Here is a 180,138-nt window from a genome sequence, read left to right on the forward strand (position 1 = left end):
CGAAATCGTCGGCTTCCAGCAGCGTATGAGCCTCGCGGATCGGCAGCCCCGCTTCCCGCATCGCCCGCCAGTAGCCGAACCAGCGCTCCTCGTGGCTCGTCGTCAGGTTGGCCGGTCCGATAAAGCCGATCTCGCGGTGTCCGCGTTCGATCAGCCAGCGCACGGCCGATTCCGCGCCTTCCGTATTGGCCGATACGGCGGCCGCGCTCGGCAGGTCGCGGTAATAAGAGTCCAACAGGACAAGCGGCGCGCCCGTCTCCCAGACCATTTGCGCATACGGCTTCGCCGCGATGCCGAACAGAATGACGCCCGCATGCTCCACGTCTTCGAATAAGCCCGGCAGAACCCGATCGCGCTCCATTTCTCCGTCGATCCGGGCGATCACCGCGTTGCAGCCCCGCGCGCGTATACTCTCTTCCAGAATCCACAGCATGTCGTGAAAAAAGCGAAAATGTTCATTGTCCGCGTAGCTGACGATCCGCTCGGGCACCAGCACCAGCACGTTCCGCGCGTTTCCCTTCTCTTCCCCCGCGAGGCCCGAACCCGAAAGCCGGTAATCCAGCTCTTTCGCCGTTTTCAGCACGGTCTGCCGAACCTCTTCGCTCACGCCTTTTTTCCCCGACAAAGCCAGCGATACCGCGTTTTTGGACAGTCCCAGCCGGTCCGCGATATTCTGCATGGATACTTTTTTCGGTCTTGCCATGGATTCGCCTCCGTCCGATAAGGCCGGCGCCGTTTGGACGAATTCCGACATCCGTCCGGCGGCGCTGTTCCTCCATCCTGAAATATGCTATGCTGAGCTCATGTTACTTTACATATTTAATTTTCGTCAAGTTTTGTCAAGTCAATTCACAATCGGGAGGCATTAAGATGATCGCGATCGGAATCGATATCGGAGGCACCAAGATTGCCGTGGGCCTGGTGGACGAACAGGGGAACGTGCTGGCGCAGCAGTCGCTTAAGACGGATCCGGCCAAGACGCCCGCGGAACTCATTGCGGAAACGGCGGCGGCGGTAAACGGACTGCTGGATCGGCAGAACGTCTCTCCGGCGGACGTCAAAGGCATCGGCGTCGGCGCGCCGGGACCGCTCGATGCCAGAAACGGCCGGCTGGACAGCCCGCCGAATCTGCCGTCCTGGCACGGCTTCGGCGTAGTCGAGGAGCTTCGCAAGCACTTCGGCGCGTGGCCGGTGCATTTTCAGAACGACGCGACGGCGGCGGCGCTGGCGGAGAAATGGCTCGGCGCGGCGCAGGAGGCCGACAGCTTCGTGTTCATCACGGTAAGCACCGGAATAGGCGCCGGCATTTACATGCACGGACGGCTGATCACGGGGGCATCCGGCAACGCGGGCGACGTCGGCTTCATCATGGTCGAGCCGGGCGCCGCCGGCACCGAAGGGTACTGGGAGCAGATCGCGTCGGGCACGGCCATCGCGCGCCAGGCGTCGGAGCTGCTCGGCCGGTCGGTCGGCACCAAGGAGGCGTTCGATCTCGCGGCAGGCGGCGACGCGCGGATGAAGACTCTTATCGACGTCACGTATCGGCGCCTCGGCATGGGCTGCGTATCGCTCATCAACACGCTCGATCCGGAAATGCTCGTCATCGGCGGCGGGGTGTCGCAGATCGGCGATCCGCTGTTCGAGGCGATCCGTTCTTACGTATCGGAGCACGCGCTGAGCCCGGCGGGCCGCCGAACGGCTATCGTACCGGCCGCTTTGAGTCAGAACGCCGGACTGATCGGAGCGGCTTCGCTCGTGCATCAAGCTTACTGAACGCTCACGAAACGCGGCAGCCTGAGCGGCGGGCCGTCGGAGGCGTCTAAACGCCCTCCCGCCGGGTAATAACTCAGCGGAAACCTATCAGACCAACGAAGGAGCGCGAGAAACCATGAACGAACCGATTTTTCTCACCCCCGTTTTCCAGAAACGCATCTGGGGCGGCACCAAGCTGAACACCCTGTTCGGCTACGACATTCCCAACGACAAGACCGGCGAATGCTGGGCCGTGTCGGGACATAAGAACGGACAAAGCATCGTACATAACGGCCCGTACGCGGGCACCAAGCTGGGCGATCTGTGGAACGACCGTCCCGAGCTGTTCGGCGAATCCGATTCCGACGTGTTCCCTCTGCTGACCAAAATCCTCGACGCTTCCGACGATCTGTCGGTGCAGGTCCACCCGGACGACGCGTACGCGCGAGAATTCGAGAACGGCGAACTGGGCAAAACGGAATGCTGGTACATCGTCGACGCCGAGCCGGGAGCTTCCATTATCTACGGCCACAACGCGCAGTCGCGCGAAGAGCTGCGCTCGATGATCGAAGCCGGTCAGTGGGACGAACTGCTGACGAAGATCGAGGTCAAGCCGGGCGACTTTTTCTACGTGCCGAGCGGAACGATCCATGCGCTGGGCAAAGGCATCGTCGTGCTGGAAACGCAGCAGAGTTCGGACACGACTTACCGCGTGTACGACTATGATCGTAAGGACGCCAACGGCCGGGGCCGGGAGCTGCATCTGGAAAAAGCGATCGAAGTGACTACCATCCCGCAGTTCTACAAAGGCGGCGCGTACGAGACGGACCGCTTCGAAGGCGTCACGATCACCAAATTCGTTGCGAACGGCTTCTTCACCGTGCAGAAATGGGAAGTCGACGGCCGTGCCGAATTCGGTACGCGCGATCGCTACACGATCGTCAGCATCCTGGACGGAGAAGGTTCGCTGAAAGGCGGCAATGGCGAGTACGCGCTCAAAAAAGGCGATCACTTCATTCTCCCGGCGAACTTCGGTCCTTATTCGATCGACGGCACACTGACGACGATCTCGTCGTGGGAATAACGTCTCGGGCAGCATAAGACAAACGCACACTCCCGAAAAGAAGGCGCTCGTCATATGAGCATGCCTTCTTTTTTCGCTTTTTCCCGCAATTGCTTGCCAAGGTCGAAACTTATGGTTTGTTTTCCCGTATACTTGGCAGGAAAGCAAGCGACCCGGCCGCTGCGTATGAACGTGCATGAACGCGGTCCCCTTGCTCTTCCCTTTCGATCCGCCGCACGCCTCCGTACGAGCGCGTAAAGCGCGCCGGGTCTATTTGCGAATTTTATGAGGAGGATTTTTTGTGAAAAAAACCGCATCGCTGCTTCTCGCTTCATCCCTGCTGCTGTCCGCTCTGCCCGCTTCGGCATTCGCGCAGGCACAGGAGCCTACGCTTACCCGGGCGCAGGTCGTCGACTATCTGCTGAGCATTACGGACGATTACGCGCCGAACGTCGGCAAATCCGACATTCTCAAAGGCGATGCCAAAGGCAACACCGCCGAGAGCCGCCCCGTGTCCCGCATCGAAGCGCTGGTCATGCTCGGCCGCGCGTTCCCGAACCTCCCGACGCCCGTCGGCAACGATCTGCGCCAGATCGGTACTCCGGCTTCCTTCAAGGACGTTCCGACGTGGGCCCAGAGCGAATTGTCCAGACTGGCCAAAGCGGGCATCGTGAACGGCACGGCAGAAGGCGAGCTCGGCTCTTCCGATCCCGTCACGCGGGAACAGCTCGAGACGTTCACCCACCGCGCAATGGCTCTCGAAGGCAGCAACCCGCGCGACGATTACTATGAATACATAAATAAAAAATGGCTGAACGCGTCCACGATCGGCGCGGGCGAATTGAGCAACGGCGTGTTTAACGAAATGACGGCGGAGAACGACGCGCGCATCAGCGACATGATCGGACAGATCGCCGCCAAGCCGCAGACGCCGGGCTCCGTCGAGCAAAAAATCGCGGACTTCTACGGAAACGCGCTCGACATCGAACACCGCAACAAACAGGGCATTCAGCCGATCGCGGGTTATTTGAAATCGATCGACCAGGCGGCCAGCGTGCAGCAGCTGCTCGACGCGACGATGAAGATCGAGCACGATCTGGCGACAGGTTCGCTGCTGACGTTCGGCGTCATGAGCGATGCCAAAGACAGCAGCAAAAACGCGCTGTACTTCGGAGCGCTCGCGACCACGCTGGACAAAAACAGCTATACGTCGGACAATGCCGCGGTGCAGGAGCTTTACGTCGGCTATTTGACCGGTCTGTTCCGACTGGGCGGCAGCGACGAGAAAACCGCGCAGACTCAAGCCCAATCGGTCTTCGCTTTCGAAAAGCAGCTTGCTTCGGCCTCGATGGATCCCCAGGATAAGAACGATGTAAGCAAGTACTACAATCCGCATACGAAAAAGCAGTTCGAAGCGCTCTTCCCGGGTATCGACACGGGCAAAATCCTGAAAGAACTGGGATTGGACTCGGCCGACAAGATCATCGTCATGGACCCGGGATTGACGAAACAGTCGGCCGAGCTGCTGACGGACAAAAATCTGGATGCGCTTAAGGCTTACGCCAAAGCGATGCTGCTGAGCGGCACGGGCAGCGTGCTGTCCGAAGACTTCGAGAAGCTGTCGGAAGACTTCCAGGCGAAAATGTACGGCGTCGAAGGCCAGAAGACCCGGCAGCAGAAAGCGGTCGCGTTGACCCAAAGCGTTATGAGCGACTATTTGGGCCAAACGTTCGCGGAGCGCTATTTCAGTCCGCAGGCGAAGCAGGACGTGGAAAAAATGGTCGGAGAGTTCATCGGCGTCTACAAGCAGCGGATTCAGAACCTCGACTGGATGTCCGAAACCACCAAAGCCAAAGCCGTCAAAAAACTCGAGACGATGAAGATCAAAGTCGGTTATCCGGACGAGTGGAACGACAGCCTGAAAAACGTCTCGATCGTTTCGGTCAAAAACGGCGGGTCGCTGTTCGACAACTTCGTCGCCATCAGCAAAGCCGCCAAGCAGGAGATGATCGCGTCCCTGGGCAAACCGGCCGATAAAGACGCCTGGGCGGTAAGCGTGTATACCGTCAATGCCTTCTATAACCCGCTGAACAACGAGATCGTGTTCCCGGCGGGCATTCTGCAGGCTCCGTTCTATGACATCAAAGCCAAGCCGGAAACGAACATGGGCGCGATCGGCATGGTGATCGCGCACGAGATCAGCCACGCCTTCGATAATCTGGGCGCTTCCTACGACGAGAACGGCAACGCGGTCGATTGGTGGACCAAGGAAGACTATGCGCGGTTCCAGGAGAAGCTGCAGCGCGTGATTCAATATTACGACGGCGTGGAAATCATCCCCGGCGTGACCAACAACGGCGCCCTGACCGTCAGCGAAAATGTGGCCGATCTCGGCGGCATGGCCGCCTCGCTGCAGGTCTTGTCCCAGATGCAGAACCCGGACTACAAAGCCTATTTCGAAGGCTACGCCACCATCTGGCGCACTACGATGAGCCGCGAAGCGGCGGCTTACATGTCTACCATCGATACGCACTCGGCGAATAAAGTCCGCGTCAACCGCACCATCGGCAACTTCCCGCAGTTCTACGAAGCATTCGGCGTAACCGACAAGGATGCCATGTACGTCGCGCCGGAGGATCGGGTCAGCATCTGGTAATCCGAACCGAGACGCTTCCAAATTTCTCGAAACAAACAGCAAACGGCCCTGTTCCCTCTTATCGAGGGAAACAGGGCCGTTTTTTTGTGCGGGCAATCCGTCTGCCCCGCCTGTTTCTCCGCCGTATGGACGATGGAGCAAGGCGAGACCGCCTTCGCTACCAGGGCCATTCCCGGCCCTGCCAGTCGCGCATCACCGGCCGGTCTTCGTCGACGGAGTGGGGCTTGTCGTCCCACGGCAGCGTGCTGCCGAGGAAATACTCCAGAGCGGGCGCCGCCGATTCGGACGGCTCCAGCTCGGCTTCGTTATTTTTCTCGCCGGACATGTAGGTTCGCATCCAGCCGGGATGATACAGCCGGAACGTATAGCCGTCCGGCCGCAGCCGGTCGAACAGCGTGCGGACGCCGCGGTTGAGCGCCGCTTTGGACATGCAGTAGGCGAACCAGGCGGTTCGTTCCGCTTTGCCGATGCTGCCGGCTTCCGAAGAAACGAAGCAGATCCGCTTCAATTCGCCGCGCTCCAGCAGCGGGTGAAAAGCTTCGCTCGTCCGCACGGGACCGAGCGAATTGACCTGGTACAGCCGGATCATTTCGTCGTAATCCTGCGGAACCCGAATCGAGTCTTCGTTCTTGTCCGTGATGACGCCCGCATTGTTGATCAGCAGATCGATGCTGCGCGTGCGCTCCTCGACGGCGGCCGCGGCGGCCAGCACGGAAGAATCGGAAGAGACGTCCAGCGGCAGGATAATCAGCGTGCCCGGGTAACGTTGTTCCAGCTCGCGAAGCTGCGGCCAGTCCGGCAGGTAGCTGCCGGCGAAGACCCGCCAACCGCGCGCCAGAAGCCCTTCCGCCAGCGCGAGACCGAGTCCCCGGTCGGCGCCGGTCACGACGGCGTTATGCTTGTTCATATCGCCTCTCCTCCTTTCAAAATGGCCATTCTTCGCCGCGGCTGCCGGTCAATACGAGACGCTCTTCGTCGGCATGCGGATTGGTGAAAAATCCGGCGGCGAAGCGTGCGGATTCCCCGACCATGGCCGGCAGCGACATCATCGGCTCGGCCGCAGCGGCGGGCCGGTCGCCTTTGCTCCCGCTGCTGTCGGCCGCTCCCGGCAGGCCGCCCGGCATCGCCCCGCGGAGCGGCGACAGGCCGGGATCGTACAGCCGGAACGTATAGCCTTCCCGGCCGAGGTCGTTGAACAGCAGCTTGGCCTGCATATGCAGCGCCGTACGCGCCATCGCGCGTCCGATCGGGACGTCCGCATGTCCCGCCGAGATGCTGCCTTCGTGCGACGACACGAAGCAAATGCGCTTCAGCCCGCCTTCCGCGTCCATCAGCGGAAGCAGATGCTCCACGGCCCGCAGCGGCGTCAGCGCATAAGCTTCGTAATCCCGCAGACGTTCTTCCGTCGTGCCTTCCGCAGGGAAATCCGCCCCGATATCGGCCGCTTGGATCGCCTCCTCCTTAACGGAATCCGCGCCTGCTTCCCCGTCCCGCTCAGGAACGATCTCGCCCGCGTTCAATACCAGGAGATCGATCCGGTCCGCAAGTCCGGCCGTCAGCCGTGCCGCTTCCTCCCAGGCTTCCCCGGGCTGATCCAAATCCAGCGGAACGACATGCATCCGGCCGTGTTCCGGCAGCGAAGCGGCGCTGTCGGCGTCGGAGAAAGCGCCAGCGGAAGAAGAGGCGGCAGCCGCATTCGATTGTGCCGACTTTACCTGCGTATCCGTTCCCTCCCGCTCTTCCTGTTCGTATCCGCCGTGACGCCCGTTGCTTTCGGGTCCGAAAGCGACCGAGCCTTCAAAGTCGTTCAATCCCGACGTCCCCGTCCCCGTAGGGATCTCGGGATTCTCCCCGATATGGGTTCCGTGCGTCCAGCCGCTGCTTCCGCCCGGTTCTTCGATCCCCTCGGCGTTCGGCCGGCCGGCTGCGGGAATCTCTCCCTCTTCGCCTATCTTGCGCTGTCCGGGCACGGATAAGATTTCCCGCTCTTCCCCGGGATCTCCGCCGACGACCTTCCAGCCGCGGGCTGTCAGCTCGCGTCCCAGTGCCGCTCCGAACGGTTCGCGCAAATTCAAAATCCAGGCTGTTCTGTCCACGGTATGCTCCTCCTTCGCTTGTCTCGATCTTGTCTCTAACCCTGTGCCTGATCGCCCGGCGATGCACCGTGACGGCTCCGGCGAATTCGGACGGAAAGCTGCCGTGCCGCTTAACTTTCTGCTCCGCTCACACGTCCCGTCCCGCGGAGTCCTGTCTCGCGCACCAATGCAGCGCGCTGCGCAGCAGCTTCTGATACATCGGATGCAGCCAGACTTCCGGCTCGTGTCCCGGCGTCAGCACGCAGACGCGGCCGCGGCCGTACGAACGCGTCCACCCTCCGGGCTGCGCGCCGTGCTCGGATACGGTAGTCATAATCAGATCCGCCACCGGATCGTCCCATTCCATAAAATAGTGCTCGTCGTGCACCGAGAACGCCTCGACGCCCGCCGCGATCGGATGCTGTTTTTCCGGATGAACGGTCACTTCGCACGCTTCGGGATGATGGACGAAAGCTCCGCCGGCCAAGCGCCGGAATAGGTCGCTTTCTTCATAACCGGCCGTTCCGGCATGCACGGCGAGCAGCGAACCTCCGCGCTCCACATAACGCTCGAACGCATTCTGCACTTTTTCGTTCATCCAGAACCGTTTTTCCTCTTCCGACTGGCTGTTCGCGCGCGCGACCAGCACGACCGGATACTCTTCCAAGCGGGCGGCGTCAAAGTCCTCCGCCCGGTCCGTCACCGTAAATTCGAATTCGCCGCCGGCCAGCTTGTCCAACCCATGCCGGACGACCTCCGCCGGATGCCAGCGATCTCCGCATACAGCCCATACCTTCATCTCGCGTTCCCCCTTCGACGAATTGACGCGGCCGCGCTGTCGCAAACGCTTTCCCTTTCGCGGGAGCGCGGCCGCTATGTAGTTGCGGATATACTTCATCTATATACCCGAATCGGAGGCGCTCCTCCGCCCGGGAACTATTTCTTTTCGTCTGCCGGGGATTTGCCGCCGCTTCCACGCGTCGGCTCTCGATCCGCACGCAAAAAATCGCGTCCCGCAGCGTTCGCACGAAAGGCCGAAAATTCGGCCGTTCATTCGAACGTTTTGCGAAACGCGACGGGAAGCAGCCGGCGAATCAGCGCTGCGCGCTTTTTTCGACCGGTCCCGGATCCGCCTCGGTCTCCCACGGGCGGTCCAACCTATACAAGCTGCGATAGCGTACCGACGAAGCCATCAGCTCGGCATGCGTGCCTCGGAGTACGATACGTCCTTCTTCCATAAAAATAATTTCGTCCATCCGCTCGGCCGCCACCAGATGGTGGGTCGCCCAGATCAGCGTTTTCCCCTCCGTCTCGGCGAGCAGCGTATGCAGCAGCGCCGCTTCGGTGCGCGGATCGAGACCGACCGTCGGTTCGTCCAGCAGCAGCACCGGCGTATTTTGAAGCAGTACACGGGCCAAGGCCGTCCGCTGGCGTTCGCCTCCCGAGAAGCGCGCTCCGGCCTCGTGCATCGGCGTCGCATAGCCTTTCGGCAGCGATTCGATCAGTTCGCCGAGCTTGGCGCGCCGGGCGGCTTCGCGCACATCCTCATCCGAAGCGTCTTCGCGTCCGAGCCGGATATTGTTCATGACGGTCGTATCGAACAAGTACGGGCTCTGATTGAGCACCGACAAAACATTCGGCATCTCCTCCGCCAGCAGGCTCGCGCTTATTCCGTTAAACGTCAATTCGCCGCGCTGTACGGGATAAGCGCCCTGAATCAGCTTGAGCAGCGTCGACTTGCCCGAACCGCTGCGTCCGATGACGGCAATCCGCTTGCCCTGCGGAATGTCGAGATCGAGGTCGGACACCGCCCACTCCTCGCCGCCGCCGTAACGAAAGCCCGCGCCGCGGATACGGATATGGGCGTTCTGCCGGATACCGGCAGCCTCTTCCGGCGCAATCGCACAAGCCGGAACAATCCCGGCGTCCGCTTCGCGGTCCAGCACGCTCAAGCGCTGCAGCGATTCCCGGTAAGACGGAATCCGGTTCGCCGCGTCGGCCATCGGCGTAAACGCGTCCGACAGCGGGATCACGACCAGCACGAACGCGGCCAGCAGCGTCGCCGGCATGCTGCGGCCTTCCAGTTGGCCGGCCGCCCAGACGGCGGCCAAGAGCACCAGCAGGCCGATCAGCATCTGAGTCAGCAGTGCGCGGCGTCTCGTCCAGGCGCTCATACGGCGCTCGTAGAGAGAGGCTTCCCGCTCGCCGTTTTCGTAGCTGCGGGCGAATTCCGCGCCTCGGCCGCTGATCGTCCAGTCGCCGAGCCCCAGCACGGCATCGGTCAGACGGCCATAAAGCGCAGACTGCGCCCGCTTCAGTCCGATCTGGTTGCGGCGTGTGACGCGAAGCGACACGAACGGCAGAACGGCGACCAGAAGCAGCAGATAGAGCGCCATCAGCAGCGCGAAGCTCCAGTCCAACCAACCGAGCGCCAGCACGACGACCGCATACGTCAGCAGCGCCGTCACGCCCGGAAAGATGCTGCGCACGTAGACGTCCTGCAGCTTCTCCACATCGTCGGACATCAGCCCGAGCAGGTCGCCCGTACGGTAGCGCGAACGCATATGCAGCGCCTGAGGCTCCAGACGTCCGTACAGGCGCACCCGCATTTTCGAGAGCACCCGCAGCACCGCGTCATGCGCGCTCAGCCGCTCGACGTAGCGCAGCACCGAGCGGGCGATGCCGAACGTGCGCACGCCGACGATCGGCACATAAACCATGAGAATGTTTTCCGGACGCAGTGCCGACTTGGAAATCAGGTAGCCGGAGGTAAAAGTCAGCATGCCGGCCGCCAATACCGTCAGCGCGCCGAGCGCGACGATCAGCGCGAATCGAAGCGCGTTGGCCCGCAGATAAGGCGCGATCCAGCCCTGCGGCGCGGAAGACCCGGGATCGCCGGCCGCTTGGCTACGATTGCCGGCAGGCTTGTCGATCTCCGCTTCTGCCGCCCGGCGTCCCGGCACGGCCAAACCTCCGGGCAGCCGTACGGCTCCTTCCCCGCCGGACATGCTTTTCAGTTCGCTCGCGCGCTTGGCGCGGTGTCCTCCGTTCATGCCGTTCCCTCCCACTCCGCGGCCAGCATCGCGGCATATGCGCCGCCGCGGGCAAGCAGCTCTTCATGCGTGCCCTCTTCTACAGCGCGCCCGCCGTCCATTACGATAATATGATCCATGTCGGCCATCCAATGCAGCCGATGCGTCGCCAGAATCACGAGCCGGTTCTCGAACAGCTTGAGCATCGTCGCTTTCAGCTCGTATTCCGTTTCGATGTCCAGATGCGCCGTCGGCTCGTCCAGCAGCATGATCCGCCGACCGCCCAGCAGCGCGCGCGCCAAGGCCGCCCGCTGCTCCTGGCCGCCGCTGAGCGGCCGCCCTCCCGCGCCGACCGGCTCGTCCAGCCCGAGCGGCAGCTTGTTCAGCACGCCTGCCAAGCCGGCATCTTCCGCGGCCCGCCGAACTTCGGCGGGGCTGGCGTCCGGGCGGTAAAAAGCGATATTTTCCGCCAGCGTGCCGCTGAACAGATACGGCTGCTGAGGGATGTAAGTCATCTGTTCCTTCCAGGCGCGCCCGGTCAGAGGCCGTTCTTCGCCGCCGTCCGTCCAGCACGCGCTTCCCGCGCCCGGAGGAAGAAATCCGCCGAGCACGTCGATCAGCGTCGATTTGCCCGCGCCGCTCAGTCCGACGACGCCGATTTTGCGCGGTCCCGTCAGTTCAAGATTTACGTCCTGCAGCGACGCTGGCGCGTCTTCGTCGTGCCGCACGGTGACTCCGCGCAAGCGCAAGGCAGGGAAAACGGAAGATGCTTCGACTCCGGCAAGTCGCTCTCCGTATTCTTGCCCGATCGAGCTTTCCCGCTCATTCCCCTGTTGATCCGATTCGTTAAAAGGAGACGGCGCATCGATGATGGCTTGGATCTGTTCGCCCGCTTCCTTCCCGTCCATCGTCGCGTGATAGTCCGCGCCGAGCGAACGGATCGGCACGAAAAATTCCGGCGCCAGAATCAAAATGGTCAGCGCGCCTTCGAGCATGAATGTTCCGTTCACGAGCCGCAGCCCCAGGCTGACCGCCACGCAGGCGACCGACAGCATCGTAAAGAAATCGAGCGCGAACGAAGACAAAAACGCCACCCGCATGCTGCGGATCGTCGCCTTGCGGTACCGCTCGCTCGTGCGTTCGATCGACTCCGCGTGAGCTCGGCTGCGGCCGAGGAACTTCAGCGTCTCCAGGCCGCGCAGCGAATCGACGAAGTGGTTGGACAGCACGCGGTAAGTCGCCCACTGCTTATCCATCTGCTTCTGCGCGGCCATGCCCAGCAAAATCATGAACGCGATCAGGATCGGGAAAACGAAGCCGAGCAGCAGCGCCGAAATCCAGTCCAGTCGGAGCACGTAAAGACCGATAAACAGCGGCGTGAACACATTGGTCATCAGCCGCGGCAGAAACAATTCGAGAAACGTGCGGTATTTGCCGACGCCTTCCCTCACCAGCGTGACCAGATTGCCCGTGCCGAGCTTTCCGGCGGCGCGCGGTCCCAATTCGAACAGCTTGTCCATCATTTGCCGACGCAGTTCTTCGCCCGTTTTTTCCGCGAACCGGTAAGACACTTTCGATTGAACGAACGTCATGCCTTGACGCAGAAGCAGGGCCGCCAGAAAGCCGGTCAGGCGGCCCGCCTGCTCGGAAAGGCTGTCGCCCGCGAACAATCCGGAGATCGCCTGAGCCAGCCACACCGCCTGCAGGATCACGGCCGCGCTCTGCACCATGGCACACAGCGCCAGTACCGCCATGACGGGCTTGATGCCTTTCAGCTTTCCGAGGCCCCGTCCCATATCAGTACTCCAGGTGGGTCTTCTCGTGGATGCGCTTATGGAAGACGAAATAACTCCAGATTTGGTACGCCAGAACGAACGGCAGCAGCGCCAGCGACACGATCGTCATCACTTTCAGCGAATAATTGCCCGAGGCCGAGTTATAGACCGTCAGGTCGAACGCCGATCCGAGCGAGCTGACCATAACCCGCGGGAACAAAGCGACGAATACCGCGGCGACCGCCAGCACGATCACCGAACCGGTCATGCCGAACGCCCAACCTTCGCGGCCACGCTTCATGAAGTAGCCCGCCAGCACGAAGGCTGCGGCGCCGACAACGGCCATGATCGCCAGAATCACGCCTCTACTCTGGAAAGCGTCGGTGGACACGAATGTGAGACCAGCCAGAATGACCAGCAGAGCGGCCAGCGGAATCAGCCATTTGCGTGCCATCTCGCGCGCCCGCAGCCGCAGCGAACCTTCGGTGCGCAGAGCCGCGAACATCAGGCCGTGCACGACGCACAGGCAGACGACCGTAAGGCCCGCCACGACGGAATACACGTTGACGACGTCGAAAAATCCGGCGTGCATCTGCATATCGGCGTCGATCGGCATGCCTTTCATCAGCGTCGCGAACACGACGCCCAGCAGGAAAGGCGGCAGGAAGCTGCCGAGGAAAATCGAGATGTCCCAGGCTTTGCGCCAGCCGTCGCTGCCGACTTTGCCACGGAATTCAAAAGCCACGCCGCGCGCGATCAGCGCGAGCAGCAGCACGACGAGCGGGATGTAGAAGCCGCTGAACAGCGTCGCGTACCAGTTCGGAAATGCCGCGAACATCGCGCCTCCGGCCGTCAGCAGCCAGACTTCGTTGCCGTCCCAGAACGGGCCGATCGAGTTGATCAGCATGCGTTTTTCGCTGTCGTTTTTCGCCAGCAGACGGGTCGCCATGCCGACGCCGAAGTCGAACCCTTCCAGGAAAAAGAAACCGATGAACAGTACCGCGACCAAGATAAACCACAGTTCACTAAGAGACATGAGCAACCTCCTTCTCGAACGGATCGTGCGGCTGCTCGAGCCCTTCCTGTTCTCCGCCCGGTCCATGCTTGATTTCTTTGACGAACAGATACGCCATCACGCCGCCGAGCAGCGTATACACGGCCGTGAACGTAATGATCGAGAACAGCACCGAACCGGCCGAGACGTTCGGCGACACGCTGTCCGCGGTCGTCATCAGCCCGAACACGGTCCACGGCTGTCGGCCCACTTCGGTCATGATCCAACCGGACGTATTGGCGATGAACGGCAGCGCGATCGCCCATTTCATCGCATGCCAGTACCATTTCGGCGCCTGCTCCACTTTTCGGCGCAGCGCCAGGTACGTGCCGTACAGCGAAAGCAGGATCAGCAGCCCGCCGCTCGCCACCATGATGCGGAAGCTCCAGAACGTCGTTTTGACCGGAGGAATGTAGTCCCCTTCGCCGTACTGCTGCTCGTACTGCGCCTGCAGTTCCTTCATGCCCGTCACGGAGCCGGTAAACTGGCCGTAGGACAGGTAGCTCAGCAGGCCCGGAATCGGCATGTTGATCTCGAACGAATTGCTCTGACCGTTCGTGTCGATGCCGGAAATGATCGCCCACGGCGCTTTTTCCGGCGTCGTTTCCCAGATGCCTTCGGCCGCGGCCATCTTCATCGGCTGGCTCTGCACGAGGTGTTTCGCCTGGGAGTGTCCGCTGAACGCCACGCCGAGCGAGGAGATCAGACCGATCACGATCGCGATGTTAAACGAAACTTTGAACAGATGCACGTCCTTTTTGCCCAGCATTTTGACCGCGCAGATGCCGGCCACGAGGAATGCCCCCGTCAGATAAGCGCCGAACACGGTATGCGGGAACTCGGACATCAGCTGCGGATTCGAGATCAGCGCGAAGAAGTCGTTCATCTCCGCCCGCCCGTTCTGTACGCTGAAGCCGACCGGCTCCTGCATGAACGAGTTGGCCGTCAAAATCCAGAACGCCGACAGCGTCGTGCCCACTACGACCAGCCAGATGCAGGCCAGGTGCAGCTTTTTGGACAGGCGGTCCCAGCCGAAAATCCACAGCCCGATAAACGTCGACTCCAGGAAAAAGGCGAACAGCGCTTCGATCGCCAACGGCGCGCCGAACACGTCGCCGACGAAGCGCGAGTAATCCGACCAGTTCATGCCGAACTGGAATTCCTGCAGAATCCCCGTCACGACGCCGACCGCGAAGTTGATCAGGAACAGCTTGCCCCAGAACTTCGCCATCTTTTTGTACTTTTCGTCTTTCTTGACCACGTACATCGTTTCCATCAGGGCGACGAACAGCACCAGGCCGATCGACACCGGGACGAAAAAGAAGTGGTAAATCGTCGTCAGCGCGTACTGAAGCCGCGCTAGTTCGACCACATCCATGTGATCCCTTCCTCTCTTCTGCTATGTAGGATGATGCTGCTCACGTGCGTGAACGAAATCTGCAATTAGTTTGTCAGAAATCTCACAGCGATTTAGTGAGGTTTATCACAAAAACGGGGGCAAAATGCGAAAAAAAGTGATCTTGGTCACAAAAAGGTTAAAATTTTGCGTGGAAGAGGGGGCTGTGTGGGGGGCGCTCCGTGGGCGGAATCGGGTTACGATCGCTTGTTGTTTTCGGATTCCTTCCATTGGCAGACTTTCAGGGTGGGAATCCGAAAACAAAGGCGAACGCTCCGCTTCTTCACTCCGATTCCGCCCGCTCCACTCGGCACACAGCCGCTCCCGCCGGAGGCGAGGAGAAAAGTCCAATACGCAGGGGCGGGTCCCGCCGAAGGCGAGGACAGGGATACCCAAGTTCGTGGGGGTCCCGCCGAAGGCGGGGACGAGGGCAATCCAGTGCGCGGGTCCCGCCGAGGGCGGGGACAAGGGCAATCCAGTGCACGGGTCCCGCCGAGGGCGAGGACGGGGACACCCTGTTCATGGGGGTCCCGCCGAAGGCGAGGACGAGGGCAATCCAGTGCGCGGGTCCCGCCGAGGGCGGGGACGGGGACACCCTGTTCATGGGGGTCCCGCCGAAGGCGGGGACAAGGGCGATCCAGTGCACGGGTCCCGCCGAAGGCGGGGACAAGGGCAATCCAGTGCGCCGGTCCCGCCGAGGGCGGGGACGGGGACACCCTGTTCATGGGGGTCCCGCCGAAGGCGGGGACAAGGGCGATCCAGTGCACGGGTCCCGCCGAGGGCGAGGACAAGGGCAATCCAGTGCACGGGTCCCGCCGAGGGCGAGGACGGGGACACCCTGTTCATGGGGGTCCCGCCGAAGGCGGGGACGAGGGCAATCCAGTGCGCGGGTCCCGCCGAGGGCGGGGACGGGGACAACCAATTCGTAGGGGTCCCGCCGGGGCGGGACGATGAAGGCGATGCGAAGGAGAGGGAAGGCTGCATCGAAAGACTAACGGAACAATGAGACGCTTAGAGCAGGATTCAAGGCAGTTTGAATTTTTAAAGGAACCAGGCGACGCTTAAACGAGAAAAAAGGGGAATAAACGGCGGTTGAAGACCCTTTTGGGGAGTTAACGGTTATGAGATCCGTTAAAACGGAAACGCGATCATAAAGGAGGCTCTAACGGATATGCGATCCGTTACGCGTTACGTGCTGCTCGTGACGCTTCATGCGTTCCGCGCTCCGGGCGGTGCTCCCGTTTTCGTCTACGGTACGGCAGTTCCCTTTTTATGCGTACCCGCAAGGAGAAGTGCCGGACGAACGGACGCGCGAAGGCATCTCAGAAGCAGGCGGAGTTTCGGACGGAAAAGCCAGTCCGCGTCCGCTATGACGAGCAAAGCGAAAAGCCCGCTTCCCTGCCGGAGATTCCGGCGCGGAAAGCGGGCTTGGATCGGATAGCGGAAACCGCCGTTTGCGAAAAGGGCTCATATAACGGCCGGCAAGGGGACGCGGAACCGGCGTCTTTGCAGCCGCGTTCTTGTGTTTATACCGAAGGAGCGGCCGGCGGTACGAGGTTCTCGCCCTGCTCCGGTTCGTCGTGCTGCACGAGCGAGTGTTTTTTCCATACCCGGCTCTTCCAGCGCATGTACATGATGGCGACGCGAATCCATTCGTCGGCGGCGATCGCCAGCCAGATGCCCGGCAGGCCCATGTTGAACTGGAACACCAGCACGTAGCCGAGCGGCAGGCTGATGCCGACCATCGAGACGAGGCCGACGTAGACCGGGAACTTGGCGTCGCCGGCGGCGCGCAGCGAACCGATCACGATCATGTTGAACGTACGGGCCGTCTCCAGCACGATGCTGAGGACGAGCACCTGCGTCGCCATCCGGATAACGTCCGCGTCTTCCGTGAAGATGCCGACCAGCGGATGGCGCAGCAGAATGACGACGAGGTCGACGACCACCGTAATGACGATCGCGCGCTTGACGCTGCTCCATACCTGATGATAGGCGTCTTCCTTGCGGTTGGCGCCGACCAGGCGGCCGACGATGATGCCGGTTCCGATCGCGACCGCGACGGCGAACAAATAAATGAACATCGAGATATTCGTCGCATACTGCCGTGCCGCAAGCGCCTGAGCGCCGAGGAACGTGGCATAGAAAAAGAAGATCATCTGGCACGACTGGTACGTAATCTGCTCAAGCGCGGACGGAATGCCGATCTTGAGAATCTTCATGATATACTCCCGCGACAAATTCAGGTAGAACTTGAACTGAATGCGGACTTCCATGACCTGGTACAGCATCCACACCAGGAAGAAGACCGCGACCGCGCGGCTGATGACCGTGGCAAGAGCCGAGCCCTGCACGCCGAGCTGCGGGAAGCCCAGATGGCCGAACACGAGCAGGTAGTTGCCGGCCAGGTTCAAAGCGTTCATGCCCAGAGCGACGAACATCGTGGCCTTCGTCTGTCCGTAAGTTCGAATCGTGGCGGACAGCATGTTGATCAGCGCCTGCAGGAAAATCGCGCCGCCGACGATGGCCAGATAGGAATTCGCGTACACGAGGATGTCTCCGTGCAGATTCAGCATCGTCATCAGGTGCTGGCCGAAAATCAGGAAGATTCCGCTCATCAGCACGCCGAGCATCAGATTAAGCGTAATGGACAGTCCCGAGATCCGGGCGGCTTCGTAGTGATTCCGGGCTCCGATATATTGGGCGATAACGATAGCGGCACCGTTACCGACGACTTCGAGAATCAGGATGGCGATCGAGATCACCTGGTTGGCCGCCCCTACGGCAGCCACGGCATCGTCCGATACGGCGCTCAGGACGAGCGTATCGACGATCCCCATCAGCATAAACAGAAAAACTTCGAGGAAAATCGGCCAGGTCAAACGGAACAAGTTGAACTCTTTCTCCAGCGGCAGCCGGGTCGGAGCGGTACCGTTTTTGACTTGCATCTCTTCACCCTCCTTCGATCGTTCGTTTGGAAAACAAACGTATCTTAGCACGGCGAAGTTGAAAAATCAGCCCCCTTTTACGAAATTTCCTGAAAATTATATTTCAAGCTGTCAAAGTTCCTTTTTTGTATGGCATTATCCGCTCAGACCCGGACCTGTTCGAGCATGCTTTCGGAAGCCGCCGGAGTTTCGAAATGGGCCTCGGCGCGTTCCATTCGATTTCGCCCGCCCTTTTTGGCTTCATATAGGGCAAGGTCGCAGCATTTGTAAATCCGGTCCAGATCGGAACGATGTTCGGGGACGAAAGTCAGCGCGCCGATGCTGAGCGTATAAGAACCTTCCACCGCGGTACGCATGCGCTCCGCCAACAGAGTCGATTCCGCTTTCGTGGCGCCGGGCAGCAGAATCGCGAATTCGTCTCCGCCGTAGCGCCCGAACAGATCTTCCGGCCCCAGCTGGCGCGCCACCACTTCGCTCATTTCTCTCAGAACCCGGTCGCCGATATCGTGCCCGTATGTATCGTTGATTCCTTTGAAGCCGTCGATATCGAACAGCAAAAAAGAAACCGGGCGGCGGCGCTTGGCATATCGTTCCAACACGATCTGGGACTTGTTCAAAAAGGTCCGTCGGTTCCAGATTTGCGTCAGGTCGTCCAGACTCGCCAAACGCTGCAGCTCTTCGTCCGATTTCTGTTTGGCCAGCAGCACGAAGCCCGTGTTGCCCAGCATCATCGTCATGTAGGCCGAGATCGTAAACAAGCTTTGACTGACGTTCGCCGCCAAGACGCTTTCCGCGCCGTTTTGCGCGAACCAAGCCGCCGAAGCGCGCACGAACAGACAGGCGGCGACAAACGTATACAGGACGCCCATCAGCCTGCGCAGCGCCGTCGCTTTCCGCTGCGTCAGCAGGAGGAGGGCCGGCGGCGCGACCAACAAACCTGAAAATACGGAAGCCAGGGCAATGCGAAGCATTTCTTCATTGCGAAAAAAAACAATGCCGTTAAAGGACAAAATGGCCGTCGACACCAGAAGAAGGCCGAGTCTTCGGGCGCGAGGCGTAAGCGCCCCCTGCAGCCGCAGCAGCGCCCCCGCCTCGAAAGCCGTGCTGAGGAAGAGCAGCGTATTCGAAAGCGAGATTACGGCCAGCTCGCCGAGGCTTGCCTTCAGCAGCATAAACGTCCAAGCGCCCGCCTGGATCAGCTTGGCGGTAAAAAAGAGAGAGATCGAAGCGTCCCGGTTCTCGCTGAGACGATAGGCGCTCAGCAGCACGATGGTAAGCACATGTCCGCAAATCAGAAAAATATAGACGGTTTGCGGATCCAAATGAAAACTCATGGCGGTTGCTCACTCTTCCCTTCAGATCGTCAGCCGGGCGATGTCGCGCCAATGCAATGCGATTTCCGTAAAGGTTTCTTCCCCGATCCGAATCTGTTTGCGGTCGAGTTCTTCGCCTCCGAGTTTCCGGTAAAAATGAACGGCCGGGTTCTGCTCCAGCACCCATACCATCAACGAAAGGTACCCGCTCTCCCGCAGCCGCTCCACCATTTGGCGCATCATTCTGCGGCCGATGCCCTTGCGCTGTTCGCTCTGCAGCAAGTAGACGGCGTACAGCTCCGCTTCGCCGATCCGGCCCGTCTCGCGGTCGATACCGTAATCGAGAAATCCGCAAATTTGTCCCCGTTCGTTCTCGGCAACCATCACGCCTTCCCCGGGTTCCGGATCGGTCAAACGCTTCTCCCAACGGTTCCAGCGTTCCTCCACGGACAGCTGATCCAAGTAATCGTCCGAAATGACCCCTTTGTACGTCGTTTTCCAACTGTCGACATGAACCTGCGCAATGCCTGCGGCATCTTCGGGTCTGGCTAATCTTATCTTCATCAGGGTCGCTCCTCTGTAAAAAGTTCAGCCAACGGGGACACGCCCGCACCGCGTCTCGTCGGCCGGGATGATACATGTCGTCATTGAACGGTTCGGACGAAAAATTCGAAACGATGAACCTAAAGATAGTTAAGGATATAAGATTCGGCGCGTTCTTGCAAATTCCTGCCGAGGAAAGCAAGTTATTCCCAATGTTGTGCGAAGAGCACACAAGTCCCTTTCCACGCAAAAAAATCCGCTTCCGTGAGAGGAAGCGGATCAACGTGTCGAGAAAATCTAACGTAGCTAGAAGCGAGACGACGGAGAGAGAAATTCAGTGAAGGAACGATAGTGTTCGCCTTTGAAATCGAGAAAATCCCGCTAACATTTGATCCCTTTTCTCGATTTCAACACGCGACCGGAACGAATTTCTCTCGGAGTCGGCTCGCTTCTTCCTCCTACGTGACTTTCTCTACACTCTGATCCGCTTCCGTGGGAGGAAGCGGATTTTAAGCGAGTAGGATTAACGGATATTTGGGATGCCGGAACGGCTGCTCAAAGGCTTGATGCCCCAGATCTCCGTCGCGTATTCATTGATCGTGCGGTCGCCGGCAAAACGGCCGGATTTCGCGATGTTCAAAATGGCCTTTTTCGTCCAGCTTTTCGTGTTGAGATAATCCAGGCCGATCTGCTCCTGAGTCTGCGCATAGCTGGCAAAGTCGCGCAGAACGAAGTATTCGTCGTTGTGGCTCAGCAGCGAATGGTAGATCGGATCGAACGTTTGGCCGTTATGGCAGAACGGACCCGGATGAACGAGCTGATCCAGCACTTTTTTCACGCGCTCGTCGCTGTTGTAGATCGCCCCGGCGGAATAACCGCCTTCGCGGTAGTATTTCTCGACTTCTTCCACGCGCAGTCCGAACAGGTACATCCCTTCGTCGCCGAGCGATTCGTACATTTCGACGTTCGCTCCGTCAAGCGTACCGATCGTCAGAGCGCCGTTCATCATCAGCTTCATGTTGCCCGTCCCCGACGCTTCTTTACCCGCCGTCGAAATTTGCTCGCTGACGTCGGCCGCCGGAATGATTTTTTCCGCCAACGATACCGAGTAGTTTTCCAGGAAGAACACCTTCAGCAGGTCTTTGGTCTGCGGATCGTTATTGACCGTATCGGCGATATTGTTGATCAGCTTGATGATCTGCTTCGCCATATAATAGCCCGGAGCCGCCTTCGCGCCGAAGATGAACGTGCGCGGCGTGAATTCGAGCGACGGATTTTCCTTGATGCGGTTGTACATGTCCATGATGTGCAGCGCGCTCAACAGCTGGCGCTTATACGCGTGCAGACGTTTGACCTGAACGTCGAAGATCGAGTTCGTGTCGACCGCCATGCCGTGCTTTTTGTAAATGTAGGAAGCGAGACGCTCCTTGTTTTTATGCTTGACCGTGCGGATCTTATCTTGGAACACGGAATCGCCGGCATGCTTCAGCAGCTGCGTCAGTTCGTCCGGCCGGGTCTTCCAACCCGTTCCGATGACCCCTTCGATCACGCCGGCCAGGTCCGGATTGGCATGCATCAGCCAGCGGCGGTGCGTGATGCCGTTCGTTTTGTTGTTGAAGCGCTCCGGATAGAGTTCGTAAAAGTCCTTCATCTCGCGCTTTTTCAGGATGTCCGTATGCAGCGCGGCTACCCCGTTGACGCTGTGGCTGCCGTGGATTGCCAGATGCGCCATCTTGATCTGTCCGTTCGCGATGATCGCCATGCGGGAAACGCGATCCTGATCTCCCGGATACTCTTCGAGCAGCGAAGCGCAGAAGCGTCTGTTCACCTCTTCGATGATCATATAAAGACGCGGCAGCAGCTCGCGGACCATCTGCTCCGGCCACGTTTCGAGCGCTTCGCTCAGAATCGTGTGATTGGTGTACGATACGACGCGGGAAACGATGTCCCAGGCTTCCTGCCATCCGAAGCTTTTTTCGTCCAGCAGAATGCGCATCAGTTCCGGAATGACCAGCGTCGGATGCGTGTCGTTGATATGAATCGCGACTTTCTCCGGCAGACGGTCGTACGGCAGGCCGAGTTTGTCGAAGGTGCGGAGCACGCTCTGCACGCCGGCCGAACACAGGAAGTACTCCTGCTTCAGGCGCAGCAGCTTGCCTTCGTATTGGGAATCGTCCGGATACAGGAATTCGGATACCGTTTCGACCGAGCGTTTATAATCGAGGAAATTGTAGTAACTGCCGCCCGGACCGCCGAAGCCTTTGGTCGGATCGGCCGCCGATTCCGCGCTCCACAGACGCAGCGTGTTAACGGCCGCATTCTCGTAACCCACGACCGGAACGTCGTAAGGCACGGCCCAGACGTCTTCGCCGTTTTTCGTTTCGTACGTGTAGTTTCCGTCTTCTTTTTCCACGACTTCGACGTTGCCCCAGAAGCGAACGTTCAATCTTTTGTCGTCGCGGCGGACTTCCCAGACGTTGCCTTTTTGCAGCCAGTAGTCCGGCAGTTCGACTTGGTGGCCGTCGATGATCTTCTGCTCGAACAGGCCGTATTTGTAGCGGATGCCGTTGCCGTGCCCGGCGTAGCCGAGCGAGGCGAGCGAATCGAGGAAACAAGCCGCCAGACGGCCGAGACCGCCGTTGCCGAGGCCCGCATCCGCTTCGTATTCTTCGATATCTTCCAGGTCCCAGCCCAGTTCGCCGAGTCCTTCGCGCACCATTTCCAGCACGCCCAGGTTCAGCAGGTTGTTGCCGAGCAGGCGGCCTATCAAGAATTCCATGGAGAAGTAGTAAACCTGGCGTTCGCCCTGCTCGGTGTACGCGCGGTTGGTCGCCGCCCAGTCCTGGCCGATCCGCTCGCGGATCATGCTGCCGAGCGCGGCGTATACGTCGTCCTCCGTCACTTCGTTCATTTGGCGTCCGGTCTTGCCGACAAGCCTTTGTTTGAACTCCTGTTTAAAACTTTCTTTATTGGTAAACATGGTTGAGCCCCTTTCCCATTTCGCCGAACCGGGTTCGGCGGCGGACGAATAAAGTATGGTTTTCTCTACAACGACTCAGCCGTCAGGGTATCGTTAAGAGTATAGCAAGATATAAAAAAGCCTTCCACACCCGGGTCCCCCTTGAGGGAACCGGAACAGAAGGCTTGTGGTTTCGATTATATATCGGTCAGCAAGCGGACTTTTTAAACCCTTTTTCTGCCGAAGCATGTCGAATTTTACAGTTAGCAAGCTTGGTAATACCGGATCAGATCGTGCTGCGCTTGGCGATCACGAACGGTCTTCGGGAATCGCCGACCAGCGTCCGATTCTCCGTCAGCTGCACGTCTTTGTCGAGAATGACGTTCTCCACGATCGCTCCCGCTTCGATCACGCATTTCTGCATGATGATCGAGTTGATGACCTTGGCGCCTTTCTCCACCTTCACGCCGCGGAACAGGATGCTGCCTTCGACTTCGCCCGCGATCCGGCAGCCGTTGGCCACGAGAGAGTTGCGAACGTCCGCGCCCTCGAGGTACTTGGTCGGCGCTTCGTATTTGATCTTCGTGTGCACCGGCATATCTTTCGAGAACAGCTGATTGTATTTTTCCTGATCGAGCAGCTCGAGACTGTTCTTATAGTAGCTTTCGACCGAGTTGATGACCGCATGATAGCCTTTGTACTCGTAAGCGGCGATCTTCAATCCGTTCGGATTTTTAAGGATGGCGTCGCGGAAGAAGTAGCTGTCCCCGTGCGCGATGCAGTATTCCATCTGCTGCATGAACAGGCTCTTTTCCATGATGAACAAGTCGATGTAGACGTTGTGATGGCCCTTCTCGTTATGGATGCCGGTCACGAAGCCGTCTTCGCCGACCTCGACCCGGAAGCACGGATCGTGTTCCGCTTCGGGCAGATCGATGTGCTTGTACACGACCGTCACGTCCGCGCCCGATTTTTTATGATAGGTCGCGAGATCGCAGAAGTCGACTTTGGACAGATGCTGGCTGCCCGAGTGCACCACGTATTCGCCGGTGCTGCGGTCGAAGAAGTCGCGGTTGTTGTGCATATGCTGCAGATCGCCCGCCGAGATATCGGTCGGGTCGTTCCAATCCGGCGGCAGAACGAACAATCCGCCCCGCTTGCGGTCAAGATCCCAAGGGCGTCCTTCGCCCAGATGGTCGAGCAGCGAGCGGTATTTGCGGCGGACGAACAGCGCGATGTCCTGTACGCCGGCGCTCATCATATTGGACAGCGCGAAGTCGATCAGCCGGTAACGTCCCGCGAAGGGAACGGCTGCGCCCGCACGAAAATACGTCAGTTCGTTTAATTGGTCCAGCTCGTGATCCAAATTGATTACACCCATGAGTTTCATGGTTTCACCGTCCCTTTTCTGCTGTCTTTAATTGGTTTTTAAAATCCTATTCGTTGGAGAGGCTTGAAAGCTGCGGGAGAAGTTCGTTCAAGCCGCTGTCTCGCCCGAAAAGCGGAATCGAATTTAAAAAAGGAATCTTTCCGGGTTCAAAGGCGTCTTGCACTGAATTTCCCCCTTCGCTTACGACCTCGCAAGAGAATCGGAAATTTTTAAAACCTTTTTTTGGTTTGGTCAGTAAGGCGTATCGCCGTTTGGACGGCGAATTTTCGTCGCCTTTGATCACTTGGTGATCAATAAGGCGTATCGCCGTTTATCAATAAAATTTCGCTGTCGTCTTCGCGGCCTTCGCCGATGACGGTACCGTCCGGAATCACTTTGCCCTGGTCGACGATCGCGCGGTGGATGCGCACGTTGCGCCCGATCTTCACTTCCGGCATGATGACCGATTCCGTGATCACGCTGCCTTCGCCGACTTCGACGCCGTAGAACAGCACGGAGCGCTCGACTTCGCCGCAGACGGTGCAGCCTTCGTTGACCATGCAGTTCTTCAGCTTGGCTTCCGGCGCGATGTACTGGGCGGGCTCGTTCGGGTTCCGCGTGTAAATGCGCCATTCCGGATCGTTCAGGTTAAGTTCCGGTTCGTCGTTCAGCAGGTCCATATTGGCTTCCCACAGGCTCGGAATCGTGCCCACGTCGCGCCAGTAACCTTCGAACGGATACGCGTACAGCGACAGGCCGTCTTCCAGCATCTTCGGTACGACGTCCTTGCCGAAATCGTGCGAAGATTCGCTGTCCGGCTTGTCGATGTCTTCCACCAGATACTTGCGCAGCACGTCCCATTTGAAGATATAGACGCCCATCGACGCCAGCGTGCTTTTCGGCTGCTTCGGCTTTTCGTCGAATTCGTAGATGCGCAGATCGTCGTGCGTGTTGATCATGCCGAAGCTCGGCGCTTCTTCCAGCGTGACGTTGATGACGGAAATGGTGCAGTCCGCCCCTTTTTCCTTGTGATAATCGAGCAGTTTGTTGTAATCCATTTTATAAACGTGATCGCCCGACAGCACCAGCAGATGCTCGGGATCGTATTGGTCGATAAATTTGAGATTCCGCGAGATGGCGTCGGCCGTCCCCCGGTACCAACTGCTTCCGTTTTCCCGCTCGTGCGGAGGCAAAACAAATACGCCGCCGTTTTTGCGGTCCATGTCCCAATCGCTTCCGACGCCTATGTAAGAATGCAGCACGAGCGGCTCGTACTGGGTCAGCACCCCTACGGTGTCGATGCCGGAATTGGTGCAGTTGCTAAGCGGGAAGTCGATAATGCGATACGTTCCGCCGAAATAAACGGCAGGCTTGGCCAAAGATTTGGTCAATCCTTTCAGTCTCTTTCCCTGTCCGCCGGCCAGCAGCATGGCAATCATTTCTTTTTTCTTCATTCAGACGAACCTCCTCGGCAGTATATACGGTTGTAAGCAGGGCGGAGCGGTCTCCGCAGATGTCTTGACGCTCCAAACGGGAAAACGAAAAATACGACTTGCCAAGATTCTTCCGATGGTTAAACAAGACAGACAGGATAAAACCACATAAACATCTTTAACCCCGGCAGCAGGTTTGGAATCGTCGAAAACCGGGATTTTCGGAAGAAAAAAGCGATAATGAAAGGTGTTGGACGGTGCAAACGATTGAACTGGGACAGGATAAAAAAATTCGGCAAACTCTTCCTCCATCGTACCATATGCTGTAAAAAATAAAATATTTATGTAAGCGTTATGAAAGGTCGTTTTCCTGCCGGGCTGCAAGCGCCGATCGTTCGCGTTCCAAAAAAAGAGCCCGGCGTTTCGCTGTTCGAATAGCGAAAACCGGACTTCATGACGAATCGGCACATGCGAGAAGCCTTTTGAGCGGGCGGCGGCCGATTCAAGGAACGGGCAGGCGCTGACGCGTCAAGGAACCATCCGCATATCGCCGAGGTTGAATACGGGCAGCGCCTGCGCCAGCAGCAGAGCCGCCGCCGTCGCTCCCGCCAGCAGCAGCAAAGCGGCCGCGTCGCTTCGCGTGACCGGCGACGAATAATAGTAAGTACGCCGGCTGCCGGCGTCGAAGCGTTTGACCTCCATCGCGGCGGCCGTTCGCTGGGCGCGCCGGATGCTCTGCGCCAGCAGAGGCAGCGCATATCGCTCCGGCAGGCGCAGCAGGGCGCCGGCGCGGGAGCCGCTGCCGGAACCGCGCACGGCCAGCGCGTCGCGCCGGATGCGCAGTTCCTCCAGCGCCATCGGCATCAGCCGGAGCGATGCCATAAAGCTGTAGGCGTATTTCGGACTCAGCTTCAGCCGCTGCATAAGCGCGTAGAACAATCCGGTCGACGAGGTTGTCAGCACGAACAGCAGCCCCTGGCAGCCGAAAGCGATGGAGCGGAAGCCCAGATGCAGGCCGCGGTAGAAGCTTTCCTTCGAGATCGCGACGGGTCCGAAAGACCACCAGATCTCGCTGCCTTTGCCGAACAGGATCATCGTCAGCGACGCGGAAGCGAACGCCAGCGCGAAGCCGGAGGCCAGCAGCGCCGTTTTCCAGATCGGATAACCCGAAGCGGCAAACAGCAGCAGCAGAAACACGCACGCCAGATAAAACGAAGCGTCGATCCGGTGCGTCAGCATCGTCACGACGAACAGGAGCACGAACAGCGCCAGCTTGACCGCCGGATTCGCCCGGTGCAGCCAGGTCCTTCTGGAAGGTTCGAAAAACCGTTTCATGCTTCGCCCCCCTCTGCCAGTCGGACGCGGGAAGCACGCGGACGCCCCGTCGATTCCGCGGAGACCAGTCTGCCGCCTTCGACCCGCCATACCTGCGTCGCCAGACGCTCGGCGATCTCGTTTTCGTGCGTAATCATCAGAACCGCATGTCCCGAAGCGCGAAGCTCTTCGCACAGATCGAGCATCGCGAAAGCGTTTCGGGCGTCCTGCCCGAACGTCGGCTCGTCGAGCAGCAGCAGCGGCTTGTCCGACACGACCGCCGAAGCGACGCTCAGCCGGCGTTTCTGGCCGAGCGAGAGCAGATACGGATGACGGTCGGCGTAGTCGCCGAGACCGAACCGATTCAAGCATTCGTCCGCCCGAAGGGCGATTCCGGCTTCGGCCCCGGAGCCGGGTTTCGTTCGGCGCCTCGGCAGGCCCAGACGGGCGAGCACGCTTCGGCGGCCGGCATTCCGCGCCGCTTCGGCTTCGCCGCGAAGCGTGAAGGCCACCTCGTCCAGCACCCGGTTCGTCACGAACTGGAACTCGGGATTTTGGAAGACGAAAGCGGCGCGCTTCGCCGCCGTCTCGCGCACTTCCCTGCGGCCGACGGGCGCATCCGCGCCGTACCGGCATTCGCCCTCCCGGGGCAGCAGCCCCATCAGGCCGAGCAGCAGCGAGCTCTTGCCGGCGCCGTTGGGCCCGGTCAGCGCGATCAAGTCGCCGGGCATGACGGCGGCGGATTCCACCGCGCAGACGACCTTCCCGCCGCGCAGCACGCGGAAGTTTTCGAGGCGCAGCAGCGGCTCGGAAACCTCGCCGCTTTCTTGCGCCGGAAGAACGGCGCGGGCCGTTATCCGCTGCTCCGGCGCCGCCCCGTCAAGTCCCTTCCCGCTAATTCCCCGGCCGTACGCGTCGTCCCACGCCTCCGGATACCAGATGCCGTACTGCCGGAGTTCCGCGCGGTAGCGGCCGAAGATCGCGGCCGCGCTTCCGTCGGCCATGATGCTGCCGTCGTCCCGGAACAGGACGACCCGGTCCACCCAATCGAGCACTTCCTCGATCCGGTGCTCGACGATAATGACGGTACGCCGCTCGCAGACGCGGCGCACCGCTTCCCAGATCGTGCGCCGCCCCTCGGGATCGAGCAGCGCGGACGGTTCGTCGAGCAGCAGCGTATCCGGCTCCAGCAGCAGGGCGGACGCCAGCGCCAGCCGCTGCTTCATCCCCTGCGACAGCGATCCGATCGGCACGTGCGGGTCGGGCAGATTCAGCCCTACCTGCAGCAGCGCGGCCTCGATGCGAGGCATCATCTCTTCTCTCGGGACGGCCAGGTTTTCCAGCACGAAGGCCAGTTCCTCGTCCACGTAAGGCATGCAGAATTGGGTATCGGGGTCCTGGAAGACGATCCCCGCCGATTCCGGCACCTTCAACCGCTCCGCTTTAAGCGGCACTTCCGTTACGCGCGGAATAATCCCGCCGAGCACCTGCAGCAGCGTCGATTTGCCGCAGCCGCTCGGACCGAGCAGCAGCACCTTTTCTCCGCGCCGGATCTTCAGCGACAGATCGCGGAAGAGCAAATCCGGCGCGCCCGGAAATTTCAGGCGCAGACCGGCGGCTTCGGCCGCCGGCTCTTCGCTCTCTTCCCGCGTGGGCCGCCCGGCGCCGTCCGGCTCCGCGGCTCCGGGCATAGACACTCGTTCCTCCAGCGGCCCAAGCTGCAGCTGAACGTTCTCCCGCTCCGCCGATTCCCCGTCGGGCTTATGCGGCCGCGCTTCGGCGCGGCGCTCCCGGAGCGGCTCAACTTTTCTGTTTTCCATGTCGATCCTCTCCTTTCGCGCTCACATCTCTCCGTCCGGACGGCTTGCCCGGATCGGGAAGGCGCGGGCCTCAGCCGTCCAGCGCATCGTATTCTTTCCGGTCTACCGGCCGCAGCGACTGGGTTACGCCCGCCTTCTCCAGCAGCTTCGCCAGACCGTACATCAGATAGCCCGCGATGACGAACGATCCGATCGCCCGCAGCGAGTACTTGTACACGAGCAGCCAGGTCGCATACTCCGTGACATAACCGTAATAAATGTCCGCCAGCAGCGATGCCGCCGCCGCGGCGATACCGGCCAGGCCGGCGACGAAAGCATTCGCTTTGCGGTAGCGGAACGCCGCGAACACCAGCTCCGCGGCAAGCCCCTGCACGACGCTGTACAGCAGCAGCTGAATGCCGTAGGCGCTGCCGAACGCGATCTCCAGATGCGCCGCCGCGATCTCCGCGACCAGCGCCACGCCCGGTTTGCGAATCAGCAGAAACGCCAGCGTCGATGCGGCGAACCACATGCCGTAGACTAGCTCGTCCGACTGAACGAACAGCAGTCCCGCCACGCTCGATACCGACGCCCATAAGTGATAGACGACGCCCAGTACCAGCGATACGACCACCGTGACCAGCACGTCCGTCAGCGTCAATCCTCTGCGGCGCGAAGCCGCTCCCGAAACTTGTGTACTCATCTTTCCCATTCTCCCCGCTTTTTTCGATTCTGCGCTAACGACGATGGTTCGGCCGGTGCGGTTCGCGCCGCATGAACACAAAAAAACGGCTTTCTGGCATAAAAAATGCGCAGAAAGCCGCTGATTTCACGGACGGATACGAATTCTCTACGCTGGCATGACCCAGATCAGATTAACGGTCAGAAGCGGATTCCTCGGCTTCAGTCTCAGCCCGGCTCGCCCGGACCCCCGTATCGTTATGCAGTTGCTTTTTACCCTACAACGTTTTTTGCGCGGACGCAACCACGAATTTTTCGAAAAAGGTTCATCTCCTCGAACGCCCGCGGCGAACACTCCCCATTTCCGCTCTTCCCCGCTTTCGTCCGAACGGCTTCCGCCTACTTCATCCCCCGCCGCAAAATTCGCAGCATAATTCCCTGGATCAGCCGGAACGGCAGCCGCTTTTTCAGAGCCACCAGCAGCGCGGCTCCGCGCGGAACCACGTAGCGGAAGCGTCCGCGTCCCCTGCGCCCGAGCGCCAGGCCGACCGCGAGTCTCGCGACGTCGCGCGGGTCTCCGCCGCCCGCCGCGCTGGCGCGGGACATCTCCAGCATTCGCTCCAGCGCGGGACCGTTCGGCGAGCCGGACGAGCGGTGAATGCCCGAGAATCCTTTTTCCCAGATCTCCGTTTTGTACGAAGCCGGCTCGATCACGTACGTCCGGATCCCGTACGGAGCCGTCTCCAGCGCCAGCGACTCGCTGAATCCTTCGATCGCGAATTTCGAAGAGACGTACGGCCCGTAGCCGGGCAGTCCGATCGCTCCGCTGACGCTGCTCATCTGCAGGATGCAGCCGCTTCCGGCTTCCCGCATATACGGAAGAACCGCCCCGGTCATCGCGATCAGGCCGAACACGTTGACCGCAAACTGCTCCCGCCAGCCGTCCATCGGAACGTCGCCGATAAATCCGCCCATCGCCATGCCCGCGTTGTTGACGAGAATATCGATCCGCCCGAGCGTCTCCGCCACGCTTCGAACCGCTTCCGTCACGCGCGCGTCGTCGCATACGTCGAGCGCAAACGGCCGGATCAGCCCCGATACCGGCCCCCCGCCGAGCGGCTCCAACCCGCGCCCCGACAGGGATATGCCCGAATCGCCGGACATTCCCGCTTCCCGGTCCGCCTGCGCCGCCGCTTCGGCCAGCCGCTCCGCCGCTTCCGGCTTTCGCATCCCGGCCGCCACGACGGCGCCCGCCTTCGCCAATTCGATGCAAATATGCAGCCCGAATCCGCTCGACGTTCCCGTCACGATCGCGACTTTGCGCGTTTCCGTTCGCCCGCTTCCTTCTTTTTCGTTCGCTTCCGCCGACATCCTTGTTCCTCCCGCTTTCCGCCGCTCCGAATTTTCGTGCCTTTCGCTTCATTGTAGCAGGCGGGCAGCCGATTGACGAGGCTTCGGGCGCCGCCCGCAAACGCGAAAACGGCCTCTCGGGAGAATGAATTCTCCGCCGAAAGGCCGTTTGACGCTCACACTTATGTACGCTCCCGGCACGTCCTCTGTCCGAAGAAGAAGACGCGCTGCGCATACGGTTACGCATATATGGTCGATTCATTATTGGCATCCGTTTTGATTCTTAGAACCAAAGCTCGCTCTGCTCGGCGGCTTTGAATCGGCGCAAACGGTTGCGGAAAATGGCACTGCCCCCGGTGCGCCCCGCTCCGCAGCGAATCCGACGTCTGGTCAGCATGGTCACTCCTCCTTCCTCATCCCGGCGCTATCGCGTCTCGAAGGATGAAAACTAACGAGTGATTACCCCCGGACGTCAGCTTTTAAACAGGCGGGCAGGCGAAAATGTAAAATTTAATTTAACCGGAGGCTTCCGGGTTCAACGGATTTCCGAAGGACTCTTACCGGTATACTGCTTGAACTGCCGGCTGAAGAAAAAGATATCGCGGTAGCCGAGCGCCTCCGCCACTTCCGTTACGTTCATGCCCGCATGCCCCAGCAGATGCTGGGCGCGCTCGATCCGCATCCGGATGATGTAAGACTGAACCGACGCTCCGATCAGCTCCTTGAATTTGGCGGAAAAATAACGGGGAGACAGTCCGGCGCGCGCCGCGAGGTCTTCTACCCGGTGGGCAAGGCTCGGATGCTGGCGGACGTAGTTGGCCGCTTCGTGCACCACCTCGTACAGATGATTGCTTCCCCGGCGTTCCGAAGGCTCTTCGCGGTCGCCGCGCAGCAGGTGAATCATCATCTGCTTAAGCAGCAGTTTCGCCTCCTCTTCGGCGGCGTAGGCATCGCTTAAAAATACGCGAACGTAACGGGACAGCAGATACTCGAAGTCGACCGTCTCGTTCAGCACGCGGTAGGCGTCCGGAATCTCGTAGGCGGCGGCCTCGACATTGAAATGAATATAAGTCAGCACAAGCGGCTTCTGCGGATTGTGCGTGGCGCTCGTATGGTCGCCCGGCCGGAACAGAAAACAGCTTCCTTTGCCGATCTCGTGCGGTTCGTCGTTCAGCATCAGGGAACCTTCTCCGCTCCAAACGTAAAACAGATCGTAATTCTGGAGCGGCTGCTCGCGTTTTTGCCATTTCCAGCCCGGCTCGCAAGCGATCTTCGCGACATAGGGCGTCAGGATAAAAGAGGATGACGGTACGTTCAGCATGGGCAACCCGCTCCTTTCTGAGGATCGAATATGGGATATGCCGAAAGCGGTAGAAAAAAGGCTTCCCCGTCCCGGCGTTACGTCAATCGGGCTCGTCCGCTCCGTCTTCTCGGTCGGCTCCGCGCGAGCGGCGGGCGTCCTGTTCGGCCGTCTCCTCGTACGTCCACAGCGAGACCCGGCGTCCCGGAGCGCCGCCCTCTCCCGAGTCGGCTTCGCCAAGAAGAGAGGGCGCTCCGACGCCCGCGCTTCGGCTTGCGTCGGCGGTATCCGCTTCGCCGCTTCCGCTCGTTTCCGAGGCGTCCGAAGCTCCGGGATCCGCCGCTTCGGCGGCGATCAGCCGATCGTAATAATCGTGGATGTAAGGGCGGCGGCCGCCTTTTTGCACGAAGCGCCAATCTTTCTCCACGTTGAGCCTGACCCGGTACAGCATGTCCAGCAGCTGCCGCGTTTCTTCCGGGGACAGGCCGCGCAGCGACGATTCGTCGGTATGTCGGCCTTCGTCCTGAATAAACAGATACGCCGACTTGCCCTGCTCGGTCGGATAGACCCGCTTGTCCTTGCGCAGGTTCGGAGCTTCGCGCAGGAAGATCAGCCCGTCGTCTTCCAGCTTCTGCAGCGCCCGCGACGCGGCGGCTCGCTTGACCTTGAGGCGATCCGGCACGCTGCCGGCGGGTTCGCCCGGGTTCTCGCATACGAACGTCAAATACAGATGCAGCCCTCGCGACAGCTTCAGATGCTTGAACTCGATGCTGCTGATCGCTTCGGAACAGCGGGCGATCGCCTCGATCTCGCGAAGCACTTCCTTCACGGCGCAGACCTCCTTTTCGATAAACGCTAAGCCAAACATTCATTCCCATTATATCAGATATCGGGGCATTTCACGCAATGCGGAAGGCCGGGCGATCGCTGCGTCTCTTTCTTTCATTTTAGGGTAAAAACGCTTCGTCGTCATCGCGGAGCGCTCCGGCGTTCGATGAAGGTTTGATGAAAAGCTTCGAAGCGGTTAAAATTCGATTAGCCGATTCGGGCGCGGTTTACGGGCGCATGCATTCGCTTCTCGCGCCGCGGATCGCCCGGGTACGTACATACGATTACTGAGGAGGCTCTACATGCTGGCAAAAATCAATGCCGACTCCGTCGTCGCGGGCGTCGATATGGGCGGCACGAATATCCGGATCATGCTCGCCGATCTGGCCGGGAACGTCCAGTCTTATGTCAAAGCCGAGAGCGACCTGCTTCCCAAGCAGAGAACGGACAACGCCCCCCTGCTCGCCCTGATAAGCGAAGCGTTGGAGCGGGCGGGCCGGCACGCGGACGATGTCGCCTTTCTCGCCGCCGGCATCGCCGGGCTCGACGACGAATCGGACCGCTCCTGGGCCGATCGCCTGGCCGCGGGCTTCGGGCTGCCTTGTCCCTGCCGCGTCGTCAACGACGCGCTGATCGCGCATCGCGGCGCGCTCGCCGGAGCGCCCGGAATCCTGATCGCCTCGGGTACGGGTTCGATCCTGCTCGCCCATACGGAACGCGGCCAATGGCTGCGCAATTACGACTTCGGCCACTACGCGGCCAGCGGTGCGCGCTTTCTCGGCTACCAGGCGGTCTACGACGTGCTGGCCGGCCGCGAGTCGCCGGGCGACGGCGTCCTTGTGCGCGATATGCTCCGCTTCTTCCGCACGCCGAATCTGCGCGAGCTGGCCGAATCCGCCAGCCGAAGCTTCGGGCTCGATCCGGCCCGGCGCGACCGGCTGTTCGGTCTGTTCGCGCCCGTCGTGACCCGCGAAGCGGAAGCGGGCAGCCCGATCGCGGTGCGCGTCTGCGACGAGGCGCTGAGGCAGATCGGCGTCGGAGCGGACATGCTCGCGGCCTTTTTCGACGGGCCGGATATTCCGATCTCGCAGACCGGAAGCGTCGCGGGCAGCCCCTATTTCCTGAGCGGGCTGCGCGAGCTGGTCTGCGCGCAGCCGGGCCGGCGCTTCGACTGGACGGAGCCTCGCCTGACGCCGGCCGCCGGCGCGGTGCTGATCGCCTACGAGTCGCTCGGACTGTCCTTCGGCGAGAGCATGGCCGACGCGCTCGAAAGCAGCCCGCATGCGCGCCTGTAACAGACCTACACCTGCCCGGGCGCGCTCCCTGCGTCACGGCAGAACCCGCTCCCGCCGAAGCGGCGGGAATAAATGCAACTCTTCTTCCCTCCCCGGAGTCTATTAAGCATTCCGATCCCTATGGAGGTATCCGCATGAACCCTACGAACCCCGGCGGAAAAATCCGCCGATTCGCCATAACCCTTATGGCTGCGGGACTGATCGCCTACCCGCAGCTCTCGGCGGCCGCGGCCGGATCAGCCTCCGCGCAGGCCGGCTCGGCGGCTCCCGTTCGCCCTAGCGCCGCGAACGCCGGCGCGGGCGGCGCGGCCGAAAATGCCGGCAAATATCCGGCCGTCATCGGCACGTCCGAACTGCGGGCGGCCGCGCCCCTTTTGCGCGGCAGGCCGGCGGACGACGCCGATTGGCGGAGCCTTGCCGCCTACGATTACCGGCCGGAAGGCGGCGGCCTGAAATTATTCGCCCGCGAAGGCGACTGGCTGCACGCCAAGCAGGACGGGCAGAGCGGCTGGATTCCGGCTTGGTACGCCGGCGACGAAGCGGCCGGCATTCAATATACGCCCCGGGCGGTAAGGCTGACTCCCGAACGGGGAGCCCGCCTGCATCTGGCGCCGGGCAGCAAAACGTCCTGGGCCTACGACGGCGGCGAACTGATCTCCGTGCTGCGCTTCGGCGATTGGTACGGCGTCTCGCCGGATTCCGGCCGGACGACGGGCGGAGACGGTTCGCATGCCATGCTGCTGTGGCTGAGAGCGGATGATGCCGAGAGGGTCGAGCCGCTCGAAAAAGGACTGCTGGCCCCCGCTTCGGACGCTTCGCTCGGCTCGATCCGCGCGGCGCTGGACGGCCTGCTGCGCACGGGAACGGACGAGAAGACGGTGCGCGGCCTGCTCGGCGAACCTTTTTCCGTCACGGACGCGCGAATGCTGCCTCCGGCGGAGAGCGACCCCGGCCGGGACGGCCTGCATCATTGGCGGGAAGGCGGCAGGGAATGGCGCTACGAAAGGCAGGACGCCCATCTGCTTGTCCGGATGTCGGACTCGGGACGGCTGAGCGGACTGAACTGGATTCTGCCGCTGACGGACTATGCCCAGCAGGCCTACTCTTCCTGGCTCCAGGAACCCGATTTCGCTTCGCTGTACCGCCCGCTTCCGCTGCTGCCTTCCCTGAAGCCGGAAATCGACTGGCGCGCGAAGATCGGCGTCGACTACGCTTACCTGGATTCCGGCAGCGACGACGTGCTGCTCGTGAACGGCGACGACGGCGGATTCAGCGGATTTCATTACAGCTCGATCTTTTACGCGTTGGACCGGATAAGCGGCCGGACGCTCTGGAAGCTCGACGTCGGTTGGTCGGGCGCCGTGCCGCTGCCGGATTCGACGGGAAAAGGCCTGACGATCGACCGCTACGTGCCGGAAGGTTCGCCGCCGAACGATTCCGTAGTGGCCCATATTCGCCTGCGCGACAAAAAAATGCTGTGGAGCCTCACGCCGAAAGAAAGTCTGGGCGCCCGGGTTTACGCGGCGAAAGGCGTCGTTCTGCTTCAGCGCGAAGCCGCGGAACACGGCGGCGAGGGCACGATCGTCGCGCTGGACGAACAAACGGGCGACGTGAAATGGAAGCAGCGCGTACGCGAGCCGTTCGGCCTCGCGAACCGGGATTCCGGCGAACCTTACGTGCTGCTGGCCCAGGGACACACGCTTCGGGCGCTGAATCCCGCCGACGGTCGCGCGGTCTGGACCGTCTCTTCCGACGCCGGCAGCATCGATACGGGCGAGTCGCTGGCCCTCGATCCTTCGGCTCCTCCCGTGCTGGCCCGAACGGACGGAACGCGCTGGATCAAATTCGACGGCGAAGGCTGGCGCAAGATCGATTTGAAGGACGGCCGCACGCTGGCACGCTGCGGCGAGAGCGAAAACGGCCGGATCGAAGACATCGGCGGCGGCTATCTGCTTATGCAGAGCGTCTCGGGCGACGAAGGTTTTTACCGTTCCCAAGCTTCGGATTTCCCAACGTCGCTGGTCGAGGCTTCGTCCGGCCGGAAGCTGTGGACGCGGCCCGGCCTGATCCAAAGCGGGCTGGTCGACGGCGACCGGCTGTACGCGGTCGTCGACCGGATTCCGTCGGCTTTGGACTTGAAGTCGGGACATACGGTTTGGGAAACGCGAACGAACGGCCTGCATCCCAACCTGAACTTTACGTACGGCGTCGGACCGTTCTCGCAGGTCGGGAATTATCTGCTGCTGCCTTACGACAGCGACCTGCTCGCGTTCGAACGGACAAGCGGTACGCTGCTCGGCCGGATCGACGGCTTCCGCTTCGGCTATCCGGAGCTGCACGACCGCTATGTCCGCCGTTCGCTGCTGAACCGGCAGGACGGCAAGCTGTACGTCGGCTCCGCCTCGCGTTCGTTCGCCGTGCTCGACGAAGCGAAGCTGATCGGGCTGCTGGACGATGCGGCCGCTGCCGGACGGGGCGCCGAAGCCGTCACGCCTGCAAGCCGCGAAGCGGCGGAAGCCGCCTGGTATCCGGCGCAGCCGTATTGATCGACCGCCGGCACGGCGCGCGGTTTTGCGGCCGGAATACCGGCTCGCTCCCGCGGAATGCGGCGCCCCGCCGAGCGCCGCGTTCCCGCGTTCGCCTCCCCGCGCCGAAAAGGCCGTACCGGCCGCCGCAGTCTCGCGGCCCGGTACGGCCTTTTTCCTATACCCGATCTTTCCGTTCCTTTTACTTCTCCAACCCGTTCATGAAATAACCGGCCGCTTCCTCCAGTTCTTCCGGCAGCCCGGCGTCCTCTCCCAGCTCCAGTTCCGCGCGCAGATCGCGCAGCACCGCTTCCTTGTCGCTGCCGTGGCGCAGTACCTGACGGGCCAGCAGTTCGTAGCGGCGCACGTCGTCGTAGAACGCTTCGCGCGACGCCGGACGGCCGTGCGACTCCACCAGCACGTCCGCTCCGTAGGCGAAGACGGTGTCGAGCAGCGCCAGGAATTTGCCGGTCGTGTATTTCATCGGCCCCCCGTAGACGGAAGGAGCAAGCGCGTCGCCGAGGAACAGCGTTCCCTCCTCCTTCACGTACACGATGCACGAGTCTTCCGAATGGTCGCCGCCCACGTAGCGGATCTCGCAGGTCAGCCCTCCCAGATCCACGTCGATGAAGCGTTCGAACACGATATTCGGTTCTTCGACCCGAATTCGGCTCAGGTCGCCTTCGTACTCGGCCAGCATGTCGGCGCGCGTGCGCTCGCTGACGACGCCTTCGGCGATCAGCCGCTCCAGCGTCCCCTCGTTCCATTCCAGCCCGGCGAAGCCGCGCAGAATATCGGCCGTCCGCCGCTGCGCGATCGCCGGCAGGCTCCACTCGGCCAGCCCGAAGGAATGGTCCCAGTGATGATGCGTCAGCACCATCATGTCGGGCGCGCGGACGCCTTCCCGTTCCAGATATTCGCGGAAAGCGGCCGCATGCGCGGACGAATTGCCTCCGTCGATCAGCAGCGTGCGGCTGCTTCCCGCCACTGCCGCCAGCAGCGGACGGTCGGTCCCGTGCTCGGCGTGCATGACGTAAATATGTTCACTGATGCGTTCAAATTCGGACATGGCTTTACCCTCCAGCATACAAATTCAAGACACAGCATCCCTTATTCGGCTTGAATGCCGCCTCCTATTTTACCATCCTGCCGCGCTTCCACCAAATGTAAAGAACGGAAAAAGCGATGGGCCAGGCGGCGTTTTGCTCCGAATCCGATTGGCGCACACGCTGCCGGGTAAAAAAAAGCCTATACCGCGCATATCAGCCGAGCCTAGACTTTCCTTCGCTTTAAAAAAAATCGGAATCGTCGGCTGATCCGTAAAAGGAGGAACGCATTTGCATAAAAATCGAAAAAAACTCGCCATTCTCTTCCTGGCACTGCCGCTTGCGGCCTGTACCGGCCAGACCGGGGCTCCTGCCGGCTCGGTGCCGGACAACCAGCTGCCCGTACAGACGCCGGGCACGGACGAAGAACCGGGCGAAGGCATGCAAAACGGCGGATCGACGGATAACGGAACGGCGGATCCGGCAGACGGCGGTACGAGCAGCGAAAACCCGGACACCGATAAGAATGCCGGGGAGACCGGCGGCGCAAGCGTTACCGCGGGCCTGACCGGCGAAACGGAAACGGCGGCAGCCGGCCTCGATACGCCCTGGGAGATCCAGTTCGGCGGCAGCGCGATCTATATGACGCTGCGCGGAGGCTCGATCGTCAAGCTCGAGAACGGCCAACAAACCGAACAATCGATCGAACTCGACCCCGCCGTGCTCGAAGAAGGCGAAGCCGGTCTGCTCGGACTCGCTCTGGCGCCGGATTTCGAAGATTCGCGCGAAGCGTACGCGTATCACACGTACGGACAGGGCGACGGCATGCGCAACCGCGTCATCCGGATCAAGGAAGACGCTTCGGGCTCGGGGTGGAGCGAAACCTCGGTGCTGCTGGACGACATTCCCGGCGCGCGCGTGCACGACGGCGGACGGATCGCGTTTGGCCCCGACGGCATGCTCTACGTGACGACCGGCGACGCCCAAGAAGACAGCCTGGCGCGGGATACCGGCAGCCTCGCGGGCAAAATCCTGCGCATGACGCCGGAAGGCGAAGTGCCGGACGACAACCCGATCGAAGGCTCGCTCGTTTATTCGTACGGCCACCGCAATTCGCAGGGCATCGACTGGACGGAGGACGGCACCCTGTACGCATCCGAGCACGGGCCGAGCGGCAGCCCCGGCGGGCATGACGAAATGAACCGGATCGAGCCCGGAGCCGACTACGGCTGGCCGGACGTCATGGGCGACGAGACGGGCGAGGGGCTGACGCCTCCGCTGTTTCATACCGGCGAGGAAGCGATCGCGCCTTCGGGCATCGCCGCGACGCCGGACGGCAAGGTGCTGGTAGCGAACCTGGTCGGCGAAAGCCTGATGGAATTCGACCCGGCGACGAACGAAATGACCGAGGTTCTGAGCGGCGTCGGCCGCATCCGTGACGTAGCCGTGCGGGAAGGACGAATTTACGTCATCACGAGCAATACGGACGGCCGCGGCTCGCCTTCGGCGGACGACGATAAACTGCTTATTCTTCGATAGCATATAAAAAAACTCCATTTCTTCCGAAACCGATTAACCACGGATCGTCCGGGTAAAAATGGAAAAGAAGGAGGGAATTTAAAATGACCATACTGAACTCGAAAGCAAAAATGCTGACGGCCTCTCTGCTGCTTGCTGTGCCCATTTCCGCCTACGCGGCGGACCAGGGGGAGACAGAGCAAGCGGCAGAACGTTATGCGCAGTCGGCGTCGGGAGAAGCGCGGCTGATAACGGCAGGCGCTTCCGGCATCTCTTCGGCGGCCGCGGGCGCGACAGGCGTGAAGGCGGCGGGCGCCTCGCTGACCGATTCGCTGCAGGGCGGATTCGACGTGGCGGCGACGAAGCTGAAAGTCCCTTGGTCGATGCAGTTCGCCGGCGACACGGTCTACATCACCCAGCGCGGAGGCGGCATCGTCGAGGTGAAAAACGGCAAACAGACCGTGCAGGAAGTCCGCACGAAGAAGGCGCTCCGGGTTGTCGGCGAAGCGGGCCTGACCGGCTTCGTGCTCGATCCGAATTTCGCCAAAAACAAGTACGCTTACATCTACCATGCCTATGAAGAGAAAGGCGAAGGGCTGAACCGGATCGTTAAAGTCAAGCTCGTCAACGGCGTCTGGCGCGAGCAAAAAGAACTGGTCGACGGCATTCCGGGCGGACGCATTCACGAAGGCGGACGGCTCGCCATCGGTCCCGACGGCATGCTGTACAGCACTGCCGGCGAGACCGATCGGCGCGAGCTGTCGCAGGATCTGTCCAGCCTGGGCGGCAAAGTGCTGCGCATGACCACAAGCGGCAAAATCCCGAAAGACAATCCGTTCAAAAATTCGTACGTCTACGCTTACGGACTGCGCAACTCGCAGGGATTGGCCTGGACGTCGAGCGGCACGCTCTACGCGTCCGACCACGGCCCGAGCGGAGCGCCGATCCCGGGCGGCGGCATCGACGCGACGGGGCGCGACGAGATCAACGTCATCAAGCCCGGCGCCAACTACGGCTGGCCGCTCGTGATCGGAAACGAGACGGCTCCGGGACTTACCCCTCCGTACTACGTCAACGGAGAACAGGCGATTGCGCCTTCGGGCATCGCGGCGACTCCGGATGACAAGATTCTCGTGGCGACGCTGGCCGGACAGAGCCTGAAGGAATTCGATCCTATCGCCAAAACGATGACCGACGTACTGACCGGCGAAGGACGCATCCGCGACGTGGCCGTGCATAACGGCCGAATTTACGTCCTGACCAACAATACGTCGGGCGGAAAGCCGGGTCCGGACGACGACCGGCTGTTGATCTTGAAGTAATTTTCCGGATCGGGAACGCAGGCACGGCGAAGAGAGACCCGCTGCGCCGTCGGCGCTTACGACCGAGCCCTAAAGATTGCAAAACCGAGCGGTCTGCCCTTCACGGGGGTCGGCCGCTTGGTTTTTGCCTCGGCGGGACGTACAATGGAAACTGCGCGCCGCAAAGAACCCTGCCGCGCCGCGGAATCGCACGAACAAAGGAGACTTTCAATCATGACTTCCCGCTCGAATTTACATACCTCCAAACGCATCGTCCTCACCGGGGGCGGATCGGCCGGGCACGTCTCGGTCAATCTGGCCCTCATTCCCGTGCTCCGGGATCAGGGCTGGGCGATCGATTATATCGGTTCGGAAAAAGGAATCGAAAAAGAGCTCGTATCCGGACTGCCGGGCGTCTCGTACCATGCGATCGCCACCGGCAAGCTGCGCCGGTACTTCTCGCTGCAAAACTTTACCGATCCGATCCGCATCCTGAAGGGCGTGGGCCAATCCCGCCGTCTCATCCGCCGTCTGAAGCCGTCCGTCGTCTTCTCCAAAGGCGGCTTCGTATCGGTGCCGGTCGTGCTGGGCGCCTGGATGAACCGCGTGCCTTCGCTGATTCACGAGTCGGACTATTCGCCGGGTCTCGCCAACAAGCTGGCTCTTCCGTTCGCGTCGGCGATCTGCACGACTTTTCCCGAGACGGCCGCCTCGCTCAAAGCCGGAAAAGCCGTACAGATCGGCTCCGTCGTCCGGCCCGAGCTGAAGAGCGGCGACGCTTCGCGCGGCCTGGCCTTTCTCGGCTTCGGCGGCGCCAAGCCCGTCCTGCTGGCCGCCGGCGGCAGCCTCGGCTCCCGGGCGCTCAACGCCAACCTGCGCCGCAATCTGGACGGAGTATCGGAGACCTTCGACGTCGTGCATCTGTGCGGCAAAAACGGCATCGATCCCGCGCTGGAAGGCCGTCCCGGCTATCGCCAGTTCGAATACGTCAACGAAGAGATGGCCGACGTGCTGGCCGCCGCCGATGCGGTCTTCAGCCGCGCCGGTTCGAACGCCATCTTCGAATACCTGGCCCTGCGCAAGCCGATGCTGCTGTGCCCGCTCGGCCGCAAGCAGAGCCGGGGCGACCAGATTCTGAACGCGGATTCCTTCGCCCGCGCCGGCTACGCCGAGACGATCGACGAAGACGGCTGGAACGACGCCGACTTCCTGTCGAAGCTGAACGCGCTGCATGACGGACGCGAGCTGTACGCCGCCCGGATGAGCGGCGCGGACGGCGGCGACCCGCTGCAGCTGCTGCTTCGGCAGATCGAACAAGCGGCCGTCTGAGCATGACAAACAACCGGACGGCGTAAGCCTTCCGGTTGTTCCTCGTTTCCGACAGCAGACCTTCCGCCGTTTTTCCGGCGGAAGGTCTTTTTTCCGTTCGGGCTTCCCGGCGCTTACGATTGGCGTTTTGCGGACTTGCCCCGCTTCGCCAGCATCGCTCCGAAACCCAAGCTCAGCTCCCGCAGCTCATCAAGCTTCGCCAGCTGCGACAGCCACTCCGCCGGAATGCCGGCTTCGCCGTACAGGATGCCGGCCAAGCCTCCGGCGACCGCCGCGGTCGTATCGGTATCCTCGCCCAGATTGACCGCTGTCAGCGCCGCTTCGCGGTAGCTCCCTGTCGTTAGCAGGCACCACAGTGCCGCTTCCAGCGTATCGACGACATAGCCGCTCGAACGGATTTCGTCCCTTGGCAGCTCGGCCATCCTTCCTCCCAGCACCCGTTCGAATGCCGCCAGCTCCTCATGCTCCGCATGCCGTTCGCCGATCGCGGCGATCGCGGATCGGTACGCCTCTTCTGCCGACTGCCCGTCCAGCAGGCCGAGCGCGATTTCCGTATAAATCCGGCAGGCCAGAATCGAACGCGGATGCCGGTGCGTAATCGACGACACCTCCGCCACCAGACGGTCGCGCTCTCCGGCTTCCATCCCTTTGACGTAAAAAGCCATCGGCAGAATGCGCATCAGCGAACCGTTGCCGTTGGAGCGCTCGTGCGTCAGCCCCGCGAATCTCGCCCAGACGGCCTCCGTCCGGTAGCGTTCCAGCGCCTCCCGCGTCGCATTGCCGATGTCGAACAGTTCCCCGTACGGCGTCATATAGCCTTTCGTCAGCCACTGCACGAAGCGTCCGGCCATGTCTTCCGTGTCGCATTCGCCCTGCAGCGCCAGGCTTTCCGCCGTGCACCACGTCATCGTGCTGTCGTCCGACCAGGTGCCCGGCGGCTGGTTGTACGTGCCGTAGCCGAACATATCCGTCACCGGATGGGCGTCCAGATACGCACGCGGCCGGAATTCCACCGGCACGCCCAGCGCGTCCGCCGCGGTCAGCCCCAGCAGCGCGCCGTTCAGCCGCGACGCGTAAAGATCGTATTTTTCGTCTCTGTCGAACATGTTCATTCCCCCTGCTTGCGTTTCTCCCGTTCCGCTTTCCCCGCTCGAACCGATCAAGCCACGTACAGCAGCATGCCCTCTCCTGCCGCCGCGGCGGCCCGGTAATGGTCGCGCATCGGCTCGTAATAGCCCAGCAGGTAATCCAGCTCGCCTTCGTCGTTCCAGTCCTGGGCCGGATAGACGTTGGCCTCGTTCATGTCGTCCGGCTCGAACCCCCGGGCCAGCTCCGTCCGTCCGACGCTCTCGAGCGCCGCCGCCACATTCCGAACCTCGTCCGGAGTCAGATAGCGCACGATGATCTCTTCCGTTTCGTCTTCGTTCAGCGGCTTGCCGCCCATCAGGGCGTCGAACAGCGGACCTTCCCCGCTGAAAGCGTCGCCGCACAGCAGATAATGCAGGCCCTGCCAGGCTTTGTCGAGATCGAGTTCCCCGCCTTCTTCTCCGTGGATATAAGCGTAAAGATCTTCGCCCCCGTGAATCAGCGACGACAGCCTTGGTTCGGGGATGCGTTTCAGGTAGCCGATCATGCCCATGAACATTCCTCCTCTATGTGGTCCGAACGAATAAGACGGCACTCGACGATAAGACTCGAACTTCAAATCTTATTGTACAGGTAAATGTACACGCCGCGCGATCCCGTTGAATCGTCGTCCGCGGGCGAGGGACGACGGACGCGGCAGATCCGCCTGTTCGGAACCGTCCGGCCGCAGGCCTGAGTCTTCGCACCCTGGCAATCCGCTTTCCGCACGAAAAGTTAACATGGCGTAAGAATCATTCGGAATACGACCCGTACGCGCAGAGAAGACATTCCATTCCCGCGCCGCCGGGAACCTGGCGCGCCAAGGCGGAAAAAGCTCAAAAAAACAGGCTTTTTCCGTGACGCCGCCATGGGAGGATGCTATAATTGACGCAATTCAGTTTGGAAGGATGAAGACGCGCAATGAACCCAATGGCTGAACAATGGAACGAGAAGATCAAAACGGGAAACGCGCATGTCCACGACATGCTGTCGGGACTCGGACGGGAAATTTATTTTCCGAAAGAAGGCATCCTGAGCCAATCGGCCGAAGCGACGGCGCATGCCAAGAAATATAATGCCACGATCGGCATCGCCACCGAGAACGGCGGACCGATGCACCTGAACGTGATCCAGGATAAACTGTCGGCCTACAGCCCGAAAGATCTGTACGGCTACGCGCCCCCAGCGGGCAAACCGGAACTGCGCGCCGCCTGGCGCGAGAAGATGATCCGCGAGAACCCTTCGCTCGAAGGCAAAGCGTTCGGCAACCCGATCGCCACCAACGCGCTGACGCACGGGCTCAGCATCGTGGCCGACCTGTTCGCGGACGCGGGCGACGCGGTCGTCTATCCGGACAAGAACTGGGAGAACTACGAGCTGACCTTCGGCATCCGCCGCGGCGCCAAGATCGTCAACTACGAACTGTTCACCGAGGACATGAAATTCAACGCCGGAGCGTTCCGCAAAGCGCTGCTGGAGCAGAAGGAAGCGGGCAAAGCGATCGTTCCGCTGAATTTCCCGAACAACCCGACCGGCTACACGCCGAGCGTGGCCGAAGGCGATCAGATCGTCGAAGCGCTGCTGGAAGCCGCGGAAGCGGGCATCGATCTCGTGGTCGTGACCGACGACGCCTACTTCGGCCTCTTCTTCGAAGATTCGCTGCACGAATCGCTGTTCGGCAAGCTGGCCGGCCTGCATCCGCGAATTCTGCCGGTCAAAATCGACGGCGCCACGAAAGAAGAATTCGTCTGGGGCTTCCGCGTCGGCTTCATCACGTTCGCTTCCGATAACGCGGACGTGCTGTCCGGCCTGGAACAGAAAACGATGGGCATCATCCGCGCCACCATCTCCAGCGGTCCGCATCCGTCGCAGACGTTCGTGCTGGAAGCGCTGAAAGCGCCGGAATTCGAAGCCCAGAAGCAGGAGAAGTTCCTGATCATGAAAGGCCGCGCCAACAAGGTCAAAGCGCTGCTCGACAGCGGCAAATACGAAGGCGTCTGGACGTATTACCCGTTCAACTCCGGCTACTTCATGTGCCTGAAGCTGAACCCGGGCATCCAGGCCGAAGCGCTGCGCCAGCGCCTGCTGCACGAATACGGCGTCGGCACCATCGCTCTCGGCGAGACCGACCTGCGCATCGCGTTCTCGTGCATCGCCGAAGAGAACCTGGAAGATCTGTTCGACCTGGTGTATAAGGGCGCGAAGGAACTTCAAGAAGCGAACGCTTAACCTAATCCCGAAAATTCGAAGAATAAAAAAAGACAAACCTGCCGCGGCAAAAGCAGGTTTGTCTTTTTTCGTTTTTGCCCAAACTCATTTCAGCAGATCCGTACTGCCGCCCTCGGAGTCGAGCAAACGCATCTGCGTGGGGGCTGCTTTCAAGTCCGCTCCGCCGATCTGCAGCTTCCGGCCGCCTTCGACCTCGTACTCCCGCAAATACACGCCCGAACCGATATCCCTATGCTTATAATTTTTGAAAGTATTCCAATCCAGCGCCTTCTTCTCAGTCACCGCGTTCACTTCGTCCAAAGGAATCGCGGATAAAGCCGACGAAGATTCGGACGGGCTGCGGGAACTGCCGCAAGCGGACAATAAAGCGAATAACCCGAACAAAACCAGGGGTAACAACATAACCTTCTTCGCTTTGTTCATTGGATCCCTCTCTCCTGGACATAGAGAACACAAGGCTGCTCTTTTTCGTGAAATTATGAACCGAATCCATGTTACGAATATCCGCTCAGTCGTCCTCGTCCTCCAGCTTGCGCCATTTGCGCTCGGCCGAACTCCGCATCAGCCAGGCCAGCACGAGAGCCGCAGCCAGAACGCCGATCGCCAGCATCGGATCGGACGGCAGCGTCAGCAGGAACGGCAGCCACATGAAGACCGCGGCGATCAGCAGCACGCGGATCATCAGATGCAGTCCCGCGCGGCGGCGGGAATCTTCCGGGATCGGATACAGCGAGAGCCATAGGGAATCGGCATGGATGCGCCGCAGGCCGTTCAGCTGTACGCCGATCAAGAAGATGAACAGCAGCAGCAGCGCACCGCCCAGCCAGGAGACGCGGGCGAGCAGCAGCAGGACGAAGCCCACGACCGACAGCCGCGCGGCCATGCCGAGCAGGTCGCCCCGGACAAAAGACTTCGTCAGCAGGAAGCGGTACGCTTCTTCCCGCTTCCACGGCACGGACTTTCCGGCGCCGGACAAGAAGCTCCGGCGGTGGACGCGAGGGTCTTCCGTCGGCACGTCCACGAACCAGGCCAACATGCGCATCGCGCGGCCGGCCTGCGCCCGTTCGACCGCGATCAGGCGCTCCCACGGCACACGATGTTTGGCCGGGAACCGCAGCGCCAGCGCGTACAGCGCGGCCCCCGCCGCGATGGCCGAGGCGGCCGGCAGCAGCGTCAGCCAGAACCAGGCCAGCACCGCGGCAGCCGCCAGCAACCAGCGCAGCAGGGCGAAAAGATCCGCCTGCCGGGACGACACCATGCGGTGTTCCTGCCAGGCTCCGTAAGCGAACAGCAGCTTAAGACCGAGCAGCAGCGCCAGGCTCAACCACAGATTCGCGTGATCGCCCGGCTGCACCCGGATATAGACCGGCCAGGCGACCAGCAGCACCAGCCAGGTTACGAGCAGCTTGCCGACGACTCCGGCGCGCCAGGCCGGCGCGAAATAAGCTTTCATCTTCGTCTCGAGCGGCAGCAGGAAGACGGTATCGGCGGGCCGCAGATACGTCCGGAAGCTGCTCCATGCCGCCAGCGGGAACAGCAGCGCCGGCAGAATCCAGCGAATCGGCAGGCCTTCCCGCATATTTTGCAGAAGGGACGTATACCATGCCGAGAACAGAATCAGCAGCAGGAGCGTGCACACCGCAAGGCCGCTCTGAATAATATACGGCGTGTACGGCAGAATCCGGCCGAGAAACACCGAGCGGCGTTTGCCGCGCAGCGCCGCCATACCTTCGGCGGTCATGGGCGCGATCGTGCCCGGCGCCCAGGGCAGGCCGCTGACGGCCGGAGGACGCTGCTCGGCGGCGAATCTGGCGCCGGTCGGCGCCTTGATGCCGCCGTTCTCCGTCCGGGCGTCTTCAGCCCGGGAATGCGTCTCCCCGGCCGTTCCGCCTCGGCTGGCCGGAGAGCGACGCCCTTCGGCCGGGCCGCCTGCCGACGGACGGCGATCTTCGCCGCCGCTGCCTGAATCGCGCCCGCTCATCGGATGCCTCCGGCGCCTTCCGCCCGGACCAATCGGTCGAAAATGTTCTCGAGCGACTCGCCCGGCATGTTCGATGCGCTGCGGATGTCTTCCAGCGTCCCCTGCACGATGATGCGGCCTTTATGCAGGATGACGAAGCGGCTGCAGTAATTCTCGATCGTCGACAAAATGTGCGAGCTGAGCAGGATCGAAGCGCCTTCCCGGTTCACCTCGACCATGTAATCCAGCAGATCGCGGATGCCCAGCGGATCGAGGCCGAGGAACGGCTCGTCGATGACATACAGCGGCGGCCGCGCGATGAAAGCGCACATGATCATGACTTTCTGTTTCATCCCTTTCGACAGATGCGACGAAAGGCTGTTCTCCTTGTCTTTCATGTAAAAAAGCTTCAGCAGACGCTCCGCGCGTTCCTCGAACACCGCATGATCGACGCCGTAGGCTCTGGCCGTAAACTCCATATGTTCGCGCACCGTCAGCTCCTCGTACAGCACCGGAGCTTCCGGCACGAACGCGAGCGAAGAACGGTAACGGTCGGGATCGTCTTTCAGCAGCGAACCGCCGATGCGGACTTCCCCTTCCTTGGGCGACATCAGCCCGAGGATATGTTTCATGGTCGTGCTCTTGCCGGCTCCGTTGAGACCGATCAGTCCTACCATCTCGCCCGGTCCGACCTCGAAATCGACGCCGTGCAGCACCGGCTTGTTGACGCTGTAACCGCCGGTCAGCGCGCCGACTTTCAATACGGCCTGTTCACTCATTATCCTTCACCTCTTCTATGTCTGATGCGCGGACCGCCGCCGAAACCCGGCGCCCGGCCCGAAAGGGGGAAGAGCAGGCTTCTCCCTTTCCCGGCCGCGCCGCTTCCAGCACCGCCGCCCGTCCGGAAAATATCCGAACTTACGAAGGGTCCTGCGTAGACCGCTTCTCCTTCAGCCACTTCGGCGCGCCCTTGTCCTTATTGGGCTGCTTTTTGCCCTTCGGACCGCGTCCGGCCGATTTCGCCGGATTCGGTCGGCCGGCGCCCCCGCGCTCCGCCGCTTCGCTGCCTCTGCCCGAGCCGCCGCGTTCGCCGCCGGCGGCATCCGCCCCCGAGGAAGTTCCGGCCGGCGAAGCGCCGGAACTTCCCGGCGACACGCCGCGGCCCGGCCCGGCCGGGCCTCTGCCGGCTTCTTTTTTCGCCGGCCCTTTCGGCGTGCGGCGAACCGCGCCCGCCCGGCGCTCCTCGGCCTCCGCCGGCGCCAGCACCGCGCCCTCGTACAGGGCGCGCTCTTCGATAGCTGTGTCCAATTCGCGCGAGAATTTGCGCATGATGAACGCCTGGCGGTCGGTCACGATCGAGACCGACAGACCTTTGCGGCCCATCCGGCCCGTCCGGCCGGCTCGGTGGACGTAATGCTCCGAATCCGCCGCCGGATCGAGATGCACGACCAGCTCGAGTCCCGGAATATCGAGTCCGCGCGCGGCCACGTCGGTCGCGACCAGCAGACGGAACTTGCCGGACCGGAACTGCGACAGCACCGTGGCGCGGGTCACTTTGTCCGCATCCCCGTACAGGGTACGCGCTTCGAGGCCCAGATGGTTCAGCTTCGATTCCACTTCGGCGATCGTGTCGGCCTGATTGACGAAGACGATCGCCCGCTGCGGATTGTAATGCCGCACGACGCGGCGCAGCGTATCGATGCGGTCGCGTTCCTGGCACACAAAGTACAGATGCTGCGTCGACTTCGCCAGTTTTTGCTCCGGTTCGATGCCTACGTCCGCGGGATCGCGCATCTCGCGCTCGGCCAGCGCGCGCACGTCGGTCCCCAGCGTCGCCGACAGGAAGATCAACTGCCGATCGCGCAGCGCGCCCTTCAGCAGGGAGCGCACGTCGTCCGCTCCGCCCATCTGGAAGATCTGGTCGGCTTCGTCGAGCACGATGCTGCGCACTTCGTGCAGCTTCAGCTTGCGCGTCGACAGCAGTTCGCGCAGCCGTCCCGGCGTGCCGACGACCAGATGCGGACGCTGGCGCAGCTTCTCGACCTGACGCGCCGCCGAAGCGCCGCCGATCAGACCGATCGTGCCGATGCCCAGCGGTCCGCCGTATTTTTCCCCTTCGCGCACGATCTGCATCGCCAGCTCTTGAGTCGGAGCGATAACGAGCACCTGGCTTTCTTTCTTGTCGGGATCGATCCGCTGCAGCAGCGGCAGCAGGTAAGCGAGCGTCTTGCCCGTGCCGGTCTGGGACTGGGCCAGCACGTCGCGGCCTTCGAGGATGTACGGAATCGCTTCCGCCTGAATGGGACTCGGCTTGCCGATCCCGTATTCAAGCAGCGCGGCCGTCAGCGCTTCGCCGATGCCGAGCTGCGCAAATTGTTCGATTTCTTTTGTCATTTCGTTGTTCCACCTTTGCATTCTGTCGTGTCCTTCCTCCTATTATAGGGGGAATCGGAGCAAATCCCAAATGCAAATCGCAAAGCGGAGCAAACGAAAAAAAGCGTTCTTTCGCCCCGAAGGACGAAAAAACGCTTCAACGGTCGGCCGCCTGCTTGAACGGTTCGGCGAAGCTCCGGTTTCCGAGGCTTCGCCGGCGCCCCGTCAGCGAACCGTCATCACCGGACAAGGCGCGTGCTGAATCACTTTATGGCTGACGCTGCCGAGCAGCAGCTCGGCGGCCAGGCTTTGTCCGCGAGTGCCCACCACGATCAGATCGCAGGCTTCATGCTCCGCAAACGCGCAGATCTCGCGGGCCGGATCGCCTTTGCGAACGGCCGTCTCGTGCGGCAGGCCCGAAGATGCCAGCGCCGATTCGATCGGAGCCAGCAGAGCCAGCCCTTCCGCCTCGATTCGCGCTTCCGGATCGAACCCGATCGCCGGTTCGTTCATCGCGATCGCGGGATCGACATGCAGCGCCGTGATTTTCGGGCGTTCCGCCATGGACGTTCCCAGCTTGATCGCCTCCTCCAGCGCTTTCGCCGCGCCGGACGAGCCGTCTACCGCTACCACGATATGTCTCATCTTTTCCGCTTCCTTTCCTGTTCGATTAATGACTGATCGCTTCGTCGATATGCGACAGATGGCGGCGGCGCAGCAGCAGGGCGGCCACGCCGATCACGACCATAAGCGCGCCGAAGTAGAACGGCATTTCCGCGCTGAACCATTCGGCCAGCTTACCGGCCAGGAACGGCGATACCGCGCCGCCCATAAAGCGCACGAAGCTGTAAGCCGCCGACGCGGTGGACCGTTCGACCGGAGCCGATTCCATGACCGCCGTCGTGATCAGCGTGTTGTTGATGCCGAGGAACGCGCCGGCCACGATCACGCAGACGATGACGGTCGTCGGGCTGCCCATAACGGTGCCGACCGCCATCGCGAGCAGGTCGATCGCGAACAGCGTCAGCATGACGGCCATCGAACGCACCGTGCCGAACCGGCTTTGGATGCGAGGCGCGACGAATACCGACGTGATCGCCAGCAGCAGGCCCCAGCCGAAGAAGACGTAGCCGAGTCCGTGCTCGTCAAGCTCCATCACGTAAGGCGAATACGCCATCAGGGTGAAGAAACCGAAGTTGTACAAAAAGGCCACGATGCCCAGCGTCATCAGCGACGGATACGCCAGCGCCTTGAACGGATCGGACAGCTTGCTCGTCGTTTTCGGTTTCGGAATCTTCGGCAGCAGCACGGTGACAGCTACGAAAGCCAGCGCCATCAGCACGCTGACGCCGAAGAACGGTCCTCTCCAGGAGATCGAACCGAGTTCGCCGCCGAGCAGCGGTCCGACCGCGATGCCGAGGCCCAGCGCCGCTTCGTACAAAATGATCGCTTTGGCCGTGCCGGATGTGGACAGGCCGACGATCGCCGACAGCGCCGTCGCGATAAACAGCGCGTTGCCGAGTCCCCAGCCGCCGCGGAAACCGACGATTCCGCCGATCGTATCCGACGAACCGGCCAGCGCCGCGAAGACGACGGTCAGCAGAATGCCGCTGAGCAGCGTCTTTTTCACGCCGATCCGGCTGGAGACGAAGCCCGTGATCAGCATCGCGACGCCCGTCACGAAGTTATAGCTGGTAAACAGCAGCGAGACCTGGCTCGGCGTCGCTTCCAGCTGCTTGGCGATCGCCGGCAGAATCGGATCGACCAGCCCGATGCCCATAAACGAAATGATGCAGGCGAACATGACGGCCCAGACCGCCTTCGGCTGCGATAAAAAACCGCCTTCCTTCACGGTTTTACCCTCGGGAGGCAGCTGATTGGCGCTTATCGGTACTTCACTTTTCATTTTCCGTTCCCTCCATGTTGTCGTATTCGGATTGTCGATCTTCCGCTTCCAGTCTGGCGATTCCGGCCGTTACCCGCTTGCGAAATCGTTCCAGTTCTTCTTTCATCGCCAAAATCTTGCTTGCCTTCTCGTCCAGCTTCCGCAGCTGCGCGTCCAGCGTTCCGTCCATTTCGCGCAGCTTCTCCAGCTGCCGCTCCGGTTCCCGAAGCTGCGGATACAGTTCCCGGTGTCCCGTAAGCTCCTGGGCGTAAGCCATGTATTCCTGGATTTCCTGCAGCGAAAAACCGAGTACGTCCCGCGCGGAGATCACCCGTTGCAGCTGCTCGATATGCGCGCGCGTATACTGCCGGGTTCCCCCGCCGCTTCGCTCGGGCGGAGGAATCAAGCCGATCTCTTCGTAATAACGGATCGCCCGCTTCGTTAACCCCGTCTCGCGGGCGACATCGTCGATTTTATAACCGCTCATGCTTCTCCCCCTTCCCTTTTTCCGAAAAGCTTCGCTCGTTTTCGTAATATTTCAACATTTACATATGAATATTACAACATATTAACGTTAACGTCAACGTTAGATTTTGAATTTGCTTTTGATTTCCTTTCGCCATCAAAAAAGCCTGTTCCGAACCGCTGAGGTTCGGAACAGGCTTTTCGTTTATCGACTGTCCTTATGCGCTATCGTTGGCTTCCGTTGGCGGGCATCGCTTTGAATCGATCGATAAAGGGTCTCGGATCGGTATTGACCGTATAAGAAAACACCCCGAGATTCGTATGCAGGTACAGCATCCCGATCTCCCCGCTCATCCGCCGATAAGACATGTCGAACACATGTCCGAGCGGAAACTCCCGGCTGTGCGTCGTGACCCGGTCGTGATACAAGTCGATCTGCCGATCGGATACGCTGCGGCGCTGCTGTCCTTCCCTGACTTCCCGCTGCACTTGATAATACGGCTGCGAAGCTACCCATTTCATCTCCGTTCCTCCTTCGTTTCGGCGCATCCTTCCTTATCGAAGCATGCGCTGGCGTTATTGGGTTCCGGACGTCTTTTCTACAATGTAACGCAAAAAAAGCCCCGCGAAAACCCTTTTCCCCTATCGGGAGAAGAATTTCGCGGGGCTTGACGCCGGACTTCTTATTTCAAATTCAGGAAACGTCCCGCCAGCTTGTCCGCCGTGCGCGGCATCAGCCCGTATAACCGGACCGCCAAACCGAAGTAACGCGGCAGGTCGATCTCGTCTCTGCGCGTACGCATCATCTTCACCATTTCGCGCGCCACCTTCTCCGGCGGAAGGATGAAGCGGCCGACGCTTTTGACGTAGCTGCCGTCCGGGTCGGCCGTCTCGAAAAACGGCGTGTCGATCGGCCCGGGATTTACCGTCGAGACGGCAATCCCGCTGCCCCGAAGTTCCTGACGCAGCGAGTTCATGAAGCCGAGCACCGCGTGCTTGGAAGCCGCGTAACCGGCCGACTTGGCGGTGGCGAACTTGCCGGCCATCGAAGCGACGGTCAGAATCTGCCCGCCGCCGGCCTGCCGCATATGCGGCAGCACCGCTTTCGTGCAGCGGACGGGGCCGAAATAATTCACGTTCATGATGCCTTCGTAATCGGCCAGATCCATCTCCTCCGCCGTTTCGAACAGCCCATACCCCGCATTGTTGACCAGGATATCGATTCGGCCGTATTCTTCGATAATCCCGCGCGCGGCGGCCTGCACCGATTCGTCGCTGCCGACGTCGAGAGTCCGAATGCCGTGCTTCCCGGGCACGGCTTTCGCGGCTTGGCGAAGCTTTTCTTCCGAGCGGGCGGACAGTATCGGAATCGCGCCGCTTTCCGAGGCCAAAGACGCGGCAAGCGCTCCGATTCCGCTCGAAGCGCCTGTAATCCACACGATTTTGTTGGTTAGCATAAAGGCGAAGGCTCCTTCGTCGTTCCGTTGTCGCGCATGGACCGGACCGGGTCTGCCGCCGGAAAGGTCCATGCAGTGGGTTCGCCTTTTATTTTACGAAATCAGCACTTGAATATCCAGCTCGCCGATCCCGTCCATCAGCAGCGGAATCGTCAGCGCCTTCTCCGGCATGCTTCCCGCAAACGCCTCTCCGTGCAGGACGCTCGGAGGCGTAATGTCGACGACGACGCCTTGGTTCGACAGCAGGATCCCGGCATTGCCGCTGATCATGTTGCCCAGTTCGGAAATGGCGCTTCGGCCCATCTCGTCCAACTCCGTAATGGTGAATCCGCCCATCATGGCCGATACGATCCGCATGGCGACTTGCTCGTGCAGACCGAAAATGATATTGCCGCTCAGTTGTCCCGTCATTCCGATTTGAATCCAGATGTGATCATCGATCGGCTTGACGCTTTTAACGGCAAGAGTCCCCGTCGAAGGAGAAATCTGGATGAGCTGATGAAGTACCAGCTTAGCCGATTCCAAAAACGGGTTGATTACCTCCGCTTTCATAATACAAACTCGCCCCCTGCTACTTAGGTTTTTGGAATCACGTGTAACGGGTATTAAGGACTTCCAACTCATTAACCTTAAGTCCTATTTCTTGTTAACCCAATTATACGTGAGAAAGAAAAATAAAACATCTCTTTTAAAAGATTATCTCCACTCGAATAGCCCCTGCGCCGCCTTAATCCGACCTTATTCGACGTCAGTCGGGCGCATAAAAAGCTCGCGCGCGGAACGCGCGGGGCGTTCCGGCCAGCGAGCATCGAATTCTGTAAAAATTCGCCTTCTTCTTTTATCGCCAACAAGAGGCTTTTTTTTTACAGCCAAAGACCTAAATTCGGAAAATTCGCGACTTTTTACAGGGGCTTTTTGGTTATTTATTGTTTCGGAGACGCTTGACCTTGCTGCCGGCTTATCGAAATGTCCGGATCCCGCCGTTTATGGACCATTCGACCCGAGTCGGGGTTTTCTTTCCTTTTGTTTACCTTCTTCATTGCTTTTGCTTTTATTCTTCCCCTATAATTTAAGGAATAAAGTACGCGGTGGGAGGAGAAGTTTCATGAATATGAGTCAGTTGGAGACGCTCGTCACCATCTCGAAGACGATGAGCTTCCGCAAAGCCGGGGAACTGCTCAATCTTACACAGCCCGCCGTTTCCGCGCAGATCAAAAGTCTCGAAGACGAATTCAAAGCCGTCCTGGTCGACCGCAGCCAACCGGTTACGCTGACCGACCGGGGGCTGGTGTTTCTCGAGCATGCCGAGCGCATTCTCGCCGTCGTCGAAGAATTGAAGCAGAAGATTACCGATCTCGAAGAAACGCCGCAAGGACACATCATGCTGGGGACGACTACCTCGATCGCCATTCAGATCCTGCCGCGCGTTCTGTCTTATTTTCAAGACCAGTTTCCGCTTATTCAGACGAGCATTCAATCGATGCCGTCTTCGCAAATTTACAGCCTGGTCGAAAACGGATCGGTGGATATCGGCATCGGCTATCTGATCGAGCGCAATCCGGATCTGGAAACGTCCGTGCTCTATTACGATACGTTCGAATTGGTCGTTTCCCCGCAGAACGAACTCGCCCGCAAGAAACAAATCTCGCTGGAAGATCTCAAAGAAGTGCCGATGATCATGCTGTCCCCGGACACGGTCGGACGGCGCTTCGTCGAGCAGGTGTTCAAGGAACACGGCATTGTGCCGCGCGTCGCCATGGAATTGTCCAGCAGCGAGGAAGTCAAACGGATGGTGGAGCTGAATCTCGGCGCCGCGGTCATCTCGAAGCTGTCGATTTCCAGGGAAGTGCGCCAAGGCTCCCTGATCATGCTGCCGATGACCGAATTCGAAGCCAGTCATCCGGTCGGCGTTATCTACCGTTCGGGCAAGTATATCAATTCGGCGATGCGCCAATTTCTGGCCGACCTCAAAGGCATGCCCGAGACGCAGTTTATCGGTTCCGAATAACGTTCGGACTGGACAGACGCTGCGAGCTGCCCAGGCAGCATTATTCTAACGTAAGAAAAGGAGACCGCGTCCATGAAGTTCGACCTGCATACTCATCACTATCGCTGCGGACATGCGGACGGCGATATTCGCGATTACATCGAAGCCGGAATTCGCGAAGGGCTGTCCGTCATCGGAATTTCCGACCATATGCCGCATCTGTTCAGTCCGCTGGACCATCCCTCCCCGGCCATTACCATGTCGAGGCTAGAACTCGGCGCTTACGTCGAGGAAGTGCTCCGGCTGAAAAAGGAATACGAAGGCCGGATCGACGTGCTGCTCGGTATCGAATCCGATTACTTCATCGACCACGAACGCGTCTATCGCGAAGCGATCGAGCGTTATCCGTTCGATTACGTCATCGGCTCTGTACATATCAGCAGCGGCAAAAGCATCTTCGACCGCAGCCGCTGGGAGGGATTGACGCCCGAGATCATGATCGAAGCCAAAAAGGAATATTACCGTCTGATCGAAGCGTCCGCGCGAAGCGGCATGTTCCAGATTCTCGGGCATATCGACGCCATGAAGGGATATTTCCCCGACTTCAGCGCCATCCCGGCGGACGAAGCCGTCGAATCGGCGCTGAAGACGATCGGGGAGCTGGGGCTAGCCATCGAGGTCAACACGTCCGGGGGAACCAAAACCTGCGGCGGCTGGTATCCGTCGGACGCGATTCTGGAGCGGGCGCTGCATTACGGCGTCTCCATTTCGTTCGGCTCCGACGCCCACAAGCCTTCCCGGGTCGGCGAAGACTTCGAAGCGGTAGCCGACAAGCTGCGCGAGATCGGCTTCAAGGAATGGGTATACGTCAAAGAGCGCAAACCGGTATCGGTAGCGCTGTAAGCCTGCACTAACGGCTGCTTTCCTCGATACTCCGAACGATAAAAGGCCGCCTCTTCACTTTAGCGTGAAGAGGCGGCCTTTTCGCTCTTCGTTTTCTGTCGCGAACAGCGCCGAAAGCAAAAAAATGACCCGGACGGAAGTCCGGGTCCAATCACTTCTATTTCAAAAGGGGGTCATGTCTTATTTATACCCCACCCATGTTAGAATCCCGTGTCGCTTATATTTCAATTGTGTAACAAAACCATTTTTCTGGCAAATCTTCGTTTTCCGCTGTTTGAGACTTCTTTTTATGCGCGGATTTCTTTCAGTTTTTCGGGCGTCAGCGTAAAAACGACAACCCCCAGCTCATCGTCGCGGCGCTTGACGCCGAATCCGAATTCCGGGCGATGCTGGCGCTCCATGCCGATCTTCGCCAGCACGCGCAGCGAAGCGCCGTTCTTCACGAAGCAGCGCGCCTGAATCCGTTCGAGCTCCAGATGCTCGAAGCCGAACTCCGCAAGCGCGGCCGCCGCTTCCGTGGCGTATCCCTGCCCCCAATATTCATGGGACAGCGCGAATCCGAGCTCTGCCTTTCCTCCCCGGGCATCCCAGCGCTGGAAGGAGCACAGCCCGATAATTTCGTCTCCGCCGTGCAGGAAGACGCCCAGATGCAGCGCGCTCAGGCTGCGATAGGCTTCCTCGATCTGCCGATAGACCCGATCCGGGTTACCCACGCCGAACGTGCGTCCCGCCGAAGCCAGGTAGCGGTTCACTTCCTGATCGGAAGCGCTTCGGCTCCAATTCCGGATATCTTCGTTGGTCAGAATACGCAGTTCCAGCCGTTCGGTCACGATCGGCAGCCAGTCCGGCAGACTGCCCGCAATTCTCTCTTTATCCGCCATCTTTTCGTACTCCCCTCATTGTTCGTCAGCGGTACAGTTCCAGCCAGCGCACCGCGTAATCCACCAGCGCGCGCTGGCGAATCAGACGGCATTCCGCGCGTCCGATCCGTCCTCGCCGGACGGCGGACGGCTGTTCCGACTCGAAGTCGGCTCCCATCCGTTCAAAGTCTTCCGAATCGAAGTTGATATCGCAAAACGACACCCATTCCGGTCCGTTCGCGCCCATCACCTTAGCCTTCGGCCGCAGCTCTTTTTTGCCCCGGTAACTCGCCCGATATTCGCCCAGATGAAACGACGTATTCGTATAATGGCCCGTGCCCAGCATCAGCACCCAGGCATCCCGCTCGTACAGGCGAGCAAGCGGCGACGCTTCGCCGAGCCCGTAATCAAGGGAATGACCGCCTACGATCGCTTCCGCCTGCGGCCCCCTCGCCGCAAAGGAGAGATGCGGGTGGGCGCTGCGCAGCGTGCCCCGCTGCTTGCGGAACGCCTCCGGTACCGCTCCCATGGAGCGGGTCGCGGTCAGATCGGGATCGTAGAGCGGCATCTCCGCCCGCACCAGATCCCACCAGCGGGGGTCCAGAGGCGGATTCATCCAGATCGCCGGATCGGTCAGATCGGACGATTGGGTCGGCATGACCAGCGTTCCGGCTTCGCCCAGGGCGTCTTCCAATCCTAGTATGACCGCCTCCGCTCCGCCCGCGATCCAACCGCCGATCGCTTTAAGCGACGAATGGACGAGCAGCACCGAGCCGGACTCTACGCCAAGCTCCGCCGCCTCCTTCGCGATCGACGTCCTTGTATAGGGTCTTTCCGTAATCATTGCCTTCATGCCTTGTTCAGTCTCCTTCAATTGGGTTTCGGCCGTCTCCGTCTCCCCAGTGTATCACGAAACAGATCTATGCGGCCTTCTCCGCAGGGCTCCGTCCGAACGCAAAAATCCGAGGAGCCCGGCAGCGGGCGCCTCGGATTTGTTATTCCGGCAAAGTTACCGCCGACCGTCTACCGTACGCGTTTACTGGGCGAACCAGCGTTTGAACATGCGTTTTGTCGTCTGCTTGTTCAGCTCGGCGATGGACGTCGTCAGCGGGATGCCTTTCGGGCAGGCGCGCACGCAGTTCTGCGAGTTGCCGCAGCCTTCGATGCCGTCCGTGCCTTCCATCAGCGTATCGAGACGGTCGTCGGCGTTCATTTCGCCCGTCGGATGCGCATTGAACAGACGAACCTGGGACAGCGCGGCAGGACCGATGAAGTCGGTCTTGTCGTTGACGTTCGGGCAGGCCTCCAGGCAGACGCCGCACGTCATGCACTTGGACAGTTCGTACGCCCACTGGCGCTTTTTCTCCGGCATCCGCGGCCCCGGACCGAGATCGTAGGTGCCGTCGATCGGAATCCACGCTTTGACTTTTTTGAGCGCGTTAAACATCCGGCTGCGGTCGATCACCAGGTCGCGCACGACCGGGAACGTCGACATCGGAGCGACGCGAATCGGCTGTTCCAGCTGGTCGACGAGCGCGGAGCAGGCCTGGCGCGGCTTGCCGTTGATCACCATCGAACAGGCGCCGCACACTTCTTCCAGACAGTTCGACTCCCAGCAGACCGGCGCGGTCGTGCCGCCTTCGGCGTTGACCGGATTGCGCTGAATCTCCATCAAGGCGCTGATTACGTTCATGCCCGGACGGTAAGGGAGGTCGAATTCTTCGATGTAGGGCTTGCTTTCCATGTTGTCCTGACGGGTGATAACAAATTTGACTCTTCTGGCTGCTGTCTGAGTTGTTTGTGGCACGGTTGTCGTTTCCGCCATGGTCTTTTCTCCCCCATTCATGTTTTTGGACGACGGCTTGAGCGTTAAAATGCTATGCGTTGAAAAAGAGAAAAAGTCGAGGAAAAGGGTTTTTCATTACGGTCGCTTGTTGAAACCAGGAAATTACGATCGAATGAAATGCGATTTCCCGGTTTCAAAGGCGAACGCCAGGTCCCCTCCATGAAATCCCTATTCCTCTTTCTCTTCTCATTCAAAACGGATTTTCACGCGCAAGCTTTTTATCGGTCGAAAAAGCGTCCCGCACCCTTCGCGCGGGTGCGGTCGCTTGAATCAGGCAATCTTGCGGGTGACGCGAAACGCGATACCTACAAGCTTTTGCAAAGCTTGTCCGGCCGCACGTTTCTGCGAAACGCGATACCTACGAGCTTTTGCAAAGCTTGTCCGGCCGCACGTTTCTGCGAAACGCGATTAATCTTTCGAGTAATCGCGGACGCGAGGAGGGATCAGGGACACGTCGACTTCCTCGTAGGAAATGCTCGGGCCGTCCGGCGTCCAGGCCGCCTTCGTCGTCTTCAGGAACTCTTCGTCGTTACGCGTCGGGAAGTCCGGCTTGTAGTGGGCGCCGCGGCTTTCGTTGCGAAGCAGCGCGCCTTTGGTCATCGCTTCGGCCAATTCCAGCATATTCCACAGCTGGCGGGTGAACGCGACGCTGGAGTTGTTCCACTGCGCCGTATCCATCATGTTGATGTTACGGTAGCGCTGTTTGAGCTCCTTAATCTTGTTTATCGTCTGTTCCAGCTTGTCATTGTAGCGTACGACCGTCATATTGTCGGTCATCCACTCGCCCAGCTCGCGGTGCAGGACATAGGAATTTTCCGATCCCGCATCCATGTTCAGCAGTTCTTTGTACTTCGCCTCGTGTTTGGCACGATCGTTGTCGAACAGCGTGCTGGACAGGTCGGCCGCGGACTTTTTGAGTCCCTTGATGTACTCGACCGCTTTCGGGCCGGCCATCATGCCGCCGTAGATCGCGGACACGAGCGAGTTCGCGCCGAGGCGGTTCGCGCCGTGATATTGATATTCGCATTCGCCGGCGCCGAACAGCCCGGGAATATTCGTCATCTGGTTATAGTCGACCCACATGCCGCCCATGGAATAGTGAACGGCCGGGAAGATTTTCATCGGGATCTTGCGCGGGTCGTCGCCCATGAATTTTTCGTAGATCTCGATAATGCCGCCGAGCTTGACGTCGAGTTCTTTCGGGTCCTTGTGCGACAGGTCCAGATAAACCATGTTCTCGCCGTTGATGCCGAGCTTCTGGTCCACGCAGACGTTGAAGATTTCCCGCGTCGCGATATCGCGCGGTACCAGGTTGCCGTACGACGGATATTTCTCTTCGAGGAAATACCAAGGCTTGCCGTCTTTGTACGTCCAGATCCGGCCGCCTTCGCCGCGCGCCGATTCGGACATCAGGCGCAGCTTGTCGTCGCCCGGAATGGCCGTCGGGTGAATCTGGATAAATTCTCCGTTCGCGTAGTTAACGCCCTGCTGATACACGGCGCTGACCGCCGTGCCGGTGTTGATGACCGAGTTGGTCGTCTTGCCGAAGATGATGCCGGGTCCGCCCGTAGCCAAAATAACGGCATCCGAGGGGAAAGTCTGAACTTCCATCGTGCGCAGGTTTTGCGAAGTGACGCCGCGGCATACGCCTTCGTCGTCGAGCACCGCGCCGAGGAACTCCCAGTTCTCGTACTTCGTCACGAGACCCGCGGCCTCGTAGCGGCGTACCTGCTCGTCGAGCGCGTACAGCAGCTGCTGCCCCGTCGTCGCGCCGGCAAACGCCGTACGGTGGAATTTCGTTCCGCCGAAGCGGCGGAAGTCGAGCAGGCCTTCCGGCGTGCGGTTGAACATGACGCCCATCCGGTCCATCAAGTGGATGATGCCGGGTGCGGCTTCGCACATCGCCTTGACCGGAGGCTGATTGGCGAGGAAGTCCCCGCCGTATACGGTATCGTCAAAGTGAATCCAAGGCGAGTCGCCTTCGCCCTTCGTATTGACCGCTCCGTTGATGCCGCCCTGGGCGCATACGGAGTGGGAGCGCTTGACGGGAACCAGGGAGAACAACTGTACGGGAACGCCGGCTTCGGCTGCTTTTACGGTTGCCATCAGACCCGCAAGCCCGCCGCCGACGATAATGAGTCCGGATTTTGCCATGTCTGCTTAAGTCCCCCTTAACCGATCAGTGTTTTCAATGTGGTAACTACGCTTGCCGTGTTCGCGAATTCCTCACCGCGGAAAGCGAACAACGACAGCATGAACAGGGCCGTAACCGCCACGAACAGACCCATGCAGATATAAGAAGAAATGCGCTGCGCGCGAGGGCCGACCGTAATGCCCCAGCTGACCAGGAACGCCCACACGCCGTTGGCGAAGTGGAACGTGGTCGCGATCACGCCGACCAGGAAGAAAACGAAATAGCCGGGCTGCGTGACCATGTCGTGCATCCAGCCGCCGAGCTCGTCGTGCGTGACGTTGCCGAGCGAGATCTGGAAGCGAGTGGAATAGACGTGCCAGACGATGAAGACGAACGCCACTACGCCGCTCACCCGCTGCAGCACATAACGCCAGTTGCGTTCGGTGTTGAAGTGCCCGATGTTCGGCTGCGCCTGATAAGCGATGTAAAGACCGTATACGCCGTGAAAGAGCAGCGGAAGCCAGATAAAGAACAGTTCAAGGAAAAAAACGAGTGGTAGATCGTTGAGTGAGCGCACTGCTTTCTGAAAGCCCGCCTGCCCTCCGTCGAACGCCGCATAGTTGGTAATCGCGTGTTCGATCAGGAATAAGCTGAGCGGAACAAGCCCCAGTAACGAGTGCACCTTTCTGGCGTAGTAACCTTTCATCTGCCGAACCGTCCCCTTTCATGATTCGACATTCCGCCGCCCTTCGGAAAAGACTCCTCCACGCCGCAAAATGCCCTTTTTAGAACGTTTTCATAAATTCCTCGAGGGAATTCGCCGATCTGTCGGCCCTCCCGAACAAAAGAACGGAGAACCGAGGGAGTTACCCCTTTACAATATTGTGAACAAAACGGCTTCTCTTTTATGTTACTCCAAAAATTCCGAGAATGGAACCAATATGGCGTCTTTTTGAAAACAAAAAATTCCTGCATAGTATATGTAAGCGTAGATAAAGGTTAACACTTCAACAACCCATTAAACATGCTTGCCCGCTTTGAATCCAGCCGCGGCGCGGTTCCGGACGATTTTGCGGCGGGCATCGGCAAGGAAGCGTTCTCATTCGCATACCGAAAAAAGAAGCGGAAGGCCGCGGGATTTTCTCCCGTCTCCTTCCGCTTTTTTTCTCGCCCGCCGGCTCGGCTTCGGCCTTCAATCTTCCTCGGGGTTGACCACTTCGCGTTCGAACTGCTCGATCCGATCGTTCGGACCGGCGATAACCATAATATCTCCCTCGCTCATCTGATCCAAGGCCGTCGGAGCGATGGTTACGCCCGCTTCGGTGCGCAGAGCCACGATCGTGCAGCCGAAGCGCGCGCGCGAATTAAGATCCGAGATCGTCCGCTCGTTCAGGCAGGTCGGCACGCGCATTTCGACGATCGAGTAGTCGTCCGACAGCTTGATATAATCGAGCAGGTTCGGAGTCACAAGCTGATGCGCCACGCGAATGCCCATTTCCCGTTCCGGGAAAATGACCTGGTCGACGCCGATTTTTTCCAGCGCCCGGCCGTGCAGCACCGTAATCGCTTTGGCGACTACCTTTTTCACGCCCAGTTCCTTGAGCAAAATCGCCGCCAGAATGCTGGTCTGCATATTTTCCCCGATCGCCACGATGCCGCAGTCGAAGTTGCGGATGCCGAGCGAACGCAGCATTTCTTCGTCCGTAGCGTCGGCGACCACCGCGTACGTGAAGCGGTCGCCGACCTCTTCGACAACCTCCTCGCTCCGGTCGATGCCCATTACTTCATATCCCAGGTCGATCAGTTCCGTGCCGAGACTCATGCCGAAGCGTCCCATGCCGATCACCACAAATTGTTGCATGCTCAATGTAGATGCACCGCCTTAACCAATAATGATCTTGCCTTCCGGATACCGATACTTTTCCGGGTCTTTCTTCGGTTTCAATGCATAGACGAGCGTCAGCAGCCCCACTCTGCCCGAGAACATGGTCAGCGCGATCAGGATTTTGCCGAACGTGGACAAATCCGTCGTCAGTCCGAGCGACAGACCGACCGTTCCGAACGCCGACATCGTCTCGAACAAGATCAGCATGAAGTCGTGATCTTCCGTGACCGACAGGACCATCGCCACCGTGATAATGAGCGCCAGCGCCAGCAAAATGATGGTCAGCGCCTTAAGAATCCGATCGCGTCCCAGACGGTGGCGGAAAAAGACGACGTCTTCGCGCCCTCGCATCATGGCCAGCATGGCGCCGATCATGACCGCGAACGTGGTGGTCTTCACGCCGCCCGCCGTGGAGCCCGGCGAAGCGCCGATGAACATCAGAATGAGCAGCAGGAACTGCGTCGCTTGATGCAGGGAAGTCAGATCGACCGAGTTGATGCCCGCCGTGCGCGGCGTCACGGACTGCAGCAGCGCCCCCCAGAACTTTCCGCCCAGGCCGAAACGGCCCAGGGTGCCCGGGTTGCTCCACTCGAACAGCAGAATGACGACGAAGCCGAACGCAATCAGCACGCCGGTCGTGGAGAGCACCAGCTTGGAATGCAGCGACAGCTTTTTTTTGCGCGGCAGGTCGGCCAGATCGGACAGTACGACGAAGCCCAGACCGCCCAGCACGATCAGCAGGACGGCGGCCAAATTCATAACGGGATCGGCCGTATAAGCCGTCAAGCTGCTGAAATGGCCGAACAGGTCGAAGCCCGCATTATTAAAAAAGGAAATGGAATGAAAAACGCCGTAATAGAAAGCCTGTCCGACGGGCATATCGAAAGCCAATCGCACCGTGAACACCAGCGCTCCGACGCTTTCGATCACGATCGAGTAGTAGAGGACGCGCCGAATCAGCCGGACAATGCCTTCCACCGACCCCTGGTTCATCGCCTCCTGCAGCAGCAGGCGTTCCCGCAGCGAAATTCTCCGCTGAAAGACCAGAGCCAGCAGCGTCGCCATCGTCATGAAGCCCAGACCGCCGATCTGAATAAGCACCATAATGACCGACTGCCCGAAACCGTTAAAAAACGTTCCCGTGTCCACCACGACCAGGCCGGTTACGCAAACGGCCGACGTGGCGGTAAAAAAGGCATCGATCAGCGGCAGCGCCCGGCCGGTCGTGTTGGCGACGGGCAGCATCAGCAGCACTGTGCCCAGCAGAATCAGCGTCGCATAGCCGATCGCCAAAATTTGCGGGGGAGAAAATTTGAGTTTGGGGACAACGATCGCCATGTTTATTGCGTCCTCCTTCTTAACTGGCCGAAAACGAAAGCAGTCGTTCTATTATATCCGCACTCGCGCGCGAACTACAATATCGACTTGTCCGACGGAATGCGGATAAACGCCGTTTTGTAGTATCCGTCTTGCGGAATATGGTATTTTAGAGAGAGGTATCCGTTCGATGCGGATACGAAATCCGGCAAGGAGGCAAATCATGACAGACCCGCAGCAGCGCATTCTGCACGTCAATTACAAAAAACTCGGTCTGGCGGCGGCGATCGGGTTGATCATCTACGTGCTGTTCAACTTCACGACCCTGTTCCAGAGCGAAATGACCGAACAACAATCGCATTCCCTCATTAGCGAAAGCCGGGCCGAAGCGAGCGCGTCTTCGTTCGCGGCCGACAAACTCGGCATTTCCGAGCCGCTGGGAGAAGCTTCCGTCAGCTATCGCAGCGATTCCAACCTGTACGGTTATTTGTCCCGGGCAGGAAAGGTAAGCGAATACGACAAAACCTATCTCGAACGGTTCCCTTACGAGATGTTCCGCGTCGTCTATCATTATACGGCCGACGGCAGCGAACGGGTGCTGCAGATCGACGTCGGCGCGCAAACCGGCCGGGTCGTCGCCTTCAGCGACCTGCTCGGCACGTATGCCTCGCAGCTGACGGACGGAGAAGCTTTCCCGATTTCGCTTGAAGACCAGTCCCTGCTTCCCGAAGATAAGGAAGCCATCGCCCGCCCGCTGATGAGCGAGCTCGGCTTGAATCCCGATGAACTGACGCCGGTATCTTCGGACACCGAAGACGGGCTTCGTTACACCTCGCCCTCCGCCCGAATCGGCGAGAGCGAGCTCGGCGTCAACGTGACGTTCGAGGAAGATCGGGTCGCTTCGATCCGCGCAAGCTTCAGCGTCCCTTCGTCCTATACCGAATACATCGAACGGCAGTCGATGTGGGCGGGAGTCATGACCTACGGCGGCTATATGCTGCTGACATTCGTGCTCGGCGTGCTGGCGATCGTGTATGCGTTCCTGCTGAAAAAGTACACCTCGTTCCTGCGCGGCATTTTCCTGTCGCTGTTCTACTACGTCGTCTCCGTGTTTTCCGTTTGGAACGCCCGGCCTTATTTCGAAGGAAACAGCTATTCCGACGTGATCTTCTTCGTCACGCTGATACTCCAGGCCGTAATCGGGCTCTTTATGGCGGCGTCGCTGTACTTCTCGTTCGTCGCAGGCGATGCGCTGTGGCGCAGCCAGGGACGCAATATGTGGGCGAGACGGGGAGAACCCGCTTACGGGCGTCATGTCTGGGAAGCGGCCAAGACCGGCTATCTGTGGGCGCTGATCCTGCTCGCCGTACAGGCCGTCATTTTCTTCGTACTGGAGCGTTCGCTCGGCGTCTTCTCGACGACCGACGATTCCCAGTCCACTTATAATATGATGTATCCTTGGCTGTTCCCGATTCTGGCCTGGATGGCGGGCATTTCGGAAGAGGCGATCTACCGGCTGTTCGGCATTCCGATGGTCAAAAAGATCGTGCGCAGCACCGTGCTGGCCAGCATCATCACTTCCTTGATCTGGGCGTTCGGCCATACGCTTTATCCGATCTATCCGGTCATCACGCGTCCGATCGAGCTGCTGTTCCTGGGTCTGCTGTTCAGCTTCATCTTCCTGCGCTACGGCTATATCACGGCCATGTTCGCGCATGTGGTGTTCGACAGCATTCTGATGGGACTCAGCCTGATCTTCATGGGCACGCTGAATTACGTGATCGTCGGGATCGTCTCCATCGTACTTCCGGCCATCGTGGCCTACGCGATCTACTTGATTTACTGCAAGGACAAGCCGCGTCCCGCGGCAGGCGGGTCGCCGGGCGGCGGACAAGAACCGCGCCGGGAAGAAATTCGGGACGAAGATCCTTTGCGGGACGAACCTCATCCGGAGAGCGGCACGAGCGCTCCCCGGGAACCTCTGCGGGAACCCGGCGAACCTTCCCGCCGTACGCCGGGCTGGTCGCTCGGCAAGGACGGACGTCCGGATTCCGTATAAGCGCGGAATCCCGGCGAAAGCGGGATTCCGCCGGAGTTCTATTTTAAAAGGCATGAAAAAAGGATGAAGCCGCTTTGCGGGCTTCATCCTTTTTTTCGTTCCTCTTCGTCAAGCCGCGGAACCCGCGCGCCCGCCAGCATAAGCCAGAAGGCGTACGCCATGATGTTCGCGCCGAGAAAAGGCAGCTGCGGAAAGTTCAGGCCCAGCTTGTCGCCCGCGACCAGGCAGACCGCTGCGGCGGTCAGAAGTCCGGCCGCCGCGCAAGCCGCCGTATAGCCTTTCCGCTGCGTCGTCAGCTCCTTTACGAAAGGGAGCCGGTATCGTCTCGAAACGACGAACGGCAGCAGCAGGGCATGGAGTGCAGCATGCAGGGGCACGGCGGCAGCACCGAGCAGCAGCAGCGCCGCAAAAGCGCCGACTCCGTTTCCGAAAGTCTCTTCTCCCGCCTCGGCCTCAATTCCGCCCGCGAAAGCCAGCAGCAGAGCGATCCAACTGACCGAAATGCTGACAAACAAAGAAACGAGCAGCAGCGGCGCATAATGGGCATCTTTCCTTTTTTCCGTGTCCCTGTCCATTGAGTCTATCCCCTCCCGATTGTTGAACGTTCCGAGAGGGACAGGAGTTGGCCCGGCGCCGAAACGCACGACGCTGCGCGAAGCTCGGCCTGTGCCGTACCGTCTGCGCGTTACGGACGCTTGGGAGGCTCGGGCTCTTGTACCGTATCGGGCCCCGACTTTCCGCCTCTTTCCAGCACTTCCTTGAAATCGTCGCGCACGCTTCCCTTCCAGAGCTTGACCCCCGAACGGTATGCCGCCCGGCCGTTCAGGTGCCCGGCTACCGGAGAAGTCAGAAAGACGAATACGATGGCCAGCAGCAGCTTGGCGTTAATTTCGCCGTCGACCGCCCAGAAAAAGAGGAACGCGCCCAGCAGGACGAACAGCACGCCGAGCGCGGCGCTTTTCGTCGCCGCATGCGAACGCAGATAAACGTCGGGCAGCCGGATCAAACCGACGGCGCTGATCGCGCAAAACACGGCGCCGGCGAGCGCCAGAACGATTGCGATCCACTCAACGATCGTCGCCATCTTCGATCACGCTCCCTCTCTCGATATAACGCGCCAGCACCGTCGTGCCGATGAACGTCAGAATGCCGATCACCAGAATGATTTCCATTAAAGCCTGCGTATCCAGCAGCATGCAGAACACCGCGATCATGGCCAGCAGGTTGATGCCGATCGTGTCGAGCGCCGCGATGCGGTCCGACCGGCTGGGGCCGGCGATCAGCCGATAAGCGCAGCCGATTACCGCAACGGCGAGAATCACGAGCGTGACGCTCAAAAAGACGGTTGTCATGAACGGGTCACCTCCATAATCGCTTTTTCGAACGTGCTGCGGATCTTGCCGGACATCTCTTCGACATTGGAGATATCGAGCGCATGAATATACAAAGTTTGATTGTCATCGGATACTTCGAGCGTCAGGGTGCCGGGCGTCAGGCAGATCATGCAGGACAAAATCGTCACTTCCCAGTCCGAAGACAGCTGCGTGCGGTATTCGAAAATGCCGGGACGCATCTTGAGCTTAGGCCGCAGGATGTGACCGATGACCTCGAAGCTGGAGATCAGCAGTTCGCGAATCAGCAGACCCGCAAGCTTCAGCACCGCCCATACCCTTGCCAGGTAGAACGGTTCCGGCCGGAACTTGCGCACGACATACAGGACCGCGATGCCCAGCACATAGCCCACGATGAAGCCGGAAACCGTCCAGTTCCCGTTCAGCATCATCCACAGGAACGCGATCATCAGGTTCAGCAAAATTTGAAAAGGCATGTGCATCTACTCCTTCAATACGGCTTCGATATAGAGGCCGGGATTGTCCAGCGTCGCGCCGGCCTGCGCGGCGAAGCCGTGCACGCCGTTTGCCGCGAGTCCGATGCCGATTACGAACAGCAGCAGAAGAACGGCGGACGCGCTGGCCAGAGTCGTTTGCTTGCCGCGCCCGGATTCGGCGCGGGGCGGCTGCCGGTCATCCGATTCTCCGGACGCCAGCATTTCCGCCGCCGCCTCGGGCTCCGGCTCGGTGCCCCAGAACGCTTCGCGGAAAATTTTGATCAGCGAATACAGGGTCAGCAGACTGGAGGCGAGCGCCACCAGCGACAGCGTGACCATGCCGTCCTCCAGTCCTCCGCGAACGATCAGCACTTTGCCCGCGAATCCGCTCAGCGGCGGAATGCCGGTCAAAGCCAAAGCGAGAATGAAGAACATCCAGCCGAGTCCCGGACGGCTGCGAATCAGGCCGCCCATCCGATCGAGCTTGTCGCTGCCGGCCGCCGCGATCAGCATGCCTCCGAGCACGAACATCAAGCCCTTGGACAGAATATCGTGCAGCATATAGAATACGACCCCGTCCATCCCGTCGCGCGTTCCGGTCGCCAGGCCGAACGCCACGAAGCCGACGCCGATCAGAACGTTGTAATTCAGAATGCGCGGAATGTCGCGGTAAGCCGCCGCGCCGATGCCGCCCAGAATCATCGTGGCCGCGGCCATTCCGGCAATCCAGGCATGGGTGAACGAAGGATCGTTCGGGAAGATCAGCGTAAAGGTGCGCACGATGGCATACAGCCCCACCTTCGTGAGCAGGCCCCCGAACAGCGCCCGCACCGCGAACGGAGGCGCGCCGTAAGCGCTCGGCAGCCAGAAGAAGAGGAACAGCCCCGCTTTGAGCGAAAATACGATCAGGAACAGCACGGCGATCACGTTCAGCACCCCGCCCTGTCCCGCTTCGGCGATCCGCTGCGACAGATGCGCCATATTGAGCGTGCCGACGGCGGCATACAGATAGGCGACGGCCGCGACAAACAGCGTGGACGACAAAATGTTGACCAGCAAATATTTGGGCGCTTCGCGCATCTGCTTCTTCGATCCGCCCAAAGTAATCAGGGCGTACGACGAGATCAGCATCACTTCGAAGAAGACGAACAGGTTGAAAATGTCGCCCGTCAGGAACGAACCGTAGACGCCGACGAGCAGAAAATGAAAGGACGTGTAGTAATAATGTTCTTCCCGCTCCCTGCCGATGCTGGCGAAGGAGTAGATCAGCACCGCCAGCCCGGTGACCGAAGCGGCCAGCACGAGCAGCGCCGCGAACATGTCGGCCACGAACACGATGCCGTAGGGAGGCGCCCAGCCGCCGAGCTCCAGCGTCTGAATGCCGCCCGTGCGGACGCGATGCACGATGACGCCGGCGATTACGACATTGGCGATGCCGCCGATGACGCCGAGCACCCGCTGAAGCCTGATATTTTTGCGGAAAAACATCAGAAACACGGCAATGGCCATCGGCAGAAGGACGGGCAGCACAAGCAGATTGTTCAAGATCCCGCCTCCTTGCCGTCGGTATCGCTGCCGTCGATTTCATCGGTTCCGCGCGTCTGATACGCGCGGTAAGCCAGTACGAAGTACAGCGCGGTAATGCCGAAGCTGATCACGATGGAAGTCAGGATCAGCGCCTGCGGCAGGGGATCGGCATACGATTCGCTGCCGCCGCCGAGCACCGGGGCCGCTCCGCGTTTGAGACCGGCCATGGTCAGCAGCAGCAGATGGACGCCGTGCGTCAGCAGGGAAGTGCCGAGAATGACCCGCAGCAGACTTTTGGACAAAATCAGATAGACGCCGATCATAAACAGTACGCCGACGGCTATCGCCATAATCCATTCCATGTCAGTCTTCCCCCTTTATCGTAAATATAATGTTCATCACGACGCCCACGACGGCGAGATACACGCCCAGGTCGAACAGGACGGCGGTCGCCAGCTCCGTGTCGCCGAGAATCGGCAGATGGAAGTGGTCGAACGTCTGGCTGAGGAACGGCGCGCCGAACACGAACGAACCGGCAGCCGTCAGGATGGCGATCGCGAGGCCGACCGCCGTCAGCAGACGATAGTTGACCCGAATGACGCGGCGGATCGTATCCATCCCGTAAGAGACCGCGAGCAGAATCAGCGCGGATGCGGTCATGAGCGCCGCAATGAATCCGCCGCCGGGATTATTGTGCCCGGCGAAGAACAGATAGAGCGAGAACGAGATGATGATCAACACGATGACCCGGGACATCGTGCGCAGAATGACGTCGTTGGAAACGAGCGGGAAGCCCTGGCGAAGCGAGGAAGACTCGCTTCCTTTTTTGTTGGCCGGAGTCGTCTTGACGCCCAGCTTGACCAGCCCGTAAATGCCCAGCGAAGCGACGCCGAGCACCATGATTTCGAACAGCGTATCGAAGCCCCGGAAGTCGACGAGAATGACGTTGACGACGTTTTTGCCGCCCGCCTGTTCATAGCTCTCGTTCAGGAAGTACGCCGAGATCGGCTCGAACGGGCTGCTGCCCATCGCCGCCAGCGCGACCAGCGTCACCGTGACGCCGACGCCGGCGGCGACGATCAGGTTCGTCCATTTGAACGCCGGCTTCTCCTTCTCCCGCTTCAGCTTCGGCAGGAACTTGAAGCAGAGCAGGAACAAGATGACGGAGACCGTCTCCACGATCATCTGCGTCAATGCGAGATCCGGCGCGCGGAAGATCAGGAACAAGGCCGTCACCATATAGCCCGCCGCTCCGGTAAACAGAATCGCGTTGACCCGCGAACGAGCGAACGGGACGGCCGCGGCCGCGGCCAGCATCACGGCGACCAGCGCGACTTCGTAGAAAGTGATCGGCGCGTAGTCGTCCATGCCGAGCTTGACGCCCGGCGAGAAGATCAGCGTGCCCCCGAGCGCCGCGACCAAGAACAGCAAAATATAGATCAGGTAGCGGCGGACGGAGCCGGTCATGTAAAGATCGGTCGCCCGGCGGCCGCCGTTTTCGAGCAGCGACAGAGCGCCGTTATACAGACGGTTCAGCGTATCCCGCCCGCTCCACTCGCGATCGAGCAGGCGGAAACGGGTGTAGGTCCGGTAGAGCAGCACGCCGAGCAGCACGACGCCCAGCGTCATGAACAATTCCGGCGTCCAGCCGTGCCAGAAGTGGATCGATACATGCACCGTTTCGGCGTCCACGCCCTCTCCGTGAATGGCCGCGACCGCCGGATCGATCAGCGCATGCGCCAATCCGTTCGGAATCAGCGCGAAGACGAGCGCCAGCGAGACGAGCAGCACCGGGGCGGCCAGCAGGCCGGCGGAAGCTTCGTGAGGCGGCTTGTCCAGCTGACCGCTCTTGATTTTGCCGCCGAACGTCTTGAACACCAGGATCATGCTGTACACGAAGGTGAAGACGCTGGCGACCCAGGCGATCACGGGAAGAACAAGCAGCCAGGAGTCCGCGCTTATCACGTCGAAATCGCGAATGTTCACCATGGCGGTGAAAAACATTTCCTTGCTCAAAAATCCGCTGAACGGCGGCATGCCGGCCATGGAAAACGCGCCGATAAGCGCAATGACGAAGGTGACCGGCATCAGGCGCATCAACCCGCCGAGCCTGCGCAGGTCACGGGTGCCGGTTTCGTGGTCCACGATGCCGACCACCATGAACAGCGAGCCTTTGAATACCGCATGGTTGATCAAATGGAACACGGCCGCGCTCGTCGCCAGGCCGAACAGCGCGATCTGCTCGGGCTCCGTGAAGAAGGACACCGCCGAGCCGACGCCGAGCAGACTCATGATAAGACCCAGCTGACTGATCGTGGAGTAGGCCAGCAGCGCCTTGAGATCGGTCTGGCGGATCGCCTTGTACGATCCGTACAGCAGCGTGATCAGACCGGTCAGCGACACGATCCAGAACCATTCGGCACCGCCGGCGAATATCGGGCTCATCCGGGCGACCAAATACAGCCCGGCTTTCACCATCGTCGCCGAATGCAGATAAGCGCTGACCGGCGTCGGTGCTTCCATGGCATCCGGCAGCCAGATATGGAACGGGAACTGGGCCGATTTGGTGAAGGCGCCCAGCAGAACGAGAATCATGGCCGGCAGGAACAGCGGCTGATCGGTCAATCCGGCAGCCTGCGCCGCGATTTCCCGAATGCTGTATGTGCCGGTCATCGCGTACAGCAGGTTGAATCCGGCGAACATCGCCAGCCCGCCGAATACGGTGATCAGCATGGACTTCAGCGCGCCGTAACGGGAACGCTCGCGGCGGTACCAGAAAGCGATCAACAGGAACGAAGCGACGCTGGTCAATTCCCAGAACGCGTAAAGCACCATCAGGTTGTCCGACAGGACAACGCCCAGCATGGCGCCCATGAACAGCAGCAGATACACGTAGAAATTGCGGATCGAATCCGAATTTTTCCCCATGTAAAACATCGAATACCAGACGACCAGCGTACCGATACCCGTAATCAGCAGGGCGAACAGCAGGCTCCAGCCGTCGAGTACCAGCGACAGGTCGATGCCCAGCCCCGGCATCCACGGCACGGTAACGGCCTGCGCCTCTCCCGTGCCGATCTGCGGAAGCCGGCTGATCAGGTAGGCGAACAGCGCGGCCGGCACGGGCAGTGCCGCCCAACCGGGATGAATGCGCGGCAGTACGCGCATCAGCGGAACCAGCGCGGCCCATAAAAACGGAATCAAAATTACAATGTGCAGCACGAGTTAGCGTCCCTCCTTTCCGAACGGGAAGTCGTCATTTCTTGACCCATTCCCCTTGAACGATTTTTAAATATTCGGCCTGTCCGTCTTTGACGACCTTGAACAGTCCGCTGTCGAAATCCGTGTCGAGCTCTCTGAAAAAGATGCCTTCGATCGCCGGTTTCCCGCCGCTTCGACCGCCGTCGTGCTCCTTCTGCGAAGCCAGCACGTAACGGCCTCCCCGGGGAACGAGCAGAGCGGTAAAGCCTTTTTCGTGCGTCTCCTCGAGCATTTCGGGATAACGCTGCACCGCCACGATATGCAGGTCGATCGCCCCGATCCGATTGAGCAGGTCATCCACGAAATCGCCGTGCGTGATCTCGTGCCAGAAAGACTGGCTGGCCCGCCCGATCACGATCTGAGTAACGTCAAACTCCCTGGCCGTTTCCGCGATCACGTCGGCCGCCTTGTTGCCGCTGCATTTTCGCACCAGGAACTCGCCTCCCGCTTCTTCCGTCTGCTTCCGCCAACCCGCGACGTAACGCTCTTTCTCCAGGTTGTACTCTTCCCGTCTCGCCGGCGCGACCGTCAGCACCCGCAGCGGCGCGCCGATCAGCTTCGCCAGCTGGCTTCCGCGCTGGATCAATCTCTGACCGTGGGGACCGTAATGCACGCAGACCAGTATACTTTCCTTATGCCTATCCATGTCCAATTCCCAACCTCTCCTCTGCATAAAAATTATTTTTTGTAAATAAAAAACCTTAAAAAAGCACAGAAAGAGCCCGCTGTTGGCAGGCTCCTCCGGTTGAATCGTGTACAATTAGTGTCCATTATATCGAGGGAAATCGAAAAAGTAAAGAAAACCGACAATTGAAGACGACCGCACGCTCCGAAAACAGGCTTATGCTTCATCTTTTAGCGCCTCCAAAATCTGCCGGGCCAGCTTATCGCCGATCGACAGCGGACGGAAGTCCTCGACCGACGCCTCCCGGATTTTTTTGAGAGAGCCGAAATGCTTCAGCAGCGTCTGGCGGCGCTTCTCCCCGACGCCGGGAATCGAGTCGAGTCTCGAAGTGACCATCGACTTGGCCCGCTGCTCGCGGTGGAACGAGATCGCAAAGCGGTGCACTTCGTCTTGAATGCGCTGCAGCAAATAAAATTCTTCGCTGTCGCGCGCCAGCGGCACCACGGCCGGCGGATCGCCGCTCATGAGCTGCGCCGTCCGGTGCTTGGCGTCCTTGACCAGGCCCGCGACCGGAACGGTCAGGCCCAGTTCGTTCTCCAGCACGTCGATCGCGACGGAAATCTGCCCTTTGCCGCCGTCGACGAGCACCAGATCCGGCAGGGGCAGATTTTCCTTCAGCACGCGTTCGTAGCGGCGGCGGATCACTTCGCGCATCGTCGCGTAATCGTCCGCCCCCTTCACGGAGCGGACTTTGTATTTGCGGTATTCCTGCTTCGCCGGCTTGCCGTCGAGGAACACGACCATCGCCGACACGGGGTTCGCCCCCTGAATGTTGGAGTTGTCGAACGCTTCGACGCGATGCAGCCCGTCCAGGCCGAGCGCGTCGCCGAGCCGGTCGGCGGCCCCGCTCGTCCGTTCCTCGTTCCGCTCGATCAGGCGGAACTTCTCCTCGAGCGAGACGCGCGCGTTCTCGCACGCCATCTCGACCATCTTCCGCTTGGAGCCGCGTTTCGGCACGAGCGCCTTGACGTTCAGCCACTGCTGCAGCGCCGCAGCGCCGTTAAGATTGCCCAGCCCCGACGCTCTTCGCGCGTCTTCCGGCTGCGCTTCATAGCCCGCCTGCTCTTCCGCCACCAGCGGCAGCGCTTCGTCCGCGGCATCGGTCCCCGGCGCTTCGCCGCCGGTTCCCGCGGCCAATCCCGCCTCCGCGGCTTCCTCGGCTTCGCCGTGCGAATCCTCGTCGCCGTCGTCGCTGTCCGCGTCGGCGGCGTCGTTCGCCGCCATGATGTCCGCGCGCGAGGCTCCCGCGGACGCGCGCGCTTCTCCCGCGGCGGCGGCCTCGCCGCCTTCCTCGCCCGCCGGCAGCAGGATTTCCTGCGGCAGCGCGGGATTGTCGCTGTAATACTGCGTCACGTAAGACAGGAAATCGGCATACGCTTCGCCGTAGAACGGGAAGCTCGACGCGTGCCGCTCGATCATCTTGCCCTGGCGGATATAGAGAATCTGCACGCACATCCAGCCTTTGTCGACGGAATAGCCGAACACGTCCCGGTCCTTTTTGTCCGTGGCATTGATCTTCTGCTTCTCCATGACCGCTTCGATATTGGCGATCTGGTCGCGCAGTTCCTTGGCCCGCTCGAAGTACAGGTCTTCGGCGGCTTCCTCCATTTTGCGGCGCAGCTCTTTTTTGATTTCCTCATGGCTGCCGCCCAGGAAGCGCGCGATTTCGTCCCGGATACCGTCGTACTGCTCTTTTTCGATGTCCTTGACGCACGGCGCCAGGCACTGACCCATATGGTAGTACAGGCAGACTTCCTTCGGCATGACGCCGCATTTGCGCAGCGGATACATCCGGTCGAGCAGCTTCTTGGTCTGCTGGGCGGCATACGCGTTCGGATACGGGCCGAAATAGCGCGCCTTGTCTTTCAGCACGCGCCGCGTCACTTCCAGCTTCGGATGCCGCTCGTTCGTAATCTTGATATACGGAAACGTCTTGTCGTCCTTGAGCAGCACGTTATAGCGCGGCTGGTGCAGCTTGATCAGATTGCACTCCAAAATCAGCGCTTCCATGTTGCTCGACGTAACGATATATTCGAAATCGCGGATGTCCGCGACCAAACGTTGGGTCTTCCCTTCATGACTGCCCGTAAAATACGAGCGCACGCGGTTTTTTAATACTTTGGCTTTCCCGACGTAAATGATCGTGCCTTCTCTATTTTTCATCAGGTAGCAGCCAGGAAGCTCGGGCAGAAGCGCCAGCTTGTCCCGAATATGCGCCATCGCTTTTTCCTGCTCCTGAATGGTTTCGAGGTGCGTATCCAATCTCCGTTCGACCTCCCTGTTCGCATTCGCTGCAATAAGTTCCTCTGGATGAATTACCCTCTTTTATTATACGTTAAAAAGAAGCGCCGTACATCAAAACGCGAACGTCCGCTCGCCCGCCTTCTTCCCTGTGCCGGAATGTCCGCTATTCGAAGACGCAAAAACCCCCGGCGGCTGCCGGGGGTCGATCCGTACCGCCCGCGTAGGGCGAATCGGTGCGAAGATTATTGGTGTTTAGCCAGTACGCCTTTCAGCGCTTCTTTGGAATTGACGCCGATCAGCTTGTCGACCGGTTGTCCGTCCTTGAAGAAGATCATCGTCGGGATGCTCATTACGCCGAAACGGGAAGCCGTTTCCGGGTTTTCGTCGACGTTGACTTTGGCGATCTTCACGCTGTCGCCCACTTCGCCGTCCAGCTCGTCGAGAATCGGAGCCAGCATTTTACAAGGTCCGCACCAAGGGGCCCAAAAATCGACCAGCACGGTGCCTTCTCCCGATTCCACTTCCGTTCCGAAATTTTGGTCGGATACATTTACAATAGCCACGGAAAATTCCTCCTTAAATTATGCTTCAAAATTTATCTTAAAACGCATCTCTAAAGATAACTTGCGTTTATCTACATGTCAATTATAACACGAAACTGCGCTTACCGAAACAATAAATTGTATGTTTTTATAAACAACTATTTTTTAGTAAGTGAAAATTAGATGAAGAACACGGGTTTCGACGCTCGGAAAGAGCAATCAACCGCGCTTGTTTTCCCCGAGGACGCGGATCGTTTCCACGAACGGCGAGATCCGGTTCATCAGCCGCTGCCCTTTGTACGCTTCTTCGCCGTCCTTGTTCGTGAAGCTGAGATGCTTCTCCAGATCGGACAGCGAGTAGTTGGACGTGTAGAAGGTCGGCTTGCGGTTCATGCGATAATTCAGAATCGAACCGAGCACATGGTCGCGTACCCACGGGCCCATATTTTCCGCTCCGATATCGTCAAAGATCAGCAGGTCGGTCTCTTTCATCAGCTCGATCGTATCGCGCAGCTTTTCTCCGTCCTGAATCATCGATTTGACGTCTTCCACGAAGTCGGGCATGTACACGATGGCGCCCGAATAACCTTCCTTCGCCAGTTCGTGCAGCAGATAGCACATCAAGAACGTCTTGCCGGTGCCGAAAGGCCCTTCCAGGTACAGTCCTTTTTTCGGCAGGCCGACGGTCTTCGTCTCGTTGATGTAGCGGAACACGCGGCCGACGGCCGGCGAGCGCGCGGGGTCCTTGGTCATGATCTCCACTTCGTCGTAGCCTTCCTTCAGCGCGCGTTCGTCCACGTAAAAGCTTCGGATGCGGCTGCTGATCAGCTGGTCGCGCTCGTGGGCAAGCTGCAGATTGCAGCGGGTCTTATAATCCCGGATGCGCAGCTGTCCGTTCACGTCGTCGACGCTGAGCTTGGTGTAATGGCCCTGAAAATCGTTCGGGCAGTTCTCCAATCCCGGACAGTTGGCGCAGTGCTGCTTTTCCTTCACGTATTCGTACAGGCGGCTGAGGTTGCGGGTCAGCTCCTGCTCCGTCAGCTCGGGATAACGAAGACGCAGCTGGCGCACGTCGGGCTCGTTCAAAATCTTGGCTTTCAATTCTTCGGTCTGCTGCCTGATGCGCGAACCTCCGAACTGCTTCAGCACGTCGCCGATCGAATCCATTGGCATGGGGGTTCCTCCTTTCTGGGCGCTCCGTGATATCGGGGATCGCTCCAGCTTTGTGCTCCGTGATATCGGGGATCGCTCCGACTTTGTGCTCCGTGATATCGGGGATCGCTCCGGCTTGGTTTCCTCCTTCGAACCGAAGGTTCTCGGGTAAGGGGAAATCCAAAAGTCGCTCTCCCCGATATCACTCCGCTGGGGTTGGCCAGCCAATCCGGCCGGCTTGTAAGTTCGACTGCTTGCCGCGTGTTCCGCGAGAGCAGGGGCAAAAACCGGGGGCTCGAAAGCGCCGATCGAGTATCGGCTGTTCTCGCGGGATCGGGCTCGAGCAAAAAGATTAAGACTGCGGTTTGTTCTTGCTCGCCTTCATCTCTTCGGCAAGCCGGACGTATTCGGCGAATTCCGCGTCGCTGACGGCGGTCTGGACCGGCGTATTCTGCACGATCGGCAGCTCCGGTTTGCCGCGTGCGGCTTTGCCCTGCGGGCGGGCGCGGCTTCCGCTCGGGGCGGCGGCTTTGCGCTTCGGGTTATCCTGGTCGCGGATATAGCGGACGGCTTTTTCGTACGTATCGATCTGCCGCAGCAGCATGTTCGAGGCGATCGAATCGACGAAGTTGCGGCTGATGCGCTGTTCGCCGTCGCGACCCAGCAGGGTAACGAGGTAATGGATCAGCACGTTGATCACTTCGCCCGGAAGCTTGTAGCTGAGATCGATCTTGCTGAACATATCCAGCCAAGGACCGGGTACGGTTCCGGGGAAGAAATTGCGCAGCAGTCCGGTATAAGGTTCGTTGCGCAGCAGCATATTGTATTGATGGATGTCGCACTTCGACTGGAACTGGGACGGAACCTCGAGGTAATATTCCATCTCCACGGCGTGTTCGACCGGCATCTCGGAAGCTTCCGGCTGCTCCGGTTCGGGACGAACGGCGCGGGCGGCGCGCAGCTGGCGCTCCTCGGTCCGTTTGGCGGTCTGACGGAAGGTCAGGTTGGCGCGGTTCTGCAGATTGTCCAGCAGAAGCTCCCCGTCGCTGCTGAAAATGCCTTCTTCGTCCAGCAGACGCACCACGTCTTCGATGTTCAGGTCGAATTTGCGAGCCACGTGATTGATCATGCCCATCTGCTCGCGGTTATGCCGCAGCCTTTCCACGAACGGACGGTTGCGCGCTCCCCGCGGGAAATGCAGGATCACGTCGGAATAATCGAACAGAGGCTCCTCGGCCGGCATGTTTTTGCTCTGGCGGCGCGCCGGCGAAGCTTCGGACAGCGCCTGTTCCAGTTCGTAATCGATCACGTGCGTGTTCAATTCGAAGATCTCGTAAAAAGGCTGCGAAATGTTTTCTTTGGCGGCCCGGCCGAGCTCCCCCAGCTCTTCCGGCTCTCCCTGCCAAAAACGTTCCTGCAGCGCGAGTACGGCGAACTTCCCGATCCGATCGCGCAGCAGCAGCGTCAGGTGCTGGGTCGCGAAAAATTCGGACGGAGGCAGCGGCTGCTGCAGCTCGTATTCGTACATATAATTGTCCTGCTCCGGCAGGTAGAGCCGGTGGGTCTGCAGCAGACCGACCGCCTCCAATTTCGAAGCGTTCTCGATCATCAGCGTGCGTCCCCGATCGTTCGGTTCGATACCTAATGTCAAAAACAGGCTCCGCTGCTGTTCGGGTCTGGAATACCCCGTCTGCTCGGCCGGCAGATGCTGGGCCAGCAGACGGTACAGGGCGACGGCGGACGTGCCGACCATCGGCTGATAGACCATCGTCAGCATGCGCTCGTCCAGACTGCTCAGGCTGAAATCGCGATACGTATAATAACGGTGATGTTCCGTGTAGTGCAGCAGACTCTTCATGCGCATCGGCGGATGTCCCCCTCTTGTCCTTGCAAATTGCCTGTAGAAATAGACTTGCTCCGCGGAACGCGCCCTTTGCTGCGGACAGGTTCGTTGGAGCTTCTCCATTTTACCACAATTCCCCCGGCAGGAAAGGGCGGAAAGGGAGCAAAATTCCGGGTATACGAACCGGCCCCGCTTCCGCAGGCGTCCTGACTGCGGAATGCTTATCTTTTTGCGAACGCGGGTTCGAATCTTCATGGGATCTTTTTGTGGAACGAATTGCTCTTCCCTTCGCCGTTGCGCTACAATGAGAAAAGAAGTTTTCGGCAGCGCTCTTGCGACGTCTGCCGCCGCTTGAATGAAAGGACCGATTTTTACGACGCGCCTTGTGAAAATCTCCACCATACAATCTGATTTGGGAGTGATCGATTCATGAACGAAGCTACACTGACGCTTGAGGGCTGGTATTGTCTGCACGACTTCCGCTCGATCGACTGGACGCTGTGGAAAGCCGCCGACCACGAAGAACGGGCGGGCGCGATGGAAGACCTCGAAGAATTCATGCAGGAATTCGGCACGACGGCACAGGACGGACTCGGCAGCACGGCGGTCTACTCGATCGTCGGCCAAAAAGCGGATTTCGTGTTCATGTACCTGCGCGAAACGCTGGACGACCTGAACCGGCTGGAAACGGCGTTCAACAAGACCGACTTCGCCAAATTCACGAAAAAGGAATACTCGTACGTCAGCGTCGTGGAACTGAGCAATTATCTGGGCAAAGAAGGCGAAGACCCGATGCAGAATCCGCAGGTCGTGGCCCGTTTGAAGCCGGAACTGCCGAAATCGGCGCATATCTGCTTCTATCCGATGAACAAAAAGCGCGACCTGAACGACAACTGGTACATGCTGTCCATGGACGACCGCAAAACGATGATGCGCAGCCACGGCCTGATCGGACGCAGCTACGCGGGCAAGGTGAAGCAGATCATTACCGGTTCCGTCGGTTTCGACGATTGGGAATGGGGCGTGACGCTGTTCTCGGACGACGCGCTGCAGTTCAAGAAGCTGATCTACGAGATGCGTTTCGACGAAGTGAGCGCGCGTTACGGGGAATTCGGCGCGTTTTATGTGGGGAATTTGCTCGATTGGGAGAAAGCCCAGGAGATGCTGAAGCTCTAACTTTCGGCGAAGAAATAAAATCAAGCGCTTTGGACGGCCGGAGTCGGTCGTTCAAAGCGCTTTTCGTCGTGCAAGGCCCCCCGCCAGGCGGGAGAGGGGCGAAAGAGAGGTTCATTCCATGTAATGTTCGATCAAATCATAGACTCTGTCTTTCGTTTCGGCTGCTAAGTCATCCATCCCCGCTGCTCTCTCGGAAGCGACGGTATCGTCGAATTCATTAAAATGCTTTTCTTTCCGCTTGATCCACTCGATTTGCTCCGCTTTTAATTTTTCGAACTCCACGCTCGGCATCGTCGCCTTTAATTCGTTCCAGATTTCTTGCAAAAGGTTGTCCCAATCCTCGTAATATCCGCCGTAAAACCCGGGCTGGGTGTCATGCGCGAACAATCTTTTGGCTTCTTCCGTGATCGTCTGATCCAATCGGTCGGCTTTCGAAGCGTATCGGCTTTTAAGCCCGGTTCCTTCGGCGTCCTTCGGTTCCGCTTGTTCGGACTTCGCTTCTACTTGAGCTTCATCTTGAGTTTCGTCCTTTGCTGGCTGTTCCACTATCGCCGACTTGTCTTCCAGCTCTTTTTGCTTATCCGCCGATACGTCGACTCTGATCAGCCTGCTGTCCTCGACCGGCCCGCTTGGCGTATTCACAACATCTATCGTATTTTTATCCTCGAAGTAACCTTCGAAAAACAGCTCGTTCTTCCGGGTTTCCGGATTGAACACTTCCAGAATGATATGTCCGCCTTCGGTTTCCGTGAACGTGTACTCGGCCGTTATCGGATCGTCCGATCCTACCGTGCTGATCAATCTTTCCGGGCCGATCTCCAGGTAGGCGTGCGGCTCGTCTCCGATAAAAATTTTCCAACTGCCGATGATCCGGCTTTCCGCCCCCTTGCTGTCCGCGGAACCGCAGGCTGTCAGAGGCAGCATAAAAATAAGCGCGATCCATGCTGCCGTCCATTTGTTCAAGGCCACCTTCGTTTCTCTCCATTCCTTCATATATTTCCGCTAACGCGACAGAACCGGATCGACTACGCCCGCCGAATAGAAAATGTTCCCGTTGATCTTCACTTCCAATTCCGATACGCCCCCAACCGAAACGGAAGCGTCGCTCAAAGGAACGCCGGCCGCCGCGAGGCCGCTCCAGAGTTTTTGACCGTCTCCGTAAACGGATATTTCGTAAGACATCCCCGAGCTGGCCCTATCCGAGGCTCCGAAACCGAAGGTAAGCGTTTTGTATTCGCCTTTCAGCTTATAGCTCTGCGAGCCGCTGCCCGTGCTCAGCGCTTTCTTATACTCTTGTCCCCCGATCGTAATCCCGTCGTTCGTGCTCATATGATCTGTTTTGGAAGGCGCCAGGTCGGTCAAGTATACCCGTTCCGCGGCCGAATTTCCGATCAGCACCGACTTGCTTTTGGCGTCCCATCCGACTTTTTTGTCGACCATGCCGCCGACCATCTTCAGCGGTACGTAAACCGTCCCGTTATAAGACAGCGAAGCCGGAACGCTTGTCCCGTTATTGTTGAATTTTCCGCCGGCCGGCGTTTTGTCCACATTGTTGACGATAAATTTGACCGGGTCCAAGCTGACTTCGATCTTGCTCGTTGCCCCGAAAGCAATTCCTCCGAAAAAAACGGCGCCGAGCGTAAAACCGGTTACCCCGTATTTCATTTTTTTCAACAAGCTCATAAGTATTCCTCTTCTCTTCAAGTTATGTGCAAAACATTGAGTCATGACGGCATAACATCAAAAAACCCAACTCCGGGATAGGAGCTGGGTTCAGGTTATAGGATCGATTTTGAGCTGTAAAGTGCCCGAATTAATTTACGATGTTCTTCAAAAAATTATAAATGATAAATTAATTTCTATTGTATCATACGCGTCAATATTGATTTCTTTATTTTTGATTTAATCACATAAAAAGGAATTCATATTTTGATCGTCAAACGCTGCGAAATTCGGCGGTAACTTGAGCTCCGCCGGACGGAGCGTTGGCTAGGGTCAGGCTTCCGCCGTGTTTCTCGCACAGCAGGCGGCAGATATAGAGACCGAGACCGAAATGCGAGTCGGCAGGGGTATCGCCGCCGCGATAATACGGTTCGCAAGCGCGGCGCAGGGCTTCGGGCGAAAAGCCGGGGCCATCGTCGACAACGGAGATCCGCAGCGAATCTTCGGTCTGATCGAAACGGACCGTGACGGCTTCGGCGGCAAAACGCTGCGCGTTTGCGATTAAATTCTCGAAAACCTGGGCGACGAGGCCCGCGTCCAGAGACAGAACCGCCGGCAGAACAGGACCGAAATCCAACGTTCGCGAGCCGCGCAGCGTGTCGGCGGTCTCGCGCAGATCGTCGGCCAGCTCCGTCAGTTCGACCGCGCCAGGAACGGCTTCCAGGTCTTCGAGCTTCTGAAGGGAGCTCATGGAAGACACGTAGCGTTCCAGCCGCTCGGCGTTGCGGCGCAGGGACGAGATCGCGGACAGGGTCTCCTCGCGGTCCATTTGACCCGAAGGATAGAAATCGGCCAGCAGATCGATCCGGCCTTTCAGCACGGCCAAAGGAGTGCGCAAATCGTGCGAAAAGGCGGCATTCAGACGTTTGCGCTCCTCGGCGACCCGCCACATCTCCCGGCTGCCGCGTTCAAGCCCGCCGCGCATCTTCTCGAACGCTTCGCCGATCCGCCCGAATTCGTCGCGCCCGCGGACGCCGACGCGGAAGTCGAGATCGCCGGATGCTACCCGATCGGCCGCCTCGACCATCGTTCGCAGCGGCTGTCGGACGCGGCGGAAGTAGAACAGAAATAAACCGCCGCCAAGCAGGACAATCGCGTAGGCATACGGAGCCGTGTATTGAACAAATAGATAAAAACCGCCTTTTAACTTATGCGCCAACGTAAAATCGGCGAGCCGCGGTTCCGTGCTTCCGTCTTCGTACACGCGAATTCTGGAACTGCTCCATTCGCCGGGACCGACCTCTTTTACGTTTCCATGATCAGATACAACTTGCCAGGTATAGGGGAGCCTATCCCAATAAGAAGCTTTCAAAATCCCGTAACGGCTCGCCGCCTCGCGCGTTGTGATCTGCGACAACAGAACGACCAGGGACGCCAAAACGAGCGTCAGCAGCAAAAAATCGGTCAGTACCGAACGGAGACGGATGCCGGACTTTTTACCCTGTCCCTCTTGCGCATTCAAGTTCAGGATTTCCATTTATACCCTAACCCCCATACTGTATCGATCGGAGACTCGGCTCCGGCGTCGGTTAATTTGCCTCTCAACTTGCGAATATGCTCCGCCACGACAGCGCTGCTGCCTTCGCCGTCTTGCCCCCAGATCCGTTCATAAATTTCTTCCTTGTCGAACACGCGGCCTGCATGCAAAGACAGCAGCTCCGCGATCCGATACTCTTGGCGGGTCAGCGGCACTCCTTTCCCGCGGTGAGCCACTTCCGCCGCCGAATAGTTGATAACCAGCCCGCCGGCGAACTTTACTTCGGACCGCCCCGTCTGGCGTTCTTCCCTGCGCAGATGCGCACCGACTCGCGCCGCCAGCTCGGCCATGCCGAACGGCTTGACGATATAATCGTCGCCGCCCGCCGCGAAGCCGCCTACCTTATCGGCTTCTTCGACCCGGGCCGTCAGAAACAAGATCGGGCAGGCCACGGCGCCGCGCAGGCTGCGGCAGACTTCGAGTCCGTCCATTCCCGGCATCCCGATGTCGAGCAGAATCAGATCGGGCTGCCGCGCGGCAAGACGGATCGCTTCTTCGCCTCCGGAAGCCAGCAGCACATCGTAGCCGCATTTGCGAAAGATCCGGTTCGTCGTCGGCGATCAACAGCTTGTAGTTCATCGCGCCCCCTCCTTCCTGCATCCAGCATAACCTGCAGTTTTCAAGATTTGTCCAACTTCCCGAGAAAAAGCAAAAAAACCGCCTTCGCGGACCGTATGGACGGCGCGAAGACGGCTTTGACAGGTAAAGCGGCGGCGGCTCCGGCGAACCGGTGCAATCGCCGCTTTTAAAGATTCGGCTTACAGGAAGCGGCCTTTTTTCAGGACGAGGCCCATGCCGCCGATGATGAACAGGTAGCGGGCGTCGACTACTTTTTTCAGCTGAGCCGCAGGCCAGCCTTTGATTTTTTTGCCGGCTACGACGGCAACGGCTTCGCCTTTGCCCAGGGAAGCGACGGTACCCTTGTTGCTGAACACGAATTTCTCCGGCTGTTGATTGCGGATCGTCGCGATCAGGTTCTTTGCGACGCGTTCGCCCTGCTGCATGGCGATCTGAGCGGTCGGCGGGTAAGGACGGCCTTCAGGTCCGATCATGAGCGAGCCGTCGCCGATAATAAACACGTTGTCGTGACCCGGAGCTTTCAGGTACTCGTCGACTTTTACGCGTCCGCGCATCGCTTCGAATCCCGCGTCTTCGATCAGGTGGTTGCCGCGGATACCGCCGGTCCATACGACCGTCTTCGCTTCGATGCGTTCGCCTTCGCCGATCGTTACGCCGTTTTCGTCGCAGGCTTTGACCGGTACGCCGATGCGGAACGTTACGCCTTTTTTGGTCAGGGTATCCATCGCGTAAGTGACCAGTTCCGGATCGAAGCCCGGCAGCGCGGAAGGAGCGGCTTCGACGTTGTACAGGCCGATCTTCGAAGGATCCACGCCGTACTGCTTGGCCAGTTCCGGCAGGCGGTTCGCCATTTCGCCGACGAATTCGATGCCCGTGAAGCCGGCGCCGCCGACCACGAAGTTCAGGCGGGTTTCGTCGCCGTCTTTTTTGAATTCCTTGAACTGGGTTTCGATGTGCTCGCGGATCGCGCGCACGGAGTTAATGCTGCGGATCGAGAATGCGTGCTCTTTCATGCCCGGGATCCCGAACGTTTCCGGATCGCCGCCCAGCGCGATGACGAGGTAGTCGTACGACAGCGTGCCGTCTTCCAGCACCACTTGACGCTCGTCCGGCTTAATGGCCGTAACATTCGATTTTACCAGATCGATTTTGAACTCGTCGATCAGGTTCGAGATTTTTTCGTACGTTTTTTCGTCCGGCTGCGTGCCGGCTGCCGGCATGTGCAGTTCCGTCGTGAAGTAGTGATAGTCGTGACGGTTAACCAGTGTAACATCGGCTTCGTTGTTTTTGAGCTTCTTCTGCAGGTTCTGAGCCGTGAGGATACCGCCGTATCCGGCACCCAGAATTACGATTTTGGGAATGCTGTTCATTGTTTTCCTTACCCCTTTTCGGTTCATAGTCATTTATTGGGATAACCCTTGGCGGGTTGGAGCCTCATGTGAAAACTTACACAAAAATGGAGAAACCTCTCCCCGTCAGTCATTTATCCCGTCCGCATCTTGACTGCGACTTTTATCACATACATTGTACGCTTTTCATTTCGATATTTCAAAAGAAAATTTGAAAATTCGCCGCACAACGGACAAAAAATATTCAAAGTTGTCACAGAGCGAGACCGGACGGGCCTTCGAAAGCAAGACACGAGCAAGGACGCGGCGCAGCCTGTCGAAGGGGGAGTCCGCAAATCCCAAACAGCGAAAAAAGCCGGGAATTCGCTTTGCAATCCGGTAAAAAACGAGTTTATAATGTATGGGATTGCGAAAAATCGTTCATTTCGATAAATCCATAGATTCCATACCTTCGGAGGTGCTTATCCAGTGACAGAGATTCATAACGGCGACCCCATCGTCGATATTTTGATTATCGGCGCGGGTCCGGCCGGTCTGTTCGCCGCTTTTTACGGGGGAATGCGTCAGGCGTCCGTGAAGCTGATCGAAAGCATGCCTCAGCTCGGCGGGCAGCTGGCGGCGCTTTATCCCGAGAAATACATTTACGACGTAGCCGGTTTCCCGAAAGTGACCGCACAGGAATTGGTTAACCAGCTTGTCGAGCAGATGAATCATTTCGAGCAGGAAATCTGCCTTGAAGAAAAGGTGGTCGCCGTCGAGAAAGAAGAAGAACGGCGCTTTAAGGTTACTACCGACAAAGGCGTGCACTATGCCAAGTCCGTCATCATTACGGCCGGCGTGGGCGCGTTCGAACCCCGCCGCCTGACGCTCGAAGGCGCGGAACGCTTCGAAGGCGTCAATCTGCACTACTTCGTCAGCGACCTCAGCAAATTTGCGGGCCGCAAAGTGCTGCTGAGCGGCGGCGGGGATTCCGCGGTCGACTGGGCGCTTATGCTGGAACCGATCGCGGAGGAAGTCACGCTGATCCACCGCCGCGACAAGTTCCGCGCTCACGAGCACAGCGTCGAGAACCTGATGGCGTCCAAGGTCAATGTCGTGACGCCGACGGAAATCACGGAACTCGTCGGCGAAGAGCGCATCGAACGCGTCGTGCTCACGAATGTGAAGAGCGGCGAAACGCAGGAAATCGAAGTGGACGACGTCATCGTCAATTTCGGATTCGTCTCCTCGCTCGGCCCGATCTCCGAATGGGGCATCGAGATTCAGAACAACTCCATCGTGGTCGACACGCGCATGGAAACGAGCATTCCGGGCATTTTCGCGGCAGGCGACGTTACGACCTACCCGGGCAAACTGAAGCTGATCGCGGTTGGATTCGGCGAAGCGCCGACGGCCGTCAACAACGCGAAAGTGTACTTCGACCCGGAAGCCAAGCTGTCGCCGGGACACAGCAGCAACATGAAACGCTGATCGCCGGTAATTATCCACAAAATCGACATATTTTTGCCCGTTATGCTCTCCAGCGCCGCGGCGCCCGGCATGACGGGCTTTTTATTTGCCCACATTCGGCGGATTATCCCCCGTTTTCTGTGCGCAACTTGTGTATAATGTGGGTACAAAGCATGCAGAAGCTTGATTTCCCGCTGTGGATTTGGGGATAACTTTATACACAACGCTTGCTTCTGCCCCGAATGCGTCCGGCGTGGTATGATGGAAGCGAAACGTGACAAATCTCCTTTCTTCAACGCATCTTTGCGGATTGCAATCCGCTTCCATTCTTTATAAGGAGGAACCGCCGTGGACAAATTCGCGAGCAATTTATATTGGGTCATCTCGATCGTCGAAGTCCTCATTCTGTTGATGATCGCCGTCTTTATGGTTATGCTGGGCGTCAAGTTCTGGAAAGAGAAACGCTTCGGACCCGTTATCGCTTTCGCCGTCTTTCTGATCGTCTGCCTGACGCTGACCTGGTGGAGCGTGCAGGACAAATTTCTGTAAATTTTGTAAAGGGCAAAGGAGGAAAGCGTCCGCATGCAGCTGATTGCCATGATCACAATGCTGATCGACCATTTGGGCGCAGTCTTTTTCCCCGAACACTATTGGATGCGCATCGTCGGACGCGTCGCGTTCCCGCTTTACTGCTATCTGCTGGTGGCCGGCTATAAGCGCACGCGCAGCAAGCCGCGCTACGCGTCCAGGTTGTTCGTTCTGGCGCTGCTGTCTCAGCTTCCGTTCATGCTTGCGTTTATAACCGCGGGCGTCAACGTCATCGGCACCCTGCTCGTGGCGCTGCTGATCGTGATGGCGATCGACCGCTTCCAAGGAAAAACCGTCCTTCAATGGGCCGTAGGCTTTCTGCTGCTTGCGCTCACTTACTGGCCGATGAAGGAACTGGATTTCGATTATGCGACTTACGGGGTGCTGCTGGTGCTGATTTACCGCTACATGCCGAACGTATGGGCGATGGTCGGCGGTCATCTGGCGCTTAACGTTGTCTGGGCGGTCGCGTTCTCCGGCATCACTCAGTTCTACAGCATTGTCACGACGCTGTTCATTGCCGGCATTCAGGCGTCCGCGCCGACGGCCAAAACCGAAGTTCGCCTGCCTCGCTGGCTGTGGCGTTCCTTCTATCCGGTGCATCTCGCGATCATCGCGCTTGTAGAGTGGCAGATTTACGATATCACCTGGACGAACTTTACGTTCTGGATTACCCAATGATTTTGCAAAAAACCGGGGATTTCCGTTTCAACAGCCTGAAAATTGGGTATTATACCCTGTCATTTCTTTTAAACACATAAGGAATATGGGGGAGTATCATATGGTGCTCGCACGCACATTCAAAGGAGTCAGCGGTTTGTTCGAGTTGATCCTCGGCCTCCCGCTGCTGGGCGGCATGGTCGTCATGGGCAGCGGCTGGGGGATTTCCGCGGTCATGTTCGCTCTGCACGCCGTCACGCTTCTGCTGTCGCTGCAGCACCGGCAGTCGTTTTACGGATCGCTGGCAGGGCTCGTCACCTGCCTGCTCGTGTCCGTCCCGGTTATAGGCATGTTCGGTCATTGGGTGGCGGCGGTTCTGCTGCTGGTCAGCATGGTCGACCGTTACGGCGCCGGGATGTCCGGCGGCTACCGTCATCCTTGACCGGCGTTGCCGGGAAACGGCTCGTTGCTCGAAATCTTCATCGATTTCGGGCGACGAGCCGTTTTTTATTTGGAAAAGATCCGATTTGCGATTGACTGGCGGCAAACGCTCAACGTAATATAGGAGAAAACATTCGCCGGCCGTTTTGTCGTACCCGCATGCTTTTTCGCTTTTACGCACGAAAGCAACAATGCGGTTTCGCGGTCTTTCGATAAAATACGACGCGGCGTTTTGTCCAGAAGCGACGCCGGCACCGCCTATCGGCAGCCGGATATGCGCTATCACTACACAACGAGTTACGGAGAGGGGTTCACGATTTATGTTGAAAAAGAAATGGCTTCCGCTCGTTCTGACCTTGTCGCTCGCGGCCTTGGCCGGCTGCGGCCAAACCGATTCGGCCTCCGGCCCCAAAGAAGGCGATACCGCCGGCAGCGCCGAAACCAAAACGTACAAAATCGCCGTCTCGCAAATCGTGGAACATCCTTCGCTCGACGCGACCCGCGAAGGCTTCGTCGCGGCGCTCAAAGATGCCGGAATCGTCGAAGGCGAAAATTTGACGCTTGATTACAACAACGCCCAGGGCGATTCGACGAACAATCTGTCGATCGCGCAAAAACTGGCCGGGGCGAACAACGATCTCGTTCTCGCGATCGCCACTCCTTCGGCCCAGGCCGTCGTTTCGCAGGTCAAGGAGACGCCGGTTCTGTTTGCGGCCGTAACCGATCCCGTCAGCGCCAAAATCGTATCCAGCATGGAACAACCCGGCGGCAACGTAACGGGCGCTTCCGATACGAATCCCGAAGCGATCAAGCAGCTTGCCGATTTTATCGCCGAAGAGCTGCCGGACGTCAAGACGGTCGGCCTCGTTCTCAACGAAGGCGAGCCGAACGCCGTCGTCATGGCGGACCGTGCGGAGCAGGAGCTGGCCGCGCACGGCATCAAGCTCGTCAAAGCGGCCGTCACCAACACGTCCGAAGTCCAGCAGGGGGCCCAGTCGCTCGCCGGCCAGGTCGATGCGCTGTACATCACGCTCGACAATACCGTCGTCAGCGCCGTCGACACGATCATTAAGATCGCGAACGACAACAAGCTGCCGTTTTTCTCCAGCGACCGCGATACGGTGGAAAAAGGCGCCTTCGCGACCGTCGGCTTCAAATACTACGACCACGGCTACCAGGTGGGCGAGATGGCTGCCGACATTTTGAAAAACGGCAAAAAGCCGGCCGACCTCCCGGTCGCCATGCAGGAGAAGCTCGATCTGATCCTTAACCTCAAAGCCGCGGAGGCTCAAGGCATCGAAGTGACCGACGGCATGAAGGGCAAAGTCCAGGATCAGGAAAACAACATCATTCAGTAAGGTGCGGCCGACGGTCGAACCTGCGGTCGAATCGGGACGGGATGAGCGGCTGCTTCATCCCGTTTCCCCTTTCGCCCGGCCGGGTTCGTCTCGTACCGCAATCCATCTTCTTTTATACAGGAGGCGTCATTCATGTTCGAAAATTTCGTCGGCTCGCTGCCGGGCGCCGTTTATCTGGGGCTGCTGTATGCCCTGATGGCGCTCGGCGTCTACATTACGTTCCGCATCCTGGACTTTCCCGATTTGACGGTCGACGGCAGCTTCACTACCGGAGCGGCTACCGCCGCGGTCATGATTTCGCACGGCGTCTCGCCGTGGCTCTCGACGCTGACGGCTATTTTGGCCGGCATGGCGGCGGGCGCCTGCACGGGACTGCTGCATACGAAGGGCAAAATCAACGGACTGCTGTCCGGCATCCTGATGATGATCGCCCTCTATTCGATCAATCTGCGCATCCTCGGCATGCCGAACGTTTCGATCATGGGCGAAGACACGGTGCTCGGCGCGTTCCCTCCGATTCCGTTCATGATCGCGATCGTGCTGATCTTCAAGTTCGCGCTCGACGCCTTCCTGAAAACGGATCTCGGCCTGTCGCTGCGCGCGACCGGCGACAACAAGCGCATGATCCGCAGCTTCGGCGTCAATACGGACAATACGACGATTCTGGGCATCAGCTTGTCGAACGGTCTCGTGGCGCTGTCCGGCGCGTTGATCGCGCAGCAGTCTTCTTTTGCGGACGCCACTTCGGGGATCGGCATGATCGTGATCGGACTGGCCTCCGTCATTATCGGCGAAGCGCTGTTCGGCGCCAAAACGGTCTTCCGCGCGACGCTCGCCGTCGTGCTCGGCTCCGTCGTCTACCGCATCGTCATCTCGCTGGCGCTGCAAATCAAAGGCTTCGAGACGTCCGATCTGAAGCTGATTACGGCAATCATCGTCATTATCGCGCTCGTCTTCCCGACCGTGCGCAGCGCCCTCAAGCAGCGGGGAGCGGCCAAGAAACGCTCGGCCGAGCTGCTGAAGTCGCTGGAAGCCGCGGGAGGTGACCGCTGATGCTGCACGTTTCCGGCGTATCCAAATTGTTCAATTCCGGCACGATCGACGAGAAGGTCGCTTTGATCGGCATCGAGCTGCAGCTGAAACCGGGCGATTTCGTCACGGTCATCGGCAGCAACGGCGCCGGCAAATCCACGCTGATGAACATGATCTCCGGCGTCATGAAGCCCGACACCGGGGAGATCGTCATCGGCGGCCGCTCCGTGACGGCGCTGCCGGAACACCGCCGCAGCCGCTGGATCGGCCGCGTGTTTCAAGACCCGATGGCCGGCACCGCTCCGCGGATGACCATCGAGGAGAATCTCGCGATGGCCTATCTGCGCGGCAGTCGGCGCGGTTTCTCCTTCGGCGTCACCGGCGCTCGGCGCAAGATCTTCCAGACCGAGCTGAGCCGCCTGGGCATCGGTCTCGAGAATCGGCTGAACGCCAAAGTCGGCCTGCTGTCCGGCGGCGAACGCCAGGCGCTGAGCCTGCTGATGGCGACGTTTACCCGCCCGCAGATTCTGCTGCTCGACGAACATACCGCCGCTCTCGACCCTTCCCGCGCCGAACTCGTCACGTCGCTGACCGAGGAGATCGTTCGCGACATGAACCTGACCACGCTGATGGTTACCCATAACATGGAGCAGGCGATCCGCCTCGGCAACCGCCTGGTCATGATGGACAAAGGCCGCATTATTCTCGATATCGACGAAGCCGATAAGCGGAATTTGACCGTCGAGCGCCTGATGAGCGAATTCGAACGCATCAGCGGCAAAAAGATGGCCGACGACCGGACCTTGCTGGGCTGAGGCCTTCAACCAGCTGCTCTGCTGCCGTTATTTGCCGGGTTCCCCGCATGCCGCCTCCGGCTTGAACAGCCGGAGGTTTTTTTATTTTCTTTTCTCCGGATAAGGGACGAGGTACAGCCCGTATTCTTCGGACCACAGCGCGCAAAAAATATCCCGTACATCATCGTACCCGGCCTCCCGTAAAATTCGGCGGGTCCGTTCCCGGTCCTGATTTTTCCCCATATCCATGTTCACGTATTCGCCGGTATTCACCAGCAAGTAAGAAAGCGTTTGAACCGGTTCGCCTTTGGTGATCACGCTGAGGCCTCCGCTCGTCTCCAGAATCGCTTGATCCACGTTTTCCAGACAGAAGATGCCTTTCTGCCTCAGCAGGGAGCGGAACTGCTCCACTTCCATGTTCGTGTCGATAAAGCTTTGTACCTGCATTTCGCCGTCCATAAAGAGCATGGCCGGACTTCCTTTGACCAGCGCACGCGCGCGTTCCTTCCTGCGGACCGCTATTTCGATCAAATAAACCATCAGCCCCCAGACGGCAATCGCCAGAAGCAGATGAAGCACGTTCACCCGGGTGTCGTAAATCGACTGAGCCAGTATGCCGCCCAGCACAAGCAGATATACCAGATCGAACGAAGTCGCCTGGGACAGCGTCTTTTTGCCGAGCATCCTTACCGTAATAATCAGGGCCAGCAGCCCGGATATCAGTTTCAAGATCAGCGTAAGCGTTAACATAGCCGCACCCCTCCTATTTCATCTTTTTCTCTTGTTATCCATATAACCGGTTCCTTCAAAACTAAGCCTTTTTCGGCCATCAAAAAAGAGCCTCTCCGCTGTGCGAAAAAGCTCCTCTGCCTACCTTAAATCCTCTGTCTCTTCTCTCTTATTCCTTAAAAAGAGACGAATTTCTTGAATGCCGCCTCTAAGCGAGCCGGTTCTGCATGGGAACGACTTTCGGCTTTCCTCCCCTTCCGCCATCTCTCATTCCGATCAGAGGAGGAAAACGAGCACGAGTGACCGGGCGGAATCGGCGAGCCCTTCAGGCGGCATTTCCCGCTTCGTCCCGCCTCGCTTTACTGAACTTCGTCCTCCAACCGTCCCATGAACTCTTCCGCCGCGCTGTACCCGAGCTGCTTCAAGTACCAGTTGTTCGCCGCCGCCTCGATCAGTCCCGACGTGTCGCGGCCCGGCTGCAGCTGAAGCTCGATATGCGGGATTTTGACGCCGAGGTATTCCGTGAACTGTTCCGCGACTTCGAGGTCGTTGTTCAGCGCTTTGTCTTCCCACGGCGTCAGCTCGATATCGAGAACGATCCGCGTCTCGTCCTGGAACGCCGTGCGCCCGTACTGGCGGACGACGTTGATCAGCCCGATGCTGCGCAGCGCCAAAAATTCGCGTGTAATCGTATTATGCGTACCCAGCAGCGTGGACGGGCCCAGCTTTTTCAGCACGACGACGTCGTCCGCCACGAAGCGATGCCCGCGTCCGATCAGCGTGTGCGCCGTCTCGCTCTTGCCGATCCCGGAGCGGCCGCGAAGCAGCACGCCGATGCCGGACACGTTGACGCAGACGCCGTGGATCGACATTTCCGGCGCCAGCGCCTTCAGCAAGTAACCGTCCAGCTTGGCGATAAACTCGGTCGTTTTGTCCGGCGTCCGCAGCAGCGGAATGCCTTCCTGGTCGCAGTACATTTCGAGAAAAGGAATTTCCTGCAGGCCGGTCGTCACGACAAAGCACGGCGGATGGTATTTGACGATGTTGCCGATATGCAGCCTGCGCTGTTCGACGGTCTGCTGAAGGAGGTATGTAATTTCCTTGCGCCCCAGCACCTGTACCCGATTCATCGGAAAGTAATCGAAATAGCCGACGAACTCGAGTCCCGGACGGTGAGCTTTGGAACGGGTGATTTCCCGGTCCAACCGGTCGCCTCCCGCCAGCACCTCCAGCTTGAACGCTTTGACAATGCTTTCTACCGTAACGGACTTCATGCCATATTCCTCCTTGAATCATAAAGTCGATCGGGATTGCGCCCGAATTCACAATCTTTGCGTCTTTTGCAAAAATTGTTCTATAAAAAAAGCTTTCAGCCCGGAAATGGCATCCAAGCCGAAAGCTTCGCGCTGCTTGCAAAAAATCGAAAAGCCGAATCAGTCGCAGGGCTGTGCCAGCGCTTCGTCTTCTTCCCGCGTACGGAACGAAGACCCGCAGCCGCATGTCGCCACCGCGTTCGGGTTGAAGATCGTGAAGCCTCCGCTCATGCCGGATTCTTCGAAGTCCACCTGCAGGCCGTTCAGATATTTCAGATCGTCCTTGGACACGACTACCTTCAAACCCTGTATATCCATATATACGTCGTCCACGTCGGACTCCTCATTATCAAAGCCCATTGCGTACGAAAAACCGCTGCATCCGCCGCTGGCTACGCCCAAACGAAGAAACATGCCCGGCGTCTCCTGCTGCTCCAGCATCTCCTTGATGCGCGAAGCTGCCGCTTCCGTGATCTCGATCATGGTTTTTCCTCCTTTACGCTTTCTCTTCTGCATTATACGCCTCCGAGCCCGGCGACTCAAGCATTTCGGCCGGCTGTCGCGGCTTCTTCTTCCTTTTCCCTTTACAACTATTATGGATATATTTACATAATATCACCGTATTGCCCCGTTTCCCGAGTAGGTTTATAATGGGGAAGGAATAACGTTTTAAATTTTCGGAATTTCGACAAAAAGAGCAGGCAAGAATAACTCCGGCCTCTCGATGTAACTTTTTTCACATTTTCAGAAACGGCTTGACCGTTTCAGCAAGATAGCTGCCGCATAAAGCGGCTTTGTTTTTGTCGGTTGTCCACTTTTCCGGTCCGACCCGGGCCCGCCCGTTCCGGTGCGCTTCGCGCCGCCTCGGGATCTACGAGGAGGTTCTCACTAAATGTCTACAATCATCAATCCGGCAACGGACAAGCGTATGGCGGAAATCGCAGAAAAGGTCCACAACGGGCAGCGTTTGAGCTTCGAAGACGGCGTTTATTTATATCAGAGCGAAGATATTTTGACGATCGGCCAGCTGGCCAATGAAGCCAATCTGCGCAAGAACGGCAACAAAGTGTACTTTATCGAAAATATGAGCCTTTACTTCACCAACGTCTGCGAAGCGCACTGCGCGTTCTGCAACTTCCGCAAAGACCAGGGCGAAGAAGGTTCCTACACGCTGAGCGGCGAAGAAATGGTCCGCTACGTCGAGCAGAACATCACGCCGGACGTGCGCGAGTTCCATATCGTCGGCGGCCACAACAACCATGTGCCGTTCCAGTACTATGTCGATTCGTTGGCCGCGCTGAACGAACATTTCCCCGACGTGACGATCAAAGCGTACACGGCCGCGGAAATCGACTTCTTCACGCGCATCAGCGGTCTGTCGATCGAAGAAGTGCTTAAAGCCCTTCAGGGCGCGGGCCTTAAGACGCTGACCGGCGGCGGCGCGGAAATTCTGTCCGACGAATACCGCAAAAAAATGCGCGTCAACAAAGCCAACGTGGACCGCTACCTGGAAGTTCACCGTACCGCCCACAAACTCGGCATGCGCACGCACACGACGATGCTGTACGGTTCGATCGAAAGCCATGAGGACCGCATCAATCATATGGTTCAAATCCGCGAACTGCAGGACGAAACGAACGGATTCATGGTGTTCATCCCGCTGTCCATGCAGCCGAAGAGCCGCAACGCCAGCATCATGCGCCGCAACTCGGCTTTCGAAGATCTGAAGACGATCGCGATCAGCCGCCTGATGCTCGACAACATCGATCACATCAAGGCGTACTTCATCAATATCGGCACGCAGCTGACGCAGATGGCTCTGACGTTCGGGGCTTCCGACGCGCACGGCACGATCGTAAAAGAACGAATCAGCCACGCGGCGGGCGCCGTCACTCCGGAAGGATTGACGCGCAAAGAACTGATCTGGCTGATCAAGGGAGCAGGCCGCATTCCGGTGGAACGCGACACGTTCTACAACGAGATCGAAGTCTACGAGTAATCGCGCAGCCGTGCTCCGGCCGCTCCATCATTCCACTCACAAGGAGACCTGCAAATGAAAAATCTCGTTATTCTCGGCGGGGGCTACGGCGGCCTGACCATTTTGGACGAACTTCTCGACCATCTTCCTTCCGACGTCAACGTCACGCTGATCGACCGGCTTCCTTTCATGGGCCTCAAAACGGAATATTACGCGCTCGCGGCCGGAACGGTATCGGATCATAAGCTGCGCATCGCTTTTCCCGATCATCCGCGGATGGTCAAGCACTTCGGCACGGTGGAGCAGATCGATATCGAAGGCAAAAAAGTGCTGCTGCAAAACGACGAGCCGGTGCCGTACGACCAGCTCGTGATCGCGCTCGGCTGCACCGACAACTATCACGGCGTGCCGGGAGCGGAAGAATTCACGTACAGCATTCAGTCGCTGCATGCCTCCCGCCGCACAAACGACAAGCTCAGCAGCATGAAACCTTCGTCGCGCGTGCATATCGTCGGCGGCGGCTTGAGCGGAATCGAACTGGCGGCGGAGCTGCGCGAGAGCCGGCACGATCTGCAGATCACGCTGCTGGACCGCGGCGAGCGCCTGCTGTCCTCGTACCAGCCGCGAATCTCGCGCTACGTGCAGGAGTGGTTCAAAAAGCACGACGTCGAAGTCTGTCATAAAGTATCCATCAGCCGCGTCGAAGAAGGCGCCCTGTACAACGGCGACGAGCTCATGCATACGGATGCCGTCGTCTGGACCGCGGGCATTCAGCCGGTGGAAGTCGTGCAGAATTTGAACGTGACCAAAGACCGTTCGGGACGCGTCGTCGTCAACGAATATTCGCAGATTCCGGAGCACCCGGAAATCTTCGTCTGCGGCGACTGCGCCAGCCTGCAGTTCGCTCCGAGCGCCCAGGCCGCGGAAGCGCAGGGCGAGCAGATCGCTCACGTGCTGCTGGCGTTCTGGAAAAACGAAAAACCGAGGCTTAAGCCGATCAAGCTCAAAGGAATGCTCGGCTCTCTCGGCCAAAAAGCCGGCTTCGGCCTGAACGTGATCGGAGACACGTCGATTACCGGCCGCGTCCCTCGTTTGCTGAAGAGCGGCGTCCTGTGGATGTCGAAGCATAACTTGGGTTAGAAGGGGCCGGCTTCTCCCCGCCGGTAAAATCCGATTTATTCGAAGTTCGGGAGGAGGCGAAGGCTCCGGAGTACTTGATTCCGATCGCTTCTTGCCTTCGGGAAATTAGATTGGATTTTATACTGGGATTTCCCGAAGACAAAGGCGAACACTTCGTTTCTACATTCAAGTACTTCTGCGCCAAGGCATCCTCTTCAAACATCGAATGAATTCACCGCTCCAAGAAGCCGAACTCTAACCAAGTTCGGCTTCTTTTTTGTTTCTAAGATAACAAGCCTTTCACTTTGTAGAAAGGCAAAGAAAAACACTCCCCAAAAAGAGGAGTGCGAATACCGCGCAGCGGAAAGTCATGTTCCTGGATAGGCGCAGCCGGCGGAGGGAAAAGTTCAGTGAAGGAGCGATAGCGTTCGCCTTTGAAATCGGGAAGCCCCCTTAAAATCTAATAAAGCTTCCCGATTGAAACAGCGACCGAAACGAACTTTTCCCGGAGCCGGCCCCCCGCCAGTCAACGAACAGGGTTTCCGCTCGACCGAGCTATTCAAGCTCGTTATAAGACATTAACCGATGAATATGCACCGCCAAATAAGTCAGCTCGTCGTTCGTGACCTTTTTTCTGTGCACCTGCTTCACGTAGTCCTTAATCTTGAACGCCCCGTCCATCGCCTGCGGATACAGCGTCGCGATCTGCTCGAACAGCAGGTCGTCTTTGGCCGTCAGCATCCGGTCCGCGTAGAACCGCTCCACGAAGAATTTCACGTGCGTAATAAAACGCGTGTAATGGATGTTGTCCGTGTCCAGGTCGATATGCAGCGAGTACCGCACCAGATTGACGATGCTGCCGATCAGCTTGGCGTACTTCATGCCGTCTTTCGATTCGGATTTGCCGCCCTGGGCATTGATCAGGTGGAAGGCGATATTCGCCGCTTCTTCCTTCGGCAGCTCGATCTCCAGCCGTTCGTTCATGAGGCGCAGCGCGAACGATCCGATCTCGAATTCTTCCGGATAGAAGTTTTTGATCTCCCAGAAGACCTTGTTCGTGATGTTGATGTCTTTTTTGAATCGTTCCACGGCAAAGCTCATATGGTCCATCAGCATGAAATAAGTACCGGGATTGAGCTTCGTCTGAAGTTTGCTTTCGGCATAAGCCATGATTTCTCGGGTAAGTTCGACATACACGGGCGCGATCGCGTCCAGCATGCCGAGATACTCCTTGACCTTCACGTCGTCGACCGGCACGAACGTCTGGTCGACCTGATTTTCGTCGATCAAGCTGCCCGTTTTTTGCCCGTAGCCGATGCCTTTGCCGAATACGATGTATTCCTTATGCTGTTTGTCCTCGACCAACACCACGCTGGAATTCAGTACTTTTTTGATCTTGATCACGCGAATCACCTTCCTGTCGGAAAGATGGGCCCTGCCCCGCTCTATTCCAGATCTTCCCCGTTTGTCTCGATGACTTTTTTGTACCAGTAGAACGAATCTTTGCGGCTGCGTTCGAGCGTGCCGTTACCCAGATCGTCCTGATCGACATAGATGAAGCCGTACCGTTTGGACATTTGAGAGGTGGACGCGCTGATCAGGTCGATCGGCGCCCAGCTCGTGTAGCCGAACAGGTCGACGCCGGCTTCCACCGCTTCTTTCATCTGGATGAAGTGGTCCCGGAAATACTTGATGCGGTAATCGTCGTGAATGGAGCCGTCGCTCTCCACCCGGTCCACCGCGCCCATGCCGTTTTCCACGATAATGAGCGGCTTGCGATAGCGGTCGTACAGCTCGATCAGCGAGATTTTGAGACCGATCGGATCGATCTGCCAGCCCCAATCCGTCGACGGCAGATACGGGTTTTTGACGCCCATGATCGTATTGCCCGCCGTGCGTTCCTTGCCGGCTTCCGCCGATTCGGTAAGGGACATGTAATAGCTGAACGACACGAAGTCGACCGTATGCGCTTTGAGCGTCTCGAGATCGCCCGGTTCCATATGGATCTGCACGCCTTTTTTCTCCAACATGCGCAGGGTCAGAACCGGATATTCGCCGAACACCTGCACGTCGGAGTAGAAGTAGTTGTTCAGGTTGCGCTGCAGCGTGATCTCCACGTCCGCCGGATTGCAGGTGTTCGGATACGTGGTCAGCTTGGTCAGCATGCACCCCATCTGGCTGCCCGGGATGATCTCGTGGCAATCTTTCGTCACCATCGCCGAAGCGACGAGCTGATGGTGCAGCGCCTGATACACGACCTGGTCTTCCTGTCCTTCCGGGCAGCGGTCGGGGATGATGCCGGCCGTCGTGAACGGGTGGCGGTTGATGCTGTCGACTTCGTTGAACGTCAGCCAATATTTGACGAGGTTCTTGTAGCGGTCGAAGCAGACCCGGCTGAATTTCACGAAATTATCGACCACTTTGCGTTCGTACCAGCCGTTGTATTTGACGCTCAGCGCGAGCGGCATTTCATAGTGCGACAGCGTGACGATCGGTTCGATGTTCAGGCGCCGCATTTCGGTAAACAGATTCTCGTAAAACCGCAGCCCTTTTTCGTTCGGCGTCTCTTCTTCTCCGGTCGGGAAAATGCGGCTCCACGCGATCGACACTCGCAGCGTTTTGAAGCCCATCTCGGCGAACAGCGCCAGGTCTTCCTTATAGCGATGGTAAAAGTCGATGCCGCGGCGCTTTGGATAATCTTTGTCGCTGAGGTCGGCCATCGCTTCCTCGATCATTTTGGTGGAAATGCCTACATGCCCCGCGTAATCCTCTACGCTCAAATGCGGTTTGTAGCTGGCGACGTCGGCGACCGACGGTCCTTTGCCGTCCACGTTCCACGCGCCTTCGACCTGATTGGCGGCGATGGCGCCGCCCCACATGAAGTTCTCCGGAAATCCTTTGTGCATGCTCATTTTATGTGTTCCTCCCGAAATAAAGTTAGTTGGTCAGCGCGGTCACGGTCATCAGCGTATCCTGACGGCCGACTTTTTTCAAGTTTGCCACGTCGACCGCGTATTTGTCTTTGCTCGTCACGATCGTCAGCACGACCGGATCGTAACCTTCCGCCGCGATTTGTTCAGGGTCGAATTTCATCAGCAGATCGCCCGCTTTGACCGTGTCGCCGGCCTGTACCTGCGGATCGAAATGTTTGCCTTTGAGCCTTACGGTATCGATGCCGACGTGGAACAGCAGTTCCGCGCCGCCCGCCGTGCTCATCGCGATCGCGTGCTTTTTGCCGAATACCATCTCGATCCGGCCGTCCACCGGGGCATACAGTTCGCCGACCGAAGGAACGATCGCGATGCCTTCGCCCATCGCTTTAGTGGAAAAGACTTCGTCGTTGACTTCCGATAGCGGAATTTGCTCGCCGATCGCCGGGCTTTTGAACGTTTCGGAAGCTTGGAGCGTACCGGCCAGCTTGTGCTGTTCGCGTTCCGCGCGAACCGGCGCGGCTTCGCCTTCGGCGGTCGCTTTATCTGCGGCTTTGGCCGCCTGATCCTTGAACAGCAGCAGAGCGACGGCGAACGATACGGCGAACGCGATCAGGAGGCCGATGACGGCGTTCCAGATATTGCGCGGCAGCTCTTCCGAGATGAACATGGACAAGCTTGCAAGGCCCGGTCCGACCGCGACGAACGCCTGCAGGCCTACGATGCCGACGAACGCGCCGCCGACCAAGGAGCCGGCCATGACGCTCCAGAGCACTTTTTTATGCTGAAGCGTGACGCCGTAGAGAGCGGGTTCGGTAATGCCGAACAGGGCGGAGATGCCGGCGGAGATGGAAGTCGCCCGCAGCCGTCTGTCTTTCGTGCGGATCGCGACGGCGAAGCAGGCTCCGCTTTCCGCGATGTTATGCGCCAGCGAAGCCGGCATATACAGCAGTTCCCGGCCGCCTACGCTCAGCGCGTTGATCGCGTAAGGCAGCAGCGCTTTGTGCATGCCGACCGAGACGAGGAACGGAAGCACGGCGGCGAGCAGCGCGACGGCGACCCAACCTACCGTATCGAACACGGCCAAAATGATTTTCGTGAATCCTTCGCCCAGCGTGTAACCCAGCGGTCCGAGCAGCAGCAGCGCGATCGGGACGGTGATCAACAGCGACATCATCGGCACGAAGAAGACCCGGATGATTTTCGGCGAGATCCGCGTGAACAGCTTCTCGACCTGCGCGTAAAGCAGGACGGTCAGAATCGCCGGGAACACCTGATACGGATAAGCGATGCTGCGAACGGTGAACCCGAACAATTCCGCGCCTTCCGTCAGCATGGCGCTCATGTTCGGCAGCAGCAGCGCGCCGACCGCCGACAGCGCGACGAGCGTATTGACCTTAAGCTTGTTGGCCGTCGTGATCGCGACCAGCAGCGGCAGGAAATACAGCGGCGCATCCCCGACCTGGAACAAGATTTTGTAGGTCTGTCCGTCGGAATCCATCCAGCCCATCACGCTGAGCAGCAGCAGGATCGATTTCAGTACGCCGCCGCCGGCGATCGCCGGGATCAGCGGACCGAACACCCCTGTCAGGAAGTCGAGGAAGACGGCGCCCCATTTTTTCTTTTAGGTCGGCTTATTCGCCTGCTGCGTCTCGTCCTCGTCGCCGGCGAAGCGAGGGCCCAGCAGATTGACGACTTCGTCGTAGACTTCGATGACATCGTTTCCTATGACGACTTGACACTGGCTGCCCATCTTGACCGCCATGACGCCGTCGATGCTTTCCAGCTTCGGCACGTCCGCTTTGTTATCGTCTTTGAGAGAGAAGCGAAGGCGGGTCGAACAGTGTTCGAAATGCGCGACGTTTTCTTTGCCGCCGACGTTTTTGAGGACTTCGGAAGCGGTGCGTTTGTAGTCCATATCTATGCTCCTTTTTTAGGCTTTATGAAAGGTTTCAGCGATTTTTCAAACAAAAAAGGACCTAAAACGACAAATCGCGAGATTCGTCATTTTAGGTCCTGCCTGCTTTACCAGTCACATGCCTAACGGTTTTATTGGATTGGTGCCATTGTAGCGCATATTTTTGTAAGCGCCAACATGAGGATCAATTTTATTTTTCCGTTCACTTGCTTTGCCCTATCTTATAACCCAGTGGCACGAGAAACGAATTGAGTCGCTCTACCAGGGTTTCATCCCATACTTTTTCGGGATTCTTCGCTTCTTCGGCCAACGTTCGGAATTCCGCATAGTCCGTCGAATCGAGTTCCCGTTCCGCTTTCGCGAGCACTTCCGCCCAGAAGTTCTCCACGTTAAAGTTTTCATCGACCTCGGAGCTATCCGCTGCAACTGTACTCAAACCTGCGGTTTTTTCGTTGATTTCCCGCTCCAATGTCTTCATTCGCTCTAGTTCTTCGACGCTCATTTCGCTTTCTTTCAATCGTCCGTCTTCTCCTGCATGTTGGCTGAATAAACTCGCCGCTTCCCGAATCAGTATCGTCAATTGTTCGTAGTCCGAATCCGACATTTGCGACTTCACCGTCTGCAGTTTGGCTTCCAACTGCTCGTAGGCGTTTAGATCTCCCCCGAAGTTTCCTTTGGAACCGTAAATGGCATCGGCCAAGTAATGATACCCGGCATAGGCTCCCGTCGGCAGAATCAGTACCGCGGAAAACACCGCCACCAGTATCCGTTTGCGAACCTTCGGCCGATGGCGGTCCGCGTATGCCGATCCGCCCGTCGTTTCGTTATCTTCGATTTGCGCCGACACTTTACGCAGAACCTCTTCGGGGACTTTCCAGTCGCGGGTCTTCTTTTGCAAGGCGGACCGAATTTCTTGTTCCAAACTCATGAATATCATCCTCCCGTTTTCAGGCTGCGTTCTTCCGCAGGTTCCGATTTGGACTGCTGAAGCCGCATAGGCTCGCTTTTGCGCAAACGTCCGAGCGCGGCATGAATACGCGATTTGACCGTCCCCGTCGGAATGCCCAGCATCTCCGCGATCTCTTCCTGCGCGTAGTCGTTCAGATACCTCAATACGACAATCTGACGAAGTTTGTAAGGAAGCCGCCCGATCCGTTCGATCCACTCCCCGCGATCAAGCCGTTCCGCCGACTGACCGGAGAAATCCGCTTCTTGCGTTTCCCGTCCGTATTGCGCTGCCCGCCCTATTTTGCGTACCTGCATCCAGCTTTTTCTTCGGCACGCTTTGACTTGGCGCAGCGCAATTCCCGTAAGCCACGGCCGAAAAGCGCGACTTCGATCGAATTGACGCAAATTCCGATGGACCTGCAAGTAGGTTTCCTGCATCACGTCTTGGGCGTCTTCGGCATTTCCGACCAGCAGACGAATGATTTTGTAAAGCTCTCCCGCCGTTTGGTTGTATAATTCGGCGTAAGCGGCAGAACTGCCGGCAAGGGCGCGCTCGATCAAATCCTGCTGCTCTTCTTTTCGCTCCATTCGATCTCTCCTTTCTCTCTTTCTCTATGTATTGGCGGTTTTGCTCTTTTCCGTTCGTTTTTTTATTCATACGCGCTAAACCCAAATAAAAAAGCTTTATCGGAACGAAAACTTTCGCCGATAAAGCTTGCAGGTCCATGATGAAGTTGCAGCCGTCGGGCCGCTTTTTTGATTTCAATCCAAATCCAGCGACGCCCACGGATCTTCTTCGTTCATCTTCGAGTCGATCGCTTTCTCCAACGCTTCCGGCGTATCGGCTTCCACGACTTCGCCGTTAACCATCGCGTACGGGCCGAAGTCGCATTGGCCGCAGTTGCCCAGGCAGCCGTATTCGATCACGTCGTATTCCGGATTCGCTTCCAGATTGTCGAACAGGTCATGGGTGCCGTGGTGCATGTTGCTCGCGCAGAACTCGATTATCGGTCTGATCATGATTTTCTCACCTATTCTTATTTATTCTCAGCCGCATGGCGGCAAACATGGAATGCTTCTTTAAATTTCGGTCCATCTATATTATAATACAAGAGAGACTTTTGCAAAACGCGTAGTGATTTTTCACGAAATTTGCAATCGAATTCTCCGAAGTGGTTAAGCCGTTCCGACTGTACGCTTCAAACATTTGAGAGGAGCTGACTATAATGAGTGAAAATACACAACTCGACATGTACGATGAGGTATCCGACGTTCTGGACAAACTGCGTCCTTTCCTGCAGCGCGACGGCGGAGACGTTGAACTGGTCGACGTCGAAGACGGCATCGTGAAGCTGAAGCTGGTCGGCGCTTGCGGCAGCTGCCCGAGCTCCACGATCACGCTGAAAGCCGGCATCGAACGCGCGCTGTTCGAAGAAGTCGAAGGCGTCAACGAAGTTATCCAAGTGTTCTAAGATCGGATTTCGCGAAAGGCGTTCGCTGCGGCGGGCGTCTTTTTTGCATTTTCAGAACCCGGCTGCCGTGCTCGATCGGACTTTTATATGTCGATTCTCTACCTTTCTGCATTTAAATCTTGACACCGTAAAGTTCTAGTCATATCTTTATAGTGTCAAGATTGCATGAAGGAGGTTCCTTTTGAAAGAAACAGCTTACCATCACGGCGATTTGCGCAATACCCTCATCGAGAACGGAATCGAGTTGATCAATGAGGACGGGGTCGGCGGATTTTCGCTGCGCAAAGTTGCGGCACGCTGCGGAGTCAGCCACGCTGCGCCCTACAGTCATTTCAAGGATGTGCAGGAGCTGCTTTCCGCCATGGCCGATCACGTTACGTCACAATTCACGGAGTCCTTGCGCCGCTCCGTCGAAGGCGATTACGCTCCGCAGGAAGCGATGAATCGCCTGGGTACCGCCTACATTGCTTTTTTCCAGCAGCATCCGGCTTATTTTCCGTTTCTGTTCTTTCAATCGGGCATTACGATTCAGGTAGACGGCGAAATCGACGGCGCCCCGCCTTATCCCCCCTTTGCCGTTTTCCGTGAAACGGGGATTCGCTTATTCAGAAGCCAGGGGCTGCCGGAAGAAACAGACGGCAAAATGCTGCTCGCCTTCTGGTCGCTGGTGCACGGCGTCGCTTCTTTGCTGACCAGCAGCGGGATCCGTTACTCGGGCGATTGGCAGGAAGTCTGGCAAACCATTCTTCATTCCGGAGGCGATATGCATGAAAATGATCGTACATGATTTGGAAGAAGCCGGGGAGATCTCCTGGCTGCGGGAATTCGGGGCAGGGCAGGACGTGATCGGAAGCGAAGACGCCGTCATTCGTCACTGTACGGGATGCTTTGGCTGTTGGACACGTACTCCGGGAACTTGCGTCCTGAAAGACGAATACCGCCATTTAGGAGCGCGTCTTGCGGTTTGCGACGAGATGATCCTGATCAGCCGCTGCACCTATGGCGGGTACAGTCCCTTTGTGTGCAATGTGATGAACCGAACCCTTTCTTACGTACTGCCTTATTTCCGGACGCTGGAAGGACAAACGCATCATCAACCTCGATACGAGCAGGCGATCCGATTGACGGCTTGCTTTTACGGGGAGAACATGACGGAAAAAGAATGCGGAACGGCGCGGTCGCTCGTGCGGGCCAATGCGCTGAACCTCGGTGCCGAGCGCTTCGAAGTTTCCTTTTACGATAACGTTCGGCAGCTGAAGGAGGCCTTGGCTTGAAGATCGCGATGATTAACGGCAGCCCTAAAGGCGGCGCGACTAATTCCGGTTTCCTGCTGGACAAGCTTCGTCCTCTGCTTCCGCGGGAGGCCGAGATTTCGACATACCGCGTCGGACCGAAAGCTTTAAAAGAAGAAGATTACGACGAACTTTACCGCACGGACATCCTCGTTCTTTCTTTCCCTCTCTATTTCGATGCCGTACCTTCTCATTTGCTGCGGATGATGACGGAAATGGAACAGCGTCGTCCGGTCGACGAAAGTCAGCGAACGATACGCGTGTATGCCATGGTCAACAACGGGTTTTTCGAAGGAGATCAGTGCAAGCTTGCGGTGAATATCGTCGAAAACTGGTGCGAACGCTGCGGTTTTCATTTCGGTACCGCTTTCGGACACGGTGCCGGCGAAATGTTCAGTTCTCTCGGGAATGTTCCGGTAGGATCCGGACCGCTAAAAAATCTGGGCTTTGCTCTGGAACATCTGGTTCACTCGATTCGAAGCGGCGAGCATGCGGAACCTTTTTTCACGCAGCCCAAATTTCCGCGGTTCCTCTGGCAGCTGTCTTCCACCCGACTTTTCTGGCACGGTGCCGCCAAGAAGAACGGATTGAAGCCCAAAGACCTGAGAAGACGCCCGGGCATTCCGCCGATCCGTCTATCGCCGCCGGAAAACGACGTGAAACGTTGAGATCATGTATGCTGCCTTGCACCAAGCCTGCCCGACAGAAAAAGCCGTGCATCCCGCATTCGGGATACACGGCTTTCGTTATTCGATCTCGCGCGGTTTACAAAAATCTTAGAACGCCGGGATGATCTCGCCTTTGTACTGTTCTTCGATGAACTTTTTCGTATCGGCGGAATTCAGCGCGGCAATCAGCTTCTTGACCGCGTCGGAATCTTTGTTGTCCTGACGGGTAACCAGCAGGTTGGCGTAAGGCACGTCGCTGTCTTCTTTGAACAGGGCGTCTTCGCCCGGCGACAGGTCGGCTTCCAGCGCATAGTTGGCGTTGATCATGGCCAGATCGACTTCGTCCAGCTGACGAGGGATCGCTGCGGCTTCCATCGGGAGGAATTTCAAGTTTTTCGAATTTTCCGTGATGTCCTGCTCGGTCGACGTGATATCCGCGCCTTCTTTAAGCTTAACGAGACCTTGTTTTTGCAGCAGCAGCAGAGCGCGCGCCGTATTCGTCGGGTCGTTCGGGATCGCTACGGTCGCGCCGTCGGCCAGCTCGTCGATCGACTTGATCTTTTTCGAGTAACCCGCGAACGGTTCGATATGAACCGAAGCTACGCTGACCAGATCCGTGCCGTTTTTCTCGTTCTGAACGTCCAGATAAGACTGCGTTTGGAAGAAGTTCGCGTCCAGCGATTTTTCGGCCAACTGCGTGTTCGGCAGGATATAATCCGCGAACTGGACGATCTCGAGGTTTACGCCTTCTTTGGCCAATTCCGGCTTGATGTGCTCCAGAATTTCCGCGTGAGGAACCGGCGAAGCGCCGACTTTCAGCGTAGCCGTCTCGGCGGGTTTATCGGCATCGCCGGAAGCGGCATTGTCCGTCGAAGCGTTCGTTCCGCCGTTGTTATTGCCGCATGCCGCCAGCAGCGCGACGAGCGAAAGCGTGAGTACTGCGAGAATCCATTTTTTCATTGTGTTTCTCCCCTTTTGTCGAATGAATGTTGTATGTTTTATTTCCGGGTAAAATGAACGACCAGACGATCGCCGACCATCTGAATGAGCTGCACCATCAGCACGATAATCACAATGGACACGAGCATGACGGCCGTTTCGTAGCGGTAGTAGCCGTAGTTGACGGCCAGGAAGCCCAAGCCGCCTCCGCCGACCAGCCCCGACATCGCGGTGTACGAGATCAGGGCGATCACGGTGACGGTGAAGCCTGCGATCAGGCCCGGCAGCGACTCGCGCAGAATGACTTTGTACACGATCTGCCAAGTGGACGCGCCCATCGCCTGCGCCGCTTCGATCACTCCGCGATCGACCTCGCGCAGCGACGTCTCGACCAGTCTGGCGAAGAACGGCGCGGCCCCGATGACAAGCGGCGGAATCATGCCGCGCACGCCGATCGACGTGTTGACGATTTCCTTCGTGACCGGAATAAGCGCGATGATCAGGATGATGAACGGCACGGAGCGCAGGATGTTAACGACGACCGACAGGATGCTGTAGAGCGTTCGCAGCACGGTCGACGAAGACCGGGCCCAGAGAAACAGAATAATTCCAATCGGAAGACCGAGGATTAAGGTAAAAAGACTGGAGTAGGCCAGCATTTGAAGCGTCTCGACGGTTGCCTTTCCGAATTCTTCCCAGTTGACTTGCGAGAAATCAAGATCGTAGTTCATTGCAGTTCCTCCACTTCAAGCCTCTGTTCGGCAAGCCGCTTCAAGGTGCGTTCGATCGATTCCGCTCGGCCTTCGAACCGGACGACCAGCTGTCCGTACGGCGTATCCTTGATGCGGGAAATCGTGCCCTGCAGAATCGCGAAGTCCACGCCCGTCTCCTTGACCGTCTGCGACATGATCGACTGATACGTCAAATCGCCGATAAAAGTAATTTTGACCGTGCGCGACGATTCCGGATGCGGCGCATGAATCGCTTCGTTCAGCACTTCTCCGCTATCCGATTCGCGGTTGATAAAGTCTCGCGTGATCGCTTCGCGCGGTTTCAGGAAGACGTCGATCACCGGTCCTTGTTCCGCGATGATGCCGCCGTGAATGACCGCGACCTTGTCGCAAATGCTTTGAATGACGTGCATCTCGTGCGTGATGAGCACGATGGTCAGCCCCAGCTTGCGGTTGATGTCGAGCAGCAGCCGAAGGATCGAATCCGTCGTCTGCGGGTCGAGCGCCGATGTCGCTTCGTCGCACAGCAGCACGCGCGGATCGGTAGCCAGCGCCCGGGCGATGCCGACTCTCTGCTTCTGTCCGCCGGACAGCTGGGCCGGATATTTTCTCGCATGTTCGGTCAAGCCGACCAGCTCGAGCATCGCTTTGACCTTACGGTCGATTTCCGCTCGGGACGCCCGCTCCAGCCGAAGCGGGAAAGCGATGTTGTCGTACACGGTCGCCGACGACAGCAGATTGAAATGCTGGAAAATCATCCCGATGCGGCGGCGCTGCCGCTGCAGCTGGCTTTTGCCGAGCCGGGCCATATCGGTGTCTCCGATCCAGACGGAGCCGCTCGTCGGCCGTTCCAGCATATTGATGCATCGGATCAGGGTACTTTTGCCGGCTCCGGAATGACCGATGATGCCGAAAATTTCTCCCTCTCCGATCTCAAGATTGATTCCGTTAAGCGCGGTTGTGGTCTTGGACCCTGTCGTATAAGTCTTAACCAGATTTTTGATGGTGATCACTCGGTGTGTTCCTCCTACTCGGCTGGCGCCGCTGCTTTGCTCATTGCGCACCTACTTCATGCTCCGCGCTGACGCTTTAAAGCTTCCGTTTAGATGAAGACGGAATTTCCGGCTTCTCTCCCCGGCAGATTGCTTCTTGATAAATCAAAGAGCCCTTTTTGGTAGACAAAAAGGGCTCGCATCGTATGCGTAGAGTCACCTTCTCATCTACCAGAACCCATTCTCGGTTCTGTAGGAATTAGCACCATGACACCCTGCGCGTCTGTCTCTTCGGACATTCGCATGCAGGATCGGTTGCCGGGCTTCATCGGGCCTGTCCCTCCGCCTCTCTCGATAAGAAAAAATCAAGGTTATATAATTGGGTGATTCCGGGTTCCGCCGTGCGTGGACGCTCCGGCTAAATCCTTAACTCAGTATATTCAGTTTAACATCGTTTGTAAAGATGCCTAATGAAAATTTTCATAAGCTTTTTTTCGAAACGAATCGACCAACGCTTCCCGCCGCATGATCCTCCCCGAATTCCTGGACAAGACATGCGCCTTTTAATTTTTCATGCTTGAACAATTAAAAGGCGGTGCCGGGCAAAAACGTCGTTTCCGGACATCTGCCTATGGGAGAAGGACACTTTGAACCTTTTCCCCCGCCGTCCCGTTCGAAAATAAAAAAAAGAGTCCCTTTCGGGACTCTCTCCGCAACAAGTTTTCTGTTCGCGCTTAAGCCCGTACCGCCTTCTTCAGCCCTACGGATGACTTCTCGCCGGCCGGAATGCGGCTCAGCTCCCAGGCGCGGATGCTCATGAAGCACAGGAACGCGAACAGGAAGTCCGTGATCAGCGTGTGCAGCATAGGAGCAAACATGTAATACTCGCTGCCGAGTACGACAAGGTTAAGCACGCCGCTGAGCGGCAGCGCGATAATCAAGGCCACGACGATGATTCCGAGCTTGCGGATATCGGAGATCTGTCCGTAATCGCGAATCGCCATATGTCCGAGCAGCAGCACGAGCACGAGCAGCATCGCCGAAGCGATGTGCAGGACAACGGCGAATTTCGCCAGCTCGGTATGACTCACCAATGCGCCCGTATAGACGACCGCATAGGTAAAGACCGCCGAGAAAACCGTCAGGTTGCGCGCTCGTTTGCTCATCCGGTGTTCGGCCGGAGGTTCCTGCCGGGCTTCCAGATTGCCGGCTCTGCGGACGGACAACGCAAGCACGAGCGCGCTGGCGAACGCGATCAGCGCGAATCCGAAGTGCAGCGCCATGATCGGAGCCGACTGGGAGAAGACGACGGCCAGCGCGCCCATGATCGCCTGAACGACGACGAACAGGAACATGACCCCCGCGTAAATCTGAAAGTCCCGGCGTTTGCGCGCCCAGAGCAGGAAGGCGATCAGCGTAACGAGCGCCAGCAGCCCCGCGATGCCCGCCGTCAAACGGTGCGTATACTCGATCAACGAGCCGATCGTCGTGCCCGGAACGAACTTGCCGTGGCAGAGCGGGAACTCGCGCCCGCATTCAAGACCCGACCCCGTTCTCGTCACGACGACGCCGTTGAACGAGACGAGCAGCATGATGACGCACGAGGCGTAACTCAGCCATTTCAACACTTTATATTGCAAAAGTCTCACCGCCGATTCGAATAGTAGTGGACGGCATTCTTCCCGACGCTTCCGCGCCGGTTTCCGAAATGCCTTTTGTTTTCATTATACCGGAAATGCGTCGGGGTTAAGAATTGTGTTTGTGACAAAAAATGTTCAAATCGAGGACTTATTTGCCCGTCGTTTCATCCCCTTTATATGATTTTCGTCACTGATTCGGCCTTTCAAGCACTTTTGCATGAAAAAAGCCCGCCCCGGCAAACAGCCGGAGCGGGCTCTCGTCGAATCACTGCCGTCCGGCCAGTTGGCCGTGCACTTCGGCAGCGCGGTCAAGGAAGTTCTCGATTTCCGCGCGCGTCTTGCGCGCTTTGTTCACGAAGCGGACGAGTTCCTTGCCGTTCGAAAACGCGACGAAGCTCGGAATGCCGAGAATGTTCAGCTCGCGGCTGACTTCCTCGACTTCTTCCACGTCGAGCTGGATCAGCTTCAGCTGGTCCTTGCGCTGCTCCTCGACTTCAGGCATGAACGGGTCGATAAAGTGGCAGTCGCCGCACCAATCGGCGCGGAATACGGCTACCGTCAGTCCCGAGCCTGCAATCGTACGATCGAAATCGGCTTTTGTGCGAATTTGTTCCATATCGGTTCTCTCCTTTTGTTTTTGATGTTGTCGGATGACAATGGCATTATTCTTATCCTAAGCGTTTCGGTTCCAAGCCGCAATCATCCGCGCTGCAGCCGCATCAGCGGACGCAGCACCCGCTGCAGGGGACGCGGATACGAACCCAGTTCGTCCCGGCGGATCACTCTAAGAATGACCAGGAGCACCAGATAAATCGACGGCACGATGACCCCGACGGCGCAGCAGGCGAGGAAGAACGCCACGCGCGGATGCATGAACGCGGTCATCCAGCTGCCCAGTTCGCTCAGCCCGAAGCTCGCCGCGGCGATGACCAGGCAGGTCACGACGAACGCCGGCCAACGCTTGCCCAGGACCGAGAACGTAACGATCCCGCGCAGCGTGCGCATGTTCAGCACCGTGATGACGAGGAAGCAGACGCCCGTCATGCCGACGATGCCGTAAATGCCGTAATCGCCGAGCAGCGGCGCCAGAATCAAGCTGCCCAGCAGCTTGATGGCGAGGCCGATCATGACGTGCACCATCGAACGGCGCGCCAGTCCGATGCCGAGCAGCATCGAGTTGCTGGTCATCATCGTAATCTGGAAAATGGTGCCCAGCGTCAGCACGGCGATGATGCCCGCTCCGTCCAGCGTACTGAACAGCAGGCCGTTGACGGAGTAAGCCGCGCAGCCGAGCGCGATGACCATCGGCATGCCGGTCAGCACCGCGACCCGCATCGCCAGCGTTACCTGCTGCTGAAGATGCTTCTCGTCGTTACGGGCAAAAGCCGCCGCGATAATCGGAATCAGCGACGTGCTGAGCGCGATGGCGAGAATCGGCGGAATGCCGGCCACGCTCTGCGCCCGGCTGCCGAGAATCCCGAGCTGCGCCGTCGCCATGTCGTTGCCGATCTGTCCGATCAGCAGCGGCTTCACGATCGAAGCGTCGATGAAGTTGATCGCCGGGACGGCCAGCGACGTCAGCACGATCGGGATCGACAGCTTGAAAATATCGCCGTAGATGCGTCCGAGCGGAATCGTCTGATCGTGCCGGTTAATCAGCGTCAAGCCCTTCTTGCGGTCGTTCTTCGCCAGCTTGAGCGAAGCCATCAGCATAATCGCGAAGGCCCCGAGGCTTCCCAGCACGCCGCCGAACGAAGCGCCGGCCGCGATGGTTTCGCCCGGCTTGCCGAGCTGCAGCAGAATGTAGGCGAGCAGAATCGCCGTGAATACGCGGGCAACCTGCTCGATGATCTGCGACACGCCGCCGACCGCCATCATGTTGCGGCCCTGGAAGTAGCCCCGCATCATGGCGATGGTCGGGAACAGGATCAGCGCCGGCGCAAGCGCGCGGATCGCCGGAACGGATTCCGGCGTCTCGCTGAGCGCCGCGTACCAGGGCGCAAAGACGTACAGCAGCACCGTAATCACGACGCCCATCATGCCCGAGAACAGCAGCGCCGCGTAATAGATGCGGCCCGCTTCTTCCGGACGGTTGAGCGCGTAACGTTCGGAGATCATTTTGCTCAGCGTGCTCGGAATGCCCGCCGTCGCCACGGTCAGCAGCATGAGATAGACGTTATTGGCGACCGTGAACGACGCGTTGCCGACCGATCCGAGCATATGCTCCAGCGGAACGCGCTGCACAAGGCCGAGGACGCGGGCGACGAGCGCGGCCGCCGCCAGAATGAGCGTGCCTCTGACAAACGATTCTTTCTTGGACAAAACCTGTTCCCTTCTTTCCCCCGTAAAAAGCCGCTATCGGCTTTCCTATACGATCCAGATGATGAAGACGATAATCATGATAACCTGCAGAATGCCCTTGACGAGCGTACTGCTGAGCAGACCGACCAGCGCGCCCCAGCCCGCTTTCAGCGCCTGCTTGAAGTCCGAGCCGTGAATCAATTCCCCGATCACCGCGCCGATGAACGGACCGAGAATGAGGCCGAACGCCGGGATGACGAACGGGCCGAGAATCAAGCCGACGGTACTGAGCTGAATCGACAGTTTCGATCCGCCGAATTTCTTGGTTCCCCATGCGCTCACCACGTAATCGGCCACGATCAGCGCGACGAAGATCACCGTTTGGATAATCCAGAACCAGACCGTCAGTTCGCCGAACGAGAAAAACCAGCCGTACACGAAAAACGCGAAATAAATAGCGATCGCGCCCGGCAGGATCGGGAAGATCAGACCGGCCATGCCGACGACGAAGAGCGCGACGACAAGCACCCAACCCAGTATATCCAATGCTACCATGTCAGGTCCTCCTATGCTTTCCTTTTAGTGACGGACGTTTTACGCCGACGGGTCGTCTTCCGGCCGTCTGGCCGACATAGACGCTTTCGGCGCCGATTTCTCCGCTTCGCTCTCTTCGAACTCGAGACCGTCCAGCATGTACTCGCGGATAATCTGCACGATGCCGTCCTCGTTGTTGCTCGCCACGACCAGATCCGCGGCTTCCTTGACGGCTTCCTGCGCATTGCCCATCGCGACTCCGAGACCCACGGCCTGAATGGCGGCGATGTCGTTCAAGCTGTCGCCGACCGCGATGACCTGCTCCATCCGGATGCCGAGCAGCTCGCACACCTGCGCGATCCCGCTCGCTTTGGAAATGCCTTCCGGATTGATCTCCAGATTTTCCATCGACGAATTGGTGATCTGAAGGCCTCCCATATCCTGCAGGCGCATCAGAATGTCGTGCAGCACGTCGCGGTCCGGCGTATTGTATCCGAACTTGAGCCATTCCTTATCGTCCAAAGTCTCGGGCCAATGATCCCGGTTGTACAGGCGTTCCGTCGTATAAGCCCAGAACCAGACCCCGTATTCTTCCGCCAGCGCATGCATGTTCCGGATCGCTTCCACATCCATCAAAGCGCGGTAATGCAGCTGGTGCGGCGCTTTCCATACTTCGCTTCCGTTGACCGTCACCATCGGCGTCTCGAGCCCCAGTTCCACGGCATACGGCAGCGCGTGCATCGCGGCGCGTCCGGTCGACAGGCAGACGTGAAAGCCTTCCTTGACGGCCCGGCGAATCCACTTGGCCGTCTCCTCCGATACCTCGTGGTCGTCGTTCAGCAGCGTCCCGTCCATGTCGAGCGCGAGCAGCTTGTAATCGTAACGCGTCATGTATTTACCCCTTTCGAAACGTGTTCACTCTCGCCATTCTATCACATTCCCCCGTGCTCTCCAACGCGGCCGCGCAAGGAATCCGCGCGCGTTTCCGGCCGCTTTGCGCCTTCGTTTCCGAGCGCGCGCTCCAAGCGAGGGCGGACAGCAAAAAAAGCCCTCGCTCCGGCAGGCCGGGAGAAGGCTCGATCCGTCTTGCCGCCGAAGAGCGCTCCGGCAGGCCGCGAACCTCCGCGGGGAGCGCCGCGATCCTCTACAGCTTGATTCGGCGTCCGGACAGCGCCGACTGCAGCGCCGCGAACGTCACTTCCTGCGTCTTGCAGGCGTCCGCGTAGTCCGACAGGATGCGCGAACGGTCGAAAGTGCGCAGCGCATGCAGAAACGCTTCGGTCTGCCGCACGTAAGGATCGGATTCTTCCGCATAGACGTTTTCCGCATGGAGGCGCGTTTCCTTCAGATGCCCCGGCGTCCATTCCCAAAGTCCTTCGCGCGCGTAGAACGACAATCCGATCTTGCCGACGCCCGGAGGCAGCACGCAGGTGTTCGAGATGCTCGCCACGGCGCCCGACTTCATCTTCAGCGTCACCGTTCCGATGTCGTGCACGTTCGTCCGCTCCCACTCTTCTTCCGGAAAACGGCTGGCGTACGTCGCGCTGACCTCTTCCACCTCGCCCGCGAGATAACGGAGCATATCCACGATATGCGTCGTCTGCTCGATGAATTGGCCGCCGGATTTCTCCTGCCGGCGCCACCACTCGGCCTGCGGCATATCGCCCATCCACATGCCGGTCGCCATCCCGATCCGTCCGGGATGCAGCGCTTCGCGCAGCCGTTCCGCATTGTCCTGATAGCGGAAATGATAGCCGACGGACGTGATCAGTTCGGGCGCTTTCAGCCGCATGAAACCGAGGATGTCCTGCGGCACTTCCGCATCCGTTCCGAGCGGCTTCTCGACCAGGAAAGGAATCCCCCGCTCGATCAGTTCGCGTTCGATCTCCCCGTGCGCCATCGGCGGAACGCAGATGTACACGGCGTCGAGTTCCTGATCGTCCGCCATATCGGTTACGCTTTCATAACCGGGCGCGTCGCCGTAACGAATGCCGAACACGTCCCCTTTCTTTTTGCTGCTGCCGACGATTCCGACGATCTCCACGTCTTCCGCGGCCGCGAGAATATCCGCATGCTTGCCCGCGAACCATCCCGTCCCCACGATTCCGATCTTCAGCGCCATGCGCCTCATCCTCTCTTCTGTCCGCCGGCTCTCCGGCGATTCTCGCTACTAGAGTACCATGATTTTTCGGTAAAAATCCACTTCGGAAGCGGCGTTCGAGCGCCGGTGTCCGGCCGCCCGGACTCAGGCCGCGAACGCCTTTCCGAAAGAAAAAGCGTCTTTTTCCCGCCGGAAAAAGACGCTTGAACCGCCGTCGCCTCTCCTTTTCCGAACGTTCGAAGAAAGCGGATTGGCGGCGGCGCAGAGCGCGAACGGCCAAGCTTACGCGGCCTGCGCCTCGCGTCTGCGGGCGAATTTGGCGATCAGGCCGTGCGAAGGCGACAGAAGCAGCGCCAGGATAAACAGGATGCCGGCGACCGATACGATGCAGCCCGCGATCGACGCGTCCAGCAGATACGAGATCAGATAGCCGGAGATCGCCGATACGATGCCCGCCGCCACGCTCAAGCCGATCATGACGCCGAGACGGTTCGTCAGCAGATAAGCCGTCGCGGCCGGAATGATCAGCATGCCGACGACCAGAATCGCGCCGACGCTCTCGAAGGACGATACCGCCGTCATCGAGACCATGCCCATCAGCAGATAGTGGAACAGCAGCACCGGAATGCCGCAGGCCGCCGCCATCGCCGGATCGAACGCGCAGATCTTGAACTGCTTATAAAACAGACCCATAAGCAGCAGAATGACCGTCAACGTAATGCCCAGCATCCAGACGGCCCTCGGCCCCATATCGGCTCCTCCGAGCGTCCAGGTATCCCAGGGCACGTAAGCGATCTCGCCGAACAGCACGCAGTCCAAATCAAGGTCGATATGCTGGGCGTTCAGACTGATCAGCAGCACGCCGACCGCGAACAGGGCGGTGAACACGATGCCGATCGACGCGTCCGACTGCAGGCCCGATGTCTGAAGGGTTTGAATCAGAAACACCGTCAGCAGGCCGAACGCGGTCGCGCCGAGCAGCATCCACATCGAATCGCGCGTTCCGCTCATGAGGAAAGCGATCGCGATGCCCGGCAGCACGGCATGGCTGATCGCGTCGCCTACGAGAGCCATGCGGCGCAGAATCAGGAAGCAGCCGAGAATCGAGCAGGCGCTCGCGACCAGCACGGCGGTCAAGATGATCCAGAAGTCCATCATTTGCGGCTCCCTCCTTCGGCGGCTTCGAGCGCGCCCGTATTGGCCGTGCGGGCATAGTCCGCCTTAAGGGCGCGATGCCGCAGCGCTTTCGCGGCCAAGCCGCGGCCTGGCGCGAACAGCAGCGAGACCGCGAACAGCAGCGTCGCCGCCAGCACGGTCACGGGACCGGTCGGAATGCCTTCGCCCAGCGTGCTGATCGCGGCTCCGGAAGCGCCGCTGATCGCGCCAAACAGTCCGGCGAACGCCAGCATGGCCGGAAGCCGGTCCGTCCAGTATCTCGCCGCGGCCGCCGGCGTAATGAGCAGCGCGGCGACGAGCACGACGCCGACCGCCTGAATGCCGGCCGCGACCGCCACCGTCGTGAGAATCAGCATCGTATGCTCCAGCAGACCGACCGGCAGACCGATGCCGCGGGCGAAGCCCGGATCGAAGCTGATCAGCTTGAACTCCTTGAACAGCAGCATCGCCGCCAGAATCAGCAGTACGGATACGCCCATCAGCGTATACACGTCGCCCGTCACCATCGCGGCGGCCTGGCCGAACAGATACTTGTCCAGGCCGCTCTGGCTTCCGCTTCCGCTGTGCTGGATATGCGTCAGCATGACGGTGCCTATACCGAAGAAGAAGGTCAATACGATGCCCATGGCGGCGTCGGGCTTGATCCGGGTCCAGCGCGAGATCGCGCTGACGCACAGCACGGCGGCGATGCCCGCCAGCAGCGCGCCGATCAAGAACAGCGAGACCGACTTCACTTCGCCGAGCATGAAGGCGATGCAGACGCCGGGCAGCGCCGCGTGCGCCAGCGTATCGCCGAGCAGGCTTTCCCGGCGGAGAAACGTAAAGCTGCCGATGACCCCGCTGCCCAGCCCGAGCAGGGTGCAGCCCAGCAGAATCCAGCGCGTGTTAGGATCGCTCCAAAGCGATATCAGCCAGTCAAGCATCTCCCTCTCCTCCTTGTCCGTTCTTTTCCGTTCCGTATATGCCGTGCGTTTTGCGTTTTCATTCGCCCACCAGCGCTTCCCGGCCGTTCGAACTGACGATTGCCAGTTTGCCGCCGTACGTTTCGTGCAGCAGTTCCGGCGTAAACGTCGTTTCTGTCGGACCCGCCGCGATCAGCTTTTTGTTCAGCAGCAGCACATGATCGAAGTATTCCTCGACGGTGGACAGGTCATGGTGCACGACCAGCACCGTTTTGCCCGCCGCCTTCAGCTCGCCCAGCAGCGCGATAATCGCTTTCTCCGTCGCGGCGTCCACGCCGGCGAACGGTTCGTCCATAAAGTACAGATCCGCTTCCTGTACCAGCGCGCGGGCCAGGAAGACCCGCTGCTGCTGGCCGCCGGACAGCTGGCTGATCTGCCGCTGCGCGAAGTCGGCCATGCCGACCTTCTCCAGCGTGCTCATCGCCAGTTCCTTTTCCCTGCGTCCGGGACGCTTGATCCAGCCCAGATGGCCGTACCGGCCCATCATGACCACGTCCAGCGCGTCCGTCGGAAAATCCCAATCGACCGACTCGCGCTGCGGCACGTAGCCGACGCGGCTGCGCATCTTTTTGTACGTATCCCCGTAGATGGACACCTCGCCCGCGATCGACGGCACCAGCCCCAGCGTCGCTTTGAGCAGCGTCGATTTGCCGGCTCCGTTGGGACCGATCAGCGCCACCAGCCTGCCCTCCGGCAGCGTAAAGCTGACATTTTCGACCACGGCCTTTTTCTGGTAAGCCACCGTAATGCCGGATACCTTCAGCGGCGCGGCGGATGGATGCTGCTCCGATTGTTTGTTCATGCGCTTTTCCTCCTGTTCGTGTTGTATGGACGGGCCGATAGCGGCCGCCTTTTTTCCCCGTTTATTTCAGCGCTTCCGCGATCGTGTCGGCGTTATGGCGGATCATGCCGATATAAGTGCCTTCCGGCGTTCCCGGCTCGCCCATGGCGTCGGAGAACAGCTCTCCGCCGATCTTGACTTCATGTCCCTGCCGCGCCGCGCCGGCAACGATCGCTTCCATCGAGCGGGCCGGCAGACTCGATTCGACGAAGACCGCCTTGATGTTCCGTTCCACGAGATAGTCGCGCAGCGCGCTGACGTCCCGCGCGCCGAATTCGGCCGCCGTGCTGATGCCCTGCAGGCCGACCACTTCGACGCCGTAAGCCCGGCCGAAGTAGCCGAAAGCGTCGTGGGCGGTCACCAGTACCCGTCCTTTTTCGGGAATCTCCAGCATCCTTTCCCGGACGTAAGCGTCCAATTGCCCGAGTTCGTTCAAATACCGTTCTCCCTGCTCCCGATACGCCTCGGCGTTGGACGGATCTTTTTGGATCAGCGTATCCGTTACCGTCTCGGCCGCGCTTTTCCACAAGTCGACGTCGAACCAGACATGCGGATCGAACTCCTCGCTCTCCTCCGCGCCGGCGATCAGCCGCTCTCTCGGCATGCCGTCCGTGACCGCAACGACCGTTTTCTGCGCCGCTATCTTCTCGAGCACCCGCTCCATATTGCCTTCCAGATGCAGCCCGCCGTAAAAGATGACCGCCGCGCGGTCCAGCTTGCGAATATCTCCCTGCGAAGCTTTGAACAAATGCGGGTCCACGCCCGGCCCCATCAGCGTCGTGACTTCCACGTGTTCGCCGCCGATTTCTTTCGCGGCGTCGGCGATCATGCCGGTCGTCGCCGTGACGAGCAGCTTCCCGTCCTCGCTGACTCCCTGCGCGCTTCCGCTGCCCGAACAGCCCGCCAGCACCGCCGCGAGAAGCAGCAGCGGCAGCAGGGCGGTCCAAGCGCCGATTTTCGTTTTTCGCGCTTCCATCTTTTCCTCCTCCTCGACTGTCTCCGCTTTTCCTCCATACACTTTTCCATACGCTAAATTGTTTTGTCGGTGACTAATTATTTCCCACTACTAATAATGTTTCCTTGGGGCAAATTTTAAAGCATATTAGGTTTTAACGCAACTTCTTCTTTAGAACCTCGATTTCAGTCTCGCCATAAAAAGCTTGAAAAGACTTTCTGGCACGCTGCACCAGCTTCCGGACACGAGGATTATACTCCTTCTCTCCCCAAAAGCGGGCAATCTCTTCATGGCCTACGCCTTCGCCGAGCAGCTTGATGATTTGAGCGTAGCTTTTATTAACGTGTTCGAAACGACCAAGCAAATGCAGAACATCGGCTCCCTCAAAATATTCTTCTTCAGCCGACTGAACGGGGGCGAGCAGTTTTTCTTCCGGATCAAAGGGAGTTGCCGTAGTCGGCCAAAACGAAGAGAACAGCGAAAAGACGCATCCTTATGTTCAAGGATGCGTCTTTTTCGCTGGTTGAAAGTTCCGGTACTCCGCTCATCTGATCGATCTTAAAAAGGTTGGCGGGCCCACTCGAAATTCAAATGACGATCGAAATAGTCGTTCAGCCGCTGCATCTCGACTTTATCTTTAATTCCTCTTTTGGGAATTATGAAAGCTTCTTTGTCGGAAACATACAGAAGATAATACGCTTCAATCTCTCGGCCTGAGATAAATTGGCTCCAATCAAAAAACACTCTGTATAACGGCGTTCGTCGCTCTATCCCCTCGTCGTTGACACTAAGAGTAGTCAATCCCGGCAGCTTTGGGTCGATATGTTTTTGTATATGCCGTTTTATGGACCATAGAGCGAGCGGGTTGTAAATAAGAGGAAAGCCAATCAACCAACCCAAGAAAATAACCGACACCGAAAGATCGAAGCCGCTTCGTACAACAAGCATAAGTAAGATCAGGCTGATAAGCGAGTAAATCGTCCATTTTATTTTTTTATGCTCGACGGAACGGGGAACAAAATCTTTCTGAACTTGAAACAGATCATCCGGGACAAATTCGAACTTGATTTCCACGATTAGCCGTCCTTTCAAATTCGATTACATAGGCTCCATCATCCTAATCGACTTGGATCCGTCTATTCCGTTTGGTTTTATATTCAAGATTGGCAAAAGACGGTTCCAAGTTCGTTTAAACTTCGAAACCGTCTTCTTAGGGTTTGATGATGGCTAACAAGCCGCACCATACAAATATTTTTTACTCGCCGGCTTGAACCGCCTCTCCCTCTGCGCCTTCTTCCGCTTTCTCCAGCGACTTCTTCGGCACCCCGTCGAGTCCGTATTCTTCGTCGTAAGCGTCGAAGATCGCGCGCGCGATCGGCGCTGCGCTCTCGGAGCCGAAGCCGCCTTCCGGCACCATGACGGCGACGGCCAGCTTCGGATTCTCGCGCGGGGCGTAGGCGATGAAGACGCCGTTGTCGAACAGATTAGGCTTCGTCCCCTGCGTAGACGTACCCGTTTTACGGGCAAAGTCGTAACCGAAATCGCCGAACGACTGGTCGACTTCGGTCCGCATGCCGTTTTGGACAATGTCCCAATACGGATCGGGGAACGATACTTCGTCCAGCACCCGCGGCTTGATCGGCTTCACGAGATTGCCTTCGGAATCGGTAATTTTGCTGACCAAATGCGGCTCCATACGTTTGCCCCGGTTGGCGAGCATCGTCGTGTACTGGGCCAGCTGCATCGTCGTGTATCTGCCTTTTTGACCGAAAGACGCAAATACCATGCGGGACAGCGGACTGCCGCTGCCTTCCGTCTCGGTCAAGTAATCGGCTTTGCCGGCCCACTCGTCCGGCAGGTCGACGCCCGTCTTGACGCCGAGGCCGAATTCTTTCATGTGCTTATCCCAAATGTTCAGGGAATTGGCCCCGTCGCGCAGGAAAAAGCGTTCGCCGATCATTTTGACCATGAACGTATTGGAAGATTTCTGGATGGCGCGGCTCGGTCCCATTCCGCCGTAAGCATGACTTCCCGCGTTGCGGATCTTGTCGTCGCCTTTGCCGTATTCCGCGACGCCGGTGTCATTATAATACGTATTCGGCGTAATCAATCCTTCTTCCAGGCCGATCAGCACGCTGAGCGGTTTGATCGTCGAGCCGAGGTAGACGACGGATTCCGCTTTTTTCCCCGTGTCGTTCGTCGGCTTGGAGCGGATCGCGCCGTTCAAATAAGCATATTCGCTGGCATGATAATCGGCGTCGCTGATCGAGCCCGTCCGGTAGACGTTGGGATCGAAGTCGGGCAGATTCGCCATCGTCACCACTTTTCCGGTATCGACCTCCATCGCGACAGCCGAAGCCGAGATCGCTTTAGGCAGCTTTCGAAGCTGGTTTCTCATGGCTTCTTCCGTTTTGAGCTGAATGTTCTTGTTGATGGTGCTCCAAATGTTATAACCCTTTACCGGAGCCACTACCTCTTCGACTCCTTCGGCCGTATTCTGCATGTTGACGCCGATCTTGCGGTATCCGTTTTTGCCTCGCAGTTCTTCCTGATACTGCTGCTCGAGGCCGAAATAACCGACCGCTTCGTCTTTGGTATATTGAAGCCCCTGGTCGGTTTGTTGCTTCAGGGTTTTAGAAATGGTTTTGTAATAATCGATATCCAGCACCGAGCCGAATCGTTTGACGTAACCGATCGTTTGGACCGCGACCGTATCGGAATCGTAGCGCCGGGTCGTTTCCTCGGCCACCTCGAAAGTCAGAAGTCCTTTGTACTTGTATTTGTTCTCTTTGAAATAAGCAATCTCGTCATCGCTCAAGTCCGTCTTGGCCAGACGCTGGGCATAGCCGTAATTCATCTTGTTCTCGACGTCAAGCTGCTTCTTTCCGATCCAGTCCGCCATCACCGGATTCGGCACGTTCGGCTTGCCTTTCTGCTCGAACACCTCGAGGATTTCCTTAAGCGCCGCGTCGAGCTTCGGCCGGCTCTCCAAGCCTTTGCCCTGGCTGAAGTCCTGCTCGAACGTAATGTACAGCGACTGCGTAGGTTCCGAGTACGCCAGCCTCGCTCCGTCCGCCGAGAAAATCGTTCCGCGCACCGGCTTCATCGGAATGTCCTGCGTCGCGCGTTCTTTAGCCTCTTGCTGAAGCTTCGGCGCTTCCACGAACTGCAGAGAGGCCGTACGTACGATGATAACGGCAAAAATGACAAACACCGTGAAAAAGAACAGGCTCATCCGAATACTGAAGTTTTTGCGGGTGCGGTGATCGTCCTGTTCTTCCCTTGTCCAAATTTTCATTTCATCCTCCTTCTTCGACGGAAAAAGGCGCTCCTGCGACAGAGCGCCTTTTCCGCCGGTACCGAATTTGATCGGATAAGCAGCGAATTTTGCTGCAGCGATTCAGTGCGATATCGGGCGTCAACGATTGAACGCCGGCACCGCCGCGAAAGTTACGGATTATTGTCCGTCGGCCGCCGCTTCGGCTCCCTCGATCGGGGTGCCGTCGGGATTGGTCTGCGGCAGCGATTTTTTCGGCACGCCGTCCAATCCGTACTGGTAGTCGTAAGCGTCGAAAATCTTGCGCGCGATCGGAGCCGCGCTCTGCGAACCGAATCCGCCTTCCGGCACGACTACCGCGACGGCGAGTTTCGGGTTCTCGCGCGGAGCGAAAGCGACGAATACGCCGTTATCGATATCGGTGCCGCGGATGTGTTGGGTGGACGTACCCGTTTTCCGCGCGTAGTCGTAAGGGAAGCCGTCAAACGAACCTTCCAACTGCGTATTCATGCCCTTTTGAATCAGGTCCCAATATTCGTCCGGATATTCGGCCTTATTCAGCACTGTACGCGGCGCCTTCCATACGACCGTTCCGTTGGAATCGGTAATCTTTTTGACGATATGCGGTTGGAGACGCTCCCCGCGGTTTGCCAGCATGGTCGTGTACTGGGCCAGCTGCATCGTCGTATATTTGCCTTGCTGTCCGAACGAAGCGTAAGCCATACGCGTAAGCAGACTTTCTTTGTCGTTCGTGTAATCCATGGTGCCCGACTGTTCGCCGGGCAGGTCTACCTTGGTAGGTACGCCGAGTCCGAATTCTTTCATATGTTGGTCCCAAGCGTCGATCACGCCCGAACCGTATTTGCTCAAAAGCAGTTTCCCCACCTTTTCGATCATAAAGGTATTGGATGATTTCTCGATGGCCGTTCTTGGATTGATGTTACCCAAAAAGTGACCGCCGGCATTTTTGATCCCTTTTTTGTCGGACTCGTTGAGATACGTAATCCCTTTGTCGAAATAATAGGTTGAAGGGCCGAACAATCCTTCTTTTAAGCCGATCAAGACCGACAGCGGCTTGATCGTCGATCCCATATAGACGACGGATTCCGCTTTGTTGCGCTGATCGTCCGGCGCCTTGGCGCGGATCGTGCCGTTCACGTACAGATTCTCGATCTCGTTATAATGCTCCGCGGAAATGCTGCCCGTGTTGTAATAGTTCGCATCGAAGTCGGGCATGCTGGCCATGGCCACCACATTGCCCGTATCCACCTCCATGGCCACGGCGAAGCCCGTCGATACGTAAGGATGAGTCGCGCGAAGAGTCTGGATTTGGCTGGAGATCGCCTTTTCCGTCTCCGTCTGCACGTATTTATCGATGCTCATCCAAATGTCGTTCCCCTTCTTCGGCGCCACGATCTCTTCCGTGCCGCCTTCCTTCGCCATGCTTTGGGGCGTCACTTCGATGCGTTTGTATCCGTTCTCGCCTCGAAGCGCTTTTTGGTATTCCTGCTCGAGCCCGTAATAACCGACGATCTCGTCTTCCAGGTATTGGAGAGCCGGATTGGGGTTGGTCTTCTGGCTTTTATAAATGTTCTGATAGAACTCGAAGTTTTTGTTTTCCCGCACCGACTTGAATTTGGACAGGTAACCGACCGTCTGCACGGCTACCGAATCGGGATCGTACTGCCGTTTCGTCTCTTCGACGATTTCCAGCGTCATGATTCCCGAGAATTCGTTCTTGTGTTCCTTGAAGTAGGCGATTTCGGCTTCGTTCAGATCGCTTTTGATCTTGCGCGGCATATAGCCGTAATGCTTGATGTTCTCCAGATCGAGCCGATCCTTGCCCAGCATCTCCTCCAGCGTCGGCTGCTCGCCGGAAGGGTTCAATTCTTTGAACTTGGCCAGCAGTTCGTTGACGGCCTTCTTTAATTCCGGCCGGTTCTTGACCCCCGCTTCGTCGTTCGAGTAGTTTTTCAGCGGCGTCGCGTACAGCGTCTGCGTCGGCACGGAATAGGCGATCGGCACCTTATCCGCCGAGTAGATCGTCCCCCGCACCGGCTGCATCGGAATATCCCGGGTAACCCGGCTGACCGCTTCCTGCTTCAGCTCGGGACCTTCGACGAATTGAAGCATGGCCGTCCGAACGATAATAACGGAGAAAATCACGAATACGCTGAAAAAAAACAAATTGAGCCGGAGTCCGAAGCCTCGCTGACGGCGCATCTCGTTTTCCCGGTCTTTATCCTGCACTTTCATGGGCGCCTCCTCTTGATGTTCCTTGGCCGCAGGGCGGTAGTCACTTTACAACACATTTTGCTTGATATGGGTATCGGCAAAATCTTTGCGGTCGAACCAATCTCCCCCGGCTGCCCAGGTCGGATCCAGCTCGATCCAGCGTTCTTCCGCCGGAATATACACTTCGTTCCAGGCATGCGGACCGTAACCTCCGCGGCCGTCCGCGCCCAGTCCCGTCACGACGCGGACCTGGAGTCCGACGGAGCGGGCCATCAAGGCGTACAGCCGGGCGTAGTCGATGCAGACGCCGCGGCGCGTATCGTAAGTATCGCGCGGCGTCTGTTCGTGCCAGATGCCTTTATTTTCGTAATCGCTGACTTTGTCGTAGTCGTATTGAATCCTCGTTCCGACCCAGCCGTACAGCTCTTTCGCCCGATCGATCTCGCCGCCTGTTCCCGCAATCTTGGCGGCAGCTTGTCCGATATCGGCCGGAATGTTCCGATCGATCACGTCGTACTTCTGCCGCAGAATGCCGTCCCACTCGGCCGCGGCCGAGGCGGTCAATACGGGAAGCTTCTTGTTCAGCAACTCTCCGGCCGCAGGTTCGAACACATTCTGCGCCGTATAACGGTAAACCGGAGATTTTTCGGCATGGCGGGTAAGCGGGCTGTCCGGCCAGATCGACGCGATAACGAAAATCAGCGCCAGCAGCAGCAGGCCCCGCCAAGCTCCGGCCGCCAGCCCGAGCCCCGCTCCGCCGATCCGATCGAGAAACGCGCTGCCTTTGCGGCGCTTCCCTTTCTTTTTCATCGGTTGTCCGTCCGCGGAAGATCGCCATCTGCCCAGCAGCGCCAGGATCGCCAGACAAATCGGATAGATCAGCAGAAACAGGAGCCCAATTCGCAGCAGCGAAAAATCGGAAACGAATCCCAGCACGGCATAGCCTGCGGTTCGCCACTGCGGCAGTTCGCCGGTCGGCATACTCAGTACCGCGCGGTCGGCCCAATCGCGGACATAAGGCGAAACCCATCCGGCCAACAGCAGCGCGGCCAAAATGCTCAGCACCCGCAGCAGCAGACGGCCGAACATCGTACCGAGCCCCGCCGCCGTCCTTCTCGTCCCGAGAAAAGCTCCCCGAATCGCCGAAAGAATCAGCACGCCCAGCAGCAGAACGGTGATCGCATCCGTGCTCGGCAATTTTCCCACCTCCCTATAGTCGACGCGCAAGGCGGAAGCCGCCCCTGCGCCGCGCGGTCACCGCCGGCTTTGCGCCGCGCGAATCAGGGCGTTCACCCGATCGCCGCGCTCCCATTCGCCGAGCGACACGCCGCGGTACGTCACTTCGACGGTCTGCGCGTTCGGCTTTCCTTTCAGCTGGAGGCTCGGCGTCTCGACGGTAAAGGAACCGTCGTCCGCTTTGTTGAATCTCGCCTCCGAAGCTTCGCTTTTGAGCATTTTCATCGCTTCGTCCTGAAGCTTTGCCACCGCTTCGTTCTTGACGCCCGTTACCGTATTTTGAATTTGATCGAGCGATACGCCGCTGTAGACAATCAGCGCAACGACGATAATGATCGCGATCGCCCATTTGATCATCGTTTTAAGCACGTTTATGACCAGCAGCACCGCTACCAGCGCAATCAGAAGAATCAGCCAGTTCTGCCTGGCGAATTCGATCCATACTTCCGTATTCATCAGGCCATGCCCCCGTTTCTCTCTGTTTCGGCGCTTCCCCGCCCCCCTCGTATCGGCGGTTTGCGCACTTTTCAATTATACAGGAAAAAAAGGCCCGCTGTCAGCTTTCGGAGAATGAAGTCTTCCTCTTTTGCAATCTTTCTCCAGTCTCGGTACACTTAATGAAAATCCCCGCTCTACGCAGCAGGAGGCGAACCTCATATGCCCATTACCATTATCGTAGAAGGCAAGAACGACCGCAGCAAGCTGCGCCGCCTGCTGGACGACGATGTCCGAATTTTGTGCACGTTCGGAACGCCGAACGCGGCGAAGCTGGAATCGCTCTATCTCGAAGCGCGCGACGACGAAGTTTATCTGTTTTTGGACAACGACTCGTCGGGGAGAAAAATCCGGGCGCTGCTGTCCGATCTGTTTCCCGACGCGGATCATTTGTATACGCGCCGAGGTTATGCGGGCGTGGAAGGCACGCCGGACGAGTATGCCGTGCAGCAGCTCGAGAAAGCCGGACTGGAAGAATTGATCCGCTATCCGGAAGGCATGCTTCCGCCGGAAGCGGAGAACGAGCGGCGCCGAAGCGCTTACGAGGGACGCCCAAAGCGTCCTTAAGCGGTTCCGCGTCCATGAAAAGAGCCGTCTTGCGCTTCCCTGTCGGGAGCGAAGACGGCTCTTTTGGGCCCAAGAACTTAATGCACGGTATCGATAATCATCAGCAGGAAGGTCACCATCATATAGTAGATGGAATACATGAAGACCTTTTTGCCCCAAGCGTCCGGGTCCTGGCCTTTCGCCAGCCCCTTGATCGCAAAGTACAGCCACAGCACGGTGATCGCTGCCGAAGCGATCGTGAAGATCAGACCTACGTAGCCGTACGCGTACATCAGAATCGGCACCGGGAGCAGCAGAACGATATAAGGCAGCATCTGCCACTGGGTGCGGCGGATGCCTTTCACGACCGGCAGAATCGGGAAGCCCGCCGCGCGGTATTCCTCGACGCGGCGAATGCCCAGCGCCCAGAAGTGAGGCGGCTGCCACAGGAACATCCACAGGAACAGCAGAATCGCGCCCATGTCGATCGTATTCGTCACGGCCACGTAGCCGATGACCGGAGGCATGGCGCCGGAAATCCCGCCGAGCGACGTGCTCCAGGTCGACGTGCGTTTCAGCCACATCGTGTACAGCACCACATAGGCGAACATGCCGATCACGCCGCAGACGCCGGTCAGCACCCCGCAGAATGTGAACAGGATAGCAAGCCCCAGCACGCCAAGCACGATCCCGTAAGTCAGCACGACGCCGGGCGCGATTTTGCCGGTCGGCAGCGCCCGGTTTTTCGTACGTTCCATCTTGGTGTCCATCTCGCGGTCAAGGTAGTTGTTAAATACGCCGGATGCGCCGACGATCAGCATCGTGCCCGCCAGCGTGGCGATCAGATTCGCCCAGTCGATATTCCACTGCGAAGCCAGCCAAAACCCGGCCAGCGTGACAAAGAGATTCGAACGGAGAATGCCGGGCTTGGCCAGCGTCACAAAGTCTCTCCAGGTCGCACGCGTCTCGGCTTCCGATACGGGAGCGGCTTCCGCGGCTGCGTAATTCAATGATTTACTCACGCGCTCATTTCCTCCTTTTGCGTTCCGATCCGCATTTTTCCATTCCTTGGACAAAATGCGGCTCAACCGATAATAACTAGAATCGACTGCCTAATTTTGAGTCGAGAAAAGGTATCGCTATGAAATTTATCATATCAAAGCCCCTTCGGATTGCCAACGATTCCCGAAACAAGTTCGATAATTTGACAATTTCATGAGGTTTTCATGACAAACGCAAAAAAAGATGTGGAAATTTCCGCGAGAGTGGGTACATTTTTTCCGGCAGAAATTTGGCCTTCTCCCTTCCAAATAAGGTATACTTAAAAACAACACTCAAAAAAACGGAGGTTATCCGATGAATAAAGGTCTTGCCCTGTGGTTCGCCGTATCTTCGATGGCTCTGGTCACGCTCTGCGCCATTTTGATTAACGAAAGCGCCTGGCTGGCACTCGGCGTAGGGCTGGTCGCGGTGCTCAACATCGGTTGGGGTTTCGTCACCAAAGCGCGCATTCGCCGGAAAACGACAGGAGCCTGAGGTTTTTTTCGCGTCCGTGCCCGAATCGCGGCTATTCGCGGAGACTGCCTTGAATCGCGCTTTTTTCTTTCGAAATGAAAGCGTTAGCTTGATCCGTCCGTCGCTGCGGCAAAAAAAGAGCAGCCCCTTCTCCAGAAGAAAGGGCTGCTCTTTTCCGTACCAGGATGCCATCAAATTTCGCAGCGGCGGCCTGCGCCTGTCTGCCGAAGCTTCATCGCTAACGGCTGCTCCTGCACGAAGCGAAAATCGGGCGGTCTTCGTTAATCTCTTCTGCCGCTGACGCGGGCCCCGGCTCCCTTTCCGGGCCCCGCGCTCGGCCCTGGAACGCGGGCTTAAGAAAGTTCGGAACAAACTTCCTTATGCGCGTTCTTCGGGTAGCGGATCATGCTGCTGGCCATGTTGTAGTTCGACTCGAACTGGGCGTCCACGACGACGGCCGCTTTGCGGATCGCGAATTCGTAACTGATCTCGCCATGCGTCCAACTCTTCTTGTAATTGAGCGATTCGATGGCCATGTTGCGAAAAGCGCGAATCTGCTGCTCGTTCAATCCGCTGCCGGGTCCTTCGACACGGCCGTCGCGCCCCGCAAGCGGAGTGTGACGGATGCCGAATTTGCCAATGACGTTGTTGCGGATCTGAACGAAGACCGTTCCCGCCTCCAGCCCCGCCAGCTCTTCGCTCAATTCCTTGAATACGATGTCGAGCTGTCTGGGAAGCGAGTATTCGTTAACGACAAACATGCTAGTCCCCCTCATTAAATGTGTTCCACAAATGCGTTCCTGTTCACAGCTTTATACCGGTATGTAGCGCTTAAGTCTCATTATAAAGGGATGAATTGCCAGCTTCAATACAGCCAGCAAGAATTGGTCAAATATAACTATTCAACTGCAAATAACCTCCAGTTTTCAGCCATAAACATACAAAAGGCGATCGGATTCGACTTCCGATCGCCTTTTTTCGAGTTTTGATCTTTGGTATCAGACTTGGAATGCGGGATACTCAAATCTTCCAGCCGACGCCGGTCCCCGCGATTTTCGTTCGTTCACCCGACTTTGGATGCAGTCATGTCAAGGAAAGTTCGGACATCGGCCACACTTACATCGACTGCCGCCTGCCAGAAGTCCGGCTGCGTCAGGTCGACGCCCAGATGCTTCGACGCCAATTGTTCGACGGTCATCCGGCCGGTGTCGAGCAGCAGCGCGTCGTATTTGTCCGCGAAGTCCGCCCCTTCCTTCTGCGCCTGCGCGTAGATGCCCGTGCTGAACAAATAGCCGAACGTATACGGGAAGTTGTAGAACGGCACGCCCGTGTTGTAGAAGTGCAGCTTCGATGCCCAGAAGTGCGGGTGATAATCGCCGAGCGCGCCGCAGTATGCTTCCTTCTGCGCCTCCACCATCAAGTCGCTGAGATCCGCGGGAGTCAGAAGGCCGGAACGGCGTTTTTCGTAAAAACGGGTTTCGAATAGGAAGCGGGCATGGATGTTCATGAAGAACGCGACGCTGCGCTGAATTTTGTCCTCGAGCAGCACGAGCCGTTCGTCTTCCGTCGCCGCCTTTTTGACCAGGGAATCGGCCACGATCATCTCCGCGAACGTCGACGCCGTTTCCGCCACGTTCATCGCGTAGCGCTGGCTGAACGTCGGAAGTTCGTCCATGACGTGCTGATGGTAGCCGTGTCCGAGCTCGTGCGCCAGCGTCGACACGTTGGACGCCGTTCCGCTGTACGTCATGAAGATGCGCGTCTCCTTGGTCAGCGGCAGCGCCGTGCAGAAGCCGCCCGGACGCTTGCCGGCCCGATCTTCCGCCTCGATCCAGTGGTTATCGAATGCGCGCTGCGCAAAGTCCGCCATGCGCGGGCTGAAGCTGCGGAACTGCTCCACGATCAGAGCCGCCGCGTCGTCGTAACCGATTTTCGATTCGGATTCGCCGATCGGCGCGTCCACGTCATGCCACCCCAGCTTGTCCGCGTTCAACAGTGCCGCCTTGCGGTTCAGGTATTCGACGAATACCGGCTTGTTGTCCGTGATGACCTGCCACATCGTCTCCAGCGTCTTGTCGGACATCCGGTTGTTCTCCAGCGGTTCGCGCAGCACGTTCTCCCAGCCGCGCTTCTCGTACAGCGCCAGGCGGAAGCCGGCCAGATGGTTCAGCGTGTCCGCGCAGTAATCTTCCACATCGGTCCAGGCTTGTTCCCAATTACGGCCCATCTCCTCGCGCTGCTTCGGATCGGCGGAGCCCAGCTTGTTCGCGGCCTGAGCCGCGGACAGCAGCTCCGTCTTGCCGTTTTCTTCGCAGCGAACGCGCACATGGCGAACGATCGTGTTATAAAAACTGCTCCAGCCCTGATAGCCGTCGACCGACAGCGACAGCGCGAGGCTCTCCAGCTCCGGAGACATCTTGTCGCGGGCCTGGGAGCGGCCTTCGCTAAGGTTAAAAGACACCGGCGCGATCGTCTCGCGGCTCATCCATGCTTCCCAGACGGCGTCTTCCGTGTTTTTCAGCAGGTTGTCGAACGTCGCGACGATGCTATGCCAGCGGGCGCGGATCGAGCCGACGCGCGCCGACAGCTGACCGGCCTTCTGATCGTTCTGATCCTGCGCGCTCAGACAGGAGACGAACGCCCCCGCCTGACGGAATCGGGCCGATATGTCCTGCACCTGCTCGAAGACCGGATCGAACGACGCCGTTTCTTCGGCGCTCTTCGGCGGCTGCATCCCGTCGATCGTCGTTCCCAGCGACGCCACGTCGGCCGACAATTTGTTCAAAAAGGCATCGAACTCTCCCGAGGACGATCCGCCCGGAAAAATCGTTTCCAAATCCCATGTCTGTCTCAAACGGCTGCTCATTGCTTCTCTCACCTTTCGCTTTGAAAATATGTAAGATCCGTCGTTCCGACAGGTTCCGCTCGCGGGCCTCCGTATGGCGTTTGCCGGAGGCTCATGGTACAGTATAACTATAGCGAAAACGTCTCATGAAGCCAAATCTGACAGGGGAGGGAAGACATAATGAGACCTCTGCAAATTTCGCCGGACACGGCGATCAAGTTATCCAAAGAACTGAATGTTCCCATCGAACATTTGATGCATATGCCGCAGCATATCCTGATGCAAAAGCTGGCCCAACTGGCCCAGCAGGAAGCCGCTTCCGCCGAGAAACCGAAGCCGGAAGACGGCGCCGAAGGGGACAAGTAATCCGATGATTCCTTTCGACAAAGCGCTGCCTTACGATAAGGTCATGGGCGATCTCACCGTGCCGAATTGCCCGTTCTGCGGCGCGGAGAACGTCCTGCTGCCGATCAAACCGTCCGAGCTGGAAGACATCCATACCGGCCGCAAACGGCTGACGGTCTTCCCCTGCTGCCACGGAAGACTGACGGTACTGGACTGCGACGACGATTATTTGATGACGGACACGGTCGTGAAGTAAGACCGCGTGCGCTTTCGCCGCTTGACGGCTCCGGCCGGTCCGCGGGAAAAAGCGAAGCGGACGCGGAACTGCATGTCCGTGTTTTCGGAATTAGGAAACAACAAAAGAAAGCCCTTCGAAGAATCGATCTTCGAAGGGTTTTTTGGTTGTGCGAATTTGCTGCGGTCGGATTCGGCGCCCGCTTCAACGCACCGCCGCCTCGTTCGGGAAAAAGTTCCCCAAGTAAGCTCTGTTCCGCTCCAGCATCTCGTCCAGCATTTGTTCGGCGTCGTTCACCGAAGGCACCAGCGGATGATGGGCGAGAGCGGCGAGCGCCAGCTCGCGGCTGCCGGTGACGGCGGCTTCGATCGCCAACCGCTCGTACGTTTTGACCGCATGAATCAGGCCCTTGGCCGCTTCGGGAACGGTCTGCACCGGAATCGGTACGGGACCGGTCTTCAGCACCTTGCAGTTGACCTCGATGCAGGCGTTGTCCGGCAGGAAACCGAGAATCCCGTTATTCGCCACGTTCAGCGTCTGAATATCGCCCTTGTCGTTGTAGAGCGAATTCATCAGTTTCACGGCCGCTTCCGAATAATACGCGCCGCCGCGCTGTTCGAGCTGCTTCGGCTTTTCGGCCAGGTTGACGTCCTCGTACAGCTCGAACAATTCGTCTTCCAGCCGCTGCACCGTCTCCGCCCGCGTTTCGCCTTTGGCGGCCGCTTCCTGCTGCTCGGCCAACAGTTCCCGGTGCAGATAAAAGTATTTCAAGTAATAGGACGGAATGGATTGCAGCGTGCGCAGCAGCGCGCCGTTCCATTCGTACTGCGGCACGTTGCGGGCGGAATAGCCGTCGCGGTCGGCCAGCAGCTCTTCCATTTTGGACTCGCCGTCGATTTCGATCCGGCTGACGTAATGCAGATGGTTCAGGCCCGCGAATTCGCAGTAAATCCGCTCGGCCGGCACGTCGTACAGCTTTGACAGCCATTTGTAAGCCGCGATCGGCGAATTGCACAGACCGATCGTCCGAATGCGCGAATGCTTGGTGACCGCTTCCGTGACCATCCCGGCCGGATTGGTGAAGTTGAGCAGCCAGGCGTCGGGACACAGCTCTTCCATATCCCGGGCCACGCCGAGCAGGACGGGAATGGTCCGCAGCGCCTTCATCATGCCTCCCGGGCCGGTCGTCTCCTGTCCGATCATGCCGTATTTCAGCGGAATCGTTTCGTCCCAGCCGCGGGCCTCGAGACGGCCGACCCGCATCTGCGTCGATACGAAGTCCGCTCCTTCCAGCGCCGAGCGCCGGTCCAGCGTCAGCCGGATCTCGATCGGCAGCCCGGATTTGGCGATCATGCGCTGAGCGAGCCTGCCGACGATCGACAGCTTGCGCAGCCCCGGCTCGATATCGACCAGTACGATTTCCGTTACCGGAAAAGTTCCGTAATTCAAAATAAATCCTTCGATCAGCTCGGGGGTGTACGAAGAACCGCCTCCGATCACCGCTACTTTCAGCTTCTGCCGCATTACACGCTCGCCGCCTTTACGCTTAATTGTTGGTGAATCCGCTCGTATACGTCTTCGCTTACACCCGCTTCGCGGTTCATGGCCATAAACAGCGCACCCGCCGCCGGCTCCAGCGTCAGGACGGTCAGCCGGCATTCCGGCGCGGACGTCCGGATTTCCGCGTCCAGGTAAGGCAAAATATAGCGGCTGTCTCCCCGGGTCAAGACGCTTCCCGCCATGACGAGGTCGAAGCGTTCGTCTTCCATGTTCAGCCTGCGGACGACCGCCCCGGCCGCTTTGCCGAGCTCCCGGCCCTGACGCTCCAGAATGGACCTGGCCGTCTCGTCGCACTCCGCCACCTCGAACAGCAGCTTGGCCAGATCGCTCGGAATTCTTCGGCCCGTGTCCAGGTAATGATGAAACATTTCTTCTTCGGAACCTATAGCCAGCGTCCGCAGCGCCGCTTCCGCAAGCAGGGTCGGTCTTTCCCGGCCTTCCCAGGCGCGAATCACCGAGCGGAAGACTTCGACCGCCAGATCCGCTCCTCCGCCGAAATCGCCGAAGGCGTATCCGAATCCGCCGACTTGGAGCTCTTCGCCCTGCCGGTTAATGCCGTAGCAGTTCGTCCCCGTGCCGCAGATGACGACCACCCCGTGCGCCTGTCTCGTTCCGGCGCGCAGGCCGATCACGGTATCGCAGACGATATCGTGATCGCCCGGCTCCATCCTGCCGATCATCGGCCGCAAAATCCGAAAATCGGCTTCACGGTCGGCACCCGCCAGTCCGAATACGGAACGGACGACCTGTTCCCCGCCCACGCCCGCCTGCCGCAGCGCTTCGTCCACGGCCAGACGGATATTGCGCTCCGCGGCGTCGGCGCCCAGCTGATGATTGCCGCAGCCGCTTATTCCCCTGCCCGCGATGCGCCCCGTCTCATCGCAGATCACGGCCAGCGTCTTGCTGCCTCCGCCGTCAACGCCCAAATAATAATTCAAATCGAGTCCCCCTCCATCACGCAGCGGTGAAGCGAAAAAGCATCGGCACCGGACAGGGCCCGCAGAGGCCGGCTTCCCCCGCCGGACCCTGCGCGTATTCCCGGTGTCGCGTTTGTATCCCGCATTCCGCGCGCCGTTTGTATGCCGATTTTCATGCGCCGCTCCGAGCGGGTACACGGCTTGAAGCGGCTTATTCCGCGATTGTTTATCGGCCCAGTTTCTCGAGGTTTTCTTTCCACTTCTTCGTCTTGTACTCGAGCAGCTGCGCATAACCGACCTGCTGCGCGTCCTTCTCCGCCTTATCCAGAATGGCCAGCACTTCTTCTTCGCTGCCCGCGTTCATAATGGCCTGCGCTCTCGCTTTTTCGTAGATCTCCCCGACGCTCTGTTCGATGATGCCTTCGCTCGAATCGCCGGCCGGGTTCAGATTGACGAATTCCGTCGTGTCGTACTGCGTTTTCCACGTAATCTCGGACTGCCATTTGGTTTCCCAGCTCTTCTTCTCTTCCGGCAGCGTCGATTCGAATTTCATTTTGGAGTTGTCCACGTAGACCGTGTTGCCGACCCACTGCAGATTGACCGTGGAGTTCATCAGCTCGTCGCGCCCCTTCGTGTCCGTCGTGAACGCATCCGTGAAGATCGGCGCATCGTCTTCGTCCACGCCTTTCCAATACATGCCTTCCGGTCCCCACATGCTGATCCGCTGGCCTTCCGGACCGGTGAGCCAGTCCAGGAAAGCGAAGATCGCTTCCGGGTCCTTCGCCGACTTCGTGATCACGCTGACGTTCCAACCGAGCTGGTTGTAAGTGCCCGGGAAAATTTTGTTTTTGTCCAGTCCTTCCTTATGCACCGGCCAAACCATGATATAGCCGGCTTCCGGGTCTTCCGCGCTCAGGATCGAGTTGCCGATCGCTCCGAATTCGGTCGGGCTGGATGCGACGTAGACGGCCGCTTTGCCGGTAATGATCTTCTGCTCCACCTGCTCCAGCGGCTGCGTGAACGCTTCCTGGCTCATCAGCTTCTCGCGGTACAGCCGATTGGCGTACACCAGCGTCTCGCGGAACACGTCGTCGGTGAACACGGAAGCCATGGCATCGCCCGACGGAACGGCCATCATGCTGCGCGAACTGTACATATAGGGCCGATTTTCCGCAAAAGCCGAGCTTATAATGTCGATGCCCGAAGCGGTCTGTCCCACCTCGAGCGGCACCACATCCGGGTACTTCGCCTTAACCTGCTTCAAATAATCGTACAGGTCGTCGGTCGTCTCAAGCGGCGGCGCGCCGAGTTCGTTATAGATCTTTTTGTTGACGAGATACCCCGCGTTGCCGTTCGGCTGCGTCGTGTACCAGTTCGGGAACTGGTACAGCTTGCCGTCCTCCGAGCGCAGCATGTCGAGCGTCTCTTCGCCCGCCCACTTTTTCAGGTTGGGGTACTTGTCCAGATAGTCGTCGAACGGCACGAGCACTCCGGCTTTGCGCAGCGATTCCACGTCGGCTCCGCGCTCGGTCCAGATGACGTCGGGCAGCTCGCCCGAGACGATCATCGTGTTCAGCTTCTGCTTGGCGTTGCCTCCCGAGCTGACCGGCACGACGTTGACCTTCTTGTTTTCCTTGATCCATGCGGATGCCTGATCTTCGCCCCAATTCGGCATCGTGTACCAATCGTAGTGCCCGTAGAAGGAAAACTCCAACGGCTGCTCGCCCAGCGCGTAAGCGCCGCCCGCCGCTTCGGCAGTGCCCGTTCCTCCCTCGGCTTCTTTGGAAACCGCCGAACCTCCGCCTCCCGTACAGCCCGTCAGCGTCAACGACAGCGCCAGCAGCGCCGATCCGAACCCCAGTGTCTTTTTGCCGATTTTCATCGCTTTGCCCCCTTCTCGGTCTCGTCTTTTCTATTCCTTCAGCGAACCGACCAGCACGCCCTTGACGAAATACTTTTGCAGAAAAGGATATACGCACAAAATGGGAATCGTCGCCACCATCATCGTCGCCATGGACAGCGATTTCGTCGTCACGGTCTTCATCTGGCTCATGCGCCCCTGCGCCGCGGAATCCAGCTGGGCCATCTGCTCGCTCATAATGTTCGAATTCAGAATCTGCTGCAGCTTCGTCTGAATCGGAAGCAGATCGGCGTTGCTGATGTAAATGCTCGGGGTAAACCAGTCGTTCCAATGATAGACGGCCGTGAACAGCGACAGCGTGGCGATGACGGGACCCGACAGCGGGAGCACGATCCGGAAAAGGACGCCCCAATTGGAGCAGCCGTCGATCCGGGCCGATTCTTCCAGCCCCGCCGGTATGCCTTTGAAAAAAGTGCGGAAAATGATCATGTTCCATACGCTGATCAGGCCGGGAATGACCATGACCCAAAACGTGTTGAACAGGTCGAGCGAGCGGATCAGCAGGAAGGTCGGAATGAGCCCTCCGCTGAAGTACATCGTGATGATGCACAGAACCATGTAAGTCTGGCGGCCCATCAGCTCGGATTTGCTCATGCCGTAAGCGAAAATGGCGGTCGCCCCGATCGACAGCAGCGTGCCGACGAGCGTGCGCAGCACCGAGATCAGAAATCCGTTGATCAGGCGGCTGTCTTCGAACACGACCCGGTAATTCTCGAGCGTGAACGCCCGGGGCCAGAATGTAATGCCGCCGCGCAGCGTATCCGTTCCGTTGTTGAACGAGATCACCGCGGCGTTCCAGAACGGATAAAACGAAACGAACGCCATAAAAGCGAGCAGCGCGTAAATGACGATCGACAATGTACGGTCGCCGGCCGAGTCTTTCACGGGCCCGCACCTCCTTCCGTTTTCGCATGAACTTTACCTTGCGGACGGCTTACCATAAGCTGTTGCCCGATTTGCGGGCCGCGTAATTCGCTCCGACCAGCAGCAGCACGCCGAGCAGCGACTTGAACAATCCCGCCGCCGTCGCGTACGAATACCGGTTGTTTTGGATGCCGGTGCGGTACACGTATGTATCCAGTACGTCGCCCACGTCTCTTAATACGGGATTGGAACCGAGCAGCAGGATGTCCTCGAAGCCGGCGCTGAGCAGATTGCCGATCGCCAGAATCAGGAACACGATCACGACGGGCATGATGGTCGGCAGCGTCACGGAAAAGATCTGGCGCAGCTTTCCCGCTCCGTCCATCGCCGCCGCTTCGTGCAGATGCGGATCGACGCCCGCGATGGCCGCGAGGTACACGATGGAGGCGAAGCCGATTTCTTTCCAGACTCCGGTCGTCACGAGAATCGTCCAGAAGTATTCCGGGAGGGACAGGAAGTTGATCGGTTCTTTGATCAGATTCAGGCTCTGCAGCAGTATGTTGACGCTGCCGTTCTCCGTCGACAGCAGCGACATGACGAAGCCCGAAACGATGACCCAGGACAGAAAGTGCGGCAGGTAGCTGATCGTCTGCACCGTCCGTTTGAACACCCGGCTTTTCACCTCGTTAAGCATGAGCGCCAGAATGATCGGAGCGGGGAACCCGATCAAGAGCTTCAGCAGACTGATGATCACCGTGTTGCGGATGACGGTCCAGAACTCCGGTGCGGCAAAAAACATTTCGAAGTGCTTGAAGCCTACCCACGGACTGCCCGAGAAACCTTCGAACAAGCTGTAATCTTGAAAAGCCATCAGCACCCCGTACATCGGAATGTAGCTGAATACGAAGATGAACAGCAGCGGCGGCAGAACCATCAATTGCAGGTCCCACTGTTTGCCGAATCGCCGCAGCCGCGACGGCTTGGCTTTTGCCTTTTCAACGGACAACCGCGTCGTATTCTGCATATTGCCCTCCTTCCCGAACATTGTGTAAATGCGAGTTACCTATGAAGTGATCTTTCCTGACTCCATCTTATTCCTGATTCCGTCCGCTCTCTCCGCTAAAACGATCAAAAACCGGTACTATCTTACTGCACGAGCAGACTCCTCGGCTGCGAACATGGCGAGGCTCCGTGCCGATATGCCGTTTGAACAGCCGATTGAAGTTGGACAATGTACGGAAACCGCATTCCATGGCGATATCGAGAATTTTCAGGTCTGACGTTTCCAGCAGATGATACGCATTTTCCAGCCGGACCTGAATCAGATAAGTGAGCGGAGACACGCCGACCGCCCGGCGGAATATATCGCTGAACCGCGACGGGCTCAGGTAAGCAAGCGCCGCCAATTCTTCCAGCGTCCACGGGTATGCGCAGTCCTCTTCCATCGCGCGGATTACGAGACGCACTTTCTCCAATTGGGCGGCGGAGACCGCTCGTTTCCCTTGCTGGACGTTCTCCTGGCGGAAATGGCGATTGACCTGCGCGAAAAATTGCAGCATATAAGCATAGACGACGGAGGTGTACGAGGCGCTTCGCGTTTCGTGTTCTTCCTGAATCGCCAGAAGCAGATCGCGCAGCGCGGGCAGACGGGGATGATCGCGGTCGAGCAGATGGGTAAAGTACACGCCGATTTCTTTGAACGGACTTAAAATGTCGGGATCGGATCGCTGGCTGCCCATGAACCAGGCGGCGTCGAACGTCATGACCTGCATGACCAGCCCTTCGTGCTCGTAAGCGCAGTGGAGGGCGCCCGAGCCGATCAGCACGATGTCTCCCGCCCGGAAATCGTAGCGGACCCCGTCGATCAAATAATGCCCGGTGCCGGCCTTGATCATGTTGATCTCCAGCGCGTCGTGCGTGTGCAGCCTCTGATACTGCGGCGTCACTCCGATCGTGTCCGAGAGGTGGATCGGATACTCCCTGGAAAACACGACTTTTTCTTTCGTTTTATCTTCGCTGCGGATAACGGCCATTTGACTCCTCCGTTCCATGAAGTTGCTGGTAGTTGCTGTATTTCGCCGAAAGTTACTGTATCTTACTGATTTTCTCTGAAAAAGCCCTTTTCCTCGGTAAGGTATCCCTATCTTAGTTTCGTGCCAGTACGGCGTCAATATAGATTACATCGAGAAGGACTCGCGGGGAAAAGGCTGGTAGGCTTCGGGGTAGTTCGCTTCAATCGCTGTTTCAATCGGGAAGCTTGGATGAGATTAAGAGGGAGCTTCCCGATTTCAAAGGCGAACGCTGACGCTTTTCCGCGAACTCCCCCTCCGCCTTCGGCCTTTTCCCGCTGCGCCGGGCGGGGAGGCGTTTCGCCGCTTTGAGCCCGCGAAACGGAATGAAGGCATAGGCGAGCAAGCGTCCGCCAAGGGACACCTGCTCGCCTGCGTTTTTTCAACATAAAAAGCCTCGGCTCAAGGAAAGTGTTGAACTTTCCTCGAGCGAGGCTTGACGATGTCCGCCGAGACCCGCGGCGGCCGGCCTTTTCCCCTCTTCCTAAGACTGCTGCATCTCCGACGGCAGCTCCATCTTCTGCGCCAACATCTCTTCGCGCAGCGCCGCCCACTGCTCGCGCGACGCGCGAATCATGGCGGCATCCATGATCCGCTGGTCGTTGATGACCCGCGAGAACCAGCGTACCGCTTCATTGAACTCGCCCAGTCTGCGGCAGAGCTCGCCGATCAGGTACATCAGCCGGGCGTCGCTCGGCCCGGCTGTTTCGGTCTCGTAGACGCGGACGTAAGAATCCCGAGCGTAGCCGATAAAGCGGATCTCCTGCTCCGGATTGTCCGCATAGCGGTACAGCCAAGCAATATGATGCAGCAGGCTGGCGATAATCCGCTCCTTGTCCCCGATGACCTGGGCGCAGATCAGCGCAAGCTTGTAAGTTTCCATTGCCGCTTCGAGCGTGCGCGCGCCGCTGTAATCTTTCTTTTTCGCCGGCGCGCCGACTTTCTCCTTGAAGCTTTGACGCTGCGCTTCGCTCAGCTTGGCCGCCGAGTTCTCCGTGAAGGCAAAACCGCAGTGCGGGCAGACCCGAACGACGTAAAAGTCGGGGTTTTCGTTTTTATAATGCGCGCAAAAGTCCGTATCGCGCTTGATCGTCTGCTTGAAACTCGGCCGCACGCGGCTCGTCTGAAACGTCTTTTCGCAGCATACGCAGGCGGTCGTAATTTGAAACAGCGGATCGATCTCCATAATGGCAAGCCCTTCTTTCTGATTTCTTATGCTTAAGAGACGGAGAGACAGCACCGGCCTGCGCAGCATGCCGCGTTCACGCAGGGCAGACGAAACGTCCGTCCCGGTTCAGGCATCCCTGTTACGGAGTATTGACGAAGTGATAGGCCGGACCTTTTAACCTGGCAATCACGAATTCGCGCAGCTCGTCTTCCACATCGTTTTCCCGGAGCGCCGCATTCATGCACGCCAGCCAGGCGTCGGCACGCTCGTTCGTTACCGGAAAACGCATATGGCGAGCTCTCATCATCGGATGTCCGTGCCGCTCGGAATAGAGCGGAGGCCCTCCGAAGAACTGGGTCAGGAACTGATGTTGACGTTCGATCACGGGGCTGATATCCTCGGGAAACAAAGGCGCGAGCAGAGGTTCCTGCACGACTTTGCCGTAAAAGGTTTCAATGATGCTGAGCAGGCCGGCCGATTCGCCGAGCTGCTGGTAGATCGTCTGTCCGGAATCCATGTCCATTACCCGCTTTCCGCATGCTTTTTCTTTCATTTGTATTATAGCAAAATTGCGGTTGTTTCAGACCCGCCTTTATACACAGTTTGACGGAAAAAACAAAAAAAAGCGCCGGGTTCCCCCTGCGCCGAAGAAAAATGCGCGCGTCCGTCCCCCGGAACCCGCGCCGCCCCATCAAGCTGCGTTTCTAATATCCGCTCCATTCCTCTTCTCCCGGCTGATCGAGAGAAACGCGGATGACGTATACGAAAGCGCAGACCATAATACCCGTTAAAATGCTCATTAGACCACTCCGTCCGTCTCAAATTTAAGGACAACTTGCCGACATCCGGTAAATGTAATCCGCCAAAAGGCCGGAAAAAGAGTTTGGTTTTTTTATTCTATCACAGATCATCAAAAAATAAAGCCATTTTGCAATCGCTTTCTTCAAGCATAAGGATAAATTTTACAAAAAAAGTTTTATGCGCTCTCGCTTCCGCGGCATGTTAAAATGTACGGGTATAACCGCCGGCTTCCCCCGCCGAACATAGGGCAAAACTCCGAGAAAAGGAGCGTTAAACCGTTGAAATATTATGTACTGGATCGCGGCGACCAGCTGTCGATCGACCTCAGTCAACAATTTCATAGACTCGCCGCGGCGAAAGGCTTCGAAATGGATTCGGAGTCGCCGGAGATCGTCGTTTCGATCGGCGGCGACGGCACGATGCTGCATGCGTTCCATTCGTTTATCGACCGAATTCCGGAAATCGCGTTCGTCGGCGTCCATACGGGACACCTCGGATTTTACGCCGATTGGAAAGCGGAGGACCTGCCCGAGCTGATCGAATTCATGTCGGGTGCCGGCGAAGGCGGACTCGGTCCGAAAATCGTCAAATATCCGCTGCTGGAACTCGAGATCGAACGCCAATCGGGAACTTCCGTTCATACCGTGCTCAACGAATTCGCCATCAAAGGCGCCGAGGCGACCATGGTCGTGCAGATCGACATCAACGACGAAGTGTTCGAAATGTTCCGCGGCGACGGCATCTGCGTCTCCACGCCGTCGGGCAGCACGGCTTACAACCGAGGACTCGGCGGCGCGATCATGCATCCGACGCTGGAAGCGCTGCAGATCGCGGAGATCGCCTCCATCAATAACCGGGTATTCCGGACATTGGGCTCGCCTCTCGTGCTGCCGAAGCATCACCACTGCGACATTTATTCGCGCAAGGAGCAGCGGCTGCTGCTGACGATGGACCACCGTTACCTGGCGATCGACGATCTTGTCTCGGTCCGCTGCCGCGTGTCGAGCCAGAAGATCAGCTTTGCCCGCTACCGTCCGTTCCCGTTCTGGAACCGGGTGCGCGAAGCTTTCCTCGGGTAGTTCCCGTGTCGATCGAATGCTCCATTTCGTCCATAAACGCCAAAAAAGCGGCTCGCTTGAGCCGCTTTTTCCGTGTTCGTTTTTATTGGGCCGCGAATATCGCCGCCTGCATGCGGCGCATCCGCTACTTGGCCGTCTCCTGATCCGGGCGGCTGCCCGAATTGGAATTCGGATTCGGATTGGCGTTCGATCTTGCCGGCGCCGCCTGTTCGCGGTTCGGCCGTTCGCCGCCTTCGCGGCGCTGCCCGGACCGGCTGTCCCCGCCCCGGTCTTCGCGCTTGCGGTTTCGATGCTGCTGCTCGTTTCCGGAACCTTTGGAAGGCTTGTCCTTCTCCCGATCGCGGTTCTGATTCTCCCGGTTCGGCCGTTCGCGGTGATGCTGCTTTTTGCCCGAGTGGCCCTGCGTTTTTTCCTTCGGATCGCCCGCTTCCTGGGCGCGTTCGCCGCGCGGGCTTTTGGAGTCGCGATCGCTTCGTCCGCCGCGCTGCTCCTTCCGTTCCCTGCCCGGCGGATGCTCGCGATTTTCCTTCGCCGCTTCCTGCGTTTTCGACGATTCGCGGTATTCCCTCACCGGTTCCTTGATCTCGCCGAGATCCGGATACTGGGCGGCTTCCGCTTCGTCCTTGACGTCCCGCATGTCTTTGACCTTGCGAAGCACGAAGTAGGCGCAGCCGAAATTGCAGTGTTCCGTGATATAGTCGGTCGTAAAAGAAAATTGGGATTCTTTCGCCACCTTGGGCTGACCGTCCTTGTACATCCCTTTGAGCCGCAGCTGATTATAGCCCCAGTCTCCGACGATGTAATCGTAACGCTCCAGAATCTCGCTGTAACGGCCTCGGAACGCTTCCGCATTCCAGCCGTTTTTGTGGTTGATCATTACTTCGTAGACTTTACCGCCGATTTGAAACAACAAATTCCCCTCCCCTGCCGAAACGCTAGCTGTCAAAAGCCTCTATATATTCCTGGCCGTATGCAATAAAAATTCAAATAAAGCGGATATCAAAAAAATTTTAAAGCTAAATTCATTATAACGGCGCCTGTGCAAAAAACCAATAACGACTTGCGGACAACCGAAGCGGACGGCGGCGTTTACGGCCCGACCCGGCTGCGGTATTCCCTTGGAGAGACTCCCGTAATGCGCTTGAATACGCGCGAAAAATAAAACATATCCTTGTATCCGAGCCGCTCGCCGATTTCCTTGACGCTCATATCGGTATTCAGCAGCACGTTGCGCGCTTCCGCGGTGCGCAGCCGGTGCACGAACTCGTTGAACGGATACCCCGTGTAATCGTGCACGATCCGGCGCAGCGTCGAGACCGAAACGTGATGACGGGCAGCGATGTCCGACACCGTCGGCGGAACGTGCAGCATCGCCTGAATATCCTCGATCACCTCCTGCGCGAATCGTTCGCGTCCTCCCGCATCCCGTCCGTCTTCCTCGGAGATCAGTTCGTACAGAAAGCTCTCCAGCTGCAGCGCCGTCCGGTCCAGATTGTCCGGCGTGCCTCCCTCGATCAGCCTCAGCATGTTCTCCATCCGCTGCAGCAGCAGTTCGTTCATCCGGAATTTGCGCACCTTCGGCTCCGCGGACAGCCAGTCTCGGCGCCATTCCTCGATTCGGCTTCCTTCCGCCGTAAAATAATACTCGTCCCAATACTCGCCCGGATGGGGTCCGTAATGGAACTCGGCGCCGGGATAGAGACAGAACCAGGAGCCGGCGCTCACCTGCTGGATTTCTCCTCCGTCCACCCGGTAGAACCCTTTCCCCCCGGTAATCAGCACCAACGCCCAATATTGAAAAGACGCCCCTTCCCGCCGCATCGTCCGTCCCGGAAGATGGCCGGCGTTCACGATCGCGACCGAACGGATGCGCAGCCGGGCGGGTTCGACGGACGGGGTCAGGACGCGGATGGGGCTTCGGCTGATCGTATAGTCCATGTATTTTGGCATACCGCACATTCTCTCCTTTTTGGCGCTGTGCTAAATTAGGCGTATCGCACATCCCTTTTACGAACAAATATACCATACCGTTTTGGAAAGGATGAATCCAAGCATGGAAAACGTACACATCGGACTGATCGGCTGCGGTTCCATCTCCGACGCTCATCTGCAGGCTTACGCCTCCAACCCGCAAGTTAAGCTCGCCGCCGTCTGCGACCTGAATTCGGAACGCGCGCGTCAAACGGCGGAAAAGTACGGCATTCCCGGCGTCTACGGCGACTATCGGGAACTGCTGGCCGACCCGGCGATCCAGGCGGTCAGCATCTGTACCTGGAACAATTCGCATGCCGAGATCAGCATCGAGGCGCTTCGCGCCGGCAAACATGTCCTCTGCGAAAAGCCGCTGTGCAAAACGGTCGACGAAGCGCTGGCGATTCAGCAGGCCGTGAAGGAGAGCGGACGCGTGCTGCAGGTCGGCTACGTCCGCCGCCACGCCGCCAACATCGAAGTGCTGAAGCGTTTCATCGACGCGGGCGACCTCGGCGGCATTTATTACGCCAGAGCCAGTCTGATCCGGCGGCTGGGCAATCCGGGCGGCTGGTTCGCGGACGCGGAACGCTCCGGCGGCGGCCCGCTGATCGACATCGGCGTCCACGTGATCGATCTGTGCTGGTATCTGATGGGCAAACCCAAAGCGGTCTCGGTCAGCGGCAGCGCGTACCGGAAGCTCGGCAACCGCTCGAACGTCGAGAATTATGCCTATTATCAGGCCGCGGATTTCGATCCTTCCGTCAATACGGTCGAGGATATGGCGAACGCGCTGATCCGATTCGAAAACGGCGCTTCCCTTATGGTGGACGTCAGCTTCTCGCTGCATGCGCGCAAAGATTCCGCCCAGATTTCCGTTTTCGGCGAACGCGGCGGAGCCGAGATCGAACCGGCGCTGGCGATCGCGACCGAGCGGCACAACACCATCATTAACATCGATCCGCAGCTGACGGCGCCGGGCTTCGATTTCGTCGACAGCTTCAAGCGGGAAATCGACCATTTCGTTCGGCTCTGCCTCGGAGAAGGCGACAATTTGTGTCCCGTCGAAGACGGCGTGGAGATGATCCGGCTGCTGAACGCGATTTACCGCTCGGCCGAAGAAGGTCGGGAAATTCGCTTGGACGGGGAGGAAGAGGCATAATGACGAATCTCAAACTCACGAACAAAATCGGCGTGATCGTCGACAGCTTCGGCATCGGCGTGACGGAAGGCCTGAAAAAAGCGAAAGAAGTCGGCGCGCACGGCGTGCAGATTTACGCGGTGTCCGGCGAGATGGACCCGGCCGCATTGACCGGCTCCAAGCGGCGCGAGCTGCGCAGCCTCATCGACGGGCTCGGCCTAGAGGTGTCGGCGCTGTGCGGCGATCTGGCGGGACACGGCTTTCAGGACGCCTCGGTCAATCCGGAGAAGATCGAGAAATCCAAGCGGATTCTCGATCTGGCGCTGGAACTCGGCACGAACGTGGTTACGACGCATATCGGCATCGTGCCGGAAGATCGCGGCGGCCCCGTTTACGAAGCGATGCACCGGGCCTGCGAAGAGCTCAGCCGTTATGCGAACGATATGAACGCCTATTTCGCGATCGAAACGGGTCCCGAGCCGGCCGCCCATCTGAAAAGTTTCCTCGACACGCTCGGCACCAAAGGAGTCTCGGTCAACTTCGATCCCGCCAACATGGTCATGGTCACGGGCGACGATCCGGTGCGCGGCGTGCATCTGCTGAAAGATTATATCGTGCATACGCATGTCAAAGACGGACGCAGACTGCGCGAGGTCGATCCGAAGCAGGTCTACGGTTATCTAGGCTATGAAAAAATGGATCATTCCGCGATTGCCGATATGGCTTCGGGCGGCGCGGAAGCGGACTTCATCGAGCTTCCTCCGGGCGAAGGCGATGTGGATTTCGACGCTTATTTTCGGGCGCTGCAGGAGATCGGTTATACGGGTTATCTGACCATCGAACGCGAAGTCGGCGACAATCCGGCCGCGGATATCGCGGGAGCGGTACGGTTTATCGAAAAGTATCGCGTCCGGGATTAACATGTCCCGGGGCCGTCGTCCGCGGGATCGCCGGGACGCGGACCCTGATTCGAAATTATGCGCCGCCGAAGAAGCGGCGCCATCCGTTCGCGGTGTATTCGCGGCATATTCCATCATTCGGGGAGTGATTGCACGATGAAGCTCGGCATCAGCTCATACAGTCTGTACCAAGCGATGCAGCAGGAACGCATGAAGATCGAAGAAGTGCTCGATTGGGCCGCCGGAATCGGCGCCTCTCACGTCGAGATCGTGCCGGACCTGGGATTCGGCTTCGGGGATGACCCGGGTCTCGAAGAGCGTCTGGTCCGCAGGGCGCGGGAGCTTTCTCTGGAGATTTCCAATTACGCCATTCGCGCGGACTTTACCGCGGGCGGCGAAGAAGAATACGAAGCGGAAATCCGCCGGGTCATGTCGGAAGTCGACCGCGCGAACCGTCTGGGCGCCGGGTTGATGCGCCATGACGTCGCTTTTCGCGAAGATACTTCCATCCTTCGCTTCAACGAGGATCTGGATATGCTGGCATCGGCCTGCCGGCGCATCGCCGATCACGCGTCGCAGTACGGCATCGTGACCAGCGTGGAGAATCACGGCTACTACGTGCAGGCGAGCGACCGGATCCAAGCGCTTGTGCACGCGGTCGGACGGCCGAATTTCCGGACGACGCTGGACGTCGGCAATTTCGTCTGCGTCGACGAAGATCCGCTGAGCGCCGTGCGGAACAATCTGCCGATCGCGTCGATGGTGCATATCAAGGATTTCTATATCCGTCCGGCACGCCTTAATCCCGGCGAAGGCTGGTTCCGCAGCGCGGGCGGCAGCTGGCTGCGCGGCGCCATAGCCGGTCAGGGCGACTTGGACCTGGTCGGAATCATCGCCCTGGTCAAAGATTCCGGCTACGACGGCTTCCTGTCCATCGAATACGAAGGGATGGAAGATTGTCTGGAAGGTACGCGGATCGCGTTCGACAACGTACGCCGCATTTGGGACGAATCGCGAGAACGGGCATGCGCTCAAGCGTAAACGGCTAACCGAATAAAAACGTCCCTGCCCGAATATCGGAACGTCGGCAGAACGCGCAAAAAGGACTTGAGCGCTTGGCTCAAGTCCTTTTTCGATCGTTAAAGTCCGTTTCGGGCAAAAGATTCCGCGGGACTGCGCAGCAGATTAAGAATCATCTGCGCGCTTTCCGCCCGGGTTCCCGGGGATTCCGGCACGAAGCGCTTCGCTCCCTGTCCCCGCATGAGTCCGAGCTCCGCCGCTCCGAGGGCCGCTTCCCGCTGCCAGCCCGGCGCGCCCGCCAGGTCGGCAAACCGGTCGGCCGATGCCGAAGCCCCGGACGCATCCGGCATTTTGCCGCCTGCATACGCGTAGGCGCGCATGAGCATGGCGGCCATTTCGGCGCGGGACACGGCGCGGTTCGGTTCGAACCGGCCGTCTCGGCCGCCTTGAACGATTCCCGCCTGCCGCGCCGCCGCAGCGGCCTCGGCATACCAGCTGCCGGCCGGCACGTCGCCGAAGCCCGAAGCGGCCGATGCTTCCAGTTTAAGCGCCCGCGTCAGCATCGCCGCGAATTCGGCCCGCGTAATCTCGCGGCTCGGTTCGAACGTATCCGCCGACGTTCCCGTGATCAGCTGGCGGGCCGACAAAATCTTGACGGCCGTTTCGGCCCAGTGTCCTTCGGCCAGGTCGCCGAACGTCTTATCGTACGCCAGAATCGCGTACGTGCCGTTCGAAGTCAGCGCGGCGTTCAGCTCCCGGCCGTTCCACAGACCGCCTACATATTCAAGCGATCCGTCCGAAGCGATTCTGTACAGGCCCGTCAGCTGCCGTTCCGTCTCCTGTTCCGCCGTCATGGCCGTATTCAGCGGTTCGGCAAAGGCTCCTTCCACCTCGTATTCCTTTCCGCTCGCATCGAGAGCGGCCAGCGTCCAGTCGAACGCCCTGCCCGCGAGGCGGATGTTCGCGCCCGTCGTTGACCGCGCGGAGGCCAGAAGCGTCTCCCCGTCCGCTTCCGTCACTTTCAGCACGAGAGCCGCGGCTTCCGAATCGGTGCCCGGCAGCCGCTCCGCGGCCTGATTCAGCAGGGCCGCCGGCAGCTCGGCGCGGAAAGCCGCCGATTCCAGACGCAGCGCCGATGTTCCGAGCAGCTCGCCGGCATTGGCCGGCAGCACGATCCGCTCCGTAGAGCCCGCGATCGCGACGGTAACCGGTCTTCCTCCCGCAGGCGGAGCCAGTTCGGCCGCGCTCACGACCCGATCGCCGGGACCGCCCGTACCGGCCGGAAGATCCGGGACGGACGCTCCGGCGCCTTCAGCCGGGCTTGAGGCCGGCGGCTGCGCCGAACCCGGGGCCGGGATCGGCGCAGGGTTCGGAGACGGCTGCGGAATAGGCTCCGGCTGCGGTTCAGGCAGCGGTCCAGGCCCAGGCTGCGACGGCGCGGCATACACGCCGAGCGTATAAGTGTCCGAATAAGGACCGTAAGAAGCCCCGATTTCCGTCTCGCCCGGCTGCAGAGCGCGAATCCGTCCCGATTCGTCGATCGCCGCCACATTCGGATCGGAAGAAGCGAAGCGAACATCCGCCGGGATCGGAATCCGCGTTCCGTCGCCGTAGACGGCGCTCACCACGGTAACGCCTTCGGATCCCGCTTCCAGCCGGACGGGACCTTCCAGCCGAATGCCGACCATCTGCGGCTCTTCGTTCGTCACCTTGAGGGTATACGAATCGGTGAAGCCCGCATATGCGGCCGACAGAACCGTTTCTCCTTCGCCCAGGGCCCGCACTTCGCCGTCGCTGCCGATCTCGGCGACGGCCGTATCGGAACTCCGGTACGTCACCCCTTCGGCGAGCGGCACGCTGCGTCCCGACGCATAGACCGCTTCGGTTACCGTGCGGTCCGTATCGCCCGGTTTCAGCATCGTTTTTCCGCCGAATTCGATTCCTTTCAGCGCGTCTTCGGCGGAGGTTTCCCCGATCGTCAAACGATCGATCTCCGTTCCGTCCAGTTTGCGCACGCTGATCTCGATCGCTTTTTCCGACACTTCCACGCCGGTATAAATTTGAGCGTCGGAGTCGTCGATTTTTTCCTGCCAGAAACGCTTCGTCAGCGCGTAAAACTTCGGTCCCGACGATCCCCCGATCAGATAACGGGTGCCTTCTCCCTCAGGCGCGATTTCTCCGTTTTTCATCGGGAAGCTGCGCATATAAATGTGGTCGTGTCCGTTCATGACCAGATCGACGCCGTATCTATCCAAAATCGGCACCCACTTCGCCTGCACCCGTTCGTTGGAATAAATGCTGCCGTAAGGACCTTGATGGAAAAAGACGATCTTCCACTTCTTGCCGCTCTTCGCCAAATCCTGTTCCAGCCATTCGGCCTGAGCGGCGTAACCCTGTTCTCCCTGCTCCGTGTCGAACACCGCGAAATGCGCGTCCCCGGCATCAAAACTGTAGCTGGTCCCGAGCGCGCCGGAAGCGCCGTTCGGCGGATTGTTGAACTGAGCCAAATAATCGCCGGCGCCGTTGCTGCCCATTACTTCGTGATTGCCGATAATCGGAACCAGCGTCCGGTTCGCCAGGGCGGCTCCCGCGGCTTCGAACCACCAATTCCACTGCTCCTGCTCGAACCCTTTGTCGACCATGTCTCCGGCATGCACGATCATGTCCGCATCCGGCATATATTCCAATCCCGCGGCCAGCGTTTCGCCCCACAGCGCAAAACCTGACCGCGTTTCCGCCTGCGAATCGCCGATGAACAGGAATTTCACGTTCCGTCCGCCGGCAGGCGGAGAAGTACGGAATGCCGCCGGAGCGCTCATATGATCCGCGCCGTCTCCGACCCGGTACATGTATTCGGTATCCGGTTCAAGCCCCGCGGCCCGCGCTTTATGCACATTCAGCGATCCGTCGTTGTTCGTCGTGTACAGGCTGCTTCCGCCGGTGATCCGGACCACGTTCGCCTGATCGAAACCGGCAAATTCCGACCGTTTAACGAGTTCCACCACCGTATCCGACACCGCCGGCGATGTCTGCCAGTTGAACTGCCTGGACGAATACGCATCTTCGCCCATCGTCACGTTGACGTTGGACGGCTGCGGGCCGCCGGCATGAGGCGCGACCGTGAACTTCATCACGGGGCTGTACCGCTCTCCCTGCACCGCCTGCAGCGTGAACGTTCCCGCCGTTTTCGTGACTTCCGCCGTTCTAAGCAGCCCGGAGGCGTCGCTTTGTCCTTCCGCGACCCGCATTCCGTTCAGCAGCAGTCCGGCTTCGGCAGCCGGCGTGCCGTCCGCGGCATGCACGATCGTGAACGAAGATTCGAAGCCCATCCCGACGGCGTACGGATCCCAGAGCAGTTTCAATCCGCTGCGCGCGGCCGATTCCAGATCCGGTCCGGCGAACTCGACTTTCCGGCCGTCGCCTTCCGCCGAGGTCACGGACCCCGAGCGGTACGCGATCCCAAATGGCTTCGTCCCGCCGTCCGCGGCTTCTTCCGTCGTAAGCGGACCGATCAGATCGCTGCGCACCTTATACCGGATCTGCGCCAGCAGATCGTCGTCCGACAAGCTCGCTTGGTCGATGTTCTCGAACTGCAGGCTGACGATGCCTGCCGCTTCGTCGATCTGCGAACGAACCTGCGAAGCGCCGCCGATCTTCCCGCCCGCAATCACTTCAAGTCCGCTCGCCGCGGCGGGATCGAAACGGAAAGCCAGCTCGCCCGATCGCAGAATCGAAGCTTTGGCCGCGCGGATATCGAGCGTGTAGGAACCTCCCGTTTCCAACCGCTCGGGCGTATCGTAGACGTAATACGGCGAACCGAGATTGACGGAAAACGACCATTCCCGAATCGTCTGGTTGCCCGCGAGATCGCGCACCGCGATCTTCGCCGTATGCCGGCCTTCCGTAAGCGGGCTGGCCGGCTTATAGGCGATCCGGCCTTTCGGCGGGTACAAACTGTGCTCGACCGGCTGGCCGTCCACGTACATGCGGATGCTGTCCGGATCGATCAGCGTCGTTCCCGGATTCGCCGCCGGATCGTAGCCGTCGTCTTCGGCAATGACGGACAGCTCCGGCGTCGCCGTCTCGACAATCTGGCCGGAAGAAGGAATCAGCTCCTTGATGACCGGCGGAGTACGGTCCTCCTCGAGCGGCCCGTAAACGGCGCGGATGTTGTCGATATACAGGGCGCCGGCCGTCTTTTTCGCATTATTCGTTTCCATATACCGAACCGGCATGTCCATGGTCAAAGGCAGGACTTTGCCCTGCGGCACGTCGCTTTCGACGTATTTCCATCCCGTCCAGTCGACTCCCGTCGTCTGTTCCGTGAAATTGATCGGAACCGCCGCGTCGTTGCCGTCTTTCAGCTGGCCGCGCAGCCAATGCTTTTGACCGTCGCCGTAGACCCACATTCCGATCTTGGCCGGATAGCCCGGAATTTGAATCCGGTTCTCGGCCGACGTCGCCTGAAGGTAAGCGCCGGAAGTTCCCGTTTTCCCCGTAAAGTCGTATTCCAGCTTCAGCGCACGGCTTCCTCCGCGCACATAATCGGGATTCGTTTCTTCCGTGATGGCGACCGAATTCGCCAAGACGCTCGCCGCTCGGTATTTGCCGAGACCCGACTCGAAATCTTCCAGCATGACCGGAGGGATGCCGACGCTGACTTCGAAAGACGTTTCGACGTTTCCATAGCCGGCGAAGATCCGGCCCTTGGCGTCGCTGCGTTCGCCTGCCGTGAAGACCCCGTTCGCGTCGACGGTTCCGATGTCGCCTTCGGTTCGCCAGCGGAAGCTGGCGTTGTCCGCCTGCACCGTCTGCTTGCCGCGCAGCGCCGTCACGGAGAGCCGGGCCGTTTCTCCGGCGGCATAAGTCCGGGCGCTGTCCGGGAAGACCAATTCCGTCAGATCCCCGACCACTTCGATGCCGGCCGCTCCCTTGACGCCGCCGGCTTCGACCTGTACGGAGCCGGTTCCGTTCGCATCGGCGGCCGCCTTGAACACGCCGCTTGCGTCGATCGTCCCGAGCGTCTCGGGCACCTGCCAGACCGGCGTACCTTCCATGACGGCCGGATGGCCGTTGGCATCGATCGCGGCCGCCTTGAACGGATACGTCGATCCCTGCAAGATGCGCTCGCCGTCCGGCTGCACGACCAGCGAGGAAGCCGAAGACAGCTCGGGCGCGGTATTGACGAGCAGCAGCCCGTTGCCCGTTTTCCGCTCGTATCCGTCGGAACCCCGATTCAGCATTTTGACCGAAGAAGTTCCCGGCATCCGGGCGGCGAAGGTGGACGAACCGCCTCCGTCGAGATTGATCGCGTCGACCGCGCCTCTATCTTTCAAAATCTGTCCCAGTTCCTGCGTCTCCACCCCTTCGCTGAAACCGGGCGCGCGTCCGTCGACTTCGAGCAGGATCAGGCTGCCGTCGGCCTTCGTGCCGACGGCCGTTCGCGGATGGACGCCTTCCGGCCTCACTCCGCTCTGAACGACGCCGTCTTTGATCAGCGGACCCTGTCCGCCGATCGCCAATACGGCCTCGCTCCATTCTCCCGCCAGGGAAAATTCCGCCGTCAGCTCGTCGCCGACCTTCAATCCCTGGGTCCGCTCCTTCGCCGTACCCGAAGCCGACAGCACGACAGTGCCTTCTGCGAGGGGGCTGTCGCCCATCCCGGCGCGCACTTCGGCGACTTTAAGCTTCATGACGCTTCCGCTGCGCACTTCGCCTTCCGATACGGTCAGCACGAACTCGTCCCCGCCGCTGCCGGACTTGGTCGACGCGTAATAATCCGGCGTATAGAGAACCAGCTGGTTTTCGCCCCGATAGCGGTTCACCGCATGCAGATCGACGCTCGTTCCTCCGATCGTCAGCTTTTTGGTGAGCTGCGGCGTCCCGTACAGCGAGCGCCCGTCCCGCGTCAGACCGAAAGCATAGCCCGAACCGCTGTTCAGAATCCGCCCCTCGTTCATGAACAGCCCGTTCGGAACCCCGGTTCCCGAGCCCGAAATGTCGTAAAAGTCTCCGTTGATTCCGGCAATGACGCGGCTGCCCGGCGCATCCGCGTAAGCGGCCATCTCCGTGACGCCTTTCATGCCGTATACCTTTCCGTCCTTCGTTCCGGCCTTCAGTTCCAACCCTGCCGCGGCCGGATTGAATTCTACCGAATGAACTTTCTGCGGACCTCTGGCGTCCTCCAAGTCCATCCGCGTATACGTCGCGCCCGGCGCAAGTTCGGTCTGCCGGATATCGACAGCCCGGCCGTACTGCACCGCCGGCAGTTCGGCCAAGGCCGCACCGGCCGTCAGCCCCGGCTGTACGATCGATACCAGCAGCACAGCCGCCAACAAAATTTTGATGCCCCACCATTTCCGTCTCACTTTCTTCTTCCCCCTCGCCATGATCGCTTCGCGTCGAACCGAAAAGCTTTATGTATGACTACCAGCTTACCGGCAGGCGGTTACAGGGGGATTAACCCAGTTGGCGGATCTTGTTAATCTACCGCCAAATTGCAAGAACAATGTAAAAAGACCGGGGAAACGCGCGTTCGATCCGCCGCGTTTCCCCGATCTTCAAGTTTTGCAGGAGATCAGACGATGTCTTCTAGCCCAACCGCTGCCGTACCGCTTCGAACAGCAGCACCGAAGCCGCCATCGCCACGTTGAGCGATTCCGCCTGCCCGGGCATCGGAATGATGATCGACTCGTCCACGAAGGCTTCGACCTCCGGCGAGACGCCGCCGCCTTCGCTGCCGAACACGAACCAGGTCGCGCCCCGGTAATCCGCCTCATAGCAGTTTTGCTTCGCCTGAAGGCTCGTGCTGACGATCTTCGCCGACGCTTCGCGCGCTTGCGGCAGCAGCTCCGTCAGCTCGCCTTCGACGATCGGCAGATGGAACAGCGAGCCCATCGTCGAGCGCACCGTTTTCGGATTATAAATGTCCGCACACCCGCGCCCGATCAATACGCCCGCGGCTCCCGCGGCGTCCGCCGCCCGGATGATCGTCCCCACGTTCCCTGGGTCCTGCACCCCGTCGAGCACCGCGACGAGCGAGTCCCGGACCCGCAGAATGTCCGTCAGCTTCGCCGACGATTTGCGCACGACCGCGAACACCGGTTGCGGCGTTCTCGCTTCCGTGCACTTCGCCACGATCGCCGCCGACACGGCGATCCATTCGCTCTGCCCGGAGCGCGCCTCTTCCGTCAATTCCCCCGGCACGCCGAGCTCCGCGTCATAGGCGACGCATTCCACGTCCGCATCCGAGCGCAGCGCCTCCTGCACCAGATGCACGCCTTCCACGATAAATTTGCCTTGACGGTCGCGATGCTTTTTTTCCAGCAGACTCGCCCATTCCTTGACCCGTCCGTTCGCCGTCGATCCGATCTGCGTATGCGCCATTTTTCCGCCCTCCGCTTTTTCAAGAATGAATGGATCCTCAAAGATAAAGGTATCGCCTAAGCGATACCTTATCTGCTTTATGCTTTTGTTTTATCTTTTGTTTTATCTTTTATTTATCCCCAGCACGATGCGGAAAGCCTTTTTCGAGAAGCTGTCAGCGGAGGGAGAAATTCAGTGCAGGAGCGCCAGCGTTCGCCTTTGAACTTGGACAGCCTCCTTATTGAATTTCAATCAAGCTGTCCAAGTTCAACACGCGACCGAAACGAATTTCTCCCGGAGCGCCTCTCAGCTTCTCCCCCGAACGGGATTTCCTCATCCGTGCTTATCGAACGCCATCTCCAGCCGGACCAGATCGTCCCGCTCGCCGACGACCACCAGCACGTCGCCTTCCCAGAGACGGCCGTGCGGGTCCGGCGAAATGTTCATCTTGCTGCCTCGCCGCACCGCGATTACGTTGCACCCGTACTTTTGCCGCAGATTCAGTTCGATCAGGTTGCGTCCGACCATCCGCGCCGGCACCAGCATCTCGAAGATGCTGTAGTCGCCCGACAGCTCGATATAATCGAGAATATTCGGCGATGTCAGATTGTGCGCGACCCGCGTACCCATGTCCCGCTCGGGGAAAATGACTTTGTCGGCGCCGATTTTGCTCAGCACTTTGCCGTGCAGCTCGTTCTGCGCCTTGGCGATAATCGCCGGAACGTTCATTTCTTTCAAGATCAGCGTGGTCAGGATGCTTGCCTGGATATTTTGGCCGATGGCCACCACGACCACGTCGAAATTGCCGATGCCTAGCGCTTTCAGCGCCTCTTCATCCGTCGAATCGGCCGATACGGCATGCGTGACCAGATTCGAAATTTCCTGGGTCCGGTTTTCGCTGGCGTCGATCGCGAGCACGTCGAATCCCATTTGGCTCAGCGTTCTGGCGACGCTCGATCCGAAACGTCCCATTCCGATAACCGCGTACTGCTTCTTCCCTTTGCCCATCCTCTGTCAGGCCTCCTTAGAAATCAGGGCGCCATCTCCAGGAACTGGGCGTCCGGGTTTTTGTCGATGGCGGTGCGCATCGCGTATTCGTTCTCGAACAGCGCAACGTAATTGCCCTTTTTGTCTTTGACCAGCGTCGAGTTGATGCGGAATTTGGACGGATCGATCTCTTTCGCCACGATCCAGCGCGCAAACTGGAACGGCTGGCGCTGCAGCTGCACGTCGACGCCGTACTCGTTCTTCATCCGGTATTCGAACACTTCGAACTGCAGCTGACCGACGACTCCGAGAATCGTATCGTCGAAGCTCACCGTCCGGAAGACTTGAATGGTGCCTTCTTCCGTCAGCTGATCGATCCCTTTTTGATACTGCTTATGCTTGAGCGCATTCTTTACGGTGACTTTCGAGAAAAGTTCCGGCGAGAACGTCGGCAGCTCGTCGAACTCGAAAGTCTGTCCTTCCACCAGCGAGTCGCCGATCCGGAAAATGCCCGGGTCGAACAGGCCGATAATGTCGCCGGCGTAGGCCGTCTCGACGATATCGCGATCCTGGGCGAGGAACTGCTGCGGCTGCGACAGCTTGATATCCTTACCGACGCGCACGTGCTTGACGCTCATGCCGCGCTCGAATTTGCCGGACACGATCCGCAGGAACGCGATCCGGTCACGGTGGGCCGGGTTCATATTCGCCTGAATCTTGAACACGTAGCCGCTGAACTTCTCGCGCACCGGCTCGATCTCGCCTTCCGTGCTTTTGCGCGGCGCCGGCTTCGGCGCAAGCTCCAGGAAGTTCTCCAGGAACGTCTGCAGGCCGAAGTTGTTGATCGCGCTGCCGAAGAAGACCGGTGTCAGCTCGCCGCGTTTTACTTTTTCGTAGTCGAACGGATCGCCCGCCACGTCAAGCAGCTCAAGTTCTTCGGCCAACTGGTTCGCGTGGTACTCGCCCGCCATCTCCGCGATGATAGGGTCATGATAATCTTCGACCTTCTGAACCTTGATCTGCGAATGGTCGTCTCCCTGGAACAGCTCGACCTGATTTTTCATCCGGTCGTACACGCCGCTCAGTTCGCGTCCCATACCGATCGGCCAGTTCATCGGAACCGAGCGGATACCGAGCACCTGCTCCAGCTCTTCCATCAGGTCGAACGGGCTGCGGCCTTCGCGGTCGAGCTTGTTGATAAAGGTAAAGATCGGAATTCCGCGCTTCGCGCAGACCTGGAACAGCTTGATCGTCTGCGCTTCGACGCCCTTGGCAACGTCGATCAGCATGACCGCGCTGTCGGCCGCCGTCAGCGTCCGGTACGTGTCTTCGCTGAAATCCTGGTGACCCGGCGTATCCAAAATATTGATGCGGTGACCGTTATAATCGAACTGCATGACCGAAGACGTAACGGAAATCCCCCGCTGCTTCTCGATCTCCATCCAGTCGCTCGTCGCGTGCTTGCTGGCTTTGCGTGCTTTGACCGTTCCGGCCAGACGAATGGCGCCGCCGAAGAGCAGCAGCTTCTCCGTCAGCGTCGTTTTCCCGGCATCCGGGTGAGATATAATGGCAAAAGTTCTGCGTTTCTCGACTTCTTCGCGCAAAACTTTCTCACTGGCTTGGTTCATGTTCACGTTCCCTTCTGTATCGTGCGTATTCATCCCTGTATTGTACCATAATTAGCGCGCAGGCAAGGGGAGAATGTGCGCGAAAACATGCAAAAAAGCCGCCGACAGCCGGAAATCCCGGCCGCTCGGCGGCTTGTATCGGTTACTGCTTCAACGCCGGATCAGCTGCTCGAAGCGGCGACCCAGATCACGTTGTCTTCTTCCTGACCGTTGACCGGCCACCAGTGGAATCCGTCGCGCGCCAGCAGTTCGTGCGCTTCGTCCGGTCCCCAGCTTCCCGCCGGATACGAGCTGACGTCGGCCGGATTCTCTTTCCATGCCGCGTCGATCTTGTCGATGAACGCCCAGGCCGAAGCCACTTCGTCCCAACGGGTGAAGTACGTCGAATCGCCTTTGGCCGCATCGTGAATCAAGCGTTCGTAAGCTTCCGGCGAGTTGATGCCCACCAGGCAGCTTTGGCAGAACTCCATCGCCACTTGGGCGATTTCCGATTCCGAACCCGGCTTCTTGGCGTTGATCTTGAAATAGATGCCCTCCATCGGGTTGACGCGGATAACCAACAGATTCGGCTGCAGGTCATGCTTCTGGCCCAGATAGATGTTGCCCGGCATCTTCTTGAATTCGATGACGACTTCCGTCGTCTTCACCGGCAGACGCTTGCCCGTCCGGATATAGAACGGCACGCCGGCCCAGCGGAAGTTGTCGACGAATACGCGAGCCGCGAAGAACGTCTCGGTGTTCGAATTCGGATCGACCTTGTCTTCCTCGCGGTAGCCCGGGAGGTCTTTGCCGTTGCTCTGCCCGGCGGTGTATTGACCGCGCACGACGTTGGCTTTGACTTCTTCGGAGCTGCCGAAGTGATGCAGCGAGCGCAGCACTTTGACCTTCTCGTCGCGGATGTCTTCGGCCAGCAGTCGGCTCGGCGGCTCCATCGCGATCATCGTGAGCAGCTGGAGGATATGGTTCTGGCCCATATCGCGCAGCGCGCCCGCGTTATCGTAATAACCGCCGCGCTCTTCGACGCCGACCGTCTCGCCCAGCGTGATCTGCACGTTGGCGATATACTTGTTGTTCCAGAGCGACTCGAAGAACATGTTCGAGAACCGGATGGTCTCGATATTCTGCACCATCTCTTTGCCGAGATAGTGGTCGATCCGGTAGATCTCGTCTTCCTTGAACACATGTCCGAGTTCTTCGTTCAGCTTCTCGGCCGACTTGAGATCGTAGCCGAACGGCTTCTCGATGACGAGGCGATGCCAGCCTTCGCTGTCCAGCATGCCGCCTTCGCGCAGGTTCAGCGATACGCTGCCGAACAGCTCAGGCGCCAGCGCCAGATAGAAGAGTCGGTTGCCCGGAATCGAAAATTTATCTTCGATCGCTTCCGTTTGTGTCTTAAGTTCCTGGAACCCCGCGACATTGTTGATATCGAGGGATTTATATTCGAAGTGTTCCGCAAACTTGTTCCACTTCTCCTGGTCGGAAGATTTGTACCGTCCGAATTCCTGGATCGAGCGGAATACGTCGTCACGAAACTCTTCGTTCGTACGAGGGCGCCGAGCCACTCCGACTACGGCAAAGTCCTCCGCCAGCTTCCCTTCCCGGTACAAGCTGAAAATGGCCGGGAACAACTTGCGACGGGCCAGGTCTCCGGTAGCCCCGAAGATGAAAAAGACCGCGCCCGGTGCTTTCAATGCTTCAAGATTTTGATTGTCCGCCATAGCTCCCCATTCTTCCTGTAGTTAGTATAGTGTAATGAATGTGCCTGACTTTTGATCCGCTCGCTTAGTGCGCGAAGATAAAAAGATGTGATGTCATTCTAACATATCTCTCAAATTGATGCTATCGCATTGATATCATTTATGCTGATACAACATGAAGGTTTCATTAATATTTACAACCACCAAAAAGACCGGCAGAAACACGCCGGTCCATGTAAATCTCAAGGATAACGCTTTCAATTTCCGAGCGTCACTTCGCCGTATACGCGGGTATCCGCCCAGTACGGCAGATTTTTGTCGATCCAGCTCAGATACGTGTCGCGCCGGCCGTCGCCGTCGGAATCGTCGTTGGCGCTGGCGTTGAAGCCGATAACGTCTCCCGCCTGCGGCGTCAAAGCCGTATACGGAACGGCAAACTCCGCCGTATAGCCTCCCTCGCGCTGCACGACCGCGCTTCTTACGTTCGACAGGTTGAAGCCTCTTATAGCGGATGACAGCGTATTGTCGTAACCGACGCGCAGCTGATAGTCGCCGACGGTGCGGGTTCCGTTTTTCGCGTTCAGCTCGTCGACCCACACTTCGACGGAGTCGCTATGCTCTTCCGCGCCCATCGCGTTCGGCGTGGCATCGGTCATTTCGAACAGATAATACAGCGCCACGTTATCCCAGGCAATCCGGACGGTGCCCGTCGTGCCGTTGGGATCCGTGTTCAGCCGCAGCGGGGTAGCGTTGCTCCAAACGTCGTCGACCGCGCCGTCGATATGCGGCGTGCCGCGAGCCGCGATGTAGCCGTCTTCCTCGCCGCCGCCCGGAGGCGCGGAATTCGGCAGGTCGCTGGTGACCTGCGCCTGCGATTGATTGTACATCGCCGAACCTCCGGCGCCGTCCACCGTATTGCGCAGGAAGGAGAGCGTGCCCGTCACCGTCTTCAGGATGTGGATGCCGTGATTGGCCGGGTTGACGATTTCGTTCCGGCTGAACGATGCCTGGATGCTGGCGGAGCCCAGAATCAGGACGGCGCTGTCCGCCGAATCCGTAATCGTATTCCGTTCGAAAATCGCGTTTACGATGCTCGGTTCCTTGTAGGTCGCCTGCAGGCGGATACCGCCTTTTTCGGGAATGGCCGCATTCCGGCTGTCCCGGACGATTTCGTTGCGGCTGACTTTGAGGTTGCGCACCTCGTACGTCTGATAACTGCCCTCCGACGCGATGAAGATTCCCGCGCCGCCGGTATCGGCGATCCGATTGCGTTCGATCTCGACGTTCGTGCCGCCCGAGACGGTGATGCCCCGCGCATGCCCGCCGGCAACGTCGTTATTTGCGATTTTGACGTTTTTCACCCAGGTTCCGTTCTTTTCGTACGACACGACGGCGATCATATCGTCCCCGGTGTCCCTGCCCACATTGTTTTCGACTTTAATGTTTGCGGAGCCCCCCGTAATATGAATGCCGTCGGCGAGCGTATCGCGAACCGCGTTGCCTTTGATCGTTCCGTTCACGCCGTATACGATGATCCCCGCCGAAGAACCGCCTTCGATGACCGTATCGGTCACGGAAAAGTTCGATGCTTCCGGCGTGACGTGTACCCGGGCGGAGACGGAACTGGAGAGACGCGTGCTCACCGGAACGGTCGTCAGTTTCACCTTCCGGATATCGCTTCCGCTGCCGGCCAGCTGAACCGCCTGTTTCTGGGGATTGGTGCTGCGCAGTACCGAGGACTCTCCTTCGCCGATCAAGTCGACTCCGTTCAATACGATGACGTCGCTGTATAAAAAGGTTCCGGAAGGTACGTAGACGCTCTTCCCCGCAGCCTTCGCCGCCGCGACGGCCTGACGGATCGCATCCAGATCATCCTTATCGTCGTCCGGCACGGCCCCGTAATCGGCAATCGAGACGGAACGTGCCGAAGCGCTCGCCGACTCCGCGGCAGGAAACGGGCCGCATAATGCGGCGGGCAGGGCAGCAATGGAAGCGGTCAACAGATAGGCAATCTTTCTCTTGATGGACATGACGCAATCTCCCCTTTCGAATAATCGAATCTGTCGGCAAATCCGCATAAGCTTCAGGCCGTCCGCCTGTATGTCATCTCCCCTTCGCCATTCTTTTTTTAAAGCGCTTTCAAATTATAATCCACGATGCTCCTTTACTCCGGGAAATGACATAATATGTTAACCGTAAAAATTTGAAAGGTTCCGGTATCCCCTCTGCCGCGCCGTTTTGCTGCCTTCCTGCTGACGTTTTGCCGCAGTTAAACGCGAAAACGGGTCGGCCCCTTATTCGGCCAACCCGTTTTTATAAGCGTAAATGGCTGCCTGCGTCCGGTCCTCCACACCCAGCTTGGACAGCAGATTGGTCACATGGAACTTCACCGTTTTGATCCCGATAATGAGCTCGTCCGCGATCTCCTGGTTCGACTTGCCCTGCGCCAACAGCCGCAGCACTTCCATCTCGCGGTCGGTAAGATCTTCGTGCGGTGCCCGGACGGGCGCGGGAGCCCGGAAGCGGTCCATCATCTTGGCCGCAACCTGCGATTCGAGCACCGATTGGCCGCGCACCGCAGCCCGTATTGCGTCCGCCACTTCGTTCGCTCTCGAAGTCTTGAGCAAATAGCTGAACGCTCCGGCTTCGATCACGGGATACATTTTCTCGTCGTCCAGGTAGCTCGTCAGCACGATGACCTTGCAGTCGGGGCAGCTCTTCAGCACCTCCCGGGTCGCTTCGATGCCGTCCATGCCGTCCATGACCAGATCCATCAGGACGACGTCGGGCTTGTACTGCTGCGCCAGACGCACGCCCTCTTCGCCGCCGCTCGCCTCTCCGACGACCTCGATGCCTTCCTCCGTATCGAGCACCGCGGCCAATCCGATCCGGACCATCTCATGGTCGTCGACGAGCAGCACGGTAATGAGTTCTTCCGTCTCCATCGCTATTCTTCGCTCCCTCTCTGTTCCCCGCTCACCAGCGGCACGGTTAACTCGATCCGGGTTCCTTTGCCCGGCGCGGTGATGTAGCGGATCGATCCGCCGATCTCGCTGACCCGCTCTTGCATCAGCGACAAGCCGTAGGAAGACTGCTTCTTCTCGTCCAGTTCGAAGCCGATTCCGTTATCTTTCAGCGACATGCGCAGCGCATCGCTGCGGCGGACGATCATGATCTCCATCTTGTCGGCCTTCGCATGGCGAAGCGTGTTCGACAGCGCCTCCTGCACGATGCGGAACAGGTGATTCTCGATGCCTTTCACGAGCTCGAGCCCGGCATCCATGTCGAGCGTAATCTCCAACTGCGCTTTGGCCTGGATTTCCCGCACCAATTCGCTCAGTCCCTGATACAGCGGCTTGCCTTCCAGGTAGACCGGCCGGAGATGCAGCAGCAGCGCCCTCATCTCCGACTGGGCCACCGACGCCATCTCTTCGATCAGCTCCACCTGGCGTCTGGCCCGGGCCAGATCCTTTTCGAACGTCCGTCCCACGGCGGTCGCCGTCATCGAGATCGCGAACAGCTGCTGCGACACGGCGTCATGAAGTTCGCGGGCCAGGCGCTGCCGCTCTTCGACGATGGCCGATACGCGCGCCTGTTCGGCCAGTTGGGCGTTATGCGTCGAGAGGCGCTGCAGGGAGTTCACCTGCTCCTCCCACTTTTTCCCTACCCTCTCCAGCTGTTCCGCCAAGCCTTCCATCTCGCCGCCGATCGGCCAGACCGGCCGGGTCGGATTGCCCTTCTCCCACAGCAGCAGCGTGTCCTGCAGACGGTCGAACTGAATTTTGGTCTGCATCGCCCGGTACAGCCCGTACAGCGCGCCTACGGAAAGACACACCGCCAGCACGGTCAAGCCCGCGCGAATCCTAAGCGGCCACGTATCCGGCACGTCCAGCAGGCCGTATGAATACAGGACGTATATCGCCGCCAGCAGCACGATAAGCGCAAGCAGCAGACCCGAACCGATCCCGCGGACAATCGTATGGGATTTTTTAGTCTTTCCCGCTCCGTTCACCGTGCCTTTTCACCGTCCCTCGATTTTTGCCCCTTTAGTTGATCCGGATATTCACGTCGCCGGCCGCATACGCCATCGCGACCCGAACTTTTTGCTCGCTCCGCTCGTAACCCGGCGAACGCCACACGAATTTGTTTAACATTCCCGTCCGGGCTTCCCCTTCGAAGCTGACTTTTCCGTAACCGATAAACACATCGAACTCGATTCCGTATTCTTCGGGAAAAGTCAGGTCGGCGTCGCCGATCAGTCCCTGCAGGTGAATGACCGTATCCGGCTCCGAAGGCAGCGCCAGCGAGAAATCGCAGTTGACGTCGCCGAACAAATGCCATAGGCTGACGTTTTCCGGCACCCACGGCTCGCGTTCGCGGTTAAGCTGCGAGACGAACTCCTGGCGCCGCATATAGGTTCTTCCGGCATGCAGCTCGCGCGCCCGCGCATAGAACACGCCGACCGAGAGAAGGATGCCGCCGACCATGATCACGATATGATCGAGCAGCAGCAGTCCGGCTCCGACGGCTAGACACTTATAGCCGAAGGAGGTCCGGTCCGCCCGCATGGTATAGATGCCGTAACACAGCACGAGGAGAGCGACCAGCGAAAGCGGACTGATCCACCTGCCCAGCAGCATCAGCATTCCCGCGCCGATCAGCACGATTGCCCAAGCGCGTTTTTTAGTTTTCATGCCGCTCCTCCTCCTGCCGTGTTGGGTGTTCTGGATGTCGTGGATATCGGTTCCCAAGCGTAGCAAAAGCCATAACGGTATACGTATACCGCATGGCTTCGCCTGTGCCCGAATTCGCGCCCGGAGCGGAAGCCGCACTCTGGTTCATGCGGGACCGCGCCGGACAGCGAATCAGGAAATGAATTTCACGTTATTTGATCCCAACCCGATTCTACCACATCTCGAGCCGGCTGTGTTGCTCTTACTGCTCGTCGCCTTTGGTGAGCGAAGGCGAACTTTGTCCGCCGTTCAGCTTGTTCTTCAGCGCGTTCAGCTGCTCGTCGACTTGAAGCTGCTTCTGGGCGTCGACCGGGCTGATATACGCGGACGGGCGGCTCGATCCGCCGTAAGGCGATACGCGCATGACGTCGGCTTCCGCTTCCATCTGCATGATCTTCTCTTCCATCCGGCGGAAGCCCGACGAAGAGCTGCCTTTGTCGATCGCGTAGACCGGGTTGACCTGGGCCATCTGCTTTTTGGCTTTCGCCATTTGAGCGCGGGCTACCAGCTCGTTGCGCTTGTTGCGCATTTGGTAGAACTCGTCTTTCATTTCATGCAGCTGGCGCATCAGATCGGACACCTGCACTTCGGCCTGGTCATGCAGATCCTGGTACTCGGTAATTCTTTGATCGAAATAAATCTTTTCTTCCAGCAGCTTGCGAGCCGCTTCTTCCTGTCCGTTCGTCAGCGCGGCCGTCGCCTGCGATTCGCGCTGTCCGGACATCCGGTAAGCTTCTTCGAGGCGCTGCTTCATGCGGCGCTCGTTCGCCATCTGCTTCGCGACCGTCACTTCGGCCTGGTGGATTTCCTCTTCCATGTCGCGCAGGTATTGGTTCAGCATCACGATCGGATCTTCCACCTTGTCCAGCAGTTCGTTTACCGATGCCTTCGTCATGTCGCGCAGTCTTTTGAATACTCCCATTTTATAAATCCCCTTTCTCGTTCACGTTTTCGTATTTGGCAAGCTTTTGTTTGAGTTCTTCGAGTTCCTTCTTAAGCGCCTTCTTCTCGACGTCTTCCATCATGGCGTCGAGTCCGGAATCCGGAACGTCGCGTTTTTTCAGCTCCGCCCGTGCCGGCTCGGGCCGACGGGGAGGAAACGGACGCTCGAACTCGCGTTCCGGACCGAGCGGTCTCGGCGAACGCGGATCGTGCGGCCCCCGAAAACGGGAATCGTACGGTTCGCGGTCGTAGGCGTTATCCGGACGATACGGATCGCGGGCATAAGGATCGCGGCCGTACGCGTCGGGTCCGTAAGGATAATACGGCGGCCCCGGTTCCTTCGGAATTACCAGCGAAGCGATAAAGTAAATCGGCAGCATCGCTCCGCTGGTCAGCGGGATGGCGACAAGGAACAGAATGCGGAGCAGCGTAGGATTGACGCCGAATTCGCGCGCAAGTCCGCCGCAGAGTCCGGTTAGCATTCGGTCCTGGGTCGAGCGGTACAGTCTTTGCATCCTCGCCTACTCCTTTCCTTCGTTGCGTTTCAATTTGTCTTTCAAACGGGCCATCTCTTGTTCGAGCAGGCTGCCGACTTCGCCGATCTGGCGAGAAGCTTCCTGTCCCAGCTTGCGGATATCGCGCAGGCTGTACGTTTCGTATTCGATCGAGGACATCTGATCGTCCAGCCGATCGAACATTTTCGGCACGTCCGAACCGTAGCCGCCGCTGCGGCTGTTGAGGCGCTGCTGCAGACGAAGCGTCTCCATCCGGGCGTAGTAATATTGGCGTTTGTTATATACGGTCTGATATTCGTTTCTAAGTACGTTCAGCTGCTCGCCCAGCTCTCTAAGCGTATCCTGACTCTGCTCCCACAGTTCCAGGTATTGGCGCTCTTTTTCCTCGTACAGCATCTTCTCCTGCAGAGCCAGCTTCGCGATCGATTCCTCTTCCGCTTTGAGCGCCAGCATCGCCTGTTCTTCGCGTTTCTCGCGCATCGAGGCGGCATGGTCGACCTGCTGGCGGAGCTGCTTGCTGTGGTGCGCGCATTGATCGTGCAGGCGCTGCACCTCGCCGATCTCCTGCCGGGTCTCGACCAGAAACTGATCGATGATCCGTACCGGGTCCTGGCTTTCTTCCAGCTTATCGTTAAGGGTAGCCAGCGTAATGTCTCTCATTCGTTTAAACATGCTCATTCGGCGTTTCTCCCTCCCCTGCATGATTTCGGGCATTGCGACGTTTTTGCGGGAGCTTTCGGGCGGCCGCAGGCGTCAGCCTCCGAATCCGCTCCGGCTGCTCGAACTTTTTTTGCCGGAGATCCAGATGACGCCCGCCGCGATCAGCACGATGCCGAGCAGCGGCCCGATCAGCCAGGACAGCTTCGCCATCAGCATGCATCCGCCGACGATCATCAGCAGCCAGCCCAGGAACGTTTTGCCGGTTTTGACTCCGTAGTACCCGAGCGCGAAGATCGCGGCCGCGAACAGGAATCCGACGACGCTCCCGAACTTTCCGAACAGGATCAGTGCTCCCAGTACCACAAGTACGATAGCCGGGACATTAAGTTTCATGATTCTCATTAACTTTTCACCGCCTTTCGTGAATCAATTTCCTTATGGCTTTATTCTAGACCTTCGCGCCTTTTCGCAACACGGGCCGGGGGCGGTTTTTGAACCTGGACCTGAGGCGGGGAACCAACTGGACCGGGAAGCGTATATAAAAGACGAATCGGGTAATGGCAGTGGAAAGCTTCCTTTAACGCGTCGATAAGATTGAGAAGCATCCGATCCGGCGTCCGGCGGCGGCCCCGGCTCGGAACGCGATCGCACGACGAACGCTTCGCGTCCAAAAAGGTTACAAAGATGTTTGGTTCGGAAAAAGGGCTTTTTATGTTAAGATTTATTGAACGTATGCCGATGGAAATAACTGTATGGATTTAATTCTTACCGAAATTGTGGGTGACTTCATGAAACGTACTAAAGCTATGTTGGAACGGCTGCAGATTTTACGGTTATTCGCCTTCCTCTATCGAATGAAGATCGTCAGGCTGCTGATCCCGGTCGCCGTGATCGCGTTCGTCTACTTTCAAAGCGAAGGCGAACTGCGCAAACTGAACTTCTCCCGCATCTTGTTCGATATCCGGACCATGCCGACCGAAGGCATCGTTCAGATTTCGGCGCTTTCGCTGGTTGCGGTGTCGGTGATGAGCGCTTACGATTTTCTGATCTGCCGTCATTTCCGCCTGAACGTGACCAAGTGGGCGGCTTTCCGCTACGGCTGGATTTCCAACACGTTCAACAATTTCCTCGGATTTGCCGGTTTTACCGGAGCGGGCGTCCGGGCGCTTCTGTATCGCAACAGCGGCATCACGCTGGGACAGATCACGCCGGCGATCGTGTTCCTGTCGCCGACGATGGTCACGGGGCTGTCGGTGCTGGCCTGGGCGGGAATCGCCGGCCTGCTTCCGATCGGCCGCATGCTGACCGAACACCGTTGGCTGGTTTACGCAGTCTGGGGAATGGCGCTGTACCTGCCGATCTTCCTGCTGATGCAGCGCTCCAAGCTGTTCGCCAAATGGTTTCATAAGGAAGGCCAGGGCAGCCGGCTTCCGTGGAGCATCATCGTCAGCTCGGTTATGGCCTCCGTACTGGAATGGTTCTTCGCGGGCCTGACCTTCTGGCTCATCTGCTCGAACTTTCTGCATGAGGTGCCGCTGAGCCAAGCCATGGCGATTTACAGCGTGGCGGCGATCGCCGGCATCGTCAGCTTCGCCCCGGGCGGCATCGGCGCTTTCGATATTACCGCGCTGCTCGGGCTGCAGCTGGCCGGCGTCCGGCCGGAAACGGCGCTGGCGACGATCGTGCTGTTCCGCGTCTTTTACTTCATTATCCCGTGGCTGATCGCGCTCGTGCTGACGGCGTTCGAGCTTCTGCCCGGACGCCGCAAAGCGATCCGCCAGGAGACGGCGGCCGGCGAGCAGGCTTCTCCTGTCCCGCCGGGCGCCCCGGATAAGCCGGATGACGAAGAGGAACGGCGGCTAGGCGAAGGGCTTGCCGCTTACTGGCAGCGCTTCTGGAACTGGCCGGGCCAGCTCGGCTTCCTGAGCGACATGGGCATCTGGGCGCTCGGCAAGCTGGTGCTCGCCTGCGGCCTGATCCTGCTGCTTTCCGCCGCGACGCCGGGTTTGTTGGAACGGGTAACGTTTATGGGACGTTTCCTATCCACCCCACTGATGAAGCTGTCTCAGCAAATTTCCGTTATCATCGGCTTCATGCTGATCATCTTGTCGGGCGGCATTTCGCTCCGTCTGCGCCGAGCGCACCGGTTGACGTCGCTGCTCTTGGTCGCCGGCGCGGTGTTTACTTTCATTAAAGCGTTCGACTACGAGGAAGCGATCTTGCTGCTTATCGTCGCGCTGCTGCTTTGGATTTCGCGCGCTCGTTTTTACCGTTCCGGCGCGACGCTGTCCGGCAAACGAGTCGGACTCTGGTTCGTGTTTACGCTGCTGCTCGCCGGCCTTTACGTGCTCATCGGCACTTCGTCCCGTCCGAAGTTTCTGCATCATCTTCCCCCGGGCTTCCGCCCGGAATGGATTCTTCAGCCGAACGAATATATAGCGATGGCGCTGAACGGTATCGTCGGCGCTTGGATTCTATTTTCGCTTCTCCTGCTGCTTCGGCCAAAAAAGCAGGATTCCTCGCTCCCCTGCGGCGACGAATTGAAGCGTTTGGACGACTTTTTGCAAAAGGAAGAAGGCAACTTGCTGTCACATATGCTGTACTTGGGAGACAAGCAGTTTTACTGGGCGCAGGAAAGCAAGGTTCTGATTCCGTACGCCCGCTCCCGCGACAAATTGGTGGTGCTGGGCGACCCGCTGGGGCCCAAAAAGCTCATCGGCGAAGCGATCGAGGAGTTCCAGGCGTTTGCGGACCGTTACGCCCTGTCGGTCGTCTTCTATCAGGCGTCGCCGGATTACTTGTCGATCTACCATGAAAAAGGCTACCGCTTCTTCAAACTCGGCGAGGAAGCCTTGATCAACCTGGAGACGTTCACGTTTTCGGGCAAAAAAATGACGGCGTTCCGTACGGCGAAAAACCGCTTCGAACGCGACGGCTATACGTTCTCCGTCGAGTCGCCGCCTTACGATTCGTCTCTGATCGCGGAACTGCGGCGCATTTCCGACGCCTGGATCGGGGACCGCAAAGAAAAAGGCTTCTCGCTCGGCTGGTTCGACGAGGCCTATCTGCAGCGTTCGCCGATCGCCCTGCTGCGAAGCCCCGAAGGACGGACCGTCGCGTTCGCGACGTTGGCGCCGGCATACGACGGAGGGCGGACGATATCCGTCGACCTGATGCGCCACTTGTCCGATACGCCAAACGGCACGATGGATCTGCTGTTTGCCCGGCTTATCGAATGGTCCAAAGAACAGGGGTACAAGACGTTCAATCTCGGCATGGCTCCCCTGTCCAGCGTAGGCAAAAGCCGCAGCTCGCTCCGCGAGGAGAAGCTGGCCAATCTCGTGTTCCGCTACGGCGGACACTTTTACGGCTTTGAAGGGCTTCGGCGGTACAAGGAAAAGTTTTTCCCGGAATGGCAGCCCCGTTATCTGGCTTACCCCGCATCCGTATCGCTGCCGGTTCTGCTGATCGACCTTGTCGTTCTGGTTTCGCGCCGTCCGAGAAGCCGCGATCGCAACATCGGCACCGTGGAGATCGGCGAGTCGCTGCCTTCGGGCGGAAGAATGCCGGAGAGCGGCTCCAGCATTCCCCAGGAACGCGGCGGTACCGATTGATTCTTTTTCCGCACGATCCGACTCCGATACGGCCCCTTCCGGGTCCGCATCGGAGTTTTTTTATGCCGCAAAACGTTCGGCTTATATCGGAACATATCGCGCGGATCGAAAAATTTCGGGAGCGTCAGCAGGAGCAGCTGCGGATGATGCAGGCGTTCAAAGGCAATTTGGAACAAGTACTGGAAAGCGACCGCGACCATATGCACTTTTACCTGACGGTTTTGTTCGGAGAAAAAATGTACCGGGCCTATACGGAATGGGCCGACGAGGCGGCCGAGCTGCTGAGACAGGCGAAGCCGGCAGGGCAGCCTGACCGCCGGGGAGATTCCTCCTCCGTTTAAACGGCCAACAAAAAAAGCAAAGCGCCTGCCGCGGACGCCTGCCGCGAAGGCCTTTGCTTTTTGCCCTGCTCAGGAAGAGTATCCGCGGCCGCCCGGCATGATCGAAGTCGCGATTCTCGACGCCGAGTAAATGCCGTGCACGAGATCGAGCGCCCGGCCGCCTTCCTCCGCGTCCAGCCAGAAATGCCGCCCTTCGCGCACATGCCGGTAGAAATCGCGGATCAGCAGTCCATGGCTGACTCCCCAATACGATTTCGCGCCTGTCGCCGTCTGGGAAGGACGGCACAGCTCCGTCTCCTCGCCGTCCTGCAGCAGGTACACGATGTCTCTTCGCTGCAGCAGCGCTCCCTGTTCGAAGATCAGCTCCAGCTCGACGGGACTGTTCGTCAGATAGGCATTCGTTCCGTAAAACAAAGCCCGCACGCCGTTCGAAAAGTCGATGCAGGCATGCGCGGTGTCTTCGACTTCGATGTAATCGCCCAGCGTATCCGTCGTCACGCTGCCCGCGATCCGTTCGATTTCGCCGCCCGCGAACCACTGCAGCAGATCGAGCGTATGGATCGTTTGATTGATGAGCAGCCCTCCGCCTTCCGTCGCCCAGCGGCCGCGCCAATCGTTTTCCGTATAATATTCCGGAGGCCTCGACCAGGTCACCGCGCCTTTGAGACACAGCAGGCGGCCGAGATGGCCGGACTCGATCACCTCGCGAATCCGCCGCGAGCTCTCGTTGTAGCGATTCTGAAAAACGACGCCGAGCTGCGCCGAACTGCGCGCAGCCGCCGCGCGTACCGATTCCGCCGCTTTGGGCGTATGCGCGATCGGCTTCTCGGTCAGCACGTGTTTGCCCGCCGCCAGCAGCTCTTCCGCCATCGGCGCGTGCAGATGATGCGGCGTGCACAGATGCACGACTTCGATGTCCGGCCGTTCCAGAATCGCCCGGTAGTCCGAGCCGGCTTCGCAGCCGTAACGCTCGGCTTCCCGCCGCGCCTTGGTCACCTCGCTGTCCACGACGAGAAGAAGCTCCGCTTCTTCCATATCGTGCAGCACGCGCGCATGCTGGTCGAAGATCGTGCCGCAGCCGATGACGGCCGCACCCGTTTTATCCATGCCGGGCACCTTCCGTCTCCGGCCGCGACGGCTTTTGCAGCGTATCCGGCGTCAAATTGACCGCCGCTTCCTGGGCCTGCAGGCAGAGTCTCGCCGCCATGAAGGCATGCGCCTGCGTCATCGCGTTTTCCGTGCGGTTCAGGCAGTCGAGAATCAGCTCCCCGAAAAACGGACAGCCGACTTTGCCGGATACCTGCTCGTAATGCTCGCCCTCCCGGTCGACCCAATAGACGTGATCGCCGGAGTCCGAACGGGCGACGTCCGTATACTTGCGCAGCTCGATATATCCTTCCGTCCCCAGAATCACGGTCCGGCCGTCGCCCCATACGCCGAGGCCGTCGGGCGTCAGCCAGTCGACGCGGAAATACTGCGTCGCCCCGTTGTCGCCGACGAGCGTCGCATCGCCGAAGTCTTCCAGTTCGGGATACTCGGTGCTGTTGTAATTGGCAACCTTGCTGTGCAGCACTTTGGCGCTTTTGCAGCCCGCGTAATGCAGAAACTGCTCGATCTGATGGCTCCCGATATCGCACAGGATGCCGCCGTAGTCCTCGCGCCGGAAAAACCAGTCCGGCCGCGACGCCGCATTCAGCCGATGCGGTCCCGTGCCCATCACCTGCACGACTTTCCCGATCGCGCCCTGCCGAATAAGCCGATCCGCATAGACCGCGCTCTCGACATGCAGCCGTTCGCTGTAGTACACCATATATTTCCGGCCGGTCCGTTCCGCGCAGGCTGCAGCGCTCTCCAGCTGCGCCAGCGTCGTAAACGGGGCCTTGTCCGTGAAATAGTCTTTGCCGCTTTCCATGACTTTGACGCCGAGCGGGCCCCGCTTAGCCGGAATCGCCGCGGAAGCGACCAGAATCACTTCCGGATCGCTTAGAATCTCTTCCAGCGATCCCGCCGCGCGCACGTCCGGAAACTTCGCGGTAAACGCTTCAACTTTTGCCTCGTCGGGATCGTATACCCATTTGAGCGTTCCGCCCGCTTCGACCAGACCGTTGCACATCCCGTAAATATGCCCGTGATCCAGCGCCGCCGCCGCGAATACGAACTCGCCCGGTCCGACCACCGGCTTGGCTTCGTGTTTCGGCGCGTAATTCATGCCGTCTTTTTGTCCCATCGCCTTCCTCATCCTCCCGTCTTCCGCCTGCTTCGGCTTTTTTTACATCGTTTTTTCCCGCTGAAGCAGGCCGTGCAGATAACCCAGGCTCATGTTCACGCTCTCGAACGGATCCCGGCGGCAGACATCCTGCTCGACCACATACCATTCCACGCCGGTCGCCCGGCAGGCCTCGATGATCGCCGGATAGTTCATATTGCCGTGCCCCACTTCCGCGAAAACGGCTTGGCCGTCGACGATTTCCATGTCTTTCAAATGAACGACCTGCATCCGGCCTTTGACTTTATGCGCCCATTCCGCCGGATCTCCGCCTCCCGCCTGTACCCAGTACATGTCCAGCTCGAAGCCGAACGCTTCGGGATCGCTCTCCTCCAGCAGGATGTCCATCGCCGTCCTGCCGTCATATTTCTCGAACTCGAATTGATGATTATGATACACGAACTGCAGGTCGTACTCCTTCTTCAGCCGCCGTCCGATGTCCGAAGCTTCCTTCGCGAACGTGCGATAGCCTTCCGCGCTCGACCGATACCGGTCCGGCGCGATGCCGAGCCCGACATACTTGCAGTCCCACAGCTTATGCTGCTCCGCCACCGCTTCCAGCTCGCCGGTCAGCCGATCGAACGGGATATGCGTGGCGCAGATCGTCAGATCGTTTTGGAGAGCCAATTCTTTCACTTTTCGCGGTTCGATCGGTCCGATTCCCGACACCTGCACCGCGTCGTAGCCCATTTGCTTCAGCCGTCTGAACGTATCCGCCAAGCCCTCTTCCGTCTGCGCCTGCTCGCGAAACGTGTACATCTGCGCCGCGATCGTCGATTTTTTCATCGTTTCTCCGCCTTTCCGTTTAGGCCGCCGCTCCGGCTTGTTCTTAATGCGTGCCGGATACGTTCAGCGTCGCTTCGTCTCCCGTATTTTTGACAAAAGTGGACTCTTCGATCCGTTTGTTCAGCTGTTCCAAATAAGCGTCTTCGTCGATCGGCAGGTCCACCCAATTGTCCGTCCAGCTGGATAAATGCATGGCGTTCGACAGCGTCAGACCGTGGATGCCTTCTTCGCCCGGCGCGATCAGCGGCTCCCGTCTCAGCACGGCATCGGCAAAGTTCTGCAGGATGCCTTCGTGCTGGGCTCCGTTTCCCTCTTCGACCGGCACCTCGCATTTCCAGCATTCCGGCTGCCCGAATCCGCCCTTGTACGTCGCGTTAAACTCCGGCTCCGGCGTACGCAGTCTCCAGAACGTCAGCTTGTCGTCCTCGATCACGATTTTGCCTTTGTCGCCCGAAATCTCGAACCGGTTGGTGCCCGGCGCTTCGCCGACCGTCGTCACGAACAGCCCGGTCGCCCCGTTCTCGTACTCGACATAAGCGGTGACGTCGTCCTCCACTTCGATGTTCCGCGTTTTTCCGAAGCTGCAAAAAGCGCGCACCCGCTTCGGCATCATCCCCGTCGTCCACTGCCACAAGTCGAGCTGATGCGGGTCCTGGTTCAGCAGCACGCCGCCGCCTTCGCCTTTCCAGGTCGCCCGCCAGCCGCCGGAATCATAGTAGCTCTGCGAGCGGTACCAATTCGTGATGATCCAATTCGTCCGCCGGATCTCCCCGAGCTCGCCGGATTGGATCAGATCTCGCAGCTTGCGGTAAAGCGGATTGGTGCGCTGATTATACATGATGCCGAAGACGAGACCGGACTCCGCCGCTTTCGCCGCGGCTTCGTTCATCTGCCTTACCGCTTTCGTGTACACGCCTGCCGGCTTTTCGATCAGCACGTGCAGTCCGTATTGAAACGCTTCCATAGCAAGCGTCGGATGGTCGTAATGCGGCGTCGCGATCAGTACGGCGTCGACTTCTCCCGATCGCATCAGTTCTTTCGGATCGCTGTACCGTTTGACGCTGTCCGGCAGCGCCTTCGCCGCCCAATCCAGCCGTTCCTGCCGCAGATCGGACACCGCCGCCAGCACCGCGCCTTCGATCCGGCCGGTCAAACTTTTGGCGTGAGCGCTGCCCATGTTGCCGATGCCGATGATGCCGAATCTCAACTTTTTCCCCATGCTGCTCTCCATGTCATCCCTCCATCCCTTAACGGGTTGATTCCCGAGCTCCATACACGTAGAGAATACCCCAGCCGCGCGGCAAAGAACATGAATACGATTAAGAACTTTTTGTCTAAAACTAAGGCGTTTTCGCCAAATTGGTGTATACTGCGGATAAAGCGATTCTTATTCAAGCGAGGTGTCCTATGCCCGAATCTTCTTTCCCTGAAAAGGATTTAGACGCAGCCGATCGTTCCGGGGCCGTCGGACGCGATCCGGCCCGCTTTTTTCGTACCGACACCGCGGACCGCATGCTGGAAAATTTGACCGTCCACGTCTCTCACGCCTTTTACCGGGCAGGCTACTTCGGCTGGAACGCGCCCGAGGAAAAGCCTTCGTTCAACCGTCTGTATTACGTGACCGAGGGAGAAGGAGCGGTTACGCTGGACGGCATTCGCCATGAACCGCGCGCCGGCCAGCTGTTCATTATTCCGGCAGGCACCAGGCAGGCCCGTTATACGCCGAGGGGCAATCCCTATTCGCGCTACTTCTGCCATTTCGACGCCTGGATCGGCGATTGGCCGCTGTTCCAGGCGGGTTCCGCGTTCCAAATCGCCGACGTGACGGAACCCGCGCTTATCGAAGGCTTGTTTGAGGAAATGATCGCCCAGTCCGAACATACCGGCCCTTTTGCCGTGCTTCGCGTCAAAGCCTGCCTGCTGCAGCTGCTGTCCTACTGTCTGGAACGGGGAAACCAGGCGGGGTTCATGGAACGCTTCATGCAGGAAAACGAGCGGGGCAAGCTGGCGCGGGTGCTCGAGCATATCGACGGACGGCTGCAGGAACCGCTGGAGGTCGAGACGCTGGCCGAGCTGGTCCATTTGCATCCCAATTACTTTATCCCCTACTTCAAAAAGCAGATGGGCACGACGCCGATGAACTATGTGCAGCGCAAGCGGATCGAACTGGCTCGGCGTCTCCTCACTTCGACCGATACCGGAATCGCGGCGATCGCCGACCGGGTAGGCATGGAGCCTGCGCACTTTTCCCGTACGTTCAAAAAAGCGACCGGCGTCTCCCCCAGCGCGTACCGCCACAGCACGAGATAAGCCGGCTGCTGTTTGACGGTGGAATGCACACGGACGCCGGCGGCTGCCTCGCATTCGGGCAGCTGCGCACGCCGAAGAACCCGCCGGACCGACTTCGTCCGCAGGTTCTTTTTTGCGTAAAAGCTGCTGTTCAAGCTTGATCCCGGAGCGGGAGTGCCCATAGATCGTCTAGACCCCCGAGTAAGCGGAAAACGCTCCGTCCACCGGAATAATGACGCCGTTCACGAAACCGGACGCTTCTTCGCTCACCAGATACAGCAGCGTGCCGACCAGCTCTTTCGCTTCGCCGAAGCGTCCCATGGGCGTGCTGTTCAAGATTTTGGCCGATCGTTCCGTGAGCGTACCGTCCTCGTTTTTGAGCAGCTTTTCATTCTGAGCCGTCAGAAAAAAGCCGGGCGCGATCGCGTTGACCCGAATGCCCGCCCTGGAGAAATGCACGGCCAGCCACTGAGTAAAATTGCTGACCGCCGCTTTGGCTCCGCTGTAGGCCGGAATCTTCGTCAGCGGCGTGTAGGCGTTCATCGAAGAGACGTTCACGATCGCGGCGCCGGGCCGTCCGGCCATATCGGCCGCGAACTCCTGGCAGGGCAGCAGCGTCCCGAGAAAGTTTACGTCGAGCACAAACTTCAATCCTTCTTCTTCCAGATCGAAAAAGCTTCTTGCCGAGTCTTTTTGTTCCTGCGAGTGTTCCGGCGTCCAGTACTCTTCCGTCGTCGTGGCGCTGGGGTGATTGCCGCCGGCTCCGTTAATTAAGATGTCGCACGGACCGAGCTCGCTTCGGATTTTTTCATGCGCCGCTTTCAGCGCCGCCTTGTCCAATACGTCGGCCGCCACGCCGATCGCCCGGCCTCCCCGGGCTTCGACTTCGGCCGCTTTCGCCTCCGCCTCCGCCAGATTGCGGCTCAGCACCGCAACCGCGGCTCCGCATTCCGCCAGCGCATCCACGAATCCCGAGCATAATACGCCCGTCCCGCCGGTGACGACCGCCACTTTGCCTTTCAGATCGATGTTAAAGGGAAGTTTATCCATGCCTTTTCACTCCTTTTATCCTCCTGCTGGGCGACTCATCGGATTCCTTAATGCCGGCGCTCGGCCGCTTTCGCCTTTGCCGCCGCCTCGGCGAGACCGTTGATGTACACCGCTCCGAGTGCCCGGTCGTACAGCCCGTAGCCCGCCCGTCCGGTCTCTCCCCAGATCATGCGTCCGTGATCGGAGCGGAACGGGCCGTCAAAGCCGTAATCGGTATACGCTTTGACGATTTCGTAGAAGTCGAGCGAGCCCCATTCGGACAGATGTCCGGATTCATGGAACGATTTTTCGCCGGTGATCTTCACGTTGCGCAGATGCGCGAAATGAACTCGGTTCCTTATCCCGCCGAAATAACGGACCATCTCGGTGAAATCGTTATTGGGATCGCAGCCGAGCGAACCCGAACACAGCGTCAGTCCATGATAAGGAGAATCGTGAAGACTCAGGAAACGTTCCAGATTTTTATGATTCGTGATAATACGGGGCAATCCGAAGATCGGCCAGGGCGGATCGTCCGGATGAATGGCCATTTTGACGCCGCTCTCTTCCGCAGCCGGGATAACCCGCTCGATAAAGTAAGCCAGATGCTCCCACAGCTGTTCCTCGCCTACGCCCTCGTACTGCTCCAAAATACGGCCCAGGCCGCCTTCTCCGTAAGAGGTATCCCAGCCGGGCAGCGCCAGTTCGCCGAGCTTCGGGTCCATACGGCGGATCGTTTCTTCCTCATAAATCAGCGTAGTCGAGCCGTCGGGCAGTTCGAACTCCAGATCGGAACGGGTCCAGTCGAACACCGGCATGAAGTTATAGCAGACGACCGGAATCCCGGCCAGTCCCAGATGACGAAGCGTTTGCGCGTAATTTTCGATATACCGATCGCGCGTCGGCAGCCCCAGCTTGATATCTTCGTGCACGGGAACGCTTTCAATAACGGAAAGTTTCAAGCCGACGCTCTCCACCCTCTCCTTCAATGCCGACACCTTTTCAAGCGGCCAGACTTCCCCGACCGGAACATCGTAAATGGCGCTTACGATTCCTTTCATCCCCGGAATTTGAGCAATGTATTCCAGCTTGACCGGATCGTCCTCCCCGTACCAGCGAAACGTCATTTCCATTCGGCCTCACTCCTTGGATTGCGAATTGGTTATACTGGGATACTAGCATGCCAGTGTGGCAGGCGCAAGCCTGAGTCAGAATCCATTCCGCCTGTTCAGGCTCAATCTCTAAACGATAGACGAGCCGGAAGGCGCTATATCGAACACTTCCTGCGATTTAAAATAAGCCGCATAACGCTCAGTGTGGCCCAAGCTTTCTTTCCAATGAAGAATGGGAGCGAGAATGTGCCGGTACGCCTGTTCCTCCGTCTGCATCGTTCGCCCGGTGGCAATCATCTCGGTAATCTCTTTATGCTGTTCAACAGCTTCCCCAAAATGGTGCTCCATTTCGAAAAGCAGCCTCATTCGGTTGTAATGCGTGCTGAGCCGAGTAATCGAATCCCAAACATGCTCTTTACCGCAGCTGCGAAAAATCAGCCGATGGAACTCATTGTCCAACGCATGAAAAGCGGCAGCTTCTCCTCTCCGCGTCCTCAGGCTCTCCTGCCTCTCCACGTTTTGGCGAATCTCCGTTAAACTTTCCGGCGATACCTCCTTGCAGGCAAGCGGCAGCACTTCTTTTTCTAACGTAAAACGCATAAAAGCGGCTTCTTCGATCAATTGGGCATCGATCTTCGAAATATAGGTGCCGACCTGGGGAATCACGTCGACCAGGTATTCCTCCTTAAGCCGGGACATGACTTCCCTCACCGGCGTACGGGACAGCTGAAGAGCGGCAGCCAGATCGACTTCGCTGATCGCTTGCCCGGGTTTCAAATTCAAATTCATGATATTCTCCCGAATTACCCGGTAAGCATAGTCTTTTCCGTTCTCGCCCGGCAGCCTGCTTGTTCCGCTCAGCATCGCATTTCCTTCCCTTCCTCGTTCACATTGTGCTTATTATAACAAAAAAAAGAACCTGCAAACTGCAGGTTCTTTTTTTACTTGTATACCGGTGAAAGGACTCGAACCTTCACGGGTCTCCCCACTCGATTTTGAGTCGAGCGCGTCTGCCATTCCGCCACACCGGCACAAATAAAAATGGCGCGCCCTAAGAGATTCGAACTCCTGACCTTTTGATTCGTAGTCAAACGCTCTATCCAGCTGAGCTAAGGGCGCACGCTGTGTTGAAGTTTTCAAAAAATAACTGGAGGCGCCACCCAGATTCGAACTGGGGGTAGAGCTTTTGCAGAGCTGTGCCTTACCACTTGGCTATGGCGCCGAAATAAAAAAATGGAGCGGACGACGGGAATCGAACCCGCGACCCTCGCCTTGGCAAGGCGATGCTCTACCGCTGAGCCACGTCCGCTTAAAACTTTTGAATTAAAATGGCTGGGGGTATAGGATTTGAACCTATGCATGACGGAGTCAAAGTCCGTTGCCTTACCGCTTGGCTAACCCCCAAAATAAAGGGCGATCGACGGGATTTGAACCCGCGCATGTCGGAGTCACAGTCCGATGCGTTAACCCCTTCGCCACGACCGCCAAATTGCTAAGTAAATCTTTGGGTTAAATATGAAATTGCTATGGCAGGGGCAGCAGGAATTGAACCCACACTAACGGTTTTGGAGACCGCTGTTCTACCTTTAAACTATGCCCCTATAACTGGTGGAGGCTGATGGATTCGAACCACCGAACTCAGAGAGAACAGATTTACAGTCTGCTGCGTTTGGCCACTTCGCTAAGCCTCCACATTCAAAAAATGGTGCCGGCGAGAGGACTTGAACCCCCAACCTACTGATTACAAGTCAGTTGCTCTACCAATTGAGCTACACCGGCCTATTCATTGATTGTGAAAATATGAAGTTATCATGGTGGCTCGGGACGGAATCGAACCGCCGACACAAGGATTTTCAGTCCTTTGCTCTACCAACTGAGCTACCGAGCCAAGCAGTATTTCCTGCGAGCTCGATCTCGAGCAGAAGCAGAAGGAAGAAAAAATGGCGGAACCGACGGGATTTGAACCCGCGATCTCCTGCGTGACAGGCAGGCATGTTAACCCCTACACCACGGTTCCAGGCCAAAAGGTGAATCAATTGCGGGGGCAGGATTTGAACCTGCGACCTTCGGGTTATGAGCCCGACGAGCTACCGAGCTGCTCCACCCCGCGTCAGAGTGTAAATCAATATGGTGGAGGCTGAGGGGATCGAACCCCCGACCCTCTGCTTGTAAGGCAGATGCTCTCCCAGCTGAGCTAAGCCTCCATTTCACATACGCTTACTATCTTACCATGTTAGCAGCCTTATGTCAAATGTTTTTTCATGCTTCTTCTTAATCACTTAAGAGAAGAATGACCCGTAGGGGATTCGAACCCCTGTTACCTCCGTGAAAGGGAGGTGTCTTAACCCCTTGACCAACGGGCCGTACATCGAAACTATTATGGCGGAGAGAGAGGGATTCGAACCCTCGAGACGCTTTAGACGCCTACACGATTTCCAATCGTGCTCCTTCGGCCACTCGGACACCTCTCCATATGGCTCCCCGAACAGGACTCGAACCTGTGACAACTCGATTAACAGTCGAGTGCTCTACCAACTGAGCTATCAGGGAACATTTTCGCTCTATGTTTGCCTTCTCGCTCCGCTTGGTTCCT

154 protein-coding genes, 16 tRNA genes, 1 pseudogene and 1 riboswitch (1 of these 172 cut by a window edge) are annotated in these 180,138 nt (G+C 58.6%); of the genes and pseudogenes, 37 read left to right on the forward strand and 134 right to left on the reverse strand.

Translation table 11 applies throughout. The features are described 5' to 3' along the window. On the reverse strand, positions 1–703 hold the 5' portion of the coding sequence (locus tag GYN08_RS15500; protein ID WP_166275849.1) for a LacI family DNA-binding transcriptional regulator. 371 nt of this gene lie to the left of the window's left edge; only the first 703 of its 1,074 coding nucleotides appear in the window; the start codon lies at positions 701–703; its stop codon lies beyond the left edge, outside the window. 167 nt (positions 704–870) lie between these two features. Here GYN08_RS15500 and GYN08_RS15505 point away from each other — a divergent pair, with 167 nt between their 5' ends. The 3 genes from GYN08_RS15505 (at position 871) to GYN08_RS15515 (ending at position 5,471) form a co-directional block, all read left to right on the forward strand. Then, positions 871–1,773: an ROK family protein gene (locus GYN08_RS15505; protein WP_166275851.1), complete on the forward strand. Its 903-nt coding sequence runs from the start codon at positions 871–873 to the stop codon at positions 1,771–1,773. A gap of 115 nt (positions 1,774–1,888) precedes the next feature. Continuing rightward, the gene (gene manA, locus GYN08_RS15510; RefSeq protein ID WP_166275853.1) at positions 1,889–2,836 is read left to right on the forward strand and encodes a mannose-6-phosphate isomerase, class I; all 948 of its coding nucleotides are present in this window, start codon (positions 1,889–1,891) and stop codon (positions 2,834–2,836) included. Between the two features lie 280 nt (positions 2,837–3,116). Continuing rightward, entirely contained in the window at positions 3,117–5,471 is a 2,355-nt protein-coding gene (locus GYN08_RS15515; RefSeq protein ID WP_166275855.1) for a M13-type metalloendopeptidase, read from the forward strand. A 157-nt stretch (positions 5,472–5,628) separates the two neighbouring features. On the opposite strand, the gene GYN08_RS15520 is transcribed toward GYN08_RS15515, so the two are convergent. The 19 genes from GYN08_RS15520 to GYN08_RS23500 all read right to left on the reverse strand — a co-directional run bounded on the left by GYN08_RS15520 (position 5,629) and on the right by GYN08_RS23500 (position 32,641). Then, positions 5,629–6,378, reverse strand: coding sequence for an SDR family NAD(P)-dependent oxidoreductase (locus GYN08_RS15520; protein WP_166275857.1), 750 nt, complete (start codon positions 6,376–6,378; stop codon positions 5,629–5,631). Between the two features lie 16 nt (positions 6,379–6,394). Next, entirely contained in the window at positions 6,395–7,567 is a 1,173-nt protein-coding gene (locus tag GYN08_RS15525; protein WP_166275859.1) for a Rossmann-fold NAD(P)-binding domain-containing protein, read from the reverse strand. Between the two features lie 127 nt (positions 7,568–7,694). Then, complete coding sequence (locus GYN08_RS15530) at positions 7,695–8,345, reverse strand: ThuA domain-containing protein (protein ID WP_166275861.1); 651 nt, start codon at positions 8,343–8,345, stop codon at positions 7,695–7,697. Positions 8,346–8,640: 295 nt separating this feature from the next. After that, entirely contained in the window at positions 8,641–10,599 is a 1,959-nt protein-coding gene (gene cydC / locus GYN08_RS15535) for a thiol reductant ABC exporter subunit CydC (RefSeq protein WP_235946309.1), read from the reverse strand. Continuing rightward, positions 10,596–12,374 (reverse strand): thiol reductant ABC exporter subunit CydD, encoded by a 1,779-nt coding sequence (cydD, locus tag GYN08_RS15540; protein WP_166275863.1) that lies wholly within the window; start codon positions 12,372–12,374, stop codon positions 10,596–10,598. The genes cydC and cydD overlap by 4 nt, the downstream gene beginning before the upstream one ends. A gap of 1 nt (position 12,375) precedes the next feature. Then, positions 12,376–13,389 carry a cytochrome d ubiquinol oxidase subunit II gene (cydB, locus tag GYN08_RS15545; protein ID WP_166275865.1) on the reverse strand — a complete coding sequence of 338 codons (1,014 nt, stop codon included), beginning with the start codon at positions 13,387–13,389 and terminating at the stop codon, positions 12,376–12,378. Then, on the reverse strand, positions 13,379–14,785 hold the full coding sequence (locus tag GYN08_RS15550; protein WP_166275867.1) for a cytochrome ubiquinol oxidase subunit I: 1,407 nt from the start codon (positions 14,783–14,785) through the stop codon (positions 13,379–13,381). The genes cydB and GYN08_RS15550 overlap by 11 nt, the downstream gene beginning before the upstream one ends. 1,544 nt (positions 14,786–16,329) lie before the next feature. Then, entirely contained in the window at positions 16,330–17,802 is a 1,473-nt protein-coding gene (locus tag GYN08_RS15555; RefSeq protein ID WP_408015073.1) for an MATE family efflux transporter, read from the reverse strand. 92 nt (positions 17,803–17,894) lie between these two features. Continuing rightward, positions 17,895–19,085, reverse strand: a complete 1,191-nt coding sequence (locus GYN08_RS15560) for a GGDEF domain-containing protein (protein WP_166275871.1) — start codon at positions 19,083–19,085, stop codon at positions 17,895–17,897. Between the two features lie 21 nt (positions 19,086–19,106). Beyond that, on the reverse strand, positions 19,107–19,628 hold the full coding sequence (locus tag GYN08_RS15565; RefSeq protein WP_166275873.1) for a GNAT family N-acetyltransferase: 522 nt from the start codon (positions 19,626–19,628) through the stop codon (positions 19,107–19,109). Positions 19,629–20,130: 502 nt separating this feature from the next. Beyond that, positions 20,131–22,587, reverse strand: coding sequence for a glycogen/starch/alpha-glucan phosphorylase (locus tag GYN08_RS15570; RefSeq protein WP_166275875.1), 2,457 nt, complete (start codon positions 22,585–22,587; stop codon positions 20,131–20,133). A 265-nt stretch (positions 22,588–22,852) separates the two neighbouring features. Beyond that, positions 22,853–23,956, reverse strand: a complete 1,104-nt coding sequence (gene glgD / locus GYN08_RS15575) for a glucose-1-phosphate adenylyltransferase subunit GlgD (RefSeq protein WP_166275878.1) — start codon at positions 23,954–23,956, stop codon at positions 22,853–22,855. 290 nt (positions 23,957–24,246) lie between these two features. Continuing rightward, complete coding sequence (locus tag GYN08_RS15580) at positions 24,247–25,389, reverse strand: glucose-1-phosphate adenylyltransferase (RefSeq protein ID WP_166275880.1); 1,143 nt, start codon at positions 25,387–25,389, stop codon at positions 24,247–24,249. A gap of 507 nt (positions 25,390–25,896) precedes the next feature. Continuing rightward, the gene (locus tag GYN08_RS15585; protein ID WP_166275882.1) at positions 25,897–26,703 is read right to left on the reverse strand and encodes an energy-coupling factor transporter transmembrane component T family protein; all 807 of its coding nucleotides are present in this window, start codon (positions 26,701–26,703) and stop codon (positions 25,897–25,899) included. Next, a complete protein-coding gene (locus tag GYN08_RS15590) occupies positions 26,700–28,373 on the reverse strand; it encodes an ABC transporter ATP-binding protein (RefSeq protein ID WP_166276167.1) in 1,674 nt (557 codons plus the stop codon). The genes GYN08_RS15585 and GYN08_RS15590 overlap by 4 nt, the downstream gene beginning before the upstream one ends. 199 nt (positions 28,374–28,572) lie before the next feature. Then, complete coding sequence (locus GYN08_RS15595) at positions 28,573–29,184, reverse strand: ECF transporter S component (RefSeq protein WP_166275884.1); 612 nt, start codon at positions 29,182–29,184, stop codon at positions 28,573–28,575. Positions 29,185–29,561: 377 nt separating this feature from the next. Continuing rightward, a complete protein-coding gene (locus tag GYN08_RS15600; RefSeq protein ID WP_166275886.1) occupies positions 29,562–30,533 on the reverse strand; it encodes an SDR family NAD(P)-dependent oxidoreductase in 972 nt (323 codons plus the stop codon). Between the two features lie 514 nt (positions 30,534–31,047). Next, positions 31,048–31,833: a helix-turn-helix domain-containing protein gene (locus GYN08_RS15605; protein ID WP_166275888.1), complete on the reverse strand. Its 786-nt coding sequence runs from the start codon at positions 31,831–31,833 to the stop codon at positions 31,048–31,050. Positions 31,834–31,915: 82 nt separating this feature from the next. After that, positions 31,916–32,641, reverse strand: coding sequence for a MarR family winged helix-turn-helix transcriptional regulator (locus GYN08_RS23500; protein WP_206023784.1), 726 nt, complete (start codon positions 32,639–32,641; stop codon positions 31,916–31,918). Between the two features lie 301 nt (positions 32,642–32,942). Here GYN08_RS23500 and GYN08_RS15615 point away from each other — a divergent pair, with 301 nt between their 5' ends. Together GYN08_RS15615 and GYN08_RS15620 are read left to right on the forward strand one after the other, a co-directional pair. Beyond that, positions 32,943–33,935 (forward strand): N-acetylglucosamine kinase, encoded by a 993-nt coding sequence (locus GYN08_RS15615; protein WP_166275890.1) that lies wholly within the window; start codon positions 32,943–32,945, stop codon positions 33,933–33,935. A gap of 134 nt (positions 33,936–34,069) precedes the next feature. After that, the gene (locus GYN08_RS15620; protein WP_166275892.1) at positions 34,070–36,481 is read left to right on the forward strand and encodes an outer membrane protein assembly factor BamB family protein; all 2,412 of its coding nucleotides are present in this window, start codon (positions 34,070–34,072) and stop codon (positions 36,479–36,481) included. Positions 36,482–36,662: 181 nt separating this feature from the next. On the opposite strand, the gene GYN08_RS15625 is transcribed toward GYN08_RS15620, so the two are convergent. After that, positions 36,663–37,529, reverse strand: a complete 867-nt coding sequence (locus GYN08_RS15625; RefSeq protein WP_166275894.1) for an MBL fold metallo-hydrolase — start codon at positions 37,527–37,529, stop codon at positions 36,663–36,665. A 268-nt stretch (positions 37,530–37,797) separates the two neighbouring features. Here GYN08_RS15625 and GYN08_RS15630 point away from each other — a divergent pair, with 268 nt between their 5' ends. The 3 genes from GYN08_RS15630 to GYN08_RS15640 all read left to right on the forward strand — a co-directional run bounded on the left by GYN08_RS15630 (position 37,798) and on the right by GYN08_RS15640 (position 41,654). Beyond that, positions 37,798–39,045, forward strand: coding sequence for a PQQ-dependent sugar dehydrogenase (locus tag GYN08_RS15630; protein WP_166275896.1), 1,248 nt, complete (start codon positions 37,798–37,800; stop codon positions 39,043–39,045). Positions 39,046–39,128: 83 nt separating this feature from the next. Next, positions 39,129–40,346 (forward strand): PQQ-dependent sugar dehydrogenase, encoded by a 1,218-nt coding sequence (locus GYN08_RS15635; protein WP_166275898.1) that lies wholly within the window; start codon positions 39,129–39,131, stop codon positions 40,344–40,346. A 213-nt stretch (positions 40,347–40,559) separates the two neighbouring features. Further along, complete coding sequence (locus tag GYN08_RS15640) at positions 40,560–41,654, forward strand: undecaprenyldiphospho-muramoylpentapeptide beta-N-acetylglucosaminyltransferase (RefSeq protein ID WP_166275900.1); 1,095 nt, start codon at positions 40,560–40,562, stop codon at positions 41,652–41,654. A gap of 113 nt (positions 41,655–41,767) precedes the next feature. On the opposite strand, the gene GYN08_RS15645 is transcribed toward GYN08_RS15640, so the two are convergent. Together GYN08_RS15645 and GYN08_RS15650 are read right to left on the reverse strand one after the other, a co-directional pair. Next, on the reverse strand, positions 41,768–42,760 hold the full coding sequence (locus GYN08_RS15645) for an ADP-ribosylglycohydrolase family protein (protein ID WP_166275902.1): 993 nt from the start codon (positions 42,758–42,760) through the stop codon (positions 41,768–41,770). Positions 42,761–42,813: 53 nt separating this feature from the next. Beyond that, complete coding sequence (locus tag GYN08_RS15650) at positions 42,814–43,293, reverse strand: YfbM family protein (RefSeq protein WP_166275904.1); 480 nt, start codon at positions 43,291–43,293, stop codon at positions 42,814–42,816. A 407-nt stretch (positions 43,294–43,700) separates the two neighbouring features. Between GYN08_RS15650 and GYN08_RS15655 the strand changes: the two genes are divergently transcribed. Then, positions 43,701–45,008 carry an aminotransferase class I/II-fold pyridoxal phosphate-dependent enzyme gene (locus GYN08_RS15655; RefSeq protein ID WP_166275906.1) on the forward strand — a complete coding sequence of 436 codons (1,308 nt, stop codon included), beginning with the start codon at positions 43,701–43,703 and terminating at the stop codon, positions 45,006–45,008. Between the two features lie 84 nt (positions 45,009–45,092). On the opposite strand, the gene GYN08_RS15660 is transcribed toward GYN08_RS15655, so the two are convergent. The 10 genes from GYN08_RS15660 to GYN08_RS15705 all read right to left on the reverse strand — a co-directional run bounded on the left by GYN08_RS15660 (position 45,093) and on the right by GYN08_RS15705 (position 53,700). Then, on the reverse strand, positions 45,093–45,290 hold the full coding sequence (locus GYN08_RS15660) for a hypothetical protein (protein ID WP_166275908.1): 198 nt from the start codon (positions 45,288–45,290) through the stop codon (positions 45,093–45,095). A gap of 226 nt (positions 45,291–45,516) precedes the next feature. Continuing rightward, positions 45,517–46,989: an ABC transporter permease gene (locus GYN08_RS15665; RefSeq protein WP_235946318.1), complete on the reverse strand. Its 1,473-nt coding sequence runs from the start codon at positions 46,987–46,989 to the stop codon at positions 45,517–45,519. Next, positions 46,986–47,747 carry an ABC transporter ATP-binding protein gene (locus GYN08_RS15670; RefSeq protein WP_166275910.1) on the reverse strand — a complete coding sequence of 254 codons (762 nt, stop codon included), beginning with the start codon at positions 47,745–47,747 and terminating at the stop codon, positions 46,986–46,988. Before GYN08_RS15670 ends, GYN08_RS15665 begins: the two co-directional genes overlap by 4 nt. 139 nt (positions 47,748–47,886) lie before the next feature. Further along, a complete protein-coding gene (locus GYN08_RS15675; protein WP_166275912.1) occupies positions 47,887–49,362 on the reverse strand; it encodes a DEAD/DEAH box helicase in 1,476 nt (491 codons plus the stop codon). A gap of 204 nt (positions 49,363–49,566) precedes the next feature. Next, positions 49,567–49,986 (reverse strand): universal stress protein, encoded by a 420-nt coding sequence (locus GYN08_RS15680; RefSeq protein WP_166275914.1) that lies wholly within the window; start codon positions 49,984–49,986, stop codon positions 49,567–49,569. Between the two features lie 25 nt (positions 49,987–50,011). After that, entirely contained in the window at positions 50,012–51,247 is a 1,236-nt protein-coding gene (locus GYN08_RS15685) for an MFS transporter (RefSeq protein ID WP_235946320.1), read from the reverse strand. Continuing rightward, a complete protein-coding gene (locus GYN08_RS15690) occupies positions 51,237–51,713 on the reverse strand; it encodes a helix-turn-helix domain-containing protein (protein ID WP_166275916.1) in 477 nt (158 codons plus the stop codon). Before GYN08_RS15690 ends, GYN08_RS15685 begins: the two co-directional genes overlap by 11 nt. A gap of 203 nt (positions 51,714–51,916) precedes the next feature. Beyond that, positions 51,917–52,213 (reverse strand): hypothetical protein, encoded by a 297-nt coding sequence (locus tag GYN08_RS15695; protein ID WP_166275918.1) that lies wholly within the window; start codon positions 52,211–52,213, stop codon positions 51,917–51,919. A 161-nt stretch (positions 52,214–52,374) separates the two neighbouring features. Beyond that, complete coding sequence (locus GYN08_RS15700) at positions 52,375–53,148, reverse strand: SDR family NAD(P)-dependent oxidoreductase (protein ID WP_166275920.1); 774 nt, start codon at positions 53,146–53,148, stop codon at positions 52,375–52,377. A gap of 93 nt (positions 53,149–53,241) precedes the next feature. After that, complete coding sequence (locus tag GYN08_RS15705; protein ID WP_166275922.1) at positions 53,242–53,700, reverse strand: chemotaxis protein CheX; 459 nt, start codon at positions 53,698–53,700, stop codon at positions 53,242–53,244. A 553-nt stretch (positions 53,701–54,253) separates the two neighbouring features. Between GYN08_RS15705 and GYN08_RS15710 the strand changes: the two genes are divergently transcribed. After that, complete coding sequence (locus GYN08_RS15710) at positions 54,254–55,156, forward strand: LysR family transcriptional regulator (protein ID WP_166275924.1); 903 nt, start codon at positions 54,254–54,256, stop codon at positions 55,154–55,156. A gap of 72 nt (positions 55,157–55,228) precedes the next feature. Further along, a complete protein-coding gene (locus GYN08_RS15715; RefSeq protein WP_166275926.1) occupies positions 55,229–56,038 on the forward strand; it encodes a histidinol-phosphatase in 810 nt (269 codons plus the stop codon). Between the two features lie 287 nt (positions 56,039–56,325). Here GYN08_RS15715 and GYN08_RS15720 read toward each other — a convergent pair whose 3' ends face one another. The 7 genes from GYN08_RS15720 to GYN08_RS15750 form a co-directional block, all read right to left on the reverse strand. Next, a complete protein-coding gene (locus GYN08_RS15720; protein WP_166275928.1) occupies positions 56,326–56,919 on the reverse strand; it encodes a GNAT family N-acetyltransferase in 594 nt (197 codons plus the stop codon). Positions 56,920–56,944: 25 nt separating this feature from the next. Then, complete coding sequence (locus GYN08_RS15725; protein WP_166276176.1) at positions 56,945–57,742, reverse strand: aminoglycoside N(3)-acetyltransferase; 798 nt, start codon at positions 57,740–57,742, stop codon at positions 56,945–56,947. 192 nt (positions 57,743–57,934) lie between these two features. Next, entirely contained in the window at positions 57,935–58,723 is a 789-nt protein-coding gene (sdhB, locus tag GYN08_RS15730) for a succinate dehydrogenase iron-sulfur subunit (RefSeq protein ID WP_166275930.1), read from the reverse strand. A 429-nt stretch (positions 58,724–59,152) separates the two neighbouring features. Next, positions 59,153–60,898, reverse strand: a complete 1,746-nt coding sequence (gene sdhA / locus GYN08_RS15735) for a succinate dehydrogenase flavoprotein subunit (RefSeq protein WP_166275932.1) — start codon at positions 60,896–60,898, stop codon at positions 59,153–59,155. A 17-nt stretch (positions 60,899–60,915) separates the two neighbouring features. Then, complete coding sequence (locus tag GYN08_RS15740; RefSeq protein WP_166275934.1) at positions 60,916–61,584, reverse strand: succinate dehydrogenase cytochrome b558 subunit; 669 nt, start codon at positions 61,582–61,584, stop codon at positions 60,916–60,918. A gap of 486 nt (positions 61,585–62,070) precedes the next feature. Continuing rightward, positions 62,071–62,745, reverse strand: coding sequence for a potassium channel family protein (locus GYN08_RS15745; RefSeq protein WP_166275936.1), 675 nt, complete (start codon positions 62,743–62,745; stop codon positions 62,071–62,073). A 15-nt stretch (positions 62,746–62,760) separates the two neighbouring features. Beyond that, a complete protein-coding gene (locus tag GYN08_RS15750) occupies positions 62,761–64,101 on the reverse strand; it encodes a TrkH family potassium uptake protein (RefSeq protein ID WP_166275938.1) in 1,341 nt (446 codons plus the stop codon). Positions 64,102–64,303: 202 nt separating this feature from the next. Here GYN08_RS15750 and GYN08_RS15755 point away from each other — a divergent pair, with 202 nt between their 5' ends. Next, positions 64,304–66,139, forward strand: a complete 1,836-nt coding sequence (locus GYN08_RS15755; RefSeq protein ID WP_166275940.1) for a CPBP family intramembrane glutamic endopeptidase — start codon at positions 64,304–64,306, stop codon at positions 66,137–66,139. Between the two features lie 83 nt (positions 66,140–66,222). Here the strand turns inward: GYN08_RS15755 and GYN08_RS15760 are convergent, their stop codons facing one another. From GYN08_RS15760 to GYN08_RS15815, 12 genes are all read right to left on the reverse strand, one after another. Then, entirely contained in the window at positions 66,223–66,714 is a 492-nt protein-coding gene (locus GYN08_RS15760) for a hypothetical protein (protein ID WP_166275942.1), read from the reverse strand. Positions 66,715–66,824: 110 nt separating this feature from the next. Further along, positions 66,825–67,223 carry a monovalent cation/H(+) antiporter subunit G gene (gene mnhG, locus GYN08_RS15765; protein ID WP_166275944.1) on the reverse strand — a complete coding sequence of 133 codons (399 nt, stop codon included), beginning with the start codon at positions 67,221–67,223 and terminating at the stop codon, positions 66,825–66,827. Then, on the reverse strand, positions 67,207–67,491 hold the full coding sequence (locus GYN08_RS15770; RefSeq protein ID WP_166275946.1) for a Na(+)/H(+) antiporter subunit F1: 285 nt from the start codon (positions 67,489–67,491) through the stop codon (positions 67,207–67,209). Before GYN08_RS15770 ends, mnhG begins: the two co-directional genes overlap by 17 nt. Next, positions 67,488–67,967 carry a Na+/H+ antiporter subunit E gene (locus tag GYN08_RS15775; RefSeq protein WP_166275948.1) on the reverse strand — a complete coding sequence of 160 codons (480 nt, stop codon included), beginning with the start codon at positions 67,965–67,967 and terminating at the stop codon, positions 67,488–67,490. The genes GYN08_RS15770 and GYN08_RS15775 overlap by 4 nt, the downstream gene beginning before the upstream one ends. Before the next feature lie 6 nt (positions 67,968–67,973). Continuing rightward, positions 67,974–69,512 (reverse strand): Na+/H+ antiporter subunit D, encoded by a 1,539-nt coding sequence (locus GYN08_RS15780; protein ID WP_166275950.1) that lies wholly within the window; start codon positions 69,510–69,512, stop codon positions 67,974–67,976. Next, the gene (locus GYN08_RS15785) at positions 69,509–69,856 is read right to left on the reverse strand and encodes a Na(+)/H(+) antiporter subunit C (protein WP_166275952.1); all 348 of its coding nucleotides are present in this window, start codon (positions 69,854–69,856) and stop codon (positions 69,509–69,511) included. Before GYN08_RS15785 ends, GYN08_RS15780 begins: the two co-directional genes overlap by 4 nt. Position 69,857: 1 nt before the next feature. Next, on the reverse strand, positions 69,858–72,716 hold the full coding sequence (locus GYN08_RS15790) for a Na+/H+ antiporter subunit A (RefSeq protein WP_166275954.1): 2,859 nt from the start codon (positions 72,714–72,716) through the stop codon (positions 69,858–69,860). A gap of 34 nt (positions 72,717–72,750) precedes the next feature. Next, on the reverse strand, positions 72,751–73,401 hold the full coding sequence (locus GYN08_RS15795) for a universal stress protein (protein WP_235946335.1): 651 nt from the start codon (positions 73,399–73,401) through the stop codon (positions 72,751–72,753). A 195-nt stretch (positions 73,402–73,596) separates the two neighbouring features. Continuing rightward, entirely contained in the window at positions 73,597–75,660 is a 2,064-nt protein-coding gene (gene uvrC / locus GYN08_RS15800) for an excinuclease ABC subunit UvrC (RefSeq protein ID WP_235946337.1), read from the reverse strand. A gap of 266 nt (positions 75,661–75,926) precedes the next feature. Then, complete coding sequence (trxA, locus tag GYN08_RS15805; RefSeq protein WP_166275960.1) at positions 75,927–76,247, reverse strand: thioredoxin; 321 nt, start codon at positions 76,245–76,247, stop codon at positions 75,927–75,929. Between the two features lie 198 nt (positions 76,248–76,445). After that, entirely contained in the window at positions 76,446–77,393 is a 948-nt protein-coding gene (dnaI, locus tag GYN08_RS15810) for a primosomal protein DnaI (protein WP_166276180.1), read from the reverse strand. Between the two features lie 337 nt (positions 77,394–77,730). After that, positions 77,731–79,242 carry a replication initiation and membrane attachment family protein gene (locus tag GYN08_RS15815; protein WP_166275962.1) on the reverse strand — a complete coding sequence of 504 codons (1,512 nt, stop codon included), beginning with the start codon at positions 79,240–79,242 and terminating at the stop codon, positions 77,731–77,733. A 408-nt stretch (positions 79,243–79,650) separates the two neighbouring features. Here GYN08_RS15815 and hemQ point away from each other — a divergent pair, with 408 nt between their 5' ends. Then, positions 79,651–80,397: a hydrogen peroxide-dependent heme synthase gene (hemQ, locus tag GYN08_RS15820; RefSeq protein ID WP_166275964.1), complete on the forward strand. Its 747-nt coding sequence runs from the start codon at positions 79,651–79,653 to the stop codon at positions 80,395–80,397. A 111-nt stretch (positions 80,398–80,508) separates the two neighbouring features. Here hemQ and GYN08_RS15825 read toward each other — a convergent pair whose 3' ends face one another. From GYN08_RS15825 to GYN08_RS15845, 5 genes are all read right to left on the reverse strand, one after another. Beyond that, positions 80,509–81,366 (reverse strand): lysozyme inhibitor LprI family protein, encoded by an 858-nt coding sequence (locus GYN08_RS15825; protein WP_166275966.1) that lies wholly within the window; start codon positions 81,364–81,366, stop codon positions 80,509–80,511. Positions 81,367–81,399: 33 nt separating this feature from the next. Next, positions 81,400–82,080, reverse strand: a complete 681-nt coding sequence (locus GYN08_RS15830; protein WP_166275968.1) for an NPCBM/NEW2 domain-containing protein — start codon at positions 82,078–82,080, stop codon at positions 81,400–81,402. A 253-nt stretch (positions 82,081–82,333) separates the two neighbouring features. Then, positions 82,334–83,596: a HAMP domain-containing sensor histidine kinase gene (locus tag GYN08_RS15835; protein ID WP_166275970.1), complete on the reverse strand. Its 1,263-nt coding sequence runs from the start codon at positions 83,594–83,596 to the stop codon at positions 82,334–82,336. After that, entirely contained in the window at positions 83,584–84,174 is a 591-nt protein-coding gene (locus GYN08_RS15840; RefSeq protein ID WP_328802963.1) for a response regulator transcription factor, read from the reverse strand. Before GYN08_RS15840 ends, GYN08_RS15835 begins: the two co-directional genes overlap by 13 nt. Before the next feature lie 240 nt (positions 84,175–84,414). Further along, on the reverse strand, positions 84,415–85,605 hold the full coding sequence (locus GYN08_RS15845; RefSeq protein ID WP_166275972.1) for an NAD(P)/FAD-dependent oxidoreductase: 1,191 nt from the start codon (positions 85,603–85,605) through the stop codon (positions 84,415–84,417). Positions 85,606–86,052: 447 nt separating this feature from the next. On the opposite strand from GYN08_RS15845, the gene GYN08_RS15850 reads away from it, so the two are divergent. The 7 genes from GYN08_RS15850 to GYN08_RS15880 all read left to right on the forward strand — a co-directional run bounded on the left by GYN08_RS15850 (position 86,053) and on the right by GYN08_RS15880 (position 91,927). Then, positions 86,053–87,054 (forward strand): NAD(P)/FAD-dependent oxidoreductase, encoded by a 1,002-nt coding sequence (locus GYN08_RS15850; RefSeq protein ID WP_166275974.1) that lies wholly within the window; start codon positions 86,053–86,055, stop codon positions 87,052–87,054. 327 nt (positions 87,055–87,381) lie between these two features. Further along, complete coding sequence (locus GYN08_RS15855) at positions 87,382–87,582, forward strand: hypothetical protein (protein ID WP_166275976.1); 201 nt, start codon at positions 87,382–87,384, stop codon at positions 87,580–87,582. Between the two features lie 33 nt (positions 87,583–87,615). Continuing rightward, entirely contained in the window at positions 87,616–88,302 is a 687-nt protein-coding gene (locus tag GYN08_RS15860; protein ID WP_166275978.1) for a TraX family protein, read from the forward strand. A gap of 136 nt (positions 88,303–88,438) precedes the next feature. Beyond that, the gene (locus tag GYN08_RS15865) at positions 88,439–88,723 is read left to right on the forward strand and encodes a hypothetical protein (protein WP_166275980.1); all 285 of its coding nucleotides are present in this window, start codon (positions 88,439–88,441) and stop codon (positions 88,721–88,723) included. Positions 88,724–89,042: 319 nt separating this feature from the next. Next, positions 89,043–90,080: an ABC transporter substrate-binding protein gene (locus GYN08_RS15870; protein WP_166275982.1), complete on the forward strand. Its 1,038-nt coding sequence runs from the start codon at positions 89,043–89,045 to the stop codon at positions 90,078–90,080. A 132-nt stretch (positions 90,081–90,212) separates the two neighbouring features. Beyond that, the gene (locus tag GYN08_RS15875; RefSeq protein ID WP_166275984.1) at positions 90,213–91,133 is read left to right on the forward strand and encodes an ABC transporter permease; all 921 of its coding nucleotides are present in this window, start codon (positions 90,213–90,215) and stop codon (positions 91,131–91,133) included. Next, entirely contained in the window at positions 91,133–91,927 is a 795-nt protein-coding gene (locus tag GYN08_RS15880; protein ID WP_166275986.1) for an ABC transporter ATP-binding protein, read from the forward strand. The genes GYN08_RS15875 and GYN08_RS15880 overlap by 1 nt, the downstream gene beginning before the upstream one ends. Before the next feature lie 81 nt (positions 91,928–92,008). Here GYN08_RS15880 and GYN08_RS15885 read toward each other — a convergent pair whose 3' ends face one another. The 3 genes from GYN08_RS15885 to GYN08_RS15895 form a co-directional block, all read right to left on the reverse strand. Next, complete coding sequence (locus GYN08_RS15885; protein WP_166275988.1) at positions 92,009–92,656, reverse strand: DUF421 domain-containing protein; 648 nt, start codon at positions 92,654–92,656, stop codon at positions 92,009–92,011. 338 nt (positions 92,657–92,994) lie between these two features. Continuing rightward, entirely contained in the window at positions 92,995–93,909 is a 915-nt protein-coding gene (hprK, locus tag GYN08_RS15890) for an HPr(Ser) kinase/phosphatase (protein ID WP_166275990.1), read from the reverse strand. 159 nt (positions 93,910–94,068) lie between these two features. Further along, complete coding sequence (locus GYN08_RS15895; protein ID WP_166275992.1) at positions 94,069–94,431, reverse strand: HesB/IscA family protein; 363 nt, start codon at positions 94,429–94,431, stop codon at positions 94,069–94,071. A 409-nt stretch (positions 94,432–94,840) separates the two neighbouring features. On the opposite strand from GYN08_RS15895, the gene mqnE reads away from it, so the two are divergent. Further along, complete coding sequence (gene mqnE, locus GYN08_RS15900; RefSeq protein WP_166275994.1) at positions 94,841–95,947, forward strand: aminofutalosine synthase MqnE; 1,107 nt, start codon at positions 94,841–94,843, stop codon at positions 95,945–95,947. Between the two features lie 54 nt (positions 95,948–96,001). Then, complete coding sequence (locus GYN08_RS15905) at positions 96,002–97,066, forward strand: NAD(P)/FAD-dependent oxidoreductase (RefSeq protein WP_166275996.1); 1,065 nt, start codon at positions 96,002–96,004, stop codon at positions 97,064–97,066. 534 nt (positions 97,067–97,600) lie between these two features. Here GYN08_RS15905 and GYN08_RS15910 read toward each other — a convergent pair. The 6 genes and pseudogenes from GYN08_RS15910 to GYN08_RS15935 all read right to left on the reverse strand — a co-directional run bounded on the left by GYN08_RS15910 (position 97,601) and on the right by GYN08_RS15935 (position 103,861). After that, on the reverse strand, positions 97,601–98,449 hold the full coding sequence (locus GYN08_RS15910; protein ID WP_166275998.1) for a PRD domain-containing protein: 849 nt from the start codon (positions 98,447–98,449) through the stop codon (positions 97,601–97,603). Positions 98,450–98,490: 41 nt separating this feature from the next. After that, positions 98,491–99,957: a glycoside hydrolase family 1 protein gene (locus GYN08_RS15915; protein WP_166276000.1), complete on the reverse strand. Its 1,467-nt coding sequence runs from the start codon at positions 99,955–99,957 to the stop codon at positions 98,491–98,493. 25 nt (positions 99,958–99,982) lie between these two features. Beyond that, positions 99,983–101,893 (reverse strand): annotated as a pseudogene (locus tag GYN08_RS15920) (beta-glucoside-specific PTS transporter subunit IIABC). Positions 101,894–102,095: 202 nt separating this feature from the next. Further along, positions 102,096–102,821 (reverse strand): hypothetical protein, encoded by a 726-nt coding sequence (locus GYN08_RS15925; RefSeq protein ID WP_166276002.1) that lies wholly within the window; start codon positions 102,819–102,821, stop codon positions 102,096–102,098. A gap of 5 nt (positions 102,822–102,826) precedes the next feature. Next, a complete protein-coding gene (locus GYN08_RS15930; protein ID WP_166276004.1) occupies positions 102,827–103,429 on the reverse strand; it encodes a sigma-70 family RNA polymerase sigma factor in 603 nt (200 codons plus the stop codon). Between the two features lie 174 nt (positions 103,430–103,603). Further along, positions 103,604–103,861: a YuzB family protein gene (locus GYN08_RS15935; protein ID WP_166276006.1), complete on the reverse strand. Its 258-nt coding sequence runs from the start codon at positions 103,859–103,861 to the stop codon at positions 103,604–103,606. Positions 103,862–104,067: 206 nt separating this feature from the next. Between GYN08_RS15935 and GYN08_RS15940 the strand changes: the two genes are divergently transcribed. The 4 genes from GYN08_RS15940 (at position 104,068) to GYN08_RS15955 (ending at position 106,273) form a co-directional block, all read left to right on the forward strand. After that, the gene (locus GYN08_RS15940; protein ID WP_037291198.1) at positions 104,068–104,313 is read left to right on the forward strand and encodes a NifU family protein; all 246 of its coding nucleotides are present in this window, start codon (positions 104,068–104,070) and stop codon (positions 104,311–104,313) included. 181 nt (positions 104,314–104,494) lie between these two features. Beyond that, positions 104,495–105,100 carry a TetR/AcrR family transcriptional regulator gene (locus tag GYN08_RS15945; protein WP_166276008.1) on the forward strand — a complete coding sequence of 202 codons (606 nt, stop codon included), beginning with the start codon at positions 104,495–104,497 and terminating at the stop codon, positions 105,098–105,100. Beyond that, on the forward strand, positions 105,081–105,587 hold the full coding sequence (locus GYN08_RS15950) for a flavodoxin family protein (protein WP_166276010.1): 507 nt from the start codon (positions 105,081–105,083) through the stop codon (positions 105,585–105,587). The genes GYN08_RS15945 and GYN08_RS15950 overlap by 20 nt, the downstream gene beginning before the upstream one ends. After that, positions 105,584–106,273: an NAD(P)H-dependent oxidoreductase gene (locus tag GYN08_RS15955; RefSeq protein ID WP_166276012.1), complete on the forward strand. Its 690-nt coding sequence runs from the start codon at positions 105,584–105,586 to the stop codon at positions 106,271–106,273. The genes GYN08_RS15950 and GYN08_RS15955 overlap by 4 nt, the downstream gene beginning before the upstream one ends. Positions 106,274–106,381: 108 nt before the next feature. On the opposite strand, the gene GYN08_RS15960 is transcribed toward GYN08_RS15955, so the two are convergent. The 19 genes from GYN08_RS15960 to GYN08_RS16050 form a co-directional block, all read right to left on the reverse strand. Then, positions 106,382–107,233: a MetQ/NlpA family ABC transporter substrate-binding protein gene (locus GYN08_RS15960; protein ID WP_166276014.1), complete on the reverse strand. Its 852-nt coding sequence runs from the start codon at positions 107,231–107,233 to the stop codon at positions 106,382–106,384. A 38-nt stretch (positions 107,234–107,271) separates the two neighbouring features. Continuing rightward, a complete protein-coding gene (locus GYN08_RS15965) occupies positions 107,272–107,943 on the reverse strand; it encodes a methionine ABC transporter permease (protein WP_166276016.1) in 672 nt (223 codons plus the stop codon). Continuing rightward, positions 107,940–108,956, reverse strand: a complete 1,017-nt coding sequence (locus tag GYN08_RS15970; protein WP_166276018.1) for a methionine ABC transporter ATP-binding protein — start codon at positions 108,954–108,956, stop codon at positions 107,940–107,942. The genes GYN08_RS15965 and GYN08_RS15970 overlap by 4 nt, the downstream gene beginning before the upstream one ends. Positions 108,957–109,156: 200 nt before the next feature. After that, positions 109,157–109,296, reverse strand: a riboswitch (SAM riboswitch). 373 nt (positions 109,297–109,669) lie between these two features. Further along, positions 109,670–110,575: a COX15/CtaA family protein gene (locus GYN08_RS15975; protein ID WP_166276020.1), complete on the reverse strand. Its 906-nt coding sequence runs from the start codon at positions 110,573–110,575 to the stop codon at positions 109,670–109,672. A 265-nt stretch (positions 110,576–110,840) separates the two neighbouring features. Beyond that, entirely contained in the window at positions 110,841–111,191 is a 351-nt protein-coding gene (locus tag GYN08_RS15980) for a thioredoxin family protein (protein ID WP_166276022.1), read from the reverse strand. 83 nt (positions 111,192–111,274) lie between these two features. Continuing rightward, positions 111,275–112,897, reverse strand: a complete 1,623-nt coding sequence (locus tag GYN08_RS15985) for a putative polysaccharide biosynthesis protein (protein WP_166276024.1) — start codon at positions 112,895–112,897, stop codon at positions 111,275–111,277. A gap of 45 nt (positions 112,898–112,942) precedes the next feature. Then, a complete protein-coding gene (locus GYN08_RS15990; protein ID WP_166276183.1) occupies positions 112,943–113,422 on the reverse strand; it encodes a DUF456 domain-containing protein in 480 nt (159 codons plus the stop codon). 48 nt (positions 113,423–113,470) lie between these two features. After that, a complete protein-coding gene (locus tag GYN08_RS15995) occupies positions 113,471–114,301 on the reverse strand; it encodes a Cof-type HAD-IIB family hydrolase (RefSeq protein ID WP_166276026.1) in 831 nt (276 codons plus the stop codon). Between the two features lie 253 nt (positions 114,302–114,554). Next, positions 114,555–115,532: a Gfo/Idh/MocA family protein gene (locus GYN08_RS16000; protein ID WP_166276028.1), complete on the reverse strand. Its 978-nt coding sequence runs from the start codon at positions 115,530–115,532 to the stop codon at positions 114,555–114,557. 261 nt (positions 115,533–115,793) lie between these two features. Beyond that, the gene (locus GYN08_RS16005) at positions 115,794–116,669 is read right to left on the reverse strand and encodes a metal ABC transporter permease (RefSeq protein WP_166276030.1); all 876 of its coding nucleotides are present in this window, start codon (positions 116,667–116,669) and stop codon (positions 115,794–115,796) included. Further along, positions 116,666–117,610, reverse strand: coding sequence for a metal ABC transporter permease (locus tag GYN08_RS16010; protein ID WP_206023785.1), 945 nt, complete (start codon positions 117,608–117,610; stop codon positions 116,666–116,668). Before GYN08_RS16010 ends, GYN08_RS16005 begins: the two co-directional genes overlap by 4 nt. A 58-nt stretch (positions 117,611–117,668) precedes the next feature. Then, complete coding sequence (locus tag GYN08_RS16015; protein ID WP_166276032.1) at positions 117,669–118,451, reverse strand: metal ABC transporter ATP-binding protein; 783 nt, start codon at positions 118,449–118,451, stop codon at positions 117,669–117,671. Between the two features lie 61 nt (positions 118,452–118,512). Next, entirely contained in the window at positions 118,513–119,466 is a 954-nt protein-coding gene (locus GYN08_RS16020) for a metal ABC transporter solute-binding protein, Zn/Mn family (protein WP_166276034.1), read from the reverse strand. 133 nt (positions 119,467–119,599) lie between these two features. Beyond that, complete coding sequence (locus tag GYN08_RS16025; RefSeq protein ID WP_166276036.1) at positions 119,600–119,809, reverse strand: hypothetical protein; 210 nt, start codon at positions 119,807–119,809, stop codon at positions 119,600–119,602. A gap of 194 nt (positions 119,810–120,003) precedes the next feature. After that, entirely contained in the window at positions 120,004–120,519 is a 516-nt protein-coding gene (locus GYN08_RS16030) for a YcxB family protein (protein WP_166276038.1), read from the reverse strand. A gap of 181 nt (positions 120,520–120,700) precedes the next feature. Further along, positions 120,701–122,743, reverse strand: coding sequence for a peptidoglycan D,D-transpeptidase FtsI family protein (locus GYN08_RS16035; protein ID WP_166276040.1), 2,043 nt, complete (start codon positions 122,741–122,743; stop codon positions 120,701–120,703). A gap of 159 nt (positions 122,744–122,902) precedes the next feature. Continuing rightward, a complete protein-coding gene (locus tag GYN08_RS16040) occupies positions 122,903–124,978 on the reverse strand; it encodes a peptidoglycan D,D-transpeptidase FtsI family protein (protein WP_166276042.1) in 2,076 nt (691 codons plus the stop codon). A 45-nt stretch (positions 124,979–125,023) separates the two neighbouring features. Continuing rightward, positions 125,024–126,154 carry a transglutaminase domain-containing protein gene (locus tag GYN08_RS16045; protein ID WP_235946322.1) on the reverse strand — a complete coding sequence of 377 codons (1,131 nt, stop codon included), beginning with the start codon at positions 126,152–126,154 and terminating at the stop codon, positions 125,024–125,026. A gap of 57 nt (positions 126,155–126,211) precedes the next feature. Then, positions 126,212–126,649: an ATPase gene (locus GYN08_RS16050; RefSeq protein WP_166276046.1), complete on the reverse strand. Its 438-nt coding sequence runs from the start codon at positions 126,647–126,649 to the stop codon at positions 126,212–126,214. A gap of 201 nt (positions 126,650–126,850) precedes the next feature. Between GYN08_RS16050 and GYN08_RS16055 the strand changes: the two genes are divergently transcribed. Beyond that, positions 126,851–127,255 carry a toprim domain-containing protein gene (locus GYN08_RS16055; protein WP_166276048.1) on the forward strand — a complete coding sequence of 135 codons (405 nt, stop codon included), beginning with the start codon at positions 126,851–126,853 and terminating at the stop codon, positions 127,253–127,255. Between the two features lie 77 nt (positions 127,256–127,332). Here the strand turns inward: GYN08_RS16055 and cyoE are convergent, their stop codons facing one another. Next, complete coding sequence (cyoE, locus tag GYN08_RS16060) at positions 127,333–128,244, reverse strand: heme o synthase (RefSeq protein WP_235946345.1); 912 nt, start codon at positions 128,242–128,244, stop codon at positions 127,333–127,335. Between the two features lie 346 nt (positions 128,245–128,590). On the opposite strand from cyoE, the gene GYN08_RS16065 reads away from it, so the two are divergent. Then, positions 128,591–128,770, forward strand: coding sequence for a hypothetical protein (locus GYN08_RS16065; RefSeq protein ID WP_166276050.1), 180 nt, complete (start codon positions 128,591–128,593; stop codon positions 128,768–128,770). Positions 128,771–129,102: 332 nt separating this feature from the next. On the opposite strand, the gene GYN08_RS16070 is transcribed toward GYN08_RS16065, so the two are convergent. Both GYN08_RS16070 and GYN08_RS16075 read right to left on the reverse strand, forming a co-directional pair. Beyond that, a complete protein-coding gene (locus GYN08_RS16070; RefSeq protein WP_166276051.1) occupies positions 129,103–129,510 on the reverse strand; it encodes an O-methyltransferase in 408 nt (135 codons plus the stop codon). 302 nt (positions 129,511–129,812) lie between these two features. Continuing rightward, entirely contained in the window at positions 129,813–131,615 is a 1,803-nt protein-coding gene (locus GYN08_RS16075; protein WP_166276052.1) for a M3 family oligoendopeptidase, read from the reverse strand. A gap of 159 nt (positions 131,616–131,774) precedes the next feature. Between GYN08_RS16075 and GYN08_RS16080 the strand changes: the two genes are divergently transcribed. Together GYN08_RS16080 and GYN08_RS16085 are read left to right on the forward strand one after the other, a co-directional pair. Then, complete coding sequence (locus tag GYN08_RS16080; protein WP_166276053.1) at positions 131,775–131,960, forward strand: YycC family protein; 186 nt, start codon at positions 131,775–131,777, stop codon at positions 131,958–131,960. Positions 131,961–131,964: 4 nt separating this feature from the next. Beyond that, positions 131,965–132,195, forward strand: a complete 231-nt coding sequence (locus tag GYN08_RS16085) for a hypothetical protein (RefSeq protein WP_166276054.1) — start codon at positions 131,965–131,967, stop codon at positions 132,193–132,195. A 183-nt stretch (positions 132,196–132,378) separates the two neighbouring features. Here GYN08_RS16085 and GYN08_RS16090 read toward each other — a convergent pair whose 3' ends face one another. The 8 genes from GYN08_RS16090 to GYN08_RS16125 all read right to left on the reverse strand — a co-directional run bounded on the left by GYN08_RS16090 (position 132,379) and on the right by GYN08_RS16125 (position 141,190). Continuing rightward, on the reverse strand, positions 132,379–133,698 hold the full coding sequence (locus GYN08_RS16090; RefSeq protein WP_166276055.1) for a 6-phospho-beta-glucosidase: 1,320 nt from the start codon (positions 133,696–133,698) through the stop codon (positions 132,379–132,381). Next, complete coding sequence (locus GYN08_RS16095) at positions 133,698–134,672, reverse strand: N-acetylglucosamine kinase (protein WP_166276056.1); 975 nt, start codon at positions 134,670–134,672, stop codon at positions 133,698–133,700. The genes GYN08_RS16090 and GYN08_RS16095 overlap by 1 nt, the downstream gene beginning before the upstream one ends. Before the next feature lie 205 nt (positions 134,673–134,877). Continuing rightward, positions 134,878–136,533 carry an extracellular solute-binding protein gene (locus GYN08_RS16100; protein WP_166276057.1) on the reverse strand — a complete coding sequence of 552 codons (1,656 nt, stop codon included), beginning with the start codon at positions 136,531–136,533 and terminating at the stop codon, positions 134,878–134,880. A 30-nt stretch (positions 136,534–136,563) separates the two neighbouring features. After that, positions 136,564–137,457: a carbohydrate ABC transporter permease gene (locus GYN08_RS16105; RefSeq protein ID WP_408015074.1), complete on the reverse strand. Its 894-nt coding sequence runs from the start codon at positions 137,455–137,457 to the stop codon at positions 136,564–136,566. Positions 137,458–137,506: 49 nt separating this feature from the next. Beyond that, on the reverse strand, positions 137,507–138,460 hold the full coding sequence (locus GYN08_RS16110; RefSeq protein ID WP_166276058.1) for an ABC transporter permease: 954 nt from the start codon (positions 138,458–138,460) through the stop codon (positions 137,507–137,509). A gap of 67 nt (positions 138,461–138,527) precedes the next feature. Beyond that, entirely contained in the window at positions 138,528–139,469 is a 942-nt protein-coding gene (locus GYN08_RS16115) for an AraC family transcriptional regulator (RefSeq protein WP_166276059.1), read from the reverse strand. A 520-nt stretch (positions 139,470–139,989) separates the two neighbouring features. Continuing rightward, positions 139,990–140,691, reverse strand: coding sequence for a DUF2225 domain-containing protein (locus tag GYN08_RS16120; protein ID WP_166276061.1), 702 nt, complete (start codon positions 140,689–140,691; stop codon positions 139,990–139,992). 121 nt (positions 140,692–140,812) lie between these two features. Beyond that, positions 140,813–141,190 (reverse strand): globin domain-containing protein, encoded by a 378-nt coding sequence (locus GYN08_RS16125; protein WP_408015075.1) that lies wholly within the window; start codon positions 141,188–141,190, stop codon positions 140,813–140,815. A 562-nt stretch (positions 141,191–141,752) separates the two neighbouring features. Between GYN08_RS16125 and GYN08_RS16130 the strand changes: the two genes are divergently transcribed. Then, positions 141,753–142,553: an NAD kinase gene (locus tag GYN08_RS16130; RefSeq protein WP_166276065.1), complete on the forward strand. Its 801-nt coding sequence runs from the start codon at positions 141,753–141,755 to the stop codon at positions 142,551–142,553. A gap of 124 nt (positions 142,554–142,677) precedes the next feature. Here the strand turns inward: GYN08_RS16130 and GYN08_RS16135 are convergent, their stop codons facing one another. Both GYN08_RS16135 and GYN08_RS16140 read right to left on the reverse strand, forming a co-directional pair. Then, positions 142,678–143,463, reverse strand: coding sequence for a YutD family protein (locus GYN08_RS16135; RefSeq protein ID WP_166276067.1), 786 nt, complete (start codon positions 143,461–143,463; stop codon positions 142,678–142,680). Positions 143,464–143,642: 179 nt separating this feature from the next. Then, positions 143,643–144,503, reverse strand: a complete 861-nt coding sequence (locus tag GYN08_RS16140; RefSeq protein ID WP_166276069.1) for a helix-turn-helix transcriptional regulator — start codon at positions 144,501–144,503, stop codon at positions 143,643–143,645. Positions 144,504–144,606: 103 nt separating this feature from the next. On the opposite strand from GYN08_RS16140, the gene GYN08_RS16145 reads away from it, so the two are divergent. From GYN08_RS16145 to GYN08_RS16155, 3 genes are all read left to right on the forward strand, one after another. Beyond that, the gene (locus GYN08_RS16145) at positions 144,607–145,683 is read left to right on the forward strand and encodes a Gfo/Idh/MocA family protein (protein ID WP_166276071.1); all 1,077 of its coding nucleotides are present in this window, start codon (positions 144,607–144,609) and stop codon (positions 145,681–145,683) included. Continuing rightward, positions 145,683–146,582: a sugar phosphate isomerase/epimerase family protein gene (locus GYN08_RS16150; RefSeq protein WP_166276073.1), complete on the forward strand. Its 900-nt coding sequence runs from the start codon at positions 145,683–145,685 to the stop codon at positions 146,580–146,582. The genes GYN08_RS16145 and GYN08_RS16150 overlap by 1 nt, the downstream gene beginning before the upstream one ends. 135 nt (positions 146,583–146,717) lie before the next feature. Beyond that, positions 146,718–147,602, forward strand: coding sequence for a sugar phosphate isomerase/epimerase family protein (locus tag GYN08_RS16155; protein ID WP_166276075.1), 885 nt, complete (start codon positions 146,718–146,720; stop codon positions 147,600–147,602). Between the two features lie 98 nt (positions 147,603–147,700). Here the strand turns inward: GYN08_RS16155 and GYN08_RS16160 are convergent, their stop codons facing one another. The 13 genes from GYN08_RS16160 to GYN08_RS16220 form a co-directional block, all read right to left on the reverse strand. Then, positions 147,701–153,949, reverse strand: coding sequence for a phosphodiester glycosidase family protein (locus GYN08_RS16160; RefSeq protein WP_328802965.1), 6,249 nt, complete (start codon positions 153,947–153,949; stop codon positions 147,701–147,703). Positions 153,950–154,172: 223 nt separating this feature from the next. Then, positions 154,173–154,967, reverse strand: coding sequence for a TrmH family RNA methyltransferase (locus tag GYN08_RS16165; protein ID WP_166276079.1), 795 nt, complete (start codon positions 154,965–154,967; stop codon positions 154,173–154,175). 312 nt (positions 154,968–155,279) lie between these two features. After that, positions 155,280–155,954 carry a potassium channel family protein gene (locus GYN08_RS16170; RefSeq protein ID WP_166276081.1) on the reverse strand — a complete coding sequence of 225 codons (675 nt, stop codon included), beginning with the start codon at positions 155,952–155,954 and terminating at the stop codon, positions 155,280–155,282. Positions 155,955–155,977: 23 nt separating this feature from the next. Next, positions 155,978–157,561, reverse strand: a complete 1,584-nt coding sequence (locus tag GYN08_RS16175; RefSeq protein WP_166276083.1) for a peptide chain release factor 3 — start codon at positions 157,559–157,561, stop codon at positions 155,978–155,980. Positions 157,562–157,722: 161 nt separating this feature from the next. Next, positions 157,723–159,279 (reverse strand): glucose-6-phosphate dehydrogenase, encoded by a 1,557-nt coding sequence (zwf, locus tag GYN08_RS16180; protein WP_166276086.1) that lies wholly within the window; start codon positions 159,277–159,279, stop codon positions 157,723–157,725. A gap of 236 nt (positions 159,280–159,515) precedes the next feature. After that, complete coding sequence (locus GYN08_RS16185; RefSeq protein ID WP_166276089.1) at positions 159,516–161,288, reverse strand: sugar-binding protein; 1,773 nt, start codon at positions 161,286–161,288, stop codon at positions 159,516–159,518. 264 nt (positions 161,289–161,552) lie between these two features. Next, positions 161,553–162,203 (reverse strand): response regulator, encoded by a 651-nt coding sequence (locus GYN08_RS16190; protein ID WP_166276092.1) that lies wholly within the window; start codon positions 162,201–162,203, stop codon positions 161,553–161,555. A gap of 2 nt (positions 162,204–162,205) precedes the next feature. Further along, on the reverse strand, positions 162,206–163,270 hold the full coding sequence (locus GYN08_RS16195) for a sensor histidine kinase (protein WP_166276095.1): 1,065 nt from the start codon (positions 163,268–163,270) through the stop codon (positions 162,206–162,208). Between the two features lie 34 nt (positions 163,271–163,304). Continuing rightward, positions 163,305–163,952 carry a cell wall-active antibiotics response protein LiaF gene (liaF, locus tag GYN08_RS16200; protein WP_166276098.1) on the reverse strand — a complete coding sequence of 216 codons (648 nt, stop codon included), beginning with the start codon at positions 163,950–163,952 and terminating at the stop codon, positions 163,305–163,307. 241 nt (positions 163,953–164,193) lie between these two features. Beyond that, positions 164,194–164,913 carry a PspA/IM30 family protein gene (locus GYN08_RS16205; RefSeq protein WP_166276101.1) on the reverse strand — a complete coding sequence of 240 codons (720 nt, stop codon included), beginning with the start codon at positions 164,911–164,913 and terminating at the stop codon, positions 164,194–164,196. A gap of 1 nt (position 164,914) precedes the next feature. Further along, complete coding sequence (locus GYN08_RS16210) at positions 164,915–165,448, reverse strand: PspC domain-containing protein (RefSeq protein ID WP_166276104.1); 534 nt, start codon at positions 165,446–165,448, stop codon at positions 164,915–164,917. Between the two features lie 6 nt (positions 165,449–165,454). After that, positions 165,455–166,126 (reverse strand): PspA/IM30 family protein, encoded by a 672-nt coding sequence (locus tag GYN08_RS16215; protein WP_166276107.1) that lies wholly within the window; start codon positions 166,124–166,126, stop codon positions 165,455–165,457. A 75-nt stretch (positions 166,127–166,201) separates the two neighbouring features. Continuing rightward, a complete protein-coding gene (locus GYN08_RS16220; RefSeq protein ID WP_166276110.1) occupies positions 166,202–166,510 on the reverse strand; it encodes a hypothetical protein in 309 nt (102 codons plus the stop codon). A gap of 386 nt (positions 166,511–166,896) precedes the next feature. On the opposite strand from GYN08_RS16220, the gene mprF reads away from it, so the two are divergent. Both mprF and GYN08_RS16230 read left to right on the forward strand, forming a co-directional pair. Next, the gene (gene mprF / locus GYN08_RS16225; RefSeq protein ID WP_166276113.1) at positions 166,897–169,722 is read left to right on the forward strand and encodes a bifunctional lysylphosphatidylglycerol flippase/synthetase MprF; all 2,826 of its coding nucleotides are present in this window, start codon (positions 166,897–166,899) and stop codon (positions 169,720–169,722) included. Positions 169,723–169,784: 62 nt separating this feature from the next. Beyond that, positions 169,785–170,063: a hypothetical protein gene (locus tag GYN08_RS16230; protein WP_166276116.1), complete on the forward strand. Its 279-nt coding sequence runs from the start codon at positions 169,785–169,787 to the stop codon at positions 170,061–170,063. A 69-nt stretch (positions 170,064–170,132) separates the two neighbouring features. On the opposite strand, the gene GYN08_RS16235 is transcribed toward GYN08_RS16230, so the two are convergent. The 4 genes from GYN08_RS16235 to GYN08_RS16250 are packed head-to-tail and all read right to left on the reverse strand — an operon-like array spanning position 170,133 to position 174,346. Further along, positions 170,133–171,170, reverse strand: a complete 1,038-nt coding sequence (locus GYN08_RS16235) for a Gfo/Idh/MocA family protein (RefSeq protein WP_166276119.1) — start codon at positions 171,168–171,170, stop codon at positions 170,133–170,135. Next, on the reverse strand, positions 171,163–172,290 hold the full coding sequence (locus tag GYN08_RS16240) for a Gfo/Idh/MocA family protein (RefSeq protein WP_166276122.1): 1,128 nt from the start codon (positions 172,288–172,290) through the stop codon (positions 171,163–171,165). Before GYN08_RS16240 ends, GYN08_RS16235 begins: the two co-directional genes overlap by 8 nt. A gap of 42 nt (positions 172,291–172,332) precedes the next feature. Continuing rightward, positions 172,333–173,115 carry a sugar phosphate isomerase/epimerase family protein gene (locus tag GYN08_RS16245; protein ID WP_166276125.1) on the reverse strand — a complete coding sequence of 261 codons (783 nt, stop codon included), beginning with the start codon at positions 173,113–173,115 and terminating at the stop codon, positions 172,333–172,335. Between the two features lie 43 nt (positions 173,116–173,158). Further along, complete coding sequence (locus tag GYN08_RS16250) at positions 173,159–174,346, reverse strand: Gfo/Idh/MocA family protein (protein ID WP_235946324.1); 1,188 nt, start codon at positions 174,344–174,346, stop codon at positions 173,159–173,161. Positions 174,347–174,522: 176 nt separating this feature from the next. Here GYN08_RS16250 and GYN08_RS16255 point away from each other — a divergent pair, with 176 nt between their 5' ends. After that, positions 174,523–175,425, forward strand: coding sequence for an AraC family transcriptional regulator (locus tag GYN08_RS16255; RefSeq protein WP_166276128.1), 903 nt, complete (start codon positions 174,523–174,525; stop codon positions 175,423–175,425). Positions 175,426–175,593: 168 nt separating this feature from the next. Here GYN08_RS16255 and GYN08_RS16260 read toward each other — a convergent pair whose 3' ends face one another. From GYN08_RS16260 to GYN08_RS16350, 19 genes are all read right to left on the reverse strand, one after another. Next, positions 175,594–176,454: an SDR family oxidoreductase gene (locus tag GYN08_RS16260; RefSeq protein ID WP_166276131.1), complete on the reverse strand. Its 861-nt coding sequence runs from the start codon at positions 176,452–176,454 to the stop codon at positions 175,594–175,596. Between the two features lie 47 nt (positions 176,455–176,501). After that, on the reverse strand, positions 176,502–177,566 hold the full coding sequence (locus GYN08_RS16265) for a mannonate dehydratase (protein WP_166276134.1): 1,065 nt from the start codon (positions 177,564–177,566) through the stop codon (positions 176,502–176,504). A 108-nt stretch (positions 177,567–177,674) separates the two neighbouring features. Then, on the reverse strand, positions 177,675–178,409 hold the full coding sequence (locus GYN08_RS16270; RefSeq protein WP_166276137.1) for a GntR family transcriptional regulator: 735 nt from the start codon (positions 178,407–178,409) through the stop codon (positions 177,675–177,677). A gap of 86 nt (positions 178,410–178,495) precedes the next feature. Further along, positions 178,496–178,576: transfer RNA gene (locus tag GYN08_RS16275), tRNA-Leu, on the reverse strand. Between the two features lie 11 nt (positions 178,577–178,587). After that, a tRNA-Arg gene (locus GYN08_RS16280) sits at positions 178,588–178,664 on the reverse strand. Between the two features lie 29 nt (positions 178,665–178,693). Further along, positions 178,694–178,767 (reverse strand) — tRNA-Cys (locus GYN08_RS16285). A 12-nt stretch (positions 178,768–178,779) separates the two neighbouring features. After that, a tRNA-Gly gene (locus GYN08_RS16290) sits at positions 178,780–178,854 on the reverse strand. Positions 178,855–178,874: 20 nt separating this feature from the next. After that, a tRNA-Gln gene (locus tag GYN08_RS16295) sits at positions 178,875–178,949 on the reverse strand. Between the two features lie 8 nt (positions 178,950–178,957). Further along, positions 178,958–179,030 (reverse strand) — tRNA-His (locus tag GYN08_RS16300). A 42-nt stretch (positions 179,031–179,072) separates the two neighbouring features. Continuing rightward, positions 179,073–179,146 (reverse strand) — tRNA-Trp (locus GYN08_RS16305). Positions 179,147–179,151: 5 nt separating this feature from the next. Further along, positions 179,152–179,236 (reverse strand) — tRNA-Tyr (locus GYN08_RS16310). 12 nt (positions 179,237–179,248) lie between these two features. Next, a tRNA-Thr gene (locus tag GYN08_RS16315) sits at positions 179,249–179,324 on the reverse strand. A 33-nt stretch (positions 179,325–179,357) separates the two neighbouring features. Further along, positions 179,358–179,433 (reverse strand) — tRNA-Phe (locus GYN08_RS16320). A 53-nt stretch (positions 179,434–179,486) separates the two neighbouring features. After that, positions 179,487–179,562 (reverse strand) — tRNA-Asp (locus GYN08_RS16325). A gap of 19 nt (positions 179,563–179,581) precedes the next feature. Next, a tRNA-Met gene (locus GYN08_RS16330) sits at positions 179,582–179,655 on the reverse strand. A gap of 18 nt (positions 179,656–179,673) precedes the next feature. Then, a tRNA-Val gene (locus GYN08_RS16335) sits at positions 179,674–179,749 on the reverse strand. Between the two features lie 87 nt (positions 179,750–179,836). Continuing rightward, positions 179,837–179,908 (reverse strand) — tRNA-Glu (locus tag GYN08_RS16340). 17 nt (positions 179,909–179,925) lie between these two features. Then, positions 179,926–180,016 (reverse strand) — tRNA-Ser (locus tag GYN08_RS16345). Between the two features lie 3 nt (positions 180,017–180,019). Beyond that, positions 180,020–180,095: transfer RNA gene (locus GYN08_RS16350), tRNA-Asn, on the reverse strand. Positions 180,096–180,138: the final 43 nt, after the last annotated feature.

The sequence above is a fragment of the Saccharibacillus alkalitolerans genome (assembly GCF_011090185.1).
GTDB classification, from domain to species: Bacteria; Bacillota; Bacilli; order Paenibacillales; family Paenibacillaceae; genus Saccharibacillus; species Saccharibacillus alkalitolerans.

Excerpts from the sequence above, each read along its gene's own strand:
- GYN08_RS15505 (WP_166275851.1), top strand. The coding sequence starts at position 871 with ATGATCGCGATCGGAATCGATATCGGAGGCACCAAGATTGCCGTGGGC.
- manA (WP_166275853.1), top strand. The coding sequence starts at position 1,889 with ATGAACGAACCGATTTTTCTCACCCCCGTTTTCCAGAAACGCATCTGG.
- GYN08_RS15520 (WP_166275857.1), bottom strand. The coding sequence starts at position 6,378 with ATGAACAAGCATAACGCCGTCGTGACCGGCGCCGACCGGGGACTCGGT.
- GYN08_RS15530 (WP_166275861.1), bottom strand. The coding sequence starts at position 8,345 with ATGAAGGTATGGGCTGTATGCGGAGATCGCTGGCATCCGGCGGAGGTC.
- cydC (WP_235946309.1), bottom strand. The coding sequence starts at position 10,599 with ATGAACGGAGGACACCGCGCCAAGCGCGCGAGCGAACTGAAAAGCATG.
- cydD (WP_166275863.1), bottom strand. The coding sequence starts at position 12,374 with ATGGGACGGGGCCTCGGAAAGCTGAAAGGCATCAAGCCCGTCATGGCG.
- cydB (WP_166275865.1), bottom strand. The coding sequence starts at position 13,389 with ATGTCTCTTAGTGAACTGTGGTTTATCTTGGTCGCGGTACTGTTCATC.
- GYN08_RS15550 (WP_166275867.1), bottom strand. The coding sequence starts at position 14,785 with ATGGATGTGGTCGAACTAGCGCGGCTTCAGTACGCGCTGACGACGATT.
- GYN08_RS15560 (WP_166275871.1), bottom strand. The coding sequence starts at position 19,085 with ATGAGTTTTCATTTGGATCCGCAAACCGTCTATATTTTTCTGATTTGC.
- GYN08_RS15565 (WP_166275873.1), bottom strand. The coding sequence starts at position 19,628 with ATGAAGATAAGATTAGCCAGACCCGAAGATGCCGCAGGCATTGCGCAG.
- GYN08_RS15570 (WP_166275875.1), bottom strand. The coding sequence starts at position 22,587 with ATGTTTACCAATAAAGAAAGTTTTAAACAGGAGTTCAAACAAAGGCTT.
- glgD (WP_166275878.1), bottom strand. The coding sequence starts at position 23,956 with ATGAAACTCATGGGTGTAATCAATTTGGATCACGAGCTGGACCAATTA.
- GYN08_RS15580 (WP_166275880.1), bottom strand. The coding sequence starts at position 25,389 with ATGAAGAAAAAAGAAATGATTGCCATGCTGCTGGCCGGCGGACAGGGA.
- GYN08_RS15585 (WP_166275882.1), bottom strand. The coding sequence starts at position 26,703 with ATGAAACGGTTTTTCGAACCTTCCAGAAGGACCTGGCTGCACCGGGCG.
- GYN08_RS15590 (WP_166276167.1), bottom strand. The coding sequence starts at position 28,373 with ATGCCCGGAGCCGCGGAGCCGGACGGCGCCGGGCGGCCCACGCGGGAA.
- GYN08_RS15595 (WP_166275884.1), bottom strand. The coding sequence starts at position 29,184 with ATGAGTACACAAGTTTCGGGAGCGGCTTCGCGCCGCAGAGGATTGACG.
- GYN08_RS15600 (WP_166275886.1), bottom strand. The coding sequence starts at position 30,533 with ATGTCGGCGGAAGCGAACGAAAAAGAAGGAAGCGGGCGAACGGAAACG.
- GYN08_RS15605 (WP_166275888.1), bottom strand. The coding sequence starts at position 31,833 with ATGCTGAACGTACCGTCATCCTCTTTTATCCTGACGCCCTATGTCGCG.
- GYN08_RS15615 (WP_166275890.1), top strand. The coding sequence starts at position 32,943 with ATGCTGGCAAAAATCAATGCCGACTCCGTCGTCGCGGGCGTCGATATG.
- GYN08_RS15620 (WP_166275892.1), top strand. The coding sequence starts at position 34,070 with ATGAACCCTACGAACCCCGGCGGAAAAATCCGCCGATTCGCCATAACC.
- GYN08_RS15625 (WP_166275894.1), bottom strand. The coding sequence starts at position 37,529 with ATGTCCGAATTTGAACGCATCAGTGAACATATTTACGTCATGCACGCC.
- GYN08_RS15635 (WP_166275898.1), top strand. The coding sequence starts at position 39,129 with ATGACCATACTGAACTCGAAAGCAAAAATGCTGACGGCCTCTCTGCTG.
- GYN08_RS15640 (WP_166275900.1), top strand. The coding sequence starts at position 40,560 with ATGACTTCCCGCTCGAATTTACATACCTCCAAACGCATCGTCCTCACC.
- GYN08_RS15645 (WP_166275902.1), bottom strand. The coding sequence starts at position 42,760 with ATGTTCGACAGAGACGAAAAATACGATCTTTACGCGTCGCGGCTGAAC.
- GYN08_RS15650 (WP_166275904.1), bottom strand. The coding sequence starts at position 43,293 with ATGGGCATGATCGGCTACCTGAAACGCATCCCCGAACCAAGGCTGTCG.
- GYN08_RS15655 (WP_166275906.1), top strand. The coding sequence starts at position 43,701 with ATGAACCCAATGGCTGAACAATGGAACGAGAAGATCAAAACGGGAAAC.
- GYN08_RS15665 (WP_235946318.1), bottom strand. The coding sequence starts at position 46,989 with ATGAGCGGGCGCGATTCAGGCAGCGGCGGCGAAGATCGCCGTCCGTCG.
- GYN08_RS15670 (WP_166275910.1), bottom strand. The coding sequence starts at position 47,747 with ATGAGTGAACAGGCCGTATTGAAAGTCGGCGCGCTGACCGGCGGTTAC.
- GYN08_RS15675 (WP_166275912.1), bottom strand. The coding sequence starts at position 49,362 with ATGACAAAAGAAATCGAACAATTTGCGCAGCTCGGCATCGGCGAAGCG.
- GYN08_RS15680 (WP_166275914.1), bottom strand. The coding sequence starts at position 49,986 with ATGAGACATATCGTGGTAGCGGTAGACGGCTCGTCCGGCGCGGCGAAA.
- GYN08_RS15685 (WP_235946320.1), bottom strand. The coding sequence starts at position 51,247 with ATGAAAAGTGAAGTACCGATAAGCGCCAATCAGCTGCCTCCCGAGGGT.
- GYN08_RS15690 (WP_166275916.1), bottom strand. The coding sequence starts at position 51,713 with ATGAGCGGTTATAAAATCGACGATGTCGCCCGCGAGACGGGGTTAACG.
- GYN08_RS15695 (WP_166275918.1), bottom strand. The coding sequence starts at position 52,213 with ATGAAATGGGTAGCTTCGCAGCCGTATTATCAAGTGCAGCGGGAAGTC.
- GYN08_RS15700 (WP_166275920.1), bottom strand. The coding sequence starts at position 53,148 with ATGCTAACCAACAAAATCGTGTGGATTACAGGCGCTTCGAGCGGAATC.
- GYN08_RS15705 (WP_166275922.1), bottom strand. The coding sequence starts at position 53,700 with ATGAAAGCGGAGGTAATCAACCCGTTTTTGGAATCGGCTAAGCTGGTA.
- GYN08_RS15710 (WP_166275924.1), top strand. The coding sequence starts at position 54,254 with ATGAATATGAGTCAGTTGGAGACGCTCGTCACCATCTCGAAGACGATG.
- GYN08_RS15715 (WP_166275926.1), top strand. The coding sequence starts at position 55,229 with ATGAAGTTCGACCTGCATACTCATCACTATCGCTGCGGACATGCGGAC.
- GYN08_RS15720 (WP_166275928.1), bottom strand. The coding sequence starts at position 56,919 with ATGGCGGATAAAGAGAGAATTGCGGGCAGTCTGCCGGACTGGCTGCCG.
- GYN08_RS15725 (WP_166276176.1), bottom strand. The coding sequence starts at position 57,742 with ATGATTACGGAAAGACCCTATACAAGGACGTCGATCGCGAAGGAGGCG.
- sdhB (WP_166275930.1), bottom strand. The coding sequence starts at position 58,723 with ATGGCGGAAACGACAACCGTGCCACAAACAACTCAGACAGCAGCCAGA.
- sdhA (WP_166275932.1), bottom strand. The coding sequence starts at position 60,898 with ATGGCAAAATCCGGACTCATTATCGTCGGCGGCGGGCTTGCGGGTCTG.
- GYN08_RS15740 (WP_166275934.1), bottom strand. The coding sequence starts at position 61,584 with ATGAAAGGTTACTACGCCAGAAAGGTGCACTCGTTACTGGGGCTTGTT.
- GYN08_RS15750 (WP_166275938.1), bottom strand. The coding sequence starts at position 64,101 with ATGGCGATCGTTGTCCCCAAACTCAAATTTTCTCCCCCGCAAATTTTG.
- GYN08_RS15755 (WP_166275940.1), top strand. The coding sequence starts at position 64,304 with ATGACAGACCCGCAGCAGCGCATTCTGCACGTCAATTACAAAAAACTC.
- GYN08_RS15760 (WP_166275942.1), bottom strand. The coding sequence starts at position 66,714 with ATGGACAGGGACACGGAAAAAAGGAAAGATGCCCATTATGCGCCGCTG.
- mnhG (WP_166275944.1), bottom strand. The coding sequence starts at position 67,223 with ATGGCGACGATCGTTGAGTGGATCGCAATCGTTCTGGCGCTCGCCGGC.
- GYN08_RS15770 (WP_166275946.1), bottom strand. The coding sequence starts at position 67,491 with ATGACAACCGTCTTTTTGAGCGTCACGCTCGTGATTCTCGCCGTTGCG.
- GYN08_RS15775 (WP_166275948.1), bottom strand. The coding sequence starts at position 67,967 with ATGCCTTTTCAAATTTTGCTGAACCTGATGATCGCGTTCCTGTGGATG.
- GYN08_RS15785 (WP_166275952.1), bottom strand. The coding sequence starts at position 69,856 with ATGGAATGGATTATGGCGATAGCCGTCGGCGTACTGTTTATGATCGGC.
- GYN08_RS15795 (WP_235946335.1), bottom strand. The coding sequence starts at position 73,401 with ATGGATAGGCATAAGGAAAGTATACTGGTCTGCGTGCATTACGGTCCC.
- uvrC (WP_235946337.1), bottom strand. The coding sequence starts at position 75,660 with ATGGCGCATATTCGGGACAAGCTGGCGCTTCTGCCCGAGCTTCCTGGC.
- dnaI (WP_166276180.1), bottom strand. The coding sequence starts at position 77,393 with ATGGATTCGATCGGCGACGTGCTGAAGCAGTTCGGAGGTTCGCGCATC.
- GYN08_RS15815 (WP_166275962.1), bottom strand. The coding sequence starts at position 79,242 with ATGCGCATGAAGAGTCTGCTGCACTACACGGAACATCACCGTTATTAT.
- hemQ (WP_166275964.1), top strand. The coding sequence starts at position 79,651 with ATGAACGAAGCTACACTGACGCTTGAGGGCTGGTATTGTCTGCACGAC.
- GYN08_RS15830 (WP_166275968.1), bottom strand. The coding sequence starts at position 82,080 with ATGAGCTTGTTGAAAAAAATGAAATACGGGGTAACCGGTTTTACGCTC.
- GYN08_RS15835 (WP_166275970.1), bottom strand. The coding sequence starts at position 83,596 with ATGGAAATCCTGAACTTGAATGCGCAAGAGGGACAGGGTAAAAAGTCC.
- GYN08_RS15845 (WP_166275972.1), bottom strand. The coding sequence starts at position 85,605 with ATGAACAGCATTCCCAAAATCGTAATTCTGGGTGCCGGATACGGCGGT.
- GYN08_RS15860 (WP_166275978.1), top strand. The coding sequence starts at position 87,616 with ATGCAGCTGATTGCCATGATCACAATGCTGATCGACCATTTGGGCGCA.
- GYN08_RS15870 (WP_166275982.1), top strand. The coding sequence starts at position 89,043 with ATGTTGAAAAAGAAATGGCTTCCGCTCGTTCTGACCTTGTCGCTCGCG.
- GYN08_RS15875 (WP_166275984.1), top strand. The coding sequence starts at position 90,213 with ATGTTCGAAAATTTCGTCGGCTCGCTGCCGGGCGCCGTTTATCTGGGG.
- GYN08_RS15880 (WP_166275986.1), top strand. The coding sequence starts at position 91,133 with ATGCTGCACGTTTCCGGCGTATCCAAATTGTTCAATTCCGGCACGATC.
- GYN08_RS15885 (WP_166275988.1), bottom strand. The coding sequence starts at position 92,656 with ATGTTAACGCTTACGCTGATCTTGAAACTGATATCCGGGCTGCTGGCC.
- hprK (WP_166275990.1), bottom strand. The coding sequence starts at position 93,909 with ATGAAGTCCGTTACGGTAGAAAGCATTGTCAAAGCGTTCAAGCTGGAG.
- GYN08_RS15895 (WP_166275992.1), bottom strand. The coding sequence starts at position 94,431 with ATGATCGAGATCACGGAAGCGGCAGCTTCGCGCATCAAGGAGATGCTG.
- mqnE (WP_166275994.1), top strand. The coding sequence starts at position 94,841 with ATGTCTACAATCATCAATCCGGCAACGGACAAGCGTATGGCGGAAATC.
- GYN08_RS15905 (WP_166275996.1), top strand. The coding sequence starts at position 96,002 with ATGAAAAATCTCGTTATTCTCGGCGGGGGCTACGGCGGCCTGACCATT.
- GYN08_RS15915 (WP_166276000.1), bottom strand. The coding sequence starts at position 99,957 with ATGAGCATGCACAAAGGATTTCCGGAGAACTTCATGTGGGGCGGCGCC.
- GYN08_RS15925 (WP_166276002.1), bottom strand. The coding sequence starts at position 102,821 with ATGAGTTTGGAACAAGAAATTCGGTCCGCCTTGCAAAAGAAGACCCGC.
- GYN08_RS15930 (WP_166276004.1), bottom strand. The coding sequence starts at position 103,429 with ATGGAGCGAAAAGAAGAGCAGCAGGATTTGATCGAGCGCGCCCTTGCC.
- GYN08_RS15935 (WP_166276006.1), bottom strand. The coding sequence starts at position 103,861 with ATGATCAGACCGATAATCGAGTTCTGCGCGAGCAACATGCACCACGGC.
- GYN08_RS15940 (WP_037291198.1), top strand. The coding sequence starts at position 104,068 with ATGAGTGAAAATACACAACTCGACATGTACGATGAGGTATCCGACGTT.
- GYN08_RS15950 (WP_166276010.1), top strand. The coding sequence starts at position 105,081 with ATGAAAATGATCGTACATGATTTGGAAGAAGCCGGGGAGATCTCCTGG.
- GYN08_RS15960 (WP_166276014.1), bottom strand. The coding sequence starts at position 107,233 with ATGAAAAAATGGATTCTCGCAGTACTCACGCTTTCGCTCGTCGCGCTG.
- GYN08_RS15965 (WP_166276016.1), bottom strand. The coding sequence starts at position 107,943 with ATGAACTACGATCTTGATTTCTCGCAAGTCAACTGGGAAGAATTCGGA.
- GYN08_RS15980 (WP_166276022.1), bottom strand. The coding sequence starts at position 111,191 with ATGGAACAAATTCGCACAAAAGCCGATTTCGATCGTACGATTGCAGGC.
- GYN08_RS15995 (WP_166276026.1), bottom strand. The coding sequence starts at position 114,301 with ATGACGCGTTACGATTACAAGCTGCTCGCGCTCGACATGGACGGGACG.
- GYN08_RS16000 (WP_166276028.1), bottom strand. The coding sequence starts at position 115,532 with ATGGCGCTGAAGATCGGAATCGTGGGGACGGGATGGTTCGCGGGCAAG.
- GYN08_RS16005 (WP_166276030.1), bottom strand. The coding sequence starts at position 116,669 with ATGATGGACTTCTGGATCATCTTGACCGCCGTGCTGGTCGCGAGCGCC.
- GYN08_RS16010 (WP_206023785.1), bottom strand. The coding sequence starts at position 117,610 with ATGCTTGACTGGCTGATATCGCTTTGGAGCGATCCTAACACGCGCTGG.
- GYN08_RS16015 (WP_166276032.1), bottom strand. The coding sequence starts at position 118,451 with ATGAACAAACAATCGGAGCAGCATCCATCCGCCGCGCCGCTGAAGGTA.
- GYN08_RS16020 (WP_166276034.1), bottom strand. The coding sequence starts at position 119,466 with ATGGAAGCGCGAAAAACGAAAATCGGCGCTTGGACCGCCCTGCTGCCG.
- GYN08_RS16035 (WP_166276040.1), bottom strand. The coding sequence starts at position 122,743 with ATGAAAATTTGGACAAGGGAAGAACAGGACGATCACCGCACCCGCAAA.
- GYN08_RS16040 (WP_166276042.1), bottom strand. The coding sequence starts at position 124,978 with ATGAAAGTGCAGGATAAAGACCGGGAAAACGAGATGCGCCGTCAGCGA.
- GYN08_RS16050 (WP_166276046.1), bottom strand. The coding sequence starts at position 126,649 with ATGAATACGGAAGTATGGATCGAATTCGCCAGGCAGAACTGGCTGATT.
- GYN08_RS16055 (WP_166276048.1), top strand. The coding sequence starts at position 126,851 with ATGCCCATTACCATTATCGTAGAAGGCAAGAACGACCGCAGCAAGCTG.
- GYN08_RS16065 (WP_166276050.1), top strand. The coding sequence starts at position 128,591 with ATGAATAAAGGTCTTGCCCTGTGGTTCGCCGTATCTTCGATGGCTCTG.
- GYN08_RS16070 (WP_166276051.1), bottom strand. The coding sequence starts at position 129,510 with ATGTTTGTCGTTAACGAATACTCGCTTCCCAGACAGCTCGACATCGTA.
- GYN08_RS16075 (WP_166276052.1), bottom strand. The coding sequence starts at position 131,615 with ATGAGCAGCCGTTTGAGACAGACATGGGATTTGGAAACGATTTTTCCG.
- GYN08_RS16080 (WP_166276053.1), top strand. The coding sequence starts at position 131,775 with ATGAGACCTCTGCAAATTTCGCCGGACACGGCGATCAAGTTATCCAAA.
- GYN08_RS16085 (WP_166276054.1), top strand. The coding sequence starts at position 131,965 with ATGATTCCTTTCGACAAAGCGCTGCCTTACGATAAGGTCATGGGCGAT.
- GYN08_RS16090 (WP_166276055.1), bottom strand. The coding sequence starts at position 133,698 with ATGCGGCAGAAGCTGAAAGTAGCGGTGATCGGAGGCGGTTCTTCGTAC.
- GYN08_RS16100 (WP_166276057.1), bottom strand. The coding sequence starts at position 136,533 with ATGAAAATCGGCAAAAAGACACTGGGGTTCGGATCGGCGCTGCTGGCG.
- GYN08_RS16110 (WP_166276058.1), bottom strand. The coding sequence starts at position 138,460 with ATGCAGAATACGACGCGGTTGTCCGTTGAAAAGGCAAAAGCCAAGCCG.
- GYN08_RS16115 (WP_166276059.1), bottom strand. The coding sequence starts at position 139,469 with ATGGCCGTTATCCGCAGCGAAGATAAAACGAAAGAAAAAGTCGTGTTT.
- GYN08_RS16120 (WP_166276061.1), bottom strand. The coding sequence starts at position 140,691 with ATGGAGATCGATCCGCTGTTTCAAATTACGACCGCCTGCGTATGCTGC.
- GYN08_RS16125 (WP_408015075.1), bottom strand. The coding sequence starts at position 141,190 with ATGGATTCCGGACAGACGATCTACCAGCAGCTCGGCGAATCGGCCGGC.
- GYN08_RS16140 (WP_166276069.1), bottom strand. The coding sequence starts at position 144,503 with ATGCCAAAATACATGGACTATACGATCAGCCGAAGCCCCATCCGCGTC.
- GYN08_RS16145 (WP_166276071.1), top strand. The coding sequence starts at position 144,607 with ATGGAAAACGTACACATCGGACTGATCGGCTGCGGTTCCATCTCCGAC.
- GYN08_RS16150 (WP_166276073.1), top strand. The coding sequence starts at position 145,683 with ATGACGAATCTCAAACTCACGAACAAAATCGGCGTGATCGTCGACAGC.
- GYN08_RS16155 (WP_166276075.1), top strand. The coding sequence starts at position 146,718 with ATGAAGCTCGGCATCAGCTCATACAGTCTGTACCAAGCGATGCAGCAG.
- GYN08_RS16165 (WP_166276079.1), bottom strand. The coding sequence starts at position 154,967 with ATGGCGCATACGCAGATCGGATCGACGGCGAACGGACGGGTCAAGGAA.
- GYN08_RS16170 (WP_166276081.1), bottom strand. The coding sequence starts at position 155,954 with ATGGGCAAAGGGAAGAAGCAGTACGCGGTTATCGGAATGGGACGTTTC.
- GYN08_RS16175 (WP_166276083.1), bottom strand. The coding sequence starts at position 157,561 with ATGAACCAAGCCAGTGAGAAAGTTTTGCGCGAAGAAGTCGAGAAACGC.
- zwf (WP_166276086.1), bottom strand. The coding sequence starts at position 159,279 with ATGGCGGACAATCAAAATCTTGAAGCATTGAAAGCACCGGGCGCGGTC.
- GYN08_RS16185 (WP_166276089.1), bottom strand. The coding sequence starts at position 161,288 with ATGTCCATCAAGAGAAAGATTGCCTATCTGTTGACCGCTTCCATTGCT.
- GYN08_RS16190 (WP_166276092.1), bottom strand. The coding sequence starts at position 162,203 with ATGGAGACGGAAGAACTCATTACCGTGCTGCTCGTCGACGACCATGAG.
- liaF (WP_166276098.1), bottom strand. The coding sequence starts at position 163,952 with ATGAAAACTAAAAAACGCGCTTGGGCAATCGTGCTGATCGGCGCGGGA.
- GYN08_RS16205 (WP_166276101.1), bottom strand. The coding sequence starts at position 164,913 with ATGGGAGTATTCAAAAGACTGCGCGACATGACGAAGGCATCGGTAAAC.
- GYN08_RS16210 (WP_166276104.1), bottom strand. The coding sequence starts at position 165,448 with ATGCAAAGACTGTACCGCTCGACCCAGGACCGAATGCTAACCGGACTC.
- GYN08_RS16215 (WP_166276107.1), bottom strand. The coding sequence starts at position 166,126 with ATGAGCATGTTTAAACGAATGAGAGACATTACGCTGGCTACCCTTAAC.
- GYN08_RS16220 (WP_166276110.1), bottom strand. The coding sequence starts at position 166,510 with ATGAGAATCATGAAACTTAATGTCCCGGCTATCGTACTTGTGGTACTG.
- mprF (WP_166276113.1), top strand. The coding sequence starts at position 166,897 with ATGAAACGTACTAAAGCTATGTTGGAACGGCTGCAGATTTTACGGTTA.
- GYN08_RS16230 (WP_166276116.1), top strand. The coding sequence starts at position 169,785 with ATGCCGCAAAACGTTCGGCTTATATCGGAACATATCGCGCGGATCGAA.
- GYN08_RS16235 (WP_166276119.1), bottom strand. The coding sequence starts at position 171,170 with ATGGATAAAACGGGTGCGGCCGTCATCGGCTGCGGCACGATCTTCGAC.
- GYN08_RS16240 (WP_166276122.1), bottom strand. The coding sequence starts at position 172,290 with ATGGGACAAAAAGACGGCATGAATTACGCGCCGAAACACGAAGCCAAG.
- GYN08_RS16245 (WP_166276125.1), bottom strand. The coding sequence starts at position 173,115 with ATGAAAAAATCGACGATCGCGGCGCAGATGTACACGTTTCGCGAGCAG.
- GYN08_RS16250 (WP_235946324.1), bottom strand. The coding sequence starts at position 174,346 with ATGGAGAGCAGCATGGGGAAAAAGTTGAGATTCGGCATCATCGGCATC.
- GYN08_RS16255 (WP_166276128.1), top strand. The coding sequence starts at position 174,523 with ATGCCCGAATCTTCTTTCCCTGAAAAGGATTTAGACGCAGCCGATCGT.
- GYN08_RS16260 (WP_166276131.1), bottom strand. The coding sequence starts at position 176,454 with ATGGATAAACTTCCCTTTAACATCGATCTGAAAGGCAAAGTGGCGGTC.
- GYN08_RS16265 (WP_166276134.1), bottom strand. The coding sequence starts at position 177,566 with ATGGAAATGACGTTTCGCTGGTACGGGGAGGACGATCCGGTCAAGCTG.
- GYN08_RS16270 (WP_166276137.1), bottom strand. The coding sequence starts at position 178,409 with ATGCTGAGCGGAACAAGCAGGCTGCCGGGCGAGAACGGAAAAGACTAT.